Origin of the sequence: Streptomyces misionensis (assembly GCF_900104815.1) — a bacterium.
GTDB classification, from domain to species: domain Bacteria; phylum Actinomycetota; class Actinomycetes; order Streptomycetales; family Streptomycetaceae; genus Streptomyces; species Streptomyces misionensis.
The window spans coordinates 1,350,106-1,576,782 of record NZ_FNTD01000004.1 but is presented as its reverse complement, the minus strand read 5'-3'; the positions used below and the strand labels follow the sequence as shown (position 1 = coordinate 1,576,782).

General features: G+C 72.9%; 206 protein-coding genes and 6 pseudogenes (2 of these 212 cut by a window edge). 91 read left to right on the top strand and 121 right to left on the bottom strand.

All coding sequences use genetic code 11. The annotated features are described in order from the left end of the window. Both BLW85_RS08680 and BLW85_RS08675 read left to right on the top strand, forming a co-directional pair. Positions 1-1,435 carry the 3' portion of a glutamate-cysteine ligase family protein gene (locus tag BLW85_RS08680; RefSeq protein ID WP_074991757.1) on the top strand. It extends 83 nt beyond the left edge of the window, so the window shows 1,435 of its 1,518 coding nt (coding positions 84-1,518); its start codon lies beyond the left edge, outside the window; it ends in the stop codon at positions 1,433-1,435. Positions 1,436-1,540: 105 nt separating this feature from the next. Further along, on the top strand, positions 1,541-2,341 hold the full coding sequence (locus BLW85_RS08675) for a CPBP family intramembrane glutamic endopeptidase (protein WP_074991756.1): 801 nt from the start codon (positions 1,541-1,543) through the stop codon (positions 2,339-2,341). Positions 2,342-2,353: 12 nt separating this feature from the next. On the opposite strand, the gene BLW85_RS08670 is transcribed toward BLW85_RS08675, so the two are convergent. Both BLW85_RS08670 and BLW85_RS08665 read right to left on the bottom strand, forming a co-directional pair. Then, on the bottom strand, positions 2,354-3,166 hold the full coding sequence (locus BLW85_RS08670) for a PhzF family phenazine biosynthesis protein (RefSeq protein ID WP_074991755.1): 813 nt from the start codon (positions 3,164-3,166) through the stop codon (positions 2,354-2,356). An 81-nt stretch (positions 3,167-3,247) separates the two neighbouring features. Further along, complete coding sequence (locus tag BLW85_RS08665; RefSeq protein WP_070028332.1) at positions 3,248-3,637, bottom strand: VOC family protein; 390 nt, start codon at positions 3,635-3,637, stop codon at positions 3,248-3,250. Between the two features lie 162 nt (positions 3,638-3,799). Here BLW85_RS08665 and BLW85_RS08660 point away from each other — a divergent pair, with 162 nt between their 5' ends. The 4 genes from BLW85_RS08660 to BLW85_RS08645 all read left to right on the top strand — a co-directional run bounded on the left by BLW85_RS08660 (position 3,800) and on the right by BLW85_RS08645 (position 7,614). Beyond that, on the top strand, positions 3,800-4,480 hold the full coding sequence (locus BLW85_RS08660; protein ID WP_074996023.1) for a PadR family transcriptional regulator: 681 nt from the start codon (positions 3,800-3,802) through the stop codon (positions 4,478-4,480). 297 nt (positions 4,481-4,777) lie between these two features. Continuing rightward, entirely contained in the window at positions 4,778-5,341 is a 564-nt protein-coding gene (locus BLW85_RS08655) for a Clp protease N-terminal domain-containing protein (protein WP_239697802.1), read from the top strand. A 72-nt stretch (positions 5,342-5,413) separates the two neighbouring features. Beyond that, on the top strand, positions 5,414-6,427 hold the full coding sequence (locus tag BLW85_RS08650) for an EamA family transporter (protein WP_070028330.1): 1,014 nt from the start codon (positions 5,414-5,416) through the stop codon (positions 6,425-6,427). A 209-nt stretch (positions 6,428-6,636) separates the two neighbouring features. Further along, positions 6,637-7,614 (top strand): DMT family transporter, encoded by a 978-nt coding sequence (locus BLW85_RS08645; protein ID WP_074991754.1) that lies wholly within the window; start codon positions 6,637-6,639, stop codon positions 7,612-7,614. On the opposite strand, the gene BLW85_RS08640 is transcribed toward BLW85_RS08645, so the two are convergent. Continuing rightward, entirely contained in the window at positions 7,601-8,281 is a 681-nt protein-coding gene (locus BLW85_RS08640) for a pyridoxamine 5'-phosphate oxidase family protein (RefSeq protein ID WP_070028326.1), read from the bottom strand. The two genes, BLW85_RS08645 and BLW85_RS08640, sit on opposite strands and share 14 nt — an antisense overlap. A 57-nt stretch (positions 8,282-8,338) precedes the next feature. Here BLW85_RS08640 and BLW85_RS08635 point away from each other — a divergent pair, with 57 nt between their 5' ends. Then, positions 8,339-9,670, top strand: coding sequence for an aminotransferase class I/II-fold pyridoxal phosphate-dependent enzyme (locus BLW85_RS08635; RefSeq protein ID WP_074991753.1), 1,332 nt, complete (start codon positions 8,339-8,341; stop codon positions 9,668-9,670). On the opposite strand, the gene BLW85_RS08630 is transcribed toward BLW85_RS08635, so the two are convergent. Next, a complete protein-coding gene (locus BLW85_RS08630) occupies positions 9,661-10,653 on the bottom strand; it encodes a DMT family transporter (RefSeq protein WP_208624825.1) in 993 nt (330 codons plus the stop codon). The two genes, BLW85_RS08635 and BLW85_RS08630, sit on opposite strands and share 10 nt — an antisense overlap. 74 nt (positions 10,654-10,727) lie before the next feature. Between BLW85_RS08630 and BLW85_RS08625 the strand changes: the two genes are divergently transcribed. After that, complete coding sequence (locus BLW85_RS08625; protein ID WP_070028322.1) at positions 10,728-11,630, top strand: LysR family transcriptional regulator; 903 nt, start codon at positions 10,728-10,730, stop codon at positions 11,628-11,630. Here BLW85_RS08625 and BLW85_RS08620 read toward each other — a convergent pair. After that, a pseudogene (locus BLW85_RS08620) lies at positions 11,623-11,984 on the bottom strand (pyridoxamine 5'-phosphate oxidase family protein); the annotation flags it as partial. The gene BLW85_RS08625 and the pseudogene BLW85_RS08620 sit on opposite strands and share 8 nt — an antisense overlap. Before the next feature lie 145 nt (positions 11,985-12,129). On the opposite strand from BLW85_RS08620, the gene BLW85_RS08615 reads away from it, so the two are divergent. The 8 genes from BLW85_RS08615 to BLW85_RS08580 all read left to right on the top strand — a co-directional run bounded on the left by BLW85_RS08615 (position 12,130) and on the right by BLW85_RS08580 (position 18,693). Then, positions 12,130-12,354, top strand: a complete 225-nt coding sequence (locus BLW85_RS08615) for a hypothetical protein (protein ID WP_074991751.1) — start codon at positions 12,130-12,132, stop codon at positions 12,352-12,354. Positions 12,355-12,625: 271 nt separating this feature from the next. Then, positions 12,626-13,399, top strand: a complete 774-nt coding sequence (locus tag BLW85_RS08610) for a HipA family kinase (RefSeq protein ID WP_070028318.1) — start codon at positions 12,626-12,628, stop codon at positions 13,397-13,399. Further along, positions 13,396-13,845 carry a DUF3037 domain-containing protein gene (locus BLW85_RS08605; RefSeq protein WP_070028317.1) on the top strand — a complete coding sequence of 150 codons (450 nt, stop codon included), beginning with the start codon at positions 13,396-13,398 and terminating at the stop codon, positions 13,843-13,845. Before BLW85_RS08610 ends, BLW85_RS08605 begins: the two co-directional genes overlap by 4 nt. A 147-nt stretch (positions 13,846-13,992) precedes the next feature. Then, complete coding sequence (fabG, locus tag BLW85_RS08600; protein WP_070028316.1) at positions 13,993-14,754, top strand: 3-oxoacyl-ACP reductase FabG; 762 nt, start codon at positions 13,993-13,995, stop codon at positions 14,752-14,754. Positions 14,755-14,765: 11 nt separating this feature from the next. Then, positions 14,766-15,530, top strand: a complete 765-nt coding sequence (locus tag BLW85_RS08595) for an SDR family oxidoreductase (RefSeq protein ID WP_070028311.1) — start codon at positions 14,766-14,768, stop codon at positions 15,528-15,530. 185 nt (positions 15,531-15,715) lie between these two features. Next, positions 15,716-17,302, top strand: a complete 1,587-nt coding sequence (locus BLW85_RS08590) for an ABC transporter substrate-binding protein (protein WP_074991750.1) — start codon at positions 15,716-15,718, stop codon at positions 17,300-17,302. A gap of 104 nt (positions 17,303-17,406) precedes the next feature. After that, positions 17,407-18,090, top strand: a complete 684-nt coding sequence (ung, locus tag BLW85_RS08585) for a uracil-DNA glycosylase (RefSeq protein WP_070028308.1) — start codon at positions 17,407-17,409, stop codon at positions 18,088-18,090. Positions 18,091-18,186: 96 nt separating this feature from the next. Continuing rightward, entirely contained in the window at positions 18,187-18,693 is a 507-nt protein-coding gene (locus BLW85_RS08580) for a tetratricopeptide repeat protein (RefSeq protein WP_074991749.1), read from the top strand. Positions 18,694-18,713: 20 nt separating this feature from the next. On the opposite strand, the gene BLW85_RS08575 is transcribed toward BLW85_RS08580, so the two are convergent. After that, on the bottom strand, positions 18,714-19,160 hold the full coding sequence (locus BLW85_RS08575) for a hypothetical protein (RefSeq protein WP_107409088.1): 447 nt from the start codon (positions 19,158-19,160) through the stop codon (positions 18,714-18,716). A 115-nt stretch (positions 19,161-19,275) separates the two neighbouring features. Further along, complete coding sequence (locus tag BLW85_RS08570) at positions 19,276-19,788, bottom strand: DinB family protein (protein WP_074991748.1); 513 nt, start codon at positions 19,786-19,788, stop codon at positions 19,276-19,278. 129 nt (positions 19,789-19,917) lie between these two features. Between BLW85_RS08570 and BLW85_RS08565 the strand changes: the two genes are divergently transcribed. After that, positions 19,918-20,829: a Gfo/Idh/MocA family protein gene (locus BLW85_RS08565; protein ID WP_074991747.1), complete on the top strand. Its 912-nt coding sequence runs from the start codon at positions 19,918-19,920 to the stop codon at positions 20,827-20,829. On the opposite strand, the gene lnt is transcribed toward BLW85_RS08565, so the two are convergent. The 5 genes from lnt to BLW85_RS08540 all read right to left on the bottom strand — a co-directional run bounded on the left by lnt (position 20,747) and on the right by BLW85_RS08540 (position 26,093). Continuing rightward, the gene (gene lnt / locus BLW85_RS08560) at positions 20,747-22,321 is read right to left on the bottom strand and encodes an apolipoprotein N-acyltransferase (RefSeq protein WP_074991746.1); all 1,575 of its coding nucleotides are present in this window, start codon (positions 22,319-22,321) and stop codon (positions 20,747-20,749) included. The genes BLW85_RS08565 and lnt overlap by 83 nt on opposite strands. Positions 22,322-22,404: 83 nt before the next feature. Then, complete coding sequence (locus tag BLW85_RS08555) at positions 22,405-22,863, bottom strand: nuclear transport factor 2 family protein (RefSeq protein ID WP_074991745.1); 459 nt, start codon at positions 22,861-22,863, stop codon at positions 22,405-22,407. Between the two features lie 82 nt (positions 22,864-22,945). Then, the gene (locus tag BLW85_RS08550) at positions 22,946-25,018 is read right to left on the bottom strand and encodes a restriction endonuclease (protein ID WP_208624824.1); all 2,073 of its coding nucleotides are present in this window, start codon (positions 25,016-25,018) and stop codon (positions 22,946-22,948) included. A gap of 163 nt (positions 25,019-25,181) precedes the next feature. Further along, complete coding sequence (locus BLW85_RS08545) at positions 25,182-25,361, bottom strand: hypothetical protein (RefSeq protein WP_070028291.1); 180 nt, start codon at positions 25,359-25,361, stop codon at positions 25,182-25,184. A gap of 261 nt (positions 25,362-25,622) precedes the next feature. Then, on the bottom strand, positions 25,623-26,093 hold the full coding sequence (locus BLW85_RS08540) for a winged helix-turn-helix transcriptional regulator (protein ID WP_074996020.1): 471 nt from the start codon (positions 26,091-26,093) through the stop codon (positions 25,623-25,625). A gap of 120 nt (positions 26,094-26,213) precedes the next feature. On the opposite strand from BLW85_RS08540, the gene BLW85_RS08535 reads away from it, so the two are divergent. After that, positions 26,214-27,383, top strand: a complete 1,170-nt coding sequence (locus tag BLW85_RS08535; RefSeq protein WP_074991744.1) for a thiolase family protein — start codon at positions 26,214-26,216, stop codon at positions 27,381-27,383. A gap of 4 nt (positions 27,384-27,387) precedes the next feature. Here BLW85_RS08535 and BLW85_RS08530 read toward each other — a convergent pair whose 3' ends face one another. Next, positions 27,388-28,134 (bottom strand): TVP38/TMEM64 family protein, encoded by a 747-nt coding sequence (locus tag BLW85_RS08530; RefSeq protein ID WP_074991743.1) that lies wholly within the window; start codon positions 28,132-28,134, stop codon positions 27,388-27,390. Between the two features lie 160 nt (positions 28,135-28,294). On the opposite strand from BLW85_RS08530, the gene BLW85_RS08525 reads away from it, so the two are divergent. Both BLW85_RS08525 and BLW85_RS08520 read left to right on the top strand, forming a co-directional pair. Then, positions 28,295-30,577, top strand: a complete 2,283-nt coding sequence (locus tag BLW85_RS08525; RefSeq protein ID WP_143060433.1) for a DUF7507 domain-containing protein — start codon at positions 28,295-28,297, stop codon at positions 30,575-30,577. Positions 30,578-30,893: 316 nt separating this feature from the next. After that, positions 30,894-31,160: pseudogene (locus tag BLW85_RS08520) on the top strand (GTP-binding protein); the annotation flags it as partial. Positions 31,161-31,343: 183 nt separating this feature from the next. Here the strand turns inward: BLW85_RS08520 and BLW85_RS39330 are convergent. The 10 genes from BLW85_RS39330 to BLW85_RS08475 all read right to left on the bottom strand — a co-directional run bounded on the left by BLW85_RS39330 (position 31,344) and on the right by BLW85_RS08475 (position 45,002). Continuing rightward, a complete protein-coding gene (locus tag BLW85_RS39330) occupies positions 31,344-31,739 on the bottom strand; it encodes a hypothetical protein (protein ID WP_167381356.1) in 396 nt (131 codons plus the stop codon). 316 nt (positions 31,740-32,055) lie between these two features. Next, positions 32,056-32,907, bottom strand: a complete 852-nt coding sequence (locus tag BLW85_RS08515; RefSeq protein WP_074991740.1) for a helix-turn-helix domain-containing protein — start codon at positions 32,905-32,907, stop codon at positions 32,056-32,058. Positions 32,908-32,919: 12 nt separating this feature from the next. Next, positions 32,920-33,444 (bottom strand): DUF6879 family protein, encoded by a 525-nt coding sequence (locus tag BLW85_RS08510; RefSeq protein WP_074991739.1) that lies wholly within the window; start codon positions 33,442-33,444, stop codon positions 32,920-32,922. Between the two features lie 290 nt (positions 33,445-33,734). Further along, positions 33,735-33,899: a hypothetical protein gene (locus BLW85_RS39325; RefSeq protein ID WP_167381393.1), complete on the bottom strand. Its 165-nt coding sequence runs from the start codon at positions 33,897-33,899 to the stop codon at positions 33,735-33,737. 123 nt (positions 33,900-34,022) lie between these two features. Further along, positions 34,023-38,453: a hypothetical protein gene (locus BLW85_RS08500; RefSeq protein ID WP_074991738.1), complete on the bottom strand. Its 4,431-nt coding sequence runs from the start codon at positions 38,451-38,453 to the stop codon at positions 34,023-34,025. Between the two features lie 1,232 nt (positions 38,454-39,685). Further along, complete coding sequence (locus BLW85_RS41040; RefSeq protein ID WP_483027208.1) at positions 39,686-40,081, bottom strand: phage terminase small subunit; 396 nt, start codon at positions 40,079-40,081, stop codon at positions 39,686-39,688. Positions 40,082-40,087: 6 nt separating this feature from the next. Continuing rightward, entirely contained in the window at positions 40,088-40,414 is a 327-nt protein-coding gene (locus BLW85_RS08490; protein WP_074991735.1) for a hypothetical protein, read from the bottom strand. Between the two features lie 14 nt (positions 40,415-40,428). Beyond that, entirely contained in the window at positions 40,429-41,367 is a 939-nt protein-coding gene (locus tag BLW85_RS08485) for a hypothetical protein (protein ID WP_143060432.1), read from the bottom strand. Between the two features lie 1,230 nt (positions 41,368-42,597). Beyond that, positions 42,598-43,107: a hypothetical protein gene (locus BLW85_RS08480; RefSeq protein ID WP_074991733.1), complete on the bottom strand. Its 510-nt coding sequence runs from the start codon at positions 43,105-43,107 to the stop codon at positions 42,598-42,600. A gap of 401 nt (positions 43,108-43,508) precedes the next feature. Further along, positions 43,509-45,002, bottom strand: coding sequence for a recombinase family protein (locus tag BLW85_RS08475; RefSeq protein WP_074991732.1), 1,494 nt, complete (start codon positions 45,000-45,002; stop codon positions 43,509-43,511). Between the two features lie 53 nt (positions 45,003-45,055). Between BLW85_RS08475 and BLW85_RS08470 the strand changes: the two are divergent. Both BLW85_RS08470 and BLW85_RS08465 read left to right on the top strand, forming a co-directional pair. Next, positions 45,056-45,973, top strand: a pseudogene (locus tag BLW85_RS08470) (EF-Tu C-terminal domain-related protein); the annotation flags it as partial. A 49-nt stretch (positions 45,974-46,022) separates the two neighbouring features. Continuing rightward, complete coding sequence (locus BLW85_RS08465) at positions 46,023-46,868, top strand: spermidine synthase (RefSeq protein ID WP_074996018.1); 846 nt, start codon at positions 46,023-46,025, stop codon at positions 46,866-46,868. Positions 46,869-46,880: 12 nt separating this feature from the next. Here BLW85_RS08465 and BLW85_RS08460 read toward each other — a convergent pair whose 3' ends face one another. Both BLW85_RS08460 and BLW85_RS08455 read right to left on the bottom strand, forming a co-directional pair. Further along, the gene (locus tag BLW85_RS08460) at positions 46,881-47,312 is read right to left on the bottom strand and encodes an SHOCT domain-containing protein (RefSeq protein WP_074991731.1); all 432 of its coding nucleotides are present in this window, start codon (positions 47,310-47,312) and stop codon (positions 46,881-46,883) included. Positions 47,313-47,439: 127 nt separating this feature from the next. Further along, a complete protein-coding gene (locus tag BLW85_RS08455) occupies positions 47,440-48,513 on the bottom strand; it encodes a DUF8017 domain-containing protein (protein WP_074991730.1) in 1,074 nt (357 codons plus the stop codon). A 106-nt stretch (positions 48,514-48,619) separates the two neighbouring features. Here BLW85_RS08455 and BLW85_RS08450 point away from each other — a divergent pair, with 106 nt between their 5' ends. Beyond that, positions 48,620-49,081 (top strand): DUF4442 domain-containing protein, encoded by a 462-nt coding sequence (locus tag BLW85_RS08450; RefSeq protein WP_074991729.1) that lies wholly within the window; start codon positions 48,620-48,622, stop codon positions 49,079-49,081. Between the two features lie 246 nt (positions 49,082-49,327). Next, on the top strand, positions 49,328-50,482 hold the full coding sequence (locus BLW85_RS08445) for an endo-1,4-beta-xylanase (protein ID WP_074991728.1): 1,155 nt from the start codon (positions 49,328-49,330) through the stop codon (positions 50,480-50,482). A gap of 103 nt (positions 50,483-50,585) precedes the next feature. Here the strand turns inward: BLW85_RS08445 and BLW85_RS08440 are convergent, their stop codons facing one another. Further along, positions 50,586-51,599, bottom strand: a complete 1,014-nt coding sequence (locus BLW85_RS08440) for a lysylphosphatidylglycerol synthase transmembrane domain-containing protein (RefSeq protein ID WP_239697803.1) — start codon at positions 51,597-51,599, stop codon at positions 50,586-50,588. Positions 51,600-51,819: 220 nt separating this feature from the next. Here BLW85_RS08440 and BLW85_RS08435 point away from each other — a divergent pair, with 220 nt between their 5' ends. Next, positions 51,820-52,470, top strand: coding sequence for a DedA family protein (locus tag BLW85_RS08435; RefSeq protein WP_070028262.1), 651 nt, complete (start codon positions 51,820-51,822; stop codon positions 52,468-52,470). 15 nt (positions 52,471-52,485) lie between these two features. Here BLW85_RS08435 and BLW85_RS08430 read toward each other — a convergent pair whose 3' ends face one another. Next, positions 52,486-53,013 (bottom strand): gamma carbonic anhydrase family protein, encoded by a 528-nt coding sequence (locus tag BLW85_RS08430; RefSeq protein WP_070028260.1) that lies wholly within the window; start codon positions 53,011-53,013, stop codon positions 52,486-52,488. Positions 53,014-53,122: 109 nt separating this feature from the next. Between BLW85_RS08430 and BLW85_RS08425 the strand changes: the two genes are divergently transcribed. Further along, a complete protein-coding gene (locus BLW85_RS08425; RefSeq protein WP_070028258.1) occupies positions 53,123-53,887 on the top strand; it encodes an acyltransferase in 765 nt (254 codons plus the stop codon). A gap of 3 nt (positions 53,888-53,890) precedes the next feature. Here the strand turns inward: BLW85_RS08425 and BLW85_RS08420 are convergent, their stop codons facing one another. Next, positions 53,891-54,748, bottom strand: a complete 858-nt coding sequence (locus BLW85_RS08420; protein ID WP_074991727.1) for a DMT family transporter — start codon at positions 54,746-54,748, stop codon at positions 53,891-53,893. A gap of 108 nt (positions 54,749-54,856) precedes the next feature. Here BLW85_RS08420 and BLW85_RS08415 point away from each other — a divergent pair, with 108 nt between their 5' ends. After that, on the top strand, positions 54,857-55,429 hold the full coding sequence (locus tag BLW85_RS08415; protein WP_070028254.1) for a helix-turn-helix domain-containing protein: 573 nt from the start codon (positions 54,857-54,859) through the stop codon (positions 55,427-55,429). A 43-nt stretch (positions 55,430-55,472) separates the two neighbouring features. Next, positions 55,473-56,027 (top strand): YbaK/EbsC family protein, encoded by a 555-nt coding sequence (locus BLW85_RS08410; protein WP_074991726.1) that lies wholly within the window; start codon positions 55,473-55,475, stop codon positions 56,025-56,027. Between the two features lies 1 nt (position 56,028). Here BLW85_RS08410 and BLW85_RS08405 read toward each other — a convergent pair whose 3' ends face one another. Beyond that, positions 56,029-57,057: a cation diffusion facilitator family transporter gene (locus BLW85_RS08405; RefSeq protein WP_070028250.1), complete on the bottom strand. Its 1,029-nt coding sequence runs from the start codon at positions 57,055-57,057 to the stop codon at positions 56,029-56,031. 61 nt (positions 57,058-57,118) lie between these two features. On the opposite strand from BLW85_RS08405, the gene BLW85_RS08400 reads away from it, so the two are divergent. Beyond that, positions 57,119-57,481 (top strand): ArsR/SmtB family transcription factor, encoded by a 363-nt coding sequence (locus BLW85_RS08400; protein ID WP_244174846.1) that lies wholly within the window; start codon positions 57,119-57,121, stop codon positions 57,479-57,481. Between the two features lie 96 nt (positions 57,482-57,577). On the opposite strand, the gene BLW85_RS08395 is transcribed toward BLW85_RS08400, so the two are convergent. Both BLW85_RS08395 and BLW85_RS08390 read right to left on the bottom strand, forming a co-directional pair. Further along, positions 57,578-59,221, bottom strand: a complete 1,644-nt coding sequence (locus tag BLW85_RS08395) for an APC family permease (RefSeq protein WP_074991724.1) — start codon at positions 59,219-59,221, stop codon at positions 57,578-57,580. A gap of 202 nt (positions 59,222-59,423) precedes the next feature. Continuing rightward, on the bottom strand, positions 59,424-59,831 hold the full coding sequence (locus tag BLW85_RS08390; protein WP_070028244.1) for a CoA-binding protein: 408 nt from the start codon (positions 59,829-59,831) through the stop codon (positions 59,424-59,426). A 145-nt stretch (positions 59,832-59,976) separates the two neighbouring features. Here BLW85_RS08390 and BLW85_RS08385 point away from each other — a divergent pair, with 145 nt between their 5' ends. The 5 genes from BLW85_RS08385 (at position 59,977) to BLW85_RS08360 (ending at position 66,381) form a co-directional block, all read left to right on the top strand. Continuing rightward, positions 59,977-60,750 carry a hypothetical protein gene (locus BLW85_RS08385; protein ID WP_074991723.1) on the top strand — a complete coding sequence of 258 codons (774 nt, stop codon included), beginning with the start codon at positions 59,977-59,979 and terminating at the stop codon, positions 60,748-60,750. Next, positions 60,747-61,280: a SixA phosphatase family protein gene (locus BLW85_RS08380; protein WP_070028241.1), complete on the top strand. Its 534-nt coding sequence runs from the start codon at positions 60,747-60,749 to the stop codon at positions 61,278-61,280. Before BLW85_RS08385 ends, BLW85_RS08380 begins: the two co-directional genes overlap by 4 nt. A gap of 210 nt (positions 61,281-61,490) precedes the next feature. Next, the gene (locus tag BLW85_RS08370) at positions 61,491-62,117 is read left to right on the top strand and encodes a YigZ family protein (RefSeq protein WP_070028240.1); all 627 of its coding nucleotides are present in this window, start codon (positions 61,491-61,493) and stop codon (positions 62,115-62,117) included. A 107-nt stretch (positions 62,118-62,224) separates the two neighbouring features. After that, positions 62,225-63,388 carry an exonuclease SbcCD subunit D gene (locus BLW85_RS08365; RefSeq protein WP_074991722.1) on the top strand — a complete coding sequence of 388 codons (1,164 nt, stop codon included), beginning with the start codon at positions 62,225-62,227 and terminating at the stop codon, positions 63,386-63,388. Continuing rightward, positions 63,385-66,381, top strand: a complete 2,997-nt coding sequence (locus tag BLW85_RS08360) for an AAA family ATPase (RefSeq protein ID WP_074991721.1) — start codon at positions 63,385-63,387, stop codon at positions 66,379-66,381. Before BLW85_RS08365 ends, BLW85_RS08360 begins: the two co-directional genes overlap by 4 nt. A gap of 66 nt (positions 66,382-66,447) precedes the next feature. Here the strand turns inward: BLW85_RS08360 and BLW85_RS08355 are convergent, their stop codons facing one another. Genes BLW85_RS08355 through BLW85_RS08345 form a run of 3 tightly spaced genes read right to left on the bottom strand, consistent with a single transcriptional unit; the run spans position 66,448 to position 71,326 of the window. After that, positions 66,448-66,675, bottom strand: a complete 228-nt coding sequence (locus tag BLW85_RS08355; RefSeq protein WP_074991720.1) for a hypothetical protein — start codon at positions 66,673-66,675, stop codon at positions 66,448-66,450. Between the two features lie 21 nt (positions 66,676-66,696). Continuing rightward, on the bottom strand, positions 66,697-70,971 hold the full coding sequence (locus BLW85_RS08350) for a polymorphic toxin type 17 domain-containing protein (protein WP_074996017.1): 4,275 nt from the start codon (positions 70,969-70,971) through the stop codon (positions 66,697-66,699). Next, positions 70,961-71,326 (bottom strand): hypothetical protein, encoded by a 366-nt coding sequence (locus tag BLW85_RS08345; protein WP_074991719.1) that lies wholly within the window; start codon positions 71,324-71,326, stop codon positions 70,961-70,963. The genes BLW85_RS08350 and BLW85_RS08345 overlap by 11 nt, the downstream gene beginning before the upstream one ends. A gap of 416 nt (positions 71,327-71,742) precedes the next feature. Here BLW85_RS08345 and BLW85_RS08340 point away from each other — a divergent pair, with 416 nt between their 5' ends. Then, on the top strand, positions 71,743-72,258 hold the full coding sequence (locus BLW85_RS08340) for an immunity 21 family protein (RefSeq protein ID WP_074991718.1): 516 nt from the start codon (positions 71,743-71,745) through the stop codon (positions 72,256-72,258). 7 nt (positions 72,259-72,265) lie between these two features. Here BLW85_RS08340 and BLW85_RS08335 read toward each other — a convergent pair whose 3' ends face one another. The 5 genes from BLW85_RS08335 to BLW85_RS08315 all read right to left on the bottom strand — a co-directional run bounded on the left by BLW85_RS08335 (position 72,266) and on the right by BLW85_RS08315 (position 77,611). After that, a complete protein-coding gene (locus tag BLW85_RS08335; RefSeq protein ID WP_074991717.1) occupies positions 72,266-73,507 on the bottom strand; it encodes a cytochrome P450 in 1,242 nt (413 codons plus the stop codon). Positions 73,508-73,609: 102 nt separating this feature from the next. Further along, positions 73,610-75,001 carry an NAD(P)/FAD-dependent oxidoreductase gene (locus BLW85_RS08330; protein ID WP_074991716.1) on the bottom strand — a complete coding sequence of 464 codons (1,392 nt, stop codon included), beginning with the start codon at positions 74,999-75,001 and terminating at the stop codon, positions 73,610-73,612. Beyond that, positions 74,991-75,221 (bottom strand): ferredoxin, encoded by a 231-nt coding sequence (locus BLW85_RS08325; RefSeq protein ID WP_074991715.1) that lies wholly within the window; start codon positions 75,219-75,221, stop codon positions 74,991-74,993. Before BLW85_RS08325 ends, BLW85_RS08330 begins: the two co-directional genes overlap by 11 nt. 159 nt (positions 75,222-75,380) lie before the next feature. Beyond that, complete coding sequence (locus tag BLW85_RS08320) at positions 75,381-77,072, bottom strand: DUF885 domain-containing protein (RefSeq protein WP_074991714.1); 1,692 nt, start codon at positions 77,070-77,072, stop codon at positions 75,381-75,383. A 53-nt stretch (positions 77,073-77,125) separates the two neighbouring features. Further along, on the bottom strand, positions 77,126-77,611 hold the full coding sequence (locus BLW85_RS08315; RefSeq protein WP_070028223.1) for an Lrp/AsnC family transcriptional regulator: 486 nt from the start codon (positions 77,609-77,611) through the stop codon (positions 77,126-77,128). A 60-nt stretch (positions 77,612-77,671) separates the two neighbouring features. Between BLW85_RS08315 and BLW85_RS08310 the strand changes: the two genes are divergently transcribed. Beyond that, positions 77,672-78,871: a trans-sulfuration enzyme family protein gene (locus tag BLW85_RS08310; RefSeq protein ID WP_074996016.1), complete on the top strand. Its 1,200-nt coding sequence runs from the start codon at positions 77,672-77,674 to the stop codon at positions 78,869-78,871. A gap of 45 nt (positions 78,872-78,916) precedes the next feature. Here the strand turns inward: BLW85_RS08310 and BLW85_RS08305 are convergent, their stop codons facing one another. From BLW85_RS08305 to BLW85_RS08290, 4 genes are all read right to left on the bottom strand, one after another. After that, positions 78,917-80,275 carry a GNAT family N-acetyltransferase gene (locus BLW85_RS08305; RefSeq protein WP_070028221.1) on the bottom strand — a complete coding sequence of 453 codons (1,359 nt, stop codon included), beginning with the start codon at positions 80,273-80,275 and terminating at the stop codon, positions 78,917-78,919. A 248-nt stretch (positions 80,276-80,523) separates the two neighbouring features. Further along, a complete protein-coding gene (locus tag BLW85_RS08300; protein WP_074991713.1) occupies positions 80,524-82,107 on the bottom strand; it encodes an alkaline phosphatase D family protein in 1,584 nt (527 codons plus the stop codon). 111 nt (positions 82,108-82,218) lie between these two features. Further along, positions 82,219-83,052 carry an alpha/beta fold hydrolase gene (locus BLW85_RS08295; protein WP_070028218.1) on the bottom strand — a complete coding sequence of 278 codons (834 nt, stop codon included), beginning with the start codon at positions 83,050-83,052 and terminating at the stop codon, positions 82,219-82,221. A gap of 100 nt (positions 83,053-83,152) precedes the next feature. Further along, positions 83,153-83,806: an NADPH-dependent F420 reductase gene (locus BLW85_RS08290; RefSeq protein WP_074991712.1), complete on the bottom strand. Its 654-nt coding sequence runs from the start codon at positions 83,804-83,806 to the stop codon at positions 83,153-83,155. A gap of 123 nt (positions 83,807-83,929) precedes the next feature. Here BLW85_RS08290 and BLW85_RS08285 point away from each other — a divergent pair, with 123 nt between their 5' ends. The 3 genes and pseudogenes from BLW85_RS08285 to BLW85_RS08275 form a co-directional block, all read left to right on the top strand. Continuing rightward, entirely contained in the window at positions 83,930-84,814 is an 885-nt protein-coding gene (locus BLW85_RS08285; protein WP_070028214.1) for an RNA polymerase sigma-70 factor, read from the top strand. A gap of 241 nt (positions 84,815-85,055) precedes the next feature. Then, a complete protein-coding gene (locus BLW85_RS08280; RefSeq protein WP_074991711.1) occupies positions 85,056-85,817 on the top strand; it encodes a GntR family transcriptional regulator in 762 nt (253 codons plus the stop codon). Further along, positions 85,814-86,112, top strand: a pseudogene (locus tag BLW85_RS08275) (alpha/beta fold hydrolase); the annotation flags it as partial. The gene BLW85_RS08280 and the pseudogene BLW85_RS08275, both read left to right, overlap by 4 nt. Positions 86,113-86,222: 110 nt before the next feature. On the opposite strand, the gene BLW85_RS08270 reads toward BLW85_RS08275, so the two are convergent. After that, a complete protein-coding gene (locus tag BLW85_RS08270) occupies positions 86,223-87,380 on the bottom strand; it encodes an ROK family transcriptional regulator (RefSeq protein WP_070028209.1) in 1,158 nt (385 codons plus the stop codon). A 320-nt stretch (positions 87,381-87,700) separates the two neighbouring features. Here BLW85_RS08270 and BLW85_RS08265 point away from each other — a divergent pair, with 320 nt between their 5' ends. Continuing rightward, positions 87,701-88,000 carry an ABC transporter ATPase gene (locus BLW85_RS08265; RefSeq protein WP_070028208.1) on the top strand — a complete coding sequence of 100 codons (300 nt, stop codon included), beginning with the start codon at positions 87,701-87,703 and terminating at the stop codon, positions 87,998-88,000. Positions 88,001-88,037: 37 nt separating this feature from the next. Here BLW85_RS08265 and mug read toward each other — a convergent pair whose 3' ends face one another. The 3 genes from mug to BLW85_RS08250 all read right to left on the bottom strand — a co-directional run bounded on the left by mug (position 88,038) and on the right by BLW85_RS08250 (position 90,617). Continuing rightward, entirely contained in the window at positions 88,038-88,526 is a 489-nt protein-coding gene (gene mug / locus BLW85_RS08260) for a G/U mismatch-specific DNA glycosylase (protein WP_239697805.1), read from the bottom strand. Between the two features lie 56 nt (positions 88,527-88,582). After that, complete coding sequence (gene purB / locus BLW85_RS08255; RefSeq protein ID WP_074991710.1) at positions 88,583-90,025, bottom strand: adenylosuccinate lyase; 1,443 nt, start codon at positions 90,023-90,025, stop codon at positions 88,583-88,585. A 187-nt stretch (positions 90,026-90,212) separates the two neighbouring features. Next, positions 90,213-90,617, bottom strand: coding sequence for an FKBP-type peptidyl-prolyl cis-trans isomerase (locus BLW85_RS08250; protein WP_074991709.1), 405 nt, complete (start codon positions 90,615-90,617; stop codon positions 90,213-90,215). Between the two features lie 251 nt (positions 90,618-90,868). Here BLW85_RS08250 and BLW85_RS08245 point away from each other — a divergent pair, with 251 nt between their 5' ends. Then, positions 90,869-92,050, top strand: coding sequence for a hypothetical protein (locus BLW85_RS08245; protein ID WP_074991708.1), 1,182 nt, complete (start codon positions 90,869-90,871; stop codon positions 92,048-92,050). 111 nt (positions 92,051-92,161) lie between these two features. Here the strand turns inward: BLW85_RS08245 and BLW85_RS08240 are convergent, their stop codons facing one another. The 7 genes from BLW85_RS08240 to BLW85_RS08210 form a co-directional block, all read right to left on the bottom strand. Beyond that, positions 92,162-93,010 (bottom strand): SGNH/GDSL hydrolase family protein, encoded by an 849-nt coding sequence (locus tag BLW85_RS08240; RefSeq protein WP_074991707.1) that lies wholly within the window; start codon positions 93,008-93,010, stop codon positions 92,162-92,164. 61 nt (positions 93,011-93,071) lie between these two features. Continuing rightward, positions 93,072-94,085 (bottom strand): hemolysin family protein, encoded by a 1,014-nt coding sequence (locus tag BLW85_RS08235; RefSeq protein ID WP_070028199.1) that lies wholly within the window; start codon positions 94,083-94,085, stop codon positions 93,072-93,074. Further along, positions 94,082-95,425 carry a hemolysin family protein gene (locus tag BLW85_RS08230; protein WP_074991706.1) on the bottom strand — a complete coding sequence of 448 codons (1,344 nt, stop codon included), beginning with the start codon at positions 95,423-95,425 and terminating at the stop codon, positions 94,082-94,084. The genes BLW85_RS08235 and BLW85_RS08230 overlap by 4 nt, the downstream gene beginning before the upstream one ends. Before the next feature lie 175 nt (positions 95,426-95,600). Beyond that, positions 95,601-96,026, bottom strand: coding sequence for a GNAT family N-acetyltransferase (locus tag BLW85_RS08225; protein WP_074991705.1), 426 nt, complete (start codon positions 96,024-96,026; stop codon positions 95,601-95,603). A gap of 46 nt (positions 96,027-96,072) precedes the next feature. Then, on the bottom strand, positions 96,073-96,957 hold the full coding sequence (locus BLW85_RS08220; RefSeq protein ID WP_070028194.1) for an LLM class F420-dependent oxidoreductase: 885 nt from the start codon (positions 96,955-96,957) through the stop codon (positions 96,073-96,075). 78 nt (positions 96,958-97,035) lie between these two features. Then, a complete protein-coding gene (locus BLW85_RS08215; protein WP_074991704.1) occupies positions 97,036-99,609 on the bottom strand; it encodes an ABC transporter permease in 2,574 nt (857 codons plus the stop codon). A gap of 4 nt (positions 99,610-99,613) precedes the next feature. Further along, on the bottom strand, positions 99,614-100,417 hold the full coding sequence (locus BLW85_RS08210) for an ABC transporter ATP-binding protein (protein WP_074991703.1): 804 nt from the start codon (positions 100,415-100,417) through the stop codon (positions 99,614-99,616). Positions 100,418-100,628: 211 nt separating this feature from the next. On the opposite strand from BLW85_RS08210, the gene BLW85_RS08205 reads away from it, so the two are divergent. Further along, on the top strand, positions 100,629-100,871 hold the full coding sequence (locus BLW85_RS08205; protein ID WP_070028190.1) for a toxin-antitoxin system, antitoxin component: 243 nt from the start codon (positions 100,629-100,631) through the stop codon (positions 100,869-100,871). A gap of 52 nt (positions 100,872-100,923) precedes the next feature. Next, positions 100,924-101,262, top strand: a complete 339-nt coding sequence (locus BLW85_RS08200; RefSeq protein WP_070028395.1) for a fic family toxin-antitoxin system, toxin component — start codon at positions 100,924-100,926, stop codon at positions 101,260-101,262. On the opposite strand, the gene BLW85_RS08195 is transcribed toward BLW85_RS08200, so the two are convergent. The 4 genes from BLW85_RS08195 to bioB all read right to left on the bottom strand — a co-directional run bounded on the left by BLW85_RS08195 (position 101,263) and on the right by bioB (position 105,314). Continuing rightward, positions 101,263-101,952: a class I SAM-dependent methyltransferase gene (locus BLW85_RS08195; protein WP_074991702.1), complete on the bottom strand. Its 690-nt coding sequence runs from the start codon at positions 101,950-101,952 to the stop codon at positions 101,263-101,265. Between the two features lie 195 nt (positions 101,953-102,147). Continuing rightward, complete coding sequence (gene bioD, locus BLW85_RS08190) at positions 102,148-102,888, bottom strand: dethiobiotin synthase (RefSeq protein WP_070028184.1); 741 nt, start codon at positions 102,886-102,888, stop codon at positions 102,148-102,150. 1 nt (position 102,889) lies between these two features. Beyond that, positions 102,890-104,179, bottom strand: a complete 1,290-nt coding sequence (locus BLW85_RS08185; protein WP_074991700.1) for an adenosylmethionine--8-amino-7-oxononanoate transaminase — start codon at positions 104,177-104,179, stop codon at positions 102,890-102,892. Beyond that, entirely contained in the window at positions 104,172-105,314 is a 1,143-nt protein-coding gene (bioB, locus tag BLW85_RS08180; RefSeq protein WP_070028181.1) for a biotin synthase BioB, read from the bottom strand. The genes BLW85_RS08185 and bioB overlap by 8 nt, the downstream gene beginning before the upstream one ends. A gap of 147 nt (positions 105,315-105,461) precedes the next feature. On the opposite strand from bioB, the gene BLW85_RS08175 reads away from it, so the two are divergent. Then, on the top strand, positions 105,462-106,589 hold the full coding sequence (locus BLW85_RS08175) for an 8-amino-7-oxononanoate synthase (protein ID WP_074991699.1): 1,128 nt from the start codon (positions 105,462-105,464) through the stop codon (positions 106,587-106,589). A 39-nt stretch (positions 106,590-106,628) separates the two neighbouring features. Here the strand turns inward: BLW85_RS08175 and BLW85_RS08170 are convergent, their stop codons facing one another. Both BLW85_RS08170 and BLW85_RS08165 read right to left on the bottom strand, forming a co-directional pair. Continuing rightward, positions 106,629-106,853, bottom strand: coding sequence for a DUF397 domain-containing protein (locus BLW85_RS08170; protein ID WP_071828719.1), 225 nt, complete (start codon positions 106,851-106,853; stop codon positions 106,629-106,631). Between the two features lie 10 nt (positions 106,854-106,863). Beyond that, on the bottom strand, positions 106,864-107,724 hold the full coding sequence (locus tag BLW85_RS08165; protein WP_070028177.1) for a helix-turn-helix domain-containing protein: 861 nt from the start codon (positions 107,722-107,724) through the stop codon (positions 106,864-106,866). Between the two features lie 213 nt (positions 107,725-107,937). Here BLW85_RS08165 and BLW85_RS08160 point away from each other — a divergent pair, with 213 nt between their 5' ends. Next, positions 107,938-108,408, top strand: coding sequence for an ATP-binding protein (locus BLW85_RS08160; protein ID WP_074991698.1), 471 nt, complete (start codon positions 107,938-107,940; stop codon positions 108,406-108,408). 118 nt (positions 108,409-108,526) lie between these two features. Here BLW85_RS08160 and BLW85_RS08155 read toward each other — a convergent pair whose 3' ends face one another. The 3 genes from BLW85_RS08155 to BLW85_RS08145 all read right to left on the bottom strand — a co-directional run bounded on the left by BLW85_RS08155 (position 108,527) and on the right by BLW85_RS08145 (position 110,522). Next, the gene (locus tag BLW85_RS08155) at positions 108,527-109,000 is read right to left on the bottom strand and encodes a C40 family peptidase (protein ID WP_070028173.1); all 474 of its coding nucleotides are present in this window, start codon (positions 108,998-109,000) and stop codon (positions 108,527-108,529) included. A gap of 576 nt (positions 109,001-109,576) precedes the next feature. Next, a complete protein-coding gene (locus tag BLW85_RS08150; RefSeq protein ID WP_070028172.1) occupies positions 109,577-109,885 on the bottom strand; it encodes a hypothetical protein in 309 nt (102 codons plus the stop codon). A 7-nt stretch (positions 109,886-109,892) separates the two neighbouring features. Further along, the gene (locus BLW85_RS08145) at positions 109,893-110,522 is read right to left on the bottom strand and encodes an ATP-dependent Clp protease proteolytic subunit (protein ID WP_070028170.1); all 630 of its coding nucleotides are present in this window, start codon (positions 110,520-110,522) and stop codon (positions 109,893-109,895) included. 85 nt (positions 110,523-110,607) lie between these two features. Between BLW85_RS08145 and BLW85_RS08140 the strand changes: the two genes are divergently transcribed. Further along, a complete protein-coding gene (locus BLW85_RS08140) occupies positions 110,608-110,895 on the top strand; it encodes a type II toxin-antitoxin system Phd/YefM family antitoxin (protein WP_070028168.1) in 288 nt (95 codons plus the stop codon). Between the two features lie 39 nt (positions 110,896-110,934). Here BLW85_RS08140 and BLW85_RS08135 read toward each other — a convergent pair whose 3' ends face one another. The 10 genes from BLW85_RS08135 to BLW85_RS08095 all read right to left on the bottom strand — a co-directional run bounded on the left by BLW85_RS08135 (position 110,935) and on the right by BLW85_RS08095 (position 119,963). Further along, positions 110,935-111,660 carry a lysophospholipid acyltransferase family protein gene (locus tag BLW85_RS08135; protein WP_070028167.1) on the bottom strand — a complete coding sequence of 242 codons (726 nt, stop codon included), beginning with the start codon at positions 111,658-111,660 and terminating at the stop codon, positions 110,935-110,937. A gap of 106 nt (positions 111,661-111,766) precedes the next feature. Then, the gene (locus BLW85_RS08130; RefSeq protein ID WP_074991697.1) at positions 111,767-112,411 is read right to left on the bottom strand and encodes a methyltransferase family protein; all 645 of its coding nucleotides are present in this window, start codon (positions 112,409-112,411) and stop codon (positions 111,767-111,769) included. 138 nt (positions 112,412-112,549) lie between these two features. Then, a complete protein-coding gene (rocD, locus tag BLW85_RS08125) occupies positions 112,550-113,767 on the bottom strand; it encodes an ornithine--oxo-acid transaminase (RefSeq protein ID WP_074991696.1) in 1,218 nt (405 codons plus the stop codon). Next, on the bottom strand, positions 113,767-114,576 hold the full coding sequence (gene ddaH / locus BLW85_RS08120) for a dimethylargininase (RefSeq protein ID WP_070028162.1): 810 nt from the start codon (positions 114,574-114,576) through the stop codon (positions 113,767-113,769). Before ddaH ends, rocD begins: the two co-directional genes overlap by 1 nt. Before the next feature lie 244 nt (positions 114,577-114,820). Beyond that, complete coding sequence (locus tag BLW85_RS08115; RefSeq protein ID WP_070028160.1) at positions 114,821-115,306, bottom strand: Lrp/AsnC family transcriptional regulator; 486 nt, start codon at positions 115,304-115,306, stop codon at positions 114,821-114,823. Between the two features lie 35 nt (positions 115,307-115,341). Then, positions 115,342-115,497, bottom strand: coding sequence for a hypothetical protein (locus BLW85_RS39320; RefSeq protein ID WP_167381392.1), 156 nt, complete (start codon positions 115,495-115,497; stop codon positions 115,342-115,344). A 118-nt stretch (positions 115,498-115,615) separates the two neighbouring features. Beyond that, on the bottom strand, positions 115,616-116,566 hold the full coding sequence (locus tag BLW85_RS08110) for a cytochrome c oxidase assembly protein (protein WP_070028159.1): 951 nt from the start codon (positions 116,564-116,566) through the stop codon (positions 115,616-115,618). 157 nt (positions 116,567-116,723) lie between these two features. Then, on the bottom strand, positions 116,724-117,749 hold the full coding sequence (locus BLW85_RS08105) for a 6-phosphofructokinase (RefSeq protein ID WP_070028157.1): 1,026 nt from the start codon (positions 117,747-117,749) through the stop codon (positions 116,724-116,726). A 225-nt stretch (positions 117,750-117,974) separates the two neighbouring features. Then, positions 117,975-118,703, bottom strand: a complete 729-nt coding sequence (locus tag BLW85_RS08100; RefSeq protein WP_070028154.1) for a type 1 glutamine amidotransferase — start codon at positions 118,701-118,703, stop codon at positions 117,975-117,977. A gap of 21 nt (positions 118,704-118,724) precedes the next feature. Next, the gene (locus tag BLW85_RS08095) at positions 118,725-119,963 is read right to left on the bottom strand and encodes a MurT ligase domain-containing protein (protein WP_074991695.1); all 1,239 of its coding nucleotides are present in this window, start codon (positions 119,961-119,963) and stop codon (positions 118,725-118,727) included. A 152-nt stretch (positions 119,964-120,115) separates the two neighbouring features. Here BLW85_RS08095 and def point away from each other — a divergent pair, with 152 nt between their 5' ends. Beyond that, on the top strand, positions 120,116-120,655 hold the full coding sequence (gene def / locus BLW85_RS08090) for a peptide deformylase (RefSeq protein WP_070028150.1): 540 nt from the start codon (positions 120,116-120,118) through the stop codon (positions 120,653-120,655). A 1-nt stretch (position 120,656) separates the two neighbouring features. On the opposite strand, the gene BLW85_RS08085 is transcribed toward def, so the two are convergent. Beyond that, positions 120,657-121,301 (bottom strand): TetR/AcrR family transcriptional regulator, encoded by a 645-nt coding sequence (locus BLW85_RS08085; protein WP_070028148.1) that lies wholly within the window; start codon positions 121,299-121,301, stop codon positions 120,657-120,659. 166 nt (positions 121,302-121,467) lie between these two features. On the opposite strand from BLW85_RS08085, the gene BLW85_RS08080 reads away from it, so the two are divergent. Then, positions 121,468-122,697, top strand: a complete 1,230-nt coding sequence (locus BLW85_RS08080; RefSeq protein WP_070028146.1) for an acyl-CoA dehydrogenase family protein — start codon at positions 121,468-121,470, stop codon at positions 122,695-122,697. Between the two features lie 84 nt (positions 122,698-122,781). Here the strand turns inward: BLW85_RS08080 and BLW85_RS08075 are convergent, their stop codons facing one another. From BLW85_RS08075 to BLW85_RS08040, 8 genes are all read right to left on the bottom strand, one after another. Beyond that, complete coding sequence (locus BLW85_RS08075) at positions 122,782-123,327, bottom strand: cupin domain-containing protein (RefSeq protein WP_070028142.1); 546 nt, start codon at positions 123,325-123,327, stop codon at positions 122,782-122,784. A gap of 7 nt (positions 123,328-123,334) precedes the next feature. Then, a complete protein-coding gene (locus tag BLW85_RS08070) occupies positions 123,335-124,558 on the bottom strand; it encodes a cytochrome P450 (RefSeq protein ID WP_070028140.1) in 1,224 nt (407 codons plus the stop codon). After that, positions 124,555-125,625, bottom strand: a complete 1,071-nt coding sequence (locus tag BLW85_RS08065; protein WP_070028138.1) for a type III polyketide synthase — start codon at positions 125,623-125,625, stop codon at positions 124,555-124,557. Before BLW85_RS08065 ends, BLW85_RS08070 begins: the two co-directional genes overlap by 4 nt. A 647-nt stretch (positions 125,626-126,272) precedes the next feature. Further along, on the bottom strand, positions 126,273-126,506 hold the full coding sequence (locus tag BLW85_RS08060; protein ID WP_071828720.1) for a DUF6213 family protein: 234 nt from the start codon (positions 126,504-126,506) through the stop codon (positions 126,273-126,275). 26 nt (positions 126,507-126,532) lie between these two features. Further along, positions 126,533-127,918, bottom strand: a complete 1,386-nt coding sequence (locus BLW85_RS08055) for an NADP-dependent succinic semialdehyde dehydrogenase (RefSeq protein WP_074991694.1) — start codon at positions 127,916-127,918, stop codon at positions 126,533-126,535. Positions 127,919-127,994: 76 nt separating this feature from the next. Then, entirely contained in the window at positions 127,995-128,468 is a 474-nt protein-coding gene (locus BLW85_RS08050) for an NUDIX hydrolase (RefSeq protein ID WP_074991693.1), read from the bottom strand. Further along, positions 128,465-130,003 carry an ATP-dependent DNA ligase gene (locus tag BLW85_RS08045; RefSeq protein ID WP_074991692.1) on the bottom strand — a complete coding sequence of 513 codons (1,539 nt, stop codon included), beginning with the start codon at positions 130,001-130,003 and terminating at the stop codon, positions 128,465-128,467. Before BLW85_RS08045 ends, BLW85_RS08050 begins: the two co-directional genes overlap by 4 nt. Before the next feature lie 60 nt (positions 130,004-130,063). Continuing rightward, positions 130,064-131,005: an NAD(P)/FAD-dependent oxidoreductase gene (locus BLW85_RS08040; protein ID WP_074991691.1), complete on the bottom strand. Its 942-nt coding sequence runs from the start codon at positions 131,003-131,005 to the stop codon at positions 130,064-130,066. A 77-nt stretch (positions 131,006-131,082) separates the two neighbouring features. Here BLW85_RS08040 and BLW85_RS08035 point away from each other — a divergent pair, with 77 nt between their 5' ends. From BLW85_RS08035 to BLW85_RS08015, 5 genes are all read left to right on the top strand, one after another. Beyond that, on the top strand, positions 131,083-131,658 hold the full coding sequence (locus BLW85_RS08035) for a helix-turn-helix domain-containing protein (protein WP_070028128.1): 576 nt from the start codon (positions 131,083-131,085) through the stop codon (positions 131,656-131,658). Between the two features lie 92 nt (positions 131,659-131,750). Next, a complete protein-coding gene (locus BLW85_RS08030; protein ID WP_070028127.1) occupies positions 131,751-132,716 on the top strand; it encodes an NADPH:quinone oxidoreductase family protein in 966 nt (321 codons plus the stop codon). Further along, complete coding sequence (locus tag BLW85_RS08025) at positions 132,713-133,894, top strand: acyl-CoA dehydrogenase family protein (RefSeq protein ID WP_074991690.1); 1,182 nt, start codon at positions 132,713-132,715, stop codon at positions 133,892-133,894. The genes BLW85_RS08030 and BLW85_RS08025 overlap by 4 nt, the downstream gene beginning before the upstream one ends. Next, positions 133,891-134,964, top strand: a complete 1,074-nt coding sequence (locus BLW85_RS08020) for an acyl-CoA dehydrogenase family protein (RefSeq protein ID WP_070028125.1) — start codon at positions 133,891-133,893, stop codon at positions 134,962-134,964. The genes BLW85_RS08025 and BLW85_RS08020 overlap by 4 nt, the downstream gene beginning before the upstream one ends. A gap of 115 nt (positions 134,965-135,079) precedes the next feature. Continuing rightward, positions 135,080-135,274, top strand: coding sequence for a hypothetical protein (locus BLW85_RS08015; protein WP_070028124.1), 195 nt, complete (start codon positions 135,080-135,082; stop codon positions 135,272-135,274). 13 nt (positions 135,275-135,287) lie between these two features. Here the strand turns inward: BLW85_RS08015 and BLW85_RS08010 are convergent, their stop codons facing one another. The 3 genes from BLW85_RS08010 to BLW85_RS08000 all read right to left on the bottom strand — a co-directional run bounded on the left by BLW85_RS08010 (position 135,288) and on the right by BLW85_RS08000 (position 138,490). Then, positions 135,288-136,526, bottom strand: coding sequence for a phosphodiester glycosidase family protein (locus BLW85_RS08010; protein WP_079172302.1), 1,239 nt, complete (start codon positions 136,524-136,526; stop codon positions 135,288-135,290). Positions 136,527-136,601: 75 nt separating this feature from the next. Continuing rightward, entirely contained in the window at positions 136,602-136,964 is a 363-nt protein-coding gene (locus BLW85_RS08005; RefSeq protein ID WP_070028123.1) for a DUF779 domain-containing protein, read from the bottom strand. 41 nt (positions 136,965-137,005) lie between these two features. Then, entirely contained in the window at positions 137,006-138,490 is a 1,485-nt protein-coding gene (locus BLW85_RS08000) for a purine-cytosine permease family protein (protein WP_074991689.1), read from the bottom strand. A 94-nt stretch (positions 138,491-138,584) separates the two neighbouring features. Between BLW85_RS08000 and BLW85_RS07995 the strand changes: the two genes are divergently transcribed. Together BLW85_RS07995 and BLW85_RS07990 are read left to right on the top strand one after the other, a co-directional pair. Next, positions 138,585-139,325 carry a TetR/AcrR family transcriptional regulator gene (locus BLW85_RS07995; RefSeq protein WP_074991688.1) on the top strand — a complete coding sequence of 247 codons (741 nt, stop codon included), beginning with the start codon at positions 138,585-138,587 and terminating at the stop codon, positions 139,323-139,325. 9 nt (positions 139,326-139,334) lie between these two features. Further along, positions 139,335-140,954 (top strand): amidohydrolase, encoded by a 1,620-nt coding sequence (locus tag BLW85_RS07990; protein ID WP_074991687.1) that lies wholly within the window; start codon positions 139,335-139,337, stop codon positions 140,952-140,954. Positions 140,955-140,982: 28 nt separating this feature from the next. Here the strand turns inward: BLW85_RS07990 and BLW85_RS07985 are convergent, their stop codons facing one another. Then, a complete protein-coding gene (locus BLW85_RS07985; RefSeq protein ID WP_079172301.1) occupies positions 140,983-141,705 on the bottom strand; it encodes a DedA family protein in 723 nt (240 codons plus the stop codon). Positions 141,706-141,872: 167 nt separating this feature from the next. Between BLW85_RS07985 and BLW85_RS07980 the strand changes: the two genes are divergently transcribed. Together BLW85_RS07980 and BLW85_RS07975 are read left to right on the top strand one after the other, a co-directional pair. Then, complete coding sequence (locus BLW85_RS07980; RefSeq protein ID WP_074991686.1) at positions 141,873-142,448, top strand: HD domain-containing protein; 576 nt, start codon at positions 141,873-141,875, stop codon at positions 142,446-142,448. 48 nt (positions 142,449-142,496) lie between these two features. Continuing rightward, entirely contained in the window at positions 142,497-143,744 is a 1,248-nt protein-coding gene (locus BLW85_RS07975; protein WP_244174845.1) for a GAF domain-containing SpoIIE family protein phosphatase, read from the top strand. A 28-nt stretch (positions 143,745-143,772) separates the two neighbouring features. Here BLW85_RS07975 and BLW85_RS40090 read toward each other — a convergent pair whose 3' ends face one another. The 17 genes from BLW85_RS40090 to BLW85_RS07895 all read right to left on the bottom strand — a co-directional run bounded on the left by BLW85_RS40090 (position 143,773) and on the right by BLW85_RS07895 (position 164,191). Beyond that, entirely contained in the window at positions 143,773-144,537 is a 765-nt protein-coding gene (locus tag BLW85_RS40090; protein ID WP_244174844.1) for an NADase-type glycan-binding domain-containing protein, read from the bottom strand. Positions 144,538-145,024: 487 nt separating this feature from the next. Then, entirely contained in the window at positions 145,025-145,588 is a 564-nt protein-coding gene (locus BLW85_RS07965; RefSeq protein ID WP_074991683.1) for a phage tail protein, read from the bottom strand. Beyond that, on the bottom strand, positions 145,585-147,543 hold the full coding sequence (locus BLW85_RS07960) for a putative baseplate assembly protein (RefSeq protein ID WP_074991682.1): 1,959 nt from the start codon (positions 147,541-147,543) through the stop codon (positions 145,585-145,587). Before BLW85_RS07960 ends, BLW85_RS07965 begins: the two co-directional genes overlap by 4 nt. Further along, complete coding sequence (locus tag BLW85_RS07955; RefSeq protein WP_070028115.1) at positions 147,543-147,965, bottom strand: GPW/gp25 family protein; 423 nt, start codon at positions 147,963-147,965, stop codon at positions 147,543-147,545. Before BLW85_RS07955 ends, BLW85_RS07960 begins: the two co-directional genes overlap by 1 nt. Beyond that, positions 147,965-148,282 (bottom strand): PAAR domain-containing protein, encoded by a 318-nt coding sequence (locus BLW85_RS07950; RefSeq protein ID WP_070028114.1) that lies wholly within the window; start codon positions 148,280-148,282, stop codon positions 147,965-147,967. Before BLW85_RS07950 ends, BLW85_RS07955 begins: the two co-directional genes overlap by 1 nt. A gap of 45 nt (positions 148,283-148,327) precedes the next feature. Then, the gene (locus BLW85_RS07945; RefSeq protein ID WP_074991681.1) at positions 148,328-150,154 is read right to left on the bottom strand and encodes a VgrG-related protein; all 1,827 of its coding nucleotides are present in this window, start codon (positions 150,152-150,154) and stop codon (positions 148,328-148,330) included. Beyond that, positions 150,151-150,873, bottom strand: a complete 723-nt coding sequence (locus tag BLW85_RS07940; protein WP_074991680.1) for a CIS tube protein — start codon at positions 150,871-150,873, stop codon at positions 150,151-150,153. Before BLW85_RS07940 ends, BLW85_RS07945 begins: the two co-directional genes overlap by 4 nt. A 49-nt stretch (positions 150,874-150,922) precedes the next feature. Beyond that, positions 150,923-151,348, bottom strand: coding sequence for a phage tail protein (locus tag BLW85_RS07935; RefSeq protein WP_070028111.1), 426 nt, complete (start codon positions 151,346-151,348; stop codon positions 150,923-150,925). Between the two features lie 48 nt (positions 151,349-151,396). Next, on the bottom strand, positions 151,397-154,402 hold the full coding sequence (locus tag BLW85_RS39760; RefSeq protein ID WP_208624823.1) for a hypothetical protein: 3,006 nt from the start codon (positions 154,400-154,402) through the stop codon (positions 151,397-151,399). 141 nt (positions 154,403-154,543) lie between these two features. Beyond that, complete coding sequence (locus BLW85_RS39315) at positions 154,544-154,702, bottom strand: DUF6760 family protein (RefSeq protein ID WP_167381391.1); 159 nt, start codon at positions 154,700-154,702, stop codon at positions 154,544-154,546. Beyond that, positions 154,699-155,196, bottom strand: a complete 498-nt coding sequence (locus BLW85_RS07925) for a hypothetical protein (protein ID WP_070028109.1) — start codon at positions 155,194-155,196, stop codon at positions 154,699-154,701. The genes BLW85_RS39315 and BLW85_RS07925 overlap by 4 nt, the downstream gene beginning before the upstream one ends. Further along, the gene (locus BLW85_RS07920; protein ID WP_046428592.1) at positions 155,193-155,633 is read right to left on the bottom strand and encodes a phage tail protein; all 441 of its coding nucleotides are present in this window, start codon (positions 155,631-155,633) and stop codon (positions 155,193-155,195) included. The genes BLW85_RS07925 and BLW85_RS07920 overlap by 4 nt, the downstream gene beginning before the upstream one ends. A 44-nt stretch (positions 155,634-155,677) precedes the next feature. Continuing rightward, entirely contained in the window at positions 155,678-157,231 is a 1,554-nt protein-coding gene (locus tag BLW85_RS07915; protein WP_074991678.1) for a phage tail sheath family protein, read from the bottom strand. A 194-nt stretch (positions 157,232-157,425) separates the two neighbouring features. Beyond that, positions 157,426-159,492, bottom strand: a complete 2,067-nt coding sequence (locus BLW85_RS07910; RefSeq protein ID WP_074991677.1) for an ATP-binding protein — start codon at positions 159,490-159,492, stop codon at positions 157,426-157,428. Beyond that, positions 159,492-160,199: a Pvc16 family protein gene (locus BLW85_RS07905; protein WP_074991676.1), complete on the bottom strand. Its 708-nt coding sequence runs from the start codon at positions 160,197-160,199 to the stop codon at positions 159,492-159,494. Before BLW85_RS07905 ends, BLW85_RS07910 begins: the two co-directional genes overlap by 1 nt. Then, positions 160,196-163,378 carry a DUF11 domain-containing protein gene (locus BLW85_RS07900; RefSeq protein WP_074991675.1) on the bottom strand — a complete coding sequence of 1,061 codons (3,183 nt, stop codon included), beginning with the start codon at positions 163,376-163,378 and terminating at the stop codon, positions 160,196-160,198. The genes BLW85_RS07905 and BLW85_RS07900 overlap by 4 nt, the downstream gene beginning before the upstream one ends. Positions 163,379-163,519: 141 nt before the next feature. Beyond that, positions 163,520-164,191 carry a helix-turn-helix transcriptional regulator gene (locus BLW85_RS07895; RefSeq protein WP_074991674.1) on the bottom strand — a complete coding sequence of 224 codons (672 nt, stop codon included), beginning with the start codon at positions 164,189-164,191 and terminating at the stop codon, positions 163,520-163,522. A 302-nt stretch (positions 164,192-164,493) separates the two neighbouring features. On the opposite strand from BLW85_RS07895, the gene BLW85_RS07890 reads away from it, so the two are divergent. Continuing rightward, the gene (locus BLW85_RS07890) at positions 164,494-165,789 is read left to right on the top strand and encodes a COG1470 family protein (protein WP_074991673.1); all 1,296 of its coding nucleotides are present in this window, start codon (positions 164,494-164,496) and stop codon (positions 165,787-165,789) included. Positions 165,790-166,117: 328 nt separating this feature from the next. On the opposite strand, the gene sbnA is transcribed toward BLW85_RS07890, so the two are convergent. The 6 genes from sbnA to BLW85_RS07860 all read right to left on the bottom strand — a co-directional run bounded on the left by sbnA (position 166,118) and on the right by BLW85_RS07860 (position 175,847). After that, positions 166,118-167,143, bottom strand: coding sequence for a 2,3-diaminopropionate biosynthesis protein SbnA (gene sbnA / locus BLW85_RS07885; protein ID WP_070028102.1), 1,026 nt, complete (start codon positions 167,141-167,143; stop codon positions 166,118-166,120). Between the two features lie 35 nt (positions 167,144-167,178). Continuing rightward, positions 167,179-168,249 (bottom strand): 2,3-diaminopropionate biosynthesis protein SbnB, encoded by a 1,071-nt coding sequence (gene sbnB, locus BLW85_RS07880; protein ID WP_070028101.1) that lies wholly within the window; start codon positions 168,247-168,249, stop codon positions 167,179-167,181. After that, positions 168,246-169,250: a TauD/TfdA family dioxygenase gene (locus tag BLW85_RS07875; protein WP_074991672.1), complete on the bottom strand. Its 1,005-nt coding sequence runs from the start codon at positions 169,248-169,250 to the stop codon at positions 168,246-168,248. Before BLW85_RS07875 ends, sbnB begins: the two co-directional genes overlap by 4 nt. Before the next feature lie 42 nt (positions 169,251-169,292). Beyond that, entirely contained in the window at positions 169,293-172,538 is a 3,246-nt protein-coding gene (locus BLW85_RS07870; protein WP_074991671.1) for a non-ribosomal peptide synthetase, read from the bottom strand. A 13-nt stretch (positions 172,539-172,551) separates the two neighbouring features. Continuing rightward, positions 172,552-175,155, bottom strand: coding sequence for a Pls/PosA family non-ribosomal peptide synthetase (locus BLW85_RS07865; protein ID WP_074991670.1), 2,604 nt, complete (start codon positions 175,153-175,155; stop codon positions 172,552-172,554). Between the two features lie 212 nt (positions 175,156-175,367). After that, a complete protein-coding gene (locus BLW85_RS07860; protein WP_074991669.1) occupies positions 175,368-175,847 on the bottom strand; it encodes a hypothetical protein in 480 nt (159 codons plus the stop codon). A gap of 238 nt (positions 175,848-176,085) precedes the next feature. On the opposite strand from BLW85_RS07860, the gene BLW85_RS07855 reads away from it, so the two are divergent. From BLW85_RS07855 to BLW85_RS07810, 10 genes and pseudogenes are all read left to right on the top strand, one after another. Continuing rightward, positions 176,086-176,421 (top strand): hypothetical protein, encoded by a 336-nt coding sequence (locus BLW85_RS07855; protein WP_070028096.1) that lies wholly within the window; start codon positions 176,086-176,088, stop codon positions 176,419-176,421. Between the two features lie 500 nt (positions 176,422-176,921). Next, positions 176,922-177,216, top strand: a pseudogene (locus BLW85_RS40080) (alpha/beta hydrolase); the annotation flags it as partial. Between the two features lie 125 nt (positions 177,217-177,341). Continuing rightward, complete coding sequence (locus BLW85_RS07845) at positions 177,342-177,959, top strand: TetR/AcrR family transcriptional regulator (RefSeq protein ID WP_074991668.1); 618 nt, start codon at positions 177,342-177,344, stop codon at positions 177,957-177,959. 111 nt (positions 177,960-178,070) lie between these two features. Next, on the top strand, positions 178,071-179,300 hold the full coding sequence (locus tag BLW85_RS07840; RefSeq protein ID WP_074991667.1) for a cytochrome P450: 1,230 nt from the start codon (positions 178,071-178,073) through the stop codon (positions 179,298-179,300). A gap of 35 nt (positions 179,301-179,335) precedes the next feature. Continuing rightward, positions 179,336-179,530 carry a ferredoxin gene (locus BLW85_RS07835; protein WP_070028092.1) on the top strand — a complete coding sequence of 65 codons (195 nt, stop codon included), beginning with the start codon at positions 179,336-179,338 and terminating at the stop codon, positions 179,528-179,530. Then, positions 179,527-180,762 carry an NAD(P)/FAD-dependent oxidoreductase gene (locus BLW85_RS07830; protein WP_079172298.1) on the top strand — a complete coding sequence of 412 codons (1,236 nt, stop codon included), beginning with the start codon at positions 179,527-179,529 and terminating at the stop codon, positions 180,760-180,762. Before BLW85_RS07835 ends, BLW85_RS07830 begins: the two co-directional genes overlap by 4 nt. Positions 180,763-180,850: 88 nt before the next feature. Continuing rightward, a complete protein-coding gene (gene dnaK / locus BLW85_RS07825; protein ID WP_070028091.1) occupies positions 180,851-182,734 on the top strand; it encodes a molecular chaperone DnaK in 1,884 nt (627 codons plus the stop codon). Between the two features lie 2 nt (positions 182,735-182,736). Continuing rightward, positions 182,737-183,195, top strand: a complete 459-nt coding sequence (grpE, locus tag BLW85_RS07820) for a nucleotide exchange factor GrpE (RefSeq protein WP_074991666.1) — start codon at positions 182,737-182,739, stop codon at positions 183,193-183,195. 179 nt (positions 183,196-183,374) lie between these two features. After that, positions 183,375-184,613 carry an MFS transporter gene (locus tag BLW85_RS07815; protein WP_074991665.1) on the top strand — a complete coding sequence of 413 codons (1,239 nt, stop codon included), beginning with the start codon at positions 183,375-183,377 and terminating at the stop codon, positions 184,611-184,613. Positions 184,614-184,636: 23 nt separating this feature from the next. Then, positions 184,637-185,176, top strand: a complete 540-nt coding sequence (locus tag BLW85_RS07810) for a GNAT family N-acetyltransferase (RefSeq protein ID WP_074991664.1) — start codon at positions 184,637-184,639, stop codon at positions 185,174-185,176. Between the two features lie 56 nt (positions 185,177-185,232). Here BLW85_RS07810 and pdxR read toward each other — a convergent pair whose 3' ends face one another. Continuing rightward, positions 185,233-186,657 (bottom strand): MocR-like pyridoxine biosynthesis transcription factor PdxR, encoded by a 1,425-nt coding sequence (gene pdxR, locus BLW85_RS07805; RefSeq protein WP_074991663.1) that lies wholly within the window; start codon positions 186,655-186,657, stop codon positions 185,233-185,235. Positions 186,658-186,703: 46 nt separating this feature from the next. On the opposite strand from pdxR, the gene BLW85_RS07800 reads away from it, so the two are divergent. From BLW85_RS07800 to BLW85_RS07735, 14 genes are all read left to right on the top strand, one after another. Beyond that, a complete protein-coding gene (locus tag BLW85_RS07800) occupies positions 186,704-187,912 on the top strand; it encodes an MFS transporter (RefSeq protein ID WP_074991662.1) in 1,209 nt (402 codons plus the stop codon). Between the two features lie 180 nt (positions 187,913-188,092). Then, positions 188,093-188,584, top strand: coding sequence for a hypothetical protein (locus BLW85_RS07795; protein ID WP_143060431.1), 492 nt, complete (start codon positions 188,093-188,095; stop codon positions 188,582-188,584). A 72-nt stretch (positions 188,585-188,656) separates the two neighbouring features. Next, a complete protein-coding gene (locus BLW85_RS07790; protein ID WP_070028084.1) occupies positions 188,657-188,977 on the top strand; it encodes a hypothetical protein in 321 nt (106 codons plus the stop codon). 95 nt (positions 188,978-189,072) lie between these two features. Beyond that, positions 189,073-190,086, top strand: a complete 1,014-nt coding sequence (locus BLW85_RS07785) for a UbiA family prenyltransferase (protein WP_074991660.1) — start codon at positions 189,073-189,075, stop codon at positions 190,084-190,086. Position 190,087: 1 nt separating this feature from the next. After that, positions 190,088-191,683 carry a class I adenylate-forming enzyme family protein gene (locus BLW85_RS07780; RefSeq protein WP_074991659.1) on the top strand — a complete coding sequence of 532 codons (1,596 nt, stop codon included), beginning with the start codon at positions 190,088-190,090 and terminating at the stop codon, positions 191,681-191,683. Positions 191,684-191,733: 50 nt separating this feature from the next. Beyond that, positions 191,734-193,065, top strand: coding sequence for a protoporphyrinogen/coproporphyrinogen oxidase (locus BLW85_RS07775; protein WP_074991658.1), 1,332 nt, complete (start codon positions 191,734-191,736; stop codon positions 193,063-193,065). Between the two features lie 210 nt (positions 193,066-193,275). Beyond that, positions 193,276-193,860 carry a helix-turn-helix domain-containing protein gene (locus BLW85_RS07770; RefSeq protein WP_239697880.1) on the top strand — a complete coding sequence of 195 codons (585 nt, stop codon included), beginning with the start codon at positions 193,276-193,278 and terminating at the stop codon, positions 193,858-193,860. Between the two features lie 105 nt (positions 193,861-193,965). Then, positions 193,966-195,165 carry an NAD(P)/FAD-dependent oxidoreductase gene (locus BLW85_RS07765; RefSeq protein WP_074991657.1) on the top strand — a complete coding sequence of 400 codons (1,200 nt, stop codon included), beginning with the start codon at positions 193,966-193,968 and terminating at the stop codon, positions 195,163-195,165. After that, positions 195,162-195,518 (top strand): (2Fe-2S)-binding protein, encoded by a 357-nt coding sequence (locus tag BLW85_RS07760; RefSeq protein WP_074991656.1) that lies wholly within the window; start codon positions 195,162-195,164, stop codon positions 195,516-195,518. The genes BLW85_RS07765 and BLW85_RS07760 overlap by 4 nt, the downstream gene beginning before the upstream one ends. Then, entirely contained in the window at positions 195,515-197,023 is a 1,509-nt protein-coding gene (locus BLW85_RS07755; RefSeq protein ID WP_074991655.1) for an NAD(P)/FAD-dependent oxidoreductase, read from the top strand. The genes BLW85_RS07760 and BLW85_RS07755 overlap by 4 nt, the downstream gene beginning before the upstream one ends. Next, positions 197,023-197,958 (top strand): dihydrodipicolinate synthase family protein, encoded by a 936-nt coding sequence (locus BLW85_RS07750; RefSeq protein WP_074991654.1) that lies wholly within the window; start codon positions 197,023-197,025, stop codon positions 197,956-197,958. Before BLW85_RS07755 ends, BLW85_RS07750 begins: the two co-directional genes overlap by 1 nt. Beyond that, entirely contained in the window at positions 197,958-198,959 is a 1,002-nt protein-coding gene (locus BLW85_RS07745; protein ID WP_074991653.1) for a proline racemase family protein, read from the top strand. The genes BLW85_RS07750 and BLW85_RS07745 overlap by 1 nt, the downstream gene beginning before the upstream one ends. Before the next feature lie 83 nt (positions 198,960-199,042). Then, the gene (locus tag BLW85_RS07740; protein WP_074991652.1) at positions 199,043-199,684 is read left to right on the top strand and encodes a TetR/AcrR family transcriptional regulator; all 642 of its coding nucleotides are present in this window, start codon (positions 199,043-199,045) and stop codon (positions 199,682-199,684) included. Positions 199,685-199,747: 63 nt separating this feature from the next. After that, on the top strand, positions 199,748-201,289 hold the full coding sequence (locus tag BLW85_RS07735) for an FAD-dependent monooxygenase (protein WP_074991651.1): 1,542 nt from the start codon (positions 199,748-199,750) through the stop codon (positions 201,287-201,289). 33 nt (positions 201,290-201,322) lie between these two features. Here the strand turns inward: BLW85_RS07735 and BLW85_RS07730 are convergent, their stop codons facing one another. Together BLW85_RS07730 and BLW85_RS07725 are read right to left on the bottom strand one after the other, a co-directional pair. Next, complete coding sequence (locus BLW85_RS07730) at positions 201,323-202,171, bottom strand: MBL fold metallo-hydrolase (protein WP_070028072.1); 849 nt, start codon at positions 202,169-202,171, stop codon at positions 201,323-201,325. Positions 202,172-202,318: 147 nt separating this feature from the next. Continuing rightward, entirely contained in the window at positions 202,319-202,861 is a 543-nt protein-coding gene (locus tag BLW85_RS07725; RefSeq protein ID WP_074991650.1) for an RBBP9/YdeN family alpha/beta hydrolase, read from the bottom strand. A gap of 187 nt (positions 202,862-203,048) precedes the next feature. On the opposite strand from BLW85_RS07725, the gene BLW85_RS07720 reads away from it, so the two are divergent. Further along, on the top strand, positions 203,049-203,606 hold the full coding sequence (locus BLW85_RS07720; protein WP_070028070.1) for a chloramphenicol phosphotransferase CPT family protein: 558 nt from the start codon (positions 203,049-203,051) through the stop codon (positions 203,604-203,606). A 128-nt stretch (positions 203,607-203,734) separates the two neighbouring features. Beyond that, the gene (locus BLW85_RS07715; RefSeq protein WP_074991649.1) at positions 203,735-205,150 is read left to right on the top strand and encodes a DEAD/DEAH box helicase; all 1,416 of its coding nucleotides are present in this window, start codon (positions 203,735-203,737) and stop codon (positions 205,148-205,150) included. A 79-nt stretch (positions 205,151-205,229) separates the two neighbouring features. Here BLW85_RS07715 and BLW85_RS07710 read toward each other — a convergent pair whose 3' ends face one another. The 4 genes from BLW85_RS07710 to BLW85_RS07695 form a co-directional block, all read right to left on the bottom strand. Then, positions 205,230-206,450: a metallophosphoesterase gene (locus BLW85_RS07710; protein WP_070028068.1), complete on the bottom strand. Its 1,221-nt coding sequence runs from the start codon at positions 206,448-206,450 to the stop codon at positions 205,230-205,232. Between the two features lie 200 nt (positions 206,451-206,650). Next, the gene (locus BLW85_RS07705) at positions 206,651-207,844 is read right to left on the bottom strand and encodes an FAD-dependent monooxygenase (protein WP_074991648.1); all 1,194 of its coding nucleotides are present in this window, start codon (positions 207,842-207,844) and stop codon (positions 206,651-206,653) included. Beyond that, complete coding sequence (locus BLW85_RS07700) at positions 207,841-215,109, bottom strand: amino acid adenylation domain-containing protein (protein WP_079172608.1); 7,269 nt, start codon at positions 215,107-215,109, stop codon at positions 207,841-207,843. The genes BLW85_RS07705 and BLW85_RS07700 overlap by 4 nt, the downstream gene beginning before the upstream one ends. Positions 215,110-215,156: 47 nt before the next feature. Further along, on the bottom strand, positions 215,157-215,963 hold the full coding sequence (locus tag BLW85_RS07695; RefSeq protein ID WP_244174843.1) for a thioesterase II family protein: 807 nt from the start codon (positions 215,961-215,963) through the stop codon (positions 215,157-215,159). A 614-nt stretch (positions 215,964-216,577) separates the two neighbouring features. Between BLW85_RS07695 and BLW85_RS07690 the strand changes: the two genes are divergently transcribed. After that, positions 216,578-217,849 carry a hypothetical protein gene (locus BLW85_RS07690; protein WP_208624822.1) on the top strand — a complete coding sequence of 424 codons (1,272 nt, stop codon included), beginning with the start codon at positions 216,578-216,580 and terminating at the stop codon, positions 217,847-217,849. Positions 217,850-218,000: 151 nt separating this feature from the next. Further along, positions 218,001-218,405, top strand: a complete 405-nt coding sequence (locus BLW85_RS07685) for a hypothetical protein (protein WP_074991645.1) — start codon at positions 218,001-218,003, stop codon at positions 218,403-218,405. A 117-nt stretch (positions 218,406-218,522) separates the two neighbouring features. Here the strand turns inward: BLW85_RS07685 and BLW85_RS40765 are convergent. Together BLW85_RS40765 and BLW85_RS07675 are read right to left on the bottom strand one after the other, a co-directional pair. Then, positions 218,523-219,097, bottom strand: a pseudogene (locus tag BLW85_RS40765) (transposase); the annotation flags it as partial. A gap of 160 nt (positions 219,098-219,257) precedes the next feature. Next, positions 219,258-219,899 (bottom strand): hypothetical protein, encoded by a 642-nt coding sequence (locus BLW85_RS07675; protein ID WP_143060430.1) that lies wholly within the window; start codon positions 219,897-219,899, stop codon positions 219,258-219,260. A 175-nt stretch (positions 219,900-220,074) separates the two neighbouring features. On the opposite strand from BLW85_RS07675, the gene BLW85_RS07670 reads away from it, so the two are divergent. The 3 genes from BLW85_RS07670 (at position 220,075) to BLW85_RS07660 (ending at position 221,686) form a co-directional block, all read left to right on the top strand. Continuing rightward, a complete protein-coding gene (locus BLW85_RS07670; RefSeq protein ID WP_244174841.1) occupies positions 220,075-220,551 on the top strand; it encodes a hypothetical protein in 477 nt (158 codons plus the stop codon). Between the two features lie 156 nt (positions 220,552-220,707). Then, positions 220,708-220,917, top strand: coding sequence for a hypothetical protein (locus BLW85_RS07665; RefSeq protein WP_070028060.1), 210 nt, complete (start codon positions 220,708-220,710; stop codon positions 220,915-220,917). 76 nt (positions 220,918-220,993) lie between these two features. After that, positions 220,994-221,686, top strand: a complete 693-nt coding sequence (locus tag BLW85_RS07660; RefSeq protein ID WP_079172297.1) for a restriction endonuclease — start codon at positions 220,994-220,996, stop codon at positions 221,684-221,686. Positions 221,687-222,058: 372 nt separating this feature from the next. Here BLW85_RS07660 and BLW85_RS07655 read toward each other — a convergent pair whose 3' ends face one another. From BLW85_RS07655 to BLW85_RS07645, 3 genes are all read right to left on the bottom strand, one after another. Beyond that, positions 222,059-224,464, bottom strand: coding sequence for a DnaJ C-terminal domain-containing protein (locus BLW85_RS07655; RefSeq protein WP_074991643.1), 2,406 nt, complete (start codon positions 224,462-224,464; stop codon positions 222,059-222,061). Then, entirely contained in the window at positions 224,461-224,898 is a 438-nt protein-coding gene (locus BLW85_RS07650; protein WP_074991642.1) for a hypothetical protein, read from the bottom strand. The genes BLW85_RS07655 and BLW85_RS07650 overlap by 4 nt, the downstream gene beginning before the upstream one ends. A 401-nt stretch (positions 224,899-225,299) precedes the next feature. Continuing rightward, complete coding sequence (locus tag BLW85_RS07645; protein WP_070028057.1) at positions 225,300-225,785, bottom strand: DUF3515 family protein; 486 nt, start codon at positions 225,783-225,785, stop codon at positions 225,300-225,302. A gap of 198 nt (positions 225,786-225,983) precedes the next feature. Between BLW85_RS07645 and BLW85_RS07640 the strand changes: the two genes are divergently transcribed. Both BLW85_RS07640 and BLW85_RS07635 read left to right on the top strand, forming a co-directional pair. Continuing rightward, on the top strand, positions 225,984-226,493 hold the full coding sequence (locus tag BLW85_RS07640) for an RICIN domain-containing protein (RefSeq protein ID WP_079172295.1): 510 nt from the start codon (positions 225,984-225,986) through the stop codon (positions 226,491-226,493). Positions 226,494-226,628: 135 nt separating this feature from the next. Beyond that, positions 226,629-226,677, top strand: partial view of a hypothetical protein gene (locus tag BLW85_RS07635; RefSeq protein WP_074991641.1) — the 5' portion only. 1,166 nt of this gene lie beyond the right edge of the window; 49 of the gene's 1,215 nt are visible here — the first part of the coding sequence; it begins with the start codon at positions 226,629-226,631; its stop codon lies beyond the right edge, outside the window.

Below are 226,677 nucleotides of genomic sequence, written 5' to 3'. Positions count from 1 at the left end.
GCTGGAGCGGCTGCTGGTCGAGAAGCGATTCGACCGCCCGAAGAACCTCATGGGCGTGGAGATCGAATTGAATCTCGCCGGTCCCGACGGCATGCCGAAAATGTTGAACGGCCAAGTGCTCGAACGGATCGCGAGCCGTGACTTCCAAACGGAACTCGCGATGTTCAATCTGGAGGTGAACATCGCGCCGCACCGGCTGGGCGGCCGGGTCTTCGACCGGCTCGCCGAGGAGCTGCGCACCTCGCTCGCCTATGCCGACCGCAAGGCCACGGAGGTCGACGCGGGCATCGTGATGATCGGCATCCTGCCCACCCTGGACCGGGACGACCTGGTCTCCTCGAACCTCTCCGAGGTCGACCGCTACACCCTGCTCAACGACCAGATCGTGGCCGCCCGCGGGGAGGACTTCCGGCTCGACATCGAGGGTGTGGAGCATCTGCGCTGCACCTCCAAGTCCATCGTCCCGGAGGCCGCCTGCACCTCCGTGCAGCTGCACCTCCAGGTCACCCCGGACCGGTTCGCCGACGTGTGGAACGCGGCGCAGGCGGCGAGCGCCGCGCAGATCGCCGTGGGCGCGAACTCGCCGTTCCTGTTCGGGCACGAGCTGTGGCGCGAGTCCCGGCCCCCGCTCTTCCTCCAGTCCACCGACACCCGGCCGCCCGAACTCCAGGCGCAGGGCGTACGGCCGCGCACCTGGTTCGGCGAGCGGTGGATCACCTCGGCGTACGACCTGTTCGAGGAGAACCTGCGCTACTTCCCGGCGCTGCTGCCGATCCGCGACGACGAGGAACCGCTTAAGGTCATCGAGGCCGGGGGCACACCGAAGCTGGCGGAGCTGGTCCTGCACAACGGCACCATCTACCGGTGGAACCGGCCGGTGTACGGCGTCGCGGACGGCGTGCCGCACCTGCGGGTGGAGAACCGGGTGCTGCCGGCCGGGCCGACCATCACCGACGTGATCGCCAACGCGGCGTTCTACTACGGCCTGGTGCGTGCCCTCGCCGAGGAGTCGCGGCCGGTGTGGACGCGGCTGCCGTTCGCCGCGGCCGAGGCCAACTTCGACGCGGCGTGCCGCTACGGCATCGACGCGCGCTTCGTCTGGCCGCGCCGGGGCCGGTACGGCGGCACGGGCGAGGTCGACGCGGTCACCCTGGTCCGCGACGAGATGCTGCCGCTGGCCGCCGCGGGGCTGGACGCGTGGGGCGTCGAGCCCGCCGACCGCGACCTCTACCTCGGTGCCATCGAGGAACGCTGCCGGCGCCGGGTCAACGGCGCGTCCTGGCAGGCGGCCACCTTCCACCGCGCGCTGGAGCAGGGCATGTCCCGCGACGCCGCCCTCGCCGCGACGACGCGCCGCTACGCCGAGCTGATGCACGTGGGGGAGCCGGTGCACATGTGGCCGGTGGGGCTGCCGGAGCCGGTGCCGCTGGGGTGAGGTGGCCGAAGGGGGGGGTGGTGGCCCGGCCGGTGGCCCGGTGACGTGTTCTCCCAGGTGCTTCTGCGATCCTTGCGGGCAGGGTCGCGAGGTCGGGAGGCAGGGGTGCAGGTGGAGGCTGAGCCGGGAGTCGACCGCGGGGTGCCGCAGCGCGGGGCCGGGCGGATCCTGCGGGACGAGACGATCCTCGTGCTCGCGCTGTCGCTCGGCGCGAGCGGGGTCTCCGCGCTGATCAGCTTCATCGGCTCGGTCACCAGACCGGGCGGCCTGAAGGACCAGGCCGCCACCCTCAACGCCTCGGCCGCGCCGGGCCGCCCCTGGCTCGACCTCGCCTGGCAGCTGTTCGGCATCGCCACCGCCCTGGTCCCGGTGGCCCTGGTCGCCCACCTCCTGATCCGCGAGGGCAGGAGCCTGCGCACCCTGGGCTTCGACCGCACCCGACCCGGCCCCGACCTCCTCCGCGGCGCCGCGGTCGCGGCCGTGATCGGCAGCACCGGCATCGCCTTCTACCTGGCCGCCCGCGGCCTCGGCTTCAATCTCACCGTCGTGCCCGAGGCACTGCCGTCCGTGTGGTGGAAGTACCCGGTGCTGATCCTGTCCGCGGTGCAGAACGCCGTACTCGAAGAGGTCATCGTCGTCGGCTATCTGCTGCGCCGGCTCGGTCAGTTGGGCTGGACCACCGGGGCCGCGCTGGTGGCCAGCGCGGTCCTGCGCGGCTCGTACCACCTCTACCAGGGCATCGGCGGCTTCCTCGGCAACCTGGTCATGGGCGTGGTGTTCGTCTGGCTGTACCGCCGCTGGCGCCGGGTCGGCCCGCTGGTCGTCGCCCATTCGCTGCTCGACATCGGCGCGTTCGTCGGCTACGCCCTGCTCGCGGGCAGGGTGGGCTGGCTGCCGACGGCCTGAGCTCCCGGCCGGTCAGGCGTGCAGGTCGCCCTCGATGACCGTGACCGCGCGGCCGGTGAGCAGGGTCCGGTCGCCGCGTAGCCCGGTGCGCACCAGTCCGGTGCGGCGGGATGCCTGGAGGCCGGTGAGGTCGTCGCGGCCGAGGCGGGCGGACCAGTGCGGGGCGAGCGCGGTGTGCGCGCTGCCGGTGACCGGGTCCTCGTCGATGCCGACGTTCGGGAAGAAGCAGCGGGAGACGAAGTCGTAGCCCAGTGACGGGTCTTCGGCCCGTGCGGTGGCGATGATGCCGCGGGTGGAGTAGCTGCCGAGCGCCTTGTGGTCGGGGGCGAGACCGAGGACCGTCTTCTCGTCGGCCAGCTCCACCAGCAGGTCGCCGACGTTCGGGCCGGTGTCGAACGCGGCGACCGGCTCCGCGCCCAGCGCCCCGGCGACCCCTTGCGGCACCTCGACCGGGGTGAGCGGGGCGGTGGGGAAGTCGAGGGTGATCGAACCGTCCCCGGCCGGGGTGGCGATCAGCACGCCGCTGCGGGTGGCGAACCGCACCGGACCCTCGTGGGCCCCGGTGGTGTGCAGGACGTGCGCGGTGGCCAGCGTGGCGTGCCCGCACATCGCGACCTCGGCGACGGGCGTGAACCAGCGCAGCGCCCAGTCCGCCTCGCCGCCCGCCGGGAGCCGGTGGGTGAACGCCGTCTCGGCGTGATTGACCTCCATGGCGACGTTCTGGAGCCAGTCGTCGGCCGGGAAGACGTCGTCCAGGAGCAGTACGCCCGCGGGGTTGCCCGCGAAGGGCCGGTCGGTGAAGGCGTCCACGATTCGAATGCGCATGTCACGAAGCTAGCGGCGGTGACGACCCGGTGCCCAAGGCCAATTCGCGGGTCCTGGCCTGCTTCCGGACCGGCGGGCCGGTCAGCGGAGGTAGTCCGCGCGCCCCTCGTCGTCGAGTTCGAAGGGGCCGTCGGGGATGACGCAGAACTCGTTGCCCTCGGGATCCGCCATCACCAGGAACCCGCCGTCGTCGTACCCCTCCACCCGGCGTCCGCCGAGCGCCTCGACGCGCTGCTGCTCCGCGGCCGGGTCGGGTGAGGTGACGTCGAAGTGCATGCGGTTCTTCGCGGACTTGGGCTCGCCGGTCCGCTGGAAGCCCAGGCCCAGGCCGTTCTCGCGCCGCAGCCACACGTAGGGCCCCGTGCGGCCCACGACCGGCCGGCCGAGCAACTCGGACCAGAACGCGGCAAGCCGCTCGGGGTCGGCGGCATCGACGATGAGGGCATTGATCTGCAGAGGTGAGTCGGTCATGCCCCTGATGCTCTCAGGGGTACCGGACCGCTCGGCCCGCGTCAGCTCGTTTGCGCTTCCGAAAGGGCCTTGGCAGGCGATCGGTTCCGATATATCGTTGAGGCATCGCGAACGATACGCGAGACAGACGTGACAGATCAGCGATGGAATGGAGTGATCGCGATGCGTACGCATGGACACGAGCACGGTGGCCACCGGCACGAGGGCTTCGGCCGGCGCGGCGGCCCGGGGATGGGCGGCTTCGAGGCCCGGCGTGCCGCCTTCGGGCCGTTCGGTCCCGGGGGACCGGGCGGCCCCGGGGGCCCTGGTGGTCCTGGGTTCGGCGGGCCCGGTCTCGGCGGTCCCGGTTTCGGGCCGGGGTTCGGGCCCTGGGGGCATCGGGGGCGTGGCGGGCCGAGGGGGCGGGCGCGGCGCGGTGACGTGCGGGCCTCGATCCTGGCCCTGCTCAAGGAACGGCCCATGCACGGCTACGAGATGATCCAGGAGATCGCCGAACGCACCGGCGGTGCCTGGAAGCCCAGCCCCGGGTCGGTCTACCCCACCCTCCAGATGCTGGAGGACGAGGACCTGATCGTCAGTGAGAGCGAGGGCGGGAAGAAGCTGTTCTCCCTGACCGACAGCGGGCGCGCCGCCGCCGAGGAGGGGGCGGACGCGCCGTGGGAGGCGGCCTCGCGAGGGGTCGACTGGGAGGCGCTCGGCGAGATCCGGCAGGCCGGGTCCGGGCTGATGGAGGCGTTCGGGCAGGTCTTCAAGACCGGCACGAAGGAGCAGCGCGAGAAGGCGCTCACCGTCATCAACGATGCCCGCAAGAAGCTGTACCTCATCCTCGCCGACGAGGACTGAGGACCGCTGAGCACGGCGGACGGGCGCCCCGCGGAGTGACGGCCGCGGGGCGCCTTCCCGTGTCCCCGCCCGTCCCGCCCCGCTCGTCTCGGACGGCCAATGCGCCGGGCCTGCGGGGCGGTCGTCGTCGGCCGGTCTCCCGGGTCACCGGCAAACCGGCGCGCGCCGTCGGGGCGCGACGGCGGAAATCTCCTCCCCAAGGATGAGATTCCGGCCGGTGATGTCCACTCTGTGTGGGACGCCCAAATGGTTCCCGTCGTGGATGACTCGGCCCGTTGTGACTGATGGGGTGGGGTTGTGCACTTCCGTACCGCCCGTCCGACCGCCCCTGGAACCGAGGGGGCGCACTCCCATCCGGACGCCGCCGGGCTCGGCGCCGAGCTCGCGGCGGTGGTCGCCGGTGCCCGCCGCAGGGCCGTCCGGGACGGCGACCGGCACGTCGACACCGCCCATCTGCTGCACTCGCTCCTCGAACAGGACCCCGAGGTGCGCTCCGTCGTGGGCGGCCCCCCGCAACTCGCCCGGCTCCTCGGCTACCTGGTGCAGCGCAGCATCGGTTACGGACTGCGCTGGCAGGGCAGCGTCGAGGACTCGGGCGCGCTGCCCGTCGTCCCGCGTCCCGCCACCGGCGAGGCCGGGGACTGGTCGCCGGCCGCGGCCGCCGCGCTGACCCATGCCCGGGAGCGCGCGCGGCGCCGCGGTGAGCGAGGGGCCACCGGGTCCGATCTGCTCGCCGGGCTCGTCGCCGACCCGGCCTCCCGGGCCGTCGAGGTGCTCGAACGCGCCGGTGTCCACGCCGATGGACTGACCGCCCGCATCGCGGCCCGCGCGGGGGAGTTCGTCCAGGACGCGAGCTGCTGAGAACCGTCCCGCAGTCCATCCCGTGAGACAGGTGTCAACGGGGGTGACGCTCCTGACGCCGCCTGTCATCATGTGCCGGTGCGTACGACGGAGAGCAGGAAGAACGGTCGGGCGGGCGATGGCAGAGGGGTGGGCCTCGGCCTCGCGCTCGTCTCCGCGCTGGCCTTCGGCGGGTCCGGGGTGGCCGCCAAACCGCTGATCGAGGCGGGCCTCGACCCGCTGCACGTGGTGTGGCTGCGGGTGGCCGGCGCCGCCGTGGTCATGCTGCCGGTCGCCGTACGGCACCGCGCGCTGCCGCGCCGCCGCCCCGCGCTGCTCGCCGGGTTCGGACTGCTCGCCGTGGCCGGTGTCCAGGCCTGCTACTTCGCCGCCCTGTCCCGCATCCCGGTGGGCGTGGCGCTGCTCATCGAGTATCTGGCGCCCGCGCTGGTGCTCGGCTGGGTGCGGTTCGTACAGCGACGGCCCGTCACCCGCGCCGCCGCCCTCGGCGTGGTCCTCGCGGCGGGCGGCCTCGCCTGTGTGGTGGAGGTCTGGTCGGGGCTGAGTTTCGACGCGCTCGGGCTGCTGCTCGCGCTCGGCGCCGCCTGCTGCCAGGTCGGCTACTTCGTCCTCTCCGACCAGGGTGCCGACGCGGGCGAACGGGCGCCGGACCCGCTCGGCGTGATCGCCTACGGCCTGCTGGTGGGCGCCCTGGTGCTGACCGCCGTCGCCCGCCCCTGGCAGCTGGACTGGTCCGTCCTCGCCGGCTCCGCGCGGATGAACGGCACCGCCGTACCCGCCCTCGCCCTGCTGGTCTGGATCGTGCTCGTCGCCACGGTGCTCGCCTACGTCACCGGGGTGCTGTCGGTGCGACGGCTCTCCCCGCAGGTCGCCGGGGTGGTCGCGTGCCTGGAAGCGGTGATAGCGACGGTGCTGGCCTGGGTGCTGCTCGGCGAGCACCTGTCCGCGCCGCAGGTCGTCGGCGGAGCCGTCGTCCTGGTCGGCGCCTTCACAGCCCAGTCCGCCGCGCCCGCCGAGGCACCCGCGCGACCGGTCGCGGCGGGCGGCCCCGACCGGGAGTTGTCCCGGCACCGCACGTCCGCCTAAAGTGCTGATCATGCCGTCCACGCTCGTTCTTCCGCCCCCCGCCGCCTGAGGCGGGCCTCCGGGACATCCGCCCGGCGCGATGAGCGCCGGGCCGGACGGTGCTGCCCGCAGACGAAGTCCGCGCGCCCCGCTCCAGCGGGTCGCCCCCGAACTTCCGCACCCCCGTGGTGCGTTTCTGCGGAGAAACTCTCTTGTCGAACGTATCGAACGTGTCGAACGCCGCCTCCGGCCTGCCGGTCGGACGCGGCCTGCTCTATCTGATCGTCACCGGGGCCGCCTGGGGCACCGCGGGCGCCGCCGCCTCGCTGGTCTACCGGACCAGCGACATGGGTGCCCTCGGCCTCTCCTTCTGGCGCTGCGCGCTGGGACTCCTGCTGCTGCTCGCCGGCCGGGGCCTGCGCCCGAGGACCCGCCCGGCCGCGGCCGGACCGCTGTCGCACCGGGTGCTGCGGGCCCTCGCCACCGGCCTCGGCCTCGCGGTGTTCCAGACCGCCTACTTCGCGGCCGTGGCGGCCACCGGGCTCGCCGTGGCCACCGTCGTCACCCTCGGCGCGGGCCCCGTGCTCATCGCACTGGGCGCCCGGCTGCTGCTCGGTGAACGGCTCGGCGCGGGCGGTGTCCTGTCGGTCGCCGGAGCCCTCGCCGGGCTCGCCGTGCTGACCTTCGGCGACTCCGCCGCGACGGTCCGCCCGGCCGGCGTGCTGCTCGCACTGCTGTCGGCCGCGGGCTACGGCGCCATGACCCTGCTGACCCGCTGGTGGGGCCGGGACGGCGGCGCGGACGCCTCCGACACCACCGTGTGGTCGTTCGCGGTGACCACCCTGTGTCTGCTGCCGTTCGCCCTGCACGAGGGGCTGCTCCCGCACACCGCCCACCCGGCCCGGCTGCTGTGGCTGCTGTGCTACATCGCCGCCGTGCCCACGGCACTCGCGTACGCCCTGTACTTCGCGGGCGCGGCCGTCGTGCGGTCGGCCACCGTCTCCGTGATCATGCTCCTGGAGCCGGTGACCGCGGCCGTGCTCGCGGTGCTCCTGCTAGGCGAGCGGCTCACCCCCGGCACCGCGGTCGGCACCCTGCTGATGCTCACGGCGGTCGCGGGCCTCACCGTGAGCGAGGCGACCCTGCGCAGGGCGGCCCGCGCGAGTGGCGCGGACGAGGGGAGCCTGCCCGGCCTCAGCGCCCGGTGAGGTAGTCCGGCAGCTCGATCCCGGACGTCAGGTCGGCGTTCGGGACCGGGGCCTCGTAGCCCTTGCGGAGCGGGACGACACCGGCCCAGTGGGGCAGGGCGAGGTCCTCGGGTTCGTCGTTGGCGCCGCCGGTGCGGACCTTCGCCGAGACCTCCTGGAGGTCCAGCCGGATCACCGCGGTGGCGGCCAGTTCCTTCTTGTTGGCCGGCCGGGAGTCGGCGGCGCGCCCCGGCACCACGTGGTCCACCAGCGCGTCCAGGGCCAGCCGCCGCTCCTCGGGTTCGGTGACCTCGTACGCGGTGCCGTGCACCACCACCGAGCGGTAGTTGATCGAGTGGTGGAAGGCGGAGCGGGCCAGCACCAGGCCGTCGACATGGGTCACGGTCACGCACACCGCGAGGCCCGGGTCGGGCGCGCCGGCCATCCGCAGCGGGCGCGAGCCCGTCGAGCCGTGGAGGTAGAGCCGCTCGCCGACCCGGCCGTAGAGCGTCGGCAGCACCACGGGCGCGCCGTCACGGACGAAGCCCAGGTGGCAGACGTAGCCCTCGTCCAATATCGCGTGCACCAGTTCCTTGTCGTACGAGGCGCGTTCCGCGGAGCGCGTGGGCACGGTGCGGTCGGTGGGGGTGTAGACGGCGGACTGTGTGTCGGCGGTGGTGCCCGGCATGGCGGTCCCTCCAGGGCGAAGCTGCATCCAGCATTGCACTAGTGCATAATTGGTTTTGTGCTAGGAGAGTATCGGATCGAAGGGCGCGGCGCAGCAGAGATCGCGGCCGATGTGGAGCGCGCGGTCGGCGCGGGACAGCTGCGGCCGGGTCAAGCCCTGCCGCCCATGCGGGAGTTGGCGACCCGGCTGGGGGTGAATCCGAACACCGTGGCGGCCGCGTACCGCACCCTGCGCGAGCGCGGGGTGATCGAGACCGCGGGGCGGCGCGGCAGCCGGGTGCGGCCCAAGCCCGTCACCACCGGACGCGACCAGCTGCGGGTGGAAGTGCCCCCGGGCGCCCGCGACCTGTCCACCGGCAACCCCGACCCGGCCCTGCTGCCCCGCCTCGCCCCGGCGCTCGCCGCGGCGGCCGGGGCGGGGGACCGGCGGCCCGTCCTCTACGGCGACGACCCCGTCGACCCGGAGCTGGCCCGCATCGCCCGCGCCGAACTCGACGCCGACGGCGTTCCCGAGGCGCCGCTCACCGTCACCTCCGGCTCCCTGGACGCCATCGAACGCGTCCTCGCCGCCCACCTCAGGCCGGGCGACGCGGTCGCCGTCGAGGACCCCGGGTGGGGCAGCGTCCTCGATCTGATGCCGGCACTGGGCCTGTCCACGGTCCCGGTGACCGTGGACGACGACGGACCGTGCCCCGACGGCCTCGCCCGCGCCCTGGCCGCCGGCGCCCGCGCGCTGATCCTCACCACCCGGGCCCAGAACCCGACCGGCGCCGCGGTGACCGCCGAGCGCGCCGCCGCCCTGCGCGCGGTGCTGCGCGAGCACCCGGGGACCCTGCTCATCGAGGACGACCACGGTCACGGCATCGTGGACGTGCCGCTCCACCCCCTCGCGGGCACCACCCGGCACTGGGCCTTCCTGCGCTCGGCCGCCAAGGCGTACGGCCCCGACCTGCGCCTCGCGGTCCTCGCCGGCGATCCCGTGACCGTCGACCGGGTGCGCGGGCGCCAGCGCCTCGGCCCGGGCTGGGTCAGCCTGCTGCTCCAGCGCGCGGTGGTCCATCTGTGGGCCGGGGGCGCCGTGGACCGGACGGCGGTGGCCGGGTCGTACCGGGCCCGGCGCGAGCCGCTGATCGACGCACTCGCCCGGCGCGGCGTCGAGGCCCACGGGCGCAGCGGCATGAACGTCTGGATTCCGGTACCCGACGAGACCACCGCGGTGGCCCGCCTCCTCCAGTCGGGCTGGGGCGTCGCCCCCGGCGCCCGCTTCCGCCTCGCCGGGCCCCAGGCCGTCCGCGTCACGGTCTCCCCGCTCACGCCGGCGGACATCGAGCCGCTGGCGGACGCGATCGAGGCGGCGGTGCGCCCCTGGCCGGCCCGCGTCTACGGCTGACGGGGGGCCGGCGACGGGCGCGGGACCGCGGTGCCCTGGACCCGGGCGCCCTTCCTCGGCCGCACCTGCGTCAGGGCCGCTCCGGCGAGCACGATCACCGCTCCCACCGGAGTGTTCCAGCGCAGCGACTCGCCGAGGATCGCCACCCCGGCAGCCGTGGCGATGACCGGGATGAAGTACGTCACCATCTGCGCGGTGGTGGGCCCGACCTCGGCGACGAGCCCGTACTGGATGAGCACGGCGAGCCCGGTGCCCAGCGCGCCCAGCGCGGCGATCGCGAGCAGCGGCACCACCGCGAAGTGCCGGGGCATACCCGTGAACAGGGGTGTCACCACGGCGAGTTGCACCGTCGCCAGCAGCAGCTGCCCGCCGGTCATCGACAGGTGCGAGTTCCCCGTGCCGGCCAGCGTCCGCCGGACGTAGATCCAGCCCACCGGGTAGCTCAGCGAGGCGAGCAGGGCCATCGCCGTACCGGTGGCGTCGAGGCCGTGGAAGCCCTGCCATGCGCCGAGGACCGTCAGCACCCCGAGGAAGCCGAGGCCGAGCCCGGCCACGCGGACCCGGGTGGGCCGGTCCTCGGAGAGGGCGACCACGGACAGCAGCATGCCCCACAGGGGCGAGGTCGCGTTGCAGATGCCGGCCAGGGTGGAGGGGATGGTCAGCTCGGAGTAGGCGAAGAGGGAGAACGGCAGGGCGTTCAAGAAGAACGCGGCGACCGCCATGTGCGCCCACAGCCGGCCCCCGCGCGGCAGCCGCTCCCGCTTGACCGCCATCGCCGCCACCAGCACCGCCGTGCCGAACACCAGTCGGCCGAGGGTGACCTGGAACGGCGCGTACCCGCTCGTGCCCACCTTGATCAGCAGGAAGCTGAAGCCCCAGATCAGGGAGAGGGCGCCGAAGCGGAGCCGCCAGTCGAGGCGGGGGCGGGCCGGGGCGGGTGCGGCGGTGGGGGACTGTGTCCGGGTTGCGGTGACCGTGCTCATGACGACAACAATGCTGGAGCAAACCTCGTAGCACAATCGAGAAATCCCACCGGGTACCTCTTAGGATTGCTTACATGTTGAATCTGGAGCGCCTGCGCACCCTCGACGCCCTGTCCCGGCACGGCTCGGTCAGCGCCGCCGCCGACGCGCTGCACGTCACCACGTCCGCGGTCTCCCAGCAGCTCGGCAAGCTGGAACGCGAGGTCGGGCAGCAGCTGCTGGCCAAGAACGGCCGGGGTGTCCGGCTCACGGACGCGGGCCGGCTGCTCTCCGAGCACGCGGCGCGCATCCTGTCGCAGGTGGAGCTGGCCGAGTCGGATCTGGAGGCGCAGCGCGGGCAGGTCGTCGGCGAACTGCGGCTGTCCGCGTTCCCCACCGCCGCCCGGGGCCTGTTCCCCGTGGCGCTGCCGGCGCTGCGCGCACAGCACCCGGGGCTGCGGGTGCGCTCCAGCGAGCTGGAGCCGGAGCAGGGCATCGCCGGCGTGGTGCGCGGCGACCTCGATCTGGCGGTGGTCCTGGACTGGTACAACAAGCCGATGCCGGTGCCCGACGGACTGGTCAAGGCGCCGCTGCTGGACGACCCGGCCGAGGTCGCCATGCCGGTCGGGCACCGGCTCGCCCACCGCGACGAGGTGGACCTCGCCGAGTTCGCCGACGACGAGTGGATCACGTGGGGGGAGGGCGAGTTCTGTCACGAGTGGCTGATCTTCACGCTGCGCTCCAAGGGCGTCGAGCCGATCGTCGGCCACCGCGCCGGTGAGACCCACACCCAGCTCCAGCTGGTCGCCTCCGGGCTGGGGGTGTGCATCGCGCCACTGCTGGGCCGCCACCCGGTGCCGGACGGTGTGGTCCTCGTACCGCTGACCCAGCGGGTGCGGCGGCACGTCTACGTCGTCTGGCGCGCGGACGCCGACCGCCGTCCCTCCATCCGCGCGGCGGTGGAGGCCCTGCGCACCGCGTCCGAGAAGCTCAACTGAGTCCCAGCTTGCGGAAGTCCCAGGAGACGACCCGCTCCGGCACGAGCCGGGCCCAGGCGTGCCGGCCGTCGTGCGGCAGCCCGTCGAGACCGGCGTACGTGCGGGCGAACAGCGGCTCCACACGGTCCGGTTCCGGCACGGCAGCCCGCTGCGGGGCGCCTCGCCGACGAACTCCACCCGGCCGGACGGCTCGGCCCCGCGCGGCCGGGCGCACTCCTCGCCCGCGTCGACCACCACCGCCACCCGCGGATCGCGGCGAAGCCGGCTCCAACGGCGGCTGCGCGCCCGCGAGTACAGCCACAGCGCGCCGCCGTCCCAGACGAACCACAGCGCGCTGACGTGCGGGGCGCCGTCCCCCTCTTCATGGCGTTTCGCGGCACTTCATGGTGCGCGAAAGCCCGCCCGGACGCGACGAATCGACGGCGGATCGCGCTCGCCGTGCGGCGACTCGTCTCTACTATGGTTGCGCAAACTTTGAACTGTTGTCTGGGGATGGCTCATGTCTGATGCGACGGTCTGGGAGACGGCAGTGCTCGACGGAGGCCCGGGGGGCGGCTGGCGGGTGAGGGTTTCCGACCGGCCGCGCGTGCTCCAGGTGACCTGCCCGTGCCCGGTCGAGGCCGCGCCGCCGGGCGCGCGGGCGGAAGGCGTCTACGTCTACCGCCGGGACTACGGGGTGACGAGTGAGCCCCTGCGTTACGGATTCGACGTCGCCAGCCCCTGATCCGCGGGGCGTCCGGCGGCTGCGGGCCGCACGAGTCCTCGACGGGGCGGCTCCCCGGTGATCACCCTCGGTTACTATGCTCACTTCGTGCCCGAGGCCGGAAGCGAGGGGCCGAACGGCCATCGGCGGACCCCTGGGGAGACGGGGGAGCCGCGTGCCGGTCGGAGCTTTTCCCGTATCTCCCCGAGGCCCGTCGGCGGGTGCTCGCTGCTGCCGTGGCCCCATGGCTGATCTTGTATTGCGAGGCTGAAGAGATGGATGGCCTGGGAACATGCTGAAAGAGGTCGTCGCGACCCGCTACATCACACCCCTGCGTGAGGGCGGTTCGCTTCCGGGGCTCGTCGAGGGGGACGACTTCGGTACCTACGTCATGAAGTTCACCGGCGCCGGGCAGGGCCGCAAGACGCTGGTCGCCGAGGTGGTGTGCGGGGAACTCGCCCGGCGCCTCGGCTTCCGGACGCCCCGGCTGGTCACCCTGGAGCTCGACTCCGTGCTGGGGCTCGGCGAACCCGAGCAGCAGGTGCAGGAACTGCTGCGGGGCAGCGGCGGCACCAACCTCGGCATGGACTTCCTCTCCGGCGCGCTCGGCTACGACCCGCTCGCCTTCGAGGTGAGCCCCGAGGAGGCCGGGCGGATCATCTGGTTCGACGCGCTGATCAACAACGTGGACCGCTCCTGGCGCAACCCCAACCTTCTGCTGCACCGCGGCGAGGTGTGGCTCATCGACCACGGGGCCACCATGATCTGGCACCACAACTGGCCCTCCGCCGAGACCTCCGCCGCCCGCGCCTACGACGCCTCCGACCACGCCCTCGCCCGGTTCGCGCCCGACATCGAGGCGGCGGCCGCCGATCTGGCGCCCCGCGTCACCGACGACCTGCTCGCCGAGGTCACCGCCGAGGTCCCGGACGCCTGGCTGGCCGGCGAACCCGGCTTCGACACCCCGGACGACCTGCGCCGGGCCTACGCCCGGCCGCTGCTCGCCCGCGCGGCCGTCATCGCCGACCGCATCACCGGTCTGGGCCGACAGGAGGAGGGCAAGTGAGCGAGACGCACATCCACATGGCCGGTCATGTGACCGAGCGCCACATCACCCGGGCCGGACAGGGCGGTGACCGGGACGTGTTCGAGTACGCGCTGCTCAAGGTCGTGCCCCGGGTGGAGCGCGGTGAGTGCATCAACGCCGGCGTGGTCGTCTACAGCCGGGCCAAGGGGTACGTCGGCGCCCGCACCCACCTGGACGAGGCGCGGCTGCTGGCCCTGGACCCGGCGGCCGACGCGGCCGGCATCCGGGCGGCGCTCGACGCGGTCGAACGCCACTGCGCGGGCGGCGAGGAGGCCGGTCAGGCGGCCCGGGACGACGCCGGGCGCCGCTTCCGCTGGCTGATCGCGCCCCGCTCCACCGTGGTCCAGCCCGGCCCGGTGCACACCGGACTGACCACCGACCCGGCCGCCGAGACGGAGCGATTGCTGGACCTCCTGGTGAGGTAATGGATCACAACGGCCGGATGCGGCGTTGACACCGGGTGCCAGGGCTTCTAGCGTCGTGTGGGCCGAAGATACTAAGCGGTCGCTCACCGCACCAGCGGCCCTCCCGAGGGGCCGCACGGGTTCTCTCAAGGGCGAGGAGAAACAACAATGTCCACCACTGAACAGCGGGTCGCGGTCGTCACCGGCGCTGCGCGCGGCATCGGCGCCGCCACCGCCGTACGCCTGGCGGCCGAGGGCCGCGCGGTCGCCGTGATCGACCTGGACGAGGCCGCCTGCAAGGACACCGTCGAGAAGATCACCGCGGCCGGCGGCAAGGCCATCGCGGTCGGCGCCGACGTCTCCGACGAGGCCCAGGTCGCCGCGGCCGTCGCCCGGGTCGCCGAGGAACTGGGTGCCCCGACGATCCTGGTCAACAACGCCGGCGTGCTCCGCGACAACCTGCTGTTCAAGATGAGCGCCGCCGACTGGGACACCGTCATGAACGTGCACCTGCGCGGCTCGTTCCTGATGACCCGGGCCGTGCAGAAGCACATGGTGGACGCCGGCTTCGGCCGGGTCGTCAACCTGTCCTCCTCCTCGGCGCTCGGCAACCGCGGCCAGGCCAACTACTCCGCCGCCAAGGCCGGCCTCCAGGGCTTCACCAAGACCCTCGCCATCGAGCTGGGCAAGTTCGGCATCACCGCCAACGCCGTCGCCCCCGGCTTCATCGCCACCGAGATGACCAAGGCCACCGCCGACCGCGTCGGCATGGGCTTCGAGGACTTCAAGAAGGCCGCCGCCACCCAGATCCCGGTGCAGCGCGTCGGCGAGCCGGAGGACATCGCCAACGCCATCGCCTTCTTCACCGGCGAGGCGGCCGGGTTCGTCTCCGGCCAGGTGCTGTACGTCGCCGGCGGACCGCTCGACTAGGGGGACCCGCAATGACTTCCGCACAACTCCCGCCCCTGTCCGGCAAGGTCGCGCTCGTCACCGGCGCCAGCCGCGGCATCGGCTACGGCGTCGCCGAGGCCTTCGTGGCGCGCGGCGACCGGGTCTGCATCACCGGCCGCAACGAGGAGGCCCTGAAGGAGGCCGTCGAGAAGCTCGGCTCCGAGCGGGTCATCGGCGTCGCCGGCAAGGCGCACGACCTCGACCACCAGAGCGAGGCCGTCGAGCGCACCATGGAGGCCTTCGGCCGCCTGGACCACCTGGTCAACAACGCGGGCACCAACCCGGTCTTCGGCCCCATCGCGGACCTGGACCTGAACGTCGCCCGCAAGGTCTTCGAGACCAACGTCATCTCCGCGCTCGGCCTGGCCCAGAAGGCCTGGCACGCCTGGCAGAAGGAGAACGGCGGCGCGATCGTCAACATCGCCTCGATCGCGGGCCTCGCGCCCTCGCCGTTCATCGGCGCCTACGGCGTCAGCAAGGCCGCGATGATCAACCTGACCCAGCAGCTGGCGTACGAGTTCGCGCCGAAGGTGCGGGTCAACGCGATCGCCCCGGCCGTGGTCAAGACCAAGTTCGCGCAGGCCCTGTACGAGGGCCGCGAGGAGGAGGCGGCCGCCGGCTACCCGCTGGGACGGCTCGGCGTGCCGTCCGACATCGGCGGCGCCGCCGCGTTCCTCACCTCCGAGCAGTCCGACTGGGTCACCGGTCAGACGCTCGTGGTGGACGGCGGTCTGTTCCTCAAGGCCGGCGTCTGAGTCTCTCCCCGGGCGCCGGATTCCGGACGGACCGGCGCCCGGGGAACCGCACAGCGGACACCTGGGGGACTGACAACGAAGTCATCCGGAAGTCGATCAACTCGCCTTGTTTCAGGGGAGGTTGATGGTGCTTACGCTGCGGTAGGGTCTGCCGACCTTGGTAGGGCGGATCGAGGAGCGTGCGCGTGTTCAACCGGAACCGGTTCCTGCGGAGAGTCGCGGCGATCGCGTCCGTGTCGTCCGTATCGCTGACGGCCGGCTGCGGCCTGCTGTCCGAAGGGGACGCCGGCGGCGGCGCCCCGATCGTGGTGGGCACCACCAGCGCCCCGAGCACGCTGGACCCGGCCGGCGCCTGGGACGGCTCCTGGGAGCTGTACCGGAACATCTACCAGACCCTCCTCGCCTACCCCAACGGCGCCACCACCCCGCAGCCGGACGCCGCGGAGAGCTGCTCCTTCAGCGACGCCTCCAGCCGCACCTACCACTGCACCCTGCGCGAGGGCCTGAAGTTCGCCGACGGCGACCCGCTGACCGCGCGGGCCGTGAAGTACTCGGTCGACCGCATCCGCGCCATCGACGCCCCCGGCGGCCCCGCCGGACTGCTGGGCAGCCTCGACCGGGTGGACACCTCCGGCGACCGCGACATCGTCTTCCACCTCGGCAAGCCCGACGCCACCTTCCCCTTCGTGCTCGCCACGCCGGCGCTGTCGATCGTCGACCCCAAGGACTACCCGGCCCGCGCCCTGCGCAAGGACGCGGGCGCGGACGGCTCCGGACCGTACCGGCTCGGCTCGTACCAGGAGGGGCGGCAGGCCGTCCTCACCCGCAACGACGGCTACCAGGGCTTCGCCAAGCGGCAGAACGACGCGGTGACCATCCGCTACTTCCAGGACTCCGCCGGCATGGTCGCGGCGCTGCGCGCCAAGAAGATCGACGTCACCTACCGGGGGCTCGCCGCCGGTGACATCCTCGCCCTCCAGCAGGACAACGACTCCGGCCTCCAACTGGTGGACGGAGCCGGCACCGACATCAGCTACCTGGTGTTCGACCCCGAGGACCCCTGGGCCGGGCGGCCCGCCGTGCGCAAGGCCGTCGCCCAGCTCGTCGACCGCGGCGCGATCGCGCACAAGGTCTACAAGGACACCGTCGACCCGCTGTACTCCATGGTGCCCAAGGGCCTCACCGGCCACACCACCGCCTTCTTCGACGACTACGGCGACCCGAGCACCGCCAAGGCCCGGGCGATCCTCCAGGGCGCGGGCATCCGGCAGAAGGTCCCGCTCACCCTCTGGTACACCTCCGACCGCTACGGGTCCGAGACCGCCCTGATGTTCGAGGAGCTGAAGCGGCAGCTGGACGGCTCCGGGCTGTTCACCGTCACCCTCCGCAGCCGCCCCTGGAAGACCTACGTGGTCGGCTACCAGAAGGGCGAGTACCCGGTGTTCGGCCGCGGCTGGTCCCCGGACTTCCCCGACGCGGACAACTTCATCGCGCCCTTCACCGGCGAGCACAACGCGCTCGGCACGCCCTACCCGGCCAAGGAGATCACCGGGACGCTGCTGCCGCGCTCGCGGGCGCGCAGCGACCGCGCGGAGACGGTCAAGGACATGGCGCAGGCCCAGCGGATCCTGGCGACCGACGCCCGGCTGCTCCCGCTGTGGCAGGGCCGGCAGTACGTGGCGGCCAGCGACGACATCGCCGGCGGCGAACAGGCCCTCGACCCCTCCACGATCATGATGATGTGGACCCTGCACCGCAAGACCAGCTGGTGAGGGCCCCGGCTACGCTGGGGCGGGGGCCCTCGGGACGTTCGTTGTCAGTGGCCGCCGGTAGGTTCTGGAGCCTGCAAGTGACCGCACATCGTGAGGACGTTGACGTGACCGACACCGCCATGCTGCCCGAGTCCTGGCGCGGGGTTCTGGGTGACGAGCTGCAGCAGCCCTACTTCAAGGAGCTGACGGAGTTCGTCGAGGAGGAGCGGGCGAAGGGCCCCGTCTACCCGCCGCGCGAGGAGGTCTTCGCCGCGCTGGACGCCACGCCGTACGACCAGGTCAAGGTCCTCGTCCTCGGCCAGGACCCGTACCACGGCCCGGGCCAGGGCCACGGCCTGTGCTTCTCGGTCCGCCCGGGGGTGAAGACCCCGCCCTCCCTGCGCAACATCTACAAGGAGATGCACGCCGAGCTGGACCTGCCGATCCCGGACAACGGCTATCTGATGCCGTGGGCCCGCCAGGGCGTGCTGCTGCTCAACGCGGTCCTGACGGTCCGGGAGGGCGAGGCCAACTCGCACAAGGGCAAGGGCTGGGAGAAGTTCACCGACGCCGTGATCCGCGCGGTGGACGCCCGCCCCGACCCGGCCGTGTTCGTGCTCTGGGGCAACTACGCGCAGAAGAAGCTGCCGCTGATCGACGAGAGCCGGCACGCGGTGGTCAAGGGCGCGCACCCCTCCCCGCTGTCCGCGAAGAAGTTCTTCGGCTCCCGCCCGTTCACCCAGATCAACGAGGCGATCGCCGCCCAGGGCCACGAGCCCGTCGACTGGCGCATCCCCGACCTGGGCTGAGCGCGGCCCGCAGCGGCACGGCGCCGCCTGACGGGCAATGGCGGCGCCGCCGGTTAGCGTCGGGGGCACGACAGCCGACGATCGCCGGAGGACGCGGTGGCGGAGCGACGGGAACAGACGGCCCTGGACGAGATGCTGACGCGGATCGGACAGGTCGTGATGCTGCACCACGGCGGCGACCGCGAGGAGGCCCGCAGCCGCTTCCTCGCCCTGTGGGCGGAGATCGGCGAGGACGGCGACGCCCTGCACCGCTGCACCGTGGCCCACTACCTCGCCGACACCCAGGACGACCCGGCGGACGAACTCGCCTGGGACCTCAGAGCGTTGTCGGCGGCGCGGGAACTGCCGGACGGCGGCCCCCGGGGCGTGCCGGGCTTCCTCCCGTCCCTGCACCTCAACCTGGCCGCCGACTACGTCAAGCTGGGCCGCCCCGAGGCCGCCCGCACCCATCTCGGGCACGCCCGCACCGCCGCCGGCGTCCTCGCGGACGACGGCTACGGCGAGGGCGTGCGGGCCGCGATCGCGCGCCTGGAGACGAGCCTGCGGCGGAGCGGCCCGGCGGACGACGGTCCCTGGGGACCGCCACGGCAGCGGCCCAGCTGACCGGGCGGCGCCGGGGCGGGTCAGTGACGGCCGTACGTGCGTTCGCAGATTTCCGATTCCGGGCTGTTGCCGCGCCAGCCGCCGTACTCGCGGCCCAGGTCGCAGACGTCCGCGGGCACCTGCTGGGAGGTGCGGGGCGGCGCCTGCGCGGTGCGGTGCGGCTGCGGCCGGGAGCGCGGGGGAGTGTGCGCGGGGGTGGGCGGCGGGGCGGCCGGGCTGCCGTGCGGGGCGGACTCGCGGGCACCCCCCGGCTTCCCGGACGGGCCCACCATCTCCAGAGCCTCCCGGGCCGGCGCCTGCACCTCCCGCGGTGACGCGCTGCCGTCCGTGCGGGGCGCCGTCTGCTGCGAGGGCACGGCGCCCGGAGGCGGTCCCGGAGCCGCCGTGTGCCGTACCGTCACACAGCCGGAGAGGGCCGAGACGGCGACGGTGACCAGAAGCGCTGCGGTGGTCGTCGTTCGATGCACCCCCGCAACGATGCTGGCTCCGCGCCGACTTGGCAGCAAGGAGTCGAGCCCGATGCCCCCGCCCGGGTGAACTCCCGCACCGAACGGGGGGCTTCGCGGTGCCGCGGGTGACGCCTCAGTCGCCGGTCGCGCCGTCGATCCGCTCCCGGAGCAGGTCGGCGTGGCCGTTGTGCCGGGCGTACTCCTCGATCATGTGGGTGTAGATCCAGCGGAGGCTGAAGGGCTCCTCGGTGAACCGGCTCCGGCCCCGGGAGAGTTCGTCCAGCCCGAGGCCGGCCGTGAGCCGCCGGGCCGTCTCGATCTCCGCCTGCCAGGTGGTGTACGCCTCCTGCCAGGTGTCGGCGTCGGTGACGTGGAAGTCGCCGTCCTCGTCCGCCTCCGAGCAGTAGACGGGGCCCGGGTCGTCGCCCGTCAGCACCTTGCGGAACCAGGCCCGCTCCACCTCGGCCATGTGCCGGACCAGGCCCATCAGGGTCAGCTCGGACGGCGGGACGGAGGCGGTGCGCAGCTGTTCGTCGGTCAGGCCCTCGCACTTGAGGGCCAGCGTCCGGCGGTGGTACTCCAGCCAGCCCTCCAGCATCTCGCGTTCGGGGGCGGTCAGCGCGGGCTCGTGGCGTTCACTCGTCATGCCCGCATCCTCGCCCGGCGGACCCACCGGCCACCATGGGTTTTCCGCGGCCGGCGGCGGCACCGCCCGGATGCGGCCCCCGTATGCTGCCGGGGACGTCACGACGGGCGAGCACCAGGGGAGAAACGCGTGAAGGTCGGCTGCATCGGACTCGGGGACATCGCGCAGAAGGCGTATCTGCCGGTGCTGGGCGCCCTGCCCGGGGTCGACCTCCACCTGCACACCCGCACCCCCGCCACCCTCGCCCGCGTCGCCGACGGCCTGCACCTGCCGCCCGGACAGCGGCACGAGGAACTCGGCTCCCTGCTGGCCGCCGGGCTCGACGCGGCCTTCGTGCACGCGCCCACCGCCGTCCACCCCGAGATCGTCACCCGGCTCCTGGAGGCGGGCGTCCCGACGTACGTCGACAAGCCGCTCGCCTACCGGCTCGCCGACTCCGAGCGGCTGGTGGAGCTCGCCGAGCGGCGCGGCGTCTCCCTCGGCGTCGGCTTCAACCGGCGTCACGCGCCCGGCTACGCCGAGTGCCTGGAACACCCGCGCGAGCTGATCCTCATGCAGAAGAACCGGGTCGGGCTGCCCGAGGAGCCCCGCTCGATGATCCTGGACGACTTCATCCACGTCGTCGACACCCTGCGCTTCCTGGTGCCGGGACCGATCGACGAGGTGACGGTCCGCGCCCGCCTCCGGGACGGGCTGCTGCACCACGTGGTGCTCCAGCTCGGCGGCGACGGCTTCACCGCGCTCGGCGTGATGAACCGCCTCAGCGGCTCCACGGAGGAGGTCCTGGAGGTCTCCGGGCAGGACATGAAGCGTCAGGTGCGCAACCTCGCCGAGGTGATCGACCACAGGGGCGAGCCGACCCTGCGCCGGCGCGGCGACTGGGTGCCGGTGGCCCGCCAGCGCGGCATCGAGCAGGCGGTGCTCGCCTTCCTGGACGCGGTGCGTGCCGGGCAGCTGCTCAGCGCCCGCGACGCGCTGGCGACCCATGAACTGTGCGAGCGGGTGGTACGAGCGGTTCAGGACCGCCCCGACGCGGCCTGAGCGCCCGCACCCCCTCGCCGGCGCACAGCGCGGCCAGCACCAGCAGCGCCCCGCGCACCGGCCAGTCGCCGTAGCGGACGTACGGCGTGACGCCGTGCGCGAGCGGCACGTCGTACACCCGTGTGGTGCTCGCCCCCGTCCCCAGCCACGGGCCGAGCCGCCGCCCGTCCGGCCCGTACGCGGCCGAGACGCCGGTGAGGGTCGCGTGCACCATCGGGCGGCCGGTCTCGGCGGCGCGCAGCGCGGCCAGCGAGGCGTGCTGCGGCGGCGCCCAGCTGTGCTGGAAGGTGGAGGTGGAGGACTGGCCGAGCAGCACGTCCGCGCCGTCGTCGGCCAGCTGCCGGCTCATGTCGGGGAACGCGGTCTCGAAGCAGATCAGCGGCCCGATCCGCAGCCCGTGCCCGACGTTCATCACGACCTGCTCGGTGCCGCGCCTGCGGTCTTCGCCGGCCGCCTTGCCCACCGAGGTGGCCCAGCCGAGCAGGGAACGGGCGGGGACGTACTCGCCGAAGGGGACCAGCCGCATCTTGTCGTAGCGGCCGCCGGTCGGGCCGTCCGGGCCGACCAGCACCGAACTCTTGTAGATCCCGGGCCGGTCGGAGCGGCGCGCGTCCACGTTCACCAGCACGTCGGCGCCCGTCTCGCGGGACAGCGCGGCGATCCGCCGGGCCAGGTCGGGCCGGTCGGCGAGGTCGTAGCCGACGCTGGACTCGCCCCACACCACCAGGTCGACGTCCTGCCCGACGAGCCGCCGGGTCAGCCGCTCCTCTCGGTCGAAGCGCCGCGCGGCGCTGTCCGGCCCGTCCACCGGGCCCGGCTGCACCACGGCGATCCGCGTACCGCCGTCGATCTGTGGGCGCGGCGCCCACGCCCAGGCGGCGCAGGTGGCGGCGGCGGTGGCGGCCACCGTGGCCACCGCCGGCACGCGGGCCGCGCGCACCGATACCAGCACGGCCACCGCCACGTTCACGGCCACCACCAGGAAGCTCAGCAGCCACACCCCGCCCACCGAGGCCAGCCGCAGCGCGGGCTCCACCTGCCACTGGGAGGCGCCGAGGAGGCCCCAGGGGCCGCCGAGCCCCTGCCAGGAGCGGACCAGCTCGGGTATCAGCCAGCCGGAGGGCAGCGCCAGGAGCGCGACGGCGCACCGGCCGGGGGAGGGCGAGCCGCCCAGGTACCGGTGCACCAGCCAGCCCCAGGGCGCCCAGAGCAGGCCCAGCAGCGCGCCTATCAGGAAGATGAACACGTGCAGGCTCGGCAGCAGCCAGTGGTGCACGGCCACCAGGTAGCCGAAGCCGCCGCACCAGCCGTCGTACGCCGCCCGCCGGCCGGACGGTGCCGAGCGGGCCAGCAGCAGCCACGGGACGAGGGCGACGTAGGCGAACCACCACAGCGACGGCGCCGGGAACGCGAGGACGGGCAGGGCGCCCGCGAGCGCGACGACGGCCGAGCGCCGCCAACGGGAGGCCGGCCGGCGATCGATCGTCGTCATACGGAGCCTCCCTTACCCCAGGGCTCCAGTGTGCGCGCCGGAAGCGATCTACGACAGGGGGCCTCCGGTCCGGCCGGGCGTCGTCACGCCGAGGTCGTCCGCCGCCACTTCTCGGTGACGACGACCTCGCCGAGCCGCCAGCCCTCGGGCGTGCGCAGCAGCCCGAAGTCGTAGCGGCCGCCGCACTCCACGTCCGGCGCCCCCGAACCGCCGTCGGCGAAGCGCATCGGGGTCAGATAGTCGGCCCGCACCCGGGCCGTGTCCCCGGTGTCGTGGTCCAGGGTCCCGAACCGCACCCGGCGGTTGACGATCAGGTGCTGGCGCACCGCGAACCGCGCCAGCTGCCCGGCGAGCCAGTCGGCGACCTGCCCGGCCTCGCCCTCGATCCCGCCGGCCGACCGGTAGTCGGCCCGCCCGCCCCTGGTGAACAGCTCCCGGTACGCCGCCCAGTCGCCGTCGTCCACGGTCACCGCGTACGCGGTGACCAGCTCGTCCACGGCCAGCCGGTCCAGCAGGCCCGATAGTTCCGCACGCTGCGTCATCGGCACAGTGTTGGCCACGGCGCGGGCGGAGCCAAGAGACAGGGCGGGACATTCGGCGGGACGGGTGCGCGGGCGCGCCGGATCACTCGACCTCGATGCCGAAGTCCCGGACCAGTTCCGCGAGGCCGCCCGGATAGCCCTTGCCGCCCAGGACGAAGTCCCAGTCGCCGGTCGGCCTGCGCCGGAACGAGCCGAGGACCAGGGCGGTCTCGCCCGGGCGCCCGTCGGAGACCTCCAGCCGGCCCAGCTCGGCCCGCGAGGGGTCGAGCAGACGGATGCGGGCGTCGGTGAAGCCGGAGAGGTCGGCGTGCGGGTCGGCCCCGGGGTCGACGGCGGCCACGAGGACGAGCCGGTCCGCCTCGGCCGGCAGCGCGTCGAAGCGGACGCGCATCGCGGCCTTGTCGGGTGCCGTGGCGGGCAGGGCGCGGACCGAGCCGTCCGGGGTGCCCGGGTTGTTGTAGAAGACGAAGTGGTCGTCGCCGAGGACGCGGTCGCCGCGGCAGACGAGGGCGCACACGTCCACGGCGACGCCGCCGGACCAGGACATGCCCAGGACGTTGTGGTCGTCGGGCAGGCCGGTGTCCGGGGCGCCCGCCGCCCGCGGCGTCGCGGTGCGGGCCGCGCCGTCCCCCAGGCGCCCGCGCAGCCCGTGCCGGTGCAGCAGGTCGACGAGTTCGGTGCCCGCGATCAGCTCCAGCGGCTTGCCGTTGGCGAAGGCGTGCGAGCCGGGGCCGAACTTCGACGTGGTCACGAGGACGCCCTTGTTGGCGCCGGTGTCCTGCACGGTGCCGTACAGGTCGCGCACCGCCGTGGGCGGCACCGTGTTGCGGTAGCGCTTCACCTGCACGACGATCTTGCCGCCGCGGATCGGCGTCGGATCGAGCGCGTCCACGTCCACCCCGCCGTCGTTCGAGCGCTGGGTGGTGACGGCCTCCATCCCCATGGCGCGGAAGAGGTCGGCGACGAGTTCCTCGAAGGCGAGGGGGTCCATCGCGTACAGGTCGGGTTCGGCTTCCCCGTCACCGTCGTCGCCGTGCGTGACGACACGGCTTCCGACCTCCTGCGGCCGACGGCCCGGCCGCACCGGCGCGAGCTGGTCGGGGCGCGCCGAGAGCTGCCCGCGCAGCGCGTCGGCCAGACAGCTGACGGCGTCCACCTGGGCCAGGTGCAGTGCGCGGAACGCCGGGCGCGGGGCCATGACGGTGGCCAGGTACATCCGGCCCGGCCGGCCCGTCGAGGGGTCGTGCCCGTCCACGAACCCGTTCACGGTGACCGATTCCAGCGTGTCCGCCTCGTCCGCGGCGAAGAGTTCGTGCAGGACGAGCAGCACGCACTGCGCCAGGACCTCCCGGTACAGGGCCCTGCGCTGGGTCACCGGCCGGGAGGTCTCCTTGAACTGGTCCGCGCCGGACAGGTAGCGGACGGCCTTGGCCTCGGGCACGACGTCGTAGGCGGGCAGCTGCCAGTCCAGCACCAGCCGGCCGGCCGCCGCGTCGTACGCCGCCACCACCTGCCGGGGGAAACCCTCAGGCCAGGCCGTCGAGGAGTAGAGGACCGCGGAGAAGTACTCGACCACGAAGGCGGGATCGCGCCGTGCGACCCCTTCCGTCAGCTCGGTGACCGAGGCGTTGTGCCGCCGCAGCTCGGCCAGCCGGGCGTCGGCCCACTCCTGGTACTGCCGCTGGTACGACGCCAGCCGCCGCTGCCGCTGTGCCTCCGCCGCCTGGGCCGCGTGCCAGTCCCGCTCGAAGCGGGCCCGGGCCTCCGCCTGAGCCTGGGCGCGGCGGCCGGCGCCCCACCCGCCCTGCGTCCGGTAGTGGTCGAAGTCCGGCAGGGGAACGGGCTGGGCGAGCGCGCCCGGCGCGAACGGCTCGACCGTCTCGGGACGCAGGAGCGCGGACGCACGGAACGCCGGGGCCCGGCAGCCCGAGGCGAGGAGGCCCCGCAACTCGGCGACCCTGGCGTCGAGTTCCCCGGTGCGGCGCAGCGCCTCCGCCTGCCGCTGCTCGCGGTGGCTCTGGGCGGCCTGCCGCTGGTACGCACGCTCGCGCCGCGCCTCCTCCCGCTGCCGTCGGGCCTCGGCCTCCCGTGTGCGCTGCTGCTGCCTCTGTATCTCGGCCCAGACGCCGACCACGCCGTTGGAACGACGACTCATGTGTTGCAGGCCCTCCCCGGACACGCCGGTTGTCCCCACAACCGGGTGTGACGGGACGACTCTATCCAGCGGGTCCGGTGCGCACATCCGGCGGGCGGGAGCGACCTGCCCGACCGGGGGCGGAGCTCCGGGGCGGGGCGGGAGGCGGGGCGGGCGGCGCTGGTCAGGCCGCCTGGATGATCTCCTCGCGGATCGCCTCGGCCCACTCCACGACGAGCAGTTCGTACTCCGCGCGTTCCTGGGCCGACAGGGAGCCGCCCGCACGCAGCCACAGTGCCCGGATCTGCTCGTTCACCTCGGCGGCAGACCGTGCGGAACCAGGGGGCAGGGAATCGGGGGACATGTCGAACAGCCTAGGGGCAGGGGCTGACACTGCGCTACCGCGCGGCTACGCAGAACGTATGCGGTTGGTCACCGCGGGCGTCGGCCGCGCCCCGCGGTCGGCCCAGTTCAAGCGGCATATGCCCCGCCGAGTCGACGCCGAGGGGCGGCCGGGAGTTGGCCGAAACGGGGGCGCGGTGCCCGGTGGAGCGGGTCGAACACCGGTCGACCGGCCCATTTCGCGGGCCGGTTCAGGGGTGCGCCGGGCCCGGGAGTGTCCGGTTCAGGGCTCTGCCGGGCCCTGCAGCGTCCAGCCGGGGGCCTGCGGGTGCGCGGTCAGGTCCTCGTGGTGCACCGGGTCGCCGCAGGCGCGGCAGGTGACCACCGGGACCAGTTCGTGGCCGCAGTTGTGCTCCACGACCATGGGCAGATCGGTGTTCTGGCGGAGGTGGCGGTCGCCCCACTCCTTGAGGGTCATCAGGACCGGTTCCAGGTCCAGGCCCGCCGCTGTGGGCCGGTACTCGAAGCGCCGGGGGCGCTCGCTGTAGGCGTGCTTGGTGAGAATTCCGGCGTCCACGAGCCTGCGCAGCCGGGTGGACAGGACGTCCCGCGGGGCGCCGATGTTGCGCACCAGCCGGTCGAAGCGGCCGTTGCCCAGGCACACCTCCCGCAGCACGAGCAGGGAGTACTTCTCGCCGACCAGCGCGAGGGTGTCGGCGATGGAACAGGGACGCGGGTCCTTGATGGCGGCCATGCGCATCAGTCTAAGCAAGGGTTTGAATTTCCAACCCAAGTTGGTTTGTTTTTCCAACCCACCTCGCTATGGTGGGTTCGGATTTCCTACTCACTGGTAGCCCGCCAAGGAGGCCGCACCATGCGCGACGCAGTGATCGTCGAAGCCGTACGCACCCCGATCGGCAAGGGCAAGTCCAACGGCGCCCTCGCGCACGTCCACCCCGTACAACTGCTCGCCCACACCCTCGGCGCCCTGGTCGAGCGCTCCGGGGTCGACCCGGCGCTGATCGACGACGTGATCGGCGGCACCGTCGACCAGGTCGGCGAACAGGCCATGAACACCACGCGGTACGCGGTACTCGCCGCCGGCTTCCCCGAGTCGGTCCCGGCCACCACGGTGGACCGCCAGTGCGGCTCCTCCCAGCAGGCCGTGCACTTCGCCGCGCAGGGCGTCGTCTCCGGCGCCTACGACATGGTCGTCGCCTGCGGCGTGGAGTCGATGAGCCGGGTGCCGATGTGGTCCAACGTGCCCGCGGGCAAGGACCCGTTCGGGCCCGGCGTCGCCGCGCGCTACCCGGAGGGCCTGGTGCCGCAGGGCATCAGCGCCGAACTCATCGCCGCCAAGTGGTCCCTGAGCCGGACGCGGATGGACGAGTTCGCCGTCTCCTCCCACCGCAAGGCGGACGCGGCGTGGCGGGCGGGGCTGTTCGACGCCGAGACCGCGCCCCTGGAGGGCCTCGCCCGCGACGAGAGCGTCCGCCCCGGCAGCACCCCCGAGATCCTCGCCGGCCTCCGGCCCGCCTATCACGACCCGGCCTTCGCCGAACGCTTCCCGCAGATCGAGTGGAACATCACCGCGGGCAACGCCAGCCCGGTCAACGACGGCGCCTCCGCCGTCCTGATCACCTCCGGCGAGACGGCCGCCCGCCTCGGGCTGCGCCCGCTGGCCCGGCTGCACAGCTTCGCGGTCACCGGCTCCGACCCGCTGCTGATGCTCACCGGAGTCGTCCCGGCCACCGAGAAGGTGCTGCGCCGGGCGGGCCTCACCCTCGGCGACATCGACCTGTTCGAGGTCAACGAGGCCTTCGCCGCCGTCGTCCTCGCCTGGCAGCAGGAGACCGGCGCCGACCTCGACCGGGTCAATGTGCACGGCGGCGCCATCGCCCTCGGCCACCCACTCGGCGCCAGCGGCACCCGCCTGACCACCACCCTCGTCCACGCGATGCGGCAGCGCGGCGCCCGCTACGGCCTCCAGACCATGTGCGAGGCCGGCGGACTCGCCAACGCCATGATCCTGGAGGCCGTCTGACCCCTCATCGGCCCCGCAGCCGGTGCCGCTGCCGCCAGGCCACCACCGTGCCCACCAGCGCCGGTACGGCGATACAGGCCATCGCCAGCAGGAACGCGGGGGACGTCGGCGCCGAGGCACGGGCGCCGGCCACCGCGTAGGCGGCGGTGTTCGGCACCGAACCGAGCGCCGTCGCCAGCAGGAAGGGGAGCCACCCCATCCGGGAGACGGCCGCGCAGTAGTTCGCCGCCCAGAACGGCACCCCCGGGAACAGCCGCGCCGCCAGCATCGACCGGAACCCGTGCCGGCTCAACTGCCCGTCCGCCGCTCTCAGCAGCCGCCCGCGCAGCAACGGGCGCAACGCGTCCTGCCCGAGCAGCCGCCCGAGCCCGAAGGCCACGCCCGCGCCCAGCACGGTGCCCGCCAGCGCGGTCGCGAGACCCAGCTGCGAGCCGAACAGCGCGCCCGCCGCCAGGTTCAGCAGCGGCCGCGGCACGAACGCCACCGTGCACAGCCCGTAACCGACCCCGAACACCAGCGCCGCCGCGATCCCGCCCGCCTGCGGCGGCCAGCCGTGCGTCAGCAGGCGCTGCGGGTCGAAGAGCAGCACGGCCGCGCCCGCACCCGCCAACAGGGCGAGCAGCAGCGAAAGCCGCGCCCGCGGGGAGAGCAGCGCGCGGGCGCAGCGCGCGGCGAGACCCGTGCGGTGCAGGGGTGGTGCCGGGACGGCGAGTTCGGCGGTGCCCCCGGAGCGGTTGCTGGTGTCGAGCACGTGACCCCCTAGAAGACACCGATGGCCCGCCGCCGATGATAGAGGGCGCCCGGGGCGCTCCCGTCGCAGCCGGAGGCGGTGCGGCTGACCGGGTAGCGGACCGCGACCCGGCGGCTTGTCACCCGGTGCTTACCGTACGTGACTGCTACGTATGCTGCGTATGAAGCGAAAACAACGCTCATCGCCACGCGGCGGACCCGCCCGGACCTCCCGGCTCGCCGCGGCGGCGCTGACCCTCGCCTTGGGTGTGGGCGGCTCGCTGGCCCTGGACGCCGGTGCCGGCGCGCACGCCCACGCGCTGCCACGCCAAGGCGGAACCACCCTGCTCGACGAGACGTTCACGGGCGCGTCGGCCCCGGAGTTCACCGGGGTCGGCTCCGCGTGCCTCACCGGCGCGCCCCAGGTCGGCGCCCTGCCGGGGCCGGGCGACCACCCGCTCGGCGGCTGCACGGAAGGCGTCGGCCCCGAGCCGCCCAACAACGCCGCACCGCACGGCTACCTGAGGCTGACGGACTCCTCGAACGACCAGTCCGGTGCCGTTCTCTACAACCACGCGCTGCCCGCGGGCGAAGGTCTCGACGTCACCTTCGACCAGTGGCAGTACGGCACCACCACGGGCCAGATCGCCCCGGCCGACGGCATCTCGTTCTTCCTGGTCGACGGCGAGACCCAGCTGACCCGTCCCGGCGCCTTCGGCGGCAGCCTCGGCTACGCGCAGAAGCTGCCCGACGACGACCCGACGGCGGAGTTCCAGCCCGGCGTGGACAACGGCTACCTGGGCGTCGGGCTCGACGTCCTCGGGAACTACTTCGGCGACTGGGAGCACCGCGGCAACGGCTGCCCGCCCGGTGAGCGCTCGCCCGCGGGAACCACGTTCCACGTGCCCGCGCCGGGGCCCAACATGGTCACCCTGCGCGGTCCCGGCAACGGCATCGAGGGCTACTGCTTCCTCACCGCCACCACCAGCAACTTCTCCACCACCGGGCCCTGGCCCTCGACCCTTCCCGGAAGCCTCCAGGGGCCGACCACCTCGGTGTCGGGCGACCCGGTCCAGGCCGAGGCGGACCTGGAGCCGTCGCGCCGCCGGGTGCATGTGGTGATCACCCCGGCGCCCGACCCGGTGGTCACCGTGTCCATCGACTTCAACGACGGCACGGGCTTCCACCAGGTGCTCAGCACGCCGGCGCCGACCCCGGTGCCGCCCACCTACAAGTTCGGATTCGCGGGTTCCACCGGCCTGTTCACGGACACCCACCTGATCCGCAACGTGGTCGTCCGCACCGAACGGCCGCTGCCCCGGCTCAACCTCGTCAAGCAGGTCAGGCGACCGCTGCCCGGCGATCTGACGGCCGGTTCGCAGGTGCCGTACGACTTCGTGGTCACCAACTCGGGCACGACGACCATCGACGACCTGGCCGTCAGCGACCCGAAGATCGGCCCGGTGTCGTGCCCCGTGACCAGCCTGGCGCCCGACCAGACGGTCACCTGCACGGCCACCTACACGGTGACCGCCGCGGACGTCGCCCACGGTTCGATCGACAACACCGCCGTCGCCACGGGCACCTCCGACGGCCAGACGGTCACCTCGCCGCCCTCCTCGGAGAGCGTGCCGATCGAGCGGGCACCGGGCATCGAGGTCGAGAAGCAGGTGGAGACACCCGGCCCCTACTCCGTCGGGCAGACGGTCACCTACCGCTACACCGTGCGCAACACCGGCGGTGCGGAGCTGACCGACGTGACGGTGCACGACGACCGCGTCACGGACATCACCTGCGAGTCGACCACGCTCGCTCCCGCGGAGGAGCCCGGTGACAGCACCACCTGCACCGGCACCTACACGATCACCGCGGCCGACGGCACGGCCGGTTCCGTGACCAACACCGCCACCGCGACCGGTACGGCCGACGGCGAGACCATCACCTCGCCGGAGACCTACCAGACCCTCCCCGTCGGACAGCCCCACCTCACGCTGCGCAAGCGGGTGGTCTCCAGCGGTCCCTACCAGGTCGGGTCCACGGTCCGGTACGCGTACGACGTCACCAACACCGGCAGCACCGCGCTGCACGGCGTGCACGTCGCGGACGACCGGGTCGCCACCGTGACCTGTGACGCCACTACGCTCGCCCCCGGGCAGAGCACCACCTGCCACGGCTCGTACCAGATCACCCAGGCCGACATCGACGTCTGCACGGGCGACGGCTCCGGGTACGGGAAGTCCGGCTACGGCGAGTCCGGGTACGGCGAGGACGACGGCACCGTCGAGTGCCGCATCACCAACATCGCCCAGGCCGCCGGCACCGACCCGCAGGGCAACACGATCGCCGGCGCACCCGCCTCGGCCACCGTCACGGTCGAGGCCGGGCCGCGGTGCCCGCCCGAGCCGGGCTACGGCAAGCCGGACGACAAGGGCTGCGACCGGCGCACCCGGCACGGCGGCCACTGAGCCGCACCCCCACCGCACCGGCGCCGCTCCCGCCAGGGGCGGCGCCGGTCGTTCGTGCGCCCGCACCCGCACCGAAAACCATTCGACGCCGCACTCCCGGTCGGCGATGATCGGCCCATGTTCCGGTACGCCTTCCACCTCACGGCATCCGCGGTCGCGGATGTGCCGAAGGCTGCCGTTCCCACGCTCGCGGCCGCTGTCGACGGCGCCCGAAGCTGACCCTCCCCGGATCGTCCGGCGGACCCCGCAGGGGGAGGGTCGGCCGTCTCCCGGGGTGCCGTCTCCCGCCCGACAGCGAAGGCTTCGAGGTACCGCCATGTCCAAAACGGCCTACGTGCGCACCAAGCCGCACCTCAACATCGGCACCATGGGTCATGTCGACCACGGCAAGACCACACTGACCGCCGCCATCACCAAGGTCCTCGCCGGGCGCGGCACCGGCACCTTCGTGCCGTTCGACCGCATCGACCGCGCCCCCGAGGAGGCCGCGCGCGGCATCACCATCAACATCGCGCACGTCGAGTACGAGACCGACACCCGCCACTACGCCCACGTCGACATGCCCGGCCACGCCGACTACGTGGTCGGTGCACCCTGTCATGACAGTAGCGACGGAGGTCATGGCATGCAAAAAGCCCCGCTCACCGCCACGGGGGAGGCGGATGAGCGGGGCTTCGTGTCGCCCTCATACCCGCGGGGGCGGGCTGCCGTCGGGCGACCCTCGACGTCCACGACGGGGGACACGGACGACGAGGGGCTCAGGGGGCTATGCGCCCGTCGGGAGCCAGCCGGGGCCCCACGACGTCAGGGCGCGCACCGTGCCGTTCACGATCACCTGGCCGCTGTGCTCGACAGCGTCCGGGGCGCACTGGTGGGGCGGGGCCTGGCACGTCACCGTGACGCCCGCCCACGTGACCGGAAGACCCTGACGGGCCAGTTCCTCGGGGTCCTCGGGGTACGTCTGCGTAGCACCGCACACGGGGGCCTTGCCCTTCTCCGGCACGCTGAAGCGCGTGACGTAGGTGAGCCGGAACCGGGTGTCCGTCGGGTGGGCGTCCCGGTGGCGCTCCGCCACTTCTACGGGGTCGTCCCCGGGTTGCAGCCGGATCATCCGCAGGGAGCCGGCCGTCTCCAGATACACATCCGGTTCCATGTAGCTCAACCCGCGATCATCGACCTCGGGGTACGGGTCCGGCGTCACGACGCCTCCTTCCCCGAGTGGTGCCGGCGCATCTCGACGCGCAGGTCCGTCGCCTTCGACGGGTCGTACTCCTTATTGCGGGGGTTATCAACCACGTCGATCTGCCGTTGAAGGGCGCCGCACACTCGGCACCCGCGGACAGGCGTGGGCGGTTCGTACGTCGTTGGGTCCGTCAGATAAGCAGCCATCACAACACCTCCGCCGCGTCGTCTTGGGGACGACATTAGGAAGGCAGCGATGGTTGATTCCACGAAGTTCTACGGGGTTCTATGCAACTTCAGTCGAGCGAGTCAATCGCCGACGAGATGAGCCCTCGCGCCTCAGCCCCATGGACGGCCAGAGCTGACATGTCCTCAAAAGCACGGGCGTAGAGCGCTATCTCGCCGGGCGCAGTGACCGTGACGGCAGCCGTCAGCAACTCCACCGACACACGCGCCTCGTCGAACATGGAGAACGTTTCTAGCGTCCACATGGGCCGCTCGCGCCCCGCGGGGATGATGCCTACGGAGACGGCCGGCAGCGCCATCACGGACAGGAGATAGCCGAGTTGCCCCGCCATGACGGTTGGATCACCTACGACGTGGCGTAGAACTGACTCCTCCAGAACGAACGCGAACCGGTGCCCACCTTTCCGGATGATGTGCGAGCGCTCTACGCGCGCGGCTGCTGCATCATCGACGTCGTCCGGCGTCCCGTGCACGCGCGCGACGTTGCCCAGTAGTGCGGCGGCGTACTCGTATGTCTGGACGAACCCAGGGATCACGGTGGAGCTGTAGACACGGAACGTCCGCGTGCGCTCGTAGAGCGGAATCCGAGACTCCTGCAACCGTCGCAGCCCAGAACGCTGCACACGGCGCCACTCCAGGTACATGGAGTCAGCCGTCCGGTTCGCTGCCAGCAAGTCCGGGAGTTGGTCCTCCGCCCCACACGCGCGGCACCACGCCCGTAGGTCATCGTCTGACGGAGGCGTCGTGGCGCTCTGTAGGCGAGACACCTTCGACGGCTGCCAACTAGCGCGAGCCGCCACCTCCCTACCCGTCAGCCCAGCGTCACGGCGGATCTCACGGAGCTTCTCCGCGATGGCGCGACGCGCCTCGTCAAGGGCGGCAGACGGGTAGGGAGATTGCATCAGTCGGCGTGCTCAGATCACGTAGTCCGCGTGCGGAATGGCGCGCTGCCATACCGCCTCGAAGGCTTCCGCGTGGCGCTTCACTACGTCGGGTGTGTCCTCCATGACGTCTTGGACAAACCGGCCGTCGCCTGAGAACAGGCTGAATCGGATCAGTCGGTCATCAAAGATCCACAGATCGTTGCCCGGGAGGAGCAAGTCCGACGCCAGGCGGCGAGGCAACCAGCGCACGTCTTCGCCAGCCGCAAGGTTCTGCGGCGTGCACGAGTGCTCATAGCGGATGTACTCGCTCACTGGCTCCGAGACGACGCGGGCACGGCGCAGGACGACCCCGCGGCTTACTGCGTCGGCTACGGCGTCGTGGAAGCCGTTCCACCACGACGACCGGTCTTCGAGGCTGTACGTCCGCCCGGTGCGCCAGGCAGCAAAGTCCGCGTCTTCCTCAGCGACCCCGTAGACGTCGCGGGTCTCCAAGTGGGCAGCGGACCGTTGGCAGCCGGCAAGCAACTCAGCGAACGGCGGAACCGTCTGCGGCATCGAGCGCCTCCCTGATCTGCTGCGCCATCCTGACAGGCAGTCTGACGACCGCCTCTGTGTCGGGGATGGGTCCCGTCTCCAGGCACTGCGCCTGGAGAACCTCGTCCGCCTTCCAACCTTGGAACACGAACTCTCGCTTCTCCTCGTCAAGCCACACCGTAGGGCAGTGATCGCCGTTGGTCTCCGGGTCCTTCCCGAATGATCGTAGAGCCATGCTGATCCCCTCCGTCACGCGGATTGCGCAATGTTCTACGCACCATCACGCCCGGGTGTGCTGACGTCAAGAGTGCCTAGACGTCGAAGCCCAGAGCACGCGCGCGCTGCCTCCACAGCCGGCCGTGGTCGGGCGTGCAGAACCGCTTGACGCGCCCGGCGCCCTGCTTCTGCGCCAGTGCCGCCCCGCAGTGCAGACAAGCGGCATCGCACTGGCTCTTGTAGCTCTTCGTGTAGTCCATCGTTGGTCCTCCCTGGAAGTCATACGGGGACGCCCCGCGGGGCCATGTCGGCTTCCGCGGGGCGTGGGGGTGGAAGTGTGCGGGCCACCTCTCCCATGCCGGGACGAGGTGGCCGTGTGTGCGTCAGAAGACGAGTCGGCCGCCGTTGAGGGCCGCCGCATTCTGTTCCTCGCGTGTGTGGATCTCAGTTCTGATGACGTCGGTGAGTTCCGTGTTCCCGACGTACACACGGGCTTCGAGGTTCAGCTCAGTCGGCGACGCCGCAGCGCTCTTCGACGCCCTGATGTCAGCCCACTGGTCACTAGTGAAAACCGGCTCCGGCTTACCAGTGCCGTTGTAGGTCGTCGTGAATCCCGGCATCAGCCAACCGCCGGAGTCATAGCCCTTGGGCGGCATGTTCGCGTTCGCCTGTTGGACATTGGTGATGTTTCCGTAGCGGCTCACGATGTAGCGAATGGACGCCGCTACGTTTCCGACCGGGTCGAGGATTCCCTTAGACCGCAGAGACGACGGGACGTATGCAGACCACGTCGACGGAATCGTCTGGGTCAGACCCTGTGACGGGTGGCCGGCTTTCGCGTTGCTGTCCCACAGGTTGATTGCGTTGGGGTTCCATCCACTCTCGCGCATGATGAGCGTGTTCATACCAGCGAGCCATTGCGGAATAGTTCCCGGAGGTGGTACGTGTGCAGCCGCCAGTGCCTGGCTGATGATTGTGCGGCGTTGCCCGCTTGGGATGGTTCCGCCGATATTCTTGCTGCCGCCTCCCATGCCTCCGCCGGTTACAGCGTCGACTAGTTGGTCCTTGAGGCCGTCGATCATCTTGAGCGGGTACTTCAAGAGCACCTTGCCCATTTGCGCCACACCAAGATGCAACGTTGCGGCGTCGAGGAACGGCTTTACGAGCTTGTCCCAGACCTTCGACGGATGCGCGATGAGATCCGCTCCGGTCTTTGCCCAGTCAACCCCCTTCGAGATTGCCCCGCCGACCTTGTCCTTAGTCCAGTCCCACGCAGAGCCGATGATTCCACCGGATGCAAACCGCGGGATTTCTCCGGTGCGGTTCATGTACTCAAGTGCCCCGTACCCGATCTTCCGGGCACTACTGCGCTTGATTATGTACTCGTCGGCCATGGCCAGGATCGGGATACTATCGACTCCGGGTATACCGCCGCTCGTCCGGCCGCCTTGGGCGAACTTCGGGCGTTCGTCGACGAGCTTTGGAGCGTCAGGGAGCTTACCCAGTCCGACGAATTCCGCGACCTTGTCCCAGACGGCCTTAATGCCGTGGGTATAGACTCCCGAGATTACGAAGTTGACTGGCTTTGCTGCGATACCGGCGATCTGGTCCCACGCTTGCTTGATGGCTGACTTCGCATCGCTGAAAGCAGCGCCGACCAGCTTGACGGCAGTCTTGATGCTGTCAAACGCCGGCTTCAAGCCCTTGTCGTAGAGCCACCTCGCCTTGTCCGCGATCCACCCGACGATCGGCCCAACGGAGTGGTCATAGAGCCACAGGAACTTGTCGCCGACCCATTTGAGGCCGTTCCAGACGTCGGTGAGGGCGGGCTTAAGTCCCTTGCTCCAAAGCCACTTCGCCTTGTCGGCTATCCACCCACAGGCAGGCTTGACGGCGTTGTTGTAGAGCCAGGTGAACTTGTCACCAACCCACTTGAGGGACTTCCAGATGTTGTTGAAGTATGGGTTGAGGACGGTGTTCCAAAGCCACTTCGTCAGCTGTGCGATTAGCTCCCACGTCGGCTTGACGACGCCAGTCCACAGCGCGGAGATGACGGCACCGAGTAGCCGGATCGCGATGACCAGAGGGGCAATCAGCACCACGGCGATGATCGCGATGGCTATCTTCGTAGCCAGTACGATTCCGTTCCACACCGGGACGAAGATGTTCTTCCAGAGCCACACGAGGACGCTGCCGACGGCCTTTATCGCTGCCCACAGTCCGGTGAACATCGGCTTGAGTGCCTTGTCCCACACGAAAATCGCAGCGACCTTGATGCCGGTGAAGGCGGCGTCCACGGCCGTGTGGAACCATCCGACGTGCTTGTACGCCTCGTAGATGCCCACGGCCAGAGCGACGATAGCGACGACGATCAATTCGATGAGCGGGACAATGCCCGTCGCCTGAATCGCTGCCGCCCAGCTCCAGGTCTCCAGGGACGCGATAGCGACCACCGTGTTGTAGAGCCCGAGGCCCACGGCGGCGATCCGCATCCCGACGCCCAAGAGTTTGCCCACGACGTACATCGCCCATAGGAGCTGGACGACCTCCGGGGCGTTGGTCGAGAGCCACGAAATGGCGCTCAAGATCGGCTCAAGTGCCGCGTATACCACGGAACTCATTGGGGCAAGTGCCTTGCTCAGATCGAGCGCAGTCGTCAGGAGCTGCCCGAGGAACTTTGCGACGTCGGGGCTTGTGTCCTTCACATACTGGAGGAAGCGCTCAAACGCCGGGCTCCCCTTGAGATTCGATCCCCATTTGGCGAACCGCGCCGTCACGCTGTCCATCACGCTGGAGATGCCCGTCATGTGCGGAAGGAAGGCGTCGACGATGCCCGCCATTCCCTTAAAGATGTTCCCGAAGGCGATACCAAGACCGATGATGGCTGGCTTGGCGATCTTGTCGATGTCGTCCTTGAAGCCCTGCCAGAAAGGCGACTTGAGTTCCTTTGATGCCTTGTCGAAGAGCACTCCGATAGCGTCAGCGGCGGCCGTCACCAAGGGAGTCAGGCCCGGAAGTGCGCCCTTCGCCGCCTCCACTCCCCGCACGAAGAGCGGGAGTACGGCCGGCTGCATCGACGTCGACCACGCCTTGAAGGCGCTCGTCAGACCCTGCGGGCCGGCGATGGAGTCGTACAACTTCCGCTGCTCGGGCGTCAGCTTGGCGAGGGCCTGCCGGTACGCGTCAGCCTTCGTCGTCGCGGAGGACGTCGTCTTCATGCTCGACAGGCGGGCGGACTCGACGCCACGCTCAGCGGACGCGATGGAGTCGGCCGCCTGGACCTGGGTGTCCGCGGCGTTCCGCACGGCGTCGGCCACGGAGCGCTGTGCGTCGGCCACTTGCTGCGCCGACTGGATCTCGGTGCGCGCGGCATCCTGGTGCGCCTGCGCCACGGCCTCGACCTGGTCCTTGACGGAGCGCTGCGCGTCGGCGAGCTGCTCTGACGCCTGCTTCACCTTGTCGTTGCCATTGACGCCGGCGTCCTTCGCCTTCTTCGCGTCCTCCTTGAGCTGCTCGTACGACTTGGCCTGCTCCTTCTGCGCCTGGAGAGCCTGATCGTAGGTCAGCTGGGCACGCTGCTGCTCCAGGTAGGACGACCGCGGGTCGGCCATAACCTTTTGCAGTTGCTCTTGGGCCTCTTGAACGCTGAGCACAGCGTCACGCTGCGAGAGGGCGCCGTCCTTCAACTTGTCGTCGAGGGCCATAAGCTCCTGACGCGCATCCCTACGGGCCTGCGTCAGGTCTTCCTGTGCCTTCTGCTCCTGCTTCTGAGCGTCGGCGAGAGAGCGCTCCGCGCGGGACACGTTCTGCGCGGCTTGCTGCCGTTGGTACGCGGCGTTCTGAACGGCTTGGGCGAGAGACTCCTCCGCCCGCTGCACCTGTTCGTTGGCCTGTTCGATCGACCGAGCCGCCTGACGGTGGGCCGACGCCAGGGCCTGTTGGGCGTTCGCCATCTGAAGAGCCCGCTGGGCGGACTGGATGGCTGCCGACGCACCGTTGTTCGTCGCCTGCGTCGACTCCTTCTCGGCCGCCGTCTTCGCCTGGAGCGCAGCCGAAATGCCCTTGATAGCGGGGATGGCGACCAGGGCCATGGCCCCGACACCCGCGCCGGCAGCCGTGGCGGCCGACGCCAGGGCACCCAGTCCAGCGGCAGCGATGGGGACGACAGGAATAGCCGCAACACTGCCCAGAGCAACGGCCAGTTGAAACAAGGCTGCCTGCGCCTGGCCAGTGTCTACGTGAACGGGTATGTCAACGTCGTCCCGGTCGAGTGAGTCAACCTCTTCGCGGATGGCTGCAAGCTGCGCGCGAGCAGCCGCCGTATCCACGCGGACCGCGATGTTCGGGTGGTGCTCGCCCAGCCGTGCCAGCTCTGCGTCAATCGCGTCCATCTCCGCCATGGCGGCTGCGGCATCGACGTCGATTCCGATCCGCTTCTTGCTGAGCGTTTCGAGTCGGGCACGAAGTCTGGCTAGCTCCGCGTCGATGCCGGTATCCGAAAGTCGAATATCCAGCTTCGGCATTGCCTTGAAAGCTGCTTCGAGTTTCCGACGAAGTGACGTCGCAAACGCCCCGCCGGTATCACTGCCTTGACGAGTTGCGGCAACGCGTGCGGCGCGACCACCGTTTACAACGGCGTCCGGAATGGCAAACGTCACGTTCCGGGCGATTGCGTCGCCCAAACGGCGCCCAACGTCCTCGCCCACGCGGTCCGCGGAGGGGAGGACGGCGGCTTTCAGTCGCTCGTGGAACTGGGGAACTACTGGTATGACGTCGACGCCGGCAGAGCCGACAATGTCCAGGTCACCGGCCATCAGCGGCCCCCGTTGACGTCGTTTGGCTCACCGAAAACGGGCGTTGTCGTGACGAGGAAAGTCACGTCCGATGGCTCGTCGCGGAGGTCGAGGAGTTCCCCGATCAAGAACAGGCGTTTAGCCTGCCGTTCGACCTCCGGAGATTCCGGAGAACGGGCGTTTACAAGTGCGGCACTCATCCATTCCGTGCATGCCGCACTGCAAAACTCTGAAACTGCCAGCGTTCCCGATTCCGTCAATGCCGGCAACGGCACAAAGCCGCAACCGGGACGCAGGCAGCGTCTTGGTTCATGGGTCATTGGACATCCAATAGAAACGCCCTCGACGCGTCCGCCGAGGGCTGGAGAGTTGGGGTTAGGTCACTGGGTGAATACGTCCTGGACGCGCTCCGTAGGCGACGTACGGCCGTCGAGTGCGACACTCAGACGCATCACCTCTGCGGCTTCCGCGGCGTCGTTGTCGCGCACCGCACGCGTCGCGCGCAGGAGCCAAATACGGCACTCCGGGGAGCACGTCTGACGACGCCGGCTCTTCCCGCCACGCTGGATACTGACGATGCGCGGGAACTTGCATCCCGGTCGCTTACAGGGCTTCGGCTGATTTCCGTTCGACACGGTTCCTCCTCGGGGAACGTGAAAGCCCCGGAGGACGTGTTCTCCTCCGGGGCTAAGCGTTACAGTCACAATTTCTCGGGGCGCAATGCACCACCCGGGTGCGGGAATACCCTCTAGAAAGCCCTGCGCGGCCACCTCCAGGGCCCCCAAGGGGCGGGACCGCGAAAGCCTCGTAGACCAATTGCGACGCAGTTACGGAGCGACGCCCAGCACCTCCCCGGTGGCCGTGATTAGGCGGAGGGAGTCACTAGGTGGGGGTATGTCCGTATTTGACCGTGGTCTACGGTCGTCGCGTGTGCCATCGCTCGCCGAGTTCGGCACGCCACACGGGCCGGCTCGTCGGGCCGCAGAGCTGTTGGACTCGCGTCCGTAGACGCGGACTGTCGTCCGTCTGCTCGATGGTCCACTCGTCGCGTGCGTCGACCCAGCGTCGGCGAGCACGGAGCGTCGCCTCCATATCGGTCAGGGCGTCCAGCTCCTCCGTGGTGAGCCACTCCTCGACCACGGCCGGCGCCAGTAGGCGTGGCGGGCACGGGTAGTCAGGTAGCTCACCGGTCGTGGTGTCGACCCCACGCGCCTCGTCCCGCATGCGCTGTGCACGTTGCTGGCGTCGGCCCATCAGTCGGGCCTCACAGGTCCAGGCGGCTCACCGATGACCCAGTGCATACGCTCCATGGCCGAAGGCGTTAGTCCTAGATCATTCATCAACGCGCGCTGTTCTCCTATGAGTTGGGCACTCACGCGTCCCGCACCGAGGATCGTGGACGTGGCGACGACGAGCGCTGCAACGGCAGGGAACACACCGTCGTCCCACGCGTGCGCGGCCGGCGTAGCCCACAGCTCCCGCCAGTGCTGAGCCTCAGCCTCCGACCACGCTCTACCGGGTGGCATCGGGGGCGGCTCGTCCTGGCACCCGTCGGGCGGCAGGTACGTGACTGGCCTCTCGTCGGGCCGGTGACGTGAGCGGGGCGCGTTCGGGTTGGGCCGTGGCCCTGGTCGTCCGCGTGGTGGCATGGGCAGTCACCCACGTTCCAGCGTGTACCCGCCATGCATGAACCGCTGGCCTTCGGGGTTCTTCGCCTGGTATCGCTGCTCACCCGCGCTGAGGCTGCCGTGAGCGGAGCCGACGTCAGCACCGGAGCCCGACGGCTGACGTGCCGTCGACACGCCCAGCTCTGCCGCCAGGGTCCGAGCGTCGGCCGTCAGCTCCTCGGGCGTGGAGCCCTGGAGCCTGGCACTCTGCTCAGGTGTCAGGCCCGCAGAGAGGCCAGCGCGCAGGCGTGCAAGCTCCTGACGGGTCGCGTTGAGTTCAACCCGCGTCGAGGCGAGTTCGGTTTCAAAGTCCATGGTGATCGTTCCTCTCAGGTGTAGTGGGGCACGAACGGCGCGGGGTCGCCCACCGTTGCGTTGGGAGTCGGCTTGGCCGGCGTCGGCTGCGACGCGTCGAGGTGCGGCGCCGTGCTGTGGTCGTAGACCTGCGACGGTCGGTATTCACGCGCGGGAACCACGGCGGGGCTGATGTCCAGGCCCTCACCGTCGCTGGCGTCCGGCCTGGACGTCGCTATCTCGGCTTCTACCTCGTCGTCCGACGTCGGAACGAACGCGCCTTCCTGCGTCGCGGTCCATCGGAGGAACTCCAGGGTCACGCGCCCGGTGAGGATGGCATCGCGCGCGAACGCCGGGGCCGTGTCGGGGTTCAGCCCACGAACATGACCAGCGGCAGCGCGCTTCCAGAGGTGGACACGGGCGTCACGGTCGCTCGCGCTGCCTCCCGGGACCCGTGGCGCCGCGAGGAGAATCCACTGAGCACGTCGGATGTTCTCCAGGTCGGCCGTCAGCTCCCGCAGGCGCGTCCAAGCCGCTACAGCGTCGCCTCCGGCGCTGATGACGTCCTCCGCCGTGCGGGCTCCGCCGATGGTCTCGAAGGCGGTACGCGCGGCGCTGAGGACTTCCTCCAGGCGCTTGCCGAGATGCTCCAGGGCGGCACTGGAGTGGTCGGTCAGCGCGTCGTGGACGGCCCACTCAGCCCGTATGACGGCGCGTTGACGAGCCTGCCGCTCGATCAGAGCTACGTCGGCCTCTGCATACGCCTTCGCGGCGTCATGCCCAACCTGCTTCGGCCAGGCGCCGCCGGCCAGGAAGGCATCCGCAGCACGCTCGATAACGGCCTCTCGGGCGGCTTCGGGCGACTCCTCGACGGGCGCCTTCGTCAGCAGCTCCTTGGCCGCCTGGAGGAGCTTCTCCGCGGTTGCGATCTGCGGCACGGCCGCGCGTGCGGCGGCAAGTTCGGGGTTATTCATGCTTACCTCTCTGGATTCATGAAAGAGGCCACTGACCCGAGTTGGTCAGTGGCCGTGTGGCGCCCTGTCTGACGCCATAGCGAGGAGTTGCGCATCAACTCCGCCCGTGCTGCCCGTCGCTGCCTCTCACGCGCCCTGACGGGCTCAGGGTTGGCCCGGTAGCGGGCACGTCGCTGCGCATTGATGCAGTCGCGGCACACACCGCGTAGGAAGTCGGCGCAACTGGGGTCGCTGTGCCAATTCGCCAGCGACCGCGCAAGCACCCGCCCGCACTCCGGGCAACGTCGGGACCCCGGGGCCGGGGTCTGTGCGTCGAGGTGGTCCATGGGTTCTCCGTGTTGGTGTCGGTGTCTTCGGTGGCGTCCTTGTCCCTGAGACGGGCAACAAAAAAGGCGTCGCCCGAAGGCAACGCCACAAGATCGATTGAAGGTCCGGCGACGGAGCGCAGCACCGTGGAGCGACCGAAGGAGGAGAGAACTCGTCGCGTCGACACGGCCGGCTCAAGACGTCGCCGGACCTATGCGCCGCCGAGAGGAGGAGCGGCGCAGAAAGCGGGAGGACCGTCGCCAACTGCGTACGGAATCTCTCCCTACTAAGGTAATGGGGCGCGTGTTCCGTTACCGGAAGAGGCGACCTGCGGTTTTTCGAAAAGCTACAAATAGGCTTTGCGTAGGTTTTACCAAGAGTACCGACCGAGCTTCGATGACTTCTTGCCGGTAACGCTGCGTAGCGCAGACGAGCGCTGCCGTGCTGTATGCCGAAACAGCCACACGCGGCACTAGGAGCCTCTGAGTGCCTACTCGGCACTCGGGGGCCGGTGATCCGTGAGAGCCCCACAGAGAGGCGCTCAGGGTCCTTCTCGGGCGTCCTCCGCCCCGCGCCCCCTCGTCGCCCTCCGTCGGGTGGAGCCTCGACGTCCTCCGGGGCAGACTGAGTGCCAAAGTGTCAAACTAACTGCCATTTCCACTTCTCTCTTAACGCGTGTTAGAAGAGTTAGAACTTAGGGTCAGGTTTGACACTTTTGGAAGAACCCGCAGGTCAGAGGCCGTACAAACCTGGAGCCAGTTTGGCGCCGGTTTGGCTGCGACGGGGGACGACGTAAGGGGTTGGAGGCGTCAGGCACCTTACACGCTCGTGAACGCCTCGCTCCGCTTCCGTCGGTGTCGTCTCCGAGCATGACGAAAGCCGCCTCCTGTCGCCCGGGAAAGCGGCTCTTCGTCACAAAAGTAGTCAGACGGCGATGGGGAGGCCGCTCCTCGACGTCGCGGGGTGGGACAGGCAGCCGGCGTGAAGGGGGACGAAGGCGTCGCCCTGCTCCACGATGGTCAGCTCCTCGACGTCGTTCCACTCGAAGCACCACGCACAGGCTGACTCCTCTCGGCACTCCGCGCACCAGACAACACCCTCAGCGTCGATGTGAGGCTGCGTGAAGTGGTGAACGAGGCCGCAATCGCACGTCACCGCCTCGTCGGCCGTCAGCGGGTCGTGGACGTCGATGCCGGCGAGGAGCGCCTCACCGAGCAGGATCAGGGTGGGGGCGGGTGCGTCGAGCATGGCCTCCAGGTCGTTGGCCAGGTATACGGCAGCGAAGTCCGTCACCCGGTAGTCGGTGTGCGTGGCGAAGACAACCGGGGCGCCCAGCTCGTACGCGAGGTTCCAGGCGACGTGGCGGAGGTGCTCGACGTCGGCGGGGGTGCTGGTGTTACCGAGAACGAGAACGGGGGTGGTGTGTGCGAGCATGGCGGTTCTCCTCCGTGGAGATTGGCGGGAGGCTCGCAGTCCGCCCAGACATTAGGCGAGCCTCCCGCCGCTTGCGTCGGGGTGTGGCTACACCTTAGGCGGTGTGGCTACACCTCCGCAACCCCTTTGGTGTGGCTACACCTCTGCTACGGTTGGTCCATGCCCAACCAGCCGAAGACACCTGTTAGCCGCTTCCGTATCGACGCAGAGCTATGGAAGGCGTTCGGGGACGCGGTTCCGGACGACACAGATCGGTCGGACGTCCTTAGGCGCTTCGTGGCGCACTACTGCCGACGGCCAGGCGCCAAGCTTCCAGAGCGACCGCCGGCCGGACCCTGGAGCGAGCCACCGAGCGAATGACAAGAGCCCCGCCGATACGTTGGCGGGGCTCTTTCGTGTGCCTAGTCCTCTTCCGGTGTCGCCCATTCGATGGTGCATCGAGCGTCTCCGTCGAACGGAGCGCCGCGCCGATCCGCGCGAGTGACCGTGATCTTGTCTATGGCCACTCGTAGGAGGTCCCGGCGCATAGGCAAATCAGCCCCGTTCCACGCCTGTTGTAGAAGCTCGTCATCATCGAACATCGTCAGGTCGACGTTCCGGCCCGTGAGGGCGTCCGCGGTCGCCTGCGCCTCTTTCAGAGTCTCCTCAGCCTCCGCGACGAGGCGCGGGAAGTGTTTCCCCATCGCTCCGTCGTAGATGCCCTTCGCGCGGTCGTTGGCCAGGCGCTCGATGGCGGCCTCAGCCGCCTTTACAGCCGCCAGAGCTTCGTGTGCGGCCTCCGTCTCCTCCGGTGCTGTGAGGGCCGCCCAGCGCTCTGCTACGGCGATCATGAGGGGGTCGCCCGCGGCAACGTCAGCGCTGCTCACCTTCGCCAACCACTCCGCGTATACGTACTCCTCGATGCGCGCTTTCATGGCGGACGCCGGCGCCGGACACGGCTTGCCCATTGCGTGTCCGTTGCAGACGTAGGAGCGTCCGCTCGTCGGCATCTTCGCCCCGCAGCCCGCACACCGAAGAAGGTCGGTCAGGAGGTGGGACGCCTTGCCGACGCGGGACCCCAGTGTACCGCGCTGGTGCCCTGCGTGCACGCGACGGGCCCTGGCGACGAGTTCCGCGGGTACTGGCTCGACTCCGTCAGCGAAGACGCGGACGCGTTCCCCTGCCTCGTTCCGATAGGCCACGGGCCACGTGTACTTGCGGGAAAAGGCGACTACTTGCCAACCCTCGTATACAGGGTTGTGCACGATCCGCCGGACTGTTGAAGCGTTCCACGGACCACCCCTCGGAGATTCCCGGCGGGCCTCCGTTAGGCGTTGGGCTACCGCTCGTGGCGCATGTCCGTCTGCGACGTCGGTGATGAGACGCACCACCGTGTCCCAGTGCTTGTCATGATGGAGCTTGCCGCTCTTGTCTTTCCGCAGGCCGAACGGGGCAGCGCCGAGCCATTCCCCTCGTCGTCTCTGTCCCTGCTTTGTGTCCCGCACTCGGTGGGAAAGAAGGTCAGAGACCGTTTTTGCCCGCTCAGCGTCGCTGATGATCCGTTCTCGGTCGCGCTGCACGGCGCTATCGAGCCGCTCATAGTCGAAGATGATCCGGGCGCCTGAGTCAAGTAGCTGAATGACCGAGCCGGCGCCCTGACGGTCGAACCTATCTACTGCGTAACACCAGAGCGCGGGGACCTCTTTGCGCCTCAGCGCACCCAGAGCTTTGATGAAGTCCGGACGCTTAACGTCCGTCCACGCGCTCAGATTGTCCTTCCAGACTTTCCGCACGTGGTAGCCGTGCTGGTCCGCCCACGCCCTCCCGCGCTCCTCTTGCGTCTTGAAGGTGAGCGCCTCCACGCCTTCACGCGTGATCTTGCTCCTCCGTAGGTAGAGGTCGATCTCCTGTTCCACGTATCCACCCCTCAGCATGCCGAGTGCCAGTATGACAGGGTGCGCGAACCACGTACGTCAAGAACATGGTGACCGGCGCGGCGCAGCTCGACGGGGCGATCCTCGTCGTCTCCGCGCTCGACGGGATCATGCCGCAGACCGCCGAGCACGTGCTGCTGGCCCGGCAGGTGGGCGTCGACCACATCGTCGTCGCCCTCAACAAGGCCGACGGCGCGGGCGACGAGGAACTCGTGGACCTGGTCGAGCTGGAGGTCCGCGACCTGCTCACCGCGCAGGGCTACGCGGGCGACGCGGTGCCCGTCGTCCGTGTCTCCGGGCTGCGGGCGCTGGAGGGCGACCCGCGCTGGACGGCGTCCATCGAGGCGCTGCTCGACGCGGTGGACACCTATGTGCCGATGCCCGAGCGGTATCTGGACGCGCCGTTCCTGATGCCGGTGGAGAACGTGCTGACCATCACCGGGCGGGGCACGGTCGTCACCGGCGCCGTGGAGCGCGGCACGCTGCGCCTCGGGGACCGGGTGGCGGTGCTCGGCGCCGACGGCGTCGAGACCGTCGTCACCGGCCTGGAGACCTTCGGCAAGCCGATGGAGCAGGCGCAGGCCGGGGACAACGTGGCCGTGCTGCTGCGCGGCGTGCCCCGGGACGCGGTGCGGCGCGGGCACGTCGTGGCGGCGCCGGGCAGCGTCACGCCCGAGCGGCGGTTCACGGCGCGGGTGTACGTGCTGGCGGGGCGTGAGGGGGGCCGTACGACCCCGATCACCACGGGGTACCGGCCGCAGTTCTACATCCGCACCGCCGACGTGCCGGGGGAGATCGACCTCGGCGCGGTCGGCGTCGTCCGGCCCGGTCGGACGGCGGAGTTGAGCGTGGAGCTGGGGAGGGAGGTACCGCTGGAGCCGGGCCTCGGGTTCGCCATCCGCGAGGGCGGCCGGACGGTCGGCGTGGGGACGGTCGTGTCCGTCGGCCCGTAGGGTGCGGGACGCGGTCCCGGTGCCGTCCGGGGCGCGTCACAATGAGGTGGTGACCGACCAGATACCCGTGTTCCGCACCACCGATCACGGCGCCGCCAAGCTGATGCCCGACGTCGACCGGGAGCGGGCCTGGCTGCTGACGGTGGACGGGGCGCCGCAGTCGTACGTCGACCTGGACGAGCCGACGTACCTGGAGTTCGAGTACGCGCGGCGCCTCGGACACGCGCTGGACACGGTGGCACCGCGGGGCCGGGCGCTGGACGTGGTGCACCTGGGCGGGGGCGCGCTCACCCTGCCCCGGTACGTCGCGGCGACCCGGCCGGGCTCCCGGCAGGACGTCGTGGAGGCCGACCGGGGGCTGCTGGAACTGGTCGGCGAGTACCTCCCGCTGCCCGAGGGCTCGGGCGTCGCGGTGCACGCCGCGGACGCCCGGGCCTGGCTGGAGGCGGCACCGGACGACTCGGCCGACGTGCTGATCGCGGACGTCTTCGGCGGCTCCCGGGTCCCGGCCCACCTCACCACCCTCGCCTACGCCCGCGAGGCCGAGCGGGTCCTCAGGCGCGGCGGGACCTATCTGGCCAATCTCGCGGACGCGGCGCCGTTCGCCTTTCTCCGCTCCCAACTGGCCACGTTCGCCGCGGTGTTCGAGGAGCTGGCGCTGATCGCCGAGCCGGGGGTGCTGCGCGGCCGGCGGTTCGGCAACGCGGTGCTCGTCGCCTCGCACCGGCCGCCGGACGTCGCCACGCTGGCCCGCCGGGTGGCCGCGGACGCCTTTCCCGCCCGGGTCGAACACGGCGCCGCGCTCACGGAGTTCATCGGCTCCGCGCGGCCGGTCGAGGACGCGGACGCGGTGCCGTCGCCCGTGCCGCCGGGCGGGGCGTTCGGCATCGGCTGATCCCGGCGCGGGTCAGGAATCGGGGCGCCGGCCGCTGAGGACGAGCTGCTTGGCGCGGGCGAACTCCTCCTCGGTGATGCTGCCGTGGGCGCGCATCTCCGAGAGTCTGACCAGTTCGTCGGTGGCGCTGGGGCGTTCGGGCCCCGCCGTGCGGCGGATGTACTCGTCGAACTCGCGCTTGCGCGACTGCGCCTGCTCGACCTCCCGCCGGCCCATGCCCCTGCCGCGGGCGACGAGGTAGACCAGCACGCCCAGGTACGGCAGGACGACCACGAAGGCCAGCCAGCCGGCCTTGGCCCAGCCGCCGAGACCGTCGTCCCGGAAGATGTCGAAGACGACCCGGAAGAGCAGGAACAGCCACAGGATCCACAGCGCGAACCAGAGCATGGTGAAGAAGGCGCTGGCCAGTGGATAGTCGTACGCCAGATGGGTCTGCGCGCTCATGGTCGTCGTCCCTCCGTCCTGTGCGCCCCGGGTGCCGGGCCCCTGTGTGTTCAGCTTGGGCACGGCGGGGCCCGGGGCGCCTCACCCGGTGCGGGTGAGGCGGCGCAGGGGGCGCGCCCGGCGCCGGTCAGTCGGACGTCGGGGTGCCGTGCAGCCGGACCGTGCCGAGGATCTTCAGGACCGTGGCGTCCGGGACCTCGTCCTGCACGCCCTTGGCGCCGTAGAAGTTGAACGACACGTAGTCGTGGGCCGAGTTCTGGAAGCCGAAGGTGAGCGCCTTGCCGTCGCTCGCGCACTTGCCCTTCTGCGGGGTGCCGGACGAGCGTGCCCAGCCGTAACTGCCCTTGATGCCGGAGGCGGTGGTGAAGGGGGTGGCCTTCTTGTCGAAGGTGACGCTCTTCTTGTCCGGCTGGGTGTAGCCGCCGTAGACCCACCAGGCCGGGGTGTTGATCGCTATCTGGTCGGTGCTCTTGGCGCCGCTGGCACCCTTGGTGCCCACGACGGCGAGCGGGGTGTCGTCGGTGCGGCCGTCCTTGTTGTCGTCGGAGGTGCACCACTGAGGCTGGTCCTCGGCGGTGCCCGACATCACGATCAGCGGCTTCCCGCTGGTGGACTTGTGGTCCTCGAAGCCGACCTCCAGATCGGGCGCCTGGGCCTGCCAGTCGGCGGGCACGTCGAAGGCGATGCCCCACTTGGGGTTCACCACGACCTTCCAGCCCGGCACGGTCGGCTTCTCGCTCTCCGTGGCCCGCGGGTTGTCGCCGGAGGACGGGGTGGACGGGGCGGCGCTCGGCGAGTGGCTCGTCCTGTCGTCCGCCTTGTCGTTCTTCGAACCGCCGTTGAGGACCAGGTACCCGGTCACACAGGCGGCGACCACCACCGCGGCGGCCGCGACGATCGCGATCAGCTTCGTACGGCCGCCGCCGTCGCCGCCGCCCTGCGGGGGGCCCTGGATGGGCACCGTGGGCGGCTGCTGCCCCCACTGCGGCTGCTGCCCGTACGGGCCGGCCTGCGGGTACTGCCCCGCCTGCGGCTGCTGCCCGGCCTGCGGGTACTGCCCCGCCTGGGGGTTCTGCCCGGCCTGCGGGTACTGCTGGTATCCGGGCTGCTGGTACGGATTCGGCTGCTGGTAACCCGGCTGCTGATACGGGTTCTGCTGCGGGTTCTGCGCGCCCCCGGGCGGCTGCTGATCTGGCCACATGGCCGACAACACTAGTGCGGCGGCGGCACGGTTCGGTCACGGGATCTCGTCAGGGTGGTCGCGAGGGGGGCGCGGACCTGGTCAGCGCGTTCTACTCGTGAGTAACATGACGGCCATGAGCGCAGACCAGATGTCGATCGGCGAGATGCTCGCCGCCACCGTGCCGATGGCCCGGACGCTGAACCTCCAGTTCCAGGAGACCACCGCCGAGCGGGCCGTGCTGTCCCTGCCGGACCAGGGGGAGTACCACAACCACGTGGGCGGGCCGCACGCCGGCGCGATGTTCACGCTCGGGGAGTCGGCGAGCGGCGCGATCGTGCTGGCCGCCTTCGGGGACCAGCTCTCGCGCGCGGTGCCGCTCGCGGTGCGCGCCGAGATCGCCTACAAGAAGCTGGCGATGGGCGCCGTCACCGCGACCGCGACCCTGGGCCGGCCGGCCGCCGAGGTCGTGGCCGAACTCGACGCCGGGCAACGCCCCGAGTTCCCGGTGACGATCGAGATCCGACGCGCGGACGGCGCGGTCACCGGCGAGATGACAGTCGTGTGGACGCTGCGCCCCAACGGCTGAGACGTCCCGCACCCGTGCAAGGGCCTCCGACGATGTCGGAGGCCCTTCGGCGTTCCTGGTGGTTCGGCTGGTGCACCGCTGGGGCGGGAAGGTTCGAAAGTTTCGGCCACCCGCACTCTGTCGAAGTCGTCGAGGACAAGGCGGTGCAGGCCCATTGACTCGGTGAGATCGCGGGGTCTAGCTTGCAGCTCCGATCGAACAGCGGCCCGAAACTTTCGAGGCCCACTGACTCCCGGGGAGCCCGTCGTGAAGCAACTTCGGCGCAGATCCACGCTCGTCGCCACTGGTGTCGCCGCCCTGCTGCTCGTTCCCGCCGCCGTAGCGGTCGCGGGCAACAACAGCGGACCGGCCGACACCTCCCTGCGGGCGCTGGCGTCGAAGCAGGGCCTGCGGATCGGCACCGCGGTCGACGCGGCCCAGCTGGGCACCAACAAGGCCTACACCGACATCGTCGCCGACCAGTTCTCCGCGGTCACGCCCGAGAACGCCATGAAGTGGGAGAGCGTGGAGCCCAGCGAGGGCGTCCACGACTGGAAGCAGGCGGACCAGCTGGTGCGGTTCGCCCAGCAGCACGGCCAGGCGGTGCGCGGGCACACCCTCATGTGGCACAACCAGCTGCCCGGCTGGCTGACCACCGGGGTCGCGAACGGCTCCATCAGCGACGCCCGGCTGCGCGACATCCTCCACCAGCACGTCACCGACGAGGTCACCCACTTCAAGGGCAAGGTGTGGCAGTGGGACGTCGCCAACGAGGTCTTCGCCAACTCCTGGGACACCCCGCGGGCCGACGGTCTGAACGCCGACGACTTCTGGATCCAGCACCTCGGTTCGGGCATCGTGGCGGACGTGTTCCGCTGGGCGCACAAGGCCGACCCGAAGGCCCTGCTGATGTACAACGACTACAACATCACCGGCGAGGACGGGACCAACGCCAAGTTCCAGGCGGTCTACGACTTCGTCAAGAAGCTGCGGGCGCAGGGCGTGCCGATCGACGGCATCGGCGAGCAGGCCCACCTCGACACCCAGTACGGCTTCGACGCCCGGCAGTACCAGGCCGATCTCCAGGCGTTCGGCGACCTGGGGCTGAAGGTCGCCGTCACCGAGGCCGACGTGCGCACCTTCGTCGACAACGCGACCGACCAGGTGCCCACGGACGCGCTCGCCCAGTACGCCCAGCCCTACGAGTTCTCCGAACTGCTCAAGGGCTGCGAACTGGTCCGCCAGTGCATCTCCTTCACCGCCTGGGGCGTCCACGACGGCGACTCCTGGATCCCGGGCACGTTCAGCGGCGAGGGGTACGGCCTGCTCTACGACGTGAACCTGAAGCCGAAGCCCGCCTACTCCACGCTCCAGCAGGACCTGAAGCTGGCGGCGGGCACCGTCCGCCACGCGGGCGACTGAGCCGCGTCCGCGAGCGGAGGGGCCCCTCGCGAGGGGCCCCTCTCGTCTCCCGTGACCCCGCCGGGCCGGCTCGCCCCGGCGGGGTCGCGCACGGGCGGGGGCGTCAGAGCGCCTTGGCCCGGACCAGTGCCGACAGGACGAGCGCTCCGGGGAGTATCGGCAGCCAGTCGGTGACCAGCCGGTAGCCGATGACGGTGGCGGTCGCCGCGGCGGGCGCGGCGCCGAACGCGGCCAGGGTCCACACCAGCGCCGCGTCCACCGCGATCCCGCCGGGCGCGGGCACGGCGCCCACGGCGGTGCCCGCCGCGAGGAACGCCAGCACCACCTGGGGCCAGGGCAGCCCGAGCCCGAGCGAGGCGCCGACACAGGCCAGCGCCCCCGCCTGCACCAGCGGCATCGCCAGCGCGCCGCCCCACAGGGCCAGCGCCCGGCCGGGCCGCGCGTGCACCGCCCGGACGTCGGCGAGCGCGGTGCGCACCAGTCCGGTCACCGGTCGCCGCAACGGCCGTACGACCGTCAGCAGCACCCCCGCCCCGGTCACGACGCCGCCCGCCACCGCCGCGGCCGGCACCAGCTCGGGCCCGTCCGGCACCAGGTCGGCAAGGCGCCGCCAGGCCGGCGAGACCGCCAGGAAGACGAGCAGCAACAGCGCCTTGGCGGCGGACCTGGCCAGGGAGTAGAGACCGATCGACGCCGTCGCCCGGTCCAGCGGCACGCCCCGCGCCCGCAGGAAGCGCAGGGTGACGGCGTGCGCGCCGAGCCCGCCGGGCAGCACATGGTTCGCGGCCCCCGCGGCGCACTGCGACGCCAGCAGCAACCCGGCCGGCACCCGGTCCGGCAGGGCGCCCTGCCGGACACAGGAGGCCGCCACCCAGGTCAGACACGTGCACCCGGCCCCGGCCAGCAGCCACCCGGGGTCGGCCGCGACCAGCCGCCGCACCCCCTCGGACACCACGGGCCGGTTGGCGGCCGCCCAGCACCCCGCGACCAGCAGCGGGGCCAGGCACAGCGCCAGCCGCACCGGCCGGGCGGACATCGGCGCCGGCGAGCGGGCGGGGGCCGCGGGCCCGGCAGCGCAGGGCGCGGCGACGGAGGAGGTCGGGGACGGTGAGGACACGGGCACGCCGTCCTTCCGCGCGGGGCCGGGAGGGAACCGCCGGGAACCTTCCCCCGTTGTATGACACGAGGGTGTCCTGGAACCCAATGGCCGGGGGCGGGGCGGTGCCGTCGGGCGCACGCGCGCCATCGGCCGTTCACCACCTACCGGGTAGCCTTCTTTGGGGAGCGCTTTACATACCGCGCTCCGGGCAAGGTCAGCGACAGGGGAGGACCCGGCGGTGCACGTCCAGGAATGGCTCGACTCGGTGCCGGCGGTCGCCGTCTACGCCGTGGTGGCCCTGGTGATCGGCGTCGAAAGCCTCGGCATCCCGCTGCCGGGCGAGATCGTGCTGGTCTCCGCCGCGCTCATGTCCTCCCAGCACTCCCACATCAACCCGCTGATCCTCGGCGCCTGCGCGACCGCGGGCGCGGTGATCGGCGACTCCATCGGCTACGCCATCGGGCGCAAGGGCGGCCGGCCGCTGCTGGCCTGGCTGGGCAAGAAGTTCCCGAGGCACTTCGGCGAGGGGCACGTGGCCACCGCCGAGCGCTCGTTCCAGAAGTGGGGCATGTGGGCCGTCTTCTTCGGCCGCTTCGTCGCCCTGCTGCGCATCTTCGCCGGCCCCCTCGCCGGCGTCCTGCACATGCCCTACTGGAAGTTCCTGATCGCCAACGTCCTCGGCGGCATCTGCTGGGCCGGCGGCACCACGGCCGCCGTCTACTACGTGGGCGTGGTCGCCGAGGGCTGGCTCAAGAAGTTCTCCTACGTGGGCCTCGCCGCCGCGGTGGTGCTGGGCCTGGCCACCATGCTGGTCGTCAAGCGCAGGGCGAAGAAGGCCCAGCAGGAGCTCGCGCACAAGGAGCCGGAACCCGTCAGCGCCGGGGACTGAGCCCGCCGGGGCCGGCTACTCGTGCACCTCGCGATGCGCCTGGGCCAGCCCGGCGTACAGCGTGCCGTTCAGGGTCAGCCCCTCCCGCTCCTCGGCGGACAGCTCGCGCCGCACCTTCGCGGGCACCCCCGCCACCAGTGACCCGGCCGGCACCACCATCCCCTGGGGCACCAGCGCCTGCGCGGCCACCAGGGAACCCGCCCCGATCACCGCCCCGTTGAGCACCGTCGCCCCCATCCCGATCAGGCAGTCGTCCTCCACGGTCGCCCCGTGCACCACCGCGTTGTGCCCGATGGACACCCGCTCCCCGATGCGCACCGGGAACCCGGGGTCGGCGTGCAGCGTGACGTTGTCCTGCACGTTCGCCTGCGCCCCCACCGAGATCCGCTCGACGTCCCCGCGCACCACCGCGCCGTACCAGACGCTCGCCCCCGCGCCCACGGTCACGTCCCCGATCAGCGAGGCGTTCGGCGCCACGAACGCCTCCGCGTCCACCTCCGGTTCCTTGCCGCCGATCGCCACGATCAGTGCCCGCCGCGTCATCATCGTCTCCTCGTGTCCGTAGGTATCCCGCACGGTACGACAGCGGGTGGGGCAAAGATCACAGCGGTCCTCCCTCCGCGCCGAGGCGACCCGTGAGTAACGTGACCCCGTGCCGAAGCGCAAGAACACGTTCTCATCCTGGCGCCGTGGCCTCGCCCAGCGTGCCGTCCACCAGGCATGGGCCTGGGTCCAGCGCACCGGCTCCGTCACGGCGGAGCATCCGGGCAGCCTCCGCTTCGGCGCCATCGGCGAGGCCACCCGGCTCGCCTTCCCGCTCGGCACGGTCTTCGGCGAGCCCTGGATCCGGCTCGGCTCCCACTGCATCATCGCCGAGCAGGTCACCCTGACCGCGGGGCTGATGCCGGACCTGGACCTCGGCCCGGAGCCCATCCTGCGCATCGGCGACGGCGTCGTGCTCGGCCGCGGCAGCCACGTCATCGCGGACACCACGGTGACCATCGGCCGGGACTGCTACTTCGGGCCGTACGTCTACGTCACCTCCACCAACCACTCCTACGACGATCCGCACGAGCCGATCGGCCGGCAGTGGCCCCGCATGGAGCCGGTGGAGATCGGCCCCGGCTGCTGGATCGGCACCGGAGCGGTGATCCTGCCGGGCGCGCGGATCGGCCGGAACGTCGTGGTGGCCGCCGGGGCCGTGGTACGCGGTACGGTGCCCGACCACGCCGTGGTGGCCGGCGCCCCCGCCAGGGTCGTACGGCGCTGGACGGCCGAGGACGGCTGGCAGCCGCCGCTGCGCACCCCCGCCCCGGTGCCGATCCCGGACGGGACCACGCCGGAGCAGTTGCGGGCGCTGGCCCGGCTGGACGAGTCCGCGGTGGCGCGGCTGGCGGAGCTGGACGGCGAGGGCTGAGGCTCAGCCGGTCGCCAGCAGCACCGTGCCCAGCAGGGCGAGGCCCGCGCCCGCCGCCTGGATCGCGCGCAGCCGCTCGCTGAGGAAGCCGCGGGCGGCCAGCGCGGTCACCACCGGGTAGAGCGAGGCGAGCACGGCGGCCACCGTGATCGGGCCGTGCTGGGCGGCGATCGCGTAGGTGCCGTTGGCCGCGACATCGGCCAGGCCGACGAAGGCCAGCGCGGGCAGCGAGCGGTAGGGGAAGCCGCTCTGCGGCACGGCGGCGTTGCCGCGCCGCAGGGAGGCGGCGAGTGCGGCCCCGCCCACCGCGACATTGGTCAGCCGCTGCACGAACAGCGCGAGGAAGAGACCGGTGACCGTGGTGGAGGCCTCGGCGATCAGGGCGAACACCGTGCCGAAGCCGAGCGCCGAGACCAGGGTGAGCAGGACGGTGCGCCGCTCCACGGGCGCGCCGCGCAGTTGCGGGCCGCCCGCGAGGACGACCCCGAGGACGGCGACCGCGATGCCCGCGAACTGGAGCAGCCCCGGCCGCTCGCCCAGGAACAGGCCCACGCCGACGGGGACCACGACGCTGAGGGTGGCGAGCGGCGAGACGACGCCCATGGGGCCGAGGGCGAGGGCCTTGTAGAAGGAGAGGAGCGCCACCGGGCCGACCAGGCCCGCCGCGAACGCGAACCAGAGCCGGGGCCCGGCCTCGCTCCAGGCACCCGTGGCCACGACGACCGCGCCGAGCACGGCCGCCGCGATGCCCTGGGAGACGACCACCACCGTCAGCGCGGGCGTACGTCGTGTCAGCAGCCCGCCGCCGAAGTCGGCCAGCCCCCACAACAGGCTGGTGATCAGGGCGAAGAGGGCGGTCACGGTGCCTCGCAGTACAGTTCGTCGGACGGAGGGGCGCGCTTCACCGTAGTTCAACGTCTTGGACTGCGCCATCCAAAAAAATGAACTATCTCGGATATTGGACGGAACGTGTCTGACCTCGAACTGCTGACCCAGTCACTGGCGCGCAACGTCAGGCACTGGCGTTCGGTGCGCGGCTTCACCCTGGACGTGCTCGCCGCGCGGTCCAACGTCAGCCGGGGGATGCTCATCCAGATCGAGCAGGCCCGCACCAACCCGAGCATCGGCACCATCGTCAAGATCGGCGACGCGCTCGGCATCAGCGTCACCACCCTGCTCGACTACGCGCGGGGCCCCAAGGTGCGCATCGTTCCCGCCGAGCGGGCGGTACGGCTGTGGCGGTCGGAGTCCGGCAGCCACAACCGGCTCCTGGCGGGCACCGAGGCCCCCGGCCCGCTGGAGTTGTGGGACTGGGTGCTGATGCCGGGCGACCAGAGCGTGGCGGAGCCGCACCCGCCGGGCACCGTCGAACTCGTCCATGTCATCGACGGCGAACTCACCCTCACCGTCGAGGGCGAGGACCACCGCGTACCGACCGGCGCCAGCGCCACCTTCGAGGCCAACGTCCCGCACGTCTACGCCAACCGCGGCGACGTCCCCATGAAGATGATGATGGCGGTCTCCGTGCCGCCCGTGCAGTGAGACGCTCCCGCGTCCGCCTCCGGAGCCTTGTTAGCGTGCGGGCATGCGCGCACCCATCGGAAACTTCGAGACCGCGACCCCGGTGCCGGACTGCCTGGACGAACTGACCGCCCCGGTGGCCGACGCCGTACGGAACTGGCGGGCGGGCATCCCCGCCGACCGCGTCCTCTATGTCGACACCGACCCGCGCTGGGCCGACACCGCCGTCTTCCTCGAGCACTACGGCAGCGATCTGACCGAGCGGTCGGCCAACTGCGTGGTGGTCGCGGGCAAGCGGGGCGGCGAGACCACGCTCGCCGCGTGCCTGGTGCTGTCCACCACCCGGGTCGACGTCAACGGCGCGGTCCGCCGCCAACTGGGCTCGCGCAAGGCTTCGTTCGCCCCGATGGAGACGGCGACCGGCGAGACCGGCATGGAGTACGGCGGCATCACCCCCATCGGACTGCCCGCCGACTGGCCCCTCTTGGTGGACACGGCCGTCGTCGACCTGCCCTACGTCCTGGTCGGCAGCGGCCGGCGGCGCGGCAAACTGCTGGTGCCGGGCAAGGTGTTCGCCGAGCTGCCCGGGGCGGTCGTGCTGGAGGGGCTCGGCGTCTGAACTACGGCGTGAGGTGATGGGCGAGGGCGAGATGCGGGTCCCGCTCGCCCGGCACCGGCGCCGGATCGGCGTGCACCAGGGCGGCGGTCAGCCGTGGCAGGGCGTGCAGCAGGGCGTGTTCGGCCGCGACGGCGATCGCGTGCGCCTGCCGCAGCGTGGCCTCGCCGTCCACCACCACCGCGAGTTCGGCCCGCAGCCGGTGCCCGATCCAGCGCAGCCGCAGTTCGCCCACCGAGCGCACCCCCGGCACCGCCAGCGCCGCCCGCTCGGCCCGGTCCACCAGGGCCGGGTCCACGGCGTCCAGCATCCGCCGCAGCACCTCCCGCGCCGCGTCCCGCAGCACCAGCACGATCGCGGCCGTGATCGCCAGCCCGACGACCGGGTCCGCGAGGTGGAGGCCGAGGGCGGACCCGGCGGCGCCCAGCAGCACGGCGAGCGAGGTGAAGCCGTCGGTGCGGGCGTGCAGCCCGTCGGCGACGAGCGCGGCCGAGCCGATGCGCCGGCCGACCCGGATCCGGTACCGGGCCACCCACTCGTTGCCCGCGAAGCCGACCAGCGCGGCCGCCGCCACGGCGGGCAGGTCGGTGACCGGACGGGGGTCGAGCAGCCGGCCGACGGCCGCCCACGCGGCGAAGGCCGCCGAGGCCGCGATCGTCAGCACGATCACCAGCCCCGCGAGGTCCTCGGCACGGCCGTAGCCGTAGGTGAACCGCCGGTTCGCGGCCCGCCGCCCCAGCACGAAGGCGATGCCGAGCGGTACGGCGGTCAGCGCGTCGGCGGCGTTGTGCACGGTGTCGCCGAGCAGCGCGACGGACCCCGAGACGGCCACCACGGCCGCCTGCGCCAGCGCGGTCGCGCCCAGCACGGCCAGCGACACCCACAGCGCGCGCATCCCCTGCGCCGAGGACTCCAGCGCCGCGTCCAGTTTGTCGGCGGTCTCGTGCGAGTGCGGGGTGAGCAGATGGGCCAGGCGGTGGCGGAGCGAGGAGGTGCCGTGCTCGTGCGGGCCGTGCTCGTGGTGATCGCTCACGGGAGTCCCCTTCCGGGTGGGCGCGGTGGACGCGGAACGCCCACGGGGACATTATGTGCGTATGAGCGCACGCATGCACCTGTCAACTGCGCACCCTGCGCAGCAGCGCACACCGGGCGACGAACAGTTCGCGCTCGCCGCCGAACTCCTGGCCCTCCTCGGCGACCGCACCCGCCTCGCCCTGCTGCACGCCCTGGCCTCGGGAGAGGCCGACGTCACCACCCTCACCGAGACCTGCGCCGCCGCCCGTCCCGCCGTCAGCCAGCACCTGGCCCGCCTCCGCCTCGCCGGCCTGGTCGACACCCGCAAGGAGGGCCGCCGGGTGATCTACTCCTTGCGCCACGGCCATCTGCGCCGTCTGGTGGACGAAGCCCTGAAGACCGCCGACCACCGGCTCGCGGAGACGCAGCGCGGGGGAGGGTGAGGGCGTGACGCGGGGGCGGGTGCGGGGCGGTGCCCGGAAGACGGCGGTGCCCCGGCGACCGCGGGCGGTCGGCGGGGCACCGGGCGGGGAAGCCGCTCAGTGGGTCGGCGCGTCCGTGACGACGACCTCGTCGATGCTGCGCTCGATCGCCTCCGTCGGGGACGCGGTGGCCTTCGCCCAGTAGTAGACGACGAGCGAGAACGCCGCGACGACCAGCATGTCCCAGTACAGCGGTATGTTGCCCTGGCTGCCCTCGCCGAAGCCGCCCTGCCAGGAGATCACGCCGATGCCCAGCAGATACGCGGGCAGCCACTGCGCGGCCTTGAAGTCCATCCGGGGCGCGTCCGGCCTGCCCTTGGCGTTGGCCCACCAGGCGTAGGAGCCCAGCAGGACGTAGCCGAGCAGGATGGCGAAGCCCAGCCGCCACAGGGTGTCCCAGCCGCTCCAGTAGATGATCAGGTTGGCGATCACGAAGGACGCCGGCGCGACGACCTTGCCGGCGGGCAGCCGGTAGGGGCGCTCGAAGTGCGGCAGGCGGTCGGCGAAGACGCCGTAGGCCAGCGGCGCACCCGCGTACATCAGCACGCTCGCCGAGGTGATGAAGCCGACCAGCTTCTGCCAGCTCGGGAACGGCAGGAAGCAGAGGATGCCGGTGACGAAGGTGACGATGAGACCGATCCACGGCACACCGCGCCTGTCCGTCCGGGTGAGCCCCTTGGGCGCGTAGCCGTTCTTGGCCAGGCCGTAGGAGACGCGCGAGGTGGCGGTGGTGTAGATCAGGCCGGTGCCGGCGGGGGAGATGATCGCGTCGACGTAGAGCACCCAGCCCAGCCAGCCGAGGCCCACCACGGTCGCGAGGCCCGCCCAGGGGCCGCTGATGCCGGCGTAGGCCAGCTTCGCCCAGCCGTGCGCGAACGAGGCGTGCGGCAGCGCGGCGATGAAGACGATCTGGAGCAGGATGTAGATGCCGGCGCCGATGGCGACCGAGCCGAGGGTGGCGCGGGGCAGGTCCCGCTTGGGGTTGCGGCTCTCACCGGCCAGCTGGATCGCCTGCTCGAAGCCGAGCAGCGCGAAGATGATGCCGCTGGAGCTGATCGCGCCCAGCATGCCCTTGGCGCCGAAGGGGGCGAAGCCCTGCGAGGTGAAGTTGGAGACGTGGAAGTTGCCCACGGCGATGATGAAGATCGCCGCGAGCGGGATGGCGATCTTCCACCAGGTCGCGGCGCTGTTGGTGTGCGCCAGGGCGCGGACGCCGAAGAAGTTGACGCCGACGAAGACGGCCATGAGGACGATGGCCGTCACCACACCGCTCGTGGTCAGCGTGCCGTCGGCGTCCTGGAGGCCCTGGGCGAACTTCCAGTGACCGGCGTAGCCGATCATGGCCTCGACCTCGATGGGGGCCACCGTGGCGGCCTGGAGCCACGAGAACCAGCCGAAGGACATGCCGGCCAGGCCGCCGAAGGCGTAGTGCGGGTAGCGGGCGGTGCCGCCCGCCACCGGGAACATGCCGCCGAGCTCGGCGTGCACCAGCGCCAGCAGGACGATGGCCACCGTGCCGATCACCCACGAGATGATCGCCGCGGGGCCGGCCACGACGACGGCCTTCTCGGCGCCGTACAGCCACCCGGAGCCGATGATGGAGCCCACGGAGGCCCACATCAGGCCGATGAGTCCGACGTCGCGGCGCAGACCCCCGGTGTCACTGACGGCTACCGGTGCAGCCTGGTCGACTTTCGCCATGTCACGTGGCCTCTCAGATCGTAAACGCAGGTTTAACGAGGAAGGAGGCCACAGGCTAGGAACGCTTTCCCTGTCGGCAAAAGACCGCTTACCAAAACTTGACTCAGGATCTTGCCGGTCTTGAGGACAGGGTTTTCACAGCTCATCCGCTGTGCGCGAATGTCAATATTCAGCGAAGAATTGTGATGAAGAAGTGCTGACACTAGGTCAAGCGGGGAATTTCGATTGCCGGGCAGCGGTCCATCACCATGTCCAGACCGGCCTCGCGGGTGCGCGCGTACGCGGCCTCGTCGACGACACCGAGCTGGAACCAGACCGCCCGGGCGCCCTTCGCCACGGCCTCGTCGGCCACCGCGCCCGCCAGCGAGCTGTTGACGAAGACGTCCACCACGTCGACCTCGAAGGGGATGTCCGCCAGGCAGGCGTACCCCCGCTCGCCGTGCACGGTCTCCGCCTTCGGGTGCACCGGCACGATCCGCTTGCCGAACCGCTGGAGCACCTGCGCCACACGATGGGCGGGCCGGGCGGAATTGCCGGACAGACCGACCACCGCCCAGGTATCGCCCAGTTCGGTCAGAATCCTGCGAACTGTCGCCTCATCGCCGTACACGTCCGCCTCCTTTGTGGTGTGGGATGTTCTCCGCTGCCGTCAACCGGCCCCGCGGGACACGGATTCCCCGTTACCGCCCCGCCACGGTGTCCGGAATCGGCGCGCGGTACCCGCGCACGGCCGTCCGCGCGCCTACGCTCGCCCCGTGCTGCGCATCCTCGACGCCCGAACCGGTGCACCCGTCCCCGCCGCGCCCGCCCGGCGCGGCGGCCTGACCCGCATCGAGGCCCGTGCCCCGGGGCCCGGCCTCACCTCGCTGCGGGTGCTCCTCACCGCCGACCTCCTCGCCCGGGCCCTGGAACTGAACGGCACCCAGGCCTGGCCCACCCTCGCCACCGCGCTGCCCGGGGAACTCCGCGCCGCCGCCGACGCCCTCGCAGTCCGCCCCTTCGAGGAGGCCCGCGGGCTCGCTCCCGGCGCGGGCGGACCGGGCGCGGTGCTGGTGGTGGCGGAGGGCGAGGGCGCCGCGTGGCCCGGGGACGGGCCGGTGGTCCTCGTCGCACCGGCGCTCTGGGCGGGACGCCCGCCCGGGGCGGGCGAGGCCGCCTGCGGACCGGCCCCGCTGCCCGCGCTCCTCGCCGACCCCACCGCCCTCCGGCTGGCCCTGCTCCGCGTCCCCCGCGGGCAGACCGCCCGGCTGGACGAGGCCGCGCTCGGCGCCGCCGCCGAGCGGCTGGCGGGGTGGCGCGGGGCCGTGGCCGGGTGGGCCCGCTCCCCCTCGCGGCCGGTGCCCGAGGCGGTGCGGGCACGGCTCGCGCGGGCCTGGGAGGACGACCTGGACACGCTGGAGTTCCTGGACGTGCTCGGGGACGTGGAGGCCGACCCCGAGGTGCCCGACGGCGCCCGGTTCGAGACCTTCGCCTACGCCGACCGGCTGCTCGCCCTCGACCTCGCCCGCGACCTCGGGGCCCCGGCGTGAGCTCCGGTCCGCTGCGCCGGCTCGTGGTGCTCCGGCACGCCAAGTCCGCCCGGCCCGAGGGCGTGCCCGACCACCGCAGACCGCTGGCGCCGCGCGGCCTGCGGGACGCCCCCGCCGCCGGCCGCGCCCTCGCCGAGGCCGACCTCCTGCCCGACCTCGCCCTGTGCTCCACCGCCGTACGCGCCCGGCAGACCTGGCAGCTGGCCTCCGCCGAATGGGGAACGCCGCCCCCGGTGCGCCACGAGCCCCGGCTGTACGCGGCCGACGTGCCCGCCCTGCTGGCGGTCGTGCGCGAGACGCCGCCCGAGGTGGAGACGCTGCTCCTCGTCGGGCACAACCCGGGCCTCGCGGACCTGGTCCGCACGCTGGCCGGGGACGGCCTCGACGACACCCTGGACCGGCTGCGCGCCAAGTTCCCCACCTCCGCGATCGCCGTCCTCGCCTGGCACGCCCCCGGCTGGCCGGCCCTCGCCCCCGGCGCCGCCCTGCTGACCTGGTTCCGGGTGCCCCGGGGCGGGAGCCGTACCTAGGCCCTGTCGTCAGACTCCCGCCTGCCTCGCGACGCCATGCACGCACTCTCGCCGCACCGGGCCCAGACCCGAGTACGCCCAGTACGAGGGTCAGGCCCCGGCACGCCGAGAGCACGCACCTGACGCCGCGCGGCCCGCCCTCCGGGCGGACGGCGGGAGTGTGGCGACAGGTCCTATAGGGCGCCCGCCGCCTGCGCATAGGGTGGGTGGATGCAGGACGAGTACCGCACAGTCGCCCACGCGGGCGTGCACGAGACCGAGATCAACCGTTCCCGCTTCCTGTGCGCCCTCGCCCCGGCCGCCACCGAGCAGGAGGCCCAGGACTTCATCGCGGCCGTCCGCAAGGAGCACGCCGACGCCACCCACAACTGCTGGGCCTACGTCATCGGCGCCGACGCCCGCGTGCAGAAGGCCAGCGACGACGGGGAACCGGGCGGCACCGCCGGCGTCCCCATGCTCCAGATGCTGCTGCGCCGCGACATGCGGTACGTCGTCGCCGTGGTCACCCGCTACTACGGCGGCGTCAAGCTCGGCGCCGGCGGACTCATCCGCGCCTACGGCGGCGCCGTCGGCGAGGCCCTGGACGCGCTCGGCACCCGCACCCGGCGCCGCTTCCGGCTGGCCACCGTCACCGTCGACCACCAGCGCGCGGGCAAGCTCCAGAACGATCTGCGCGCCACCGGCCGCGAGGTCCGCGACGTGCGCTACGGCGAGGCCGTCACCATCGAGATCGGCCTGCCGGACGCCGACGTGGACGCCTTCCGGGGCTGGCTCGCCGATGCGACCGCGGGCACGGCCGCCCTCGAACTGGGCGGCGAGGCCTACGGAGATGCCTGACTAGACGGGGTAAAAAGGACATAACGCATTTGTGGCGTGCCGGGTATGACGGATGGTGCGCGAGCGGCCGGCCGGGCTGTCGTACCCGGCCGTTAGTCTCGGTGGTCATGAGACTCCTGCACACGTCCGACTGGCACCTCGGCCGGGCCTTCCACCGGGTGAGCATGCTCGGCGCCCAGGCCGAGTTCATCGGTCACCTCGTCGCCACCGTGCGCGAGCGCGAGGTGGACGCGGTGCTCGTGGCGGGAGACGTGTACGACCGCGCGGTGCCCCCGCTCGCCGCCGTCGAACTCTTCGACGACGCCCTGCACCGCCTCGCCGCACTGGGCGTGCCCACCGTGATGATCTCCGGCAACCACGACTCGGCCCGCCGCCTCGGCGTCGGCGCCGGACTCATCGACCGCGCTGGCATCCACCTGCGCACCGAACCGTCCGCCGTCGCCACCCCCGTGGTGCTCGCCGACGCCCACGGCGACGTCGCCCTCTACGGCCTGCCCTACCTCGAACCCGCCCTGGTGAAGGACGAGTTCGGCGTCGAGAAGGCAGGACACGAGGCCGTCCTCGCGGCCGCCATGGACCGGGTCCGCGCCGACCTCGCCACCCGCCCGGAGGGCACCCGCTGCGTCGTCCTCGCCCACGCCTTCGTCACCGGCGGCGAGGCCAGCGACAGCGAACGCGACATCACCGTCGGCGGTGTCGCCGCCGTACCCGCCGGGGTCTTCGACGGCGCCCACTACGTGGCCCTCGGCCACCTGCACGGCTGCCAGACCCTCACCGAGCGCGTGCGCTACTCCGGCTCCCCGCTCGCCTACTCCTTCTCCGAGGCCGACCACCGCAAGAGCATGTGGCTGGTCGACCTCGGAGCCGATGGCACCGTCCGCGCCGAACGCCTCGACTGCCCGGTGCCGCGCCCGCTGGCCCGCGTCCGCGGCACCCTGGAGGAACTGCTCGCCGACCCGGACCTCGCCCGCCACGAGGACTCCTGGATCGAGGCCACCCTCACCGACAGCGTCCGCCCGGCCGACCCGATGGCCCGGCTCGCCGAGCGCTTCCCGCACACCCTGAGCCTCGTCTTCGACCCCGAGCGCGCCCCCGACGACCCCCGGGTCTCCTACGCCCGGCGCCTCGCGGGCCGCAGCGACCAGCAGATCGCCCGGGACTTCGTCGCCCACGTCCGCGGCGCCGGACCGGACGAACGGGAGAGCGCGATACTGCGCGAGACCTTCGACGCCGTCCGCGCCGACGCGGCCGTACGGGAGGTGGCCCGGTGAGGCTGCACCGGCTCGACATCACCGCCTTCGGTCCCTTCGGCGCCACCCAGCACGTCGACTTCGACGCGCTGTCCGCCGCCGGCCTCTTCCTGCTGCACGGCCCCACCGGCGCCGGCAAGACCTCCGTCCTGGACGCCGTCTGCTACGCCCTGTACGGCTCCGTCCCCGGCGCCCGCCAGAGCGGCACGGGCCAGGGCATGAACCTGCGCAGCGATCACGCCGAGCCCGGCACGCGCACCGAGGTCCGCCTCGAACTCACCGTCGCCGGACGCCGGCTCGAGGTCACCCGGCAGCCGCCCTGGGAGCGCCCCAAGCTGCGCGGCAAGGGCACCACCGTCGACAAGGCCCAGACCTGGCTGCGCGAGTACGACGCCACGGCGGGCGCCTGGAAGGACCTCAGCCGCTCCCACCAGGAGATCGGGGCCGAGTTCGAGCAGCTGCTCGGCATGAGCCGGGAGCAGTTCTGCCAGGTCGTGCTGTTGCCCCAGGGCGACTTCGCCCGCTTCCTGCGTGCCGACGCCGAGGCCCGCGGCCGGCTGCTGGGCCGCCTGTTCGACACCCAGCGCTTCGCCGACGTCGAGAAGCGCCTCGCCGAACGCCGCCGCGCCGCCGAGGCCCGGGTGCGCGAGGGCGACGCCGCCCTCCTCGCCGACGCCCACCGCATGCAGCAGGCCGCGGGTGACGCCATGGAGCTGCCCGAGCTGGCGCCCGGCGACCCGGGACTCGCCGAGGCCGTGCTCGGCGCCGCCGCCGTCGCCCGCACCACCGCCCGGGAACGCCTCGCCGTCGCCCACAGCCGCCTGGCCGCCGCCGAGTCCGCCCACGCCGACGCCCGTCGCGCTGTGGACGAGGAACGTGAACTCGCCCGGTTGCAGGGCCGCTTCGCCGAAGCGCGGCGGCGCGCCGAACGGCTTGAGGAGCGGGCCGGCGACCATCGCGAGGACCAGGAGCGCATGGCGCGTTCCCGCAAGGCCGAGCAGGTCGCGCCCGCGCTCCAGCTGCGTGAGGAGGCCGAGCGGGAGCACCGCGGGGCGGACGCCGCCGAGGCCCGCGTCCGGAGCGCGCTGCCCGGCCCGCTCGCCGACGCCGACGCGAGCGCGCTGGCCGCCGCCGCCCGCCGCGCCGCCGAGGAACTGGGCGGCCTGGACGCCGCCCGGCGCGCCGAGCGGCGCCTTGCCGAGGTGACCGCCGAACGCGCCGGGCTCGACCGCCAGGAACGCGCCGACGAGGACGTGCTGCGCGAGGCCGACGCCTGGCTGGCGGGCTGGGACACCGCACGCGCCGACCTCCAGACCCGCATCGACACCGCCCAGGAGGCCGCCACCCGCGCCGAACAGCTCGGCGTCCGCCGCGATCCGATGCGGCGGCGCCTGGCGGCGGCCCGCGCCCGGGACGCCCTCACCGAGGAGCTGGAGACGGCCCGGCGGCGGGCCCAGGACGCCGGACAGCGCGCCCTGGACGCCCGCGCCCACTGGCTCGACCTCAAGGAACAGCGCCTGACCGGCATCGCCGCCGAACTGGCCGCCCACCTCGCCGACGGCGAGCCGTGCGCGGTCTGCGGCGCCACCGAACACCCGGCGCCCGCCCGCAAGGTCGCCGGGCACGTGGACCGCGCCGCCGAGGAACAGGCGCACGCCGCCTCCCGGGAGGCCGACCGCCGGCACACCGAGGCCGAGCGGGGCGTCGCCGCCGTACGCGAGTCCCTGGCCGCCGCCACCGCCGAGGCAGGCGAGACACCTGTAGGTGAACTCGCCGCCGAAGCCGACGAGTTGGAGCAGGAGTACGCCCGCGCCCGGCAGACCGCCTCCGGGCTGCACGCCGCCCACGAGGAGCTGCGGGGCGCCGAGCAGGAGCGTGAGCGGCGCCTCGCCGAGCGGCAGCAGGCCGCCGTACGGGCCGCCTCACGGCTCACCCGGCGCGAGGCGCTGGACCGCGAACAGTCCCAGCTGGAAACGGAGTTGGCCCAGGCCCGCGGCACCGCGGAGAGTGTGGCCGCGCGCGCCGCCCAGCTGGAGCGGCAGGCGGAGCTGCTCACCGAGGCCGCGGAGGCCGTACGCGCCGCCGAGGACACCGCCCAGCGCCTGAAGAGCGCCGACGCCCGGCTGGCCGACGCCGCCTACCGGGCCGGGTTCGCCACCCCCGAGGCCGCGGCCGCCGCCCTGCTCACCGACGACGGGCACCGCGAACTGCAACACCGCCTGGACGCCTGGCAGTCGGAGGAGGCGGCCGTGCGCGCCGTGCTCGCCGAGGCGGACAGCGCGGCCGCCGCCCAGCGGCCGCCCGCCGATCCGGCCGGCGCCGAACGGACGGCCGCCGAGACCGAGCGCCGGCTGCGGCAGGCCGTCTCCGCCCGTGATGCCGCCGACCGCTGCCGCGCCGAACTGGACCGGCTGTCCGCCCGTGCCGCCGAGGCCGTGCGCCGGCTCGGACCGCTGCGCGAGGAGTACGACCGGGTCGCCCGGCTCGCCGCCCTCACCGCGGGCACCGCCGCCGACAACGAGCGCAGGATGCGCCTGGAGTCGTACGTGCTCGCCGCCCGTCTGGAACAGGTCGCCGCCGCCGCGACCGTCCGCCTCCAGCGGATGTCCTCCGGCCGCTACACCCTCGTCCACTCCGACGACCGCAGCGGCCGCGGCCGCAGCGGCCTCGGCCTGCACGTGGTGGACGCCTGGACCGGGCGCGAACGGGACACCGCCACCCTCTCCGGCGGCGAGACCTTCTTCGCCTCCCTGGCCCTCGCCCTCGGCCTCGCCGACGTCGTCACCGACGAGACCGGCGGCGTCCGCCTGGACACCCTTTTCATCGACGAGGGCTTCGGCAGCCTCGACGACCAGACCCTGGACGAGGTCCTCGACGTCCTCGACGGCCTGCGCGAACGCGACCGCAGCGTGGGCATCGTCAGCCACGTCCCCGACCTGCGCCGCCGCATCCACGCCCAACTGGAGGTCGTGAAGGGCAGAACGGGGTCGACGCTGCGGCAGCGGGGGGTCTGACGGCGATCAGACACTGCTCGGTCCCGTCTTGACGCAGACAGCGGGCTCAACCCATGAGGATCGCCGTCAGTAGTAATCCTCCTGCTTTCGCATGTGCCCTGTGGGCTCGATCTCGTCGCGGAGGAACGTATACACCTCGTCCTCTCCGTCGAGCAGCACGGCGTAGGCGGGCGGAGTCGCTTCATCAGGCGGCTCTGTGATGCCGAGGATGCCTCCCAGCTTGCCCTCGAGCCGGGGGCTGCCGGGGGCCCGGAGCACACGCACTTCTGCGAAGAAGGGGAGGGGGTCCGTCATGGTGCATTGATTCCTTTGCCGTTACTTGTGGGTGATCTCGCCGTCGAGTGACACATTGAGATGACTGCCGTCCCTACTGAGCCAACCCAGTTTGGCCTTGCCCAGTTTGCTCAGCTGGACATCCCATTCGAACGGCTGCCCGGCGGTCCTGGAAGGCCCCTTGATCCACTCGTTACCGAATCGGTCGATATAGCCCTTTCGAGCGCCGCGGGGCAGGCCCGTACTGACCGAGACTCTCTTGTCCGGGACGAAGCGGATGCGTCCCGTGTGGGGAAGTTGAGCGTCCTTTATGAGACCCTTGACCCCGGTCCGAGGTGTCGCAACGACCTCTTCGCACTTCAGACCCAGCGGGTCGACGAGGAGCAGGGGCGCGTCGACGTACGCATGGTGATCGGGAGCGGCATCGAGCCCAAGCGGATCGGGGCTGACGTACCGGGCGACTTCTGGATCGTAGTAGCGGAAGTAGTTGTAGTGCAGCCCTGACTCGGTGTCGAAGTACTGGCCCGGAAAGCGCAGCGGACAGGTGGCGGATTCCGCGTCGTCGGTCCCGGACGGGACGTGGGTGCCCCACAACGTAGTACGGCGCTGCCACACCACCTCGCCCTGCGCGGTGACGAGTTCCATGGGAGAACCAGCGTTGTCGGTGATGACCGCGAGAAAGCGGGTGACGCTCTCGGGGCCTGTCTCCTCGGCTAGCCGCGAGAGGAACGAAGCCCCCTCAGGGACATGTGACCGCGTGTGGAGGGTCTGGGTGACCGGACGGTGAGTGTCCGGTTCGTAGTCCCAGCTGATCACTTTGCCGTCCGGGAGGGTCTGTTCGCCCAGGCGGGTGTCATCCCACGAGAATTCGACACGGTCGGCGGGCGACCCGTCGTGGGTCACGCGGTGCTTGGAGATCCGCCGGCCCAGGGGGTCGTAGGCGTACCTCCATCGGTCACCGTTCGGTGTCACCACCTCGGTCAGGCGGTCCTCCGCATTCCAGACATAGGACCAGGTGTGTGATTTCCCGCTGAGGAGTTTGCGTGTTCGCCTGGTGAGCCGACCTTGGCAGTCGTGCTCGTACGTCGTCCGCCCCGCTCGACGGACGATCGTGCCTTCGAACTCGCGTTCACCAGGGGAGTCGTGGCCAGGTGCCGACACCCCCCGAACCTTGCCGGTGCTGTCGTAGGCGTAGGTCTCGGTCCAACCGTGCGCCCGAACCTTGGTGACGCTGCCCGTGTCGTCCAGGCCGAAGTGGCGAGTTCCCGAAGTCAGTTCTCGGATCTCGGTGAGATGGCCGTCGACCCGGTAGGTGTACGTGCGGTGCTGGAGGAGGCAGTCCGGAACGGGTCCGCCGATGGCAGAGGTCAGGGACTGCGCGGTCATCTGCCCGTTCGGGTTCCAGCGCTGCGTGAGCGTCACTCCCTCACCGAACCGGCGCTCGATCTCACGACCTGCGGCGTCGTGCGAGAAGTCCAGCGTGCCGGCCATTGAGCGTAGTTGGGCCGGTCTGCCGACCGCGTCATATGTCCAGTCCGACGCCAGTCCCGACGGTACAACGCGACGAGTGCGGCGTCCGAGAGCGTCGTACTGAAAGACTGACGTGCGATCGTTGACGGTCTCCGACAGGATCCGGCCCAGCGCGTCCCGTTCCAGGACCACCTCGGCGTCCGCGTTAGCCGCGTGGGAGAGGTCTCCGTTCGGTGTGTACGCGTACGTCGTGATCTCGCCGTTGTCGGTTTCCTGGGCTACGACTCTGCCGCGCGTGTCACGGGTAAAGCGTAGGACCTCGCCGACGCCGTTGACCCGGGTGATCAGCCTGCCTGCGGCATCGTAGGCGTACGTCAGGGTGCGCCCGTTGAAGTCCGTCTCCGCGATCAAACGGCCGGCCTCGTCATAGAGGTAAGACCAGGTTCGCCCATCGGGGTTGGTGACGCCTGTCAGACGCAACTCGGTGTCGTATGTGAACCCGTATCGAGTGCCGTCCGGGTCGGTGCGGGATGCCGGGACGTCGAAGGGCGCGGAGGTATGCGCGGTTGTGTTCCCGGCGAGATCTGTGTGCGCGATTAGGTTACCTTCAGCGTCCCAGGCCCAGGATTCGCGTGTGCCGTCGGGGTACTCACGCCACGTAGGCTTGCCCTCGATGCTCCATTCCATGCGTGTCGTGTGACCGAGTGGGTCGGTCACCGCGATAATGCGGCCGAATGAGTCGCGGCCCACGGTCGTCTCGTGCCCTAGTTCATCACCGAGCGTGATTGGCAAGCCAGCCGCGTTCGACACGATCCTCCGTGTGTGACCGAGGGCGTCTGTGACGGCGGCCAATTGCCCCCTACTACCGTACTGGTAGCGGGTCTCGGCACCGGTTGGGTCCACCGTGACAATCACATTGCCACGGTCGTCGTAGGTGTGCCGCCAGACTGCCCCGCCCGGCTCGACCACCTTGGTCGGGAGGCCGAGCGCGTTGTACTCCGCCTGGGCCGCTGTGCCGTCGGGGAGAACGAGGCCGGTGAGGTTGCCGGCGTCGTCGTAGGCGTACCGCGTGGTGTGGCCCAGCGGATCGGTCACCGCGACCGGGTGGGCGCCGTACTCGTCCCACTCCGTGCGGGTGACGTGCCCGAGCGGGTCCGTCTCTTCCACCACCAGGCCCTCGGTGTTGTACCGGTGGACTGAGACGTGCCCCTGAGAGTCCGTGTACGTCGTCGTGCGTGTGGTGTCGTCGTAGGTCAGGGCGCCGGACAGGATGCCGTCGATGCCCTCGGTGCGGGTGACCCGGCCTCGGTCGTCGTAGACGTAACCGAACCAGGTTCCGTTGCGGTCGGTCCAGCGGGTGACGCGTCCCTCGGTGTCGTAGGTGAAGCGCAGGGGTTCGCCGCTGGAGTTGATGACCTCGGTGAGGTTGCCGGTGGTGTCGTAGCCGTAGCGCATGACGACCGTGCCCTCGTCGGTCGTGGTGCCCGGGCGGTAGCGGGAAGGGGGCTCGTCCAGGAGGCGCAGGGCGGTGATGCGGGGGCCCTGGGTGTCGACGGCGACGTAGTAGCCGCCGGAGTGGCGGATGCCGAACGGGATGCCTTCGTCGTCGCGTTCGACGTCGATGCGGTTGCCGTTGCGGTCGCTCCAGGAGTCCAGTGCCAGGTGGAAGACGCCGAAGGATGGTGAGGGGACGGGGGCTGCGAAGGTGCGGGTCACTCCCGTCGACGGGTCGGTGACGGTCATCGCGCCGTCCGGTTTGCCGTCCCACTCCAGCGGCCAGCGCGGGCCCTTCACCGGCATGGTCGGCACGCCCGGCTCCGGTACCGGGTAGACCAGGCGCATGCCGTCGGCCGCGGCGAAGACGACGCCCTCGCCGTCGATCTGGAGGCACTCGTCCAGGGTGGAGATCCAGGTCGGGCCGAAGCAGACGCCGCCCCGGTAGGAGGACAGGTGGGTGCGGGTGAACTCCAGCGGCAGGGTGCCCGGCAGGGCGAGGTCCGTCTGGGTCATCAGCATGGCGCCGGTCGCCACGTCGATCGGCTCGCCCACGCAAGGGGTGCGTTCGGCGTTGCGGGCCGCAGGGCCCAGGTCGACCAGGTCCGGGCGCAGCGACGGCGGGCGCAGCAGCAGGGGGGTGGTGTCGGTGAGGCCGCCCTCCATGCTCGCCTTGAGCAGGCCGCCGCCCGCTCCGAGCGCGCCGCCGAAGATCATGCCGTCCTTGGCGGCCTGGTTGACCTCGTCCAGGCTGAAGCCGTGCTGCAGCCCCGTGGCCATCTGCAGCGGCTGAGCGACAGCGAGGTCCACCGTGACCGATTCGACCCCGCCGAACGCGACGCCGACGAAGGCGCCTGCGACGATGTCGGCCACCACGGCGGAGACCCCGACTCCCACCGTGGCGCCGAACTCGATGACCGCGTCCGCCGCCGCTGCCGCTGCGCCCGAGGCGATGCCCGCGGTCATGATGGCCAAAGCCACACCACCCGCGATCACGGCCGCGTCGATGGCGATCCGCGTCCAGAGCTTGTTGATCGCGTCGTCGATGGCGTCGGCGAACTTGTCCAGCGCACCCGCCATATCCCGCGAGGACTTGGCGAGATCGCTCAGCCAGCCGCCGCTCTCGCCGGTGGCGTAGCGGCCCCAGAACTTACGGAACGCCTCGATCGACTCACCCGTGTTGTTGTGGATGATGCCGGACGCGCTGCGGTGCACCGGGGAACGGACGTCGTCCACGGAGTCGGCGAACGCACGCCAGGCTTTCGCGGCGTCCCGAAGCTTGCCCGAGTCGGCCTCCGGCCACCACAAGCCCAGGTCGAGAAGGATGTGGCGGGCCTTGTCCTCAATGCTCACCGGCACCGTCGCCCGGCTTGTCGGTCTTCACTTCCGTGAACATGCCGGCGATGAGTTCGTCGTTGTCCACGTGGCCGTCCGCCATGTCGGTCATGGCCTCGTGAATGCTCGTCAGGCCGAGCACCAGGATGCCCGCCGCGCCCTCGATCTTTTTCTGGTGCGGCTTGTAGACGCCACCGAACTGGTTTCCCTGCTTGTCGTGGCCCCAGGGCTCGCCCAGGCCGTCCAGGGTCTGAATGAGCGTGGTCAGGGCCTTGCTCAGATCAATGGCGCCCTGCTGGAAGGCAGGTGCCGCCGCCTTGATGTCGGCGGTCTTGATGTCCAGCACCTTGCCGGGAACCTTGCCATCGCCCATCGCTGTCGCCTCCCCCGGTTCGCAACCGCGGCTTCCGACCCTAGGGGACACATGTCAAGGGGAGGTCATGAAAAGGCTAGCCGGAGGTAATCGACGGTGGGGTTGTCCACCAATGAACTTGAGTCCGTTCGCCTCCGGACCAACTGAATGACGATATCCGCCCCCTGGCCATCGTGCCCCGCCGGCATTGCTCGGCACGCCGGCGTCTGGCAGGCCCTGATGCTGCGCTGCGCGAAGTGCCGGGCAGAGTACGCGCCGACCGCATCCGGCCCGCCCGAGCGGGCCGGCATCGTCGACTGCCCGGGCCCGGTCAGATCGGGCTCGACGCTGCGGCAGCGCGGCGTCGTGTGAGCCCAACGGCCCCTGGAGACAGGCGGGTTAAGCCGTCCGCAGGGGTGCGTGTAGGTTCTTCGCCCATGGCTCGGATTGAAGATCATGGAGTGCTGGAGTGGGTGGAGTCGGGCGGTGGGCCCCTGATCGCCGTTCCGGAGGTGGTCCTGCCGTTCTGGGCGGGGGCCGACAGCGAGGAGCTGGACACGGACTACGACCGGGCCTGCGAGGTCGCCGGGTACGCCGGGCTGCTGCCCGTCGGTGACAGCGCGGCGCTCGTGCTCGGTGACGAGCCCGCCGCCACCTCCTACCTGCCCGAGCACGGCACCTTCGTCCGGTGGTCCGCGGCCGGGTCCGAGCGCGAGCTGCTCGCCAGGGTGCCCGCCGCGCTGGAAGGTGCCGTGTGGGAGCAGGAGCTGCGCTGGGACGTGCCCGGGCCCGTGGTGTTGTTCGACTCGGCCTGGCCGGGCGGCGAGGCGGGCCGGCAGGAGCATCTGAAGGTGCCGCTCGCCGCCGGGTCGTACACCGTGCGCACCGCCTACGCCCAGCCGGGCCCCGAGACCTGGGTCGGGCTGGTCCAGCTCACGCCGCAGGCGAGCTGAGACGGGCTCAGGGGCGCAGTCCGTCGAAGTCGATCTCCAGGTGCCGCGGCCCGCGCAGCACCGCGTTCTCCCGGTACGGCGGGGGGTCCTGCACCAGGCGCGGGTTCTCCAGCCGCCGGGCCAGCTCGGTCAGCGCGATCTGGGTCTCCAGCCGGGCCAGCGGCGCGCCGAAGCAGATGTGGATGCCGCTGCCGAAGCCGAGGTGCTGGACGTCCTCGCGGTCCGGGTCGAACCGGTCGGGGTCCGCGAACCGCTCCGGGTCCCGGTTGCCCGCGGCCAGCATCAGCCAGATCCGCGACCCCTTGGGGATCGTCACGCCGCGCACCTCGATGTCCGTGATGCAGGTGCGCTGGGGCACCAGCTGGACCGGTGGCTCGTAGCGCAGCAGTTCCTCCACCAGCCGCGGCGCGAGGTCCGGTTCGTGGCGCAGCCGCTCCAGGACCGGTGGATGGCGCAGCAGCGTGAGCATGCCGTTGGTGATCAGGTTGACGGTCGTCTCATGGCCGGCGATGAGCAGCAGCACGGCCGTGCTGAGCACCTCCATCATCGTCATCGCGCCGTCCGGGCCCCGGCTGTTGACCAGGTCCGACAGCAGATCGTCGCGCGGCTTTCCGGCCCGTTCCTCGGCCAGCCCGGCCAGATACATGCCGAGCTGCATCCGGGCCTCGCGGGCCGTCCGCGCGAAGTCCCCGTCCCCGCCCTGCCGCGCACCCGGGTCGAGATTCGCCACCAGCGGATCGACCCAGGTGCGGAAGCGGGGCTCGTCCTCCCGGGGCACCCCGAGCAGCCGGCAGATCACGGTCACCGGGAACGGATAGGCGAACTGGTCCACCAGGTCGATCCGCCGGGCGTCGCCGAAGCCGTCGATCAACGCGGTGACGATCTCCCGCAGCTCACCGCGCATGCCGTCGATCCTGCGCGGGCGGTGCGGCGGTCCGAAGCCGCTGTTGGCGATGCGCCGCAACCGGTCGTGCTCGGGCGGGTCAAGCCGCAGGAACGACGGCGGCAGCCCGCCCGTCTCCTCCGACCCGGCCAGCGGATCGTCCCCGGCGGCGGCCAGGTTCGCCGCGTCCGAGCTGATCCGCGGGTCGTGCAGCAGCGCCTCGATGTCCCAGTAGGAGCTGATGACGTAGGGGCCGCCCGCATCCTCGTGCAGCACCGGTGTGCGGCGGAGCTCCCGGTAGAGCGGGTACGGGTCGGCGCGGCTGGCGAAGTCGGTGATCCGGCGCACGAGCGAGTCTTGCGTCATGAGGGTCCTCGGAGCGTGGGGAGGGGGCCGGGCGGATGTCGGTGGGGGACCGGCCGGAAACCGGTGTGCGGGGCCGCGGGGAAGCCGTGGCGGCCCGGGCCTTCAGTGGTGGGCCGGGTGGAAGACGAGCCGGGTGTCGGCGGGCGAGTAGCCGCTGAGGGTCACCATGGCCGCGTGGGTCGGCAGCGACGGGTCCGGGAAGTCGGCCGGCACCGGCCGCCGTTCCTCGGGCCGCCGGTCCAGCGTCGGGTGCTCCACCGGGAACGGCGCGCCCCGCTCGATCTGCCGCTGGTAGAACTCCAGCCACCGCGTGTTGTCGAAGCTCACCGCGGCCACCACCCTGCCCTTGTGGCCGTAGACCCCGACGAACCGGCGCTCGGCCGTCGAGCCCTGCGTGATCATCAGGTCCTCGCCCATCGGGGGCACCCCGACCGACTTGATGTTCACCCCGAACTGCGAGGACCAGAACGCCGGCATCCACAGGTGCGGGCGCCGGTCGGTGCCGTCGCAGATCATGTTGTGCGCGGCCGTCTCCGCCTGTGCCACGGCGTTGCCCCAGTGTTCGAGCGAGAGGAACTGGTACTCGAACAGCGCGTGCGGGGAGCGGGCCACGTCGCCCGCCACGAACACGTCGTCGGTGACGATGCCCCGGAAGTCGAAGGCGCGGCACCCCGCGTCACAGGCGATGCCCCGGGGGCCCGCGCCGAGCCCGGATCCGGCCAGCCACTCGGTGTTGCGCTGCGAGCCCAGCGAGACGACCACCACGTCCGCCTCGACCACGCTCTCGTCGGACAGGTGCACCGCCCGTACCCGGCCGGCCGGATCGCCCTCCAGCGCCGTCACCGTCACCCGGGTGCGCAGATCGACGCCGTGCTCGCGCATCAGCTCCGCGGCGACCGAGCCGATCACCCCGCCGAGGGCGCCCACCAGCGGCGCGCCCGCCCGCTCCGCCACCGTGACGGGGATGCCCCGCTCCCGGCACGCGGAGGCGACCTCGCAGCCGGCGAACCCGGCGCCGATCACGAACACCCGGCGCGGCCCCGCCCGCAGCCGGCTGTACAGCCCGGCCGCGTCGTCACGGGTGCGCAGCAGGAAGACGCCGTCCAGCCGGGCCTCCGGCTCCTTCGGCCAGGGCCGGGCGCGCACTCCGGTGGCGATCAGCAGCCGGTCGTACTCCACCTCGTCCCCGTCGGCCAGCCGGACCCGTTTGGCCCTCAGGTCCAGGCCGGTGGCCGCCACGCCGAGGCGCCACTTGGCGTCGATCTCCCGGCGCCGGGGCAGCTCGGTACGGTGCGGGCCGGCCTTGCCGAGCAGCACCGCCTTGGACAGCGGCGGCCGGTCGTAGGGCTCGTACGGCTCGTCGCCGATCAGGGTCAGCTCCCCGGTGAAGCCCTCCGCGCGCAGCGTCTCCGCCGCCCGCAGCCCGGCCAGCGAGGCACCCACGATCACGATCCGGCCCTCGCGCCGCAGCCGGTCCGTTCCGTCAACGGCCATCGGCGGCCTCCGGACCCCGCCGCGACCCGTCCACCCCGTCGGCGGTGATCGCCTGCACCGGGCAGGCGGCCACCGCCCGGGCCAGCCGCTCACGCTGCTCGGGGTCGGGTTGCGGGTCGTAGACCAGCGACTCCTCGCCGTGCATGGCGAAGACGTCGGGCGCGAGGAACGCGCACTGCGCGTATCCCTGACACTTGTTGAGATCGACGACGAGCCTCATCGACGCTCCGCTCTTCCGGTGGCCAGGGTCCGGTGCACGCGCCACGCGGCCGGCGCGGCGTACCCGGACGGCGGTCGTCCCCCGCTCGCCAGCATGGGCGTGAAGCGGGAGGAGCCGCGCGCCGGGCACGCCGATCGAGTGAGCGGAGCCGGGACCGGCTCAGAGCGCGGACAGCTCGTCCACCAGGTCGTCCAGGCCGAGGGAGCCCTGGGAGAGGGCCGCCATGTGCCAGGACTTCAGGTCGAACGCCGCTCCGTGCCGCTGCCGCGCCCGCTCCCGGCCCAGCAGCCAGGCCCGCTCGCCGAGCTTGTAGCCGATCGCCTGGCCCGGGATCGTCAGGTACCGGGTCAGCTCGCTCTCCACGAAGTCCGCGGGGCGGCTGCTGTGCCTGCCGAAGAACTCCTGCGCCAGCTCCGGCGTCCAGCGCTCGCCGGGGTGGAACGGCGAGTCGGCGGGGATCTCCAGCTCCAGGTGCATGCCGATGTCCACGATCACCCGGGCCGCCCGCATCATCTGCGCGTCCAGGTAGCCGAGGCGCTGCTCCGGGTCGGTGAGGTAGCCCAGCTCGTCCATCAGCCGCTCCGCGTACAGCGCCCAGCCCTCGGCGTTGGCGCTGACGATGCCGACCGTCGCCTGGTAGCGGGAGAGGTTCTCGGCCACGTGCGCCCACTGCGCGAGCTGGAGGTGGTGGCCGGGAACGCCCTCGTGGTACCAGGTCGAGACGAGGTCGTAGACCGGGAAGCGGGTCTGTCCCATGGTGGGCAGCCAGGTGCGGCCGGGCCGGGAGAAGTCCTCCGACGGGCCCGTGTAATAGGGGGCCGCCGCGCCGCCGGGCGGGGCGATGCGCGACTCCACCTTCCGCACCCGCTCGGCGAGTTCGAAGTGCGTGCCGTCCAGGTCCGCGATGGCCCGGTCCATCAGGCCCTGCAACCAGTCGCGGACCTCGTCCACGCCCTCGATGTGCCGGCCGTGCTCGTCCAGGTGGGCCAGCGCCACCCACGGCGTCTCGGCGCCGGGCAGGATCTTCTCCGCCTCCCGCTCCATCTCGCCGAGGATGCGGTGGAACTCCGACCAGCCGTACGCGTACGCCTCGTCCAGGTCCAGGTCGGTGCCGTTGAAGTAGCGCGACCAGCGGGCGTACCGCTCCCGGCCGACGACGTTCGGGGCGCCCTCGATGGCCGGGGCGTACACGTCCCGCAGCCAGTCGCGCAGTTCCACCAGGGCCGCGGTGGCCGAGCGGGCCGCCCCGTCCAGCTCGGTGCGCAGCGCGTCGGGTCCGGCGGCGGCGAACTCCTCGTACCAGCCGCGGCCCTTGCCGTCCGCGTCGATCCACTCGGTGAGCTGGCCGATGAACGTCTCGGTCGGCCGGGGCGCCGCGAACAGCTTGCGGTCCAGGCCCAGTTGCAGGGACTCGCGGTAGCCCGCGAGCGCGCCCGGCACCGCGCGCAGCCGCTCGGCGATGGCCGCCCAGTCCTCCTCGGTGGAGGCCGGCATCACCGTGAAGATGTCGCGCACCGAGTGGCCCGGGGTGTGCATGTTGCCGATCGCGCGCAGGTGTTCGTGCGCCTCGTGCACGGCGAGTTCGGCGGTCAGCCGCTCCCGCAGCAGCCGCCCGCAGCGCCGCTCCACGTCGCTGTCCGCGCCCGGCCGGCGCTCCGCCTCGGCCAGCTTGGCGAGCGTGGTCCGGGCCAGCTCCGCGAGCGCCTCCTGACCGGCCGGGGAGTAGTCGGGCAGCCGGCCCGAACTCTCCGGTACTCCCAGGTAGGTACCGGTCACGGGGTCGAGGGCGATGAGGTCGTCGACGTAGGCGTCGGCGACCTGGCGGGGCAGCGGGCTGTTGGTCTCAGACATGCCGCCCATCCTCGTACGGCGCAGGTCCCCGCGTCACCCGCGTGACGGACGATTCAGCTGTCGGCGTTGCCGGGCGGCAGCAGCGGGCCGCACTCCCACTGCTGGAAGATCAACCGGGTCTCCACCCGGGCCACTTCGCGCCGCGCGGTGAACTCGTCCAGCACCAGCCGCTGGAGATCGGCCATGTCCGCGACGGCCACGTGCACCAGGTAGTCGTCCGGACCGGTGAGGTGGAACACCGTGCGGGCCTCCGGCAGCGCGCGCACCCGCTCCACGAACGGCCCCACCAGTTCCCTGCGGTGCGGGCGGACCTGGACCGACAGCAGCGCCTGCAACCCGCGGCCGATCTTGGCCGGATCCAAGCGCAGCCGATGGCCGAGGATCACGCCCGAGCGGCGCAGCCGGGTCACCCGGTCCAGACAGGTCGACGGCGCGACACCCACCTGGGCGGCGAGGTCGCGGTAGGTGATCCGGGCGTCGTTCTGCAGCAGCCGCAGCAGTTGGAGATCCACCGGATCCAGTACGACGGAATCGGCCATCGGCCGAACATAACACGGGGTTTCACGCCGCAGAACCGTTCGATGTTCACCCTTCCGGCCATGGACACAGCGAGCACGGGTGCCTACGACGACGTACGCCCCGCACCGAGAGCCCTGGCCACCGAGGCCGTGCACGCCGGCCGCGACGATCTCGCCCGCCAGGGGCTGCACGCCCCGCCGATCGACCTGTCCACCACCTACCCCTCCTACGACAGCCGGGGCGAGGCCGCCCGCATCGACGCCTTCGCCGCCGACGGCGCGGACCCGGTGGGGCCGCCGGTCTACGGGCGGCTCGGCAATCCGACGGTCGCCCGCTTCGAGACCGCGCTGGCCCGGCTGGAGGGCACCGAGTCCGCGGTCGCCTTCGCCAGCGGCATGGCCGCCCTCAGCGCGGTGCTGCTCGCCAGGTCGGCGGCGGGGCTGCGCCATGTCGTGGCGGTCCGGCCCCTGTACGGCTGCTCCGACCACCTGCTCACCGCCGGGCTGCTCGGCACCGAGGTGACCTGGACCGACCCGGCCGGCATCACGGACGCGCTGCGCCCGGACACCGGTCTGGTGATGATCGAGTCCCCGGCCAATCCGACCCTCGCCGAGCTGGACCTGCGGGCCGTCGCGCACGCCTGCGGCTCGGTGCCGCTGCTCGCCGACAACACCTTCGCCACCCCCGTGCTGCAACGGCCGGCCGAGCAGGGCGCGCGGCTGGTGCTGCACAGCGCGACGAAGTACCTCGGCGGGCACGGCGACGTGCTGGCCGGGGTCGTGGCCTGCGACGAGGAGACGGCGGGCCGGCTGCGGCAGATCCGCTTCGCCACGGGCGGCGTTTTGCACCCGCTCGCCGGCTACCTGCTGCTGCGCGGCCTGTCCACGCTTCCGGTCCGGGTCCGGGCCGCATCCGCGAACGCCGCGGAACTGGCCCGCCGGCTCTCCGCCGACCCGCGGGTGGCCCGGGTCCGCTATCCGCGACTCGGCGGCGCCATGATCGCCTTCGAGGTGCACGGCGACCCGCACGAGGTCATCTCCCGGGTGCGCCTCGTCACCCCGGCGGTGAGCCTCGGCAGCGTCGACACCCTCATCCAGCACCCCGCGTCCATCAGCCACCGCATCGTCGCCGCGAACGACCGGCAGGACGCCGGGGTGAGCGACAAGCTGCTCCGGCTGTCGGTGGGGCTGGAGGACGTCGAGGACCTCTGGGCCGACCTGGACCGGGCGCTGGGGCAGCGGGTGCGGACGCCGGTGCCGCTGGGCGAGGCGGTGGGCTGACGGCCGGCGCGGCGTCCGGCCCGGGGCCGGGCGCCGCGAGCCGGTTCAGTCCCGGTGGGCCCGGTCGAACGCGGGCCGGGCGGAGGGTTCCGCGGTCAGCCGCGCCGTGATCACCAGCGTGCCCTCCTCCACCTGGTAGTCCAGCGGCAGGCCGAGGCCCCGCATCGCGGCGACCATCCCGGTGTTGGAGGCCTGCGTCACCGCGTACACGCTGTCGCAGTGGGCCTCGCGGGCCATCCCCACCAGCCGGCGCAGCAGTTCCGCGCCGACGCCCCGGCGCTGCCAGTCGTCCTCGATCAGCAGCGCGACCTCCGTCTCGTCGCCGTCCCAGAGCAGATGCCCGAGGCCGACGACGCGCCCGGAGGGCGTCTGCGCGGCCAGCGTCCGGCCGAAGCGCGGGCTGAGCAGGTGGTTGAGGTAGCGGTCCGCGTCGCCGACCGGCCCGTGGTAGCGCAGCGACAGCGTGCGGGGCGAGCACCGCTCGTGCATCGCCTTCGCCGCGGCCAGGTCGCCGGTGTCGATCCGCCGTACGGCGATGTCGTTGCCCTCGGGCAGCGTCAGCACGTCCTGCCCGTCCGGGATTCGCGGGCCCAGCCGCGCGTCCAGTTCCACCAGCGCCCGGGCCCGCGCGAACTCGGCCGGGGTGAACGGCAGATACGGCCGCTCCACGGTGAGCACCCCGCCCTCCGGCGCCCGCAGCCGGATGACGGTGTCCTCCAGGACGCCCTCGACCGGCACCCGGTGCGCGCCGTCGGCCGCGCGGCCGGGCAGCGAGCGGATCGTGCAGCGGCCGAGCAACTGCCGCAGCGCCAGCGGCAGTTCCGCGGCGTCGACGGCGGTGCGCGCGGCCAGGCCCAGCACCCGCGTCGGCGCGTCCACCAGATCGTGGGCGTCGGCCCGCTCGATGTACGTGGAGGTGCCCCCGGCCGCCGCCACCGCCCGGGTCAGCTCCGTGGCCGACAGCGTCCCGGGCGCGCGCAGCAGGAACTCGTCCACGGTGCCGTCGGCCAGCGGGTGCGTCTGGAGGCTCAGGATGTCCACCCGGTGCCCGGCCAGCGCCCCGCACAGCTCGGCCAGCGAACCCGGCTCGTCCCTGACCGTCGTCCGCATCCGCCACAGGACGCCGGGCCCGGCCGGCCGCGTCTCGGCGGCCGGCCGGGCGCCGGTATCACGGACGGGCGGGGCATGCCCGTGGCGCCGTGCCCACCATGTGTGGAAGCCCGCCGTGGCGGCCAGCGCGAGCGCCGAGATGCCCAGCAGGGCCGGGCCGTCGGGGCCGTGCCCGACGAGGTTGGCCACCGCGTCGGCCACGGCGACGGCGGTGAAGACCGCGGCCAGCTCCACGAGGTCCCGCCGCCAGTGGTGGACGGGCCGGCCGTGCCGGGCCCGGGTCACATCAGACATATCCGGAGTCATACAGCCACTGTGAAGGAAACGTGTTGCGTGATCACGAACTGTTTGTGACCGTCAGGTAAAGCATGCTCCGCCCGATTTGTTTGACTTTCTACGGCCGCTCCCCGTGCCCCCGCGGGGGCCGGCGCGCCCGGCGAAGCGGGAAAGCGGCCCCGGGCTCGACGTTGCCGCGCGCCGGGGGATGACGCCGGCGCGCGACATGGCTCGAAGGGTAATGGAAGCGGGGGAGCGGGGGTCGATTACTGGCCGACCCGGCCCGGTTGCAGGGTCCGCGTGAACAGCACGGTGCCGTCGTACTCCCGCAGCCTCACCGTCAGTTCGCCGCTCGCGCCGTCGATGTCGACCTCGCCGAAGAACTGGTAGCCCTCGGCCGGCGACACGTTGGAGACGGTGGGCGCCTTGACGAACACCCGGTCCGGGCCGAACGTGCCGTCCAGGGCGCTGGCCGGGAACGCCCCGGCGTTGAGCGGTCCGGAGACGAACTCCCAGAACGGCTCGAAGTCCTTGAAGGCGGCCCGCGACGGGTCGTAGTGCTGCGCCGAGGTGTGGTGCACGTCGGCGGTCAGCCACACCGTGCCGGTGATCCGCCGGTGCTTGATGAACCGCAGCAGTTCAGCGATCTGGAGTTCCCGCCCGAGCGGCGCCCCCGGGTCGCCCTGCGCGACCGCCTCGTAGTTCGGCCTGCCCTCCACCGGGTCCGGCACCACCAGGCCCAGCGGCATGTCGTTCGCGATCACCTTCCACACCGCGCGGGAGGCGGCCAGCTCGCGCTTGAGCCACTCCAGTTGCTCGCGGCCGAGGATGCCCACGGGGTCGGTGGTCTGGTCGTCGGGGGAGTTGGCGTTGCGGTAGGTGCGCATGTCCAGCACGAAGACGTCGAGCAGCGGGCCGTGGTGCAGGGTGCGGTAGATCCGGCCGTCGCCGCGGGCGCCCAGCGTGGAGACGGGGAAGTACTCGGCGAAGGCCCGGCGGGAGTTGCGCGCCAGGTCGTTCAGGCGGGTGCCGGCCGGGTAGGGGGTGCCGCCGCCGATCACCTCGCCCGGGTACCAGTTGTTGCGGACCTCGTGGTCGTCCCACTGGATGATGCCGGGCACCTGGGCGTTGAACCGGCGCAGCGCGGCGTCCAGCAGGTTGTAGCGGAAGTTGCCCCGGTAGTCGTCCAGGGTGATCGCCACGTGCGACTTCGCCTCGGTGGTGAGGCTGCGGTAGACGCTCCCGTCGGGCAGGGCGGCGGTCGCGGAGATCGGCCCGTCGGCGTAGATGTTGTCACCGCTGCACAGGAAGAAGTCCGGATCTGTCCTCGCCATGGCGTCGAAGATGCGGTAGCCGCCGATCGACTCGTTGATGCCCCAGCCCTGCCCGGCCAGGTCCCCGGACCAGACGAACCGCACCCCCTGGCGCCGCTTGGCGGGCGCGGTGCGGAAGGTGCCGGTCACCGGCTCGCCGGTGCGGCGCGGGTCGTCGGGGTCGGCGAGCAGCACCCGGTAGTGGATCTGCTCCCCGGAGGGCAGGCCGTGCAGCCGGGTGGTGCCGGTGAAGTCGCTGCCCGCGCCGAGCAGCGGGCCCGTGAAGCGGCGCGGGTTGCGGAACGACTCGGTCGCCGCGGTCTCCACGATCATCCGGGCCGGCCGGTCCGCACGCACCCACACGAGGCCCGAGTCGGTGGTGACGTCACCGGCCTGGACGCCCCAGTCGGCCCGGGGCCGTCCGGACCGGGCGAACGCCGGGGCCGCGCCGAGCCCCGCGGGCAGGGCGAGCGCCGCCGACGCGGCGAGGGAGCCGCGCAGAACGCCGCGGCGACCGGGGAGCGGACGGTGGGACATGGCTGAGCCTCCAGTGGCGGGATCCGGCCGGTGTGCACAGCCACACCTACTGCCGCCGCGAGACGCGCACGCGAACCCCGGGTGAACAACCGTCCGCCCGCTTCGGGGACTTCAGTCCCGGCTGCCGTCCAGCAGCACCCGCGCCACCAGCGCCGGATCGTCGTTCATCGGGCAGTGTCCGCAGCCGGGCAGGCGGATCAGCCGGGCGTGCGGGATGGTCTGCTTGGCCCGGATGCCCTGGCGGCGGATGAGGATGCGGTCCCTGGTGCCCCAGGCCACCGTCACCGGCAGGCCGGGGACGTCGTCGGTGAAGCGGACGGCGGCACCGGCCCGCAGGGTCGCCTCGAACCCGGTCGCCTCGACCAGCGCCCGGGTCTCCGCGACCACCGCCTCGGGGCGCCGGCGGGCGGGGCGGGCGTAGATGGTGCTGGTCAGCGCGGTGCGGCCGGCGGCGCTGCGGCTCAGCCGGGTCACCAGGGGCAGCGGGAGCCGCTGGGCTATGCCGCGCATCGCGAGCAGCGTCGCGAAGGCGTACCGCCGCTCGGCCCGGGTCCAGAAGCCGGCCGGGGAGAGGGCGGTGACGGATCGTACGAGCTTCTCGCGGCCCAGCTCCAGGGCGAGCAGTCCGCCCAGCGAGTTGCCGGCCACGTGCGGGCGGTCCAGGTCCAGCGCCTCGAACAGGGCGCCCAGCACGGTGTTGGTGGTGGGCAGGTCGTAGGCCAGGCCGTCCGGCAGGGCGGGGGAGGCGCCGAAGCCCGGCAGGTCGACGGCGATCACCTCGCGCTCGGTGGCGAGGATGTCCACGACCGGGTCCCACGCCTGCCGGTGATGGCCGATGCCGTGCAGCAGCACCAGCGGCTCGCCGCGCCCCACGCGCGCGTAGGAGACGGTCACGTCCTCGGGGCCGCGCGGGGTCGGGACGGGGAAGGAGACGGTGGCGGACATGGGGTGCTCCTCGGCTGGACTGCTCACGAACGGACGCCGTGCACAGCTTGGCAGCGATCGCTACCGACGGGTAGCCCCCGGAGGCGCACCGATCCGCCCGTCAACCGGCGCGGTGCACCTCGATGTTGAAGTCCTCGTGCCCGAACGCCCGCGCCATCTGGAGCCGGAGCGGCACGTACATCTCCAGAGCCCGTGCCGCCGCGATGCCGCCCAGGTCGAGCACCCGCGCGGCCGGCCACCCCAAGTCCCCGAGCAGCGCCCGCGTCTGCTCCTTGGCGGCCGCGCTCTCCCCGCACACGAACAGATGGTGCTCGCCCGGCACCCGCCCCGGGTCCGTCATCACCCTGAAGTCGACCGTGTTCAGCGTCTTCACCACGCGCGCCCCGGGGAAGGCCCGCTGGATCCGCTCGCCCAGGCTGTCCGAGTCCACCGGGTCCAGCCGCGGCAGCCCGCCCTCGAACGACAGCGGATTGCACACGTCGACCAGCACCTTGCCGTTCAGGTGCGCGGCGCCCGCCGCCCGCAGCGCGTCCAGCGCCACCTGCCCGCTCACCGCGTTGATCACCAGCTCGGCCGCCTCCGCCGCGTCCGCGAACGTCCCGGCGCGCGCCCGGCTCGCCGACGCGGTGGCCCACTCCCGCGCCACCGGGTTGTCCGCGGTGCGCGAGCCCAGCGTCACCTCGTGCCCCAGCTCCACCAGCCGTCCGGCCAGCGTCCGGCCCACCTCGCCCGTGCCCAGCACCCCGTACCGCAATGGCCACCTCCCGTCACCCGGCCGCCGGCCCCGGCGGCCCGCGCGGTCATTGTGGTCCGGGGCCGGCGCGCGGGGTCCGATTCCGGCTGGACAGGCCACGCGCGTGTCGGATGGGATGAGGACATGACCGCCGACCCCGCGACCGACGTCTTCGAGGAGCACCGGCCCCTGCTCACCGGGGTCGCCTACCGCATGCTCGGCCGCGTCGCCGACGCCGAGGACGTGGTCCAGGACGCCTGGCTGCGCTGGTCTCGCGCCGACCACACGGAGATCCGCGAGCCGCGCGCCTACCTGGTGCGGATCACCACCCGGCTGGCCATCGACCGGCTGCGCCTCGCACAGTCGCGCGCCGAGTCGTACGTCGGGCCGTGGCTGCCGGAACCCTGTCTCACCGAGTACGGCGACACCGCCCCCGACGCCGCCGACCGCGCCGTCCTCGCCGACAGCGTCTCCCTGGCCGTACTGGTCGTCCTGGAATCGCTGTCCCCGCTGGAGCGGGCCGTGTTCGTGCTGCGGGAGGCGTTCGGCTTCCCGTACGCGGAGATCGCGGAGCTGCTCGACCGCGGCGAACCGGCGGTCCGGCAGCTCGCCGGGCGGGCGCGCCGGCACGTGGAGGAGCGGCGCCCGCGCTACGACGTCGACCCGGCACAGCGGCGCGAGCTGACGGAGCGTTTCCTGATCGCCGCGTCCGGGGGCGACCTGGACGGGCTGATGTCGGTGCTCGCCCCGGACGTCCGCCTGGTCGCCGACGGCGGCGGCAAGGTCAGGTCGGCCCTGCGCATCCTGCACAGCGTCGACAAGGTGGCCCGTTTCCTGGCCGCCGTCACGCCCGAGGCCGGTCCGGATCTGACCGTGCGGGCGCTGGAGGTCAACGGCGGCCCCGCCGCGCTGGTCCTGTCCGGCGGAAAGCCGGACACCCTCTTCCAGCTCGACGTCGTGGACGGCCGGGTGACGTCCGTGTACATCCAGCGCAACCCCGACAAGCTGCGCCATCTGACCGGCCGCTGAGCCGTCCGCACGGCACCGGGCCCCCGTCGCGCGACGGGGGCTTTGCCGTGATGTCACCCGCATCACCTCGTGCGAACGCCTCGTGAACGCTCCGCGGCGCCGTGCCCCGGCGGTCCCGCGGCGATGAAGGATTGGTCTTGACCAAGGGTGTCGGCCGTCCTATGGTCGCAGAGAAGTGCAACAACCTTTAATAAACAAGGGCGCTAAAAACCGCCGGATAACGGCTCTTGCGGAGGACAGGGTGGGGACCACGCAGCTGGATTCGGTGCAGGAACCGAAGTACTGGCATCTCAAGACCGTGCTCAGCGAGGCACTGGACTCGGAGTTCTCGGTCGGCGAGATCCTGCCCAACGAGCGCGACCTGGCGGCCCGCTTCGGCGTGGCCCGGGCGACGCTCCGTCAGGCCCTCGAACAGCTGGAGCTGGAAGGCCGGTTGCAGCGCCGCCGCGGCGTCGGCACCACCGTCGCGCCGCCGCGCGTGGGCGTGGCCGTCGGCGGCGAGCAGCACGCCTGGCCGGGCGGGTCCGGGGACGCCTGGCAGGCCACCGACTGCGTCCAGCAGGTGCCGCCCGGGGCCGTGGCCGCGGCCCTGGAGACCGCTGCGGACGAGCCCGTGCACACCGTGCGCCGCTCCCGCACCTCGGGCGGCCAGCGGGTCGCCACCGAACTGCTGTACATCCCGGCCGCCTCGGTGCCCGGCCTCACCGCGATCGACGCGCCCTCCGGCCCGGCCCGCGCCCGCACCGTGCTGCGGGAGCTGCACCGGCTGGAGCCGGAGGGCCAGGACCGCGCCGTCGAACTGGGCTCGGCCCGCGCGGACGACGCCCGCGAACTCGACCGGCTGCCCGGCTCCCCGGTGCTCGTCGTCACCACCCGCTTCACCGCCGAGGGCCGCACCGCCGCCCTCTCCGTGGCGACCTACCGCGCCGACACCTGCCGGCTGACGTTCGGCGACGCGGCCGGCGTGGAGATCCACCACGACCCGGAGCGGCGGGCCTCCTGACCGGCCGCCGGTGGCGCTCCCGTCGCGCCGGCGACCACGCACCGCGAGGAGGCGGGCCCGGGTCGCCCACCACCTGGCGGGCCGGGTCACCCCGCCGGCCCCCGACCTGCGCGGCCGGGCGCACAGCCGAGCGCTGCCCGGCCCCTACGGCATCGCCGCGCACGCCGACGACATGGCCGCCGTCGTCGGGGAACCGGCACGGGCCCCCGTGGTGCCGACCGGCCACTCCATGGGCGCCTTCACCGCCGCCCTGACCGCCGTGCGCCATCCGGACCCGCCCTCGGCGCTGCTCCTGCCCGCCCGACCGCCGTAGCCGGCGGTCCCGCTCGCCAGGCTGAACCACCCACCCCCACAGGGGGTTTCACGTACCCCCTGCCGTGGCCACAAGGAGGCACCCCCGATCGGTCAGCGGCGCGCCGTGACCGTGCCCGCCACCGCGAACAGCTGCTCCTCCACATGGTCCAGGGCCAGCCGCAGCGCGCCCGTCGGCACGGCCGCCTCGCCCAGCGCCGACAGCGCCACCCGGGGCGGCCGCAGGCAGTAGCGGGCGAGTTCACGGCGCAGCGGCTCCAGCACACCGTCCAGGCCGGCCGCCCAGCCGCCGATCACGACCAGCTCCGGATCGAGCGCCAGCACCAGCGCGGCCACATCGTGCACCAGCCGCTGGACGAACCGCTCCTCGGCCGCCCGCGCCCGCAGATCGCCCTGGCGGGCCAGCGCGAACACCTCGGCCACCGCCTGCTCGTCCAGCGGGTGCAACGGCTCGTCGGTGGTGGACAGCAGCGTCTCCGGGGTGGCCTCCCGGCCCAGCAGGTGCAACGCGCCGATCTCCCCGGCCGCCCCGCCGAAGCCCCGGTGCAGCCGCCCCCCGATCAGCGCGCCCGCCCCCGGGCTCAGCCCGGCCAGCACGAACACCACGTCGTCGGTGCCGTCCGCCGCGCCCTTCCAGTGCTCGGCGACGGCCGCCGCGTTGGCGTCGTTCTCCACCAGCACCGGGCACTTGAACGAACGGCTCAGCCGCTCACCGAGGTTGAGTCCCGTCCACTGCGGCAGCGCGGTCCCCAGTCGCACCGTGCCGTCGGCCGCCACGATGCCCGGCGTGCCCACACCCACCGCGCGCAGCGAGTCACGGGGGACCCCGCAGCGCCGCAGCAGGTCGGCGACCGCGCCGCGCAGCCGGTCCAGACGCTCGTCCGCCGAGGCGGTCTCCCCGACCTTCTTGGACTGTCCGCCCAGCACCCGGCCGTCCAGGTCGGACAGGAGCGCGGCGACCCGGTGCGCCCCGACCTCCAGGCCCAGCAGATGCCCGGCCTCCGCCCGGAACCGGAACCGGCGGGCCGGGCGCCCCTGCCGGCGCGCGATGCCCTCGTCGGCGGCCCGCTCCACCACGAGCCCCGCCTCCATCAGCCCCTCGACCACACCCTCGACGGTGGGCCGGGACAGCCCGGTGAGCCGGGCGACCTCGGTGAGCGTCGCGCAGTCCGCGGCACGCAGCGCGTGCAGCACCACCGCCGAGTTGATCCTCCGCAGCAGCGAGGGATCGCCGCCGGTCAGCTGCCCCACCGTCCCTCCTCCCAGCTCGCGGGCGTGTTGGCCGGATCGTACTCGTCCGGCCCCATCCCGGGCGAGCGCCGGACGGAGCCGGGAGGAGAACACCGGGACGGCCGGTGCGGTCCCGGGGCCCGCCAGGGCCCTTCTTCCGCGTCGGGCCGGAGCGGCACGCGTCGGCGGGTCCGGCGGGTCATGGGCTCGCGCATCGAGGGCCTGCGCCCCGCCTGGCGACCGAGGCGCGGGACAACTCCCGGCATACTGAAGGGCGTTGGAAGCGCGAAGTGCGGGCCGGTGCTCCGCGGGACGGCGGGAACCGGGTTCAGGGAGCCGGCATGGACTTTTCCGCGGAAGCCGCCGAGGCGGCACGACGCGCCCACGCGTGGGCGGTGCACGTGGACGGGCGGACGACGGGCTCGGGCCGCGACGTGGCGCGGGCCCGTCTGTGGGCACTGGTGGCGCAGGCGTGCACGGCCGTTGCCGCGGCCCCGTCCCCCCGTGCCGTCCAGGCGGCGGGCCGGGCGCTCGACGCGGCGCGGCGGCAGGAACGGGCCGGGGACTTCGCGGATCTGCAGGACCAGGCCTGGACGTGGGCCGAGGTGGCCCTGGCCTGCGCCGCCACCGGCGCCGAGTAGCCGCCCCGGGCCCGCCGGACCGGCCGGCGAAGGTGGTCTAGCCCTGCGCGGCCACCCGCAACCTCGCGAACTCCTCCGCCATCGTCGCCGCCGTCCAATGGGCGTTCAGGCCGCTGGGGTTGGGCAGGACCCAGACGCGGGTGCCGCCGATGGTCCGTTCCTGGGGGCCCACTCGGGCGGTGCGGTCGGCGAAGGCGGCGCGGTAGGCGGTCACGCCGACCACCGCCAGCCAGCCCGGCTCCAGGCGCCGCACCTTCTCGGTCAGCAGCCGGCCGCCCTCGGCGTACTCCGCGGCGGTCAGCTCGTCCGCGCGGGCGGTGGCGCGGGCCACGACATTGGTGATGCCGAGGCCGTACGACAGCAGCTCCTCCTGCTCGGCCGGCTTCAGCTGCCTCGGGGTGAAGCCGGACAGGTGCAGCACCGGCCAGAACCGGTTGCCGGGGCGGGCGAAGTGGTGGCCGGTGGCCGCCGTCAGCAGGCCGGGGTTGATGCCGCAGAAGAGCACCCGCAGGCCGCCCGCGACCACGTCCGGAACGAGACGGTCGCGGGCGGCCTCCAGGTCCGCCTTGGTGAAACGCGGGGTCAGAGGATCGCTCCCGGGGTGTAGCCGGCGGCCTGGGGGTGCTGCTTCACGATCTCCTCGATCCGGCCGGCGACCTGGGCGACCTGGTCGGCCGCCGCGCCCGTGAAGGACAGCTTGTCGGCCATCAGCGCCGCCAGCTGCTCGCGGTCCAGCGGCAGCCGCTCGTCGGCGGCGAGCTTGTCGAGCAGGTCGTTGCGCTCGGCGCCCTGCTCGCGCATGGCGAGCGCGGTGGCGACGGCGTTCTCCTTGATCGCCTCGTGCGCCACCTCGCGGCCGACCCCGGCGCGCACCGCGCCCATCAGGACCTTGGTGGTGGCGAGGAACGGCAGGTAGCGGTCCAGCTCGCGGGCGACGACCGCCGGGAAGGCACCGAACTCGTCGAGGACGGTCAGGAAGGTCTCCAGCAGGCCGTCCAGCGCGAAGAACGCGTCCGGCAGCGCGACACGGCGCACCACCGAGCAGGAGACGTCGCCCTCGTTCCACTGGTCGCCCGCCAGCTCGCCGGTCATCGAGGCGTAGCCGCGCAGGATCACCATCAGGCCGTTGACGCGCTCGCAGGAGCGGGTGTTCATCTTGTGCGGCATCGCCGAGGAGCCGACCTGGCCGGGCTTGAAGCCCTCGGTGACCAGCTCGTGGCCGGCCATCAGCCGGATCGTCTTGGCCAGCGAGGACGGCGCCGCCGCCAGCTGCACCAGAGCGGTGACCACCTCGTAGTCCAGCGAGCGTGGATAGACCTGCCCGACCGAGGTGAACGCCTGGGAGAAGCCCAGGTGGGCGGCGATCCGCTGCTCCAGCTCGGCCAGCTTCGCCGCGTCGCCGCCCAGCAGGTCCAGCATGTCCTGCGCGGTGCCGACCGGGCCCTTGATGCCGCGCAGCGGGTAGCGGGTGAGCAGTTCCTCGACCCGGCCGTACGCCACGAGCAGCTCGTCGGCGGCGGTCGCGAAGCGCTTGCCGAGGGTGGTGGCCTGCGCGGCCACGTTGTGCGAGCGGCCGGCCATGACCAGCTCGGCGTACTCGCCGGCCAGCTTGCCGAGACGGGCGAGGACGGCCACCGTGCGGTCGCGCATCAGCTCCAGGGAGAGCCGGATCTGGAGCTGCTCGACGTTCTCCGTGAGGTCACGGGAGGTCATGCCCTTGTGCACGTGCTCATGGCCGGCGAGGGCGTTGAACTCCTCGATCCGCGCCTTCACGTCGTGCCGGGTGACCTTCTCGCGCTCCGCGATGGAGGCCAGGTCGACGGTGTCGAGGACACGCTCGTAGTCGGCGATCGCCTCGTCGGGCACCTCGATGCCGAGGTCCTTCTGGGCCCGCAGCACGGCGAGCCAGAGCTGCCGCTCCAGCTTCACCTTCTGCTCGGGCGACCAGAGCGTGGCGAGCTCGGCGGAGGCGTAGCGTCCGGCGAGGACGTTCGGGATGCGGGGCTTGGCGGGCGCTGAAGTCACGTAACCGGATTCTACTGGCGATTCGTGCAGCTCAGCGCCACCGGGGTGTTCGTCGGAAGCTACGAGAGCCCGCGCTCGGCGCTCCGCCGTCCCTCGAACGCCTCGTACGGCAGTCGCTCCGGCCGCCCGGGCGGACGCCCGTCGCCGAGGGAGCGCCCGCCCGGGCGGGCGCGTCCGGCCCGTCAGGCTAGGAGTTGCTCCACCCGGTGGTGCGGGAATACGAGTCCAGCAGGTCCACCACGAAGACCAGGGTCGAGCCCGGCGGGATCAACGGCGAGGGCGACTGGTTGCCGTAGCCGAGACGCGGGGGAACGATGATCTCGCGCCGGCCACCGACCCTCATCCCCCTCACTCCCCGGTCCCAGCCCTTGATGACCTTGCCGCCGCCCAGCGCGAACTTGTACGGCTGTCCCCGGTCCCAGGAGGCGTCGAACTCCTTCCCGGTCTCGAAGGTCACACCGACGTAGTGGACCCTGACCACCATGCCCGGCTTCACCTCGGCCCCGTCCCCGACGACCAGGTCCCGGACGGTCAGCTCGGTGGGAGCGTCCCCGTCCGGAACGCCGACCTCGGGCTTCGTCGGTTCACTCATCACAGCCTCGTCACTTTCCGCCGGAACCCGTCGCACGGACCAGCGTATGCGCGGGGCGCGATGCGGCGCGGGAGGGGGTGCGCCGGCTGCCGCGAGCGGGCGGCCGGATACAGGTAGGCCCAGCGGGTGAGGCGGCCCGGTCCGCGGGTGTCGCGGATCACCCGGAGCCGCACGCCGGGACAAGGTATGCCCAACCGGCCGCGGCCGGCCGCAGCGCCTGCCCGGTATCCGATGGGAGTCCTTCGTTGCGCATGAACAGACTGACCGCGTACGCGTCGGCGGTGCTGACCGCGTGTGCGTCCGTGCTCTGCCTGGCGCCGTCCGCCCAGGCCGACACCCAGCGCGTCACCGCCGCCGACCTGGGCCCTGGCCGCCCCTGGCTCCGCATCCAGGACCAGGGCTCCTCGGCCCATCCGCCCGGCGTCCAGGAAGTGTCGCCCTTCGCGGATCCCGTCCACTGGAACGGCGGCCTGCACCTGGCCATCGGCCCCGGCCAGCAGTCGCAGGCCGCGCACTTCTACACCGGGGCGGTCCAGCTGAGCACCGTCATGGGCTCGGAGGTCTCCTACGACTCCTACGTGGACGGCGCGCACTCGACGGCGACCGGCACCGGCCCCAACCTCCAGCTGCCGATGTTCTGCGACGGCGCCTTCACCACGCTGAGCTTCCAGCCCCAACTGGCCACCGACGCCGAGGGGCGGCACGGCGTCGTACCGGACATCTGGCAGCACTGGGTCTCGGGACCGTCGGGGATCTGGCGCACCTCCCGCGCGGTCGCCGGCTTCCCGGCCGGCGGCGACGCACCGCTGAGCGCCTTCGCCGAGGCGTGTACCGGCGCCACGAGCGGCGTGATCGGGCTGATCGGCAACGTCGGCAGCCTCGGCGACCCGACCGCGTCGCTGGACACCTACATGGACAACCTGACCGCGAACGGCACCACCTACGACTTCGCTGTCGACGGCACAGCTACCGCGCGGGTCGACCTCCGCGCCGCGTCCACCGGCGAGGAGCCTGCCCGGATCGACGGCACGGCCGTCTTCCACAGCCCGGCCGACGGGCCGGAGTTCGTCGCCCCGGGCGCCCGCCTGACGATCGGCGCCACCACCGGCCTCGACCCGCGCAACGTCCAGGTGACGATCGACGGTGTCCCGGCGCAGGTCACCAGCGAGAACGGCCACCTGGTGGCGCAGCTCCCGCGGTCCCTCGCCGACCGCCTGCTCCCCGGCGGCACCCTCACGGTCCCCTTCACCATCACCTTCACCGGTGACGGCGGGAACGGCTGCGGCTACGGGGGTTACGGCAAGGGCGACGACTGCGGCGGCAACGGCGGCGGCGAGCACGGCACCGCCACCGTCACGGCGCGACTGCTGGCCCGGGGCTACCAGCCGCTCCAGGCCACCGATGTCAGCGCCGAGGCGTCGATCGCCTTCTGACCGGCGTCCGGCACTCGCCGCACGCATGACTCGTGGACGGGCCGGTCAGTCGATCTGATCGGCCCCTCCGGGTCACAGCCCTCCTGGGCCTGCGTCCGACCGGGGCCGGGGTCAGAGACCCACCTTCCGCCAGCCCGTCACCGGGCCCGGGTTCGTGTCGTCCGCGGGGCTGATCCAGAAGGGTTTGTCCAGCTCGGCACTGAAGTGGGCGCCCGTCCGGCCGTCCCCGGAGGAGCGTCCGGTCAGGCGGCGGCCTATCCAGGGCAGCAGATGCCGCCGGGCGAAGCGGACGTCCGCCACCCGCCGGGTCAGCCACGCGGGCGGCACCGCGGCCGGCAGCGGTGCGTGCCACTGTGCGTCCAGCGGCTCGTAGCCGAGCGTCTGCCCCACCGCCTCGGCGACGCGGCGGTGCCCCTCGCCCGTCAGGTGCAGCCGGTCCACGTCCCACAGCCTCGGGTCGCCCAGCGCCGGGGCGCCGTACAGGTCGACCACGAGGGCGCCGTGCTTCGCGGCCAGCTCGTCCACGCAGGCGAACAGCTCCTCCATGCGCGGCCGGAACCGCTCCAGGACCGGTCCCCGGCGGCCGGGGCTGCGCATCAGCACCAGCTGTTCGCAGGAGGGGGCGAGCCGCTCCACCGCCTCCGTCAGCAGTCCGCGCACCCGGCCCATGTCGCACTTGGGCCGCAGGGCGTCGTTGAGCCCGCCGACCAGCGTGACGACGTCGGCGTTCATCGCCGCCGCCACGTCCACCTGCTCGTCGACGATCTGCCCGATCAGCTTGCCGCGCACCGCGAGATTGGCGTAGCGAAAGCCCGGGGCGTCCGCCGCCATCCGGGCGGCGAGCAGATCCGCCCAGCCCCGGTAGGAGCCGTCGGGCAGCAGGTCCGACATGCCCTCGGTGAAGGAGTCGCCGACCGCGACCAGGCTGGCGTACGGGGGAGGAACGGTATTCGTCTGCATGGCGACAGCGATGGTAACCCGGTCGCATACCCAGCGGTCGGTCAGGTCCGGGACGTCCGGTTCACACGGGCTGCCCGAACAGCTCCCGCAGCACGTCCTCCATGGTCACCAGGCCCGCCAGCCGCCCGTCGTCGCCCAGCACGGCGGCCACGTGGGTGCGGCTGCCCCGCATCGCGGTGAGCACGTCGTCCAGCGGGGTGCTCGCCTTCACCCGGGCGATGGGCCGCATGTCCCGCAGCCGGAACGGCACGTCCCGCGGCGCGGCGTCCAGCGCGTCCTTGACGTGCAGATAGCCCACGATCCGGCGGCCGGAGTCGACCACCGGGAACCGGGAGAACCCCGACTCGGCCGACAGCCCCTCCAACTGCTCGGGGGTGACGCCCACCTGCGCGTACACCACCCGCTCCAGCGGTACCACCACGTCCCGCACCGGGCGGCTGCCCAGCTCCAGGGCGTCGTGCAGCCGTTCCTGCGCGCGGTCGTCGATCAGACCCGCCTCGCTCGCGTCCTTGACGATCTCGGCGAGTTCGGTGTCCGTGAAGGTCGCCGAGACCTCGTCCCTGGCCTCCACCCTGAGCAGCTTCAGCAGCCCGCTGGCGAACGCGTTCACCGTGAAGATCACCGGACGCAGCGCCCGGGACAGCGCGACCAGCGGCGGCCCGAGCAGCAGTGCCGCGCGCACCGGCTCCGCGAGCGAGATGTTCTTGGGCACCATCTCGCCCAGCAGCATGTGCAGATAGGTCGCCAGGGTCAGCGCGATCACGAACGACACCACGTGGCCCACGCCCACCGGTATGCCCACCGTGTGGAACACCGGCTCCAGCAGATGCGCGATGGCCGGCTCGGCGACCACGCCCAGCACCAGGGTGCACAGCGTGATGCCGAGCTGGGCGGCGGCCAGCAGCGCGGAGACGTGTTCCAGCCCCCACACCACGCTCTTCGCCCGCCGGTCGCCCTCCTGTGCCAGGGGCTCGACCTGGGAGCGGCGCACCGAGATCAGCGCGAACTCGCCGGCCACGAAGAAGGCGTTGACGACGAGGGTCGCCAGGCCGATCAGCAGTTGTACGGCGATCATCGCGCCCCCTCCGTCGTCTCGTCGCCGCTCTCGTCGTCCAGGGGCGCGCGCAGCAGCAGCCGGGCGGCGCGGCGCCCGGAGGCGTCCACCACGTCCAGCCGCCAGCCCGCGATCTCGACCCGGTCGCCCGGCTCCGGTATCCGGCCCAGCTCGGTGGCGACCAGACCGGCCAGGGTCTCGTACGGCCCCTCGGGCACCCGCAGCCCCACCCGCCTGAGCTGGTCGGTGCGGGCGGCGCCGTCGGCCGAGTACAGGGCCCGGCCGCTCTCGTCGGCGCCGGCCGGGGCGAGGTCGGGCGTCTCGTGCGGGTCGTGTTCGTCGCGCACCTCGCCGACGACCTCCTCGACGATGTCCTCCAGGGTCGCCACGCCCGCCGTGCCGCCGTACTCGTCGATGACGACGGCCATGGTGCGGCGGCCGGAGAGCCGGTCGAGGAGCCGGTCGACGGTGAGGGACTCGGGCACCAGCAGCGGTTCGCGCATCAGGTGCCAGACACGGCGGTGCCGGCGGTGCTCGGCCGGTATGGCGAGGACGTCCTTGATGTGCACGGTGCCCACGACGGAGTCCAGGCTGCCCCGGTAGACCGGGAACCGGGACAGGCCCGTCGCCCGGGTCGCGTTCGCCACGTCCTCGCAGGTCGCCTGCTCGTCCAGGGCGATGACCTGGACCCGCGGGGTCATCACGTTCTCCGCCGTCAGATCGGCCAGGTTGAGCGTGCGCACGAACAGCTCGGCGGTGTCCGCCTCCAGGGCGCCCGCCTTGGCGGAGTGCCGGGCGAGGGCGGCCAGCTCCTGCGGACCGCGCGCGGAGGCCAGCTCCTCGGCGGGCTCGAAGCCGAGCCGGCGTACGAAGTGGTTGGCCGTGTTGTTCAGCTGGGCGATGAAGGGCCGGAAGGCGGCGCTGAACCAGCGCTGCGGGGTGCCCACCCGTTTGGCCACGGCCAGGGGTGAGGAGATCGCCCAGTTCTTGGGCACCAGCTCGCCGACGACCATCAGGAACACCGTGGACAGCGCGGTGCCGACCACCAGCGCCACCGACTGCGCCGCACCGCCCGACAGCCCCAGCGCCCGGAACGGGCCGGCGAGCAGCTTGGCGATCGAGGGTTCGGCGAGCATGCCGACGACCAGGTTGGTCACGGTGATGCCGAGCTGGGCGCCGGAGAGCTGGAACGTCAGGTTCCGTACGGCCTTCAGGGCGCCCGGGGCGCCGCGCTCGCCGCGCTCGGCGGCCCGCTCCAGCGCGCCGCGCTCGACGGTGGTCAGCGAGAACTCCGCCGCCACGAACGCGCCACATGCCAGTGACAGCAGGATCGCCACCAGGAGGAGCAGCACTTCGGTCATCGGGTCACCCCCGTCCCATGATCGGACAGGGGTCGGTGGGGCGCGCGGTGTCGCGGGCCGGGAGGCTCGCCCATGGGCGGACGCTCACTACCTTTCATAGAGGGTCGAGTGCTCCCTCCAGAGTAAAGGATGGGCAAAGCAATCTCGGGGGCCTGTGGACGACGCCGCGCACGGCTCAGCCAGTGAGCGGCTTCACCCAGCGCCGCCACCACTCCTCGGGGCCGTACCCGGCCGCCCGCCAGGCGTGCTGCGCCCGCTCGTTGCGGACCAGCACCATGGCGTCGGCCCGCCGTCCGCCCAGCCGGACGAAGCGCTCCTCGGCGGCGGCCAGCAGGGCCGTGGCGACGCCCCGGCGCCGCCGGTCGGGCCGGACCGCGAGCCGGTACAGATGGCAGCGCCAGCCGTCGAAGCCCGCGATCACCGTCCCGACCAGCTCACCGCCCAGCTCGGCCAGGAGCAGCGCCTGCGGGTCGCGCGCCACCAGGCGCTCCACCCCGGCGCGGTCGTCGCTGATGCTGGTGCCCTCGGCGGCCGTGCGCCAGAAGGCGAGCACGGTGTCGAGGTCGTCGGGGCCGGCGGAACGTATGCGCAACTCGGTCATGCGAACCACCATGATCGCGACCGGGCCCCGCTCGCCGGGGTTTCCATCATGCGGACCGTGCGCGCAGCCGCTCGATCACCGGCGCGAACGCCTCCATGTGGGGCTCCAGGACGGTCAGGTTCGTGAACCCGTACCGCTCGCGCTGCGCCTCGACCCGCGCCACGACGTCCTCCAGCGGGCCCGCCAGGACGATGGGCAGCGCCAGCGCGGACTCCAAGGTCAGCTCCGGCCGCCGCTCCAGCAGCGGCTTGAGCGCCTGCTCCGGGTCGTCGGTGACCACGGCCTGCTGGAGCAGCAGACTCAGCTCGGCCGGCTCCGCGCGCCCGGCCGCCAGCTCCCGGTAGCGCCCCACCCGCTCGTCCAGCTCGTCGGCCGTGAGCGGTTCCAGCGACCGTGTGCTCCCCGTCCGGGCACCGGCGAAGGCGGCGATGTCGGCGTGCTCGGCGGTCAGCTCCAGCATCCGGTCGCCGTTGCCGCCGATCAGCAGTGGCACCCGGGCCTGCTCCGGACGGGGCTGGTGGTCCTCGGCGCCGAGCAGCCGGACCAATTCCTCGACGGTGCGCCGCAGATGGTCCACCCGCTCGCCCGGCGAGCCGAACGGCAGCCCGGCCGCCTCGTGTTCCTCGCGCACATAGCCGGTGCCGAGACCGAGTTCGAGGCGCCCGCCGGTGAGCGCGTCCGTGGTCGCCACCTCGCGGGCGAGCAACGCCGGGTTGTAGAAGCCCGCGTTGAGCACCAGCGTGCCGACCCGGACCCGCTCGGTCGCCTGCGCCGCCGCGACCAGCGCGGGGAACGGCGCCACCCAGCCGAGATGGTCGGGGACGAGGATCACGTCGTACCCCAGTTCCTCGGCGCGACGGCACTTCGCACGCCACTCGGACCCGGACGCGGGCGTGAGCATGTTGACCCCGAAGCGGAACGGGCGTGGCATGAAGTCTCCTCCACCGTCGGCGTATCGACCCTCGACCGACATACCATCACGTCCGCCGCCGGGCCGTGGGCCGTACCGTCACTCGTGGGCGATCGCCGCCAGCACGTTCAGCCGGGAGGCCCGCAGCGCGGGCAGCACCGCGGCCACGACCCCCACCACCGCGGAGCCGACCACCACCGCCACGATCGTCCCCCAGGGGATCGCGAACGCCGTCAACCCGCGCAGCGCCAGCACCTGTTGCATGCACACGCCCCACACCAGGCCCAGCGCCAGCCCGAGCACCGCGCCGAACACCGCGATCACCACCGACTCCAGCCGGATCATCCGCCGCAGTTGCCGTCGCCCCAGCCCGATCGCGCGCAGCAGCCCGATCTCCCGGGTGCGTTCCACCACCGACAGCGCGAGCGTGTTGACCACGCCGAGCACCGCGATGACGATCGCCAGCCCCAGCAGCGCGTACACCAGGTACAGCAGCACGCCGATCTGGTCGTGGACCAGCTTCTTGTAGTCGGTCTGGTCGCGCACCTGGACCTGCGGGAACGGCGCGAGCGTCCGCTCCAGCCGGGGCCGCAGGTCCTCCGGCCGCGTGCCCGGCGCGGCGTCGACGTAGAGCGCGGAGTCCTGGCCGCCGGGCGCGTACCGCTCCAGTGTGCCGAGGCCGAAGAAGACACCGCCCTGGTTCCCGAAGCCCTCGGTGGCGGCCTGTTCGGTGAGCGCGCCGACCGTCAGCCGCGCCCGGCGCCCGCCCGGGAAGTCCACCGGGAGCACACTGCCCGGCCGTACCCCGTGGTCCCGGGCGAACGTCGCGTCCATGGCGAGGTGCCCGTCGGCGAGCGCCGCCGCCGAGCCGCCGCGCGCGTAGTCGATGTGCACGACGTCGTCGAGCCCGGCGCCGTACGCGGCCGCGCCCGTCTCCACCCGCCCGCCGTCGGGCAGCCGCAGCGCGATCCGGGTCAGTCGCTGCGGCACGACCAGCCCGGTGCCCCCGGTCGCGGCCACCCGGTCGGCGATCTGCCGGGTGAACGGGATGAAGTTGGCGTTCTGGACGGTGAAGTCGGCGCCGAGGGTCTTGTCGATCCGCCGGTCGAACGACGCCGACATGGACGCGCTCGCCACCGACATGCCGCTCACCAGGGCCAGGCCCACCATCAGCGCGGCCGCGGTCGCGCCGGTGCGGCGGGGGTTGCGCAGGGCGTTGCGCTGACTCATCCGGCCCACCGGCCCGAACAGCGCGGGAAAGGACCCGCCGAGCACCCGGATCACCGGCCGCACCAGCAGCGGCCCGGCGACCACGGTCGCGACCAGCGTCAGCGCCACGCCCACGCCCAGCAGGGCGGCGGCGGGCGCGGTCCGTGTCGCCGCCGCGCACCCGGCCAGCGCCGCCGCGCCCGCCGTCCCGACCACCGCGCCGACGACCCCCCGGGTCCGCAACGGCTTGCCCACCGCGGCGACCTCGGCGTCCGCGAGCGCGGCCATGGGGGAGACGGCCGCCGCGCGCCGGGCCGGCAGATAGGCGGCCACGAAGGTCACGCCGAGCCCCACGACATAGGCGGCGACGGGCGTGCCCCAGCCGATCACCATCCGCGCGGCGGCCAGGTTCGTCCCGAACACGCCCATCAGCCGGATCAGCCCGAACGCGAGGCCGATCCCGGTCGCGAGCCCGAGCGTGGAGCCGACCAGACCGAGCAGCAGCGCCTCCGTCAGCACCGACCGCCGCACCTGCCGCCGGTCGGCGCCCAGCGCCCGCAGCAGGCCCAGCTCCCGGGTGCGCTGGGCGATCAGCATGGAGAAGGTGTTGACGATCAGGAACACCCCGACGAGCAGCGCCACCCCGGCGAAACCCAGCATGACGTACTTGACGACGTCCAGGAACGTGCCGAGGCTCGCCGCCGCCGACCTGGCCTGCTCCCGCGCGGTCTGCACGTCGTACGCCCCGGCGTCCGCGCCGAGCGCCGCCACGACCCGCTGCCTGAGCCGGTCGGCGGGGACCCCCTCGGCCGCGTCCACCGAGATGCCGGTCGCCCGCGCGGGGGAGCCGAGCAGTTGCCGTCCGGCCACCGCCGGGTCCAGATAGAGCAGCGCCGCGCCGGAGTTGGTCGTGGTGAACGTCGCGATCCCGGTGACCCGCGCCCGGAAGGTGCCGGGCTGCGCCTGCACCGTCAGGGTGTCGCCGATCCGGACGTGCCCGCGGCCGGCCGTGTCGGCGTCGAGCAGGGCCTCGCCCGGACCGTGCGGAGCGTGCCCGGAGGTCAGCTCCACCGGGCTGTGCCGGGTCGGGTACCAGGCGCCGGCGAGGGTGGGTGCCCCGTTGGTCGGCCCGACGGACCGGTTGTGCCGGTCGACCACCACGACGTTCTGCACCTGTACGTCGGCGCGGGCCGCCGCCACCCCGGGGACCCGGGCCACCCGGTCGCGCAGCGCGGCCGGCAGGGTCTGCACCGCGCCGCTCGCCCGCGCGGACACCAGGTCCCGCTTCGGCCGCACGGACACGTCGGCGGCGGTGGAGGCGAACAGCCGGTCGAACGTGCGGGAGACGGTGTCGGAGAAGATCAGGCTGCCCGCGACGAACGCCACGGACAGGATCACGGCCAGTGCGGACAGCGCGAGCCGTCCCTTGTGTGCGAGGAAGCTCCTCAGAGTCGCCTTGAGCACCGGCTCAGTCCTCCCGCGCGTCCGGCAGGGCACGCGCCCTGTCGAAGCGTTTCATCCGCTCCAGCACCCGCTCCGCCGTCGGCCGGGCCAGCTCGTCCACGAGCCGCCCGTCGGCCAGGAAGAGCACCAGGTCCGCGTGGGCGGCGGCGTTCGGGTCGTGCGTGACCATGACGACCGTCTGCCCCAGGTCGTCCACCGCGTCGCGCAGAAAGCGCAGCACCTCCAGGCCCGCCCGCGAGTCCAGGTTGCCCGTCGGCTCGTCCGCGAAGATCAGCTCCGGCCGGGAGGCCAGCGCCCGCGCGCACGCGACCCGCTGCTGCTGGCCGCCGGAGAGCCGGCCGGGCCGGTGCGTCAGCCGATCGCGCAGCCCGAGCCTGTCGACGACCTGGTCCAGCCACTCCTTGTCGGGGCCGCGGCCCGCGATGTCCATCGGCAGGGTGATGTTCTCCGCGGCGGTCAGCGTCGGGATCAGGTTGAACGACTGGAACACGAACCCGACCCGGTCCCGCCGCAGCCGGGTCAGCTCCCGCTCCCGCAGGCCGGTGAGTTCGGTGTCGCCCAGCCACACCTGCCCGGCCGACACCGTGTCGAGCCCGGCCAGACAGTGCATGAGCGTGGACTTGCCGGACCCCGAGGGCCCCATCACGGCGGTGAACCGGCCCCGCGCGATGTCCACGTCCACCGAGTCCAGCGCGAGGACGGCGGTCTCGCCGGTGCCGTACGCCTTGGTCAGCGCGCGGGCGCGGGCCGCGGTCCCCTCGCCCGGCGTGCGGCCCGGGGCGTGCTGCGCGGCAGGGGCCGTGGACAAGTCCGCCTCCCGGTCACCGGTACTACCCGTCCCGGGTGAGCCTAATGTGACCGGGCGCACAGCGGGAATCCACGACGGGCCGGGCGGCCGGGCGGGCCCCGGGGGACCTGCGGGAACGGTGCGCCGAGCCCCCGGCGAAAGCTCCCGTGCGCCCCCACTGTGCCCCCGCGCCCGTTTGCCCGTGCTAGCGGCTTGGCGCTAGCGTCGAGACATGGCGAAGACCCAGTTGAACGTGCGCGTGGACGAGGGCACCGCCCGCGCGGCCCGGGAGCGCGCGCTGGCCCGGGGGATGAGCGTGAACCGCTACATCGAGGAACTGGTCAGACAGGACACCGGCGAAGTCGGCCGTACGTTCGTGGAGGCGGCCGCCGACTTCATGAAGCAGTACGAGTCCGTGTTCGCCGAGGAGTTCTCCGAGGCGCGCGGCACCGGTCCGGCCGAAGGACGCAGCTGATCCCTTGAGCGATTCCCCCAACGGGCTGAGCATCGACCTCGCCTGGCTGCTCATGCTCGCCGAACAGAAGACGCCCGGGGACCCGCAGGTCGCCGACTGGGGCGCGCTGATCGCCGCCGTCGCCCGGCACCGGGCGGAGATATTCGGCGTGCCGGTGTACGAGACCCCGTACGCCCGGGCCGCCGCCCTCCTCCAGCTGCTCATCCACGTGCCGGCGCTGGAGCGCTCCAACGCGCTGTTCGCCTCCGCGGTCGCCTACGCCTACCTGGTCGCCAGCGGCGTCAAGGTGGTCACCACGCCGGAACAGGTGCGCGACCTCGCCCGGCTGGTGAAGGACGGCTCGGCGAGCGTGGACGAGATCGCCCGGGAGCTGCGCCGCTGGAGCCTGTGATCAGCGCCCGCCCGCCTCGTCCGGACGCCAGGCGGTGCCCAGCACACAGTACGAGGCCGGCAGCCTCGGCCCCCGCTCGGGCACCAGCAGGCTCCGGTGCGGCCCGAGTTCGAACCCCGCGGCCCGCAGTGCGGCCAGCGGGTCCCGGGACAGGTGACAGCCGCCGGCGAGCGCCGGCCACACCGTCAGGTCCAGGGCGCGCTGTGCGAACCGCATCGGCCGGCCGCCGCCCCGCCCGTGCTCGAAGAACCGCACCTGCGCGCCCGGCCGGAGCACCCGGCGCACCTCGCCCAGCGTCCGCGCCACGTCCCGCACGCTGCACAGCACCAGGGACAGCACGACCGCGTCGAACGCCTCGCTCTTGACGGGCAGCGCCTCGGCCGCGCCGGGTGCGACGTCGACCGGCACCTGCGCGCGCAGCGCCGACTCCAGCGCCAACCGCCGCAGCAGCGGCTCCGGTTCGATGGCGACGACCTCGCTGACGGTGCCGGGGTAGTGCGCGAAGTTCAGCCCGTTGCCCGCGCCGACCTCGAGCACCCGGCCGCTCAGCCCCGCCAGCAGCCGTCCCCGCACCCGGGCGAACCCCAGCCGCGTCTCGGCCCCGGCACTGGCCCGCGCGTAGTACCGGGCGAACACCGGATGCGCACCGGGCTCCCGCCGCCCGCCGACCGCCTTCGACCCCAGCCGCATACCGACCTCCAGGACACCGTGGGCCCAGGGGAAGTGTCCCCCGCGGGAGCGGGCGCCACCCTCGGGCGGACGTGCGCGGCGGGCACGGGTGTTCGAGAGGCCGGGGGGCCGCCGCTGGCAGAGGGCCGGGGGAGACCTCGACGGCTTCGAGGGCCGGGGAGGGGGAGTCCTCGCCGGGCCCCCTCCCCGGCCCTCCTAGGCCGTACCTCCGGGCTCCAGCCGGGCCCCCTCCCTGGCCCGGAAGGCCGCCGCGTCCCAGGTGCCGTCCAGGCGTGGCGCCAGCCAGGCCGGGGCCTGGGCGCGGAAGTCCGCCGGGGGCAGGGCGCCCGCTCCCGCGGGAAGGGCGCCCAGGAGGGGGGCGCCGGCGACCTCCGGGAGGTCGGCGACGTTGCAGCGGGTGGCCAGGTCGGGGACGGCGGGCCAGCTGCCGATGACGACCCCGGCCGGCTCCAGGTCCCGGCGGCGCAGCTCGCGCGCCGTCAGTTCCGTGGTGTTCAGCGTGCCGAGCCCCGCCGTGGCCACGATCAGCACCGGCGCCCCCAGCAGCCGCGCCGCGTCGGCCAGCGTGCCGCCCTCCGCGTCGAACCGGACGAGCAGCCCGCCCGCCCCCTCGACCAGCACCAGATCGTGCTCCGTGGCCAGCTTGGCGGCCCGCTCGGCCACCTCCCGCGGGTGCACGGGCGCCATGCCCGCCCGCCGCGCCGCCGTCCCCGGCGCCAACGGCTCCGGATACCGCGCCAGTTCGTCCGCCGTGACGGCCCCCGCGAGCCGCGCCACCTCGTCGGCGTCACCGCGCTCGTCCGGCCGTACCCCCGTCTGCGCGGCCTTCAGCACGGCCACCGAACGCCCGGCCGCGACCGCCGCCGCGGCGAGGGCGGCCGTGGTGACGGTCTTGCCGACCTCCGTGCCCGTTCCCGTGATCACCAGTACCGGCATGTCATCCCTCCCGCGCCGCGGCACACACCGCGCGCGCGATCCTCGCCACGTCCTCGTCGGAGGTGACGTACGGCGGCATCGTGTACACCAGGTCCCGGAACGGACGCAGCCACACGCCCTCCCGCACGGCCGCACGCGTGGCCGCGGCCATGTCGACCTCGTGGTCCAGCTGGACGACCCCGATCGCGCCCAGCACCCGCACGTCCCGCACCCCGGGCAACTCGGCCGCGGGGGTCAGCCCGGCCCGCAGGCCCGCCTCGATCCGCTTCACCTCGGCCTGCCAGTCCTGGCCCAGCAGCAGCTCCAGGGAGGCGCAGGCCACGGCCGCGGCCAGCGGATTGCCCATGAACGTCGGCCCGTGCGCCAGCACCGGCACCTCGCCGCGCGAGATCCCGTCGGCCACCCGCGCGGTGCACAGCGTGGCCGCCATCGTCAGGTAACCGCCGGTCAGCGCCTTGCCCACACACATCACATCCGGCGTGACGGCCGCGTGGTCCGCCGCGAACAGCGCCCCCGTGCGCCCGAACCCGGTCGCGATCTCGTCGAACACCAGCAGCACGTCGTGCGCGTCGCAGGCCTCGCGCAGCACCCGCAGGTACCCGGGGGAGTGGAAGCGCATCCCGCCGGCGCCCTGCACCACCGGCTCCACGATCACCCCGGCCAGTTCGTCCGCGTGCCGGGCGATCAGCTCGCGCAGCGTCCGCGCGTACGACTCGTCGTACTCCGCCGGGGGCGCGTCCGCGAAGACCTGGCGCGGCAGCACCCCCGACCACAGCTCGTGCATCCCGCCCTCGGGGTCGCACACCGACATCGGATGCCAGGTGTCCCCGTGGTAGCCGCCCCGCCAGGTCAGCATCCGCTGCTTGCCGGGCCGGCCGAGCGAACGCCAGTACTGGAGGCACATCTTCACCGCGACCTCGACCGACACCGAGCCGGAGTCGGCCAGGAAGACGTGTTCCAGACCGTCCGGCGACATGTCGACAAGGAGCTTCGCGAGCCGGACCGCGGGCTCGTGGGTGAGCCCGCCGAACATCACGTGGCTCATCCGCGAAAGCTGCCCGGTCACGGCCTCGTTGAGCACGGGGTGGTTGTAGCCGTGGATGGCCGACCACCACGACGACATGCCGTCCACCAGCTCGCCCGAGCCGTCCGCGAGCCGCAGCCGGACCCCGCTCGCCGACTTAACGACGAGCGGTTCGACACGTCCGGGCATCGGGCCGTACGGATGCCACACGTGCCGGCGGTCCAGCTCCAGCAGCCCGGCGACGTCCGGCGGGAACGCGTCAGGCATTGGGCGCGAGGTCCGTTCCGGCGCCCCGGCGGCGGACGGCCACCAGATCGGTCCGGGGCTCGCCCGCGACCGGCTGCGCTTCCGCGGGCGCCGAGCCGCAGGCCCCGGCCCCCTCGTGGCAGCCGCCGGCCGCCCGGTGCTCCGGCAGGGTCACCTGGTCGGCGCCCTCCACCTCGAAGCCGGCGTCGGCGATCATCTCCAGGTCGGCCTTGCCCGCCTGGCCCTCGCTGGTCAGGTAGTCGCCGAGGAAGATCGAGTTGGCCAGGTGCAGCGCCAGCGGCTGCATGGTGCGCAGGTGGACCTCGCGGCCGCCCGCGATGCGCACCTCCACGTCCGGGCAGACGAAGCGGACCATCGCCAGGATCCGCAGGCAGCGCTGGGGGGTGAGGTTCCACTCCTTGGCCAGCGGGGTGCCCTCGAACGGGATCAGGAAGTTCACCGGAACGGAGTCGGGGTCCAGCTCGCGCAGCGAGAAGACGACGTCCACCAGGTCCTCGTCGCTCTCGCCCATCCCGGCGATCAGACCGGAGCAGGGCGACAGTCCGGCCGCGTGCGCCTTCTGCACCGTGTCCACCCGATCGGCGTACGTGTGGGTGGTGGTGATGTCCCCGTAGGTGGACTCCGAGGTGTTCAGGTTGTGGTTGTACGCGTCCGCGCCCGCCTCGCGCAGCCGCTCGGCCTGGCCGTCGGAGAGCAGCCCGAGGCACGCGCACACCTCGACGCCCTCGTTCTCGTCCTTGATCGCCTTGATGGTCTGCGAGACCCGGTCCACGTCCCGGTCGGTCGGGCCGCGCCCGCTGGCCACCAGGCAGACCCGCTTGGCCCCGCCCGCCAGCCCCGCGGCCGCCGCCTTGGACGCCTCGTCGGGCTTGAGCCAGGTGTACTTGAGGATGCCCGCCTCGGAGCCGAGCCGCTGGGAGCAGTAGGAGCAGTCCTCGGGGCACAGGCCGGACTTGAGGTTGACCAGGTAGTTGAGTTTCACGCGGCGGCCGAACCAGTGCCGGCGCACCTTGCCGGCCGCGGCCACCACATCGAGCAGGTCGTCGTCGGAGGTGGCCAGCACGGCGAGTGCTTCCTCGCGGGTCGGCAGCTCGCGCCGAAGCCCCTTGTCCACCAGCGTGTTCAGCAGGTCCATGAGGCCCGATCCTGTCCTACGAGACTGCCCCGGGCCAAGGAGAGTTTGCACAACGAAGACGCTTCACCGTGTGGGTATCGCCACACGGTGGACGACGGCCCGGGCCGCTAGGGTCTGTCCGCTACCTACAAAACGACCGGAGGACTCATGGCGTTCGGCTGGATCGAGGAGCAGGCGCGGGCGCGTCGCGACGCCGGGCTCGTACGGCGCCTCAGCCCGCGCCCCGCCGAGTCACCGTTGCTCGATCTGGCGAGCAACGACTACCTGGGCCTGGCCCGCCACCCCGAGGTCACCGAGGGCGCGGCCCGGGCCGCCCGCACCTGGGGCGGCGGCGCCACCGGCTCCCGGCTGGTCACCGGCACCACCGCGCTCCACGCCGAGCTGGAGCGCGAACTGGCCGCCTTCTGCGGCTTCGAGGCCGCCCTGGTCTTCTCCTCCGGCTACGCCGCCAACCTGGCCGCGGTCACCGCGCTCGGCCCGCACGGCTCCCTCGTCGTCTCCGACGCGGGCAACCACGCCTCGCTGATCGACGGCTGCCGGCTCGCCCGGGGCGAGGTCCAGGTCGTCGGGCACGCCGACCCGCAGGCGGTGCGCAAGGCCCTGGCCACGCGCGGGGGAGCGGCCATCGTCGTCTCCGACACCGTGTTCTCGGTCGACGGGGACCGGGCGCCGCTGGCCGAGCTGGCCGAGGCGTGCCGGGAACGGGGCGCCGGACTCGTCGTGGACGACGCCCACGGTCTCGGTGTCCTGGGCGAGGGCGGGCGCGGCTCGGCGCACGCGGCCGGGCTCGCGGGCGCCCCGGACGTGGTGGTCACGGCAACCCTGTCCAAGTCGCTGGGCAGCCAGGGCGGCGTGGTGCTGGGTCCCGCGCGGGTGATCGACCATCTGGTCAACGCGGCCCGGACGTTCATCTTCGACACCGGACTGGCCCCGGCGGCGGCCGGTGCGGCCCTCGCGGCCCTGCGGCTGCTCGCCCGCGAGCCCGAACGGGCGGCGCGGGCCCGCGCGGTGGCGGGGGAGCTGTACACGAGGCTGACCACCGCGGGCCTGGAGGCGGTGCGTCCGGACGCCGCGGTGGTCTCCGTGCGGGCTCCGTCCCCGGAGCAGGCGGTGCGCTGGGCGGCCGACTGCCGTACGGCCGGCCTGGCCGTGGGCTGTTTCCGACCTCCCTCCGTGCCCGACGGCATCTCACGGCTGAGGCTGACCGCGCGTGCGGACCTCTCCGGCGCGCAGATCGCACACGCGGTCGGGGTCATCGGCGAAACGCGACCATGAGTCGGCGGAACACGGCCGTGCCTCGCACCCGACCGGGTCTCAGCGCAGCGCGGCCACGAAACCGGCCCAGCTGGGGGCGGAGAAGAGCAGCGCGGGACCCGCGGGGTCCTTCGAGTCGCGCACGGCGAGCAGTCCGGACCAGGGTCCGGAGCGCGGCCGGGCCGTCTCCACGCAGTTGTTGGCTCCGGTGCTGTAACTGCTGCGCAGCCAGCGCACGTCGTACAGGTCGGTACTGGCAGGGACGTTCCGAGGCAATGCTGACAATGGTGCCTCCTTACGCGCCGTCACCTATCCCGGCGATGTAGGCGAGCGAATCGTGGGGGGAAAGAGCGTGTTCCTGGAGGGTCTGGAAGGCCTCCGAGTACGCCCGGAGGTCTTCTTTCCGTTCCAGGTAGAGGCTACTCGTCAATTGGTCTAGAACAACCACATCGAGATCAGAAGTGCTCGGAAATGAGAAAATAACGAAAGGGCCGGTGAGGCCGACATGCGCTCCCGCCCCGAACGGAAGTACCTGTAGCCGCACTTGGGGCAGCAGCGCGGCCTCCATCAGCCGCTCCAGCTGCCGCGCCATCACCTCGGGGCCGCCCACCTCGCGCCGCAGCACCGCCTCGTCCAGGACCGCGCACAGCTCCAGCGGAGGGTTCGAGCGCAGCACGTCCTGCCGGGCCAGCCGCACCTCCACCAGCGCGTCCAGGCGCTCCTCGTCCAGGTCCTTGACGGCCGCCCGGGTCACCGCGCGGGCGTACTCGGCCGTCTGGAGCAGGCCGGGCACCACCGTGGTCTCCAGCGTGCGCATCGCGCGGGCCTGCGACTCCAGGCTGATGAAGTCCCGGTAGGTGGGCGGCAGCACCCCGCGGTAGGCGTGCCACCAGCGGTCGCGGTCGCCGTCGTTCTCGGAGCCCGCCAGCATCAGCAGCAGCTCGCGCAGCTGGGCGTCCCGCACGGCGTAGGCGTCCAGCAGCAAGCGCAGATCGGCCGGTTTCACGCCACTGGAGCCCGTCTCGATACGGCTCACCTTCGACTGGTGCCAGCCGACCAGCCGGGCGGCCTCCCCACTGGTGAGTCCCGCCCCCGTGCGCAGCGTGCGCAGTTCGGCACCCAATTTGCGACGGCGCACTGCCGGCCCGTTCTGCATGGGCTCCTCCTTACTCCTTCCGGGCCGCCCGAATACGGTCTCCCGTCGCAGAGTTCACCGCATCGAGCGACAGATATATGCATATCTTGGTGGATCGCTCCCCGTGACCGGCGCGGTGGTGGCAGTCTGGCGAGGAAGCACCAGTCCGGGACCGTACTCGAACCATCCGCTCCATGTCGGACTTCGGTCCCGTGGGAAAGGGACGACGTCGCCATGGCAGACCATCTGGAAGCATCCGTCATTCTGCCGAGCGAACCCGCCTCGGTCGCCGCCGCCCGCTCCTACGTGGTCGGCACGCTGGCGGAGTGGGGCCTGCCGTCGGACACCGAGGCGGCCGACACCGTGCGGCTCATCGTCTCCGAGCTCGCCACCAACGCCGTGCAGCACACCCTCGGGCAGTCCCCCACCTTCACCGTCGACATCGCGCTGGACCGCGACGAACGGCTCCGCATCGGTGTCACGGACAGTCACCCGCGCTTCCCCAAGCGGCTGCCCGCGGCCGTGCAGCAGGACAACGGCCGCGGCATGGTGATCATCCGCTGGCTCACCGCGGAGTGCGGCGGCAGGCTCCGGGTCCGGCCCACCAGGGAGGGCGGCAAGACGGTCTCCATCGAACTGCCCTGGACCGTCCCCGTCGCGCCGGTGCCGACGGCGGGCCGGCCGGACCCGCGGCCAAGGTCGTGAAACGTTCATCCAACGGGCGAGGGGCCCGTCCCGGTCCGCCCGGGGGCTGGAGGCGGTGCCGGAGGAGAACACGGGGAGCGGCCCGGTGGCTGGAGACGCTCCCGTGTGCGCACGGGGGTCAGTTGACCCGGCCGTACCAGACGCTCTTGGACCAGATCTTCTCCAGCCGCACCACCGCACCGGTCTTCGGCGCATGCCAGATCTTGCCGTGACCGGCGTAGATGCCGACGTGGTAGACGTTCCGGCCGGAATGGAAGAACACCAGGTCACCGGCCCGGCGGCTGGAGGCGGAGATGTGGTGGGTCTTGTTGTACTGCTGGGCGGCGGTCCGCGGCAGCTTCTTGCCGGCCTTCTTGAACGAGTAGAGCGTCAGCCCCGAGCAGTCGAACCGGCGCGGTCCCGTGGCGCCCCACTGGTACGGGGCGCCCTTCTTGGACGCCGCGATCTGCAGCGCCTTCGTCGCCATGGTCGCGGCCGAGGCGTCGGAGGACATCCCCGGCACCGCGATCGAGCCGCCCACGGCGGCCAGGGTGAGGGCCGAGGCCGTACCGGCCCGGGCCATCAGCGACGGGACACGATTGAGCGCAGTCATGCGCAACCCTTCGTCAGCCGCCTGTGAAGGATGACCTGTCGGATTCGGGCTGGCGAAGTAGCCCGGCCGCGTTGCCGCGGCTTCACCCCAAGGGTCGGCCCGGAGCGTGTGCCCGTCCGTTCTCACGGACGGCCAGCCGCTACGGCGACCCGCCTTGCCTGGGTCCTCCACTCCTGCCGATCCACTCCTGTCGACCGGTCATCCGGGCGGCGGCAGGACTCGGCGTCCGCCCGGATCGCCCCGCCGCGGTGGCGGGGTCTTGTCGTCAGACAGGGATCTTCACTCACAGCTGTCCGAAAATCCCAACGGAACCGGGGATTTGTGGCGTTACTCACCACTCGCCCGTTCGGGTGGAAGCTGCTCTGTTCGATAGCTCGTCAGTTCCCGTACGTAGCCCCGGACCTGGGAAAAGATGATCGTGCAGCACGGCACGGCAGGGTCGCGGCGCAACTCGGAAGCGCCGGAAACGGACCCGGATATACACCGGTCGGCGGTACATCGTTCGGGCCGTTTCGCGCGGGGGCCCGGCCGGGCGCGCAGACGCGCGGTACCGGCCGGGCCCCACGGCCGTCCGGATCAGTTCGAGGCCTGTGGCGGGAGCGCGACGCGCGCGGCCCGGCGCTCGCCGTCCAGCACCCGAAGGGCGCGTGCCAGCGTGCCGCCGTGCAGCTCCCGCTCGCCCCGCCGGTGCATCAGATCCAGCGCGTCGCGCAGCTCCTCCGCCTTGCGCACCAGCGCCTGCGCGGCGCGCAGCCCGCGATAGGTGTCCCCGTCGCGCGCCGGGTTGATCCTGCCCAGCTGGTCGACCACGTCCAGGTAACGGTCCACCAGCTCGCCCTCCGCGCGCGTCAGCGCGGGCAGCGGCGGCAACTCCTCGGGCAGCACGGCCCGTTCACCGCTCGCCGGGGAGGTCGCGGCGGCTCGGGACCACCCCGTCCACCAGGCCGTACGACCGTGCACCCGGCGCGTCCAGCACGAGGTCACGCTCCAGGTCCTGATGGACCTGCTCCTCGCCGCGGCCGGTGTGGCGGACCAGGATCTCCTCCATGAGGGCGCGCATCCGGGACAGCTCCTCCGCCTGGATCACCAGGTCGCTCGGCTGGCCCTGCGCCGGCTCGGAGAGCGCGGGCTGGGAGAGGACCACGCGGGCGCCCGGCAGGGTGAACCGCTTGCCCGGGGTGCCCGCGGCGAGCAGTACCGCACCGACCGAGGCGGCCTGGCCCAGGCAGTAGGTCTGCACCTCGCAGGTGACGTACTGCATCGTGTCGTAGACCGCCGTCATCGCATGGAACGAGCCGCCCGGGCAGTTCAGGTAGAGCGTGATGTCCCGCTCCGGCGCCAGGTGTTCGAGGTGCATGAACTGGGTGATCACATCGCTCGCCGCCGCCTCGTCCAGGGGCGTCCCGAGGAAGACGACCCGGCTCTCGAACAGCTTCGAGTACGGATCGAGCCTGCGCTCCCCGAAACCGGTGGTGCGTTCGGTGAACTCGGGCAGGACATAACGGGCAGACGGTCGGAACATCTGGGCACACCCCTCCTCGCGGCAGAGCCGGGCTCCCGGCTTCTGTACAGAATGTACATTACGTACGCGTGGGTATCATGGGGGTATGGCCTACGAGATTCCGGTGACCCAAGCCAGGGCTGAGCTGGCCGACCTGATCAACCGGGTGGTGTACGGCGGCGAGCGCGTCGTCGTGACCCGGCACGGCAAGCCGCTGGTCGCGCTGGTCTCCGCCGCCGACCTGGAGCGCCTCGACGCCCTCGACGGCGCGGAGGAGCCGGGCGAGGAACAGGTGACCAGCACGGTGTCCCGCGTCCGCGACGTCCCGTCCGCCCCGCGCGAACAACAGCGCTTCGGCATCGCGGCCGAATACCGGGGCCCGGGCGTGTCCTGAGCGCCGCGCGCGTCGGGCGGGCCCGGCGTCCTCGCGGTGTCAGCCGAGGGGTGCCCGGGGGAACCTGCGCTCCCTCTCGCCCCGTTCGCCGGCCTGCCGGCTCTTGACGATCGCCGCGTACTGGTCGACGTACTCCTGCTCGGACAGGGTCAGGATGGCGTACATGATCTCGTCGGTGACGGCCCGCAGTACGGCCTTCTGGTCCTCCATCCCGGCGAACCGGGAGAACTCCAGGGGCTTGCCGAAGCGGATGGTGACGGGCCGGATCCGCGGGATCAGCCTGCCGGGCGGCTGCGCCTCGAAGGTGCCGATCATCGCGCAGGGCACCACCGGGACGCCCGCCGTCAGCGCCATCACGGCGACCCCGACCTTGCCCTTGTACAGCCGGCCGTCGTGCGAGCGCGTGCCCTCCGGGTAGATGCCGAGCAGTTCACCCTTGCGCAGCACCCCGAGGCCCTCGCGGACCGCGGCCTGCCCCGCCTCCTTGCTCGAGCGGTCCACCGGGATCTGCCCGGCGCTGCGGAAGAAGAACGCGGTGAGCCGGCCCTTGATCCCCGGCCCGGTGAAGTACTCCGCCTTGGCGAGGAAGGTGATGCGTCTCTTCAGGATCGCCGGCATCAGGAAGTGGTCGGAGAACGAGAGGTGGTTCCCGGCGACGATCGCCGCTCCCGTGGCAGGCACGTTCTCCAGGCCCTCGATCCGGGGCCGGAAGACCAGTCTGAGCAGGGGACCCAGCAGCACGTACTTCAGGAGGCAGTAGAACAAGGTGCCGCTCCTCACTCCGGCGGCCCGGCTCGGCCGCGAGGACAGCGTGCTGCCACCGGCCCCGGGCGGCAACCGGACCGGGGAGCTTGGCGCAATCGTTGCCCCGCTACGGCCGGCCGCCGTCGGCGCCGTCCGGATACGTCCGGACGGCGGGGCGTATGCCCGGCAGGAGCGCCGGGACGCGCAGCCGGTAGGCGTCGTAGGCGGCTCCGAACTCGCGCGCCATCAGGGCGTCCTCGACCCGGACCCGGCGCAGCAGCCAGGGGACCGCGACGATCAGGCAGGCGATCCACACGCCGAAGCCGCAGGCCAGCATCCCGCCGGTGATCAGGCCGAGCATGCCGGTGTAGATGGGGTGGCGGACCAGCCGGTACGGGCCGTCCGTGCGCAGTTCGTGGTGGTGCCGGACGGTGGGGACGCTCGCCCACATCGTGCCCAGCACCCAGCGGGACCAGAGCAGCAGGGCCGTGGAGACGACGACCAGCAGCGCGCCGGGCAGAGCGAGTTCGGGCCGCCAGAAGCGGAGGCCGTCCCAGAACCTCCCGGTGAGCCGTATCAGCCCGGCGAACACCACCACGCCCGCGGTCAGCGCCGTCCGGCGCCGCAGGGCCGGCCGCCACGCGCGCGGCCGGCCGCGGGAGCCGGCGCGGCTCCGGATGCCGAAGTAGGCGGCACCGAGGAGCCACGCCGCGAGGAAGACCAGGACGCAGACACCGGTGAGGGCGGCGAGTGCGGGACGCATCGCATTCATGTCCCAAAGGCTGCGCCCCGCACCCCACCCGTCACCAGCACCCACGGGTCGATGGAGACCTCTCCACCCGGAGATGGAGAAGCCCCGACCGAACCCCGAGGGGAGCGTTCCCGGCCGCGGGGACGGAACCCGGTCCGGTCAGCCGAGCACCCGCTCCAGTGCCGCCAGCGCCGAGCCCAGTTCCTCGGCGGTGATCGTCAGCGGCGGGGCCAGGCGGATGGTGGAGCCGTGGGTGTCCTTGGCCAGGATGCCCTCCCGCATCAGACGCTCGCTGATCTCCCGCCCCGTGCCGATCGCCGGGTCGATGTCGACGCCCGCCCACAGACCGCGGGAGCGGAAGCCGAGCACGCCCTTGCCCACCAGCTCGGTCAGCCCGTCCCGCAGGACCACGCCCAGCTCGGCGGCGCGCCGCTGGAACTCGCCGGTCTCCAGCAGTTCGACCACCGCCGTGCCGACCGCCGCCGCGAGCGGGTTGCCGCCGAAGGTCGAGCCGTGCTCGCCCGGGTGCAGCACCCCCATCACCTCGCGCCGGGCCACCACCGCGGACACCGGCACGATGCCGCCGCCGAGCGCCTTGCCGAGCAGCAGCACGTCCGGCACGACGTCCTCGTGCTCGACGGCGAGGGTGCGGCCCGTGCGGCCGAGGCCGGACTGGATCTCGTCCGCGACGAACAGGCACCCCTCGCGCCGGGTCAGCTCGCGCACGCCCGCGAGGTAACCGTCGTCCGGGACGATCACCCCGGCCTCGCCCTGGATGGGCTCGATCAGCACCGCCGCCGTCGTGTCGTCGACCGCCGCCTCCAGCGCCGCCAGGTCGTTGTACGGCACGACCTTGAAGCCCGGAGTGAACGGCCCGAAGCCCGAGCGGGCCGTCTCGTCGGTGGAGAAGCTGACGATCGTGGTCGTACGGCCGTGGAAGTTGTCCGCCGCGACCACGATCGTCGCCCGGTCGGCCGGCACGCCCTTGACGTCGTAGGCCCACTTGCGGGCCAGCTTGATGCCGCTCTCCACGGCCTCCGCGCCGGTGTTCATCGGCAGCACCATGTCCAGGCCGGTCAGCGCCGCGAGCCGTTCGGCGAACTCAGCGAGCCGGTCGTTGTGGAACGCGCGGGAGGTGAGCGTGAGCAGGTCGAGCTGGCGGTGGGCGGCCTCGATCAGGGCCGGGTGCCGGTGGCCGAAGTTGAGCGCCGAGTACCCGGCCAGCATGTCCAGGTAGCGGCGGCCCTCGACGTCCTCCACCCAACTGCCCTCGGCCCGGGCCACGACCACCGGCAGCGGGTGGTAGTTGTGCGCCAGGACCGGCTCCTCCGCACGGATCAGGTCGTCGGACGTACGGGTGCGCGCGGGTGCGGTCATCAGCGGATCTCCTGGGTGCAGCACTTGATGCCACCGCCGGCCTTGTGGAACTCCGACAGGTCGACGGGGACGGGGACGTAACCACGGTCGGCGAGGCGCTCGCACAGCACCTCGGCCTGGGGGGCGATGAACACGTGCCGGCCGTCGGACACCGAGTTCAGGCCCCAGGCGAGCGCGTCCTCGCGGGTGGCCAGCACCGCGTCCGGGAACAGGCGCCGCAGCACCTCGCGGCTGCCCGGCGAGAACGCCTCGGGGTAGTAGCAGACATTGGCGTCGTCCAGCACGAACAGCGCCGTGTCCAGATGGTAGAAGTACGGGTCCACCAGAGTCAGGCCGATCACCGGGTGCCCCAGGAACTCCTGGGCCTCACGGTGCGCCTCGCGGGTGGTGCGGAACCCGGTCCCGGCCAGGATGTACCGGCCCGTCCACACCAGATCGCCCTCGCCCTCGGACACCGCCTCGGGGCGGTACACGTCGTAGCCCGCCGCCTTGAACCAGGTGTCGTAGTGCACCGACTCGGGGCGCCGCTGCGGCGCGTGGAACAGCGAGCCGAAGACCCGGCCCTCGACCACGCACGCCGCGTTGGCCGAGAACACCATGTCCGGCAGGCCCGGCACCGGCTCCAGGGAGTCGACGGTGTGGCCGTGGGCGCGGTAGGTGCGGATCAGCTCCTGCCACTGGTCCCGCGCGAGGTCCACGTCAACCGGCCGGTCGGGGTTCATCCAGGGGTTGATCGTGTACTGCACCGCGAAGTGCCTGGGTTCACAGACAAGGAAGCGCCGAGGGCGCGATTCACGGCTTTCGGACACAGAGGGTTCCCTCCGGTTTCCGTCTGTCACTGATGGGTGACACCAAGGTAGGAACGAAGCCGGACGCGCGACAAGCGAAGAAAGCTGCGCGGATGTGCAGCTTTCCTGCGTAGTACCCGTCTATCACGCAGGCTTTTTGCGCATACTTCTGATCATCCGCCGACGGCCGCCCACACCCCGTTTCCGGGTCCTCCGTGCGCCCTCCGCACGCCCCTTTTCGGGGCGTCGGCGCGCCGTCCGCGGGTCACTCCGGGGCCGCCTGGGTGGCCCCCGCCTCCGGGCTGTCGGGGAGCAGATGGGAGAGCACCATCACGCTGATCGTCTTCCGGATGAACGGCTCGGTGCGGATCCGCTCCAGCACCTCCTCGAAGTGCTCCACGTCCCGCGCCCGCACGTGCAGCAGCGCGTCGGCGCCGCCGGTCACCGTCATGGCCGCCGTGATCTCCGGATGGTTGCGGACGACCTCCGCGAGGCGCCGGGGCGGGGCCGCGCCCTCGCAGTAGACCTCGACGTACGCCTCGGTGCGCCAGCCGAGCGCCGAGGGCCGCACGGTGGCCGTGAACCCGGTGATCACCCCGGTCTCGCGCAGCCGGTCCACGCGCCGCTTGACCGCCGTCGCGGAGAGCCCGATCGCCGCGCCGATCTCGGCGAAGCTGGTCCTGGCGTTCGCCATCAGGGCGGTGGTGATCTTGCGGTCGAGATCGTCGAAGGACGGCGTCCTGCTGTTCATGCGGGCACTGTAATCAGCCGGGACCCGCGACGCGGCTACGGCTGGGTGACGGCCATGGCGAGGGTCAGCAGCCCCAGCACCACCCAGCCGAACCAGAGCCAGCCGTCACCGCCGAGCGCGACCGTGTACGCGGTCACGGCGACGAGCGCGCCGGCCGTGAGCGCGCCCATCGCCTTGGTGGAACCGGGCATCGCGGCAACCCCCCTCATGGTCCGTCCCGACCATGGTGCCCCGGCCGCCGCCCGTAGGGGATACCCCCGACCAGGTCCCCGGATTTCCCCGGAGCCGAGTCCCGGCGGAGCCCGGAACTCAGCCCTGGCGTGTGCTCAGCGAGGCCAGGTAGGCGTTGTACGCCTCCAGCTCCTTGTCGCCGTCCCGGTCCGCCTGCCGGTCCTTGCGCTTGGCCTGGCGCTGCTCGGAGCCGTACCACTGGAACAGCAGCGCGATCAGCACGACCACGGAGGGGACCTCGCTGAAGGCCCAGGCGATGCCGCCGGCCGAGTTCTGGTCGGAGAGGGCGTCGATGCCGAGCGAGGCGGGCGGGTGCAGGAACGTCGTCACCATCGGGGTCGACGCCATCATCAGCGCGATGCCGAAGAACGCGTGGAACGGCATGCCCGCGAACAGCTCCAGCATCCGCATCAGGTGACCCGGCCGGTGCGGACCCGGGTCCACGCCGATGATCGGCCAGAAGAAGACGACACCGACCGCGAGGAAGTGCACCATCATCGCGATGTGCCCGGTCCTCGACCCCATCAGGAAGTCGAACAGCGGGGTGAAGTAGAGCACGTACAGGCTCGCGATGAACATCGGGATGGTGAACAGCGGGTGGGTGATGACCCGCATGTACCGGCTGTGCAGCAGCATCAGCAGCAGCTCGCGCGGGCCCGTGCGGCCCCGGCCCGCGGTCGGCAGCGCGCGCAGCGCCAGCGTGACCGGAGCGCCGAGCAGGATCAGGATCGGCGACAGCATGCTGATGACCATGTGCTGCACCATGTGCACGCTGAACATGACCATCCCGTAGTCGTTCAGCCTGGTGCACATCACCAGCATGATCGTCAGCACACCGGTGACGAACGAGACCGTCCGGGCCATGGACCACGTGTCGCCGCGCCGGCGCAGCCGTACGACCCCCCACCCGTACAGGGCCAGCCCGAGCAGGCAGGTCACCAGGAAGAAGGGTTCGGCCGACCACTGGAGCCCCCGCCCGAGCGTGAACGGTGGCATGTCCATCATCATGCCGTGTCCGCTGTGATCCATGTGACCCATGTGATCCATGCGGCGGCTCCTGATTCGTGGGAGTTGTGCGATTCTGTCCGCCCACAAGAGTAGAGCCGCCCCCGGTCATGCCGATGACCGGGGGCGGGTAGTTCACGGCCGGACCAACGGCCGGGCGCACGGGTGTCACGCAGCCGGGCTAAAGGACGCACTCCGCCTCGTCGTACCGCTCCGTCGGGACCGTCTTCAGGGTCTCCACGGCCTCCGCCAGCGACACCATCACGATCTCCGTGCCGCGCAGCGCCGTCATCATCCCGAACTCGCCCCGGTGCACCGCCTCCACCGCGTGCCAGCCGAAGCGGGTGGCCAGCACCCGGTCGTAGGCGGTCGGGGTGCCGCCGCGCTGCACATGCCCGAGGATGACCGGCCGCGCCTCCTTGCCGAGCCGCTGTTCCAGCTCGACGGAGAGCTGGCGGGCGATGCCGGCGAAGCGCTCGTGGCCGTAGACGTCCTTGCCGCCCTCGTCGAAGTCCATGGTGCCGGCGCGGGGCTTGGCGCCCTCGGCGGCGACCACGATGGCGAAGCGCTTGCCCGCCGCGAACCGGTCGCCGACCTTCCTGGTCAACTCGTCGATGTCGAAGGGCCGTTCCGGTACGACGACGGCGTGGGCGCCGGCCGCCATGCCGGAGTGCAGGGCGATCCAGCCGGTGTGCCGGCCCATGACCTCCACGATCAGCACCCGCTGGTGGGACTCGGCGGTGGTCTTCAGCCGGTCCAGCGCCTCGGTCGCCACGGTCACGGCGGTGTCGAAGCCGAAGGTGACATCGGTGACAGCGATGTCATTGTCGATCGTCTTCGGCACGCCCACGATGGGCAGCCCGCTGTCCGAAAGCAGCCGGGCCGCCTTCAGGGTGCCCTCGCCGCCGATCGGGATGATCGCGTCGAGGCCGAGATCCGCCACGTGTCCCTTGGCCCGCTCGACACCGTCGCGCAGGTGCTCCGGGCGGACCCGGGAGGAGCCGAGGATGGTGCCGCCGCGCGCCAGGATGCCGCCCACGGCGTCCAGGTCGAGCTTCACGGAGTCGCACTCCAGCAGGCCCTTCCAGCCGTCCCGGAAACCGATGACCTCGTCGCCGTGGTCGGCGACGGCACGGTGCACGACGGACCGGATGACGGCGTTCAGGCCGGGGCAGTCGCCGCCGGACGTGAGGACACCAATGCGCATAGCCCGAATTACCTTCTCGAACGTGGGCCGGGAGACCGGACCACGTTGTCCGGCGGATTCCCGATCACCCTACCGGCGTGAGGGGGTGGCTCCGTAGCGGGCGTCCGCCTGCTGGACGCGCCCGCCCAGATGAGCGGACGAGCCGTCAGTCGGGCCCGCCACAAGCCTGCCGGAAACCGCTGAGAAGGTCCTGACGCGCGGCTCGCGGGAGCCGCGCGCCGGTGCCTACGCGGGCTGCTGCGCGGCCGCGATGCGCTCCTCGCGCAGCGCGTCGTACCAGCGGTCGTCGATCGGCGGCAGCGCGTTGACGTCGAGCGCCAGCTTCAGCAGGAGATCGGCGATCAGCGGGTTGCGGGCGAGGACCGGCCCGTGCATGTACGTGCCGAAGACGGTCCCGTTGTAGGCGCCCTCCGTGCCGTCCCCGGTGCCGTTGCCCCGGCCGATCTTGGTCCGGGCGAACGGGCGGGCCGTGGGGCCGAGATGGGTGACGCCCTGGTGGTTCTCGAAGCCGGTCAGCGGGGGCAGTCCGAGCTGCGGGTCGATGTCCGCGAGCACGTCGCCGACGCACCGCTCGCCCTCGCCGCGCACCGAGACGACGTCGAGCAGCCCGAGGCCCGGCTCGCGCTGGCCGAGGTCGTTGATGAACTCGTGGCCGAGGATCTGGTAGCCGGCGCACACCGAGAAGACGATGGCCCCGTTCTGCACCGCCCGCTGGAGGTGCCCGTCACGGCGCAGCCGCTCGGCCGCGAGCCGCTGCGGACGGTCCTCGCCGCCGCCGATCAGATAGATGTCGCCGGAGGTCGGGATCGGCTGGTCGCTGCGCACGTCCAGCCGGGCCACGTCCAGGCCGCGCTGCCGGGCCCGGCGCTCCACGACGAGGGCGTTGCCCTGGTCGCCGTAGGTGCTCAGCAGGTCCGGGTAGATCCACACCAGCCGCAGTTGGTTGTCGCTCATGAGGTGATCGCCCTTCGAAGATCAGTTGCCGACGCGGCGGCGCAGGTCCTGGAACGCGGTGTAGTTCGCGATGACCTCGATCCGGCCCGGCGGGCACAGCTGCACGGCCTGGTCGAGGTTCTCGCAGACCTGGAAGTGCTGGTTGGCCACTTCCAGGCGGACGGCGAGGTCCAGCTTGCGGTCACCGAGCACGAAGATCGGGTGGCCGGTCAGCCGGGTGTAGTCGACGTCCCACAGCCAGGAGGTGTCGGTGCCGTCGGCCCCGCGCGCGTTCACGGACAGGATCACCGGGGCGGGCGGCGGGTCGATCAGGGAGAAGGTCTCCAGCCAGCCGGCCGGGTTCTTGGCCAGCAGCAGCCGCAGGTCCCGGTTCTGGAACTGCACGACGTCATAGCGTCCGGCGACCGCCTGCACCTGGTACATCCGCTCCAGGGCGACCTGCGGCGGCACCCCGAAGACGGCGGCGACGGCCGCGGAGCTGGCCGCGTTGGCCTTGTTGGCGCGGCCCGGCAGCTGGAGGTGGATCGGCCAGGCCGAGCCGTGCGGGTCGAGGACGTGGTCCCCGGACAGCGCCCAGGAGGGCGTGGGCCGGCGGAAGCCGCACTCGCCGCAGAACCAGTCGTCGCCGGGGCGCTGCATCACGCCACCGCAGGACGGGCAGGACCAGGCGTCGTCCTTCCACATCTGCCCGGCCGCGACCCAGATCACGTTCGGGGAGGAGGAGGCGGCCCACACCACCAGCGGGTCGTCGCAGTTGGCGACGACGACCGCCTTGGAGCCGGCCAGGCCCTCGCGCCAGTTCTCGGCGAGCATCCGGGTCTCGGCGGCGCGGTCGAGCTGGTCGCGCGAGAGGTTGAGCAGGGCGATGCACTTGGGGTCGGTGTCCCGGGCCACTCCGGCCAGGTACTTCTCGTCGACCTCTATGACGCCGAACTTGGCGTCCGAGCCGCCCGCGAGCGCCGAGGTGATGCCGGCCGGCATGTTGGCGCCGAGCGCGTTGGACACCACCGGGCCCGCGGCGCGCAGCGCCTCCGCGATCAGCCGGGTGGTGGTGGTCTTGCCGTTGGTGGCGGACACCAGCACGACGTCCAGGTTCTGGGCGAGCCGCGCCAGGAGGTCGGGGTCGAGTCTGAGCGCGACCCGTCCCCCGATCACCGACCCGCTGCCCCGCCCGGCGGCGCGCGATGCCGCAGCGACCGCCTTGCCCGCGGTCACGGCCAGCTTGGCCCGCGGCGTGAGCGGGTCCGAGTTGCCTGCCATCAGTTCTCGATCCTCCTTGCGTACGCGCCGCGCCTGGGGCCATCCGGCAACGTGGTGTGAACCCTCAGCCTATCGAGATCCATTCCCACACCCGAATCCCGGTCGCACCCATGGCGGCGGGCATGAGCTGAACGAACCGTACCCTTGCCGCCATGCGACACGGTTCCATTGCGGGCGCCCACGGGCGCGTCCGGCCCCTCACCCTGCTCGGCGACGGCGGCTTGCGCGAACGATGCGCGGAGGTCACCGACTTCGGCCCCGCGCTCGCGGCGCTCGTGGAGGACCTGTTCGCCACGATGTACGCGGCGCGGGGAGTGGGTCTGGCCGCGAATCAGATCGGGGTGCCCCTGCGGGTGTTCGTCTACGACTGCCCGGACGACGAGGACGTCCGGCATCTCGGCCATGTGGTGAACCCGCGGCTGGTGACGGTGGACGGGATCGTGCTGCGGGGGCCCGAGGGCTGTCTGTCGCTGCCGGGCCTGGAAGCGGGCACGGAGCGGTACGACCACGCGGTGGTCGAGGGTTTCACGGTGACGGGGGAGCCGGTCACCGTCCACGGCACGGGTTTCTTCGCCCGGTGCCTGCAACACGAGTGCGACCATCTGGAGGGCCGGGTCTACGCGGACCGTGTGACGGGGTGGCGGCGGCGCCTGCTGGAGCGGCGGATCCGGCGGGCCTCCTGGAGCCGCTGACTCAGAAGCCGGGTCCGCCCACCCTGTCCCCGGCGGCCGCCAGCCGGCCCCACAGCAGGTCGGCGAGGGAGCGCACCAACTCCGCGCGGGAGCAGGGACGTTCGCCCAGCCACCAGTCGCCGGCGGCGTGCATCATGCCGACGATGCCGTGCCCCCACACCCGGGCGAGCTGCTGGCTGCCGGGGCCGAGGTCCACCCGCTCCTCGATGACCTGGGCCAGGTCCTCGCCCATCCGCCGCAGCAGCGGGGCGCTGTGCTTGCCCACGTCGAAGCCCTGGTCGGTGCCGGTGCTGCCCTCGGCCGGGTGCATCAGGAACCGGTAGACCTGGGGGCGGGCCTCGATGGCGGCGAGGTAGGTGTCCAGCGTGGACTCCACGCGCTCGCGCCGGTCCGCCGGGGCGTCCAGCGCCGCGCGCAGGGAGGACAGCAGCGCGTCGGTGTGCCGCTTGGCGAGGGCGGCGTAGAGCCCGCCCTTGTCGCCGAAGTGGCGGTAGAGGATCGGCTTGGTGATCCCCGCCTCGGCGGCGATCGCGTTCATCGACGCCTGCGGGCCGTCGCGGAGCACCACCCGGTCGGCGGCCTCCAGCAGCTCGCGCCGTCGGCGGTCGGCGGACCGCTGCTGATCGGTCCGCTGCGTGGTGTCCATGTACTCTCCCCACCCGTGCTGAATCGGTGACGCCTGCGCAAACTAACACTGCCCGTGGCCCTGGCATCGAACGGGCTGCCGAGAGGCCATCGCAGGTTGACTTTTCCTACCCGTCGGTAACAGACTCGCGTTACCGCTAGTAACACCGTACGCCGCTGGAGGGGACATGGCCGAGTTCACCATGGAGCTGAACGACGAACAAAAGGAAGTCCGGGACTGGCTCCATGGCTTCGCCGCCGAGGTGATCCGGCCGGCCGCCGCCGAGTGGGACGAGCGCGAGGAGACCCCCTGGCCGGTCATCCAGGAGGCCGCGAAGGTCGGCATCTACTCCCTCGACTTCTACGCGCAGCAGTACTTCGACCCCACCGGCCTCGGCATCCCGATGGCCATGGAGGAGCTGTTCTGGGGCGACGCGGGCATCGCGCTGTCCATCGTCGGCACCGGTCTGGCCGCGGTCGGCGTCCTCGCCAACGGCACCGAGGAGCAGATCGGCACCTGGATCCCGCAGATGTACGGCGACGCCACCGACGTCAAGGTCGCCGCGTTCTGCTCCTCCGAGCCCGACGCCGGCTCCGACGTGGCCTCCCTGCGCACCCGCGCGGTCTACGACGAGGCCAAGGACGAGTGGGTGCTCAACGGCACGAAGACCTGGGCGACCAACGGCGGCATAGCCAACGTCCACGTCGTGGTGGCCAGCGTCGACCCGGAGCTGGGGTCCAAGGGCCACGCCTCCTTCATCGTCCCGCCGGGCACGCCGGGCCTCACGCAGGGCCAGAAGTTCAAGAAGCACGGCATCCGCGCCTCGCACACCGCCGAGGTCGTCCTCGACGACGTCCGCGTCCCCGGGTCCTGCCTGCTCGGCGGCAAGGAGAAGCTGGACGAGCGCCTCGCGCGCGCCCGCGAGAAGGCGAAGGCCCAGGGCGGCGAGCGGGTGAAGAACGCGGCGATGGCCACGTTCGAGGCGTCGCGCCCGGCGGTCGGGGCGATGGCCGTGGGCACCGCGCGGGCCGCCTACGAGGTCGCCCTCGACTACGCCAGGACCCGGGAGCAGTTCGGGCGGCCGATCATCGACAACCAGGGCGTCGCCTTCCAGCTGGCGGACATGCGGACGCAGATCGACGCCGCGCGGCTGCTGGTGTGGCGGGCTTCGTGGATGGCGATCAACGGGAAGCCGTTCACCGCGGCCGAGGGGTCGATGTCCAAGCTCTTCGCCAGCGAGACCGCGAAGAAGGTGACCGCGCAGGCGATCCAGATCCTCGGCGGGAACGGGTACACCCGCGAGTACCCGGTGGAGCGCATGCACCGGGACGCGGCCATCTACACCATCTTCGAGGGGACCAGCGAGATCCAGCGGCTGGTCATCGCGCGGACGCTGTCCGGGATGTCCATTCGCTGACGTCACCGTCGAACCGGGCGGCCGGCCGCGATCCGTCGATCGCGGCCGGCCGCCCGGTCCCCCCGCCCTTCGGGGTGACCGTGGTCACCGGTGCCGGAGCGGCGTGAGCTGCTCGATGTCGTACTTCAGTCGCAGCGCCTCGATCGCCTCCTGGTCGGGCGGTCCGCCGTCGCCCAGGATCTCCAGCAGCTCCTCGAAGTAGCGCTCGTGGTCGGGGGGCGGGCTCGCCTGGAAGAACATCTTGGCGGGACTGTCCGTCGGGTTGGCGAACGCGTGCGGGCAGCCGGGGGGTACGACGATGACGGTGCCCGGCGTCGCCCGGACCACCCTGTTGCCCGAACTCGACTCCCACTTCTTCCAGTTGTCGGGGGTACGGATGCGGGGCTCGAAGGCGAGCACGTCCAGCTCGCCCTCCAGGACGTAGAACAACTCCTCGCTGCGGGTGTGCACATGGGCACCGACGTCGAAGCCCGGCGGGACCTCCACCTCGAAGGTGGAGGCCATCCGTGAGTGCACGCCGGTGACCTTGTACGTGACCCGCTGTGCGGGCGTCTCCACCACCCGGCCGTGGCCCGGCGGGACGAGCAGCCCGTCGACCGATGCCGATGTCAGTCCTTCGATCGTCGTCATCGCGGCCTCACCACATCACGGGCAGGGCCTCGGGACCACGGATCAGCGCGCCCTTCCTGAAGGGCACCTCATCGGGCGGCACGGCCAGCTTCAGGCCCGGTACCCGGTCCAGCAGGGCGTCGACGATCAGCTCGGACTCCAGCCGGGCGAGCTGACCGCCCGGGCAGTAGTGCGGCCCGAAGCCGAAGGAGACATGCGGGTTGGGGCTGCGGGTGACGTCGATCGTCTCCGGATCGGGGAAGACCTCCGGGTCGCGGTTGGCGGCCAGGTAGGAGACGTAGACCGCGTCGCCCGCGCGGATCCGCACGCCCCTGATCTCGACGTCCTCCAGGGCGATCCGGGACAGGCCGACCGCGTTGCGGTGCGGGATGTACCGCAGCAATTCGTCGATGGCCCGGGGGCGGATCGCCGGCTCGTAGCGCAGCCGTTCGGCCAGCTCGGGGCGGGTCAGCAGCAGATAGACCATCTGCCCGCTGTTGTTGGTGACCGCCTCGCCGCCGATCTGGAGCAGCACGGCGAGCCCGACGGCCTCCTCCAGGGTGACCTCGCCCAGGCCCACGGCGGCGCCCAGCAGCGAGGCGACGTCCTCGTCCGTGCTGTCCACGCGCCGCCCGACGAGGTCGCGGAAGTACGCGCTCATCTCGCGCTTGGCCCGCTCGCTGACCTCCTTGCCGTGCGCGGACGACAGGATCAGCTGGGTCCACTCGTGCATGTCGTGCCGGTCGGCCGCCGGAACGCCCATCAGCTCGCAGATCACCGCGATGGGGAACGGGCTGAGGACCGCCGCCGTCAGGTCGGCGGGCGGGCCGTCGGCCAGGAGCCGGTCGACCATCTCGTCCAGCGTGGCGCGGGCCTTGTCGCGCACCCGCTCCACGCCCTTCGCGGTGAACGCCGCGGTGACCGAACGGCGCAGCCGGGTGTGGTCGGGCGGGTCCAGGAAGCCGACCGCGCCCCGGTCGGGTATGAAGTGCGGGGCCAGCCGGGTGACCGGCTTGTCCATGACCGCCTCACGGCCGAAGCGGGGGTCGTTGGTCACCATCCGCACATCGTCGTAGCGGGTGACCAGCCACGCCCAGCCCTCGCCGTTGGGCAGCTGGACGCGGGTGACCGGGCCCTCGGCCATCAGCTCCCTGAGCACCGGGTCGAAGTCCGTCCCGGTCAGGTCGAGCGCCGGCCAGTACCGGACCGGCGGCACGGCCTCGCTGAGCGTCGCCTCCTCGGTCTCGGTCATCGCCCGCCCCCGCCCTCGTCCCCGTCGCTCCAGCGGCCCACCGTCATCTCGGCCGTGATGCCGGGGCCGAAGCCGGCGAGCAGTCCGCGCGCCCCCTTCTCGGCGCCGCCCTCGTCGAACAGCCGGCGCAGCGCGTCCAGGACGACGGCGCTGGCGATGTTGCCGTACTCGGTGAGCGTGGACCGGCTGAACCGGAATGCGTGCGGCTCGACCTCCAGGAACTTGCTGAGGTCGTCGAGGATGCGGGGGCCGCCGGCGTGGATGATGTAGAAGTCCAGGTCGGTGGCGTCCCAGCCGTGGTTGCCCGCCAGGTCCTTGAGCGCCGGGGCGAGCGGTTCCATGGTGGTGGGCACCCGCTTGTCCAGCAGGAAGTGGAACCCGGTGGCCCGCACGTCGTAGGCGATCCAGTCCTCGGTCTTCGGGATCAGGTAGGAGCCGTTGCGCTCCAGCCGGACGCCCTTGCCGCCGCGTCCACGCACCACGGCGGCGGCGATGCCGTCACCGAACAGGCCGTTGGACAGCAGCGAGCCGACGCCGAGGTCGGTGGGCTGGTAGCACAGCGAGCAGAACTCGCAGGCCACGATCAGCGCGTTGGCGTTGGGGTACGCCGTGCAGAAGTCGTGGGCCCGGTTGATCGCGGCGCCGCCGGCCGCGCAGCCCAGCTGGGCGATGGGGAGTTGGCGGGTGGTGCTGTCGAAGTCCATCTCGTTGATCAGCCAGGCCGTGAGCGAGGGCATCATGAAGCCCGTGCACGACACGTAGATGATCACGTCGATGTCGGTGGTGAGCAGCTCGGCGTCGTCCAGCGCCCGCTGGATCACCGCGGGGACCCGGGCCTTCGCCTCGGACTCGTAGAGCTTGTTGCGGTCCTCGAAGCCGGGGTGCTTGAGGGTCTCCTCGATGGGCTGCACGATGTGCCGGGTCTTCACGCCGGTGTTCTCGATGAGCCGCAGTGCCAGCGCCAGTTGAGGGTGGTCGGCGTGGCGCGAGCGCGCCAGCTCCAGCGTCTCCTCCATCGTGATCACGTGCTCCGGGACCGACACCGATGGTCTGCACAAAGTCGCCATGAACCGTCCCTGCTTTCCGCGTGTCCGGTGGGCCTTCACCCACCGGTCAGAAGGTGGTTCACCTCAGGAGGTGCTTCACCCACCGTCACCCGGGGGGACGAGTATCTCGCGTTGGGTTACTCCGAATCGGGGACGCCGCGTCAGTCCCGAAGGAGGACTTCCGAGGCCGGACGAGCGAAAAAACCACGCCGGCCGTTAGCGAGAAAGACCTGCTGGGGAGCGCCGTCGGGGCCGTCGGTCCGGTCCCCTCGGTCACCCCGTCGTACCGCTCGCCGAACGCGGCGCGCGCCGACACCGGAGAACGTCGCCCACGGGCAGGCCCCCGAGCCCGCTGCCAGGCCCGTCCGGCCTGGCTCGCCCTAAAGGCGTCCCCGCCGACGCGGTCGTGGCGCCGGCCGTCAACTTCGCAGCCTGGGACGGCCATTGCGCCCGGACCGCCACGGGTCCGCTCACCCGCTACCCGCTACGGCTTCCCGGACACCACCTGCGCCTTCTTCGGCCTCTTCGCCGGGCCGTCGCCCGAGCCGGAGCGGCGGGCGACGGCGGCGGTCAGGCGGCCCTGGGGCGCCGGGACGTCCGACAGGGAGCGGGCCCGTGCGTACGGGGGACCGCTACGAACGTACGAGGGGGTGTTCCGGGGCGGGCTCCTACGGCGGGCCGCTGCTGTGCGCGATGCACGCCACGTCGATCCGGTCCGCCAGCTTCGCCAGCTCGATCGTCAGCGCGGCGACGGTGTCCTCGTCCAGCCCTCGCTCCCCGGCCTCGACCAACCGCAGCCAGCGCCCGCCCACGGTCCGCAACAACTTGCTCACATCGGCCGCGGCCACCTGCAAGGTCCCGCGGTCGTCGACGATCAGAGGCAGAGTCACTTCGCGGTTCACAAAAGGGGATGGTAGACCCGCAGCCGTCACGCACTCTGCCAAACCGTCGTGATGTTGCAGAACTCCCGGATTCCGTGCCCGGACAGCTCACGGCCGTACCCCGACCGCTTCACGCCGCCGAAGGGGAACGCCGGGTGCGAGGCGGTCATCCCGTTGACGTACACCGCCCCGGCCTCCAGGTCCCGCGCGAACCGCTCGATCTCGCTCTCCTCCCGCGTCCAGACGTTCGAACTCAGGCCGAACGGCGAGTCGTTGGCGATGAGCAGCGCCTCTTCCAGGTCGTCGGCCCGGTACAGCGTTGCCACCGGTCCGAAGGCCTCCTCGCGGTGGATGCGCATCTCCCGGGTGATGCCGGCGAGCACGGTCGGCGGGTAGTACCAGCCCGGTCCGTCCGGCCGCTCGCCGCCGCACAGCACCCGCGCCCCGCTGCGCCTGGCGTCGTCGACCAGCTCCTCCAGGTCCTTGCGCCCCTGCTCGCTGGAGAGCGGCCCGACCTCGGTGTCCTCCTCCAGCGGGTCGCCGACCTTCAGCGCCTTCATGCCCGCGACGAACCGCTCGGCGAAGGCGTCGTAGACGTCGGTGTGCACGATGAACCGCTTGGCGGCGATGCAGGACTGCCCGTTGTTCTGCACGCGCGCGGTCACGGCGACCTGGGCCGCGCGGTCGATGTCGGCGGAGGGCAGCACGACGAAGGGGTCGCTGCCGCCCAGCTCCAGCACCGTCTTCTTGATCATCTCCCCGGCGGTGGAGGCGACCGCGCGCCCGGCGGGCTCGCCGCCCGTGAGGGTGGCCGCCCTGACCCGCTCGTCGCGCAGGATGTCGTCCGCCGCGGCGGAGCCGATCAGCAGTGTCTGGAAACAGCCCTCGGGGAAGCCCGCCCGGTGGAACAGGTCCTCCAGGTAGAGGGCGGTCTGGGGGACGTTGGAGGCGTGCTTGAGCAGTCCCACGTTGCCCGCCATCAGCGCGGGCGCGGCGAACCGGACCACCTGCCACAGCGGGAAGTTCCACGGCATCACCGCGAGCACGGGGCCCAGCGGGCGGTAGCGGACCCGCACCCGGCTCGCCCCGGAGTCCTCTACGTCGGCCGCGGCGGGCTCCTCGTCGGCGAGCAGGGCCTCGGCGTGCTCGGCGTACCAGCGCATGGCCTTGGCGCACTTCGCGGCCTCCGCGCGGGCCTGCTGGACGGGCTTGCCCATCTCGGTGGTCATGACCCTGCCGATTTCCTGCCGGTCCTCGTCCAGCAGGTCGGCGGCCTTGTTCAGCAGCCGGGCGCGCTCGGCGAACGTGGTCGTCCGGTACGTGCGGAACGTGGCCTCGGCGAGCTGGAGCCGGCGTTCCAGCTCCTCCTCGCCCATGGGCTCGTACGTCTTGAGCGTCTCGCCGTTCGCCGGGTTCACCGTCGCGATGGGCATGGCTGACCTCCCTGGGAGCGGGCTGTGCTTAGACCTTCGCGCGCGGCCCGTCCGAGCGCAACGCCAGGTCGCTGTTTCAGGCCGAGTGCTCCGCCAGCCGGTCGAGAAACTCCGCCTGTGCCGTGATGATCACCTCACGGGCCCGCTCCAGCCCGAGCCAGGCCACCCGGTCCAGCTCGGGGAACTCCTGGCGCCGGCCCGAGCGCGGGGGCCACTCCATGGTGAAGGTGCCGGGGGTGAAACCGGCCAGGTCCGGGTCGCCCGCCACCGCCCAGGCCGTGACGACCTTGCCGTTCTTCTGCACGACCTCGCCCAGCGGTACCGCCTCCCCGTCGGGCGGCGTGAGGCCCAGCTCCTCCCGGAACTCGCGCCGGGCGGCCTCCCAGGCGGGCTCGTCGCCCTCGTACTCGCCCTTGGGCACGGTCCAGGCGCCGGCCTCCTTCTTCGCCCACAGCGGTCCGCCCATATGGCCGAGCAGCACCTCGATCCCCCCGGGCGCGGGCCGGAACACCAGCAGCCCCGCACTGCGCTTCGTCCTTCGCACCGTCACGGTGTGACCTCCGGGTGGGCCGCGAGCAGGGCCTCCACCGTATCGGCCTCCTCGGGCCTCTTGTCCTCGCGGTAGCGCAGCACGCGGGCGAAGCGCAGGGTGACGCCGGCCGGGTAGCGGGAGGAGCGCTGGAGGCCGTCGTAGGCGATCTCCACGACGAGTTCGGGGCGGACCCGGACCGTCCAGCCGTCGTCCTCGACCGCCAGTTCCCCGAGCCGCTCGGTCTGCCAGTCGAGCATCGCGTCCGTCATGCCCTTGAAGGTCTTGCCGAGCATCGCGAAGCCGCCGTCGGCGGTGCGCGCGCCGAGATGGAGGTTGGAGAGTTTCCCGGTGCGCCTGCCGTGACCCCGTTCGGCGGCCAGGACCACCAGGTCGAGGGTGTGCACGGGCTTGACCTTGAGCCAGGCGGCGCCGCGCCGGCCGGCGCTGTACGGCGCGTCCAGCGACTTGACCACCACGCCCTCGTGGCCCCGGGCCAGGGTCTCGGCGAGGAACCGTTCCGCCTCGGGGATGTCCCGCGGCCCCCCGGCCACCGTGCGCCGCACCCGCATCGGCTCGGGCACCAGCCGGGCCAGCTCCGCGTGCCGCTCGGCGAACGGCAGGTCGAGCAGATCACGGCCGTCGACGGCGAGCACGTCGAAGAAGACGGGGGAGACCGGGACCTGTCCGGCGGCCCGCGCCACGTCGGTACGGGAGCCGACCCGGCCCGCCGTCTCCTGGAAGGAGCGGGGCCGCCCGGCCGCGTCGAAGGAGATCACCTCGCCGTCCAGGATGAACCGCTCGCCCCTCAACTCCAGTGCGGCGGCGGTCACTTCGGGCAGCCGGGCGGTGATGTCGTCCAGCGTGCGGGTGTGCACGCGCACCGAGTCGCCGTCCCGGTGCACCTGCACCCGGATGCCGTCCAGCTTCTCCTCCACCGCGCAGGCGCCCAGTTTGCCCACCGCCTCGGCGACGGAGGAGGCGCTGTGCGCCAGCATCGGCAGCACCGGGCGGCCCACGGTGAGCCGGAACCGGTCGAGCGCGGCGGTCCCCTCGCCCAGCAGGGCCCGCGCGACCGTCTGGAGCGAGCCCGACAGCATCACCGCCCGCCGTACGTCGTGCGGGTCCGCGCCGGTCGCCCGTGCCAGGCCCTCCACCGCGACGGCGTCCAGCGCGCCCTGGCGGACCTCACCGGTGAGCAGGCCGCGCAGGAAGCGCTGCTCCGGCTCGGTGGCCGCGCCCAGCAGCTCGCCGACCAGCCGGGCGCGCTCCGCCTGGGAGCCGGGTCCGGAGACCTTGCCCAGGTCGGTGAGGAGCGCGTCCACCTCGCGGACGGTGAGCACCGGTTCGGCGGCGGGCGGCACCGGGCGGCCCAGCACCTTCCAGCCGACGCCGAGCCGGCCCTGCGGCAGCCGTCCCGCCAGATAGGGGATGACGACCGGCACGTCCTCCGCGTCCGCCTCGCGGAACAGCTCCGCGAGCAGCCCGATCTTCCGCGATCGCGCCGCCGTGGCGGCGACCTCACCCGACACCTGCGCGAGCCGACTCAGCAACATGCCCTCAGAGTGCACCGCGCGGGCGGCCCCGACACCTGCGCCCGGCACCCGAGAGCGGCGCTACCCCAGAGCCGCGTCCAGGTCGGCGAACAGCAGCTCCCCGTTGATCGCCGCGCCCGCCCGGTACCCCCGGCTCGCCGCGTTGACCACCTGCTCGGCGAAGCCGCTCGCGTTGCCCGCCGCCCACAGTCCGGGCACGGTCGTCAGGCCCCGCTCGTCGATCACCGGGTAGGCGCCGAAGGGCGTCTCGCGCAGTTCGGCGCCCAGCCGGACGAACAGTTCGTTCCGCGGCACGGGCCGCGGCGCGGCGTACAGCACCTCGCGGTCGTGCACCGTGCCGTCGGCGAGGCGTACGCCGGTGAGCCGGTCGTCGGCGACGACGAGCCCCGCGACCTCCCCGGGCACCACCTCGACCCCGGCGACGGCGAGCCGCCGCAGGTCCTCGTCCGCCAGCTCCGCCTCCGGCACGCGGTGCAGGAACAGCCGGACGTCCTTCGACCACTGCGTGACCATCAGCGCCTGGTGGACGCTGAGCGCCGACGTGGCGAGCACTCCGGTCGGCAGGTCGCGGGCCTCCCAGCCGTGGCAGTACGGGCAGTGCAGCACATCCCGGCCGAACCGTTCGGCCAGCCCCGGCAGCGGCGGCAGCTCGTCGCGCAGCCCGGTGGCGACCACCAGCTGCCGGGCCCGCGCGGTGTCCCCGCCCGCGAGGACGACGGTGAAGCCGTCCTCGTCACGGCTCGCGTCCACGACCCGGTCGCGGACCAGCTCCACCCCGTACCGGGCGATCTCCTCCCGGCCCGCGGTCAGGAAGTCCGCCGGGGACATGCCGTCCCGGGTCAGATAGCCCTGCATGTGGGGGGACGGCGTGTTGCGCGGCTCGCCCGCGTCCACGACCAGCGTCCGGCGCCGGGCCCGGCCCAGCACCAGCGCGGCGGACAGCCCGGCCGCCCCGCCGCCGACGACGATCACCTCGTGGCGCGCGGCCATGTTCTCGGTCATGTGACCACCTCCGCCCCCGACGGTCGCCCGAAGCCCGCGGGATTGACAAACATCTTTGCCGAAACTGCAATGGACTCATGGGTACCGAAGACGTTCTGGCGGAGGTGGGTCCCCGGCTGCGGCGGATCCGCAAGGAGCGGGAGGTGACGCTGGCCGCGCTGTCCGAGGCCACCGGCATCTCCGTGAGCACGCTGTCCCGGCTGGAGTCCGGGCTGCGCAAGCCCAGCCTGGAGTTGCTGCTGCCGATCGCCCAGGCCCACCAGGTCCCGCTGGACGAACTGGTCGGCGCCCCGCCGGTCGGCGATCCCCGGGTGCGGGCCGAGCCCGTGCGGCGGTACGGCCGCACGTTCTGGCCGCTGACCCGCCAGCCCGGCGGCCTCCAGGCCTTCAAGGTGCTCGAACCCAGACGCCAGGAGGAGCCGGACCCGCGCACCCACGAGGGGTACGAGTGGCTGTACGTGCTCTCCGGGCGGCTGCGGCTGGTGCTCGGGGAGCACGACGTGGTGCTGTCGGCCGGGGAGGCGGCCGAGTTCGACACCCGGGTGCCGCACTGGTTCGGGTCGACGGGGGAGGGGCCGGCGGAGTTCCTGAGCCTGTTCGGGCCGCAGGGGGAGCGGATGCATGTGCGGGCGCGCCCGGCGGCGCCGAGGTGAGCCCTCCACGGGGGGTGTTCCCTCACGGGCAAGCGACCGCTTAGTATGCGGGCGGAACCCGGTCGGACGATGCGGTCGCGTGGAGGCCCCGTATGCAGGCATGGCAGGTGCACGAGAACGGCGAGCCCGACGAGGTGATGCGTCTCGCCGAGACCGCGCGGCCCACCCCGGGCGACGGGCAGGTGCTGCTGCGGGTGCGGGCGGCGAACGTCAACTTCCCGGACGCGCTGCTGTGCCGGGGGCAGTACCAGGTGCGCCCGCCGCTGCCGTTCACCCCGGGCGTGGAGATCTGCGGCGAGACCGAGGACGGCCGCCGGGTGATCGCCACCCCGGCGCTGCCGTACGGCGGCTTCGCCGAGTACACCGTCGCGGACGAGGCGGCCGTGCTGCCCGCACCCGAGGCGCTGGACGACGCGGAGGCCGCCGCCCTGCACATCGGCTACCAGACCGGCTGGTTCGGACTGCACCGGCGGGCGCGGCTGGAGGCGGGCGAGACCCTGCTGGTGCACGCCGCGGCCGGTGGTGTGGGCAGCGCCGCCGTGCAGCTCGGCAAGGCGGCCGGCGCCACCGTCATCGGTGTGGTCGGCGGCGCCGAGAAGGCCGCCGTCGCCCGGGAACTGGGCTGCGACGTGGTGGTGGACCGGCGCACCGAGGACGTCGTCGCCGCCGTCAAGGAGGCCACCGGCGGGCGCGGCGCCGATGTGATCTACGACCCGGTCGGCGGCGAGGCCTACGCCCAGTCCGCCAAACTGGCCGCCTTCGAGGGCCGCATCCTGGTCGTCGGCTTCGCCGGCGGTACCATCCCCACCCCGGCGCTCAACCACGCCCTGGTGAAGAACTACTCGATCGTCGGCCTGCACTGGGGCCTGTACAACACCAAGAACCCCAAGCTGGTCCTGCGCTGCCACGAGCAGCTGACCGAACTGGCCGCGCGCGGCGCGATCAAGCCGCTGGTGAGCGAGCGGGTGCCGCTGGCCGGGGCCGCGGCCGCCGTGCAGAAGGTGGCGGCGGGCCGTACCACCGGCCGGGTCGCCGTGGTCCTGGAGGGAGCGTCGTGAGCCGCGCCGACGAACTTGCCGACCGCACACGGGAGTTCCTCGCCGCACACCCGCCGGAGCACACCGAACGGCTGGACTTCCTGCGCGCCCGCTTCGACGCCGGGCTCGCCTGGGTGCACTACCCGCAGGGGCTGGGCGGCCTCGGCGCGCCGCGCTCGCTCCAGGCGGCCGTGGACGCGGAGCTGGCGGCGGCGGGCGCCCCGGACAACGACCCGCGGCGGATCGGCATCGGACTCGGGATGGCCGCGCCCACGATCCTCAAGTACGGCACCGAGGAGCAGAAGCGGCGCTTCCTGCGACCCCTGTGGACCGGCGAGGAGGTCTGGTGCCAGCTGTTCAGCGAGCCGGGCGCCGGCTCCGACCTGGCCGCGCTCGGCACCCGGGCGGTCCGGGACGGCGACGAGTGGGTGGTCGACGGGCAGAAGGTGTGGACCTCCAGCGCCCACCTGGCCCGCTGGGCCATCCTGATCGCCCGCACCGACCCGGACCTGCCCAAGCACCAGGGCATCACCTACTTCGTCTGCGACATGACCGACCCCGGTGTCGAGGTGCGGCCGCTGCGGCAGATCACCGGTGAGGCCGAGTTCAACGAGGTCTTCCTCATCGGCGTCCGTATCCCCGACACCCGCCGCCTCGGCGAGGTCGGCGAGGGCTGGCGGGTCGCCCAGACCACGCTGATGAACGAGCGCGTCTCCATCGGCGGCATGCGGCTGCCCCGTGAGGGCGGCATGATCGGCCCGGTCGCCCGGACCTGGCGCGAACGGCCCGAGGCGCGCACCCACGACCTGCACCAGCGGCTGCTGAGGCTCTGGGTGGAGGCCGAGGTCGCCCGGTTCACCGGCGAGCGGCTGCGCCAGCAGCTGGTCGCGGGCCAGCCCGGACCCGAGGGCTCCGGCATGAAGCTCGCCTTCGCCCGCCTCAACCAGGAGATCAGCGGCCTGGAAGTGGAACTCCGGGGCGAGGAAGGCCTGTTGTACGACGACTGGACCATGCGCCGCCCCGAACTGGTGGACTTCACCGGCCGCGACGCCGGCTACCGCTATCTGCGGGCCAAGGGCAACAGCATCGAGGGCGGGACCAGCGAGGTCCTGCTCAACATCGTCGCCGAGCGCGTCCTCGGGCTGCCCGCCGAGCCGCGCACCGACAAGGACGTCGCCTGGAAGGACCTGGCCCGATGACCGACCTGCTGTACTCGGAGGAGGAAGAGGCGCTGCGGGCCGCCGTGCGGGACCTGCTCACGGACCACTGCGCCGCGGCCGACGTCATCGCCCGGATCGAGTCCGGCACCCCGCACGACCTCGATCTGTGGAAGTCCCTCGCCGGGAGCATGGGCCTCGCCGGACTCCTGATCCCCGAGGAACAGGGCGGGCAGGGCGCCTCCCACCGGGAAGTCGCCGTCGTCCTGGAGGAGTTGGGGCGGGCCGTCGCTCCGGTGCCGTATCTCGCGAGTGCGGTCGTGGCCACCGAGGCCCTGCTCGCCTGCGGCGACGCGGAGCTGCTCGGCCGGCTGGCCACCGGGCGCACCATCGGCGTGCTGGCGGTCGGGCTGCACGTGGCCCCGGGCGCCGAGGTGCGCACGGTCCGGGTCGAAGACGGCGTGCTGCACGGCGAGTTGACCGGCATCGCGGACGCCACCGCCGCGGACGTGCTGCTGGTACCGGCCGACGACGGCGGACTGTACGCCGTGGCCGCCGACGCGGTGACCCGCACCCCGGTGCCCTCCCTCGACCTCACCCGGCCGCTCGCCACCGTCACCCTCGACGGCGCGCCCGGCCGCCGGGTCGGTGACACCGCACCCGCCGTGCGGCGCGCGCTGCGGGCCGCCGCCGGACTCCTCGCCTCCGAACAACTGGGCGTGGCCGACTGGGCGTTGACGGAGACGGTGCGCTACCTCAAGGAGCGCAAGCAGTTCAACCGGCCGGTCGGCGGATTCCAGGCGCTCAAGCACCGGCTCGCCCAGCTCTGGCTGGAGGTGGTCAGTCTGCGGGCCGCCGCCCGTGCCGCCGCCGACGCGCTGGCCACGGGGGAGGACGCCGACATCACGGTGGCCGTCGCCCAGGCCTACGCCGCCCCGGTCGCCGTCCACGCCACCGAGGAGGCGCTCCAGCTGCACGGCGGGATCGGCATGACCTGGGAGCACCCCGTGCACCTGTATCTCAAGCGGGCCAAGGCCGGCTCCCTCGCCTACGGCACCGCGGGCGCCCACCGCGAGGCGCTGGCCGAACTGGTCGACCTGCGGGCGCCCTGAGCCGCACCGCCGAGACACCACACGTTCGGCGGACACGCCAGCCGCCCGACGGAACCCTCCGCTACGCCACACTTGCGACCGAATGCCCCATTTGGGCGTGGCGGAGGAGGTTCCGATGGCGATTTCCATCTCAGTGGTGCTGCTGCTCCTGATCCTGGCCGTGATCTTCATGCGCAACGGCTCGCTGAAGGTCTCCCACGGCCTGGTCTGCATGCTGCTCGGCTTCTATCTGGCGTGCACGAGCATGGCGCCCACCATCCACAGCGGGCTCGACGCTACGGCCGACCTGGTCAGCAGCCTGCGGCCCTGAGCCCACGGCCGGGTCAGCCCGTCTCGAAGACACCGACCCCGTTGGCCACGGGGCGTTCGGCGCCGCCGCTCGGATGGTTGCGGACGGTCACCGAGGCCGCGCCCGGGTCCCGGGTGACCATCTCGGAGGAGCCGCCGCCGTCCAGGTTGAACGCGTAGGACGCCCCCAACGACCGCATGGTGGCGGCCTCTTCGGCGACCGTGAGGCCGGATCGGTAGGCGGCGGCCCCGTCCAGCGCGAGGATCAGCAGCCGCCGGCCGCCGCCGTTGAACCCCACCGCCGTGCGCACCGCCGAGGCGGTGTCGTCCAGCCCGGCGAGCGGCTTGCCGTCCCGCAGCACCGGGAAGCCGCCGACCGCGAAGGCGTAGGCGACCGCGGAGGAGGCCGCGGTCAGGGAGTGCGTGACGGTCACCGCGTCCCCGACGGCGAGCGCGCGCAGCTGCCGGGCGCCCTCCTCGCGACCCACCAGGACCGTGGTGTCCGCCGGGATCGCGCCGCTGCCCGGGGCGGTCGCGGCGGAGACCACCCGGCCGCCGCGCACGGTCACCTCGTAGGCGTCCGTGGTGCAGCCCGCACCCCGGTCGGTGTCGGTGCCGCACACGGCCCGCTCACGGGAGGCGGCGCCCCACCAGGTGGTGTAGGCGCCGATCGAGTTCTGCGGCAGCGCGTACTGGTTGAGCCCCTTCAGTGGGAGCGTGCCCGCCGGGGTGCGCACCGAGCCGGTCAGGGAGAGGCGGTCCAGACGGGCCCGGTGGTCGGTGCCCACACCGACGACGTCCTCGGTGGTGGTGCCCGGCGGCAGCGCGGGCCCGAACCGCTGGCCGCCGGGCACCGCGGCCTTGAGCACCTGACCGTCCGCGACGGCCGGGCCGACGCTCGCGCCGGTGGCGTCGACGCCCGGGTGCTGGGTCTCGGTGATGTCGAAGAAGTCCCCGTTGACGCCCGCGAGTGCCTTGCCCGCGTCCGCCATCGCGGAGACCGTGGCCCGGGCGGCCACCGCCCCTGGGTGCAGCAGGCCGACGCGGACGTGCGGATTGCCGAGGTCGACCGTGAGCAGATGGGCGTGCGCCGTCCCCGCGGCCGCGGGCACGTCGAACTCCCGGTAGGTGACGCCCGGGGCGATGCTCCTCCCCTCCGGAACGGCACCGGCCGGCGCCGCCCCCGCGAGGGCCGCGCCGGCCAGTACACCGAACGCCGTGACAACCGTGAGAACCGCTCTGCCCGCTGCCGAACGCCCGCGACGTCTGGTCACCGTGCCCCCTGATGTCTCGTCAACCGTCCCTGTGGTCAGGGGCAGTGCACCAGAAGGTCGCGGACAGCGGGAGGACTAGGCGTCGACTACGCGAGAACGGGTGAGGAAACGCACCCCCTCGGGTGCCTCCAGGGAGAATCCGCTGCCGCGGCCCGGCACGACGTCCACGATGAGCCGGGTGTGGCGCCAGGCCTCGTACTGGCTGCGGGACATCCAGAAGGTGACCGGCTCGGCCACCCCCGTCACGTCCAGTTCCGCCAGCAGTACGTCCGAGTCGCCGGTGCGGAACTCGCCGTCCGGGTAGCACATGGGCGCGCTGCCGTCGCAGCAGCCGCCGGACTGGTGGAACATCAGCGGTCCGTGCGCGGCGCGCAGCCGGCGCACCAGTTCCTCGGCGCGCGGGGTGAGTTCGACGCGGGGGACTTCCTCTACTTCCATGTCACCGTCCTGGAGGCCGGGGCGTCCGTCCCGGCCCAGTCTCACGGATGGCCGGGGGGCCGTCCAGAGCGCGGCGGGACTCGGACGCCTGTGCGCCCCGGGCCGCGCATCAGCAGGGCGTAGGCGGCGGCGGAGACCAGGAGGCCCGCGGGCAGGGCGAGGTCCACATGGCCGAGGGCCGCGGCCGCCGGGCCGGTGTAGACCGTGTCGACGCACAGCGCGGAGGCGGCGACGCCCGCCGAAAGGGCAAGCGCCCCACGCCAGTTGACGCCACCGGTGTACCAGAAGCGGCCGGTGGGGGACTCGTCGGTGAGGGCGGGGCCGTCGTAGCGGCCCCGGCGCAGCAGGATGTCCACGGCGTACACGGCGGTGCTGGGGCCGAGCAGGACCACGGTCAGCTGGAGCACATTGCCTACGGTGTCCAGGAAGTCGGAGACGAGCAGCGCGTACAGGGTGAGCGAGACGGAGACCGTGCCGTCGACCAGGACGCTGAGCGAGCGACGGATGCGGATGCCGACGGCCTGGAGGGCGAGACCGGCGCTGTAGGCGGTCAGCGCGTTCAGGGCGACGGTGCCGAGGACCAGCGCGAGCAGGAACAGCGGCCGGAACCAGGCGGGCAGCAGCGGTTGCAGCGCCGACTGCGGGTCGTTCATGTCGACGGCGGTGGCCGCGCACGCGCCGAGCCCGCAGACCACCACGCCGGGCAGGAAGCCGCCGAGCGCCGTCCAGCCGGCCACCGCCCAGGGTGAGGTGGTGCGCGGCAGATAGCGGGAGAAGTCGGCGCTGGTGGTGTAGGAGAGGGGGCCGGAGGCGATCAGGGCGACGCCGGCCAGGACGGTCGCCCACAGCGCGTCGCCCCTCAGAGGCCGGTGCGGGGCGTAGGAGAAGTCCGTGTGCCGCAGCACGGCGACCGCGAGGACGGCGAACACGACCGTCAGCACCAGGGTGATCGGCATGTAGAGACGCACGATCGCGGAGTGGCCGTAGACGCTGATGGCCAGGGTGACCGCGGCGATGAGCACCACGACGACCGCCTTGACCGCGGAGTTCACGGGCAGGCCGGTCCGGGCCACCAGGGAGAAGGCCGCGGTGGCGGCGGCGGCCAGGTTGAGCGCGAAGTAGCAGACGGAGATCAGCCAGCCGGTCACCGCGTTGTTGACCCGGTTGCCCCGCACCCCGTACAGCGCCCGCGTGATGACCTCGCTGGGCGCGCCCGCGGCCGGGCCCGGGACCGCGAGCAGCCCGGTGAGCAGCCAGAAGAGATTGCCGACGACGGTCACCGCGAGCGCCTGCCACAGGCTCAGGCCCATCAGCACCAGCGCGCCGCCGACCACCAGGCTCAGGTAGTTGACGTTGGCGGCGGCCCACACCGAGAACAACTCCCGTGGTCTGCCCCGGCGTTCGGAGTCCGGGATGTGGTCGATGCCGTGCGTCTCCACGCCGCCGAAGTCCCGGGGGGAGGGGGCGGGCCCCTCGCCGGGCGCGGTCTGCGCGTCGGGACAGGGATCGGGGAGCGTGGACGCCATGGGGCCCTCCGGAAGCGGCGGGGAAGGGAGGCCGGGCGCTTGTTGGGCACGCGACCAGTTGCTTATTGGTCGCACACTCAATAGCATCGCTGTCATGTCGTCAAGCGTTCAGCGCAAGCGGATCCGCAAGGATCCGGCGGCCCGGCGGGCGGAGATCGTGACCACGGCCGCCGCCGTCGCCCTGGCGGAGGGCCTGGAGTGCGTCACCCTGCGCCGGATCGGTGAGGAACTGGCCGTGCGCCCGGGATTGATCAGCCACTACTTCCCGTCGGCCGAGGAACTGGTCGCCGAGGCCTTCGGCCACGCGGCGACCGCGGAACTGGACCGCCTGCTGCCGGACGCGGGGGGCGCGACCGGGGAACCGGAGCCGGATACCGCGACCGCCGGAACCGCGGCCGACGGTGCCACGCCCGTTGGCACTGCGCCTTCCGGATCCGCGGCCGGGCCGCTCGTCCGGTTGAGGCGGTTCCTGGGGCGGACGACCGGGGAGGAGTACGACGCCATCAGCCGGCTGTGGATCAACGCCCGGCACCTGAGCCGCTACCGGCCGCTGCTGCGCGAGCGGGTGGCCCGGCAGGAGGCCGCCTGGCGCGGGCGCCTCGAAGAGCTGATCCGGGACGGCGTGGCCGCGGACGAGTTCCGAACCGCCGATCCCCTCGGTGCCGCCGTCCAGATCCTCGTCGTCCTCGACGGCCTCGGCGTCCACGTCAACACCGTCACCCCCGCCCGGCCCGCCGCCGTGCTGCGCATGGCGCACAGCACCGCCGAGCGTGAACTCGGCCTGTCCGCAGGCGCGTTGGATCACCCCGAGCCCACCGAACAGTCCCCCTCCTGAAGGAGCCCCGTGCCCGCCGATCTCGTCCTGCTCTCCGCCCGGCTGCTCGACCCCGGCACCGGCGCCCTCCTGCCGCACACCGCGCTCGCCGCGCGGGACGGCGGCATCGTGCTGCTCGGGGACGACCGGGAGGCCCGTGCCCTCGCCGGGCCCCGCAGCACCGTGCTGGACCTGCGCGGCGCGGTGGTCCTGCCGGGCCTGACCGACGGGCACCTGCACCCCGTCTCCGGTGCCGAGCGCACCATGGGCGTGGACCTCTCCGCCTGCCGCGACCTCGACGCCGTACGCGCCGCCCTCGCCGACGCCGTGCGCGCGCTGCCGCCGGGCGGCTGGCTGCGCGGCTGGGGTCTGGACCCCAACGCCTTCGGCGGCGCGCCCGTCGGTCACGCGGCCCTCGGGCCCGTCCTCGACGGCGTCCCCGCCTTCATCGAACTCTTCGACGCCCACTCCGCCCTGGCCGGCGCACGCGCCCTGGAGCTGGCGGGCATCGACGGGCCGCGCGCCTTCGAGCAGGGCTCGCAGATCGTCTGCGACGCGGACGGGCGGCCCACCGGACTCCTGCTGGAGGACGCCGCCTGCGCGCTCGTGGAGGCCGTCGCGCCCCGGCCGACCGAGGCCGAGGTCCGCGCCCGGGCCACCGAGGTGCTGCGCGCGATGGCCGCCTCGGGCCTCACCGGCGGGCACGCCATGGACGCCAACGGCGACACCCTCGCCGTCTACGCCGCGCTGGAGGCCGAGGACGCCCTCCCGCTGCGGCTGCGGGTGCACCCCTGGTGCCCGCCGGAGGCCGACGACGACGCCGTCGCCGAACTGATCCGGCTCCAGGGCACCGGTGGGGCGCTGTGGCGGGTGGCCGGTGTGAAGCTCTTCATGGACGGCACCATCGACAACGGCACCGCCTGGCTGGAGGCGCCCGACCGGCACGGGGAGTCCACCCGCGCCTTCTGGCCCGACCCGCGTCGCTACACCGGGGTGATCGCCGCCCTGCACCGGGCCGGGGTGCCCACCGCCACCCACGCCATCGGGGACGCGGCCGTACGGCATGTGCTCGACTCCGTGGCCCAGGCGCAGACGGACGGTCCCGGCGCCGTACGGCACCGCGTCGAGCACATCGAGACCGTGCCGGACGACACCGTGCGGCGGTTCGCGCCGCTCGGGGTGGCCGCGTCCATGCAGCCGACCCACTGCTGCGAGTTCACCCGCGCCGACCACACCGACAACTGGTCGCGGCGGCTCGGCGAGGAGCGGGCCGGGCACGCCTTCCGCTGCCGTGACCTGTGGGACGCGGGGGCCCGGGTGGTGCTCGGCTCCGACTGGCCCGTGGCGCCGTACCCGCCGCTGGAGGTCATGGCGGGCGCCCGGCACCGCCGTCCCGCCGACCTCTCCCTGCCGCCGCACGGCCCCGACCAGGCCCTCACCCCGCTGCGGGCCCTGCGGGCGATGACCGTGAACCCGGCCTGGGTCGCGGGGGAGGAGGGGATCGCCGGACGGCTCGCCGTCGGCTACCGTGCCGACCTCACGGTGCTCGCCGAGGACCCGCTGGCCGTCGCGGACACGGAGTTGGCGCAGGTGCCGGTGGTGGCGACGGTGCTGGCGGGACGCGTGACACACCGGGGAGCCGCGCTGTAACCGCCCGCCCCGGCGGCGTGGGACCGGGTCAGGGCCGGCGCCGGTCCTGCCGTTCCTGCCGGTCCTGCCGTTCCTGCCGTTCCTGCCTGTCCCGCCGTTCCTGCCGGCCCTGCCGGCCCTGCGTGCCCCGCCGTTCGCGGCGGGTCCGGGCGGCCTCCAGCAGCAGCGGCAGCAGCGACAGCACGACGACCGCCACGACCAGCAGCAGCAGATAGTCGTTCACCCGGGGCACGGAGGCGCCGAGGGTGAAGCCCGCCAGCACCAGGACCTGCGACCAGAGCACCCCGCCCACGCTCTGCCAGAGGGTGAAGGGCCGCAGCGGCACCTCCAGCGCCCCCGCCACCGGATGCAGCACCGTGCGCAGCAGCGGCACGAACCGGCCGAGCACCAGCGCCTTGCCGTAGCCGTACCGGGCCAGCAACTCCTCGGCGCGGGACGCCGCGCCCTTCACCCGCCGGCTGGAGGTGCGCGCGAGCAGCGCCCGCCCGCCGTGCCGCCCGATCAGATAGCCGACCTGGCCCCCGGCCACCGCGCCGACCGCCGCGCACAGCAGCACCTGCCACAACGCCAGCCGCGGCGGCTGCTGGGCGGTGCCCGCGCACAGCACACCGGCCGGGAACAACAGCGTGTCCCCGGGCAGGAAGAAGCCGACGACCAGCAGACCGGACTCCGCGAAGATCACCGTCAGCACCCCGAGCGCGCCGAAGGCCGCCAGCACCGAGGCGCTGTCCATCGGGTTGACGGCGATCACCGGCGGCGCCTCCTGGCCTCCTCGCGGGTCTCCACCCCCACCAGGATCGCGTGCCCGGCACGCCGACGCCCATGCCCGCACGGACCGCGCGGGAAAGAACGGACCGGACATCCCCCGGCCACCCCTCGTACACCCGGCCGTACACCCCGCCGGGGCAGCGTGGCCCCATGACGCACCACCCGATCCGCCCCGTCCCGTCCGTCGACGCGCTGATGGACCTGCTGGCCGGCTGCGCCGGCGTCTGGGACACCCCGGACCGCTCCGGCGACCCGGTGGACATCCTCGACCACGGCCTCCAGGTCGCCGCCCTGCTCGCCGCGAGCCACCCGGACGACGAGGAGGTGCAGGCGGCCGGGCTCGTGCACGACCTCGGCCACCGCCTCGTGCCGGGCGACGAGGCGGGACACGGCGCGCATGCCGCGGCGGCGGTCGAGGGCCTGCTCAGCTCCCGGGTCGCCCGCCTGGTCGCCCTGCACATTCCGGCCAAGCGCTGTCTCGCGGCGACCGACCCGCACCTCGCGCTGTCCCCGGAGAGCGAGCGCACGCTGGGCCGGCAGGGCGGCCCCATGACCCCGGAGGAGGCCGCCGCCTTCGCGGCCGACCCCGACTTCGCGGCGGCCCTCGCGCTGCGCCGCGCCGACGACGCGGGCAAGGTGGCCGGCGCCCGGGTGGCGGCGCCGGAGACCTGGCGGCCCGTCCTGGAGCGGGTCGCCGGCCGCCGGGCGGGGACCCGTGCGTGCTGATGTGGTCATGGCGGGACTGTGCGGGGATCCCCCTCTAAGGTGAGTGCTGTGGTGGATTGGTTTCACCCGTTCCGTCAGTCGACGGTGGACGCCGTCGAGCCCGGATACGGCAGACCCGCCCGGGAGGAGACCCGCGTACCGGCGGGCCCGGCCGAGCTGCGCGCGGTGGCGGCCGGGATCGGCACCACCCTGGACGAGGACACCACCTGCGCCGAGCTGACCCGCACCGCCGCGGCCCGGCTGGGCGGCGCCGCGGCCGTGCTCAGCTGGGGCCGCGAGGCCGCGGTGGGCTACGCGGCCGTCGGCGGCGACCCGGAGCTGCTGCCCGAGGCGCGGCGGATCGCGGCGGCGGTCCGGCCGGGCGCCGACCCGGACGAGGACCGGTGGATCGCGGCCGGACCCGGCGCCGAACGCGCCGCGCTCTGTGTGCCGCTGACGGCCGGCGGCCACTGCTACGGCGTGCTGGTCTGCGCCCGCGGGAACGAGCCGTACCCGGGGCCGGAGACCGAGTTCCTGCGGTTCCTCGCCGAGCGCGCCGCCTCCCACATCCGGCACGCCCGCGAGCACCACGCGGTCAGCGGCATCATCGGGAAACTCCAGCGGGCCCTGCTGGCCGAGCCGGGCCGGCCGCACCCCAATCTGGACGTCGCCATCCGCTATCTGCCGGTCGGGAACAGCACGCTGGTCGGCGGGGACTGGTGCGAGACCGTACGACTGCACTTCGGCCGCACCCTGCTGGTCGTCGGCGACGTCATGGGGCACGGCCTGGAGGCCGCCGTCGACATGACCGCCTACCGCTCCGCCCTGCGCTACGTCGCCTCCGCCGACCTGCCCCCGCACCGCGTGCTGCGCCAGCTCGACGGCATGGCCGCCGAGGAACCCGACCGCAGGCCCGCCACCTGCCTGCTGGCGCAGGTCGACCCCAACCGGGGCATGGTGACGCTGGCCGGCGCCGGACACCTGCCGCCGCTCGTGATCGATCAGGACGGGCGGGCCACCCGGCTGCCGGTGCCGGTCGGGCCGCCTCTGGGCACCGGCTTCGGCGGCTACGAGCCGGCCACCTGCCGGCTGGCGCCCGGGCAGACCCTCGTGCTGTTCACGGACGGTCTGGTAGAGCGGCGCGGCGAGGACATCGACCGCTCCCTGGACCGGCTGGCGGGTATCCGCTTCGGGGCCGGCGCCGGACCCGAGGAGATCCTCGACACCGTCGTCACCCGCCTCGACGTCCGCGACACGGAGGACGACGTCGCCGTCCTGGCCGCCCGGCTGCGCCCGCGCTCCTCCCCGGCCGGGTAGCCCGGACGACGGTGCGCCGGCCGGACGCTCAGCTCCGCTGGAAGAACTCGACCTCCGCGAGGGCGACGTGACGGCCCGCCGTCAGGCCCGTGACCGAACGCAGCACCAGCCGCACGCCCACCACGTCGTCGATCCCGGTCGCGACGGTCTGCGGTCCCGCCTTGTCGCCGAGGGACACCGACTTGTGGTGCACTTTGCCGTCGGAGGACGTGACCTCCATGTCCATCTGCAAGGCGCGGGCCTCGGTCGCGTACTGCTGCGGCGAGTCCGAGGCGCCGTTGGTGATGATGAGATCCACCAGCCGGAACGGCTTGCCGAAGGTGTACGTCACCGACGCCCCCGGCCCCGGCGCGCCCCAGTAGCGGTTGCTCAGGCCGTCCGTGGTGTTCGAGGCCGGATGCCCGCTCACCGAGGCGCTCGCCGTGACGTGCACCGGCGTGACCGCCTTGGTGCCGCCGAGCTTGTCCCGGGTGTCCTCGACCAGGGAGCGTCCGGCGGGCAGTAGCAGGAACCCGCCCACGCACAGCGCGGCGACCACCACCAGGATCACCAGCAGCCGCACCCAGCGTCCGGAGCCCGCCCGCACCCGGCGCCGGAACGGCCACACGGTCCGCCACCACGGCAGCGCCTCCGCGGCCGCCCGCGGGTCCAGCGGGGTGGCGCAGCGGCGGCAGAACCGGCGCCCCGGCGGATTCGGCGTCCCGCACGCGGGGCACGGCGGCCCCACCACCTCCTCGCGCTCCGGCACCGGCCGCACGACGGGCCGCGGCGCGACCGCCTTGGCGGGCTGCACCGGGGCGGGCTGCCGCGGATCGGGTTCGGCGGGCTCGGGCGCGCGGGGCGCCGGAGGCGCCGGGCGTGCCGGGGGCGCGGCCGGTGTCGGTGCGGAAGAGACCGGTGGTGTCGGTGGTGTCGACGGGTCCGGCGGTGCGTGTGGTGCCGCTGATGCCGGAGGTGCGGCGGGCGTACTCGGGGCGTCTGCGCTCCCGGGAGTGGTACCGGCCGCCCTGGGAGTCGTACCGGCCGCCCCGGGAGTCGTACCGGGGGCAGACCCGGCCGGGGCGCTCGGCGGGTCGTCGTCGGCACCGGGGGTACGGTCGTCCCCCTCGCGGCGGACCGAACGGGGCTCCCGAGAGGGCGCGGGGGCATCGGCGGCCGGGTCCGGCTCCTCCACGGAGCGGCCGGCCTCCGCCGACCACCCCAGGTAGGCCCCGCAGTTGCCGCAGAAATCGTCGTCGGGGCCGTTGGACGCCCCGCACGCGGGACAGGCGCGCATGGCGTCACCTCCCTTCGTCGGCGGGCGGGCCGGACAGGATCTCCACCCGGCAGGGGACATGCACGGGACAGTGGGCGCGGACGACCTCCCGGACGCGGACCGCGTCCACCTCCGGCTCCCGGTCCGGCCACACCCGGACCAGCACCTCGCCGGACGGCGCGGGCGGCAGGGGCGTGCCCGGGGTGCGGGACCACACCGCGCCGCCGTCGCCGCTGACCTCGGCGTGCACCCCGAGCGTCAGCCGCAGCCGCTCCACCAGACCGCGCCGGGTGCCGCGCCAGCGGTGCAGTTCGACCGCCCGCACCACCGCCTCGCGGCGCAGCTCCGCGGGCCATTCGGGGTCGTCGGCGGCGCCCACCCAGGACGCCAGCCAGGCCACGAAGTCCGCCGGGGCGACCCGCGGATCGAGATACGCGGGGAGGTTGTCGAGGGTGGAGAACACCGGGGCGAGGACGGTGTCCAGGCCCGCCGTGAACCGCTGGGCGAAGTCGTCGTCGGCGTAGAGCGCGGGCAGCAGCCCCCCGATGGGGTGCCGGCTCGGCAGTCCGGGTACGGCGGCACGGCTCACGGGCGGGCCTCCGGCTCCATCGGCTGCACGACGACCTGGTGCTGGTAGGAGAAGACCAGCGCGCCCGGACCCACGTCGATGCGGTCCACCGGCGCGCCCCGCCGCCCGGTGATCGGGTCGGCGGCGAACAACCGGATCTCCTCCACCAGCGCGTTGCCCGTGGCGCGTTGCAGCACGCCGAACACCTCCCCGTACTGCACCGGCCGCCCGAACGGCCACCCGGTGCCGTCCGGACCGCCGCGCAGCGGGTTGAGGTACCGGAACAGCGCGGCGAGCGCCGCGTCCCGCACCCGGTCGGTGTCGCCGGGCGCGGTCGCGAGCCGGGCCACCACGGTGACGCCCTGGTAGACCGGGGGCTCCACCACCAACCGGGTCCCGATCAGCCGCCGTTCGTCCAGACTCCCGGTGATCGCGGCCAGCACCTGGTCCGAGGGGATGAGCTGCTCGAAGCGGAGCCGGTCGCCGTCGTCCGCCACCGCGTCCGGCACCACCAGCACCCGCACCGCGCCCGCCCCTTCCCCGGCGGGCAGACAGCGCACCCGCCGCACCGAGGGGGCCGCCTGCCGGGCGATGATCTCGTGGTCCTCCGCGGTGACCGCCCGCTCCTGCATGCGCAGCGCGTCCGGGGCCCGCAGCTTGGCGTTCTCCACCGTCTCGCCGTCCACCCCGCCGCGCGCCGCCTCCCGGTTGACGACCCGCGCGATGTACGGCACCGAGCTGCGCAGCACGGAGATCGCGCCGCGGGCCACGTTGCCGGCCGGGCCGCCGCCGGTGCGGTAGCGGGTCACCCGGATGTGGGCGCCCTTCTCCGGCACCGCGCCGCACAGCCGCAGCGTGCCGTCCGGCTCGCGCAGCGCGGGCGGGAAGAGGAACTCGCCGGTGGTGGCGTCCACCCGGACGTGCCGGTCGCCGGGCCCCGAGCGGCCGAAGTGCTCGACGACCTCCCAGCGCTGCCAGCCGTCGGCCGAGGAGACCTCCACCAGCGGGGGCTCGCCGTCCAGCAGCACGGGCGGGCGACCCAGCCGGAAGCTCTGGCCCGCGACCCCCTCCGAGGTGCCGAGCGGCACATCGGTGACGGTCTCGGCGTGCTCGACCGGGGTGGTGCCGCCGACGGTGAACACCGTCGCCTCCCGCACCGTCGGCGACTCCGAGTAGAACGGCTGGCCCGGCTCGGCCTCGGTGACGCGGCAGCGCAGCCAGCCCGCCCGGGTGCCGCCGATCACGGACGCCGTGTGCCCGGCCGGCACGTACACGATCACCTCGCCCGGCCGGTTCAGACCGCCCGTGCTGTCCGAGCCGGTCTCGCACTCCTGCCAGCGGCCCCCGTCCCACGCCTCCCACGCCAGCGGCGGCTGGCGCGGGTCCACGCCGACACCCTCCACCCGGCTGTCCAGGCGTACCGCCACGATGCACCGGGGCACCGCGGCGGGCAGCCCGAACAGCAGCGCGTCGCCCGGCTGCGGGGCCGCCTGGAAGCACCGCACGTCCCGGCCCTCGGCCAGCTCACCGGTCCGGTCGGTCTGCTCACCGGACCGGGGCGCGGTCACCAGCCGCACCAACTCGCTGGGCACGATGCGCAGTTCACCGGTGGTCGCGAACACCACCGGTTCCTCGGCCTCGCCGTCCGCGGTGGTCACCTCGGTGCCCGCGGGCAGCGTCACCGCCTCGGGCTGCGGCGCCGACAGCCAGAAGTCGACCTCGGCGCCGGCCGCCGCGGGCGGGAACAGCCGGATGCCCAACAGGTCCAGGAACGCGGTGTAGTTCTTGTCCGGCACCCGGTTCAGCCGGTACAGCAGCTGGTCCACGAGATAGGCGAACGTCTCGATCAGGGTGACGCCCGGGTCGGACACGTTGTGGTCGGTCCACTCGGGCGCGCGCTGCTGCACATAGCGCTTCGCCTCGTCGACGAGCTGCTGGAAGCGCCGGTCGTCCAGATTGGGGGAGGGCAGGGCCATCAGTCCGCGACCGCTTCCTCGGCCCCCTCCTCGGAGGGGATCGTGTAGAAGGGAAACACCAGGTTGCGCCGGTCGTTGGTGGAGCGGATGGTGTAGCGCACGTCGATGTAGAGAGTGCCGGCGTCGACCTCGTCGAAGGCGACCACCACCTCGTCCACCGCGATCCGCGGCTCCCAGCGCTCCAGCGCCTCGCGCACCTGCTGGGCGATCCGGCCCGCCGTGGCGCCGTCGCCCGGCGCGAAGACGTAGTCGTGGATGCCGCAGCCGAACTCCGGCCGCATCGGCCGCTCGCCGGGGGCGGTGCCCAGGACCAGCCGGATGGCCTCCTCGATCTCCCGCTCCCGCTCCACCAGCGCGATCCCGCCGGTCGGCCCCACCCGCAGCGGGAACGCCCAGCCCCGCCCGATGAACCGCTCGCTCATCACACCCCTCCGATCTGCACGTTCAGGGCGCCGAGCAGCACCTTCGCGCCGCACGCGGCGGTGTCGCCCGCCCGCGCGGCCGGCAGCCCGCCGATCAGGACCATGCCCGAGGTGAGCGAGGCCGGACTCGGCAGGAGCACATTGGCCGGGCCGAGCAACGCGTGCGGCGGCATCGGACACGTGTGCAGACTGCCCACGACGGCGGCGGGACGGCCGCCGATCAGCACCCGGGCCACCGCTGCGGCGGCGCCGGGCGGCGGGGTGGCGATCACACCGCCGTGACTGGTGGAATCGCCGGTACGAGCTGCGCCGGACATGGCGGGCTCCTCCTCGAAGTACGTGCGTACACAAAGTGCGGTCGGTCAGTTGATGCGTACGAGGTCCGCCTTCAGCACCCCCAGCAGGCCGCCGTCCAGCGTGAGGTCGGTCTGCCCGTTGACGGTCGCCGAACGGCCGTGCACCTTCACCGAATTGGTGCCGTCGATGTCCACATCGGCGCCCTTCACGGTGACCTTGCCGGTGCCCGCGTCGAGCGTGATGCCGCGCTCGTCCAGCCGCACCGAGGACAGCGCCCGCCGGCCGCCGGCCGCGTACACGGTCAGCTCGATCCGGTCGTTGCGGTCGTCGAGCAGCACCTCCATGCGCTCGTCCGCCGTCCGCAGCCGCACCCCGGACGGACCCGGCGCCCGCGCGTCCAGCAGCTCCACCCGGTGCCCCGAACGCGACACCACGGAACGGCGGTTGACCTTGCCGCTGGTGCCGTCGACCAGCGGCACGTCGTGCGGGGAGGGACCGTCCACGCCGTTGTAGAGGCCGCCGATGACGTACGGGCAGTCCAGCAGGCCCTGTTCGAAGCCGACCAGCACCTCGTCGTTGACCTCCGGGCTGACCACACCCCCGCCGCCCTTGCCGCCCCACTGCACCGTGCGCACCCAGTCGGTCACGTAAGTGTCGTCCAGCCAGGGGAACTTGAGCCGTACCGCGCCGTTCTGCGCGCCGCCCGGCTCCCGCACGTCCGTCACCACGCCGATCGCCAGACCCGGGATGCGCGGCCCGCGGCCGGGCGCGTTGGCGCCGGTCACCAGGCCCGCCAGGGACCGGTCCGGGCTGGCGCTGACCCACACCGTGGTCCGGTAGCCCTCGCCGGGGTCCAGACTGTGCTGCACGGCCGTCGCCGTGTACCGGCCGGAGAACGCCGGCCCGACGTTGCCGAGCGCCACCGGCAGCCCCGCCCGCAGCCTCGGACTGCCCTCCGCCACGACCTCCAGCTCGGCGAACCCGTCGGCCACCTGCGCGGAGATCGCCGCCGCGGCCGCGGTCGTCTCGGCCTGCGTACGGTACGGGGTGTCCGTCACCGTCAGCTTCGCCGACGCCCCGAACGTGGCGGCGAGCGCCGGGGAGAGGCCGGGCAGCACCGTCTTGCTGGCCACCGACGGCTGCCGGGCCACCAGCGGGGTCCTGGTGGTGACGTCCCAGCCGCGCACCTCCACCGAGGACGCGCCGTCCGCGCCCGACAGCGCCGCCCGCAACGCCAGCAGATTGCGCCCGTACTCCAGCACCATCGGGTTCTGCGTGGCCGGGGTCGACGGCGCGGGCGCCCCCGACGCCGGCTCGGGCCGGGTGAACTGGAGCACCCCCTTGGTGTCCACCCGCACCTGCGCGCCGCTCTCGCCCGCCAGGTACTGCAGGAAGTCCCAGTCGGAGACGTTGGCCTGCGACAACTGCTTGTAGGTGACCGGCGCGGCCTCCACCTTCCCGCAGGCGAGACCCGCGCCCGCGGCCACCTTGCGCACGATGGCCTCGGCGGTCATGTTCCGGTACGCCACCACCTTGCGGCCCCGCTGGAGCCGGTGCGCCTTGGAGTAGCCGCGCACCACCGTGAACGACCCGGTGCCGTCCCGGTCGATCTCCACCGCGGTGACCTCGCCGTCGAACAACGTCTCGCGCGACTGCCCGGAGACCGTCATCACCGACACCCGCAACGGCGTGCCGAGGGTGATGCCGCTCGCCCCCAGGAACTCGTTGTCGGGATCGCGGTAGGTGAGCACCGCGGTGTCCGGCAGGCCCACGTTCTCGTCCACCAGACAGCTGACCAGCTGGGCCGCCCAGACCTGCGGCAGCTCGCCGGGTGCCTCCACGATCGGGTCCGCCGCGAAGGACCGGCCGCCCCGCGCCTCCGGTGTGCTCACCGCTCCTCCTCACCGCCCGCGTCCCCGAGCGCCGGCACCACCAGTTCGGTGCCGGGCGGCAGGTCCATCGGGTCGTCGATCCCGTTCGCCTCCGCGATGACCCGCCAGGCCGTCGCGTTGCCGTACTCCCGCCAGGCCAGCAGCGCGAGGCTGTCCCCGGCCACCACCGTGTGAGTGCTGCGGGCCGTGCGCGATCCCGAGGTGGGGTTCTGCCCGGCCGGGTCGACGCTCGCCTCCTCCACCGACAGCGCGCAGGTCGCCCGCAGCGGCTTGCCGTCGACGTCGAACAGCGTGTACGTCACCGACAGGCTGGACAGCACCCCGTCGAACGACGTGGTGCGCGCGGTGCCCCACTCGAACCGCACCCAGGGGCTCGCCGGCTTCTTCCGCGCGAGACTCGCCGGCGTCGGCACACAGCCCTTCATCAGCTTCTCCACCGCCTGCTCGACCGAGTCGTCGTGCGTCGAGGTCGCGTCGAGGAACACCTCCAGGCTCAGCTCCCGCGGCCCGCTGCCCACGAACTCCGGCAGCGCCGACTGCCCGGCCATCCGCGAGGGCGTGCGCCGCCACGAGGTGGTCTTGCGCAACTGCAAGGTGGACGGGTTGAACTGGAGGTTCAGCCGCGCGATGGTTCCGCCGGGCTTCGCGCCGACCACCGAAGGGGGTTCCCTCAGGGTCAGCTGGGCCCGGGCACGGCTGGTGCGGGCAGCAGGGGACATACCGGGAACTCCTTTCGAACGGATCGGGGCGTCGGGGGCGGGGGTGGGATCAGGAGGGCCGCAGCCCCTCGTGGGCGATCTCCAGCGTCTCCACCGCCGCCTGCGAGGACGCCGGATCGAACGACGGGCCCTGCCAGCGCACCGGCACGATGCCGAGCACCTGCCAGCTGATGATCCGGGACAGATCCGGCTTCAGCGCCACGATCTCCCCGTCCTTGGGCTCCACCCGGCGCAGCGTCTGGTCGAGCCAGCGGCCGATCTTGACGGTGTCCGCGGTGACCGGCCGGGTGAGCGTGATGTTCGACCAGGTGACCCGGCCCGGCAGCTGCCAGGTGAAGCCGTTGTTGCCGCCCTCGGCGTAACTCTCCAGCTCCACCTGCGCGCCCATCCCGGAGCAGGTGTGGAAGGCCCCCAGATCGTTGCCGCCGATCGAGAGCCGGAAGAACACGCTCGTCGCGAAGATGTTGTCCGTCATCCGTGGGCCATCCGTTCCATGTCCTCAGCGCGTCCTTCGGTGTGTCCTCTAGCGGCGTCCGTCGTAGGGCCGACCGGCGCGTTCCCGGCCGCGCCGCAGATCGGCGCGGAGCAGCCGGGACAGCGGGTCCAGCAGGCGGCGCGCCAGGTCCTCCAGGTCGATCGCGGGCGCCTCCTGCGGCGCCGCTTCCTCCTGGACGTCCGGAGTGGTGGCCGCCGCCGGGAAGGAGGGCGGCGCGGAGACCGACCGCGGCCGGCCGCCACGCGCGGCCTTCGTCGCGTCCCGCTGGACGACCTGCACCGGAACGGCCCCCGGGGGAACGGGAGCCGACTGTTCCGGCCGGGCCGCGCGGACCACCGGCACGGGCAGACCGGGCGCGCTCTGCGGGGTCGGGGCGCCCTGGAGCGGCGGTGCCTGCGCCTCGGCCAGGGGCAGCGCGGGCGCGCGCGTCCCCGGGGCGGCGCCGGACGCCGCCCGCTGGACGGGGGCGGCCGGGCGGACGACGGGGACCTCGGTCCGGGCCGCCGTGGCGGACGGCCCGGGAGCGGAGGACGCCCGCCGCACGGGGTCGTGCGGAGCCGGGGGCGGCGGTTCGCGCCGCCAGGACGCGGCGACCACGGGCGGCCCGGCCGGCACGTCCTGGCGGGCGCGCGGCGTGCCGTCCGGGACCCGGGTGCTGAGGGCGAGCGGACGGGCGGCGAGCAGGGAGAGGGCAGGGGCAGGCGCGGGCACGGTGGGCCGGGTCCCGGCCAGGGCACGGGCCACGACGACGGGACCGGTCGGCGCGGTGGGGCTGGTTCGGGCGGTGGGGCTGGTCGGTGCGGCGGGGCGCGCGGCGGTCGTGCGGCCGGGGCCGGTCGTGCCGGTCGCGTCGCCGGTCGGGGGCGGTGCGAGCCGGGGCACCAGCGGTGCGGCCGGGGGCCGCGCGACACCCGCACCGGACGGTGAGACGCCCGGCGGGACGGGGGAGTCGGCCCCGGGACGCGCGCCCAGGAGCGGAGCGGCCGCGGGCCGGCCGTCCGGCCGGGCAGGGGCCGGGCCGCGCGGCGAGGCGGTCGGCGGCAGCGCGGGGAGGGGCGCGCCCAGACCGCCACGGGCACGGGCCCCGGAGGGAGCGGCGCCGCCGGCGCGGTGCGGTGAGCCGCCCCTCTCCCCGGCGGCCGCCGGACCGGCCGGGCTTCCGCCCCCGGGGAGGGCACCAGTCGCACCGGGAGCCGCCGACTGGCGCTGCACGACCGGGAGTTCCGGCGCGGTGGCCGGCCGTCCGCCGGGCGTGGCCGGACGGGCCGCGGCCGGGGGCTCCGCGGACTCGGGAGCCTTCGCCCGGTGCTCGGCACCGGGCAGCAACGGCCCGGACGCCGCCCGGACTTCGGCCGGGGCGGCGCCGTCCGCCGGGCGCCGCACGGCCGACGGCGCCGGCCGGTGCGTCGGCCCGGCATCGGCTGGGGCGGAAGCGTCCGCTCGGGTTCCCGGCAGCACCGGGCTGGACGCCGGCCCGGCTTCGGCGGGGGCGGTGTCGGTCGTTTGGCGTTGTACGACGGGGAGTTGGCGATCACTCGCCATCCGGGCGTCGGGTGCGGTGGGGCGGGTGGTCGTGGGCGCGGATTCGTTTCCGGCCGGGGTGGAAGCGTCCGCTCGGGTCGCCGGCAGCAGCGGGCTGGACGCCGGCCCGGCTTCGGCTGGGGCGGCGTCGGCCATGCGCCCTTGTAGGACGGGGAGTTGGCGATCGGTCGCCGTCCGGGCGTCAGGGGGTGCGGGTGCGTCACCGGCCGGACCGGAGGCGTCGGGCCGGGGGCGCGCTCCCGGCAGCACCGGCCTGGACGCCGCCCCGGCACCGGCCGCGGTGGTGTCGTCCGCCCGGCGCTGTACGGCGGGCAGCAAGGGGCCTGCCGCCGCCCGGGCGTCGGCTGCCGCGGGGCCGGTGGCGTCCGGGTGGTGCCCGACGACGGGTGCCGTCGTGCCGGTGGCCCGCCCGCTGCCGGGCGCGGCGGGGCGCGGCCCGGAGTCGGCCGAGCCGGCGGGGGTGCCGGAGGCGTCCGTCCGGCGCCGGACGGACGGAGGGGCGGAGCCGGCACCGTCGGCGTCGGCCCCCCGCGTCGGACGCGGTCCGGCGGCCTGCGTGCCCGTCGTCGCGGGTTCCGAAGCCCCCACCTGGCGCTGCACCACCGGGAGCGAAGGATCGTTCCCCGGCCGATTGCCGGCCGTTGCCGGGCCGGGCGCGTCGGAGGCCGCCGGGACGGCGGTGGGCGGGAGTTCCCCCAGCGGGGCGCCGAGCGCGGCACCCAGCGGGGACCGGCTACCGGGGCGCACGGGAGCGGCGGCACGCTGCACCACGGGCTCCGCCCGCGCGGGCGTTCCGCCGGGCAGCGGTTTCGGCCGCAGCGCGGTGACCCGGCGCACCGGCCGGGCCGCCCGGCGGGCGACGGTCAACGAGGGCCCGACCGGCCGGGGGCGCACGACCGGTGCCGCGGCCTTTGGCGCCGTACGGGGCGCGGCCTGGGCCCGTACCGGTCCGGACTCCCCGGCACCGGGCGCGGGTACGGCGTTCGCGGTGTGCGGTACGACGGCGACGCGCCGTACCACCGGCAGCACCGGACCGGTCACCGGCCCGCTCACCGGTCCGGCGCCGTCGGCCACCGCCCGTTGGACGGGCGCCTGCGCGACGGGCCGGGCCCCGGCCGCTGAGCCGGGAGCGGCACTTCCTGCCGGACGCGGCGCCCGAGGGCCGGACGGCCGGGCCGCCGACACAATCCGGGCCTCGGGACCGGCGCCCTCGTCACCCTCGGCGGCGTCCCGCCGCACCGCACGCAGCGGCAACGGCCCGCCCTCGGCGGGCGCCGACCGCCGCACCGCGGGCCGGGTCACACCATGGACGAGACCGGCCGGGGCCGAGGGCAGCAGACCGTGGCCGAGGCCCCGGTCGAAGGACGGGTTCTGCCAGGAGGCGAGGCCCGAGCGAAAGGTCAGGCCGTCGCTGACGCCGAGCGGGGCGCGGGAGACGGTCGGCACGACCGGCGCGACCCGGCGCCAGCCGCCGTCCCAGTCAGCCGGCACGGACGCGGCCGGGCCTTCCGTGCCCGTACCCGCCCCCGGGGCTCCCCCGGCGGCAGCCGGACCCGCCGGGGCGCCGGCCGGGGCCGTGCCCGCCGTGCCCCCGCCCACCCGGCGCCGGACCCCCTCCCACCAGCCCATGACTCAACCACCCTCGTTCATGCGGGCGTTGATGCGCGCGATCTCGCCCACCCACTGACGGCGCTCCGCGTGGGTGAGGTCGAGGATGTCCGCGCGCTGCCAGTGGAAGTGATAGGCGATGTACGCGACTTCCTCCCGGAGCCGGGGAAGCGCGTACGTCACGATTCCCCCAGGCGCCCACCCGAGAGGTCGACCTCGAAGGCGCCCTCGCAGTGCGGGCAGGTCACCGCGGCGCGGGTGTGGCCCTCGCTGTTGACCCGGCGGTAGAAGTCCTGGAGGAAGGCGACGTCGGTGGCGTACATCCGTTCCACGACGCCCGCGTGCACATCGGTGATGGTGCCGAGCCGGGTGATCACCTGGCTCAGCAGCACCACACTGAGGTACGCGGGGTTCTCCTTGACCCGCAGGTCGATCTGCGGGCGCAGCTCGTCGCGGGCCGTGGCCAGCCGCATCGAGCCGCTGCGGTGCAGCGTGCCCGACTCGTCCACGTATCCGCGCGGCAGCTCGAACTCGAACTCGGTGCGCAGCCCGTGCTCACGCGTGGCCGCGGGGCCGGACGGTGGCGCCGGGGCCTGCGCCTGCTCGGGGGCCGGGGCGGGCGCCGTCGCGTCGAGGATCTCCTCCAGGCTGCCCGCCGTCACCGTACGGCGCCTCATTCGACGACGATCTCCTCGAAGACGATGGTGACGGTCTCGGTGGCCGCCGCGGACTCGCCCGCCTTGAGGGAGGGACCCTCCCACCGGGAGGCCCAGCCCTGCATCAGCTGGATGCGGCGGACCGTGTCGCCCTTGGAGTCCTTGATCTCGATGGTCAGGTTCTGCCGGGCGGTGTCGACGGCACCGTTGTTCAGGGTCTCCTTGATCCACTTGGTGAACTCGCTGGACTTGTCGAGCCCCCGGGTGATCGTGATCTCGCCGGCCTGCCGGGCGCCCGGCTGCTTGCGGATGATCTGCTTGCCCTCCGAGGTGACCTGCCGTACCTCGACGACCTCCTCCTCGACGGTCAGGCCGCTGATCTCCTGGATGGACTCCACCATGTAGCCGCCGAGCTGCACGCCGAAGACATGGGTGGAAAGAGCATCGCCCTCTGCCATGACTGTTCGTCACCTTTCCTTGACCGACCCGCGGGTCACTGGTCTCACTCGTCGATGAGGCTGGTGCTGTCCGAGAACTGGGCCAGCCGGAAGACCACGAACTCGGCGGGCTTGACCGGTGCGACACCGATCTCGCAGACGACCCGGCCCTGGTCGATGGACTCCTGCGGGTTGTTGTCGCGGTCGCACTTGACGTAGAACGCCTCCTCGGCGGTGCGCCCGAAGAGCGCGCCCCGCCGCCATTCCTCGGTGAGGAACGCGGTGACATTGCGCCGGATGCTCGACCACAGCCGGTCGTCGTTCGGCTCGAAGACCACCCACTGGGTGCCCAGCAGGATGGACTCCTCGAGGTAGTTGAACAGGCGGCGCACGTTCAGGTAGCGCCACGCCGGGTCGGAGGACAGGGTGCGGGCGCCCCAGATCCGGATGCCCCGGCCGGGGAAGGCCCGCACGCAGTTCACGCCGATCGGGTTCAGCAGGTCCTGCTCGCCCTTGCTGAGCCGGAGTTCGAGGTCCACCGCGCCGCGGATCACCTCGTTGGCGGGCGCCTTGTGCACACCGCGCTCGGCGTCGCTGCGCGCCCACACGCCCGCGATGTGACCGCTCGGCGGGACCGTGGTGTTGCGGCCGGACGCCGGGTCGAAGACGCGCACCCAGGGGTAGTAGAGGGTGGCGTACCGGGAGTCGTAACCGGCCTCGTCGTTGCGCCAGGTGCGCACCTGCTGGGCGGTGAGTCCGGGCGGGGCGTCCAGCACGGCCACCCGGTCGCCCATCTGCTCGCAGTGCGAGATCACCGCGAGCTGCACGGTGCGCACGCCCTCGGCGTCGATGTCGCCGCGCTGATAGGCGCCCATCAGGTCGGGGACCGCGACCATGGTGATCTCGTCGATGGCCTCCAGGCCGCCGAAGCCGGTGCGGGCACCGGCGTCGCCGACGTACTCGGCGGGGTCGAGCCGGGACACCTCGCCGGACGCGGGCGCGGCGGGCGCGGCCGGGGCGTCCGGCACGGCGACGGTCTGGGCGGCGGGCCGGGTCTGTGCGGCGTCGCGCTGCTCGGTGACCTCGATCAGCTTGGACGCCCGGACCTGGCCGACCACATAGCCCTTGACGTTCTTGCGGGTGGAGACGTCGTACGTCTCGGCCACCTGGTCGCCGCGGCGGACCAGCAGCCGGAAGCGGTCCTCCGGCGGGTTCTCGCCCTCCGGGTCGGCGACCTCCACCGACACCCCGGTGACACCGGGGCGGGCCGCGACCAGGAAACCGCCGAGCGCGACCGGTTCGGGCGCCTGGCCCTGCCGGGGCACGCCCGCGGCCGGCGCGGAGGAGTCCCGGCCGGAGCCGCCGATGCGCACCACATAGGCGGCGCCACCGCCGTTGGCGAAGTAGCCGTACACCGCGTGCGGCAGATAGGCACCCTCGGTGAAGCCGCCGAACAGCTGGGTGTACTGGTCCCAGTTGGTGACGAGCGTCGGTTCGTGGAAGGGTCCGGTCTGGGCGAAGCCGACGAACGCGGCGACGGCGGTGCCGACCCCTTCGATCGGTCGGGCACCGGACTGCACCTCCTCCACGTACACGCCCGGGGTGAGGTACGTCGGCATGCTCGCTCCTTCATGTCCCATCGGTGTCACCTGCGTCGACGTCGAGTCTCCGAGGCGGGTGCGGCACGGCGACAGGGGCGCACGGACCTCGGCGAGGGCAACCCCACTGCCCCTCGGGGCGCCCGCGTCCGGCCGGGCCTTCCCTTTCGGGCAACGGGGTCACCGGGGGCGCCCGCCCGCGGCGGGCGGCCGGTTCAGAGGTCCGCGAGCACGTCCCGCGTCCACTGCCCGAACTCGCTCTCCAGCACCAGCCTGCCCAGCTTGCGGTACTCCTGGGCCACCGCCGCCATCAACTGCCGCATGGCGAGCGGCCGTCCGGACTCGGCGGTCAGATACGCGGCGGTCACCGCGCACGCCCGGATGGAGCCCCCGGCCAGCTCGAAGCGGTCGGCGCAGAACCGGAGATCGAGGTCGGCGGCGCGCGGCAGGCGCCCGCCCAGACACCGTTCCCACAGGGCGAGCCGCTGCTCCGCGTCGGGCACCGGGAAGTCCGCGATCACATCGAGCCGGCGGGTGAACGCCTCGTCCAGATTGGCCCGCAGATTGGTGGTCAGCACGGCGATCCCGTCGAAGGACTCCATGCGCTGGAGCAGATACGCCGACTCGATGTTGGCGTGCCGGTCGTGCGCGTCCTTGACCTGCGAGCGCTTGCCGAAGATCGCGTCGGCCTCGTCGAACAGCAACACCGCGTTGACCGCGGAGGCCTCGGTGAAGATCCGCTCCAGGTTCTTCTCGGTCTCCCCGACGTATTTGTCGACCACCGTGGACAGGTCGACCACGTACAGGTCCATGCCGAGGTCGGCCGCGACCACCTCGGCGGACATGGTCTTGCCGGTGCCCGACTCCCCCGCGAACAGCGCGATCACACCCCGCCCGCGTCCGCCGCCCGGCCGCATCCGCCACTGCCCGAGCACCTGCTCGCGATGGCGGGCACGCACCGCCAGCTCCCGCAGCCGCCGGTGGGTCGGTGCGGGCAGCACCAGGTCGTCCCAGCCGACGGCCGGCTCCACCCGGCGGGCCAGCCGGGCGAGCCCCGCGCCGTTCTGCGCGCGGACGGCGGCCCGCAGATCGTCGGCCAGCACCGGGCGGCCCGCCAGCGCCGCCGTGCGCACCGCCCCGGCGGCGGCCCGGCGGAGCTGCCCGCCGTCCAGGCGGTGCGCGGCCACCGCCAGCGCGAGCTCCTCCGCCTCGGCCGGCGCGACGGCGTCGGCGCCGGCCCGGGCGAGGGCGTGCCGCCAGCGCGTGGTCATGCGCTCGGGGGAGGGCGGGGCGACGGTGAGGACCACCGGGGTGTCGGCCGCCCAGGCCGGGTCCCAGCCCTGCGTGCCGTAGGTGAACAGGGGCAGGCCGCGCAGCGCGGCGCACATGTCCCTGACGACGCCCGCGCGTGCGGCGGGCTCCGGGGGCAGCGCCTCCAGCGGGCCGAGGACGACGCCCGCGCCGGACAGCCTGGCCTCCAGCGCCGCCACCCGGGCGAGCGCGGGCACCTCGGCGGAGCGCCGGGCGAGCGCCGCCGCGTCCAGGACCAGCGGGCGCAGCCCGGCCGCGCGCAGGGCCGCGGCGGCGAGGCCGGGCGCGTCGCCGCCGCGGCCCAGCAGATGCACCAGGCCCGGCGCGGAGCGGACCGCCCCGGCCGCCCGGTCCACGTCGGCCGCCTCGGCCGTGGGGTCGGCGGCGGCCTCGCCGAGCAGTCCGGCCAGGCGCGCGTCCGGTTCGGTGCCGCCCAGCAGCTGTGCGGTGACCCGGTCCGGGACCGTCAGCACCCGGGACAGCGGCGGCCGGTCCGGCTCGGTCACCTCCACCAGCCCGCCCGCGATCAGCGGCGCCCCGGGAGACAGCCGGAAACGGGCCGCCGACGCCGCCGGCAGTCCGCACAGCTCCAGGGCGAGCGCGACCGTCGGCCGACGGCGTGTCAGGTCGTCGTTGAGGTAGCCGTACAGTCGCTCGAACCGGGGGTCGAGGTCCGGCGCCAGGGCCACCAGCAGCAGATCGGCGTCCAGCGGCGACAGGTCGAACCGCGCGGCCAGCGTGCCCAGCGCGGAGGCGGGCGGCAGCGGCGGCGGCTCGTGCCCGGGCAGCCCGAGTCCGCCCTGTCCGGCCAGGATCCGCTCGACCGCCTCGGGGGTCAGGTACTGGCCCCGGTAGGGGTCGTCGGGGTCCGGGTCGACGGCGCGGCGAGCCGCCACCGCGTGCCGCACCCGTTCCTCGACCAGACGCAGCCGCGCCCACAGGACGTCCGCCTCGGTCTCGACCGCGTGCATCAGGGCTGCCGCCTTCCCCGCCGGCGCCGGGCCGGGACCGGGGGCCGCTCACGCGGTCCGGCGAAGCCCTCCGAGCCGGGGTCGCCGACCTCCGCGTACCGCAGCCGGCGGCCCGGTGCCGGTTCCCCGCCCGGCACCGGCCCGGCCGCGGTGCGCACCACGAGCCCCTCGGTCACCGGCGGTCCGGCCGGGCGTTCCACCCCGGCGAGCGGCGCCCGCACCCGCACCCCGAGCGACGCCTTCAGCTCCCCGCCGAGCGCCGACCACACGTCGGACGCGGACGGCGCGTCGAGCCCGGCCCCGGCGGTGTCCAGGGACACGGTCAGGCCGAGGTCCGCGAGCGAACCGGTGAGCAGCGGCGCGGGCAGCACGTCCGTGTGCACCAGGGTGCCCAAAACCTGGGAGAGCAGCCGGTGTTCGTCCTGCGGGCGGCTCGCCCACGCCGTGACGAGATAGGTCAGCTCGAACCAGCGGGGCGGGGAGCGCCGGGCCACCACATGGCCGTCGGCGTCGTGCACCTCCCCGGCGCCGCTGCCGCGCCGGGTGGGGTCCTCCTGGATGTGGTACAGGAAGACGCACACCGTGGGCGCGTTGCGGCGGGCCGCCCACTCGCGGGTCGGCGCGTCGAAGACCACCTCGACCCCGGACGCCTCCAGCCCGGACCCGGCGAGCAGCGCGCGCAGCGCCTCGTCGACCTCGTGGATCACCGGCGGTTCACCTCGTCCGGCGGCTGCACACTGCCCGTCACCACCAGGAAGTCCGTCTTCACCGCGGAGAAGCCGGGGCCCCGCGCGGTGATGGTGCGCGGTCCCGTCTGGTCCTTGGCGAGGATCAGCAGCTGGCCGATGAAGGTGCCGTCCGGCCCCGGCCTGGTCGGCGCGGCGGCCGCGGTGATCCCCGGCTTCCAGGTGAAGCGCACCGGCACCCCCGGCGGGAAGTCCTTGCCGCGCACCGAGGTGACGAACCCGGGCTTGCCAATCGGCGGCACGGCGACGATCTTCGGCTGGAGGATCCGCAGCGTCGTGGCGGCCCTGTTGTCCCCGGGGTCGGCGTCGGTGCCGGTGGTGGTCAGCACGCCGGTGACCCGTCCGGTCAGCGCGTGGTCGGGGGCGAGCACCACCCGCACCACGGTGCTGTCGCCCGGCGTCAGGTCCGGCAGCGCGCACAGCCACGAGCGGTCGCAGCCCGGCGGCGGCCCGCCGCTCGGGATGCCGGCCGGCAGCCCGATGCGCAGCCGGAGCCCGGTGGCCAGCGCGTTGCGGCCGTTGCGCACGGTGTACGTCACCACGACCCGGCCGCCGACATAACCCGGGTCGGGCTGGGCGGTCACCGTCACTCCGGGGCCCGCCTTCGGCGCGGGCGGCGGGGGCGGTGCCGGGGTGGGGGTGGGCGTCGGGGTGGGGGTCGGCGTCGGCGGGGCCGGCGGGCGCACCGGCACCACGGTTTGCGCCGCGTTGTCGCCGGGCTCCGGGTCGACCACGCTGCCGGTGACCGACCAGCCCAGCGGCTGGTCCCCGGTGATCTCGCCGCGCACGGTCACGGTGACCGGAACCGTCGCGCCCGGCGGCACCACCCCGAGCCCGCACTGGAGCGAAGCCGCGTCGCAGACGCCGCCCGGGAAACTGATCCTGGTGACGGTCACCCCGGTCGGCGGTGCCACGGTCAGCCGGGTGCCGGGGGAGGCGGCCGGGCCGTTGTCGACGACGTCCACCCGCACGTCCGTCGAGCTGCCCACGGGCACCGGGGAAGCCGTGTCCGGCGCGTGCACCGCGAGGTCCACCGACTGCTGCACACCGGGCTCCTTCTGACGGCCCGGCAGCTGCGCGGTGAGGTTGGTGACCCGGCCGGTCGCCACGGTCAGCACATAGAGGTGTTCCGGGCAGTAGACCGGCGCGTCGTCGCGCGCGCTGAACACGATCCGGCTGCCGTCCGCCGTCCAGGCCGCGTCCCGCGGCTGGTGCGGCCCGGTCAGGGTGGTGTCGGGCAGCTCCTGGTGGCAGGCGCCGGCGGTGTCACGGGCCGACTGGGGCAGCAGCACCCGGCAGTCGGAGCCGGACACCGAGGTCAGCACCAGGCCGTTGCGCTCGTCGACGAGGCCGCCGCCGTTCTTGCGGTTGAAGGCGATCGAGCGGCCGTCGGGGGAGAACGCCGGACTGTCGTCGATGACCGAGCAGTCGCCCGGGCAGATCGACGCGCTCAGGTCCCGCTGCCGGCCCAGGTCGTTCACCGGCACGGTCCAGATGTGCTTGTTGCCGCCGTTGCCGCCGATCACCTCGTTGCGGGTGAAGGCGAGCACGGTGCCGTCCGGGGACCAGGTGGGCTGGGCGTCGCCCCCGGTCTGCTGTCCGGCCGGCGGGACGATCTCGTGCACGATCGCGCCCGTGGTGGCGTCGGCGATCAGGATGCGCCCGGGATGGGAGGCGGAGCCGACCCCGCCCGGCGAAACCCGGGTGAAGGCCAGGTACCTGCCGTCGGGCGACAACGTCGGATCGGTGTCCCAGTCGTCCGGCCCCCGCCCGGCCAGCGGCATCGCCACCGCGTGGGTGCCGTCGGCGTCGGTCGTCCAGATCCGCTCGATCCGCCCCTGGCCGCCGTTCTCGAACCGGGTCACCACGATGCGCCGCCCGTCCGGCGTGTAGTTCTGCCGCTCGGTCCACGGATCGTATCCGGGCGCCGGCTGGAACAAGGGGTCCTTCGCCGGATCGGTGTTGGTGCCGGCCGCCGGGTCCTCCTGAAGCACCGGCACCCCGAGATCGCGCGGATCCGAGCCGTCCATCCGCACGTCCTGCAAGGTCGCCACGCGCTGGTCGGGCGTCGCGTCCACGCCCTTCACCGCGGGCGCGGGCTCCGAGAGCCGGTCCACCACCGGGTAGCCGCCGTCCGGCGGGCCGACCCAGGTCACCGACGAGACGTCGCGGTTCTCGCTGAGCACCAGCGTCGGGTCCGGGGCCTGCTCCGGGTCGGCCGTGGACCGCCACACATGGTTCCAGTCGCCCTCGCAGGAGCAGGTGTGGTCGACGCTGAGGAACAGCACGCCGTTCCCGTCGGGCATCCAGGCTGCCCCGTGGGTCCGCCACCCGGCCGCCGTGCCCGCGAGCAGCGGCTGGTCCCCGCCCGGTCCGCCGAGCTGCCGCAGCCGGGGCCCGGTGCGGGAATCGGCGGTGTACGTGTACGCGAGCAGGTCCCGGTGCGCCGCGTCGTCGACCGGATTGAACACCGGCTCGGTCGCCTTGCCGCCCAGCGCTCCGGTGAGCGCGGTCGGGTAGCCGCCGGCCAGCGGGCGCGCGTAGATCTGCGGCCCGGCCGCGTCCGGGTTCGCGCTGTAGGCCAGCCGCCCGTCCGTCGACACGGTCGGGCTCTGCTCGTCGTACGGGGTGTCGGTCAGCCGTTTCAGTCCGCCGCCGTCGGTGTGCACCAGCCACAGGTCGCGCTGCTTCTTGCCGTCGGGGCCGCCCGGCTCCGCCGAGTCGAACACCACCGAACCGCCGTCCGGGGTCAGCCGCGGGTGCGCCGCGTCCCGGCCACTGGTCAGCTTGCGCACCGAACCGTCCGGGGCCCGCAGATAGATCTGCGGGCGCTTCTCGTCGCGGCGGCTCGCGAACACCACCGTGTTCCCGAGCGCCGTCGCCTGGACGTCGTAGTGCGCCGGGCCCGAGCCGAACAGGGGATCGCTCTTGTCGGTGCCGGTGACCCGGCCCAGGCTGCGATGACCGGTGCCCGCGTACGTCACCCGGGCGGGGGCGGTTTGGGCGGCCGCCGGTGTGGCGGTGTCCGCGCCGCTCGGTCCCGAGGCCGCGGTCACCGCGATCAGCGGGACCACCAGCAGCAACGAGGCGCCGAATCTCCCCAGCGGGCGCTGCCCGCCGGGGCCAGCGGTGCCGTTCACGGTCCACCTCGCAGTCTCGGAACACAGGGGTGTGCCCGGCCACTGTGCGCCGCGGGCGCGCGGCGCGGCAGGGCGGCGGGGACCGTCCCGGGGGAAGCCCGGCTTGCGCTTTCGGGCAGCGGCCGGGTGCCCGGGCGGTCCTCAGATCAGTCCGTTGCGCAGCGCGTAGCCGACCGCGTGGGCCCGGTTGCGCAACTGGAGCCGCGTGGTGACCTCGTGCAGCACGTTCTTGACGGTCCGTTCGGAGTACGAGGTCTTCGCGGCGATCTCCGCGGTGTCCAGCCCCTCCGCCACCAGGCGCAGCATGTCCGCCTCGCGCGCGGTCAGCGTGGACAGGGACAGCCCCCGCGGATCGAGCGCCGAACGCTGGAGGCCGCCGACGTGGGTGAGCAGCTTGCCGAGCAGATCGCCGGGCAGCACCCCCTCGCCCTTGGCCAGCGCCAGCACCAGGTGCAGCAGCCGGTCCTGGTCGGCCTCGGCCCGCCGCAGCACCGCCCCGACCCCGCACTCGATCACCCGTTGCAGCGCCGCCGACTCGAACGTGCCCACGACCAGCCCGGTACGGGTGCCCGTGTTGCGCTGTAACCGTTGCAGCAGCGCCGTCACCTCGTCGTCCACGCTGTCGACGACCACGAGCGAGATCTGCGCCCCGTCCGCCTCGCCGTCCGAGACAAGTTCCAGTTCGGGCCGCTGGCGCAGCTGTTGGACGATTCCGATGTGCAGGACCAGGTCTTGGGCGTAGACGGCGACGGTCACCCGGTCCGGGCGGCCGACGGTGGCGGGGGCGGTCCCGCCGGGCATCTGGACGATCATGAGTGGTTCTTCTTTCGCAAGGCCGGAATGGCGGCGTTCCGAAATTCAGGACGCGACCCGGGCGACGGCGGTGGCGCCCAGGACTGGTGGGTTCGAGCACACGTCGACTGTCGGCCGGAGCACAAGGCGGCGCCCCGCGATCAGCCTCCGTGCCGTGGATCGGAGATGACCTTGGCCGCTGCGGGCACGTCGACTGCCCGGATGTTGCCCCCGCATCTCTCGTGGTACGCCGGGAGCGGTCCTACCGTCGTGGCGTGACGCCTTCTGCAGCCTCTTCCGGTCCCGGCGCCCCCGGTCTCGACATGCCGGCCGTGACGGTGACCCCGGGCGGCACCGCCGCCACCAGCCTGACCGTCCGCAACGACAGCGACATCGTCGAGGCGTACACCCTGGAGGTCGTGGGCGACTGCGCGCCCTGGGCCGTCGTGGAACCCGAGCGCGTCTCGCTCTACCCCGGCACCTCCGAGACGGTCACCGTCCGGCTGGCCCCACCGCGCTCCCCGGAGGTGCGCGCTGGCGATGTGCCGCTGGGCGTAAGGGTGTTGCCGGCCGAGCACCCCGAGTCGGTCACCGTGCCCGAGACCACGGTGCACGTCGAGGAGTTCCACGAGCTGCGCACGGAGATCCTCCCGCGGCGCCGGCGCGGCTGGCTGCGGGGCCGCTACCGGGTGGCGGTGCGCAACGAGGGCAACACCCCGACGCAGGTCGCCTTCCGGCCCGAACAGGCCGGTGAGGAACTGCGGTTCGGGTTCACGCCGGGCACCTTGGACCTGGCGCCGGGGGAGTCGGCCGAGACCCGGCTGCGGGTGCGCATCGGCAAACCGGTGTGGTTCGGCAAGCCCGCCGTCTGGCCGTTCACCGTGCACGCCACCGACCGCGCGGCCGAGGAGGACCCGGAGGCGGGCGCCCGTGCGGGCACGCTCGTACGGCCGCCGCTGGAGGCGGAGTTCGTCCAGATCCCGATCTTCCCGAAGTGGCTGCTGGCGCTGCTCGCCGCCCTGATCGCGCTGCTGCTGGCGTGGTTCGCGCTGGTGCGGCCCGCGGTGCGCAGCGCGGCCCGGCAGGCCGCCGACGAGGTGGTCCAGCCCCGGCCCACCCCCGGCGGCACGAACGGACAGACGTCCGGCACCGGCACCGGCGGCGGCGCCGGCACGGGCAAGGAGCAGGGCGGCAGCGGACCCGGCGCGCCCGCGGGCTCCGGCCCCGGCGGCACCGGCCCCGGTACCGCGTCGGGCGGCGGCGGGCAGAGCTCGACCACCATCGACGTGCAGACGTCCGGCGGGCAGACCAAGACCGGCAGTTACACGGTGCCGGCGGGCAAGACGTTCCGGATCACGGACATCGTGGTCGCCAACTTCCAGGGCGACGAGGGGGTCATGACCATCACCTTCGGCGACCGGAAGATCACCACGATCGCGCTGGAGACCTTCCGCAACCAGGACTACCACTGGGTCACCCCCATCGAGATCCCCGCGAACGCCACCGTCACCGCGAACGTCACCTGCGCGAAGCCGGGCACCCCCGCCACGGGACAGCAGGCGCGGCAGTGCCATGAGGTGCTGAACGTGAGCGGCGTGCTCGCGGACATCGCAGGCTGAGGCGGCTTTTCTGAAAATAGTTCGCCTGGTGTGGCCTGTGAGGGAAGGGGAGACTTTCAGTCCGTCCGAAAACCGATTCCACGGCGAGCCGTGCAGAAGATGTGCAGCTCAGCGCCGAGGGCCTGGGAATGCGTGGCCTGCCCTCCGCGGTCGGCGGGCCGCCCGTGCGTGCGGCCCGGGACGGAATGGCCTATTCCCCACCCGTGGTGCGGGTGACCGGTGCACGAGCGGGCGCACGCAGGCGCGCGCGCCCCTCCAAAGCGCCGTGAAGGGCGCCTTCCCGGGCAACGGCCCTGGACAGGCGCCCTTCCACGGACGGAGCGCACCGCTACGGTCTGCGCCTGCGCTCCGATGTCCGGGTCACGGGCTCGACCTCCTCGGCGACGGAGCCCACCCCCTCTTCGTCCAGGACGTGATCGCCGTACAGGTCCTGGAGCCAGTTGGTCTGGTAGACGGTGTCGAGGTAGCGCTCGCCGAGATCCGGTGCGATGGCCACCGCGGTGAGGTCTTCGGCGTCATGCCGGGCCAGCCAGTCCGTGGCCCCGCTGACCACCGTCCCGGTGGAGCCGCCGAACAGGAACCCGCGCCGCGCCATGCGATGGCACATGCGGATGGTGTCCGCCTCCTCCACCCGGATCACCTCGTCCACGAAGGACTCGTCCAGGAGCGGCGGGCGCATGCTCATGCCCAGGCCGGGGATCATCCGGCGGCCCGGTTCGCCGCCGAAGGCCACCGAGCCCACGCTGTCCACGGCGACGATCCGCACCGGCCGGTGCCACTGGCGGAACCAGCGCGCGCAGCCCATCAGGGTGCCGGTGGTGCCGGCCCCGATGAACAGCACGTCGAGACCCGGGAACTGGCCCGCGATCTCCGGGGCCGTGGTGCGGTAGTGCGCCCGCCAGTTGCCGGCGTTCGTGTACTGGCTGAGCCACACGTACCGGTCGTCGGAGGCGCACAGCTGGCGGACGTACTCGATGCGCGTCCCCAGGAAACCGCCGTTGGAGTCCTGGTCGGCGATCACGTGCACCTCGCTGCCGAGCGCCTCCATCAGCAGTCTGGTCGAGAGGTTGCAACGGGAGTCCGTCACGCACAGGAACTGGTAGCCCTTGCTGGCGGCGATCATGCTGAGCGCCACGCCGAGGTTCCCGGAGGAGGACTCGACGAGGATGGACTCCGGCGTCAGGAGTCCGTCCCGCTCGGCGCTCTCCACCATCTCGTTCGCGGCCTTCAGCTTGATGGACCCGGCGAAGTTGAAGCCCTCGCACTTCAGATGGAGGGGTCGTCCGCAGATCGACTCCAGGTCGACGAAGAGCTGGCCCTCGTTGAAGGCATAGGGAGCGGTAATGACAGGCACGGCGGACCTCCTGGTGCCGGGCCGAGGACGGGTCCTCAGCCGTACCGGCGCAGGTCGTGGAAGAAGTCGTCGATGAGGCGGAGACTGCCCGCCCGGGATACTTCGTCGTAGACGTACTTGCCGACGGCGAGATCGAGGACACCGAGTCCGAAGGGCGAGAAGATCACCGGCCGGTCGGTCGGCGGCGCGGCCCGGCCCAGCAGCACGTCGTACAGCGTGCCGCTGAGGAAGTCGCGGTCGCCCGTGAGCTGTTCGACCAGATGCGGTGAGGTGTCGGCCTTCAGGCAGTGGTCGACGTCGTCCACGAAGTTGGCGGCGCCGAGCAGCACTTCGGGTGCCAGGTCCCGCAAGGACACATGCAGAACCAGCGGGTTGTGGTCGAACCACGCGGGATCGGTGACGTGGGGCGTGCCGGCGACGGTGGCGAAGACCACGAGATCGCTGGCCCGGACCAGGTCCTCGGCACTGTCGTGCACGGTGACCCGCCCGGCGGCGCCGGACTGGCGCAGATAGCCCCGGAACCCCTCGGCGCTGTCGGCGGACAGGTCGTGCACGCCGATCGCGTCGAACTCCCAGCCGGTGCCGGCCAGGAAGGTGTGGATGTACCGGGCGATCAGCCCGGTGCCGAAGAACCCGACCCGGGTGGGGCGGGTCCGGCCGCGGCTGAGCCAGTCGGCGGCGAGCGCCGCGGACGCGGCGGTCCGGGTGGCGCTGATGATGGAGCTCTCCAGACAGGCGAACGGATAGCCGGTCCGCGGGTCGTTGAGGATCAGCACCGCGGAGGCCCGCGGCAGCCCGGAGCGCACGTTGTCCGGGAAGCTGGAGATCCACTTCAGGCCGTCCACGGCGACCGAGCCGCCGATCGAGGCCGGCAGCGCGATGATCCGCGAGGACGGGCGGTCCGGGAAGCGCAGGAAGTACGACGGGGGGTTCACCGACTCCCCGGCGCCGTGCAGCCGGTAGGTGGCCTCCACCAGCGCCACCAGCTCCTTCTCCCGGCCCTTCAGGGCCTGTTGCACCTGTTGCCCGGAGATCACGGAGAACGTCGGCACCGGGGGCCGGCCGTCGTCGGCTCGTTCGGCGGGCGTCGTCAGCAGATCGGTCATCGCGCGCTCGCCTCCGGGGTCGGGCGGCCGTCGGCGAGCCGCAGCGGCTCGGCCATGCCCACCAGCACCTGCCGCTCGCCGGTGAACGGCTCCCGGCTGTGCGCGGTGCCGATGTTGTCCACGAGCAACAGATCCCCGGCCTGCCAGGGCTCGCGCCGGGTGTGCGCCTCGTAGGTGGAGTTGAGCAGCTCGACCACCTCCTCGCCGATCGGACTTCCGTCGCCGTACCGGGTGTTGAACGGCAGCCCGTCCGCGCCGTACACGTCCACCAGGTACTCGCGCACCTCGGGGGCCAGCGTCCACTCGTTGAGGAACGCGATCTGGTTGAACCAGCAGCGCCGGCCCGTGACCGGGTGCCGTACGACGGCGCTGCGGCGCTGCGTGGTGTGCAGCGAGCCGTCCGCCCGCCAGGTGAACTCGATGCCGTTCTCCCGGCAGTAGCGCTCGATCTCGGCCCGGTCCTCGGTGCCGAACGACTCGGCCAGGGACGCCCCGATCTCGTCGTTGTAGCTGCGGGTCAGCAGCCAGCCCTCGCGCTCGAACCGCTCGGTGAGCGAGGCGGGCAGCGCCTCCAGCACCCGCGCGGCGTCGGCCACCGCCGTCGCCCCGCCCTCCTCGGCCGCGGTCGGGCAGGCGAACATCATCAGGCCGGGCACGTCCAGGGTGTAACTCAGCTCGTGGTGCATGCACATCGGCTGGTTGGCCGGCCAGGGAGTGGCGGAGTACAGGCCCCCGCCGAAGTCCTCGCGGGGCGCGAACGCCTCGCGCTCCGGCATGAGTTCACCGGCGAGCCGCCGGAAGACGGCTGCGGTGCGGTCCGCGTCGCGCAGTCCGAGACCGCGTACGAGCAGCGCCCCGTGCTCGGTGACCATGGCGCGCAGCGCCTCGCGGTGCTCGGCGGCCCAGCCCGGGGCGTCCGGCGGGGAGTCGACGCGCAGCAGCGCGGGTCTGTCCGGCCGCAGCTCCACATCGAGCGGCGCTGCCAGGGAAGAGAACGGCATCTCGGTTTCCTTTCGGTTGCCCGTCTGGAGGTTCCGGCTGGCTCAGGACGTGGCCAGGGGCACGGCGGCCCGCAGCACGGCCCGCGCCGCCTCGGCCGGCCGGGTGCGTGGGAAGTAGTGGCCCCCGTCGGCGAGTTCGTGCAGCTCCACCTGTTCGGCCAGACGCAGCCAGTCCCGGTGGAGCGCCGCGGAGCCGGCGGTGTGCGGGTCGTCGGCCGCGACGACCACGGTGACCGGCGCGCACAGCCTGGGCGGCTCGGGGGCACCCAGGGCCGCGCGGAAGTAGCGGTGCGCGGCCACGCAGTCGTGCCGGTAGGCGGCGCCGATGTGCTCGGCGTGCGCCTCGTTCAGCTCGGCGAGTTCGGTGTAGCCGCCGTCCGCGGTGAGCCGGGCCGCGATCTCGGCGTCACCGAGTCCGCCGAGTTCCGCGACGGCCGCCGCTCGCTGCTCGGCGGTGCCGAGGAGCTGGGCCCCGATGAACACCCGGGTGACCCGCACGCCCCGGTCCGCGAGGCGCCGGGCGCTCTCGATCGCGGGCGCGGCACCCGAGGAGTGGCCCCACAGCATCACCCGGGTCAGCCCGCGCGCGACGATCTCCGCGGCGACCTGCTCGGCCACCTGGGCGATCGAGGCGAACGGCTCCTGGTGCGCGGCCACGTCGTGGCCCGGCAGGTCCACCGCGAGAACGGTCAGCCCGCTGTCCGCGAGCGCGCTCGCCAGCGGCCGGAAGTTGACCGCGTTGCCGCCCGCGTAGGGGAAGCACACCAGCGCGCCCTCCGCGCCGTCCCCCTCGGTGAGCGGTTGCAGCAGCTCCCCGTGCCGGCGGGCCGTGCCGTCCAGCAGGGCGGCCAGATCGGCGAGGACCGGGGTGCGGGTGATGTCCTTGAGGGACACCGCCCGCTCCAGCGCGATGCTGAGCTTGACCGCGGTCAGCGAGGTGCCGCCGGACTCGAAGAAGTGGTCGGTGCGGCCGACCTGTTCGGCGGGCACGCCCAGCACCTTCGCCCAGGCCGCCGCGAGCCGCCGCTCGGCCGCGCCGAGCGGAGCCTGCCCGGCCTCCGCCACGGCCGGCGCGGCCCGCTGGGCCAGGGCGGTCAGCGCCTTGCGGTCGATCTTGCCGTTGGCGGTCAGCGGCAGGGCGTCCTGCCAGTGGTAGCCCGAGGGGACCATATAGGCGGGGAGCACCGCGCCGAGCGCCTCGCGCAGCTCCTCGGCCGGCCGGGGCGCACCCGCGCAGAAGGCGATCAGGTGCCTGCTCCCGCCGGCCCGCTCGGTGACCACCACCGCCGCGTCCCGCACCCCGGCCACCCGCAGCAGCGCGTTCTCGATCTCCCCGATCTCGATGCGGAAGCCGCGGATCTTCACCTGGTTGTCCCGGCGGCCCAGGAACTCCAGCTTGCCGTCCGGGTGCCAGCGCCCCCAGTCACCGCCCAGGTAGAGCCGCTCACCGGGCCGGTACGGGTCCGTGCGGTACGCCTCCCGGGTCCGCTCGGGGTCGTTGACGTATCCGCGGCCCACGCAGACACCGGAGAACGCGATCAGACCCGGAGCGCCCAGCGGCACCAGCCGCAGCCGCTCGTCCACGACGAGGACGCGTACGTTGTTCACCGCGCGCCCCAGCAGCACCCGCTCCGGCACCCGGTCCAGGACCTCGTGGTTGGTGTCGTCCGACGTCTCGGTCAGGCCGTAGGCGTTGAGCAGCCGGATGCCCGGCTGGATCGCGAACCAGCGCTGCACCAGCTCCCGTTTGAGCGCCTCGCCGGTCACCGACACGCAGCGCAGCCGCGGCAGTTCGCGCGGGTGCTGCTCCAGGTAGGAGACCACGACCTCCAGATAGGAGGGCACGAGCTGGGCCACCGCGACCCGCCCGTCGGCCAGCGTGTCCACGAACCGCTCCACGTCCGTGATCACGTCCTGCGGGACCAGCAGGGTCCGCCCCCCGACCAGCAGCGCGGACACCAGCTGCCACAGGGAGATGTCGAAGCACTGGGGCGCGGTCTGCGCCACCACCGAGCCCTCGCCGATCCCCAGGTCGTCGATCTTGGCGAAGAGATGGTTGAGCAGGCCCGCGTGTTCGCACATCGCCCCCTTCGGCTCGCCCGTGGAGCCGGAGGTGAAGTAGATGTACGCCAACTGGCCGGCGTCCACCGGCACCCGCGGGTCGTCCTCGGCGTGCGGCTCCGCGTACGCCTCCGTCACCAGCAGCCGCCGTGCGCCCGGGACCGAGGCCAGCGCCTCGTCCAGGGTGCCGGTGCTGCCGGACTCGGTGAGCACCAGCCGGCAGCCCGCGCGCGACAGCGTCGCCGCGATGCGGCCCGCCGGGAAGTGCGGCTCGATCGGCAGGTAGGCGCCGCCCGCCTTGAACACCGCGAGCGTCGCCGCCAGCCAGTCGAGGTCGCGCTCCATGACGACGGCGACCACGTCCTCGCGGCCAAGACCCCGGTCGAGCAGGGCCCGCGCCAGCCGGTTGGCGCGCCGGTTCAGCTCGTCGTACGTCCACTCCCGCTCGCCCTGGACGGCCGCCACGGCCCCGGGGTGCGCCCGGACCCGCTGCTCGAACAGCTCGTGCGCCCGGGCGTCGGGCAGCGGCCGGTGCGGTCCGGCCAGCCCCTCCAGCTGCTCGCGCACCTCGTCGGCCGACAGCAGGCTGCCCGCGTCGTGATCGGCGTCCGGGTCGGTGGCCAGCAGGCCGAGCGCCGTCAGGTGGTAGCCGCCGATCCGGGCGGCGGCCGCCGCGTCCAGTACGTCGGTGCGGTGGGCCAGCCGCAGCACCAGCCGGCCGCCCCGCTCCGACCAGCGCACGTGCAGCACACCGTCGTCAGCGTGGTCCTCGTCGGCGCCGATCGGCCCGCACACCACCTCGTACGGCGGCTCGGCCAGCCCGAGTTCGCGGCGCAGCTTCTCCACCGGGAACTCCCGGTGCGCGAGCACCTCCGCCTCGGCGTGCTCGGCCGCCGCCGCCAGCTCCCGCCAGGACCCCGGGCGGACGGCGAGCCGGCAGGGCAGCGGCTCGCCCCGCACCCCGGTGGTGTAGCCGGTCACCACCTCCGGCTCGCCGGACAGCGCGGCCAGCACCTTGGCGTGCGCGGCCAGCAGCAGCGCGCCGACCGGCACCCCCTGGCCGTGCACCAGGTCGCGCACCGCCGTCGCCACCTCGTCCGGCACCGGCAGTTCCTGCTCGGCCGTCCCGGGGGCCGGGCGCGCCGACCAGCGCGGCACCGTGGTGGCACCCCCGGCGGTCAAGACCCGCTGCCAGAACTCCCGGTCCGCTTCCACGCGCGTTCCCATCGAAAGGCCTTCCTCAACTCACGGTCGCCGAAGCGGCGTTGACGTCTGACGTGGCGGGGGCGGGGGCACCGGGCGGGCCGTCGGCCACCGGCATCTCCACCGCCGGGTTGCCGCCCCACCGCGCGTGCGCGGGGACCTCCTCGCCCTTCATGAGGAAGGAGTCGGCGGCCAGCACCGCGCCCTCGCCCATCGTCACGCCGTAGTGGACGTGGGCGGAGACGCCGAGCGTGCAGCCCGCGCCGAGCCTGATGTAGTCGGACTTGAAGGTGCCGTCCTCCTGCGAGTGGCACTGGACCTTGCTGCCGGCGTTGAGGGTGCAGTGGTCGCCGATGACCGCGAGGGTCCGGTCGGTCACGTAGCAGCCGTCGTCGAACACCATGCGGCCCACGCGCACGCCCATCAGCCGCCACACCAGGCTCTTGAAGGGCGTTCCGTTGAAGATGTTCAGCCACTGCGAGGGCACCTTCCAGAGCCGCTCGATCTGCCAGAAGGTCCGGTCGTAGATGGAGCACAACTCGGGTCGCAGGCCCCGGAACTTCGTCAGGCAGCGCTCCAGCACGATGTAGTACACGGTGGAGAAGGTGAGCGTCAGCGCCAGATATCCCGCTATCACCACGTTCCCGACCGTGCCGTACAGATCCACCGAGGCGAGTGCGAGCAGGGTGAGCCCGAAGACGTGCAGCCAGCGGGCGAACAGCATCCAGGCCATCGAGCGCAGGTTGTAGCGGTTCTTCGACCCGAGCCGGCGGCGCAGTTCGTCGCCCTCGCGCAGATGGTCGAAGCGGGCGTCGCGGTCGACCGAGCGCGGGATCTCGAAGCACGGCGAACCGAGCAGCCCCACGCCCTGCCGGACCTCGCCGTCCAGCGGGATCATCACCTTGGTCGCCAGCAGGCAGTTCTCGCCGATCCTGGCGCCGGCCGGATAGGCGATGTTGTTGCCCAGGAAGCTGCGCGCGCCGATCGACACCCGCGACAGCTTGAACGACGTGGCGGAGTACTCCGCGTTCATGATCGACAGCCCGTCGGCCACCATGGTGCCCCTGCCGACCGAGACCAGCAGCGGGGTCTCGTGCTGCACCTCGGTGCCGAAGTTCGAGCCGGTCTGCTCCACGCGGGACAGGTCGTATCCGAGGCCGCGCAGGTAGTGCACGATGTACGAGCTGTCACCGAACAGCCACGCGAAGAACTTGATGTTGGTCATGTGGACCGTCACCCGGTGCAGCGCGTAGTGGAAGCCGTAGAGCGGATAGACCCGGTCGGGCCGGAGGAACAGCCCCAGCAGCCGCGGCACGGTGTACAGGGCGGCCAGCCCCAGCACCAGGAAGCCGGCGAACATGACGAGGGAGACCACCGCCGCGTCCGACAGCAGATCCAGCGGGGTCAGCGAGTCCGTGTCCGGGTCGATCCGCTTGTCGAACAGCGGCACCTCGATGCACAGCATGTAGATGCCGCCGACACCCAACGGCACGTACAGGAGGAGGAGTTGGGCCAGGGTGCCGAAGCCGAACCAGATCCGCCGGAAGGTGCCGCACGGGGCGGGCGCGACCCGCACGTAGTCGGTCCGGGTCGGCTCCGCGGGGGAGCCGTGCCAGCGCTCGCCGGCCGGGACCGACTGGCCCCGGTGCAGCGCCGAGGCGTGCCCGAGCTGCGCCCCGTCACCGATCGAGGTGTCGATGTCCAGGGTGGTCTTCTCCCCGACGAACACGTCCCGGCCGATGGTGACCGGGCCGGTCTGGATGCGTCCCGCGTGGGCCCGGTAGGCGAGCAGGAAGCAGTCCTTGCGGATCACCGTCCCGGCGCCGATGGTCACCAGGTCGGTGCAGACGGGGAGGGTGCGCGTCAGGATCGTGACCCCCTTGCCGATCCGCGCGCCCAGGGCCCGCAGGTACAGCACGTACAGCGGGGTGCCGGCGAGGAAGATCATCGGGTTCGCGTGCAGCAGCACCTTGACCAGCCAGAAGCGCATGTACGCGAGCCCCCAGACGGGGAACTCGCCCGCCTTCCAGCGGCCGACCAGCACCCACTTCGCGAGGACGGGGAACGCGCACAGGGCGACGAACCCGGTGCCGCCGAACACCAGCGACCTTAGGTAGACATCGGCGATGCCCGAACCGTCGGAGACCCACTCGTAGCCGGTGGCGGTGACCAGCCCCGAGACGAGGGAGTAGCCGAGGAAGACCAGCAACTGGAAGGTGCCGCACAGGAAATGGGTCAGCCTGCCGGCGCGGGTGACCGGCTCGGGCGCTACGACGGCTGCCGCCGGTGCCGGTCGGGACGGGGCCGCCGGCGCGGCCGGTGCGGCCGGCGGGGGAGCGGCCGGGGCGAGGGCCTGGGCCAGGCTGCGGATGGTCGGATACCGGTAGATGTCCCGCATGGACGGGGACGGCAGATCCGGCCGCTTGCGGACCCGGGCGCAGAACTGGGCCATGACCAGGGAGTTGGCGCCGAGGTCGGTGAAGAAGTGGCTGTCCAAGGGGACGTGTTCGGCTTCGACGAGCTCGGCCAGCGCATCCGCGAGTCTGCTCTCGGTCTCTGTTCCGTCCGGGCCGGCGCCGCTCACGGTGAGGGCTGGTGCGTCCGGCCCGCTTATATCGATCTCGGAGGACTGCTCCACCATTCGATCTCCTGGAGAACGTTGTGGATCGCTGATGCACATACCTGATCAACAACCGCCAATTCAGTGTGGACAGGGCACCGTAAGCCTGTCATTTCGAACCAATCGCCCGACTCGCCGGAAATGCCCGACGGAACCGTGTTCCTTGGCTGTTCGGGGCCTGGCGGGCGCCGCGGATCACCCGAATGGGCGTTCACTCGTGCGGCAGGGGGATGTCAGTACCGCAGGGTCGTGCCGACGGCCGCCCGTACCCCGCCGTGCAGCCGGTGGTTGCCGCGCGCGGTGCCCTGGCCGGTGGAGCGGGGGGCGACGTTCCCGATCAACACCACGGCCACGTCCAGCAGATTGCCGGCGCGGTCGGTGAAGTCGACCTGGACGGCGAAGGACTTGGCGGAGCCCGCGGTGTTGCGGACGACGACCCTGGTCGCGGCCCGGCCGTCGCCGTCGAGGGTGACGGCGCCGAGCCGCACCTCGTTCCTGGCGTCCACCGCGCCCCCGGCCGCGGCGATGCCGCGCTCGGCCTCGGCCCCGGCCCCGGCGAATGCGCCGTCGGCGTCCCGGGCGGCGCGGGACGCCGCGGAGGAGGCCGGGCCCGCGGGTCCGGCGGAGCCCGGGAGCCCGGGGGCGCATCCCGCCACGACCGTGGCCAGGACCAGTGCCGCCCCGGCCGCACCCCGCCCGCCGTGCCCTGCCATGCGTGACTCCCGTGCCCTCGAAGCGATGCGTTCCGCTCAGTGAAGGGCGGGCGGCCGGGCCCCGCACACCGGGTGCGACACCCGGCCGAAACCGGCACCCGAAAGGACTCTCGAACGCCTCTGAACAGGCGATCCGCCAGGTGCGGGCGTCCTCGCCGGGCGGGCCGGGGCGGTCTGTCGGATAGTGGGGAGGGGACCAGGTCCCAGGCAGCAGCCCGTCCCGGCACAGGAGGCCCGGATGCCCGCTTCACGGTCGCTGGCCGCGCTCACCGGCATCGCACTGCTCGGCGTCGCGCTCACCGCCTGCCAGGACCAGGCGTCCGGCCAGATCGTGGCCCGGCGCGACGGACGCATCGTGCAGAGCCTCACGAACCCGCCGAGCCATGGATGCCACCGCTTCCCCGAGGGCGTCACCCAGGTCACCAACCAGACCCAGAACCGGCTCCTGCTGTACACGACGCCCGACTGCACCGCCCCGGCGGGCGGCCAGAGCGTGTACCTCGACATCGGAGCGACGGACCAGGTCGCGAGGTCGGCCGGTCAGTGGAACAGCTTCTCCTTCGCGTCGGATTGACCGGAGTTCCAAAAACCGCTGAGCCCCGGGCCGTTCGCGCTGTTGGCTTGTGACCGACCGTGTGACAGCAGAAGGAGGTGAGACCCATGACCGAGGTATCAGCGTGGGTGCGCCCCCCTCCGCCACGGTCGGGCGGCTGACACGGCTGCCGCCGGGAGTGCCTCGACCACAAGGCACTCCTGAAAGGCAACACCTCGTGCATTGCGAGGACCAGGGGCGCGCGGTGGGAACCGGCTTGACCGGGCGCGTCGATGACGGCGACGTGGAATCCGCCCGCGGTCACAAGACGGCGGGCGCGGCCCACCATGCCGGGCCACTTCTTGTGGGTGCCGCCGCCGTGCCCCATCACACGGCGAGCGGCCCCGCACCGCCACCGACGAGCGGGAGGTCGCGACCCTGCGGCGGGCTCGGGCGACCAGAGGACACCGGGGATGTCGCCCACGGTGAAGTCGCGCTCGACGATGCCGTCCGACGACGACTGCGTGGTGAACTGCGACATAGCCACCGCCATCGGCGTCCCGCTTGGCGGCCGCGGAACCCCGGATCACCGCCGCCGTCTTCGGCCTCCACCGGCCCGACGCCCTGGCCGAGGCCGCCGGGCAGGTCACCGTGTACGCGCTGAGTGGGACGACGAGCACATCCCGCGCGCGTCCGGACTCGCCCTGTTCGACGCCTTCGCCTCACCGGAGAAGACGCTGCACGCCGACAGCGGCCGGCCGGCACAAGGACCTGCCCAGGTCCGAGGCCGACAGCGCGGTCCGCTTCTTCGCCCGGCACCTCGGCGCGCGCGTGTGACATGAGGGGATTTCGGCGCCCGGCCCGCCGACCGGGCGCCGAAACCCGTACGTCGAAGGGGCGGACAGGATCCGGCCACCTCCGGTAAAGCTTCACCCCGACGGGCGCAGACGGAGGGAGCACCGGTGGCCGAGACGTTCAAGCGCCGCGCGCCGAGCCAGTGGGGCGAGGGCGCGGCCCTGAAGGAGGAGATCCTGGCGGCCGCCGCGCGGCTGCTGGCCGAGTCGGGCCGGGAGGAGGCGCTGTCGCTGCGCGCGGTGGCCCGGGAGGCCGGGATCTCCGCGCCCAGCGTCTATCTGCACTTCGAGGACCGCTCGGAACTGGTCGCGACCGTCACACGCCGGGCCTGCGAGAAACTCGTCGCGGAACTGCGCGAGACCCGGGCGCGCACGGCGGACCACGGACCCCGCGAGGCCCTGCGGTCGATGGGCCGGCGGTATTGCGCCTTTGCGCTGGAGAACCCCCGGCGCTACCGGCTGATGTTCGGCGTGGAGCGGATCGCCGGGCCCCGCGAACAGGGTGCCGGGCATCCGGTGACGCTGGTGCTCGGAGCCTGGCAGGAGGCGCTGGCCGCACTCCCGCCGCGGCGCCGGGGCCAGGTGGACGGCGGACAGGACGCTTTGCTGCTGTGGTCCGCGCTGCACGGCATCGTCACCATCGCCATGGCCCTGCCCTTCGAGGCCGACGGGGACGGGCTCGCGCGGCGCGCCGACGAACTGCTCGCCCGCATCGTGGCCGGATAGCGACGGCGAACCCTTCGGCACCGTTGACGCGTCCACCACGCTCCCTAAAGTTGCCTGAAGCACCTAACGCTGTTAGGAGTGTTGGGTGGTCCCTCTGCCGAGGAGGCAGGTATGACCGAGACAGTCGAGCACGCGCCCGCCGCGCTCCCCGAGCACCCCATGCCCCGCGCGGCCGGTTGCCCCTTCGACCCTCCCCCCGCCCTGCGCGACCTCCAGACCCGGCGGCCGGTCTCCCGGGTGCGCATCTGGGACGGCAGCAGCCCCTGGATGATCACCCGTCACGAGGATGTGCGCGCCCTGCTCGGCGATCCGCGCATCAGCGCCGACCCCAGGCGCCCGGGCTACCCCCATCGCACCGCCGCCACCAGGGCACGGGACGGAATCCGCGCCACCTTCCTCACCCTCGACGACCCCGAGCACGCCCGGCTGCGCCGCATGGTGACATCCCCCTTCACGATCAAGAAGATGGAGGCCCTGCGGCCGTCCGTCCAGCGCATCGTGGACGATCTGATCGACCGGATGCTCGCCGGCCCCAACCCCACCGACCTGGTCGAGGCGTTCGCGCTGCCCGTGCCCAGTCTGGTGATCTGCGCCCTGCTCGGCGTGCCCTACGAGGATCACGACTTCTTCCAGCGCAACACCCAGGTCCTGGTGCGCCGTACCTCGACCGAGGACGACGTGCGCGCGGCGTCCGAGGCGCTCACCGCCTACCTGGACGACCTGCTGGTCGCCAAGCAGGCCGAGCCCGAGGACGACCTGCTGTCCATGCTCGCCGTGCAGCGCGTGGCCACCGGTGAACTGACGCGCCGTCAAGCCGCCGAGACCGGCGTGCTGTTGCTCGCGGCCGGACACGAGACCACCGCCAACATGATCGCGCTGGGCACCCTCGCGCTGCTGGAGAATCCGGACCAGCTCGCGCTGCTGCGCGACGGCGCGGACCCCAAACAGGTCGCCGCGGCCGTCGAGGAACTGCTGCGCTACCTCAACATCACCCACTCCGGGCGGCGCCGCGTCGCGCTGGAGGACATCGAGATCGGCGGCGAGCTGATCCGCGCGGGCGACGGCGTCATCCTCGCCAACGACATCGCCAACCGGGACCCGGACGCCTTCCCCGACCCCGACCGGCTCGACCTCGGCCGCGACGCCCGCCGGCACGTCGCCTTCGGCTACGGCGTCCACCAGTGCCTGGGCCAGCCGCTGGCCCGCATCGAGCTCCAGGTCGTCTACAGCACCCTCTACTCCCGCGTCCCCACCCTGGCGCTGGCGACCGGCATCGACCAACTGGAGTTCAAGCACGACGGGTTCGTCTACGGCGTCTACGAACTCCCCGTCACCTGGTAGCACTCGCACTTCGAGCGAATCGAGGAAAACAGACCATGCGTGTGGAAGTCGATCAGCCCAAGTGCGTCGCGTCCGGGCAGTGCGTCCTGGTGGCCCCCGAGGTCTTCGACCAGGACGACGACGGCATCGTGCTGCTGCTGGACACCGAACCCGGTGCCGAACACGAGGAGGCCGTACGGGAGTCGGCGGCCATCTGCCCGGCCGCCGCGATCCGGCTGGTCCGGGAGTGACGGCCGCGCCCCCGCGCCGCATCGTCGTCGTGGGCGCCTCGGCGGCCGGTCTGTCGGCCGCCGAGACCCTGCGCCGCCAGGGCTACGACGGCTCGCTGGTCCTCGTCGGCCGCGAACCCCACCCGCCCTACGACCGCCCCCCGCTGTCCAAGCAGATCCTGGACGGCAGCTGGGAACCCGAACGGGTGCGGCTGCGCCGCCCGGACGACCTGGAGGCCCTCGGCCTGGACCTGCGGCTCGGCGTCCCCGCCACCGCCCTCACCCCGGCCGCGCGCACGGTCACGCTCGCCGACGGCACGGAACTCGGCTACGACGGCCTGATCATCGCCACCGGGGTCCGGCCGCGCAGGCTGCCCGGGTGCGGCGCCCCGGGCGTGCACGTCCTGCGCGACCTGGAGGACGCCCTCGCCCTGCGCGAGCGGCTGGCGGCCGGCGGCCGGCTGGTCGTGCTGGGTGCCGGGTTCCTCGGCGCCGAGGTCGCCTCCGCCGCCCGGTCCCTCGGTGCGGCCGTCACCCTCGTCGAGCCGTCCCCCGTCCCGCTGGCCCACGCCGTCGGCCCGCAGGCCGGCGCGCATCTGGCCCGGCTCCACCGCGACCACGGCGTGGACCTGCGCACCGGCACCAAGGCCACCGGGATCACCACCGAGGCGGGCCGCGCCACCGGGGTCCGGCTCGACGACGGCACCTCGGTCGAGACTGACGACGTGCTGGTCGCCATCGGCTCCGAACCCAACACCGACTGGCTGCGCGGCAGCGGCCTGGCGGTCGGCGACGGCGTGGAGTGCGACCGGTACAGCGCCGCGGCGCCCGGCGTCTACGCCGCGGGGGACGTGGCCCGCTGGTACAACCCGCTGTTCGGGACCACGATGCGCGTCGAGCACCGGACGAACGCCGCCGAGCAGGGCATGGCCGCCGCCCGCAACCTCCTCGACCCGGAGCGGGCCAGGCCGTTCGCCCCGGTCCCCTACTTCTGGTCCGACCAGTACGGCCTCAGGATCCAGGCATTCGGACACCTCCGGGGCCACGACGAGGCCCGGGTGGTCGAGGGCACCTCGGCCGAGGGCCGCTTCCTCGTCGCCTACCGCAAGGGGGACCGGCTCGCCGGAGCGCTCGCCGTGGGCATGCCCCCGCGCGCCCTACGCCCGTGGCGCGCGGCGATCGCGGCCGCGGCCGACTGGCGGACGGCGATGGCCGGTACCCCGGACGGCGCGGCCGAACCGGCACGGACTTGACAGCAGGCGACTCAAGTTTTATTCAGGCTCTATAGGCAAGGGGGTTCGGGGAACACGGTGGGGGAGCGACGAGACAAGGAGGTCCGCCATGGCGCGTTCGGTCGGTATCGACCTGGGGACGACCAACTCGGTGGTCTCGGTCCTGGAGGGCGGCGAACCCACCGTCATCACCAACACGGAGGGCGCCAGGACCACGCCGTCCGTCGTGGCGTTCGCCAAGAACGGCGAGGTCCTGGTCGGCGAGGTGGCCAAGCGGCAGGCCGTGACCAACGTGGAGCGCACCGCGCGCTCCGTCAAGCGGTACATGGGCGACCACTCCTGGCGCTTCCCCGACCAGGGTGACATCGACGGCAAGCACTACACCGCCCAGGAGATCTCCGCCCGGGTGCTCCAGAAGCTGAAGCGGGACGCGGAGGCGTACCTCGGCGAGGACGTCACGGACGCGGTGATCACCGTACCGGCCTACTTCGACGACGCGCAGCGGCAGGCGACGAAGGAGGCCGGGGAGATCGCCGGTCTGAACGTCATGCGGATCATCAACGAGCCGACCGCCGCCGCGCTCGCGTACGGACTGGACAAGGAGAACGACCAGACGGTCCTCGTCTTCGACCTGGGCGGCGGCACCTTCGACGTGTCGCTGCTGGAGATGGGCGACGGCGTCATCGAGGTCAAGGCCACCAACGGCGACACCCACCTGGGCGGCGACGACTGGGACCAGCGGGTGGTCGACCACCTGGTGCAGCAGTTCAAGAACAACTACGGTGTCGACCTCGCCAAGGACAAGATGGCCGTGCAGCGGCTGCGGGAGGCGGCGGAGAAGGCGAAGATCGAGCTGTCCTCCTCCACGGAGACCACGATCAACCTGCCCTACATCACGGCGTCCGCCGAGGGCCCGCTGCACCTGGACGAGAAGCTGACCCGCGCCCAGTTCGAGCAGCTGACGGCGGATCTGCTGGACCGCTGCAAGGGGCCGTTCCACAACGCGATCAAGGACGCCGGGATCCAGGTGTCCGGCATCGACCACGTGGTGCTGGTGGGCGGCTCCACGCGGATGCCCGCCGTCTCCGCGCTGGTACGGGAACTCACCGGCAAGGAACCGCACAAGGGTGTCAACCCGGACGAGGTCGTCGCCATCGGCGCCTCGCTCCAGGCCGGTGTCCTCAAGGGCGAGGTCAAGGACGTCCTGCTGCTCGACGTCACCCCGCTGTCCCTCGGCATCGAGACCAAGGGCGGCATCATGACCAAGCTGATCGAGCGCAACACCACGATCCCCACCCGCCGTTCGGAGATCTTCACCACCGCCGAGGACAACCAGCCGTCGGTGTCCATCCAGGTCTTCCAGGGCGAGCGCGAGATCGCGGCCTACAACAAGAAGCTCGGCATGTTCGAGCTGACCGGTCTGCCGCCGGCGCCGCGCGGCGTCCCGCAGATCGAGGTGGCCTTCGACATCGACGCCAACGGGATCATGCACGTCTCCGCGAAGGACCTCGGCACCGGCAGGGAACAGAAGATGACCGTCACCGGCGGCTCCGCCCTGCCGAAGAACGACATCGACCGCATGGTGCGCGAGGCCGAGCAGCACGCCGAGGAGGACCGGCGGCGCCGCGAGGGCGCCGAGACCCGCAACCAGGCCGAACAGCTCGTCTACTCCACCGAGAAGCTCATCCGGGAGAACCCCGAGCGGATCTCCGCCGAGGCGAGGCAGGAGACCGAGGCGGCGCTGACCGAGCTGAAGGCGAAGCTCAAGGACGAGAACGCGGACACCGCCGCGATCCGCCAGGCCACGGACCGGGTGGCGCAGTCCGCCCAGAAGATCGGCACGGCGCTGTACGAGCAGTCGCGCGCCGAGGGCCAGACGGCGACGGGCGCCTCCGGGCCCGGCGACTCGGGCGGCTCCGCCTCCGGTGGCCCCGCCGACGACGAGGTGGTGGACGCCGAGATCGTGGACGACGACAAGCCGGAGGCGGGCTGACGATGGACGAGGGCCGGCTGGACACGGAGCCCGCGCGACTGCGCGATCTGCTCCGGGAGCGCACGGCCGACCTGCAACGGGTGAAGGCCGAGTACGACAACTACCGCAAGCGGGTGCACCGGGACCGGATGGCCGTGCGGGAGATCGCGGCGGCCAACGTCCTGCGCACCCTGCTGCCCGTGCTGGACGCCGTGGACCGCGCCCGCGAGCACGAGCCGCCGACGCCGGGTCTGAAGGACATCACCGAGACCCTGTGCTCCCGGCTCGGCGCCCTGGGCCTGGAAGCCTTCGGCGAGGAGGGCGACCCCTTCGACCCGTCCTGCCACGAGGCCCTCGTCCACCATGTCCGTGCGGACGCCACCCGGCTGACCTGCACCAAGATCCTCCGCCCCGGCTACCGCACCGGCCCCCACCTGCTGCGTCCGGCCACGGTGGAGGTCACGGGACCGCCCCCGGTCTGAGCCCGACCGGCCCCCGCCCCCGCCCCCCGCCGAAAAAAATGACCATGGCCCGCCGGGCACCCGGGGCTATCCTCAACCCCGGTCTCCGGGCGGGGCGTTGACGGCGATCGGCGCCGAGCCGCCGAGTCTCCTCGCCCAGCGGTGACCGCGTCCGCGCTCACTCGCCCCACTGGAGACGCATGTTCGCCCCGTACCGCCGGCTGTTCGCCGCCAAGGGAGCCCTCGGCTTCACCGCGACCGGCTTCCTGGCCCGGCTCGCCCTGTCCATGTCCGGCGTCGGCACCGTGGTGATGATCGCCGCCGTGCGCCACTCCTACGCGCTGGCCGGCGCGGTGGGCGGCGCCGCCCTCGCGGCCACCCTGGTGACGATCCCGCTCCTTGGCAGGCTGGTCGACCGCTACGGACAGGCCCGCACGGCGATCCCGGCGGCCCTGTGGTCCTCGCTCATGTCGGCGGCGCTGGTCGTCTGCCTCGCCACCGACGCACCCACTTGGACCCTGTTCGTCACCAACGTACTGTCCGCCACCGCGCCGAACGTCGGCGGCATGGCGCGGGCGCGCTGGGCCGAACTGTACGGCGACGACGACCGCATGCACGTGGCCAACTCGTTCGAGCAGGTGCTGGACGAGCTGTGCTTCGTCCTCGGCCCCGTCGTCGTGGTCGCGCTGGCCACCGGGGTCGCCCCCGAAGCCGGCCGGGTGGCGCCGCTGGTACTGACCCTGGCCGGCACCGTCCTGTTCTGCCTGCAACGCGGCACCGAGCCCCCGGTCCGGCCCGCCGACCCGTCGGCCGGACGCTCCCCGCTCGCGAACCGGGGCCTCCAGGTGATGATCGCCGTCTTCCTCTTCACCGGTTCGCTCTTCGGCTCCCTCGAAGTGGTCACCATCGCCTTCACCGACTCCCTGGGCCACAAGTCCGCGGCCGGTGCGGTGCTGGCCCTGCAAGCGGTCGGCTCCGCGCTGTCCGGGCTGCTCTTCGGGCTGCTCACCCTGCGCGGTTCCGGCCCGGCCCGGTTCCTGCTGGGCGTCGGGGGCATGGCGCTGCTGATGCTCCCGCTGACGCTCGCCACCGGCATGGCCTCGCTGGTCCCCCTGATGTTCATCGCCGGCATGGCCACCTCACCGACCATGATCACCGGCATGGGCCTGGTCCAGGAACTGATCCCGCGGGCCCGGATCAACGAGGGCATGACCCTGGCGGTGACCGGCCTCCTCGGCGGCTCCTCCCTCGGCAGCACGCTGGCGGGCTGGGCGGTGGAACGCTTCGGCGCAGGCTCCGGCTACTGGCTGCCCGTCGGCGCCGCGGCCCTGGCCCTCCTGACCGCCGTCACCGGTCTCGGCCGCCTCCGCGCCACCCTCGCCCCAGCCGCCGCCGCACCCCTGGCGGCCGACAACGCGGGCGTAAGGCAACGGAGTTGACCGCGCCCTGTTAGCGTGCCCGCATGGAAGACCTGGGAGCCGTGCCATGGCCGCCCGCGCCGATCAGGACCGACAGGCTCGTGCTCCGCGCGTCCGAGGCACGGGACCGTCCCGCGTTCGTCGAACTGCTCTCCTCACCCGAGGTGCACACCTACCTCGGCGGCCCCCGGCCGCGTGCCGAGCTGGAGCGCGAACTGCCCGAGGTGCCCGAGCGGTGGCCCGGCAGCTTCGTCGTCGATCTCGGCGGGGCGATGATCGGTCAGGTCCTGCTCCGGAGGGCGACGGGACACCGGCGCCCGGCAGCCGCGGGAAAGGCCGACCTCGGCTATCTGTTCCTGCCGCGGGCGTGGGGGTCCGGGTACGCCGCCGAGGCGTGCGCGGCGGCACTGGGCTGGCTCGCCGACGCGCTGCCCGGCGAGCCGGTGGTGCTCACCACGCAGAGCGCCAACGCCGGTTCGATGCGCCTCGCGGCGCGGCTGGGGTTCACCGAGGTGGAGCGGTTCGAGGCCTGGGAAGCCGAGCAGTGGCTCGGCATGCGGCCCCCGCGCACGCCGTCCGGTTGAGCGCCCCGACCGCCGGGAGGCATCCGCTCCTCCAGGCGTGAGCCCCCTGCCGGGTCTCAGCTGCGGCCCGGTGTGCCGCGACCGGTGAGCAGGTCGCCGACCGCGGCGATGCCCGCGGTGACGGCGCGCTCGCCCACGTTGCCGAAGCCCAGGACGAGCCGGGGCGGGGCGGGTGTCCGCGCGGCGCGGCAGGCACCCATGCCGTAGAGGCCGACGGAGCGGGCGCGGGCGGCGGCGACGACCGCGTCCTCGTCGGCCCCCTCGGGCAGCTGGGCCACGGCGTGGAAGCCGGCGGCGAGGCCGGTGACGGCCACCCCGGGGGCGTGCTCCGCGACGGCGGCCAGCAGCGCGGCGCGCCGAGCCCCGTAGGCCGTCCGCATCCGCCGCAGATGCCGGTCGAAGCGGCCCGACTCGATCATCCGGGCGAGCGCCAGCTGGTCGAGGACCGGTGAGCCGCGGTCGCTGACGTGCTTGAGCGACACCAGCGTGTCCGTGAGCGCGGGCGGACACAGCAGCCAGCCGATCCGCAGCGCCGGCGCCAGGGACTTGCTGACGGTGCCGATGGAGACGACCCGGTCCGGCGCGAGGCCCTGAAGGGCTCCGACCGGTTCCCGGTCGTAGCGGAACTCGGCGTCGTAGTCGTCCTCGACGACCACGCCGTCCCGCGCCGCCGCCCAGGCGATCAGGGCCCGTCGCCGCTCTGGCCCCAGCACCACCCCGGTCGGCCACTGGTGCGCCGGAGTGACGACGACCGCACGCGCGCCGGTGGCCGCCAACGCCCCCACGTCGAGGCCCTGTTCGTCCACCGGCACCGGGACCGCGTCGAGTCCCGCGGCGGACGCGGCCGCCCGGACGGTGGCGGGGGAGCCGGGGTCCTCGTAGGCCACCACGCGCACCCCGTCGCGCGCGAGGGCCCGCAACGTCAGCGACAGACCCTGGGCGTATCCCGAGCAGACGACGGTGTGTTCCGGGTTGGCCGCCGCCGCGCGCACCCGGCGCGCGTACCCGGCGACCACCTCCCGCAGCACCACGTTGCCCCGTGGATCGCCGTAGTCCCACTCCGCCACCGGCATCCGCCGGGCCGCCTCCCGCAGCGCCCACATCCAGTCGGACAGCGGAAAGGCACCGAGGTCCGGTACGCCCCAGCGGAAGTCGGCCAGCAGCGACGGCCGTTCGGCGGGCGGCGACGACGGCGCGGGCGGCGGACAGGCACCGGCGGCCACCCGGGTGCCGGAGCCCACCCGCGCCACCAGATAGCCCTCGGCCCGCAGCTGGGCGTACGCCTCCTGCACCAGCCCCCTCGACAGCCCGAGCGCGACGGCGAGTTCACGCGACGGCGGCAGCCGCTCGCCCACCCGCAGCCGGCCGGTGCGCACCGCCTCGCGCACCTGGCGCTCCACCTGCGTCCGCAGCGGTTCCCCGCTGTCACGGTCGAGCGCGACGAGCAGTTCCGACGGCGCATTGGACCACTCGGGAGACATGGAATTGGAGCTTACCGGTGAGCTGGTTCGTTCCTAGAGTCCGACCATGACCACCACCCAGCCGCGGCGCCCGGCCTCGCCGAAGGGCCGCCCCAACGACCAACCCCCGCTGATCACACGCCCGTTGCTGCTCCGCTTCGTGAGCCTGGTCGGGGGTTCGGCGAGCTACTACCTCCTGCTGTCGGTCGTCCCCCTCTACGCGACGCGCTCCGGGTCCGGCGGCAACGGTGCCGGGACGACCACGGGCGCCTTGATGCTGGCCACGGTCGTCGGCGAGTTCGCGGCGCCGTGGTTCATCGGACGCCTCGGCCACCGAGTCGCCCTCGGTGCGGGCCTGTTGCTGCTCGGCGCGCCCGCCCTGGCCCTGACCCTGTACTCCGGCATCGGCTGGATCACGGCGGTCTGTCTGCTGCGCGGCGCGGGCTTCGCCCTGACGGTCGTGGCGGGCGGGGCGCTGACCGCCTCGCTGATCCCCGACGCCCGCCGGGGCGAAGGGCTGGCACTGGTCGGCGTCGTGTCGAGCGTGCCCTCGCTGCTGGGACTGCCCCTGGGCGTCTGGCTGGTCTCCCGGGTGGGGTACGGACCGGTGGGCGTGGCCGCCGGCGCGTGTGCCCTGCTGGCGATCCTGTCGGTGCCGGGGCTGCCCGAGCGGGAGGTGACGGCGGGACCGCGGATCGGTATCCGCGACGGCCTGCGCGACCCCGCCCTGGTCCGGCCCGCCGCCCTGTTCGCGGTCACCGCGCTGGCCGCCGGGATCGTGGTGACCTTCCTGCCGCTCGCCGTGCCCTCCGGGTCGGCCGGGGTGGTGGCCGTCGCCCTGTTCGTGCAGCCCGCCGGGGCGACCGCGGCCCGCTGGGTGGCCGGCCGGCAGGGCGACCGCAGGGGACCGTCCCGGCTGGTCGTGCCGGGGCTCGCCGTCTCGGCCGCGGGGATGCTCGTCACGGCGTACACCCACAGCGCCGTCGCGGTCGTCGTCGGTGTCGCCCTCTTCGGCATCGGCTTCGGCGTCACCCAGAACGCCACGCTGACCCTGATGTACAAGCGGGTCCCCCGGTCCGGGTACGGCACCGTGAGCGCCCTGTGGAACATCGCCTACGACGCGGGCATGGGCGTCGGTGCCGTGGGCTTCGGCCTCCTCGCCCAACGGGCCGGGTACTCCTGGGGATTCGTCTGCACCGCCGCGCTGATCGCCCTCACCCTGCCGCCCGCGTGGCGCGACCGTGCCGCCGACCGGAGCACGGCTCTCACCCCCTGAGGTGAATCCGGCGTGTCCCGCGCAGGTGACTCCGCGCGGCGGGAGCCGGGCGTTCGAGCCGTCGATGTTCCGTGTTCCCGCGATATCGAACCGATTACAGTTCGTAATCGATTGGTGACCATTTGTGGTCAACTATGCGCGGTCGTCGGGCAACGGGCCCGAGATGTCCAAGGAGAGTTCATGCACAGACTTGCTGTGGGCAGGCGCCTCGCCTCCGCCGTCGCCACCGCGTCCCTCGTCGGCGCCCTCGGCGTCGCCGGCGCGGTACCGGCCCTGGCGGCGGCGCCCGCGCCGCTGAGCTTCACCATCGACTACACCAAGAACACCTCGATCCCCCAGACGCCGCACCTGGGCGGGGGCTTCGCGGGCAACGGCCCGGTGCTCGACGCGTCGGGCAAGCAGATCGGCAGGACCTTCGACACCTGCGGCATCGACGGCATCGAGGGCCCCTCGAAGATGGACGCGGACTGCGGCGCGTACGTCATCTTCAACAACGGGGACGAGCTGAACCTCAGCACCCAGGCGGTCATCGACGCCAACCCGTTCGACTACCCGTACACGTTCAAGGCCGTGGTCGAGGGCGGCACGGGGGCGTACGACGGCGCCCAGGGCGAGGCGAAGGTCACCGCCGAGCGACCGGGCGTCTACAAGGTCGACGTCCGCTTCAAGTGACGCCCTGAGCCGTTCGTCGGGGAGCCGCCGGAGCGGTCCTGCGGCTCCTCCTCTTCCCGAGAGGTGTATCCCATGCGTCGTAGCGCGCTCATCGCGGTGCTGTCCGCCGGTCTCCTCCTCGGCTCCGCGAACTCCGCCCTCGCGCGGGCCGCTGGGGACGACCGCGTCGGCACCGAGCAAGTGGTCGTCTTCAGCAACGAGTTGACACCGCTGACGGTCTACAGCGACCCGCACGGCTGCCACGCCCTGCCCGCCGTCTCGCACGTCCTGGTCAACGAGACCTCGCGGACGGTCCGTCTGCACGCGGACCCGTTCTGCCTGACCCCCGGACTCCCCGTCAGGCCCGGATACGGAGCGCACACCGGGCAGTTCTCCGGCGCCTTCTCCTCCTGAGGGGACCCGGCGACAGGTGAGGCCGAGCGGCCGCCGCCCGGCCTCAGCGTCACGCACAGACACGGACCCGTACTTCCCCATGTCAGGAGACCGCCATGGCCGGTGAGCTGCATCCCGGCATCCCCACCGCGGACCCGGCCCGCGTCATCGCGCTCCGTCCCGGCCGGCCCGCGCGCGCCCGGCTGGCCGCCTACGCCCGGCTGGCCAAGCTCGGCATGGTCGACTACTACCTGAGCCTGCTCGTCGTGATCTCGCTGACTCCTCTGAGCTGTCCAGGACTTGACGCTCCGTCATGGTGGGCGTCGGCGGCGTTCCTGCTCGGCGAGGTGTGCCTGGTGAGCGCGGCCGTCGCGTACGACGACATCACCGGGTACCGGGACGGCAGCGACGCCGCCAACTACGGCACGGACCCGCTGGTGCGCAGGCTCGCCCGCAAGCCGCTGCTGGCCGGCGTCCTGACCGAGCGGGACGCCCTCCGCTTCGCCCGCGCGGCGCTCGCCGCCGGTGCCCTGCTCTGGGCGGCGGTCCTGGCGCTCGCGCCCCACCGGCCGGTGTGGGCCGTGCTCGGCGTCGTGCTCGCCGCCTTCTTCGTCCCCCAGTACTCGTGGGGCCTGCGGCTCGGCCACCACGGGCTCCAGGAGGTGTTCCTCGCCGCCGTCGGCTGGGCCTTCGTACTGCCGCTGCACGGCCTGCTGACCGGCACGGCCACCGGCCTCGCCGCCGTCGAGGCGTTCCTGTTCGGCCTGGGCCCGCTGCTGTTCGGCGTGTACTCGAACACCAACGACATCGCCGGCGACCGCGCCGTGGGCCGGCCCACCGCGGCCTGCCTGCTCTCCCGCCGCGGCAACGCCGCCCTCATCGCCGCGCTCTCCGTCCTGGAGACCGCGGTGATCGTCGCGGCGGCCCTGCTGGGGGCAGCGCCGTGGTGGTTCCCGCTGGTCCTGCTGCCCGTGACGGCGGCCCGCGCCGCGCAGTTCACCGTCGGCATGGTGCGCGGCGACGTCCTGCGCGGCCGGCTGATCGGGATCCGGGCGCACCGAGTGCTCGTCGCCGCGCTGGTGACGGCCAATCTGCTGGCCGCCGCCTGCTCCGCACAGACGGGAACATGAGATGAGAACCCTCGAACCCGGGCTGTTCTTCGACGCCCTGGCCGACCGCGGCAGCGCGACGCGGGTGTGCCTGAGCCGCTCGCTGGACATCCCGGACGGCGGCCGGACCGAGTACCGGATCGAAGAGATCGCCGCGCTCGTGACACGGGCCGCGGGCTGGCTCGCCGCCCTCGGTGTCGCGCGGGGCGACCGGGTCGCCGTGATCAAACCCAACCACTGGGACTACGTCCTGCTCGCCTGCGCCGCCGCCCGCATCGGCGCGGTGCCCGCGCTGATCTCCGGGAGCCTCCCGCCGGAGACCCTCCGGCTGCTGCTCAAGCGCCTCGACGCGGCGGCCCTGGTCACCACCTCGGACACGCTGGCCGCCGTCCGCGCCGCCGGGACCGACCCGACCGCCCTCGCCCGCCGCACCCTCACCCTCGACGGCCCGGCCCCCGGCGCCGTCACCGTGGCCGACGTGCGCGGCCACCGGCCGCCTCCGCCCCGACGCCCGGACCGCGACGCCCCGCTGGCGATCATGCACACCTCGGGCACCACCGGCGTCCCCAAGCTGGTCAGCCACACGACCGCCTCGCTCGTCCACCGGATCGCGGCGGCCGAGGCACGGCGCTGGCCGCTGGTGAGCAGCAGGCCCGGCGACACCGTCGCCCAGGCCACGTCGTACGCCCACGGACGCGGCCTCACCTGGACGCTGAGCGCGTTCTGGCTCGCCCCGCGCACGGTGGTGCTCCTCGACGGCTTCGACCCGGAACGCGCCGGGCCCGTGCTGCGGGCCCACCGCCCGACCGTCCTGGAGGCCACCCCCTCGGCCTACGTGCGCTGGCAGCCGCTCGCGGCCGCGCCGGACAACCCGTTCCGCCGGGTGCGCCTCTACATCAGCACCTTCGACGCGATCCACCCGCCCACGGTGCGCGCCTACCTCGCCGCCACCCGCCGCCGGCTGCCGCTGTGGGTGCAGGTGTGGGGGCAGTCCGAGACCGGGCCGCTCACCTTCCGCTGCCTCACCCGCCGCTCGGTGCGCCCGCTCGGGGAGCGGCACCCCACGACCCGCGACCTGGGCCGCCCGGTGCCCGGCAGGACGAGGCTCCGGGTGGTGGACCCGGCCACCCTGCGGCCGGTGCCGCGCGGCGAGCCCGGCCTGGTGATGGCCCGTACCGCCGCGCTGTGCGCGGGGTACGTCGGGGAGCAGGAGCGGCTGCGGGCCAAGTCGGCGGGCCGCTGGTTCGCCACCGGGGACCTCGGCGTCGTCACCCGGTCCGGCCGGCTGCGGCTGCTCGACCGCGAGGTGGACACGGTCCCGGTCGGCAGCGCCGCCGAGATCGAGGACGTGCTGCACGACCGGCTGCCGGAGGTCGTCGAGGCGGTGGTGCTCGGCCGGGCGGGCGGGCCCCCGCTGCCGGTCCTGGCGACCCGGGACGGCACGCTCGCGCGCGACGCCTGGTGCCGGGCCGTGGCCGATCTGCCGCCGCTCGCCGAGCCCGCGCTCGTGCCCCTGGACCGGCTGCCGCTCACCGGGACCGGCAAGGTCCGGCGGCAGGAGCTGCGGGACCGACTGCTCGACGGCGCGGCGCCGTACGGCACCGGCCACTGGACCTGAGCCGGTCCCGTCCCGTTCACATCGACACCCAGACGAAGGAAGCGCCGCTGATGCCCGACACGGACGTCGACGTGGCCGTGGTCGGGGCCGGGATCTCCGGCCTGGCCACCGCTTTCCACCTGACCGGGACCGGCCGGACGGTACGCGTGTTCGAGGCGTGCGCCCGGGTCGGCGGGCGCATGGCCGGCCGCCGGCACGAGGGATACGTGCTGGACGAGGGCGCCGAGCAGATCGCCACCCGCGGCTATGACGCCACCTGGCGGCTGATCCGGGCGGTCGGCCTGGCGGCGGACGCCGTCGTCCCGGTGGGCGGGCGCATCGCGATCTGGCGCGACGGCCGCGCCCACGCCGACTTCGGCCATCCGGCGGGCCTGTTGACCGGCGCCGGGATGTCCTGGCGCGGGCGGCTGTCCTGGCTGCGCTTCACCGCGTCGCTCGCGCTGCACAAGAGCCGCTTCGACCAGGCCCACCCGGAGGCGACACCCCTGGGCGACGCGACCATCGAGGAGTACGCCCGCCGCCACCACCCCGACCTGCACGACCGCCTGTTGCAGCCGCTGGCGGGCGCGTTCTTCGGCTGGCGGCCGGACCGTTCGGCGATCGCCCCGATGGCCTCGCTGCTGCTCGCCGTCGGCGGCGCCGGAGAACGCTGGGTGGCCTACCGGGACGGCATGGACACCCTGGCCAGGGAACTGGCGGGCCGTCTGGACGTGGTCACCGGCAACGCGGTCGTCGCGGTCAAGCCGGGCCCGCGCACGGTACGCCTCGACCTGGCCGACGGCACGACGGTGACCGCCGGCCGCGCCGTACTGGCCGTGCCCGCGCCCGTGGCCCTCGCCTTGCACGCCGAACTCCCCGACGACGAGCAGCCGTTCCTGACGGCGAGCACCTACCGTCCGATGCTCAAGGTGCTGTGCCTGCTGGACCGCCCGCTGCCGAGCCCCACCCCGCGCCCCTCCTACGCCCTCCAGGTCCCCGCCGTGGACGACCGGGTGTTCGCCGGCGCCATCCTCGACCACATCAAGGCCCCCGGCCGGGTGCCCCCGGGCCGGGGCCTGGTCAGCCTCTTCGCCTCCCCCTACGCGTCGACGCGCCTGCTGACCCGCAGCGATGCCGAGATCGCGGCCGAGGTCGGGGCCCGTGCCGAGCGCTACCTGCCGGGCCTGACCGAGGCCACGCACACCACCCTCGTGGTCCGCTGGCCCAACGGGCTCCCCGAAGCCACCCCGGCCGCCCTGCGTCTGCGCCGCTCGTTCCTCGACCGCCCTTTGCGCCGCGTCGACTACGCCGGCGACTGGGTGGCCCTGCGCCCCAACAGCGAGGGGGCCGTCCACTCGGCGGCGATCGCGGCGCGGCGCGTGCTCGCGGCACAGCGGGACTGACCACCGCGCAGGCCACGTCGCGAGGCGCCGTCGGCCACCCCGGCACGCGCCCTCGCCCGGCTCCGCACGGCGGAGATGGTGCGGCGCCCGACGATGCCCGATCCTGATCCGTGTAGCGAACGCGACCCGAGAACGTCCGTACGCTATACCGAACGGAAGTGGAAGGGTAGGGGTGAGATGGTGAGCGTCTGTGAGGGTTCGGTCCGGCGCATGCTGGCGGTCAACCTGCGACGGGCCAGGACCCGGCGGGGGCTGTCGCTCTCCGAGCTGTCCAGGCGGTCGAAGATCGGCAAGGCGACGCTGTCGCAGCTGGAGTCCGGGACGGGAAATCCCACGATCGAGACGGTTTTCAGCCTGTCCCGGGTGCTTCAGGTGCCCATCTCCGACCTGCTGGACGCGCGGCCGGCCGGCGAGCTGACCGTCGTGCGGGCCGCCGAGACGGAGGTGCTCAGCGGTGAGGGCGTCGATCTGCGCCCGCTCCAGCGGATCGAGTCCGGCGACGCCGTGATCGAGGTCTTCGACCAGCGGGTGCGGGCCGGGCGCACCCAGCAGTCGCTCGGCCACGTGGGCACCGAGCACACCATCGTGCAGGCCGGGCGGCTCGGCGTGCGGGTGGAACGGGAGGAGGTGGAGCTGGGCCCCGGCGACTACGTGCGCTTCGACGCCTCGCGGCCGCACGCCTACACGGCGCTGGACGGCGAGGTCCGCTCGGTCCTGCTGCTCCAGTACCGGGCGGAGCAGCGGCTCCACCTGTCCGACCCGGGACTCGGCGGCACCCACCCGGCTGCGGAGTGACCCGCCGCGGCGCGGCCGGGGGAACCGCCCCCGGCGCGACCGTTGACAGACCCCGTGCCCGGTCTTACGTTTCCGTCGTTCGCTATGACGAACGGAGACGGTTCGATGTACGGAACACGGGCTGTGGTGTTGGGCGCCGGGATCGTCGGCTGTGCCTGCGCCCGCGAGCTGGCGCTGGCCGGGTTCGACGTCACCGTCGTCGAACGCGGCGCCCCCGCCTCGGCGACCACGGCGCACGGCGAGGGCAACGTCCTCGTCTCCGACAAGGGGCCGGGCCCCGAACTCGAACTCGCCCAGCTGTCACGGGCGTTGTGGCCGCGGGTGCTGGCGGCCGCCGCCGAGCGGAACGCGCACGCGGCACGGGCGGTGGAGTGGGAACCCAAGGGCGGCATCGTCGTGGCGACGACCGACGCCGGCGCCCGCGAGCTGACCCGCTTCGCCGCCGCCCAGCGCACCGCGGGCGTGCACACCGAGGACCTCGACGCCGACGCGCTCGCCGCGGCCGAGCCGTACCTCACCCGCGAGGCCGCCGCCGCGGTGCACTACCCGCAGGACGCCCAGGTGCAGCCGGCCGCCGCGGCCGCCGCGCTGCTCACCGACGCCCTCGCGGCGGGCGCCGCCCTGCGCACGGACTGCGAGGTGCTCGGCGCGGTCACCCGCGGCGGCCGGATCACCGCGGTCCGCACCTCGGCCGGCCCCCTGGAGGCGGACTGCTTCGTCAACGCCGCGGGCCCCTGGTCCGGCCGACTGGCCACGCGGCTGGGCGCCCCCGTGGACATCCGGCCCCGGCGCGGCGACGTCCTGGTGACCACGCCGCTGCCGCCGACGGTCTTCCACAAGGTCTACGACGCGGACTACGTGGGCGCGGTCGGCAGCGGCGCGGCCGACCTGCGGACCTCGGCGGTGGTGGAGTCCACCCGCGCCGGCACCGTGCTCATCGGCTCCTCCCGCCGCCGCGTCGGGTTCGACGACCGGCTGCGCCTCGAGGTCCTGTCGGCCGTCGCCGCCAAGGCGCTGCGCCTGTTCCCGGCGCTGGCCGGCGTCCCGGTGATGCGCGCCTACGGCGGCTTCCGCCCCTACGTCCCCGACCACCTGCCGGTCATCGGCGCCGACCCGCGCATGGCCGGACTGTGGCACGTCGGCGGCCACGAGGGCGCCGGCATCGGCCTGTCGGTGGGCAGCGCACGGCTGCTGCGCCAACTGCTGCTCGGTGAGCCGACGGACATGGACACCACCCCGTTCCGGGTGGACCGCCCGGCCGTGCTCGGCGAGCACACCAGCACCACCAGGGAGGAGACGGCATGAGCCCCAGACGCGTCCGCGCCGAGTGCGACGGCGTCGGACGGCGGGACCGGCCGCTGCGGTTCACCGTGGACGGCGAACCCGTCGACGGCATCGAGGGCCAGACCATCGCGGGCGCCCTGCTCGCCGCCGGCCGTCTCGCCTGGCGGCAGGGCCGCTCCGGCGCCCCGCGGGGCGTCTTCTGCGGCATCGGCGTCTGCTTCGACTGCCTGGTGACCGTGGGGGAGGAGCGCGACGTCCGCGCCTGCCGCCGCCGGGTCTGCGACGGCGACGTGGTCACCACCCAGAGCCGGCGCCCCGGGCCCGGCGACGCGCAGCGGCGGCACCCCGCCCCGCCGGCCGAGGAGGGCACATGAGCACGCGCCACGTGGCCGTGGTCGGCGCGGGACCCGCGGGTCTCGCCGCTGCGCAGGCCGCGCTCGCCGCCGGCGCCCGGGTCACCCTGCTCGACTCGGCCGACCAGCCCGGCGGGCAGTACCACCGCATGCTGCCCGAGCCCTACCGGGCCACCCGCCCGGAACGGCTCCAGCACGGCTGGCGGGCCTTCGACCGGCGGCGCCGCCGGGTGCTCGGCCACCCGCGCTGCGCCTGGTGGCCCGAGACCTCGGTCTGGGCCCTGGAACGCCCGGACGAGCCCGGGGTGCCACGGGTGCACCTGCTGCGCGGCCCGGCCGACGGCGGAGCCCGCGGCCGTCTGGTCCTCGACCCCGACGCGCTGGTGCTCGCCGCGGGCGCCCACGACCGCGTACTGCCCTTCCCCGGCTGGGAGTTGCCCGGGGTGTTCACCGCGGGCGCCGCGCAGGCGCTCGCCAAGGGCGAACGGGTCGTCGTCGGGGACCGGGTGGTCATCGCCGGTACCGGCCCCTTCCTGCTGCCGGTCGCCGCCTCCCTGCTGGAGGCGGGCTCCCGCGTGCTGGAACTGCTGGAGGCCAACCCGGCGGGCACCGTGGCCCGCGGCTGGGCCCGGCGCCCGTGGCAACTGGCGGCCCACGGCGGCAAGGCCGGTGAACTCGCCGGGTACACCGCCTTGTTGCTGCGGCACCGGGTGCCCTGCCGCGTCGGCCGCACCGTCGTGGCGGCGCGCGGTGACGGCCGGGTGGAGGAGGTCGTCACCGCACGGCTGCGCCCCGACTGGTCGGTGGTGCCGGGCACCGAGCGCACGGTCGCCGTCGACGCGCTCTGCGTCGGCCACGGCTTCAGCCCGCAGCTCGAACTGCCGGTGGCCGCCGGATGCGCGCTGCGCGGCACGCCGGGCGCCGAGTTCGTGGCCGTCGACGACGACCAGCTCACCAGCTGCCCCGGCGTGTACGCGGCCGGTGAGATCACCGGTGTCGCGGGCGCACCGGCCGCACGGGCCGAGGGCGCGCTCGCCGGATGGCTGGCGGCCGGCGGCGCGGTGGACGCCCCCGCGCTGCGCCCGCTGCGGCGCGCCCGGGACCAGGGCCGCGCCTTCGCCGCCCGGCTGGCCGAGGCACACCCCGTCGGCGCCGCGTGGCCCGGGTGGCTGCGCCCCGACACGGTCGTCTGCCGCTGCGAGGAGACCGACTACGCCTCGCTGTGCCGGGCCGCCGGGAACGCGGTCGGCCGCGGCTCCCACGTCGGGAAGCTGGAGTCGCGGGCCGGCCTCGGCCCCTGCCAGGGCCGGATCTGCGGCCCCACGGTCGCCCAGCTCACCGCCCGGCCGGCCGGCCGCCCCGCCGAGGGCACACCGGCGACCGGACCCCGGCCCCCGGCGTCCGGCGGCCCGCACCACCGGCCGATCGCCCAGCCCATCCGGCTCGGCGAACTGGCCGCCGCCCCCGCACCCGTCCCCGACCGGTCCATCTCCCGCACCCGACACCCGAAGACGGAGCAGAGTTGATGAGCGACACGCAGAAGCAGCGGCACGCGACCCTCGGCGGCGTCGTGGTGGCCACCGCGCTGCCCTACCGGGAGGACGCCTCCGCCCCGGCCGGCCTGGCCGTCGACTACGACCGCTATGCCGAGCACTGCCGCTGGCTGATCGCGGGCGGCTGCCACGGCGTCGGCCCGAACGGCTCCCTGGGCGAGTACTCCTCGCTGACCGACGAGGAGCGCCGCAGGGTGGCCCGTACGGCGATCGAGGCGGTGGGCGACTCGGGGACCGTGATCGTCGGGGTGCACGGCGCCGGCTCACACCAGGCCCGGCAGTGGGCCGAGGCGGCGGCCGAGGACGGCGCCGACGGCGTGCTGTGCCTGCCGCCGACCATGTACCGCGCCAACCGCGGCGAGGTCCTCGCCCACTTCGAGGCCGTCGCCTCCGTCGGCCTGCCGGTGATGGTCTACAACAACCCCATCGACACCAAGGTCGACCTGACGCCGGACCTGCTCGCCGAGATCTCCCACATCGACAACGTCGTCGCCGTGAAGGAGTTCTCCGGTGACGTCCGGCGGGTCCTGGAGATCCGCGAGCAGGCGCCCGGCCTGGAGGTGGTCAGCGGCGCCGACGACGTCGTGCTGGAGAGTCTGCTGATGGGCGCCACCGGCTGGTTCGCAGGCTTCCCGAACGTCTTCCCCGCGGAGTCGGTCCGCCTGTACGAGCTGGCGCTGGCCGGCAAGGTGGAGGAGGCCCGCGCCCTCTACGAGCCGCTGATCGCGGCCTTCCGCTGGGACTCGCGCACCGAGTTCGTCCAGGCCGTCAAGCTCGGCATGGACGAGGTCGGCCGGTTCGGCGGCCCCTGCCGCCCGCCGCGCGGCGCGCTGAGCGAGCGGATGCGCGAGCAGGTGAGGGCCGACATGGCCCGCGCCGTCGACGCCCTCGGCAAGCGGGCCGGCTGATGCGGTCCGTCCGTACGATCAGTGCCGTCGACTCGCACACCGAGGGCATGCCCACCCGCGTCGTCACCGGCGGCGTGGGACCGGTTTCGGGCGACACCATGGCCGAGCGGCGCCGCCACGCCGTGGAGCACCTGGACGAGCTGCGCCGCTTCCTGGTCGACGAGCCGCGCGGCCACGCCGCGATGAGCGGCGCCGTCCTCCAGCCGCCGACCCGCCCCGACGCCGACTGGGGCGTGCTGTACATCGAGGTCAGCGGCTTCCTGCCGATGTGCGGACACGGCACGATCGGGGTGGCCACCGTCCTGGTGGAGACGGGGATGGTGCCGGTCACGGAACCGGAGACCGTCGTACGCCTGGACACACCCGCCGGGCTGGTCGAGGCCCGGGTCGCGGTCCGCGACGGCCGCGCCGAGCGGGTCACCCTGCGCAATGTGGAGTCGTTCGCGCTCGAACTCGACGCCACGGTGAGGGTGCCGGGCGTCGGGGACGTGCGCTACGACATGGCCTACGGCGGCAACTTCTACGCCATCGTCGAACTCGACCGGCTGGGGCTGCCGTTCGACCGGTCGCACAAGGAGGAGATCCTCGCCGCCGGCCTCGCCGTCATGCGGGCGGTGAACGAGCGGAACCGGCCGGTGCACCCGGTGGACCCGCGCATCTCCGGCTGCAAGCACGTGCAGTTCCTGGCCCCGGGCTCCACCGCCCGGCACTCCCGCAACGCCATGGCCATCCACCCGGGCTGGTTCGACCGCTCGCCGTGCGGCACGGGCACCTCGGCCCGGATGGCCCAGCTGCACGCGCGGGGCCGACTGCCCCTGCACACCGAGTTCGTGAACGAGTCGTTCATCGGCACCCGGTTCACCGGCCGGCTGGTCGGCGCCGCGGAGGTGGGCGGACTGCCCGCGGTCGTACCGGAGTTCTCCGGCCGGGCGTGGATCACCGGCACGGCGAACTACCTGCTCGACCCGAGCGATCCGTTCCCGCACGGATTCGTGCTCTAGCCGCTTCCCACACGGCGCGGTGGTCTAAAATTGCCGATCGGGAAAGATTGCCGGAGCGGCAACAATCAGTCTAGGGTGCTCGCATGGCACCCGCAGACGAGGACCGCACGACCGAACAGCCCGGGCTCCGCGAGCGCAAGAAGCGGCGGACCCGGGCCGCACTGAGCCAGGCGGCGATCCAGCTGTGCGTCCTGCGCGGCTGGGCCGACGTGACGATCGAGCAGATCGCCGCCGAGGCCGACGTCTCCGTCCGTACCTTCCGCAACTACTTCTCGGGCAAGGCCGAGGCGATCGCCGCCGGGCACGTGGAGCGGATGCTGCGCGTCGCCGACGACCTGCTCGCCCGCCCGGCCGGCGAACCGCTGTGGGACGCGCTGCTCCACGCCGTCCTCGGCCAGTTCGTGCCGGCGGGGGCCGACCAGGCGCCCGCGGCGCACAACGACCGCTGGCGCGAGGGGGTGCGGCTGATGCTCACCGAGCCCGCGCTGGCCGGCGAGATCGTCAAGGCGAACGCGGCCGCCCAGCAGGCACTGGCCGGCGCCGTCGCCCAACGCACCGGAACCGACGCCGAACGCGACCTCCACCCGAAGCTGGTCGCGGCCGCGGTCGCGGCCGGCACGGCGGTCGCCGTGGAGCACAGCCTGCGGGCCGAGGAGACCACGCCGCTCGGCGCCGTCCTGGCCCAGGTCTTCGCACAGCTGTCCGCGGGCCTGCCCGTCCCCTGATCGAACGCGCGGGCCACCGGCCTTCCGCGGCACCTCTTCCCCTTCACCGCAAGGAGCCCGACCGTGACAGCCGACGTGATCATCGTGGGAGGCGGCCCCAACGGGCTGATGCTGGCCTGCGAGCTGGGCCTGGCCGGCATCCGCCCCCTCGTGCTGGAGCAGCACGCGGAGCCCGTCGCCGAGCCCAAGGCCAACGGGCTGCTGGGACAGGTGGTGCGCCTGGTCGACCACCGCGGCCTGTACGAGCCGCTCAGCGGCAGCGCGGAGCCCCCGAAGCCCAACTCCGCCTACTTCATGTTCGCCGCCATGGGCCTCGACCTCGGGCTGCTGGCGGACAGCCCCGTCTTCGGCCTGGCCGCGCCGCAGCACCGCATCGTCGAGGTCCTGGAGCGACGCGCCCGCGAACTCGGCGTCGAGATACGGCGCGGCCACCGGGTCACCTCCGTCGCCCAGGACCAGGACGGCGTCACGGTGGAGGCCGAGGGCCCGGACGGCGGCCGGCGGCTGCGCGCCCGCTTCGTGGCCGGTGCGGACGGCGCGCACAGCGTGATCCGCAAACTGTCCGGGATCGGCTTCCCCGGCGTCAGCTACGACCGGCGCACCAACCGCTCCGCCCACGCCACCGTGCCCGCCGACTGGATCGACCCGGCGAGCGGCGCGCTCACCGTTCCCGGCTACGGGCCGGTGCTGCCCTTCCTGCCGCACCGCACCGAACGAGGAGGCTTCTCGTACGCGCCGTTCCCCGGCCTGCCCCCGCTCGTCAGCACCACCGAGTGGGACCAGCCCGCCGGCGGCGAGCCGATGACCCTGGCGGAGCTGCGGGCGAGCGTCCACCGGGTGCTCGGCGCCGACGTGCCGCTCGGCCCCCCGGCCGGGCCCGGCCCGCATGTGCTGCGGCGGCTGGACGGCGGCAACACCCGGGTCGCCGAACGGTTCCGCGACCGCCGGATCTTCCTGGTCGGCGACGCCGCGCACGTGTACGCCTCCGGCGGCGGACCGGGGCTGAACCTGGGCCTCCAGGACGCCGTCAACCTCGGCTGGAAACTCGCGGCCGCGCTGCACGAGACCGCCCCGCCCGGCCTGCTCGACACCTACGACACCGAACGCCGTCAGGCCGCCCGCCGCATGGTGCTCAACGCGCAGGCGCAGTCGGCGCTCGACGCGCTCGGCGGCGACACCACCGCCCTGCGCGAACTGTTCGCCGAACTGCTCACCCACGAGCAGGTCGTCGGACACCTCGCCGCCCTCGTCGCGGGCAGCGACGTGCGCTACGACATGGGCCTCACCGACCCCCACTCCGCGGTCGGCCGCTTCGCCCCCGAACTGGAACTGGTCACCGCGACCGAGAAGGTCCGGCTCGCCGAACTCGCCAGGAACGCCCGTCCGCTGCTCCTCGACCTGACCGAGGACCAGTCGCTGGCGGCGTCCCTGGCGGAGGACGGCGACGCCGTCGACCACGTCGGCGCGCGACGCGGCCCGCAAGGCATCACCGGGCTGCTGGTCCGCCCCGACGGCTATGTGGCCTGGGCCATCGGCTCGCCCCGCCCCGACCACGCGGAACTCGCCGACCTGCGTGCGGCCGTCCGGCGCTGGTTCCGGCCCTGAGCGCGGGCACCCCGGGTGCCGCCCGCGTTGCGGTCAGCGGGGGCCGTCGTCCAGCGCGAAGCGCAGGTAGCGCTCCGCGGAGCGGCGGACGGCCTCCGACCCGCCGCCCGTGACCACCCGCCCCCAGAACGCCCCGTAGACACGCGCGAACTCGAAGGGTTCGACCAGGGCGAGCGCGCGGCGGATGGTGCGCGGCCGCTCAGGGACGAAGTTCGGGATGCTGTACATGAAGCTCACCCACCGGCGGTCCGCCACCACCATGAAGATGTCGCCGCTGAACAGCGCGCCCCGCCCGTCCGGGTCGTCGGCCCAGTGCAGCACGGTGCCCCCGGCGAAGTGCGTGCCCGCGTTGATCAGCGTCAGTCCGTCCGCGATCCGGTGGGTGTCACCGGACCAGTACTCGACCACCCCGTCGGGCCGGGGAACCCACTCGCGGTCCGCGGCGTGGACGTAGACCGGGGCGTCGAAGGCGCGGCCCCACTCGGTCATGGTGCCGTAGAAGTGCGGATGGCTGACGGCGACCGCGCTGATCCCGCCCAACCGCTCGATCCCGGCGGCGAGTTCGTCGTCGAGATAGCCCAGGCAGTCCCACAGCACGTTGCCGCCCGGCGAGCGGATCAGCAGGGCGCGCTGGCCGATCCCCACGGACGGCGTCGTACCGATGCCGACCACCCCGGGACCCTCTTCCTCCAGCCGGCCGCGGTGACCCGCGTCGCGCAGTTCGGCGAGGGTGGTCCACTGCTGGCCGTCCCAGCCGACGTACTGGCGTTCGTCCAGGCAGATCGGGCAGTCCTCGCGCGGTTCCGGGTACTGCACCGCGCAGGTGCGGCAGATCGGCAGGTGCCGCCCCCGCACCGGCGAGGGTGGTTTCGACGACGGCATGGGAACCTCCGGTGGTGGTCGATGACGTCCCGTCACCCCGGAGCCTAGGAACAGCGGGGCCCCGGACGCGTCGGTCCGGGGGCGTGTCCGCGTTCGGTCCCCGGACCTGGGCCGGTCGGGGGAGGGGAGGGGCCGCGCGGTGGCGGATCACCGGATCAGCGAGTCCAGGAGTTCACGGCCGTACGGCCACGCGCCCAGACCACTCGCGGAGTTCAGGTGCCCGTACGCGCCCGCGAGATGCCAGTGGGCCTCCCACCGGTCCGCGAGGCCGGCGGCGGTCTCGGGGGTGCAGTACGGGTCGTCGTCGCTGCCCACCACCAGGGCCGGGCAGGGCAGCGGCCGAGCCGGCACCGTCAGAAAGGTCCCGGCCGCGCTGGGGAACGCCGGCCCGTGCGGGTCCGGCGGCGCGACCAGGAAAGCTCCGGCGACCGGACTCGACGGGTTCCCTGCCAGCCAGGCGGCGGCCGCCCAGCAGCCCAGGCTGTGGGCCACCAGCACCACCCGCTCGTCGTGCCGGACCGCCTCGCGGTACGCCCTGCCGACGGCCTCCACCCAGTCCCCGAGGTCCGGCTCGGACCACGAGGCGGGCGCGATCCGCACCGCCGAGGTCCCCCACTGCCGCTCCCACAGGCTCTGCCAGTGCCGCTCGTCCGAGCCGTCGATCCCGGGGATGACCACGTACGCGACCACGATCTGCCACCGTTTCCTCACCGGCCCCCGCGATCCCGGGGGCGCCTGACGCAGATTCTGCGGGAAGCGCCGGGACGACGGTGTGACGAGCACGACACCGGCAGGTCCTCCGAGACGGGCGGCTCCTTCGAGGCCGCTCCCGAGGACACCGGAGTTCACCCGGGCACCGCCATGTGATCATGCGGACATGACATCTGGTCGGATCATCTTCCTCAACGGCACCTCCAGCTCGGGGAAGTCGAGCATCGCCCGGGAACTCCTCGGCATCCTGGACGACGGCGTCTTCTTCCACCTCGCGGTCGACGGCTTCAACGCGATGCGCAGCAAGCGGGAGCTCGGGGCCGAGGAACTCGACGCCGCGCTGCGGCGGACCAGGATGGGCTTCCACCGCTCGATCGCGGCCATGGCCGAGGTGGGCAACGACATCGTCGTCGACCACGTGCTCAGCGAGCCCTGGCGGCTGCTCGACTGCCTGACGGTGCTGCGGCCCGAGGACGTCGTGTTCGTCGGCGTGCACTGCCCGCTGCACGAGCTGACCCGCCGCGAGCTGGCCAGGGGCGACCGCACACCGGGCACCGCGGCGCACCAGTACGACCTGGTCCACGGCCATGGCGACTACGACCTGGAGTGCGACACCGGCACGGCGAGTCCGCGCGCGTGCGCACAGCGGATCAAGGATTTCCTCCCGCACCGCCCCAGCCCCACCGCCTTCACCCGCCTCCGCCGACGCCACGGCCTCGGGTAGGAGGTCCTTCTGTTAGTGTTGCGGGTTTGCAGCGTCGCTGCGCCGGTGTCCCGTTCGGTGCCCTGGCCGGCGGCCGTGTCCCTGCCGCGCCTTCCTCGGTACGGTCCCTTCGGAGGAAGGCTCTCCTCGTGAGCGAATCAGCACGTGCGCGTACCCGGCGGCCGGACGACGCGCCGGGCGCCACCACTTCGGCAGTGCCCGAGGCGGCGTCCTTCGACGGGCTGGGACTGCCGGCCGAGATCCTGCGGGTGCTCCGCGAGCAGGGTGTGACGGTGCCCTTCCCCATCCAGGCGGCGGCGCTGCCGCACGCGCTCGCGGGACGGGACGTCCTCGGCCGGGGCCGCACCGGATCGGGCAAGACGCTCGCCTTCGGCCTGGGGATGCTCGCCCGTACGGCCGGGCGGCGCGCCCAGCCGAAGGAGCCGCTCGCGCTCGTCCTGGTGCCCACCAGGGAGCTGGCGCAGCAGGTCGGCGAGGCGCTCACCCCGTACGCCGAGGCGCTGCGGCTGCGGCTCGCGACCGTGGTGGGCGGAGTGTCCGTCGGACGGCAGGCCGCCGTGCTGCGGGACGGCGCGGAGATCGTCGTCGCCACGCCCGGCCGGCTGCACGACCTCGTCGAGCGCGGGAGCTGCCGACTGGGACGGGTGCGGATCGTGGTCCTGGACGAGGCCGACCAGATGTGCGACATGGGGTTCCTGCCGCAGGTCACCGAGATCCTGGACCAGGTGCGTGCCGACGGGCAGCGGATGCTGTTCTCCGCCACCCTCGACCGCGACGTCGACCAGCTGGTCCGGGACTACCTGCGTGACCCCGCCGTGCACTCCGTGGACCCCTCGTCCGGCGCGGTCTCCGCCCTCGACCACCACGTCCTCGTCGTGCATGGCCCGGACCGGTACGCCGTGACCACGGAGATCGCCGCCCGGGACGGCCGCGTCCTGCTGTTCCTGGACACCAAGCACGGCGTCGACCAGCTCACCCGGCACCTGCGGGCCGGCGGGGTGGCCGCCGCCGCGCTGCACAGCGGCAAGTCCCAGCCGCAGCGCACCCGCACCCTGGCCCAGTTCAAGGAAGGGCAGGTCACCGCGCTGGTGGCGACGAACGTCGCCGCCCGCGGCCTGCACGTCGACGACCTCGACCTCGTGGTCAACGTCGACCCGGCCACCGATCCGAAGGACTATCTGCACCGCGCGGGCCGCACGGCCCGGGCCGGCCGCTCCGGCACCGTCGTGACCCTCGTCCTGTCGGGACAGCGCCGCGAGACGAGCCAGGTCCTGGCGGACGCCGGCGTCACCCCCCAGGTCACCAAAGTGCGCTCCGGTGAGGCGGAACTGAGCCGGATCACCGGCGCCAAGGCCCCCTCCGGCAAGCCCCTCGACGGCGGGCCGGCCGCACCGCGCCCCAAGAACCACAACGCCCCCTTCCGCGGCCTCGGCAGCACCAAGGCCGCGAAGGGCGGCTCCGGCGGCAGGCCGTCCCGCAGGACCAGCGAGGCCCGCAAGCTCGCGGAGGCCCAGAGGGCGGCGAGGGTGCGCCGCGGCGGCTGAGACCGGGTACCCGCTCCCTTGCGAGCGCGGCCCGCGGGATCAACGGCGCCGCGAAGCCCGCGCCTTGGGCCGCGCGGTGCTACCGCGAGGTGGGCGGGTGGGGGGAGCGCAGGACGAGCAGGGTGATCTCGCTGGGGGCGAAGACGCGGAACGGCGGGCCCCAGAAGCCGGTGCCGCGGCTGGTGTAGAGAAGGGTGCGGGCGCCGTGCCGGCTGAGGCCGGCGAGGGCGGGCTGGTCGATGCGGACCAGGTGGTGGAAGGGCCAGATCTGGCCGCCGTGGGTGTGGCCGGAGAGCTGGAGGTCGACGCCCGCGGCCGCCGCCCGGTCGACGAACTTCGGCTGGTGCGCCAGGAGAAGGACGGGCAGGTCGGGGTCGGCGCCGTTCAGGGCTTCGGCGAGGTGGGCGCGGTGGCCCGGCAGACCGGAGGACTCGGCGGTGACGTCGTCCACACCGGCCACCACGAGGGTGTCGCCGCCGCGTTCGAGCAGCAGATGGCGGTTGCGCAGCGGCTCCCAGCCCAGTTCGTCCATCAGGTCGACCCAGCCCTGGGCCTCGCTGTAGTACTCGTGGTTCCCGGTGACGTACACCCGGGCCCGGGTCGCCCGCACGGTGGCGAGCGGGGCGGCCTGGGCGCGGCGGCGTTCGGCCGTGCCGTCCGCGATGTCGCCGGTGTGGCAGACCAGGTCGGCTTCCAGAGCGTTCACCGTCTCGCACACCCGTGCCGACCAGCGGGCCCGGTCGAGCGGGCCGTAGTGGGTGTCGGTGACGAGGACGACGCGGGTGCCGTCCAGCCCGGCACCCAGGCGCGGGAGCCGCACGTCGAGCCGGCGCACGCGTGGCACGCGGCGCGCCTCGGCGTACCCCCAGCCGAGCAGTACGGCGGATATGCCGAGGACGGCCCAGGTGACGATGCGGGCCCGGTCCTGGCCCTCGCCGACGCCGGCCAGGGCCAGGGCGGCCCGCAGCAGGACGCCGAGCAGAACGGACCAGGTGAACAGGACCCAGCTGGTGCCCAGCAGGGCGTCGCCGACGATCGCCGCCCGGTCCTGCTGGCGCCGGCCGTGGCCGCGCGCCATCGCGAGCGGCATGCCGACGAGACCGAGGACGAACAGGGCGGTGCCGACCGGCGTGACGGGCGCCGGCCAGTGCTGGCCGGTGTACAGGAGCACCCCGCAGGGCACGGCCCACAGCAGGACGGGGGCGATCATGGGGATGTACCGCACCAGGCGGGGCGGTCGGCGCCGTCGCGGCGCTTGCGCCTCGCCCTCCGCGGGCCGGGTGCTGCTGGTGTCGGTCACGCTTACCCTCCCTGACCGGGCTGCCGTCTCGCGCAGCGTATCCGGTCGCCGAGGCCGGCCGGACCGGAGTGCGCACGCATCCGCGCCACGACCTCCGGCCCGACCGGCCGCGCCCCGCCGGGAACGTGGACGGGCATCCGGCACAACGGCTCCGAGCGGCTGACGGCACCCGCCGCCCCGGCTCCCCGAAGGCCCGCGGCTCAGGCCGACGGCGACGCGGGCCAGCGCAGCAACCCGAGCAACTGCTCCCGCAGTTCGCCCTCGTCGGCGTGGCGCAGCGCGTCGTCCCGGCGGCGCCGGGCCACCGGGTCCTCCAGCTGCTCCATCTCGCTGACCGACCGGGAGGCCGCCACCACCCCGCGGACCCGTTCGCGCCGCAGATCCTCGTAGCGGCGGAACGCGGCGGCCGGGTCGTCGCGGGAAGCACCGAGGCAGCCGGCCAGGACGACCGCGTCCTCGATCGCCATCGCCGAACCCTGCCCGAGGCTCGTCAGCATCGGGTGCGCGGCGTCTCCGAGGAGGGTGACCGGGCCCTCGCCCCAGCGCTCCAGGAACGGCCGGTCGTGCGAGGGCACCGCGAGCACCGACTCCATCGGGGTCGCGCGGACGATGTCGCACACCTCGTCGGCCCAGCCCGCGTACGTGTCCAGGATCTCGGTCTTGTCGCCGTCCCAGTGGCGGGACCGCTCGGCGGGCATGTTCTTCGTGCCCCACCAGTAGTAGCGGCCGTGGCCGACGTCGATCAGGCCGAACCTGCGGCCGGCACCCCAGTAGTGGCCCACGTAGCCCGCCGGGAGGTGCGGCCGCGCGAACGGGGTGACGGCCAGCCAGCAGACGTAGCCGCTGTCCCGGGTCTCCTCGGCGCCGACGAGGCCGCGGCGGACTGCGGAGTGCAGCCCGTCCGCGCCGATCAGCGCGCTGCCCCGCACCGACGCGCCGTTCTCGAAGCGCACGGTGACCCCGTCGGGCCCCGGCTCGTACCCGGCCACCGTGTGGCCCAGGGCCAGCGGGATCCCGGCGGCCTCGGCCAGCAGGGCGTCCTGGAGGTCGGCGCGGGTCACGCACACCGACGGCACGCCGAGCGCGTCCGTGACCGCCTTCAGCGGCTGCTCCCGGATCAGGTCACCGGTCTCGTCGAGGATGCGGAACGTCTCGATGTTCCGGCCGCGCTTGGACAGGTGCAGATCGATGCCCAGCGACGCCAGCGCGGCGACGGCGTTGCTCATCACGGACAGTCCCGAGCCCGCCGCGCGCAGCCGGGAGGCCCGCTCGTAGACGCGGACGGGGACCCCGGCACGGCGCAGGGCGATGGCGGCGGTCAGTCCGCCGATACCGGCCCCGGCGACGATGACCGGCAGACGGGGGGACGACGTCTCGTGCGCGTGGGATGTCATGCTCCGACTCCTGCGGGGGAGGGGACGGCCGAGCCGTCGAGGATGCGGCCGATGACGTCGGCCGTGTGCTTCACATGGGGGTCTTCGACGATGGACAGGTGGTCGCCCGGCACGTGCACGGTGTGCAGCCGGCCGCGGGTCATCTGCCGCCAGCCGTTCAGCGGGTCCTCGTGCCGGCTGCCGCCCGCGGTGTGCATGGCCAGCAGCACCTCGGGCAGCGGGTCGGTGGCCAGCACCAGGGTGAGGTCCTGGTCCGGCACCTCGGGCCGGTACTCCAGCGCGGCGTTCCAGTTGGCCTCGTAGACCCGGAACAGCCGGCGGACCACGGCGCCCGAACTTCCCGGCGGCAGCACCCCGGTCCGCGCCGCGAAGTCCGCGATGAAGTCGAACTTCTCCGCCAGCGTGGTCAGTTCGGCCGGAATCGCCTCCAGCGGCGACGCCCCGCCACGGCCGAGCCACAGCAACTCCCAGAAGAACCAGCCGAGGAGGGCGTTCTCGTCGCTGCGGGCCCGGTGCCCGGGAGCCAGGACCGTGGTGTCGAGCAGCACCAGATCGGCGACCTCCTCGCCGGCCCGGGCGAGCTGGAGGGCCATCTCGAAGGCCACGAAGCCACCGAAGGACCAGCCACCGATCGTGTAGGGGCCGTGCGGCTGCACCCGCCGCAGCGCGGCGATGTAGTCGGCGGCCAATTCGGGCACCGAGCGGCGGGGTTCGGAGCCGGGGTCGGCGCCCGCCGCCTGGAGCCCGTACAGCGGCAGACCGTCGGGCAGATGGCGGGCGAGCTGGACGTAGCACAGGACGTTGCCGCCCATGGGGTGCACCATGAACAGCGGGCGGCGGTCCCCTTCGGGGCGGATCGGCACCAGCGGATCGAAGGTGACCGAGGCGTTGCCGCGCCGCAGCCGCCGCGCGAGCCCGGCGACGGTGGGCGCGGCGATGAACTCGGACAGCGGGACGACGACCCCGTAGCGCTGCTCGATGGTCACCATCAGCCGCATCGCGGTCAGCGAGGTGCCGCCCAGGTCGAACAGGTCGTCGTCGACGCCGATCGCGTCGGCGGGCAGCTCCAGCAGGTCGGCCAGGGTCTCCGCCAGCACCGCCTCGTGACTGCCCGGGGCCGGCCGGGCACCGCGCGGCCGTGCCTCCCGCGCGGGGGCGGTGGCGGCCAGCGCCCGGTCGTCGCGTTTCCCGGACGGGGTCAGGGGCAGCGCCGCAGTCCAGGTCAGGGAGGAGGGCACCAGGTACGACGGCAGCACCGAGCGCAGATGGCGGAGCAGTTCCCCGGTGTCCGCCCGGTCCCGGTCGCCGACGAGGAACGCGGCGAGCGTGGTCTCGCCGTCGGCCCGCCGGCGCGGCACGACCGCCACCTCCCGGATGCCGGGCCGGTCCGCGGCGAAGCCGAGCACCGCGGCCTCCACCTCGGCCGGCTCCACCCGGTAACCGCGTATCTTGACCTGCCCGTCCGCCCTGCCGGTGCACACGATGTCCCCGCCGGGCAGCACGATCGCCAGGTCGCCCGTGCGGTACAGGACGTCGCCCGGGCCGCCGTACGGATGGGCGACGAACCGTTCGGCGGTCAGGTCGTCGCGGCCCTCGTACCCCTCGGCGAGGCAGACTCCGCCCAGGTGGATCTCGCCCTGGACGCCGGGCGGCACCGGCCGCATCCGCGCGTCGAGCACCAGCACCTGCGCGCCGTCCACGGGCCGGCCCACGGGCGGCAGTTCCGGGAAAGCGGCCGGGTCGCCGGTCATGCTGTGGCGGGTGACCACGTGCGACTCGGTCGGGCCGTACTGGTTCTCCAGCAGGACGCCGGGCAGGGCGGCGAGGAACCGGCGCAGCGCGCCCGTCACCCGCAGCTGCTCGCCGGAGGAGACCACCACCCGCAGCCGCCGCGGCACCAGACCGAGCGCGTCGGCCGCCTCGGCCATCTGCTGCAACGCCACGAACGGCAGGAACACCCGCTCCACGGCCGCCTCGTCCAGCAGCCGCAGCAGCGCCGGCATGTCGCGGCGCTGGTCCTCGTCCGCGAGCACCAGGGTGCCGCCGCCGCAGAGCGTGGAGAAGATCTCCTGGAAGGACACGTCGAAGCTCAGCGGCGCGAAGTGCAGGGTGCGGCCGCCGACGGCCCCGCTGGGCACCCGGTTCTGCCACCCGATCAGGTTCGCCAGCGCCCGGTGCGGCATCGCCACGCCCTTGGGGACCCCGGTCGAGCCGGAGGTGAACAGCACGTACGCGGTGTCCAGCGGGTCGGGCCCCGCGAAGTCGTCCGCACCCGGGCCGGGTTCCCCGGGCGCGGTCAGGGACTCCGCGGACAGCAGCGGCGCGCGGTCCGCCACCAGGTGGGCGTGGCGAGCGGTGGCGACGATGCGGCGGGGGCGGGCGGTGGCGGCCATCACGGCCAGCCGGGACGGCGGATACGCCGGGTCCAGCGGGACGACGGCGGCCCCGGCCAGCAGGACACCGAGGACCACGGCGACCGTCCGCGGGCCCCGGTCCATGGCGACGCCGATCCGGTCGCCGCGGCGCACCCCGTCGGCCCGCAACCGGTGGGCCACGGTCCGCGCGGCACCGGCCAGCCCGGCATAGCTCCACGTTCCGGTGCCGTGGACCAGGGCGGTGGCCTCCGGGGTGCGGGCGGCCTGCGCGAGGAAGGCGTCCGTGACGCACTCCGGGCTCGCCGGGGCCGGCCGGGGGCGGCCCGGCTCCGGTGCGAGAAAGTCGAACCCGGCCTGCTCCAGCGGGTGTTCGACCATCCGGCGCACCACCGCGACCAGGGTGTCGGCCAGCAGTTCGGCCTGGTCCCGGTCGAACACCTGCCCGTCGCAGTCGACGCGCAGGACGATCCGCCCGTCCACCGGGTCGTGCAGGACGTTGACCAGCAGGGCGAAGTTGGTCTCCTCCCAGGTCCGGAAGTCCAGCAGCCGGATGTCCGGCAGCGTCAGCACCTCGGCGAGCTGCCGGAAGTGGACGTAGTTGAACGCCGTCTCCAGCTCACTGCCCGGGTTCTCCTCCTGGATGGCGCTGAGCGGGTAGCGGCGGTGCGGGAAGGACGCGCGCTCCCGGCCCAGCGCCTCCCGCGCGAGGTCGAACCACCCGGCGCCGGAGGTGGGCAGCCGCAGCGGCACGGTGTTCAGGAAGAGACCGAGGGCGTCCTCGCCGCCCTCGCCGGTCCGCCCGTGCGTGATCAGCCCGGTGAGCACCTCGGGGGCGCCCGTGAACAGGCCCAGGGTCAGGCAGTGCGCCGCCAGCAGCACCGACTTGACCGGCGTGCCGTGCGTGCGGGCGGCGGCGCGCAGCGCGTCGGCGAGGCCGGCCGGCAGGTCCCGGTGGCACACGATCTGCTCCCCGCCGGCCGGCGGGCGGTGGGCGCGTGTCCCGGCGATCCGCGGCGCGTCGGCACCGCGGACCACGTCCCGCCAGTAGGCGCGGCTCTCCGCGGAGCCCAGGGCGGCCCGTTCGGCGGCCACGTGCGCCGCGGGGGAGGGCAGCGGGCGGCCGGGCACCGGACCGGTGCCGAGCCCGAGGGCGTGCGCGTAGTCCCGCAGCAGGTCCCGCAGCAGGTTGGCGACGCTGGCGCCGTCCAGCAGCGCGTGGTGGAAGCTCAGCATCAGCTCCACCGTGTCGGGGCGGACGTACGCGCGCAGGAAGAGGAGCGGCCCGTGCTCGAAGTCGTAGTCGTGCGTGCGGCGTTCCTCGACGTGCCGCAGGATCTCCGCCTCCGCCTGCGCCGCGGGGCGATCACGCAGGTCCACGCTGTCCGCGATGTCCCGTGCACGCGGGTGGATCACCTGCAACGGCTCGGACACGCGGGCGAGTGCGAACGTGGAGCGCAGCACGGGGTGCCGGGCGGTCAGCCGCGCGGTGGCGGCGCGGAACGCCGCCTCGTTCCACGGCATCCGCAGCACGTAGCGGAAGACGTCCTTGTACACGGCGGAGCCGGGCCGGCGGCGGGAGTGGAAGATCAGGCCGAGCTGGAGCCGGGAGAGCGGGTGGGCGTCCTCGGCGTCGCCGAGCGCCGCCCGGTCGACGCGGGACACCAGCTCGAAGGGGCGCGGTCCAGCCGGCGCGGTGTCACCGGCCGGGGGGTCGGTGACGGTGACGGCGGCGAGCGCCGCGACGGTCGGCGCGGCCACGAGGTCGCCGAGCCGGAAGCGCAGCCCCTGCCGCTCGGCCCTGGACCGGACGGTGAGCAACCGGATCGAGTCGCCGCCGAGGGCGTAGAAGTCGTCGTGGACGCCGACCCGCGGCACCTCCAGCACCTCCGCCCAGATCCGGGCGAGCGCGGCCTGCACCGGGTCCGTCGCCTCGCCGTCGCCGGCCGGGCCCGCGAGGTCCCGCGGGTCGGGCAGGGCCCGCAGGTCGGTCTTGCCGCTCGGGGTGAGCGGCACCCGGTCGATCCGGCACAGCAGGGACGGCACCATGAACGCCGGGAGCCGGGCGAGGAGCGCGGCGCGGAGCCGGTCCGCCCCCGGATCACCGTCGCCGGCCACGTAGTAGGCGGTCAGCCGGGCGCCGCCCCCGGAGCCGGTGACGGTGACCACCGCGTCCCGCACCCCGGGCAGTTCGCGCAGCGCGGCGGCGACCTCGCCGGTCTCCACCCGGTTGCCCCGGATCTTCACCTGGCCGTCCGAGCGGCCGAGGTACTCCAGGGTGCCGTCGGCGAGCCAGCGGGCGACGTCCCCGGTGCGGTAGATCCGGCCGCCGGGCACGAACGGGTCGGCGGTGAACCGCTCCTCGGTGAGCCGGGGCAGCCCCAGGTAGCCGCGGGCGACCTGCACGCCCCCGATGCACAACTCCCCGGGGACGCCCGCGGGCTGCAACCGGCCGTGCTCGTCCAGGACGTACAGCCAGGTGTTGTCCACCGGCCGGCCGATGGGCACCCGGCGCACCGCGGCCGCCGGGTCGCCGGGGCAGTCGTACGCCGTCACGTCCACCGCGGCCTCGGTGGGCCCGTACAGGTTCACCAGCCGCGGCGGCCCGGCGGGACCCGGACGGAAGGTGCGCGCGAAGCGTTCCACGTGTCCGGGCGGCAGGGCCTCGCCGCTGCAGAAGACGTACCGCAGCGAGGACGACCCCTGCCCTCCCAGATCGAGGAAGGGGCCGAGCATGGAGGGGACGAAGTGCAGGACGGTGACGCCGTGGTCGCGCACCGCGCGGGCCACCTCCCGGGGGTCCTTCTCGGCCCCGGGCGGCAGCAGCACCAGCCGGGCGCCCTCGGCGGCCCACCAGAACAGCTCCCACACCGACACGTCGAAGGAGACCGGGGTCTTCTGGAGCAGCACGTCGCCCGCGCCCACCGGGTACAGCCGCTGCATCCAGGCGAGACGGTTGACCGCGGACCGGTGTTCGATCATCACGCCCTTGGGCCGGCCGGTCGACCCGGAGGTGTAGATCACATAGGCGAGGGAGTCCGGGCCGGCGCCGGTGACGGGAGGGGTGTCGTCCTGCCCCGCCTCCAGCTCGGCCACCCGGTACGCGTGCGGCCGCCCGGCCGCCCACGGCTCCCCGGCGCCCGCGTCGTCCAGCAGCACCGCGGCGGCCCGGCTGTCGTCGAGCATGTGCGTGATCCGTCCGGCCGGGTAGTCCGGATCCACCGGCACGTACGCGGCCCCGGCCTTGAGCACGCCGAACAGGGCCGCCATGAGGTCCGGCCCGCGGCGCAGCGCCACCGCCACCCGGTCCCCGTCGCCGACACCGGCCGCGCGCAGGCCCCGGGCGACACGGTTGGCGCGGCGCTCCAGCTCCCCGTAGGTCAGCGAGCGGCCGGTGGCGGCGTCCATGACCGCCAGGGCCCGCGGCTGCCGGGCGCACCGCCGCTCGAAGAGTCCGTGCAGGGTGCCGGGCTCGCGTTCCGGAGCGGCGGGGCCCCGGCCCAGGGCGAGCAGGGCGTCCCGTTCCTCCGCGCTGGTCACCGGCACCGTGGACAGCGGCGCCGCCGGATCGTCCAGGCAGCCCGCGAGCAGCCGCCGCAGCTGCCGGGCCACCGCCTCGATCGGCAGGTCCTCGTCGAACACGTCCAGCGCGTACACCAGGTCGATCTCCATGCCCGGGACGTCGTTGAAGTCCCGCACGAAGACGTTGAGCGCGGACTGGTCGTACCCCGGCGTCCGCATGCCGGTCTCGCGCCGCACCCCGCCGACGACGGCGGGCCGCTCGTAGCGCAGATAGGAGAGCGTCACGTCGAACAACTGCCGGGAACCGCCCGCGCCGTCTGCGGCCAGACCGGTCAGCAGGTCGCCGAGGGCGAGCCGTTCGTGCCGCTGCAGCTCCCGGATCGCCGTGCGGGTCTCGCGCACCAGGTCGCCGACCGGGCGGGCCCCGGGGCGCGGCAGCGGCAACGGCAGGGTGTTGGCGAGCTGCCCGAGCGGCGCCGCCTGCCAGCCGGCGCGGTTCAGCAGCGGGATGCCGAGAACGATGTCGTCGCTGCCGTGCAGCCGGGTGAGCAGCCCGCCGAGGACGGCCGCGACGTACGCGAAGGGGGAGTGACCGGCGGCCCGGACGCGCCGCACCAGCGCGCTGTCGACCGGCACCGTCACGATGCCCCGGCGCCGCTCGCCGCTCGGCGCCCGGCGTGTGAACAGCGCGGTGCCGGCGTCGGCGAGCGCGGCGCGGTGGTACGCGAGGTCGTCGGCGAAGTCCTCGCCGGCCCGGTAGCGGGCTTCCTCGGCGAGGAAGCCGGCGACCGGGACGGAGTCCGCGGCGGGCGCCGGGGTCCCGGCGCGGCGGCGCCCGTACTCCGCGAAGATCTCCTGGCTCACCCGGTTGCAGGTCCAGCCGTCCGCGACCAGATGGTGCATCGTCAGCCGCAGGACGACCGTGTCGGGTCCCTCCACCAGCAGGGTGGCCCGGACCGGCGGCCCGTCCCGCAACGGCAGCGCGCGCAGCAGGTCGGCCTCCAGCCACGCGGAGCAGGCCGCTGCCGGGTCCTCCTCGTGCGACAGGTCGAGCTGCCGCACCGTGGGCGCCTCGGCGCCGACCCACTGTACGGGCGTCCCGTCCTGCTCCTCGAAGCACAGCCGCAGCGCGTCGTGCCGGGCGAGCACCGCGTCGGCGCTCGCCATTAGCACCCGCCGGTCCACGGGCCCGGTGAGACGTTCGGTCAGACAGCAGTTGAACTGCGGGTCGTCCGGGTGGAGTTCGGCCGCGACCCACACGTCCCGCTGGTAGGCGGTCAGCGGGAGCAACCCGGGGCCGGGCGACGCGTCGGGCCCCGGCGCCGGTGCGGCGGCCGCGGGGGAGGGGGAGAATCGGTCTTCTAAGTTCATGATCACACCAAGGGATGCGGAGGCGGGGCCGGGGGCGTCCGCCCGCGTTACGCGGACAGTCGGGGAGTCGGGGGTGTGTGCACGGCGCGCAGCATCCGGACGAAGTGCGGCGCGATCTCGGCGGCGTGCTCCTCGGGGAAGAAGTGACCGCCCGGGAGCCAGGTGTGGCCGAGGTAGTGGGAGGTGCGGTCGGCCCAGTGCGTCATCGCGTCGGGCTCCACCATCAGCGGGTCGGCGTCGCCGCCGTAGGAGACCAGCGGGCAGGTGACCTCCGCGCCGTCGTCGGTGAAGGTCGCGGCCACCCGCAGATCCGCCCGCAGCGCGGGCAGCACCCGGGCCAGCAGCGCCGGGTCGCGCTGGATCTCCTCCGGGAACGAACCGAGGCGCCGGACATGGGCGAGCAGATCGGCCTCCGGCATCTCGCTGTCCGCCAGGGTCGCCCGGAAGAAACCGCGCGGCGCCCAGCCGGACACCCCGAGCAGCACCGGCGCCGGCCGGCCCTCGGCCACGAGGCGGCCGGCGAGACGGAACGCGAGGTGTGCCCCCAGGCAGTGCCCGAAGACGGCGTACGGCCGCCCGTCCAACTCGCCGACGACCGCGTCGTGCACGGCGCCGTAGAGGGCGTCCCAGTCCCGCAACGGCGGCTCGGCCAGGCGCGCGTCCCGGCCGGGCGAGGTGAGGGCACGCGGCGCGACGTCGGACGGCAGCAGCGGCAGCCAGTCACGGAACATCGCCGCGCCACCGCCCGCGTGCGGCAGCAGGAACAGCAGGACGGAGGCGTCCCGGTCCGCCTCCAGCGGGTGGAACCAGCGCCCGGGAGCGGACATGTCGGTGGGCAGGGGCATGGAGGTCATGGCGGGAATCTCCCTGACACGGATGACGACGGAGCCGGCCAGCATGTACACCACGCCCGCCCCGGTGCCGGCGGCACGTCGCCCGCGTCGTGGCGTCCACTGCTCGACGCACGAACCTCGGTGCACACCCCTCGCCACCGGTGGTCGACGGCACACGGGGTACGGGCCAGGCCGCGCACAGCTCGACGTACTCACGGACGCACTCGTCCGACAGGCGCAGGCCGACGAGGACGACGGGCGGTGCGGAGGCCATGACCTGAACTCATCCCATTTCCGAGCCGGGGTGCGGGCATACCGACGTGCTGTTCCGAGCCGAGCGACCACTCACGGGGCGTGCGGGCCTGTTGCGGCCCATGCTGGCAAGAACCGCTGATCTTCGAATGACACGGGGCTGACGTGACCAGGGGGCACGGCGGGGACCGCGGTACGCGGAGGCCGTCCGATCATCCAGGGTTGCCCCGGGATCCGGCGTCACGAACAAGGCCGGAGTGCCGGAAACGACGCCTGCCGTATCCCCCGCCGCATCGCCGCGCGACGACGAGGTGCCGTCGAAAGGCATGCCCGGCCGTCGGCGCCCCTGCTCCGCAGCCGGGCTGACAGTACGGTCGTGCCCCATGGAAGCAGAAGAAGCTGAGCGTGCAGTTCGAACCGTCCATGAGGCTGCCGCCCACGCGTTAGATCGGCCGAAGGACATCGCTATTTCACACACGAAGAGTGAGGAAGCCGATGCCAAGTTGGCCTTGTTCAGCGGTGTAATGGACGATTCCAACGCCAGCATGCGGAGCGTTCTGCCCGTTTGGGCCGAGATGGCCTCTGGTGATTTCAGGAGTTCGTACCCAGGGGACCGTTCACACCTATGGGTTGCTCTCGGCGCGTTCCTCGCACTAAACGAAGACCGCGCCGGGACGCTCGCTGACAAAGGCTTCCGGATCCTGGATTTGATGGGCTGCCTCAAGAGGGAACTTGCCGTCGTGCTTGCCTCGAAGGTTTTCTCGGTTGGCCCCAACGGTTGGCCGCGGCGCGACGCCGACAACATGTGGCCCGCAAGCACCTTCTGCGCAACCGCGTGGACGCTGGCCTTGGCCAGGCATGAACGTGCTGGTTGTCTGACCGTTGCCGACCAGCCGGTGCTCGCTGCCTTTCGCGCCCACCCGATCATCAGCCGCCACCTCGCCACGGACGCCAACAAGGGGGAGGTCTGGTTCGCGCTGCTCAAGGAGCGGCTGCACCGCTACCCGTTGGACGATCGACAGGTCGCCCCGACACAACTCGGGAACGCCATTCGGCGTTTCGAGGAGTACGGCTACGACCGCTTCCGGCTCGACTCACAGGTGCTCTGGCACGAACTAAACGCTGCCGCCCCGGATTCGGCACGCCAGCAGACCGATGACGCCCGGATGAGCGTCGACTTCTTCATCAGCTTGCTCTACGGGCACCTGCTCGTCGTCGCGGCTGCCATCGTTGACCTCGCCGTCGGCAACGCGTCGCCTCCTTGGCTGGTCGCAGTGACGATCGCGGGTTTGCTGCTGACGATGCTCTGGTACCGCCTGGCGGTCGTGGCCACCGACGAGTGGGCGGGCGCAGTCCGGGCCATGGTCAACCTCGGGCAACACCCCCTTGCCGCAGCGTTCGGGCTCACCCTCCCTCAAAGGGTCGAGGACGAACGCGCCATGTGGCGCCTCACGAGCCATCTCGTCGGCACCGGCTTCAGTCCAGGGCTGTCCGCTCTGGACGCCTACCGAACTGCCCCCGGGGAAGCGAGCGGGGCACCCACACCGACCCTGACCCACCCCACGCTGCCGGCGGCTCGTTCATCTCCAGCGGCGCCAGCAACCGCTGTCGGCCCACCGGCCAGTGGCGGCGCGCCGGCAGAGCCATCACCATGACACCGTCTTCGTCTGCTCCTTCGCGCTCGCTGTCCGTCGGCGTCGAGCCGCGGCAGAACCACCCGGCGAGCTGAAAGAGCGCTTTGCCCTGTGGGGGTGTTTGGTTAGTCGCGGCAGGTCACATGGTTAGTGGGCGTGCCAGGATGCGTTCATGGAGTGCGATGTGTGTGGACGGTCGATGCGGCGATGGCCAGCGCCAGCGACCGAGTGGGAGGAAGACATCTGGTCCTGCTCGTGGTGTCATGCCACCACTCATGTCGGTGGTAAGTGGTTCGAAATCGCGCGGCCGCCATACATGTCGATGGAGATGCGCTGGGAGAGGGCCTTCGCAGACGGCCTCCCTGCCGAAGTTTCCCACGCCTTCGGCACCTTCGGCGCGACCCTTTGTGGCATTCAGGAAGCCGACATGTCACCGTCCGACAACTTGTGGATGCCGGAACGGGACAACGCCTGCAGTGCCTGCCGCGAAGCGGCGGTGGTCATCGATGACCGCTGGCCGCAGGCCATGAGGGGTGAAGACGCGCGGGTCAGTGTGGTTCGACGATCAGGCGCCTGATAGCGATGCCCGAGTTGTCTGAGGTGGACTGGCGGCTATGAGTCCTTCAGGCCGGAGTCGACTCCCGGCTGAGCCTACGAATCATCAGGTCGATTGAGCCAGTCGAAGGTCGCCACCGCGTTGGACGTCTTCGACGTCGATGCCGAGTCGGGCACCGTGGTCAGACGGCCTTCGTCCGGTAGCCAGTGTCGACCCATGCCTTGGTCACGCGAGGTTTCGCGGTGGCGGTGGCGATGCGGGAGAGCAGGTGGATGCTTCCGGTTGTCGCAGACGCTGGCTGCGGTGACCCAGACGGCCAGTAGAAGTACGGGTGTCGACGCCGATATGGCGCTTGGGGCCTGCGAATTTCTTGCCGGCATCGATGCCCTGGCTTGCCTGGCGCATTGGCGGAAATATTGATGCTCTACGCGTCCAGCACGCAGGCGCTCGGCTCGGCGTTACGGCCTTCGGCTTACGCGCCAAATGACGCAAAAGGCCGTTGAGTTGCCGTAGACGGTTTCCAAAGGGGAGAAGCCGTGCGCCACGCAGCGCCAGGTGATCCCGGTGCGGTCGACGTCGACGTAGAGGGTGGCGTCCATGAGGCGGCGTAGGTCGTGCTCGGGCGGACGGCCGATGTCCAGACCCTTGCCTCTGTGCTCGGCCCGCCACGCGGTGAGCGTGGGGCCGATCAACTCCCAGCGGGCATCGGGCAGGTCGCTGGAGTGCGGGCGCTGTCACGTCATGTTTCGGTAGCACCGCCGCGCACGACGCGGCCTCATTGACCACCCCAGCCTCAGCAGCACGGATCTGCACGCCGGGGAAACGCCACCAAACAACTCGGTGAGGACAAAAGGCTCTTCAGGAAGCCGTCTCTCAATCGATCTTGGAATGTGCAGATCGAACAGGAAGCAGTGGAGGGAGGTTGGCGGCCGTGTACTCGTCCGCTATGCGGAACACGCTCGCGCAATGCGGACACTCCGCGCGGCCCATGAGATACGGGATCCCTTCGGCCAGTCGGTCCTGGCCGTCACGGACTGCAAGGTTGTACATCCACTGCCCCATGCCGTCGAGCTCCGCAACGGCCGCCGGCCGCAAGTCGCGCCGGTCGACATCGCCCGCGTCCCAGTTTCGGCAGGCCGAGTAGTACCCGTATCCGCCGATGGCGATGGTCACATTCAGGGAGCAGTGCGGACAGGCCACTTCGTAGAAGTCGTCGCTGAAGTCACCTAGGGCGGCACTCCAGTGGAACTGCCCCTCGATCGCGAGGAGGGTGCGAAAGCCCCAGATGTAGTCAGCCGGACGCGTTTGGAGACGCTGGTCCACCAGCTCCCGAAGCTCCGCGATGACGTCGGGGCTCTCCACGAACATGCGTTCGCCCTGGTCGTCCGTCATCGCGCTGCGCACGATGGCCCCGGCCATCTCCAGCGCTTGCGGTTCGCTCCGGGCGAGCGCGACCAGACGTGACAGCGCGGCAAGACTCCCTGCGACGAGGGTCTCTCCCTCAATGCACAGCATGGTCCATAGCTCGCGCCACACCCTCTCGCTGTCGGCCCCTGCCTCTACCTGATCCAGGAGTACTGGCAGGAGCTCGGCGGTCCGAAGTACGTACGGGCGCCCCCATTTCGTCACCCTCACATTCAAGCGTGCCGAGAGCCACCCCAAAGGCGGAGGCTGGGCCCAGTGCCTCCTCGTGCTCATCACCACCGACATCTACTGGAACTCCGCCTGGCAGAAACTCCGCTCGCCGCAGTTCCACAGCGGTCTCTACCTCGCCCAGTGGGTCCACACCGACAGCCAGGTCAAGGAGCGGCTCCCGTACCGGCGCCAGTACGCCGTGCCAGCGCCTGTTCGCCGGTACGCGGGCAATCTCACCGATCGGGACATCCACCTCTGGCGCATGGTCGCGGCGACCGTCATCGCGGCCGAGATCGCGCTCCCTCCCGCCCTGCTCATCGCGGAGACGGCGCCGTACGCGGTGGCCGCGGGGATCGGGATCCATGCGGCCTTCACCTGTCTGAAACCGCGCCAGCTCATCACCTTCTCCGCCTCACGGCCGCAACCCACCTTGCATTCGCTCCTTGAAGTTCCGACAACTCCTTCGGTGCGACCGACCAACTGGTCGACCCGGGCCTCCCGTCGAGCCTGGAACCGTTCGATGGAGGCGTAAGGCGCGGCGCTGCGCTATTCGGCCAGTCCCGATGGCTTTGTGCCATTCGTCGTCAACCCGGTCCCGACATCACTGAGGCCCGACTACATAAGGAGGCTGGGGTTGGCGTGCTGCCGTCCCAGCTGGTGGCCGGTCGTGTGGGGGAGGATGGGACGGTTGCTGACCATCAACGTGGCGGTGCTGCTCGCAGTCATCGCGTTCTTCCGGCTGCGGCGACGCACGCAGGCCCGCAGCCGGAACGAGGAGAGGACCACCGCCGTCATCATCCTGGCGCTGGGCGTCTTGATCGCGCCCACCCCGGCCGGCCAGGGGATCGTGAACATCTTGGGACAGCTCGCGAGCGGCGTCACCGAGGCCGGCCGATGAGTCCTCACACGCGTACGGGCCGGACGGCGCCCGGTGATTCGCGCTGCGGGGCACGGGTTGGGGGAGCGGGGGAGTGATGGCGGCACGTCGACGGCGCCGGCGCTTGAAGAAGCGGACGCGCAGGCAACTGCGTGGCTGGAGCGCGGTGGCGGCGGTGGCCGCCGCGGTGTGGGTGGCCCGGCACTGGGAGGTGGTGTGGCCCGTCCTGGTGGCCGTGCTCGCCGCGGCCGCGGTTGTCGCGATCGGCTGGGCGCTGCTGCGATCACACCGTCTCGCGGTCGGCCAGGACCGCGCGTGGCGGGCGCAGGAGCAGGCCCGGGCGCGGGAGTTGTCGATGGGCGAGGTCGACGCGTTGTCGTGGCAGGAGTTCGAGACATACGTCGCGGAGCTGTGCCGGCGGGACGGCTGCACGCAAGTCGTCGTCAGCGGAAAGAGCGGCGACCTGGGCGCGGACGTCGTCGGCTACCTCCCCGACGGCCGCAAACTGGTCGTCCAGTGCAAGAAGTACGCGCCGCACCGCAGCGTGTCCTCACCGGACATGCAGAAGTTCGTCGGCACTGCCCGCCTCGAGCATGGCGCAGACGTCGCGCTGTTCGTCACCACCTGCCGCTCATTCACGAAGGCCGCCCTGGACCTGGCGCTGCGCCAGGACATCGTGGCCATGCACCGCGACCTGCTGGGCTCCTGGGTCAAAGGCGCTCACCTGGAAACCCTGATCCCGCTCAACGGCAGCGGCGGCGGCGGCATCAGGCGGCGCCCCTCTGCCTGACTAGCGGCCGGCTTCTCGGCCGGCGTCTCCCTCGATCGAGAGCCTCTACGAACGAGCGCTGTTCGAACGCCGCAGCCGATGCCTTGACGAGTTAGCACTATGAGGTGTCTCTGGGTTATGAGCCCAGCAAACTACCGAGCTGCTCCACCGCACGTCGGTGACACCACCGTCTACCACACGCGCGGCACCTGCAGGGATTTACCGGGCCGCTCGCACCGTCTGGCCTCTGCACGATCGGCACCGGCGCCCTTGCGAGGTTTCACCCAGCGTCCCCGATGGATGATCCGGCCGGACGGCGGATGGTGGGGCAGCCAGAGCGGTGTGCGTGTCAATCGCGTCGTCGTGGCGGTCGATCACCACGGTGACACGGGATCAGGTCTGGTGTCGTTCACGGAGTTCTATGTACAGGTCCCCCGGGGTTCCTCCGTGGAGGTCGGAACCGCCCTCGCCTGCCACCCGGATGCGAATGCCGTCCCGAACCCCGGCCGGGATTCTGACGGAGAGGGTACGTCGGGCGCTCACCCGGCCCTGGCCGGCGCACTCGCCGCAGGAATCCCCAGCGGTGGTGCCGCTGCCACCGCAGGTGGCGCATCGTACGTCCGCGACGAAGCGGATCTGTTTGACGGTGCCGGACTGCGCCTCCGTAGGGGTGATGTCCACCTCGATCAGCAAGTCCTGGCCTCGGTGGTTCCCGGACGTCGTTCCGGAGCCGACCGTTGGGGACGTCGGCCGGCTGCGAACATCCGGGCCCGCCGCCGCGGCACCGGAGGGCGGTCCGTACCGCTCGGCCAACCGGTCCCGCAGCCTGGCGTGGCGGAACTGGTAGACCGATCCTGCCTGCCGCAGGACGCCCCGCCGGTGGGCATCGGCGAGGAAGGTCCCCAGCCGCCAGGGCATCAGCCCCCGGGCGGCGAGAATCGACCGTGCCAGCAGGTAGTCGGCCCACGAGGACTGTGTGAGCGCCGCCAGTGAGGCGAAGGCCACCGCCAGCGCCGCGAGTCGGAAGGCCGGTGCCAGCGGATATCCAGCCGGTGAGTAGGGCCGGGAAGGGTCGGCCAGCGTGGTGGCGAGGACCGGTGCGGTGATGAAGGGAACGAGCAACACGACCAGTCCCGCGGCCGCGACCAGCGCCCGCCGCCGACTGACGGCGAGCGAGCGGTGCGGACTGCCGGCCTCGTCGCGGTCGACGCGCGTTCCCGCCATGACCATCAGCCAGGTGTACAGCAGCAGGGTGAGCACAGCCGTGGCCAGTGCCACCACGAAGAGCAGGACCTGCACCGCAGGACTGTCCGGCGCCGCATCCACGACGGTGCCCAGGCCGGCCGCGAGCACCATGTACAGGCTCATGGGGTTGGCTGCGTGGTCCACCAGCATGCGAAGGTTCGGCCGGAACCGGACCCTTCCCCGAGTCAGGCCGTCGGGGATACGAAGGAGGGCGCCGAGGAAGAGGCTTCCCACGTAGAGGATGACGAGCGGGCCGCCCGCCTCACCGATGGGGGCCAGCTCGTCTCCGCCGAGTACCGGGAACGAGGTCCACAGCATCATCAACGCCACCACGAGTACTGGCCTCCACCTGTGCCAGTGCGGTGACCGGCGGCGCAGTTCCCACCACGCGAAATCCTCGCTGCGCAGGTCGGTGAGATGGCGGGCCAGGGTGGCCAGCCAGCGTTCGGCCGTGCCTGCGCGCCACTCCCGTGGCGGGCGCCGGCCGCGTGGTGGGGGCGGTGCTGGGCTATCCGGGTACACGGCGGAGACGAAGGCGTCCAGGAGGTGGCGTTCGATCGCCGCGGCGCCGGGGAACCGCGACGATCGGGCGAGTTCGGCGGGGCAGGTGTCCGGCGCCCGGTAGGAGATGCGGGCCAGCCAGAGCATCAGTGGCGTGGACAGGCACCGGGCCAGCGCGCCGTGCGGGTGCTCCCGGAGTTCGTCGAGCACCGGTTTCCATCGTGCCGAGTGTTGCGGAGTGGCGCTGCTGCGCAGGTACTCGGCGGCGGTCTCGGCGGACAGGGGGTCCGCCCGTACGACCGCGGCCGAGCGCAGCACGGATGCACTCCGCACCGCGTCCGCGTATGCACTCGTTCGGCAGGTGAGGATGAGGGGACCACCGGCTGCCAGGGTGTCGTTGAGGCTCTGGAGGGCCACCGGAGCCTGGTCGGGTGACAGTTCGTCCAGGCCGTCGAGCACGGGCATGATCCGCCTGTCGCGGATGAGGTCCCGTGCCATCTCGACCGTCAGGTGCGGGTAGTCGCGGAGTAGGTGGTGCTCCAACCAGGTGTGCAGATGCTCCTGGCCGGGCCGCCAGGACGCGATCGGCAGCAGGACGGGAACGGCGTCACCGGCGCCCATCATCTGCAGCAGCTCGATCACCAGGAGCACGGCCAGTGTCGTCTTGCCGGCTCCAGCCTCGCCCAGCACCACCAGCCTACGCTGCCTCAGCGCGAGGAATGCCCGGGCGAATGCCCCCAGGTCCGCGCCGCTGCCATCGGCGCTGCCGCCGGTCAGGTGCGGGTGGTCGCCGAATTCCGGGTCACGCACGGCCCTCCAGGGAACCGGAATCGGCACCGGGTCGAACAAGCCGCGCACACGGGCCTCTTCGCGCCACTGCGCCAGCACCGTGCGGGCGAGGTCACGTGCCGCGGCTTCCACGGGATCATCGATGACGAGCTGGAAGTAATTGTTCTGGACACCACCGGCCCCCACGTTGATTGCCGTTGCGCCGTAGAAGGTGTTGCCCGATACCCCGCCCGTCCCCGAGCCGCCGGATGCCGCAGCGGTCATGCCCCCGGCCCGAAGTGGTTGTCCTGCCGGTTGTAGTCGCCGACCTGGATCGCGGCAGGCCCGTGGAAGACGTTTCCCTCCACTTGAGTACTGCTGCCGACAGCGGTGCGCACCTGCCCCACCAGGGCGCGCAATTCGGCGGCCGCCTCCTTACGTGCGGGCTCGTCCAGATCCTCCAGCAGCATCTCGAACCGGCTCCGCCACCCCTCGGCATGCACCAAGCGCACCTGATCCCCCTCGTTCCCTCCCGCCGAGTCCAAGGCGTCCGCGGTCCGGTCCAGCCGATCCAGCTGAGCGTGTTCGCGCTCCCGGTCGCCCCGGCTCAGCAATCGGGCAACCCGCTGCCGCACGCCCGCCCACGCGTCCGTGCCCGCAGCCTGCACCACCGCCGTGCCTCCGGCGGCCGCGAGCGCCGTCATGGTCTCCGCCAGCATCCCCGGTTCCTCCCCGTCGTCCTTGTTCCGTCGACCGTACCGCCGACAATGACGCTCCACAGCGCCGTTGAACGACAAGGCTGACAGGCCGGTCGGTGGCAGCGGTCGCAGAGCCGACGCCCTCTCCGCCGGGGTGCCCCTATGGTCTTGGTCAAGCAAGACTGGAACAGCAGTGCCTCCTAGCACTGGAGTGGTCGCAAACCGGGCGCTACCAAGGGGCCGGTGCACTCATCCGGGGTGCGCTGCGCGACTTCCACATCACCCTCGGCCTGCCGCAGATCGGTGAGCATGCGGACGGCACCTCCGATGCCGAGATCGATAAGTTTTCCCAGTCGAGAGCAGAAGCCGACGGTCGCCTAAGCAGCCGGGCCCGCACGTATGACGAGCGGGCCCGGCGCAAGTCACTGGGCATCCAAACAGCGGCCGGTCTTTCGGATTCCCTCCATCAGAGGAGACAGCTCCAGGATCGCCTCGTCCGTCCGCACCCCCTGCACGCGGACGGCGACTTGCGTGGCCGGCGTTCGACCAAACGTCACGATGACCTTGCGATCCGGGGACGACTGCCGCTCGTCGAGCACCCAGTCGACCCCGTTCGCCTCGAAACACGGATCCGTCGTTGCTGTGGGGCTCGCGACACCGCAGCGCAGGATCACATCCTGATCGCCCCACACCACTACACCGTCGAGTCCGACAGACCGGCGTTCCTTGCCCGCCAGCCGTCCAGGCGCCTTCCCGGTGAGTTCCCGGCAGTGCGTGTCTCCCGCATGCGCGGCAGCCGTCAGGCCCCGTGCCGGATCGTCCAGCAGCCGAGCCGTCACCCCGCCTCCCACGGCCAGGACCACGATGCCTGCGACGACACCAAGAGCCAGGCGGCGTGAACGCTTCATGGTTGGAAGTCGACCCCCTGTGAGCACAGCGATACGAGGGCCACCGTAGGGCACCGAATCAGACGACTCCACACCGGGTACGACCAGCCTCCCTTTAGGGCAATGCCCCATCAGACACCTCCCTAACGGACGTAGCAGACATGGGTAGTTCGCGTTTACGTTCGGTGCTCGCCATGTCACTCAAACGGGGAGGACCAAATGCCTAAAGCAGCTGGATCACTGCTGCTCACCGCAGTCGCGGCCGGAACGATGACGGGTCTCGCCGCGCCGTCGGCCGATGCCGCGCCGCAGGCCAAGGACCCCTACGCACATGTTCGTCTGGAGCGCGTCTGGGCGGCTCACACCTGCCTCTCCATGGGAGGCAGCACGAAGCAGAACGCTCAGCTCACCGTCGGTAAGTGCTCCGGCGACAAGTCGCAGCGCTGGACCCTCCACCGGATCTACAAGAACGACTCGCTGTTCACCATCAAGAACGACAAGTCGGGCAAGTGCCTGAACGTCGACAAGAAGAGCCACATCGTCCAGTACACCTGCCACTCCACCTGGAAGGCGCAGCGCTGGATGCTGAGCGGCTCCCGCATCTGGAGTGAAGCTCGCAACGGCAAGGTCATCGCGTCGAACTCGACGAAGGCCGGCTCCCACCCCTACCTGGAGAAGGCCGGGAGCTCCAACCCGGCTCGTGGGCGCCAGGAGTGGGGCCTGTCCTGACCCACGGGGGCGGCTTCCGAGCGACGGTCCGGACCGACGTCTCGAAAGCCGCCCCCTCGTGCGCGCTGACAAGTCCTCACCCAGGCGGTGACACGGCTGGGCTGAGGCGACCACTTCTGTCCAAGGAGACGATCCGTGAACCTCAACCGCACAACGGGGCGCTGGAGCGCGGCAACCGTGCTGC

What these genes read in the sequence shown, in the direction of transcription:
- BLW85_RS07890 (WP_074991673.1), top strand. Translation starts at nt 164,494, where the DNA reads ATGCCGGCCGTGACGGTGACCCCGGGCGGCACCGCCGCCACCAGCCTG.
- rocD (WP_074991696.1), bottom strand. Translation starts at nt 113,767, where the DNA reads ATGACCGCACCCGCGCGCACCCGTACGTCCGACGACCTGATCCGTGCG.
- BLW85_RS07690 (WP_208624822.1), top strand. Translation starts at nt 216,578, where the DNA reads ATGGAAGCAGAAGAAGCTGAGCGTGCAGTTCGAACCGTCCATGAGGCT.
- BLW85_RS08615 (WP_074991751.1), top strand. Translation starts at nt 12,130, where the DNA reads ATGTCTGATGCGACGGTCTGGGAGACGGCAGTGCTCGACGGAGGCCCG.
- BLW85_RS07920 (WP_046428592.1), bottom strand. Translation starts at nt 155,633, where the DNA reads ATGGCAGAGGGCGATGCTCTTTCCACCCATGTCTTCGGCGTGCAGCTC.
- BLW85_RS07915 (WP_074991678.1), bottom strand. Translation starts at nt 157,231, where the DNA reads ATGCCGACGTACCTCACCCCGGGCGTGTACGTGGAGGAGGTGCAGTCC.
- BLW85_RS08055 (WP_074991694.1), bottom strand. Translation starts at nt 127,918, where the DNA reads ATGCCCATCGCGACGGTGAACCCGGCGAACGGCGAGACGCTCAAGACG.
- pdxR (WP_074991663.1), bottom strand. Translation starts at nt 186,657, where the DNA reads ATGTCTCCCGAGTGGTCCAATGCGCCGTCGGAACTGCTCGTCGCGCTC.
- BLW85_RS07810 (WP_074991664.1), top strand. Translation starts at nt 184,637, where the DNA reads ATGGAAGACCTGGGAGCCGTGCCATGGCCGCCCGCGCCGATCAGGACC.
- BLW85_RS08250 (WP_074991709.1), bottom strand. Translation starts at nt 90,617, where the DNA reads ATGAGTGAACCGACGAAGCCCGAGGTCGGCGTTCCGGACGGGGACGCT.
- BLW85_RS08395 (WP_074991724.1), bottom strand. Translation starts at nt 59,221, where the DNA reads ATGGCGAAAGTCGACCAGGCTGCACCGGTAGCCGTCAGTGACACCGGG.
- BLW85_RS08095 (WP_074991695.1), bottom strand. Translation starts at nt 119,963, where the DNA reads ATGGCAGGCAACTCGGACCCGCTCACGCCGCGGGCCAAGCTGGCCGTG.
- BLW85_RS07660 (WP_079172297.1), top strand. Translation starts at nt 220,994, where the DNA reads ATGGCGGCACGTCGACGGCGCCGGCGCTTGAAGAAGCGGACGCGCAGG.
- BLW85_RS08665 (WP_070028332.1), bottom strand. Translation starts at nt 3,637, where the DNA reads ATGACCGACTCACCTCTGCAGATCAATGCCCTCATCGTCGATGCCGCC.
- BLW85_RS07785 (WP_074991660.1), top strand. Translation starts at nt 189,073, where the DNA reads ATGGCCGGTGAGCTGCATCCCGGCATCCCCACCGCGGACCCGGCCCGC.
- BLW85_RS07770 (WP_239697880.1), top strand. Translation starts at nt 193,276, where the DNA reads ATGCTGGCGGTCAACCTGCGACGGGCCAGGACCCGGCGGGGGCTGTCG.
- BLW85_RS08300 (WP_074991713.1), bottom strand. Translation starts at nt 82,107, where the DNA reads ATGTCCCACCGTCCGCTCCCCGGTCGCCGCGGCGTTCTGCGCGGCTCC.
- BLW85_RS08230 (WP_074991706.1), bottom strand. Translation starts at nt 95,425, where the DNA reads ATGACCGAAGTGCTGCTCCTCCTGGTGGCGATCCTGCTGTCACTGGCA.
- BLW85_RS08000 (WP_074991689.1), bottom strand. Translation starts at nt 138,490, where the DNA reads ATGGCGTCCACGCTCCCCGATCCCTGTCCCGACGCGCAGACCGCGCCC.
- BLW85_RS08040 (WP_074991691.1), bottom strand. Translation starts at nt 131,005, where the DNA reads ATGACCGAGAACATGGCCGCGCGCCACGAGGTGATCGTCGTCGGCGGC.
- BLW85_RS08185 (WP_074991700.1), bottom strand. Translation starts at nt 104,179, where the DNA reads ATGCCTGACGCGTTCCCGCCGGACGTCGCCGGGCTGCTGGAGCTGGAC.
- BLW85_RS08545 (WP_070028291.1), bottom strand. Translation starts at nt 25,361, where the DNA reads ATGTCCCCCGATTCCCTGCCCCCTGGTTCCGCACGGTCTGCCGCCGAG.
- BLW85_RS07790 (WP_070028084.1), top strand. Translation starts at nt 188,657, where the DNA reads ATGCGTCGTAGCGCGCTCATCGCGGTGCTGTCCGCCGGTCTCCTCCTC.
- BLW85_RS07855 (WP_070028096.1), top strand. Translation starts at nt 176,086, where the DNA reads ATGCCCGCTTCACGGTCGCTGGCCGCGCTCACCGGCATCGCACTGCTC.
- BLW85_RS08510 (WP_074991739.1), bottom strand. Translation starts at nt 33,444, where the DNA reads ATGCCGCAGACGGTTCCGCCGTTCGCTGAGTTGCTTGCCGGCTGCCAA.
- BLW85_RS08100 (WP_070028154.1), bottom strand. Translation starts at nt 118,703, where the DNA reads ATGAGCGACAACCAACTGCGGCTGGTGTGGATCTACCCGGACCTGCTG.
- BLW85_RS07640 (WP_079172295.1), top strand. Translation starts at nt 225,984, where the DNA reads ATGCCTAAAGCAGCTGGATCACTGCTGCTCACCGCAGTCGCGGCCGGA.
- BLW85_RS08490 (WP_074991735.1), bottom strand. Translation starts at nt 40,414, where the DNA reads ATGGACTTTGAAACCGAACTCGCCTCGACGCGGGTTGAACTCAACGCG.
- BLW85_RS41040 (WP_483027208.1), bottom strand. Translation starts at nt 40,081, where the DNA reads ATGCCACCACGCGGACGACCAGGGCCACGGCCCAACCCGAACGCGCCC.
- BLW85_RS07800 (WP_074991662.1), top strand. Translation starts at nt 186,704, where the DNA reads ATGACCACCACCCAGCCGCGGCGCCCGGCCTCGCCGAAGGGCCGCCCC.
- BLW85_RS08400 (WP_244174846.1), top strand. Translation starts at nt 57,119, where the DNA reads ATGAGCGCACGCATGCACCTGTCAACTGCGCACCCTGCGCAGCAGCGC.
- BLW85_RS07780 (WP_074991659.1), top strand. Translation starts at nt 190,088, where the DNA reads ATGAGAACCCTCGAACCCGGGCTGTTCTTCGACGCCCTGGCCGACCGC.
- BLW85_RS07760 (WP_074991656.1), top strand. Translation starts at nt 195,162, where the DNA reads ATGAGCCCCAGACGCGTCCGCGCCGAGTGCGACGGCGTCGGACGGCGG.
- def (WP_070028150.1), top strand. Translation starts at nt 120,116, where the DNA reads ATGCGACACGGTTCCATTGCGGGCGCCCACGGGCGCGTCCGGCCCCTC.
- BLW85_RS08005 (WP_070028123.1), bottom strand. Translation starts at nt 136,964, where the DNA reads ATGGAAGTAGAGGAAGTCCCCCGCGTCGAACTCACCCCGCGCGCCGAG.
- BLW85_RS08140 (WP_070028168.1), top strand. Translation starts at nt 110,608, where the DNA reads ATGGCCTACGAGATTCCGGTGACCCAAGCCAGGGCTGAGCTGGCCGAC.
- BLW85_RS08160 (WP_074991698.1), top strand. Translation starts at nt 107,938, where the DNA reads ATGGCAGACCATCTGGAAGCATCCGTCATTCTGCCGAGCGAACCCGCC.
- fabG (WP_070028316.1), top strand. Translation starts at nt 13,993, where the DNA reads ATGTCCACCACTGAACAGCGGGTCGCGGTCGTCACCGGCGCTGCGCGC.
- BLW85_RS07955 (WP_070028115.1), bottom strand. Translation starts at nt 147,965, where the DNA reads ATGAGCGAGCGGTTCATCGGGCGGGGCTGGGCGTTCCCGCTGCGGGTG.
- BLW85_RS08165 (WP_070028177.1), bottom strand. Translation starts at nt 107,724, where the DNA reads ATGCAGAACGGGCCGGCAGTGCGCCGTCGCAAATTGGGTGCCGAACTG.
- BLW85_RS08205 (WP_070028190.1), top strand. Translation starts at nt 100,629, where the DNA reads ATGGCGAAGACCCAGTTGAACGTGCGCGTGGACGAGGGCACCGCCCGC.
- BLW85_RS08485 (WP_143060432.1), bottom strand. Translation starts at nt 41,367, where the DNA reads ATGAATAACCCCGAACTTGCCGCCGCACGCGCGGCCGTGCCGCAGATC.
- BLW85_RS07775 (WP_074991658.1), top strand. Translation starts at nt 191,734, where the DNA reads ATGCCCGACACGGACGTCGACGTGGCCGTGGTCGGGGCCGGGATCTCC.
- BLW85_RS07675 (WP_143060430.1), bottom strand. Translation starts at nt 219,899, where the DNA reads ATGCTGTGCATTGAGGGAGAGACCCTCGTCGCAGGGAGTCTTGCCGCG.
- BLW85_RS07720 (WP_070028070.1), top strand. Translation starts at nt 203,049, where the DNA reads ATGACATCTGGTCGGATCATCTTCCTCAACGGCACCTCCAGCTCGGGG.
- BLW85_RS08245 (WP_074991708.1), top strand. Translation starts at nt 90,869, where the DNA reads ATGAACAGACTGACCGCGTACGCGTCGGCGGTGCTGACCGCGTGTGCG.
- BLW85_RS07815 (WP_074991665.1), top strand. Translation starts at nt 183,375, where the DNA reads ATGTTCGCCCCGTACCGCCGGCTGTTCGCCGCCAAGGGAGCCCTCGGC.
- BLW85_RS08175 (WP_074991699.1), top strand. Translation starts at nt 105,462, where the DNA reads ATGGCGTTCGGCTGGATCGAGGAGCAGGCGCGGGCGCGTCGCGACGCC.
- BLW85_RS08640 (WP_070028326.1), bottom strand. Translation starts at nt 8,281, where the DNA reads ATGCCGGGCACCACCGCCGACACACAGTCCGCCGTCTACACCCCCACC.
- BLW85_RS07875 (WP_074991672.1), bottom strand. Translation starts at nt 169,250, where the DNA reads ATGCCGTTCTCTTCCCTGGCAGCGCCGCTCGATGTGGAGCTGCGGCCG.
- BLW85_RS08265 (WP_070028208.1), top strand. Translation starts at nt 87,701, where the DNA reads ATGGACTTTTCCGCGGAAGCCGCCGAGGCGGCACGACGCGCCCACGCG.
- BLW85_RS07795 (WP_143060431.1), top strand. Translation starts at nt 188,093, where the DNA reads ATGCACAGACTTGCTGTGGGCAGGCGCCTCGCCTCCGCCGTCGCCACC.
- BLW85_RS07860 (WP_074991669.1), bottom strand. Translation starts at nt 175,847, where the DNA reads ATGGCAGGGCACGGCGGGCGGGGTGCGGCCGGGGCGGCACTGGTCCTG.
- BLW85_RS08595 (WP_070028311.1), top strand. Translation starts at nt 14,766, where the DNA reads ATGACTTCCGCACAACTCCCGCCCCTGTCCGGCAAGGTCGCGCTCGTC.
- BLW85_RS07745 (WP_074991653.1), top strand. Translation starts at nt 197,958, where the DNA reads ATGCGGTCCGTCCGTACGATCAGTGCCGTCGACTCGCACACCGAGGGC.
- BLW85_RS07995 (WP_074991688.1), top strand. Translation starts at nt 138,585, where the DNA reads ATGTCGTCAAGCGTTCAGCGCAAGCGGATCCGCAAGGATCCGGCGGCC.
- BLW85_RS08455 (WP_074991730.1), bottom strand. Translation starts at nt 48,513, where the DNA reads ATGTGGCCAGATCAGCAGCCGCCCGGGGGCGCGCAGAACCCGCAGCAG.
- BLW85_RS07755 (WP_074991655.1), top strand. Translation starts at nt 195,515, where the DNA reads ATGAGCACGCGCCACGTGGCCGTGGTCGGCGCGGGACCCGCGGGTCTC.
- BLW85_RS08480 (WP_074991733.1), bottom strand. Translation starts at nt 43,107, where the DNA reads ATGCTCGCACACACCACCCCCGTTCTCGTTCTCGGTAACACCAGCACC.
- BLW85_RS08330 (WP_074991716.1), bottom strand. Translation starts at nt 75,001, where the DNA reads ATGGCCGTTGACGGAACGGACCGGCTGCGGCGCGAGGGCCGGATCGTG.
- BLW85_RS08020 (WP_070028125.1), top strand. Translation starts at nt 133,891, where the DNA reads ATGACCGACCTGCTGTACTCGGAGGAGGAAGAGGCGCTGCGGGCCGCC.
- BLW85_RS08365 (WP_074991722.1), top strand. Translation starts at nt 62,225, where the DNA reads ATGAGACTCCTGCACACGTCCGACTGGCACCTCGGCCGGGCCTTCCAC.
- BLW85_RS07840 (WP_074991667.1), top strand. Translation starts at nt 178,071, where the DNA reads ATGACCGAGACAGTCGAGCACGCGCCCGCCGCGCTCCCCGAGCACCCC.
- BLW85_RS08660 (WP_074996023.1), top strand. Translation starts at nt 3,800, where the DNA reads ATGCGTACGCATGGACACGAGCACGGTGGCCACCGGCACGAGGGCTTC.
- BLW85_RS08550 (WP_208624824.1), bottom strand. Translation starts at nt 25,018, where the DNA reads ATGAGTCGTCGTTCCAACGGCGTGGTCGGCGTCTGGGCCGAGATACAG.
- BLW85_RS07980 (WP_074991686.1), top strand. Translation starts at nt 141,873, where the DNA reads ATGACGCACCACCCGATCCGCCCCGTCCCGTCCGTCGACGCGCTGATG.
- BLW85_RS08225 (WP_074991705.1), bottom strand. Translation starts at nt 96,026, where the DNA reads ATGACCGAGTTGCGCATACGTTCCGCCGGCCCCGACGACCTCGACACC.
- BLW85_RS07940 (WP_074991680.1), bottom strand. Translation starts at nt 150,873, where the DNA reads ATGTCCCCTGCTGCCCGCACCAGCCGTGCCCGGGCCCAGCTGACCCTG.
- BLW85_RS08500 (WP_074991738.1), bottom strand. Translation starts at nt 38,453, where the DNA reads ATGGCCGGTGACCTGGACATTGTCGGCTCTGCCGGCGTCGACGTCATA.
- BLW85_RS07655 (WP_074991643.1), bottom strand. Translation starts at nt 224,464, where the DNA reads ATGACCGCTGCGGCATCCGGCGGCTCGGGGACGGGCGGGGTATCGGGC.
- BLW85_RS08295 (WP_070028218.1), bottom strand. Translation starts at nt 83,052, where the DNA reads ATGTCCGCCACCGTCTCCTTCCCCGTCCCGACCCCGCGCGGCCCCGAG.
- BLW85_RS07700 (WP_079172608.1), bottom strand. Translation starts at nt 215,109, where the DNA reads ATGAACTTAGAAGACCGATTCTCCCCCTCCCCCGCGGCCGCCGCACCG.
- BLW85_RS08285 (WP_070028214.1), top strand. Translation starts at nt 83,930, where the DNA reads ATGACCGCCGACCCCGCGACCGACGTCTTCGAGGAGCACCGGCCCCTG.
- BLW85_RS08070 (WP_070028140.1), bottom strand. Translation starts at nt 124,558, where the DNA reads ATGACCGAGACCGAGGAGGCGACGCTCAGCGAGGCCGTGCCGCCGGTC.
- BLW85_RS07925 (WP_070028109.1), bottom strand. Translation starts at nt 155,196, where the DNA reads ATGAGGCGCCGTACGGTGACGGCGGGCAGCCTGGAGGAGATCCTCGAC.
- sbnB (WP_070028101.1), bottom strand. Translation starts at nt 168,249, where the DNA reads ATGACCGATCTGCTGACGACGCCCGCCGAACGAGCCGACGACGGCCGG.
- BLW85_RS08305 (WP_070028221.1), bottom strand. Translation starts at nt 80,275, where the DNA reads ATGTCTGATGTGACCCGGGCCCGGCACGGCCGGCCCGTCCACCACTGG.
- BLW85_RS07870 (WP_074991671.1), bottom strand. Translation starts at nt 172,538, where the DNA reads ATGGGAACGCGCGTGGAAGCGGACCGGGAGTTCTGGCAGCGGGTCTTG.
- BLW85_RS08345 (WP_074991719.1), bottom strand. Translation starts at nt 71,326, where the DNA reads ATGGGCGATGGCAAGGTTCCCGGCAAGGTGCTGGACATCAAGACCGCC.
- BLW85_RS08430 (WP_070028260.1), bottom strand. Translation starts at nt 53,013, where the DNA reads ATGACGCGGCGGGCACTGATCGTGGCGATCGGCGGCAAGGAACCGGAG.
- BLW85_RS08310 (WP_074996016.1), top strand. Translation starts at nt 77,672, where the DNA reads ATGGACACAGCGAGCACGGGTGCCTACGACGACGTACGCCCCGCACCG.
- BLW85_RS08195 (WP_074991702.1), bottom strand. Translation starts at nt 101,952, where the DNA reads ATGCGGCTGGGGTCGAAGGCGGTCGGCGGGCGGCGGGAGCCCGGTGCG.
- BLW85_RS08515 (WP_074991740.1), bottom strand. Translation starts at nt 32,907, where the DNA reads ATGCAATCTCCCTACCCGTCTGCCGCCCTTGACGAGGCGCGTCGCGCC.
- BLW85_RS07740 (WP_074991652.1), top strand. Translation starts at nt 199,043, where the DNA reads ATGGCACCCGCAGACGAGGACCGCACGACCGAACAGCCCGGGCTCCGC.
- BLW85_RS07910 (WP_074991677.1), bottom strand. Translation starts at nt 159,492, where the DNA reads ATGCACGCGGTCGAGACCGAGGCGGACGTCCTGTGGGCGCGGCTGCGT.
- BLW85_RS07645 (WP_070028057.1), bottom strand. Translation starts at nt 225,785, where the DNA reads ATGAAGCGTTCACGCCGCCTGGCTCTTGGTGTCGTCGCAGGCATCGTG.
- BLW85_RS08555 (WP_074991745.1), bottom strand. Translation starts at nt 22,863, where the DNA reads ATGACGCAGCGTGCGGAACTATCGGGCCTGCTGGACCGGCTGGCCGTG.
- BLW85_RS08240 (WP_074991707.1), bottom strand. Translation starts at nt 93,010, where the DNA reads ATGCAGACGAATACCGTTCCTCCCCCGTACGCCAGCCTGGTCGCGGTC.
- BLW85_RS07895 (WP_074991674.1), bottom strand. Translation starts at nt 164,191, where the DNA reads ATGATCGTCCAGATGCCCGGCGGGACCGCCCCCGCCACCGTCGGCCGC.
- BLW85_RS39325 (WP_167381393.1), bottom strand. Translation starts at nt 33,899, where the DNA reads ATGGACTACACGAAGAGCTACAAGAGCCAGTGCGATGCCGCTTGTCTG.
- BLW85_RS08325 (WP_074991715.1), bottom strand. Translation starts at nt 75,221, where the DNA reads ATGAGGCTCGTCGTCGATCTCAACAAGTGTCAGGGATACGCGCAGTGC.
- BLW85_RS08450 (WP_074991729.1), top strand. Translation starts at nt 48,620, where the DNA reads ATGACGGCCATGAGCGCAGACCAGATGTCGATCGGCGAGATGCTCGCC.
- dnaK (WP_070028091.1), top strand. Translation starts at nt 180,851, where the DNA reads ATGGCGCGTTCGGTCGGTATCGACCTGGGGACGACCAACTCGGTGGTC.
- BLW85_RS07730 (WP_070028072.1), bottom strand. Translation starts at nt 202,171, where the DNA reads ATGCCGTCGTCGAAACCACCCTCGCCGGTGCGGGGGCGGCACCTGCCG.
- BLW85_RS08065 (WP_070028138.1), bottom strand. Translation starts at nt 125,625, where the DNA reads ATGGCGACTTTGTGCAGACCATCGGTGTCGGTCCCGGAGCACGTGATC.
- BLW85_RS07960 (WP_074991682.1), bottom strand. Translation starts at nt 147,543, where the DNA reads ATGGCCCTGCCCTCCCCCAATCTGGACGACCGGCGCTTCCAGCAGCTC.
- BLW85_RS08315 (WP_070028223.1), bottom strand. Translation starts at nt 77,611, where the DNA reads ATGGCCGATTCCGTCGTACTGGATCCGGTGGATCTCCAACTGCTGCGG.
- BLW85_RS08045 (WP_074991692.1), bottom strand. Translation starts at nt 130,003, where the DNA reads ATGTTGCTGAGTCGGCTCGCGCAGGTGTCGGGTGAGGTCGCCGCCACG.
- BLW85_RS08340 (WP_074991718.1), top strand. Translation starts at nt 71,743, where the DNA reads ATGGCTCGGATTGAAGATCATGGAGTGCTGGAGTGGGTGGAGTCGGGC.
- BLW85_RS08625 (WP_070028322.1), top strand. Translation starts at nt 10,728, where the DNA reads ATGTTGAATCTGGAGCGCCTGCGCACCCTCGACGCCCTGTCCCGGCAC.
- BLW85_RS08155 (WP_070028173.1), bottom strand. Translation starts at nt 109,000, where the DNA reads ATGACTGCGCTCAATCGTGTCCCGTCGCTGATGGCCCGGGCCGGTACG.
- BLW85_RS07950 (WP_070028114.1), bottom strand. Translation starts at nt 148,282, where the DNA reads ATGTCCGGCGCAGCTCGTACCGGCGATTCCACCAGTCACGGCGGTGTG.
- BLW85_RS08130 (WP_074991697.1), bottom strand. Translation starts at nt 112,411, where the DNA reads ATGAATGCGATGCGTCCCGCACTCGCCGCCCTCACCGGTGTCTGCGTC.
- lnt (WP_074991746.1), bottom strand. Translation starts at nt 22,321, where the DNA reads ATGACGACGATCGATCGCCGGCCGGCCTCCCGTTGGCGGCGCTCGGCC.
- BLW85_RS08145 (WP_070028170.1), bottom strand. Translation starts at nt 110,522, where the DNA reads ATGTTCCGACCGTCTGCCCGTTATGTCCTGCCCGAGTTCACCGAACGC.
- bioB (WP_070028181.1), bottom strand. Translation starts at nt 105,314, where the DNA reads ATGGACCTGCTGAACACGCTGGTGGACAAGGGGCTTCGGCGCGAGCTG.
- BLW85_RS08335 (WP_074991717.1), bottom strand. Translation starts at nt 73,507, where the DNA reads ATGACGCAAGACTCGCTCGTGCGCCGGATCACCGACTTCGCCAGCCGC.
- BLW85_RS07695 (WP_244174843.1), bottom strand. Translation starts at nt 215,963, where the DNA reads ATGACCTCCATGCCCCTGCCCACCGACATGTCCGCTCCCGGGCGCTGG.
- BLW85_RS08460 (WP_074991731.1), bottom strand. Translation starts at nt 47,312, where the DNA reads ATGAGCGCGCAGACCCATCTGGCGTACGACTATCCACTGGCCAGCGCC.
- BLW85_RS07705 (WP_074991648.1), bottom strand. Translation starts at nt 207,844, where the DNA reads ATGACATCCCACGCGCACGAGACGTCGTCCCCCCGTCTGCCGGTCATC.
- BLW85_RS08075 (WP_070028142.1), bottom strand. Translation starts at nt 123,327, where the DNA reads ATGACGACGATCGAAGGACTGACATCGGCATCGGTCGACGGGCTGCTC.
- BLW85_RS08670 (WP_074991755.1), bottom strand. Translation starts at nt 3,166, where the DNA reads ATGCGCATTCGAATCGTGGACGCCTTCACCGACCGGCCCTTCGCGGGC.
- BLW85_RS08355 (WP_074991720.1), bottom strand. Translation starts at nt 66,675, where the DNA reads ATGACGGACCCCCTCCCCTTCTTCGCAGAAGTGCGTGTGCTCCGGGCC.
- bioD (WP_070028184.1), bottom strand. Translation starts at nt 102,888, where the DNA reads ATGCCGGTACTGGTGATCACGGGAACGGGCACGGAGGTCGGCAAGACC.
- BLW85_RS08235 (WP_070028199.1), bottom strand. Translation starts at nt 94,085, where the DNA reads ATGATCGCCGTACAACTGCTGATCGGCCTGGCGACCCTCGTCGTCAAC.
- BLW85_RS07685 (WP_074991645.1), top strand. Translation starts at nt 218,001, where the DNA reads ATGGAGTGCGATGTGTGTGGACGGTCGATGCGGCGATGGCCAGCGCCA.
- BLW85_RS07750 (WP_074991654.1), top strand. Translation starts at nt 197,023, where the DNA reads ATGAGCGACACGCAGAAGCAGCGGCACGCGACCCTCGGCGGCGTCGTG.
- grpE (WP_074991666.1), top strand. Translation starts at nt 182,737, where the DNA reads ATGGACGAGGGCCGGCTGGACACGGAGCCCGCGCGACTGCGCGATCTG.
- BLW85_RS08630 (WP_208624825.1), bottom strand. Translation starts at nt 10,653, where the DNA reads ATGAGCACGGTCACCGCAACCCGGACACAGTCCCCCACCGCCGCACCC.
- BLW85_RS08080 (WP_070028146.1), top strand. Translation starts at nt 121,468, where the DNA reads ATGGCCGAGTTCACCATGGAGCTGAACGACGAACAAAAGGAAGTCCGG.
- BLW85_RS08570 (WP_074991748.1), bottom strand. Translation starts at nt 19,788, where the DNA reads ATGACGAGTGAACGCCACGAGCCCGCGCTGACCGCCCCCGAACGCGAG.
- BLW85_RS07650 (WP_074991642.1), bottom strand. Translation starts at nt 224,898, where the DNA reads ATGCTGGCGGAGACCATGACGGCGCTCGCGGCCGCCGGAGGCACGGCG.
- BLW85_RS08320 (WP_074991714.1), bottom strand. Translation starts at nt 77,072, where the DNA reads ATGTCTGAGACCAACAGCCCGCTGCCCCGCCAGGTCGCCGACGCCTAC.
- BLW85_RS08015 (WP_070028124.1), top strand. Translation starts at nt 135,080, where the DNA reads ATGGCGATTTCCATCTCAGTGGTGCTGCTGCTCCTGATCCTGGCCGTG.
- BLW85_RS08370 (WP_070028240.1), top strand. Translation starts at nt 61,491, where the DNA reads ATGCAGGACGAGTACCGCACAGTCGCCCACGCGGGCGTGCACGAGACC.
- BLW85_RS08110 (WP_070028159.1), bottom strand. Translation starts at nt 116,566, where the DNA reads ATGGATCACAGCGGACACGGCATGATGATGGACATGCCACCGTTCACG.
- BLW85_RS08525 (WP_143060433.1), top strand. Translation starts at nt 28,295, where the DNA reads ATGAAGCGAAAACAACGCTCATCGCCACGCGGCGGACCCGCCCGGACC.
- BLW85_RS08030 (WP_070028127.1), top strand. Translation starts at nt 131,751, where the DNA reads ATGCAGGCATGGCAGGTGCACGAGAACGGCGAGCCCGACGAGGTGATG.
- BLW85_RS07765 (WP_074991657.1), top strand. Translation starts at nt 193,966, where the DNA reads ATGTACGGAACACGGGCTGTGGTGTTGGGCGCCGGGATCGTCGGCTGT.
- BLW85_RS08085 (WP_070028148.1), bottom strand. Translation starts at nt 121,301, where the DNA reads ATGGACACCACGCAGCGGACCGATCAGCAGCGGTCCGCCGACCGCCGA.
- BLW85_RS08115 (WP_070028160.1), bottom strand. Translation starts at nt 115,306, where the DNA reads ATGAACAGCAGGACGCCGTCCTTCGACGATCTCGACCGCAAGATCACC.
- BLW85_RS39320 (WP_167381392.1), bottom strand. Translation starts at nt 115,497, where the DNA reads ATGCCCGGTTCCACCAAGGCGATGGGCGCGCTCACGGCCGGCGCGCTC.
- BLW85_RS07865 (WP_074991670.1), bottom strand. Translation starts at nt 175,155, where the DNA reads ATGGTGGAGCAGTCCTCCGAGATCGATATAAGCGGGCCGGACGCACCA.
- BLW85_RS08410 (WP_074991726.1), top strand. Translation starts at nt 55,473, where the DNA reads ATGCGCGCACCCATCGGAAACTTCGAGACCGCGACCCCGGTGCCGGAC.
- BLW85_RS07835 (WP_070028092.1), top strand. Translation starts at nt 179,336, where the DNA reads ATGCGTGTGGAAGTCGATCAGCCCAAGTGCGTCGCGTCCGGGCAGTGC.
- BLW85_RS07935 (WP_070028111.1), bottom strand. Translation starts at nt 151,348, where the DNA reads ATGACGGACAACATCTTCGCGACGAGCGTGTTCTTCCGGCTCTCGATC.
- BLW85_RS08105 (WP_070028157.1), bottom strand. Translation starts at nt 117,749, where the DNA reads ATGCGCATTGGTGTCCTCACGTCCGGCGGCGACTGCCCCGGCCTGAAC.
- BLW85_RS08535 (WP_074991744.1), top strand. Translation starts at nt 26,214, where the DNA reads ATGCGCGACGCAGTGATCGTCGAAGCCGTACGCACCCCGATCGGCAAG.
- BLW85_RS08200 (WP_070028395.1), top strand. Translation starts at nt 100,924, where the DNA reads ATGCTCGCCGAACAGAAGACGCCCGGGGACCCGCAGGTCGCCGACTGG.
- BLW85_RS08035 (WP_070028128.1), top strand. Translation starts at nt 131,083, where the DNA reads ATGGGTACCGAAGACGTTCTGGCGGAGGTGGGTCCCCGGCTGCGGCGG.
- BLW85_RS08540 (WP_074996020.1), bottom strand. Translation starts at nt 26,093, where the DNA reads ATGGCCGCCATCAAGGACCCGCGTCCCTGTTCCATCGCCGACACCCTC.
- BLW85_RS08610 (WP_070028318.1), top strand. Translation starts at nt 12,626, where the DNA reads ATGCTGAAAGAGGTCGTCGCGACCCGCTACATCACACCCCTGCGTGAG.
- BLW85_RS08220 (WP_070028194.1), bottom strand. Translation starts at nt 96,957, where the DNA reads ATGCCACGCCCGTTCCGCTTCGGGGTCAACATGCTCACGCCCGCGTCC.